This window comes from Serratia sp. Sp408, from assembly GCF_057180665.1.
The window spans coordinates 911678-1139617 of the sequence record NZ_JBXUFT010000001.1; the positions used below are offsets into that span (position 1 = coordinate 911678).

Below are 227940 nucleotides of genomic sequence, written 5' to 3' on the forward strand. Positions count from 1 at the left end.
GGAAGCACTCGCGCGTTTTGTCGAGGGCAGTGGCAGCGATCTCCGCCTGCGCCGCGATGCGGTGCTACTGCACAGCGCGACGCGACCGACGGCGTGGGACGACTGGGCGCAAGCGCAGGGGATGACGCTCGACGGGCTGGCGCAACAGCGTTTTGATCACTTCTATTTCAGCCTGCAGGCCGCGTCCGCCGGGCTCGGCATCGGCATCGGTCCATGGCGGCAGGTGCGCGACGATATTCACGCCGGCATGCTGGTGGCGCCGTTTGGCTTTCAGCAGGACGGCAGCAGTTACTGTCTGTTGACGCCGCAACCCATCGCGCCCGGCAGCGCCGTCGAACAGTTGCAGCGTTGGCTGCAACAGCAATAACCTCTACGCTAGCCGAGTCGTCATCGGTAACGGCATTATTTTGGGTATACACTGAAGGGATGTGCAACAGCTGGAGCAACCCCGATGGATCAGTGTCGTGGTATCAAGCGGATTTTATTGGCAAGCGGCGCCATAAAGCACGTTGTGGTCGAGGATCGACTTGGCAATCAGCGCGTTTTTGCCGCCAAGGATTATATTTCGGAAGGCATTCAGCCGCCGCTGGAGGAACTGCCGGAACAGCGGGCCGACAATGACGACTAAAACGTCACGTTGCGGATAAACCGTAGCGGTTCGCTGCCGCGGTTGGCATAGGCATAGTGTTGATCGCTGTTGAACACGTGGGTCTGGCCGGCGCTCAGGGTCAACGTCTGTTGCGTCAGGATCAGCGTCATGCTGCCGCTGACCACGTAAATGATTTCGTGCCAGCCTTGCGCATCCGGTAGCGAGTCGTAGTGCTCGCCGGGCATCAGCGTCCATTGCCACAGCTCCACGCGCTGCCGGGCCGGTACGCTGGCAGCAAGAATGGCCTGACTCTGCGGTTGGTTACCTTGCCAGGCCAATTCGCCAATCAGGTGATTGCCGCGCGCGTCAGGTGCCTGAATCAAATCGGTAAATGATACTTCAAGCGCTGCCGCCAGTTTGTCCAGCACGGCCAGACTGACGTTGCGATCGCCGGCCTCGATCCCCGCCAGCATCCGCCGGCTAACGCCAGAGAGCCCGGCCAGCGCCATCTGACTCAGGCCCGCCTGTTGGCGGTATCCCCGCACATTGCTGCTGAGGTATTGCAGCACCCGCAGCGCGTCGGGCTTTCCATTGTGCATTATATTGCTCATTGTCTGTTGATGCCTCATACTGGCAGGATCTGTGCATTATATTGCACTCTGCATGAAGGGCAAGTCGGTGTCATCGGTCAAAAAATCCTTTTTCTCTCGCCTGTTTCTGAAGATAAAACCTCAGGAGGCGATACTTATTTTTATCACCATGATTTGGGGCGGCACCTTTTTGGCGGTGCATCACGCGATGATGGTCAGCGGCCCGTTTTTCTTTGTCGGGCTGCGATTTGGCACCGCCACCTTGGCGCTGGCGCTGTTTTCGCTGGGTAGCCTGCGCGGCCTGACCTGGTACGAATTCAAGGCTGGCGCGTTTATTGGTCTTTCCATCATGTTTGGCTATGGTTTGCAAACCGTTGGGTTACAGACCATCAGTAGCAGTCAGTCCGCTTTCATCACCGCGATGTACGTGCCGATCGTACCATTGCTGCAATGGCTGGTGCTGGGGCGCTTTCCCGGCATCATGTCGTGGCTTGGCGTACTGCTGGCGTTTACCGGCCTGATGCTGATGGCCGGGCCTGGCAGTAATGAAATGACGCTGTCCCTGGGCGAGATCCTGACGCTGGTCAGCACGCTGGCGATCGCGGCCGAAATCATCCTGATTGGCGCCTACGCCGGTAAGGTAAACGTCAAACGCGTCACCCTGGTGCAGTTGGCTACCGCGTCGCTGCTGTCGTTTTTGATGATGGCGCCCACCGGGGAGTCCATACCGGCGTATTCCAATTATCTGCTGTACAGCGCGGTTGGGCTGGGCATCGCCAGCGCGTTGATCCAGGTTACCATGAACTGGGCCCAGCGTAGCGTGTCGCCGACGCGTGCCACGGTGATTTATGCCGGCGAGCCGGTATGGGCAGGGATTGTCGGGCGCATGGCCGGTGAGCGTTTACCGGGCATTGCGCTGCTCGGCGGTGCGTTGATCGTTATTGGGGTGATCGTCAGCGAACTGCGCATTCGGCGCAGGGCCAAGCCGGATACGCTCACCGAGGGCTAAGCGTCGAAGTGAGGCGAGCAGGGGATGTCTGACATCCCCTGAACCCGCATCAGGCGCGTTTTTTGTTGCGCGCCAGCCCGTAGCCGATGCCCAGCACCACGAACCACAGCGGCGTTACCATCAGTGCCTGGCGGGTGTCGCTCTGCAAGGTCAGCAAGACCAGTACAAAGGCGAAGAACGCCATGCATACCCAGCACATCAGTTTACCGGCCGGCATTTTGTAGACCGATTTCTGATGCAGTTCCGGGCGTCGCTTACGGTAAACCAGGTATGAGCACAGAATGATGCTCCAGACGAACATGAACAGGATCGCCGATACGGTGGTTACCAGCGTGAATACCGTCACTACGTTCGGGATCAGATAAATCAGCACCACGCCACTCAGCAGGCAAATGCAGGAAAACGTCAGACCGTTGGCCGGCACCGCGCGTTTGGACAGTTTGGCGAAGGGCTGAGGTGCGTCACCCTGTTGTGCCAGGCCGTACAGCATGCGGCTGGTAGAAAACACGCCGCTGTTGGCAGATGAGGCAGCAGAGGTCAGCACCACGAAATTGATCACGCTGGCCGCCGCAGGTAGGCCAATCAGCACGAACAGTTCAACGAACGGGCTCTTGTCCGCCACCACCGAGTTCCACGGCGTTACCGACATGATAACGATCAGCGAACATACATAAAACATGATGATGCGCAGTGGAATGGCATTGATGGCGCGTGGCAGTACTTTTTCCGGATTTTTGGTTTCAGCTGCCGTGGTGCCCACCAGTTCGATGCCGACAAAGGCGAAAACCGCGATCTGAAAACCGGCGAAGAAGCCGCTGATGCCTTTAGGGAACATGCCGCCGTCGTTCCACAGATGGGAGAACGAGGCCACCGTACCGCTCGGAGAAGGGTAATGGATGGCAATCATCACCAGACCGGCAACGATCAGGCCGACTATCGCGACGATTTTAATCATGGCGAACCAGAATTCCATTTCACCAAACATTTTCACCGTGGCCAGGTTCAGACTGAGCAACAACAGGACGCACAGCAGCGAAGCGACCCATTGCGAAAGCTCGGGGAACCAGAACTGGGCGTAGGCGGTGATCGCCACCACGTCGGCAATGCCGGTGACGACCCAGCAGAACCAGTAGGTCCAACCGGTGAAGAACCCGGCCCATGGGCCGAGCAGATCGGCGGCGAAGTCGCTAAAGGATTTGTACTGTAAGTTCGACAGCAGCAATTCGCCCATCGCGCGCATAACAAAAAACAGCATAAAGCCGATGATCATATAGACAAAAATGATCGAAGGCCCAGCCAGACTGATGGTTTTCCCTGAGCCCATAAACAGACCGGTGCCGATAGCGCCGCCGATGGCGATCAGTTGTATATGGCGGTTGGAAAGGTTTCTTCGAAGGCTATCTTCTGATGCAGCGTTGTCGCTGTCGGTATTTTTAGCGTGATCGACCATCTGATGATGTCCTGTTTTTACCTGTCATGAATGGAATTACCAGCTCTGTTGTGGCTGTTTTTTATACGTTTAGCCCGGCGGTGCCGGCTTTTTAAGATAGTGCAATATTTTCATCAGCGCATAATCTCAGCGTACGTCGAAACGCATGTGCTGATGACGCCAGCCAGGCTGGGCGGGCGTTCAGGGGGCGCAAGGTTACTCCTGGTTACCGCAAATTAACAGTCCCTGGCGAGGCTATCTCTTTGATAATAAAACGGCTTAAAAAATCGCATGAGAAAAACTAATGTGGGGTGATGTAAGCCATATCGCCGACAGCGTTGCCGCCGATGGTTATCGATGGGAGAGCGAAAAACGACGGCGGGCGGTAAGTTGCGCAGCGGCTGCGCTGCGCGTCGCCGGCCAGGTGACAGCAAAATCATTTGCTTAGGTTTTTCAGCCTGCGCTGGCGGAGGCTTTGCCGTTGCTGATATATGCCCTGAAAATTAATCATGCGTCTGCCGCAACGGCAGGATGGCTAAGCCCATTTGGCGCGTTAGCCACGCCTCGACAGGCAAAACTCATGCCGCACGGCGGCAACTGACCTGCAAAACAGATCATGGAAATCATGCGACTCAATACGTCGCGCATGGACGTTGCTGCATCTGCAGGCGTTGCGGGCTACGCAGAGTGCCATTCGCTAGTCCATACTTAATGACATTGGTTTGTCACGTCAGGGGCGTAACCTGAACGCAAATACGCCTTTCCCATCACTACATGGAGTATAACGATGTCCAATAGCACTACGCTCAAGCTGAAAGATGGCACTCTGCTTTATTACAAAGATTGGGGCGAGGGCCAACCGGTAGTGTTCAGTCACGGCTGGCCGCTGTCCGGGGACGCTTTTGAAGATCAAATGCTGTTCCTCGCGTCACACGGCTATCGAGTGATTGCGCACGACCGTCGCGGGCATGGACGTTCTTCACAGCCGTGGGATGGCCATAACATGGACCAGTATGCCGACGATCTGGCAGAGTTGACGGCGGCGCTGGATTTACAGAATGCGGTTCATGTCGGCCATTCCACCGGCGGCGGTGAAGTGGCACGCTACATTGCCCGTCACGGTACCGAACGGGTGGCCAAGGCGGTGCTGATTGGCGCCGTGCCGCCGATTATGCTGAAAACCGATTTTAACCCGAACGGTTTGCCGTTGTCGGTATTTGATGGCATTCGTGACGGCGTGGTTAACGACCGGTCGCAATTCTTCAAGGATCTTTCCGAGACCTTCTACGGTTTCAATCGCCCGAACTCACAGCCATCGCAAGGGATGCGTGACAGCTTCTGGTTGCAGGGCATGCAGGGTTCCATCAAGGCGCTGTATGATTGTGTTGCAGCATTTTCCGCCACCGATCAGCGGGAGGATTTGCAGCGCATGACCATTCCTACCCTGGTGATTTATGGTGATGACGATCAGATAGTACCGCCGATCTCCTCCAGCCAGGCCGCGTTGAAACTGTTACCGAACGCGCAGGAAAAGGTCTATCCCGGCGCATCGCATGGCTTGTGCAGCACCCACAAGGCGCAGATTAACCAGGATCTGCTGGACTTCATCCAACGCTGAAACATCTCGCCAGAAACAGAAGCCTGCCGGCTTCTGTTCTTTGGCATGCGTAACGGACCGCTAGCGTTTTTGCCGTTGTTCCGCTTCGCCGGCCTCTGCCGCTTCATCTGCCCTGGCTGCGGTATAGCCCGCCAGATGCCCGACCACGTTGGCATAAATGCTGATGATAATCACCCACAGGACGCTGTTCTTCCACCAGATGACGGACGGTATCGCCAAAATGATCCATAAAAACGACATCGCCAAATGTGCTTTCTTGATAACGGCAGGCGTCAGTTTCATCGCTCAAGCTTCCTTATAGTGGGGAAATGGTAAGCATAGCGGGCCCACCTTGTTCTGTGGCTTTCGGGGATTGTCGGGATGATAACCAGGCTGTTTTTGTTGATTTATTGTTAAATACTTTCAAGCGGTTATTTAGAATCGCTGGCCGATCACAAAAAACGCCTAACAGATTCCTCCTTATCATCGCAGAGCAGTAAGCTAGGCTCAGTAGAGCGACTCAATAAGGGGCGGAATATGTACAAGACAATATTAGTGCCAGTAGATATTGATGAAGAAAAACTGACGGAAAACGCGCTTAAACACGTGGAGTATCTGGCAAAAGCCTCTGGCGCCAAGGTGCATTTCTTCCATGCGTTGCCGGATGCGTCCGCTTTTGTTACCGCTTATTCGTTCGGCATCAAAGAGTTTGAAAATCAGGCTGAAACACAGGCCATTGATAAGCTAAAGAAAATAATCTCCGAAATGGATATTCCCCTGGAGCGGCTCGCCTACACCATCAGTTTTGGCTCACCGCGTGACGAAGTGTTGCAACTGGCCGAAGAGATAGATGCCGATCTGATCGTCATCGGCTCTCGCCGGCCCAGCGTAAAAACCTACCTGCTTGGTTCGAACGCCGCCGCCATCGTGCGACACGCGAAAACCTCGGTGATGGTGATCCGCTAACTGCCAACCCAGGCCGGCGATTGCCGGCCTGGAACCGGCTGAGGCAATGCCGGCAGTGGTTCAAAAATGCTACACTCAGGCATAATGTCCTCTGAACAGGCGAAAGAAGGATGACCAACGCGCTGATTACCTTGGGAATATGCCTGTTGTTAATGCCATTACTGCTGTGGCTGATTGGCAAAGCGTTAGCAACGGCGAAAAACAAGCCACACGAAGAAGATAAAACCAGGCCGAAAACCGGTATGCCGCACGGTGACGACGAATAGCGACCAGGCGTGGATTACCACTGTGGCCAATAATAGGTTTTTTCGTGCCAGCCTTTGCCGTACATGCAGGCGGCGATAGTTGCCGTGCGGGCATCCTGGTTGCGATCGCTTTGCACCGTACGCAACGACGGTCGCGGCTCGTAGCGATAGCCGTTCGGGCAGGTTTTCTTGTTTTTTTCGCAGGTGACGTATTTATCGCCGTAATCAAATTCGATATCCCGCACCACATCCGGCGGAAAGCGATCGAAGCCACGTGCTTCGCATGCTGCGTAGTCGGCCTGGCGGGCGACATCATTGGCACCGGGCCGTTCCCATCGGCTACAGCCGGTTAATGTGGCAATTGGCAATATAATTAACAGTCCGTAGGTTTTCATTGCGTCCCTATTTATTCACTTTTCCATGATTGGCGCTCGGATTAATCCTATCCAGAGCGGCGAGGATTCTAACCAAGTTGTGGTTAAAATAAAAGTGAGAATGGTTCTTGTTTGCATCCCGTTAAGGGTAGCGCGACGTCGTCATCACCTATACTCAAGTTTTAGCCTCGGCGAGGGTAATTATGCGGCGGTGGGGAATGGGTATTCTGATCATACTGGTCATGGCGGGCAGTGCGCCGTGGTGGCTGCGGCAATTGCCGCCAGGTTATCACCCGTTTTCGCCGCTGTCGGTCAACGATCCGCCGACGTTTATTACGCGCCTGAAGCTGCAACGGCTGGCGGACGATCCGCAGGCGTGCAGATCGGCGTTGGTACAGGCGAGGGATGCCGGCTACGTGGCGTTTCGCCAGGTCGCCGATGTCGCTGGTGACTGTCCGCTTGCGGCACCGATACGCGTACAGGGCTTTGGCCAGGTCAAGCTCAGCTCAAGCTTTCTGGCCAGTTGCCCACTGGCGTTGAGCAGCACCATGTTTGTTACCCAGGTCGCCGCACCGCTGGCGCAACGGCAATTAGGGACTCGCCTGACGCGCATCGATCATCTTGGCAGTTATGCCTGCCGCAATATTTATCATCGTCCAACTGGGCGTCTGAGTGAACATGCAACGGCAGATGCCTGGGATGTTTCCGGGTTTCACATGGCGAATGGCCAACGGCTGAGAATAGAAAAACAGTGGTCGAAACCCACCGACAACGGCATATATTTACGCAAGGTGTTCAATGACGGGTGCGGTTTTTTTGGCAATGCGCTCGGGCCGGAATATAACGCTGCGCATGCCAATCATTTTCATTTCGCAATGCGCGGTTTCGGTAGTTGCGGATAAATAAGCCTAAACTTACCCAAGTCTGAGAATAATCTTAAGTTGTGACTATCGGTGCCGCGAGCGTTATTTCCCACGTTCGCAATGCTTATTTTTGGTAGCTTGCTTGCGCAGTGAGAAGCGCTATTTGTGCTCTGACCGGGCGCAATAAGCGGGCAGGCCATGCCATCAGCGCGTGGGAACTAGTCCTATTTTTCATCACTTGCCGCTTTCAACTGGGGTAGCAGGCGTTTATCTTGCTATTATCAGGGCTTGTTTTTTCGAGGAGTTCAGGATGAAGCACTACGCAGCGTTACTTATTACCACCGTGCTGTTATCAGGCTGTGCCACGCAGGCCGTTCCGCCACAACAGGCAAAATCAGCGCCGCCGAGCCGCCTGATGCTTTATCAAAATCTGCCGACGACCCCTTATGCCACGATAATCATCGTGCGTGACAGTGGCATGCTGGCCGGCTCGTGCCGCACCGGGGTTTATTTGAACGGTGAATTTGCCGCGTCGTTGGCCAGCAAGGAAAAAGCCGAGTTTCGCGTGCCGGTAGGCAATAATACGCTGGGTATTGGCCAGGACATGATAGAAAACGATCTGTGCATCTGGCGTGATACCAACGGCCAGCAGCCGATGACTCTGCGAGCGGGCGAAGTACGCTATTTCCGCATTGGTGGCGATATGCGGCGTGGTTTTATTTTGCAGCCAGGGCGCGCATAGCCCATTGCAGCGAGATAAGAAACAGGCCCGCATTGCGATTGCGGGCCTGGCAAGCCGTCAGCGGAAAACGGCCAGAATTATTGGCGATAAGCATGCTTAATCTGTAACAGGCTGTTCTTGAACACTTCCGCTTGCGCAGGATCTTCAATCTGCGCAATAAACCGCTCCAGATTGATAATGACTTTCCCGGCATCCGCCTGGCCGATCGATTTGAGGATCAGCGTCAGGGTGGCTTTCAGGCAGGCGACTTCCGTTGCCAGCGTCTGTGGATCTGCGGACGTAGTGAAATCAACGTTGCTCATTTTATCTCCTGATTTTGAGGCCGTAGCCGAATAAACGCGGTTTAATGCACTCCAACTGCGATCCAATTCACTTTGGCGCGCGGCAGTGCAGTTTTCTGGGCGCGGAGTATAGCATAGCACCGCGCGGTCACGTGTAACGTTCGACCGAGAGTTTTCTTTATATCGCGCCGCAGGCTGCCAGTGACGGTTAATCTGCAACAAAAATTATCTTTGTGGCGCGATGCCGTTTAATGAATAGTTATCGACATGCAGCGACACACAATATTGTGCATAGATATTTCCAAATGGTTAATAGGTATTCGATGCGCATGTTATTGAATGTAATCACAGCCTATTTATAAATACAAATTCGCCGGTTTTGCCGATTTATGCGGTATGATTGCTTTACGGCTAGACGTCTCTTTGTCTGCGATTGCACTTATCTGCAGCAAAACGGCTAAATCGGCTGAACCACCAAGAAAATAGGTAAAATTAGGCCTGCTCCGCAAAGTTATTCGGACGTACGTATTAATCTGTATTCATTCTTTGCTGAAAAACAAGTAATATCGGGTGCGATTACAGAGGCTGATTGCGTACTCCCCTTTTTTTGGAGATTTTTCCTTGATTAGCGTTCTTCTTGTTGATGACCACGAACTGGTGCGCGCAGGGATACGACGCATTCTTGAAGATATCAAAGGCATAAAAGTTGTCGGTGAGGCCCAGTGCGGTGAAGATGCCGTGAAATGGTGCCGCGGCAACGCGGTAGATGTCGTGCTGATGGACATGAACATGCCGGGTATCGGGGGGCTGGAAGCCACGCGAAAAATTGTGCGTTACGTACCCGACATCAAGGTCATCATGTTGACCATCCATACCGAGAACCCATTGCCGGCCAAGGTGATGCAGGCGGGAGCCGCCGGCTACCTGAGCAAAGGTGCGGCGCCGCAGGATGTGGTAAATGCCATTCGTTCGGTACATGCCGGTCAACGTTATATTGCCTCGGACATTGCGCAACAGATGGCGCTTAGCCAGTTGGAACCGCAGACAGAAACGCCGTTCAATTGTTTATCTGAGCGCGAGCTGCAAATTATGTTGATGATTACCAAAGGGAAAAAGGTAAACGAGATTTCAGAACAGTTGAATCTCAGCCCCAAGACGGTAAACAGCTACCGCTACCGCATGTTCAGCAAACTGAACATCAGCGGTGACGTAGAGTTGACCCATTTGGCCATCCGACATGGATTGTTTAATGCGGAGACTTTGTTAAGCGGTGAGTGAGCGTTTCGATGCGAAGGCATTCCTTAAAACCGTAACCAGCCAGCCCGGCGTCTATCGCATGTATGATGCCACTGGCACGGTTATTTATGTCGGTAAAGCCAAAGACCTGAAAAAACGTCTTGCGAGTTACTTTCGCCTGCAGGTCGGCAGCCGTAAAACGGAAACCCTGGTTAAAAATATCGCGCAAATAGACGTTACTGTTACACATACCGAAACAGAAGCGCTATTGCTGGAACATAATTACATTAAATTATATCAGCCACGATATAATGTTCTTTTGCGTGACGATAAATCTTATCCGCTGATTTTTCTCAGCGGTGACACGCATCCACGGTTGGCTATCCATCGTGGCGCCAAACACGCCAAAGGTGAATATTTCGGGCCATTCCCGAACTCCTATGCGGTGCGTGAAACGTTGGCGCTGCTGCAAAAGCTGTTCCCGATTCGCCAATGCGAAAACAGCGTCTACCGCAATCGCTCGCGCCCCTGCCTACAGTATCAGATTGGCCGTTGCCTGGGGCCATGCGTAGCCGGCCTGGTGAGTGAAGACGAATACCAGCGGCAGGTCGAATACGTCCGGCTGTTTCTGGCCGGCAAAGATCAGCAGGTTCTGCATCAGTTGATCGAGCGGATGGAAAGCGCCAGCAAGGAACTGAACTTTGAAGAGGCCGCGCGGGTGCGCGATCAGATCCAGGCGGTGCGGCGCGTAACTGAACGGCAGTTCGTCTCCGGCAACGGTGACGATCTGGATGTGATCGGCGTGTCGTTTAAATCCGCTATGGCCTGCCTGCACGTACTGTTTATTCGTCAGGGCAAGGTGCTTGGCAGCCGCAGCTATTTCCCGAAAGTGCCGAGTGGCACCGATATCGCGGAAGTGGTGCAAACCTTCGTCGGGCAGTTTTATTTGCAGGGTAGCCAGGCGCGAACGCTGCCTGGCGAGATCCTGCTGGACTTCACGCTGCCGGAAAAAACGCTGTTGGCGGAATCGTTATCTGAACTGGCGGGGCGCAAGATTGCCATTCAAAGTAAACCCCGCGGCGATCGCGCGCGTTACCTGAAACTGGCGCGCACCAATGCCGCTACGGCGTTGTCTACCAAACTGGCGCAACAGTCGACCATCCATCAACGCATGGCAGAATTGGCGAAAACGCTCCATCTGGCCGAAATTAATCGCATGGAATGCTTTGATATCAGCCATACTATGGGCGAACAAACCATCGCTTCCTGCGTGGTGTTCGATGGCAACGGTCCGCAGCGCTCAGAGTACCGCCGCTATAATATTACCGGCATCACGCCGGGCGATGATTACGCAGCGATGGCGCAGGTGCTGCGTCGCCGTTACGGTAAGGCGCTGGAAGAGAACAAAATCCCGGACGTGATCTTCATTGACGGCGGCAAGGGCCAGCTCGGTATGGCCATTGACGTCTTTAACTCGCTGGAGGTGCCGTGGGACAAAAGCAAACCGTTACTGATTGGCATCGCCAAAGGGGCGGATCGCAAAGCCGGTTTGGAAACGCTGTTTTTTGTGCCGGAAGGTGAGGGCATCTCCCTGCCGTCTGATTCACCGGCGTTGCACGTGATTCAACATATTCGTGATGATTCCCATAATCATGCGATAACCGGCCATCGTCAGAAACGGGCGAAGGTCAAGAATACCAGTGCCTTGGAGTCGATTGAGGGCATTGGACCAAAACGGCGTCAGATGCTGTTGAAGTATATGGGCGGACTTCAACCATTATTGAATGCCAGCGTTGAGGAAATTGCAAAAGTGCCGGGTATTTCACAAGCATTGGCAGAAAAGATCCACAATGCATTGAAACACTGAGGGCAATGTAGCAACATACTCTTAATTTCCACTCCAGCCAGATAGTTACCGTAGCATTATGCAATTGAATATACCGACGTGGCTTACCCTGTTTCGTGTAGTTCTGATCCCATTCTTTGTTCTGGCATTTTATCTGCCGTTCACCTGGGCCCCAATGGTTTGCGCCACCATCTTCGTGTTTGCTGCGGTAACCGACTGGTTTGACGGCTTTTTAGCCCGGCGCTGGAAACAAACTACCCGCTTTGGCGCGTTCCTTGACCCGGTTGCCGACAAGGTAATGGTGGCAATGGCGCTGGTGCTGGTGGCCGAGCATTACCATGCCTGGTGGATAACCCTGCCGGCTGCCACCATGATCGCGCGTGAAATCATTATTTCTTCCCTGCGCGAGTGGATGGCCGAGATCGGCAAGCGTAGCAGCGTCGCAGTGTCATGGATCGGCAAAGTAAAAACCACCGCACAGATGATGTCGCTGGTTGGCTTGCTGTGGCGTCCAGATCGCAGCGTCGAGTATGCGGCGATCGGCTTGTTATACATCGCGGCGGTGCTGACATTCTGGTCGATGTTCCAATATTTGAATGCGGCACGTAACGATTTGCTGGAACCGTGATCAATGCGCTGCAAAAATCGTCAAACGATCGTAATGAGCCAACAATTTTATTGACTCATTACGTCAGGTAAGTAGAATGCATCGCATCAGACGGCAGCGATGATTTGCAGAAAGTTAGCAAAAAAATCAGTGAGTTCTGATAATGCGGGAATAGCTCAGTTGGTAGAGCGCAACCTTGCCAAGGTTGAGGTCGCGAGTTCGAGCCTCGTTTCCCGCTCCAAATTAAATCAGGCTGGTGTTTCACGAGCCTTGAGCCTGCAAAGGCAAACAGCATTACGGCGCGTTAACAAAGCGGTTATGTAGCGGATTGCAAATCCGTCTAGTCCGGTTCGACTCCGGAACGCGCCTCCAATTTTCCCGAGCCCGGGTGGTGAAATCGGTAGACACAAGGGATTTAAAATCCCTCGGCTTATGGCTGTGCGGGTTCAAGTCCCGCCCCGGGTACCAGGGAATAAAAATACCGAATAATCAAAGCAATAGTAGTAATGTCGTCAGCCGCCGCAAGGCGGTTTTTTTGTGTCTGAAAAACGTCTTTCCTAACATCATTCCTAACATCAATTAGCTCTCCCATAAGCGTTACCATGGCTTCTTTGGCTCTCGCTGCTCAATTTTCTCAATGACCTATAACTGGCCACGATGGTGCAGGTATAGCGCGTGCCTGTAGCGCAGAAGTCCTGGTTTGCTTTAACACGCAATCGTGCAATCAAGGCGCAAGCTTGAGAACAATGTCTCAGCCGCCAGGCTGCAGAATTAAAACGGTTATTGATATCAACGGTGGCGATGCACGATCGCTAAACGCGTTCCGACAGGATTGGCAGGGCAAGGGTGGCTGGCGATAAGGGTGATGGCTGTAGGGTTGCACGCTGGCGGGAACGTAACGGGATTTCGCTGTTAAACCAGCAGCAGGTGCTACTTAGCGTGGTCTGGCTTACATGATACGGCGGATGTCGACGTTGATCTGCGGCAGTGGAACAGACTCACCTCACAGGTGCAGTACTTGTCTATAGGCGTTTATATTGATGGCGGCGGCAGCGATAATGGCTAGTTGAGTAATTATTCTCAAGCCAATAATTATTTGGTTAATATAAATAATATGAATAAGTTTTCTTTAATTATTTTAAGCACAACGCTGCGGTTGTTGTAGCTAAAGTTTTATTGCTAATTGGTTAGCAATCTATTAATTATTACCCGTCCATTTAACCTGTTCTAGTAATTACAGATGATATTGATTGGATGGCGCTGAGTGATTAACGTCTGGCGACTCCTCGGTTGGAAAATTAAGGAAAAACAGTAGGCATAACTTGACCGAGCGTTTGTGGCGATCAATAATTTGGGATTATTCCTAAGGTTAATTTTTAATCTAAATACCGCAGTGCAGATAATGTTAATAAATTGATGCGATATTGCTAAATGCAATCATGATTAATGATTGCTAGCATTGGCTCGCCGCTATTCTTATAAAGGGAAATATGAAATATATAAAAATGATTATCACACTGACGCTGGTATTCATCAGTTCTATAGCTTTTGCCGATTTAAGGCTGCCAACGCAGGCAGACTGCGATCCAGAGTCATGGACGATAGACCCGGCAGTTGATTACAGCGCATGTCCTGCCGTAGAGAGTATTATTCCACCAGATGACTCTGACCCGATGCCAAAAGATGAGAGGCAATTGCAGCTATTGGGTGAGGCGCCAAAAGGAAATGAAAATTGAAAATCGCCATTGCATTATTAATGACTGCAATGGTGGTCATTGTTGGTATTGTTGGACTGGTATTGTTGGCATATAAAATTAGCTCAAGAAAAAGATCGCGACGTTGAATGCCATTAAAATTAAACGGTCAGTTTTTACTTAATCACTCAACCTATTTTTGAAAATTGTGTTTTGCTATAAATAACATTTATTCTCCGGTTGATTTTGGATGGCTGCGGCCAGTGATATTACTTATGGAAAGTCATAATTCGTTAATGCATAACTGATGAGGCTCTCCATAAGTGAGTTTTTATGGTCAGCATTAATCCTATGGCGTAATCATTATTGTCCGCGTTAATACCCTGATACTGATTTCGAATCCTGGTAAATAGGGTTAATTAATCGAGGCAGGGCAACCGGCGGTGCCCGATAAACGTCGATTCTCATCACGCTAGCGCTGGCGCGGCACGGGTGAAGTTCCATCGTGGCGCCAAGGCCATATTCAACGGCAGGTTCACGCAGTCGGGTGGCGCATGCTCGGTTAGGCAACATCTCGTGGGATAAAAAGCAGCGAGCGCCAGGTGCGGGCGAACGTGTACATGTGATGCCAGGAAGCGCATAACACGCCGTCGCTTCGCCTGACGTCGATGCGCGTCGGCACAGGCTGCCAGCCTATGTTTGCCAGGATAGGGCCACCGCTGCCAGGTTATCCTGCGACTCAACTTGCGTTGAGATGAAGGCCTAATACATAAACATGGCTTATCTATAATGTTACATTTTATGTGTGGCTATTGATGCCGAGGCGGTCATTGCCTATGTTTTATAGGGTCTTATCGGTGGGTTGGAATGAGGAGAAATTGGAAATGACAGATGAGAAGCGTCTTAGCCTGATTGAAAAGTTGGTCATCATCACGTTTGGTGTGGCGATCGCATACTTTATCGTTACGGTTGGATTATCGCTTGATGGTATCGATCGTCCCTGGCCCTTCCCGGTCAGGTAAATAAGTATTCACCAGGGATAATAAAGAATAAAAATAATTACGCCGATCGCCTGGCGTTAACAGGTTGCGCTACAGAGAACATTCTCACTGCCAGTCGGCGTTAAACGCCGATGTACTCCACTGCGAAAAGGAGTAAAGTGATGTTTTATATCGCTATAAAACATAGGTTATAAATGAAAACGTATATCGGTAAAGCGTTTACTGCGGACCGAGCCTGGGGGGCTGTCGACATCGCCAATTTTGAGGGCACATCGGTCCGCCTGCACTGGACGGACAAACCCTATAAGTGGCACGTAAATGACGGGCAGGAGGTTTTTGCCGTCATGGATGGGATGGTCGAGATGCGGTATAAAGAGCAGGGGGAACTACGCCAGGTGCTGCTCAACGCGGGTGACATATTTTATGCCGACGTGGGCTGTGAACACGTGGCTCACCCACAAGGCGAAGCGCGGATCCTGGTGATTGAAAAACAAGGCTCGGTTTAAGCTCATTACCCTCAGAAACCGGCTATCAGCATCCACCTGCTAATCGTCGCCTGCGATCGGATAGCCCGCCTGCCGTATCGCCTGTTTACTGTCGCTTACGCCGGCGGCATACCCTGACTCCATTTCGCATACCGGACTGGAACTGCAGTAGGGCAAACGAACGGGTACCGCCAGGCGCTCTTCCAGTTGTTCAATGCGCCGACGAGCGGCCAGCAGTTCGTGCGCTAGCGCGCCGGTGACTCCACTGGCATTGAGCAACTGTTGCAGATAGTCTGCTGTGATTGTCATGATTGACCTCGAAAACACCGATATACCCGTTGAGCCGCAGATGGGGGACCGGCAGTCGTCGGCGCTGGCGGCTGTCTCCTATAGATTAGGACAAGATAGCCCCTTGGCCTGAGAAATCGTCGGCAAAGGGGCTGGCCTGCTTTGGTGAGCCGTGACGTGCTTTTAGCCGGCGGTCAGTCGCGCCACCAGCTCACTGCCTTCACGTATGAATAGCGGAATACTGTCCAGCTCGGCACGAACGGTTACACGCTGTTGCCCGCGATAACGCTCACCGTCGAGGGCAATCCAGTGGTGGTTCCCGGGCAGCCAGACCTCACGCTGACGCGCGCCGGCATGCATCACCGGTGCCACCAACAACTCCTCGCCAAACAGATATTGATCTTCCACCTGCCAACTTTGTGGCTCATCGGGATAATGCCAGAACAGCGGGCGCATCAGCGGCTCGCCATGACGGTGGGCATGGTCAAACAGCGCATCGATGTAAGGACGCAATTTTTCACGTATCGCCAGCCAGTGCTGCATGATGGCACCGTTCTTTGCGCCGTAGCTCCACAATTCGTTTGGCGATCCGCTGTTGCACTGCGGGATGCCGTTACGGTAGCTCTCCGGTGGCTGGATCTGTGGTTCGCGATAGCCATGCATGCGCAGTACCGGACAAAATACCGCCCATTGGAACCAGCGAATCAACAGCTCGTGAAACGCCGGATCGTGGATATTACCGCCTTGAAAGCCGCCAATGTCGGTGGTCCACCACGGAATGCCCGCCATGCCCATGTTCAACCCGGCCGCCAGCTGGTTGCGAAACGCATGGAACGAGGAGTGGACATCGCCGGACCAGGCCAGAACGCCAAAGCGTTGGCTACCGGCCCACGAACAGCGTACCAGATTGACGATCTCGGTTTCGCCGTTGGCTTGCAGACCATCATAAAATCCCTGGGCAAAATCTCGCGGGTACTGGTTGCCGACTTCGAGCACTGGACCGGTATGATAGCGATAATTATCAAAATCATAGGCGCGGTATTCCGGCTCCGCCTCGTCGAGCCAGAACAGTTTAATCCCCAGATCGTAGTAGTTTTTCTTCACCGTTTGCCAAACGAAGGCACGAGCTTCGGGATGCGTGGCGTCAAAAAAGGTGGTGTTGCCCATAAAATCGAGATTGACCTGCACGCCGCGATCGCTGGTCACCAGCCAGCCTTTGGCCTTCATCTGTGGGTAGAGTGGGCTTCTGGCTTCTACCGTCGGCCACACCGACACCATCAGTTCAATGCCCATCGCCTTTAACTCGTCGACCATCGCTTTGGGATCCGGCCAGTCGACGGGATCAAAACACCAGGTACCCTGGTTGGGCCAGTGGAAGAAATCGATCACCATCACCGACAGTGGTAACTGGCGACGACGGTATTCACGCGCCACCTCCAGCACTTCCTGCTGGTTGCGGTAACGCAGTTTGCACTGCCACAGACCGCTGATAAACGCTGGTGCGGGTGGCGGCGTACCGGTGGCCCGCGCATATTGCCGCGTAATTTGCGGCAGGGTATCGGCGGCGGTGATCCAGTAGTCCATTTCCTGCGTGACCTGCGCGCGCCATTCGGTGTGATTTTTGGCAAATGTCGCTTCACCGATGGCCGGATTGTTCCACAGCAGGCCGTAACCGAGGCTGGATTGCATAAAGGGTACGCTGGCCTGCGAATTGCGCTGCGCCAGTTCGAGCGCGCAGCCTTTCAGATCCAGCCAGGGCTGCTGGTATTGTCCCATGCCGTAAATACGCTCTTCAGCCTGGGCTTCAAAGCGTACGGTCAGTTGATATTTTCCCCCCGGCAATGGTTTGAACTCTCGCCCGTCAAGCTTGAGCGCGCTGACGTATTTATCCTGGCTCTTTTCGCTGGCGCCGATGCCGACGGTGGAACGCTGTCGCCACATTTCTTCCAGCAGCAGTTCGCCGTGCTGGTTGTAAAAGGCCAACTGGCCCTTCAGGTTAAGTACCGCGGTGATGTTGCCATTGCGCAGCGTCAGGGTTTCTGCCTCGGTGCTAATGCTCGCCGTAACGGGCTCGGCCGGTAGCAGGGCGTGTAACCGATCGCCGAATGCCGGGCTACAGGTGGCACGTACGCGCAGGCTGTTTTTTCCCCAGGGCTCTACGCGCAGAATTTGACGTTCGAATCGCCACTCAATACCGTTGGCGTGTTGAAGAAGTTCGCTCATCAGTAACGATATCCTTTATGAAAGACTTTGTTTGGCAAGGTTGATGGATTTCATCGTGCCGTCATCCAGCTTGTACCAGCGCAACGTTGCAAAGGCGCACAGCGACAGCAGACCCGGTACGATGGTGAACAGGGCGACAATGCAATACATCGCGGTGGAGGTTTGTGCGGTCGCGTTGGCCACGTAGCCGCTAAAGCCCAGGGTCCAGCCGACAATCGCGCCGCTGATTGCCATGCCGAGCTTCAGCACCGCGAGGAAGGTTGAAAACACCACGCCATCCATGCGCTTGCCCTGTAACCATTCTCCGTAGTCGGCAACGTCGGCCATCATTACCCACATCAGGGTGGTCGTAGCTTGATAGAGGGTGGAAATAATAAAAGTGAGCGGTACCAGCACCAGGATGGATTTCGGCGCGAAGAACAACGCAATGCTGAGCACCCCGGCCAGCACGGAACAGTAACCGAACATTTGCACTTTGCCGACGTTGCGCGTCAAGCGCTTGGCCAGTACGCTGCCTGCGGCCTTGCCGAGAATATGCGCGCCCAGCATCCACATGAAATAACCGGCATTACCAAGATAATAGGTGACGAAATACATCATCGCCCCAAGGCGAATTACCCCAAAGCCGATGTTGGTGATCACCAGCACCGACACCACGCGCCACTGATCGTTGCGTAACAGATCGCGCAGTTCGGCCAGATAATTGTTGTGGGTAGCCGGGGCATTGATACGTTCGCGGGTGTTGGCGAAACAGATCCAGAACATGATCACCGCCGCCGTCGCCATAATCGCCATCGCCGCGCGGTAGCCCATCAGCTTGTCGTCGCCACCGAGATACTCTGCCAGCGGCATCATAAAGAACGTCGACATGGCGCCACCCAGCGTGGCTAAAAAGAAGCGGTACGACTGTAGGGAAATACGCTGTTCGTTATTGGAGGTAATCACCGCACCCATTGAGCAATAGGGAATGTTGATGGCGGTATACATCAGCATCATCAGGGTATAACTGACGGTGGCAAAGATCATTTTACCGTGCAGGCTCAGCGATTCCGGCACGGCGTAGGTGAGCAGACAGCTGGCACCGAAAGGCAGCGCCAGCCACAGCATCCACGGGCGGAATTTACCCCAGCGGGTGCGGGTACGATCTGCCAGGTAGCCCATCGCCGGATCGATAATGGCGTCTGCCGTGCGCGCCAGTAAAAACAGGGTACCGACAAACGCCGCCGGTAACCCCACCACGTCCGTGTAATAGAAGGTCAGGAATATGATGACATTATCCAGCCCCACATGGCTTGCCATATCGCCCAACCCATAACTGATTTTCTCTTTACGGGTGATCTGTTGACTCATGTTAATTACCTGCCGTTGTACGGTTATGCTTAGAGGTATGCTGGCTGTAAGGGTAATTCACCGACCTGGGTTCACAATTGCGAGATTTGGCATTGGCGTTACGGAAACTAATTTTCGTGATACCGGTAACAAAACGCCGGGTGAGAGTAGGGTAATTACATAAAAATCAGAGGAGTAACGCGATATACAGCTATGTTGGCGGTGTTTTAACGTTGAGGGTAGGGTTGCGGCAGATAACCAAAGGTGAAAAAGCCCACCAGAGTGGGCTATCCGAGTTATTCCCAAGTGAGCCAATTATGACAAAGGCGCCGTCAGGGATTGCGAACCCGTACGGCGCTTTATCAAAATAAGGCCGAACCAGAAAAAGAGCAAACAACACGCCAGGCGGGTCAGCGAATCTGGGATAACGCTCATAAAAAAAATCCCGCTCTATGGCGGGATGAATGGATGATGCTGCATGAGTCCTTTCGTTGTTGACGATTGAGGCTATTCTGTCGTCAATTGGCGACACTAGCCTATCGCGATGCCAGAGACAAGCGCTTTTATCTTATCTTGGGGTAATGTGTGACTTATGACCATTAGCCGGTGTCATGGTGATACCGGCCTGCCGCGAATCGCGCAGTGCGCGTGATGTCGTGCCTGCACGGCGTTGTCGGCAGGGTGTTCGCCAACGCTAAATCGCGGTAAAATGCAGCGGTAACCCCTGTCTTATAACCGCTGGGCAATCTCTGAATGCGTTATGAAAACACGTAAGCCACGCCGTCCACCAGGACGCTGGGTCTATTATATTTTACATGAAGATATGCTGTGGCCCTGCCCGGTCAAATGGGAATGGGAGGGCGGCTATAACGCCTGGCTGCCGTTCTACTACTCACCAACGCTGGAGTTCGTGGCGGGCAACCCAGCCAAGGCGACCAAAGTGAGCCGGGGCCGGCGTTAAGATCCCCAAAATGTTCCGTTAGGCTCGGTTATTTGGCTTTGGCAGGGCATAACGCCGGATCAAATACCGTTTTCCAATCCCGCTTCATATCGACAATGGTCCACCCCTTGGCCGGGGCCAGCCGCAATCCGTCGATCAGCTTGCCGCTGGCGGGTGGGTGGCTATCGTAGGCATATTCGCGTTCGGCATCGGTATGATGTACCAGTAAACCAAAGGTTTTGAACTCGGGATTGGCCGAGGTGTATTGCATCATTGCCACATCGCCGTCGCTATTGCCAAAGGCGGCTACCGGGCGCTGGCCGATAAACAGGTGAATAGCCACCGGCTTGGCGGCTGCATCATCGTAAAACGCCCCTTTCATGGTTTTACGCAGTTGCGTACCGTCGTTGGTGAGGGAAAATTCACTCAACGCGAACGACCCCACGACCTGCTCAGGCGGAATACCGTACATACGCTGTGCCAGCACGCGCATGAAGTCAATGCCGCCACCGGAGACGATCCAGGTTTTAAAACCGTTGGCCCGTAAATAATCGAGCAATTGGCGCATAGGCTGATAGCCCATGCGATCGTAACGGCAGTCAAAACGCCTATCTCGGTGATTTTCAACCCAGTTGCCGACGCGTTGTGCGAATGCTTCAGTAGTGACGTTGCTATGGGTCAGGGTCAAAAGCTGCATCAGTCCTTCCTCACCCGACGCGGCGACGGTGGCTATATCGTCCTGCAATACCGCGCGGACCAGCGGGTTCTTCTGCCATTCCGGATGCTCAGGCGCCAGACGCTTCACTTCATCGATAGCGAACTGCAATTGAAACGTCAGCGGTGCTTCCGGCCATAGCGTGCCGTCGTTGTCAAATACCACGTAACGTTTGTCCGGGGGAATATAGGTCGCGCGATCTTCGCTGGTGGCATTCTGCACCCATTGCATAATGGCCTGTTTGGCACCGGTGTCTTGCCAGGCTGCAAGCGGCTCGGCGTGAGATGCGCAGGCATAACTCAGTAACAGGGCACCGAGCGTTAGTGAGTATTTCATCGTTCACCTCTTTTGCTGGGAGTCAGTTCGGCTAGTGGGATCGGTTGCCAGAAGCGTCGCCATCTGCGGTGGCAATATTTCAGGCTGCGCCAAAGTGGGCGACGCGACAACCAGAGCAATAAGGCTATCAGCGACAGCGAAACCCCGATGATGATCGCCCGCCATTGACCGTTTGCCGTGGTGCCGCGCAACACCGACTCTCTGCCGGCGGCACGTGCGGCGGCAACCTGCATCGTGGCTCCTGGCAACTGGGCGACTTGCCATTGCCGGCGGGTGGTATCCCACCAACGCAATGCGATCGGGGGTAGGGTAACGGTGCCGGCTTGCGACGGTAAATAACGCAGCTTTTCTATACGCTGGACGTCGCCGACGTCGCCCCGGCCAGTTTTCAACAGGGTATTGATCGGCGTCAGACGCTGCGTGTCGGTGCCAGGGATGGCATAAAGCAACGGTGGGATTTGAGTCGCAACAACGCCGCCAGCCTTGACGGTAACGCTGCGTTCGATCACATCCCCTGCATGCAGTTGACCGTCGTTGGCGGCGTGAAATTGGTGAATCTGCTGGCTTAATACCAGGTGCTCGGCCGGCAGAAAACGGTCTGGTTGTTCCACCCCGGCCGGCCAGGCGACGGCTGTTTTAAGCGCCGGTAGCGTCACGGTGACCGGCGGTTGATTGGCCGAGAACAGCGTAACTTCTGTCGCAGGCAGGTTTAGCCAGCCCTGATCCCAGGCGATGACTTGCCTTTCCTGGCGGATGCCGCTCCAACTGATGCCATCCTTGCGGCGGCTAAGAAGTTGGTTTGGCAGCGGAGTCGTCAATAACGAACCGTTTTCCAGCGTGAAGGTCGGCCATTGCGGCGGTGGGTTAAACCAGCTGTCGGTCCAGAAGGTTACCGCAATGCGCAACGGTTGTCCGGGAACCACCTGCTGCGGCGCCACAAGTTCGCGCGTGATATCCATTGCCGCGCGGGCAGGGATGACAAGCGCCAGCAGCAGCAAGAGTACGGCCTTCATGGTGTCGCCTCGGTCTGGTTACGGTAGAGGTTTTCCAGCAGGCCGGATGGCGACATTTCCAGGTTGTCAAACCACTGTTCAACCTGCGGGCTGCTGCTGGCTATTGGTTGAATATCCAGCTGATTGACACCCTGGTCTTTGTCTAGATCATGTTTGATCTCGTCCGGTTTATAGTCTTGTTGTTTGCCTTGAGCAGACTGACGCTCGCGTTCCTGTTGCCGCAGTTTCATGATGATTTTGGCGATTTCTGCCCGATTGTGCCGCGCAATCTGCCAGTCTGGCTGGAGGCTCAACGCGCGGTCATAGCTATTGATCGCCTGCTGCCACTGCTTTTGCTGGGCGTAACTGTTACCCAGCCATAACAGGGTTTCCGCCGTTGGCGTCGCCTGGTGAAACGCCGATGCAGCAGCGGTAAAATCCCCGGCGCGGTAGTAGGCGATGCCTTGCCATAGTGGCTGCTGGAAATGCTCTGCCGCCCGTTGATAATGGCCTTGACGGAAAGCCAGTTGACCCTGCATATCCGGGCTGACCCAGGCATCTCGCCAGGCCGCCTGACCATAAGGCAGATAAAACAGCGGCAGCAACACAATCAGCCGGCAGAACAGCTGATGGCGACCAAACAGTAATAACGGCAGCATCGCTATTACCCACAGATAACCGACGTTAAGCCAATGCAGATCGCCACGTGCGTTGTTTTGCGCGCTTACTGATTGACGCAGGTGAGCGGCGATCGCCGATAAGTCGCTGTCGTCACTGCTGACCAACGTAACCGGCACCCCGCGGTCGCGCAGTTGGCTAAATCGTGCAACGTCGAGTCGCGTATCAATGCCGCGTTGCGCGTAGCTTTCGGGTAATTGTCCGCCGCGCGCCGTGCCGGGCACCCAAATCTGGATCGGCGCGTCGAGCTGTGCCAGCCAACTGGCATCCTGTGCGGAAAGGGTATCGGCAACCAGCAGGATATTGCGCGGCGTCTGAGCGGTATCCGCCATGTTTTTCAACGCCAGCGCGATCCCCTGCCTCAGACCGGAACCTTCGCCCTGCGGCAGCAAATCGGGTTGCTGTGCGTGCAGGAATAATGAATAGAACGTGCTGTCCAGCGTTAATGGCGTGGTCAGGTAAGCGCCCGTATGGTAGACCACCAGGCCAAAGCGCGTTCCCGGCGAGCGCGCCATTAATGCCATGATTTTGCTCTGCATGCGCTGGTGGCGGTTGGGGGTCAGATCCTGGGCATACATAGCCGGATCCTGTTGCAAAACGACCATTACATTGCTTTGCCGAGTCAGGGCGGCGGGCACATCCCGTTGCCAACTGGGGCCGGCAAGCGCGAGAACGCCAAGCGCCAGTAGCCATGGCAATATTTGCGTGATGGTGTTCTGCCGCCGGATGATCAGCGCCTTGGCCAGCGGTTTATCCATGATTCGCTGCCAGGCACTGCGCTGGCCGGCGTGGAGAAACCACAGCAGCACACAGATTACCAAGCCGAGCAGGCGCCAAGGGTAAATAAAGTGGAAATCGCTCATGTGGCTTTCTCCCGGACAAACTGCAACAACGCATAGGCTATCAACAGAGCCAGTGCGAGCAGCAGTGGCCATTGGAACAATGGCAGATGCCAGGACCAACCTATGGCTTTCACCTGAACTGGCGTGATGGCGTCGATTTCCTGCCATACGCTGTCCAATGAAGCTCCTGAGTTGGCGGCGGTCCATGATTTACCGCCGGTAATGCGCGCAATCTCCTGCAATTGCGTAAGGTCGACGTGGTCGCTGCCGGTACTGTTGCTATCACCGAAGGCGATGGTATGTACCTGAACGTGATGCGCTGCCGCCAGTTGCGCGGCCAGCGGTGGGGCCAGTTGCGACGCGGTGTCGTTGCCGTCGGTGAGTAAAATCGCCAGTTTGCTGGCATCCTGGTTGGCGCTGCTGTCGAGCAGTTTTACTGCCACCCCAAGCGCGTCGCCAATCGCTGTCTGCTCGCCAACCATGCCGGGGGACAGTTGGGTAATGCGCGTTTGCAACGCCTGCTTGTCTTCACTAACCGGGGCGAATGACCAGGCCTGGTTGGCAAAAATGACCAGACCAATGCGATCGGATTGACGTGCTGCCACGAATTTGCTGACCGAGTTTTTCACCGCCTGCAACCGAGTGATGCCGCCGGGAACGTCATTTTTCGCCATCGAGCCCGACACATCCAGAATCAGCACCAGATCGCGCATGGGCTTTTGGATATATTGCGGCGGCGTCAGGTACTCTGGGCGTGAGACAGCGGCGACCAACAGCAGCCAAATCAGCCAGAACATGGCGCCGGCCAGCTTGCCGCTGCGGACCGGCCTGTTATCGAGTTGCAGCTCGTCAATCAGATGCGGCAGAAACGGTACGCGAACATGCTCCCGGACAGCCCGCTGGCGCGGTAACAGATAGCGGCCAGCCAGAGGCAGTAGCATCAGTAGCCAGGCCCATGGCCAGGCGAAATCCACCTGGGTCAGTAGCTCAGACATAAGGCAACCTCTCCAGCCAGTCTTTCAATTGATCTTGCAGACGGGCGTTGGTGCCAGCGTCAAGTTGATTGTCCGGCTGACAATATTTTTCAGCGAGGGCAACGCGCAAATCAGCATCAATATCTATCTGTTGCAGCAGTTGTTGCGCCGTCAGCGAGCGGCTGACGGCACTGCGCGGTTGATGAATCAGCAACACGCGTTTTATCAGCGCCAGCCAACCGTCAGCGCTGTTTTCCCTGGACAACGCGGCCATCGCCTGGCGCCGCCATTGATTGCGTCGCCAGCGAGCAAGACGAAATAACAGCCACACCAGCAGAGAGATTAGCAGCATGCAACCCAGCAGATACCATCCCGGCGGCAGAGGGAACCAGGAAATGCTTGGCGGCAGCTCGGGTTGCAGGAGTTCCGGTACGCTAAATCCTTTTTCCAGCATTCAGACTCCCTTTTGCAGCTGTTTGACCAGATCCTGCGCAACCACTATCTGGTTGACGCGGATGCCCATCCGGGTGAGGCGATTTTTCTGCTCGGCCAGACGCGCGATAATATGTTGCTGGATTTGGTCTTTCAGCGTCGACGTCAGGGATACCGTCGCGTGGCGCCCCTGGTAACTGGCTGCCAGGTTACCCTGCTTTGGCAGCGTCAGAGGGAGGTCGTCGAGGATGACGAATGCACTGATGTCGCAACGCCGCTTGAGTGCAGCCAATAATGCCTCGCAGCGCCCGTCGAGATCGTGAAAATCGCTGAGCAGAGCCAGCCAGGCACCGCTGGGGATGGTATGGCTGGCCCGTTGCAAAACCTCGGCCAGTGACACGGTGGCCGGGGGTTCATCGGGATAGCGTTCCGGCAATTGTTGGTTGTAGTGCAGTACATCCTCCAGCACTCTGGGGAGACTGGTGGCGGGGGAACGGCATGGTTGCAGGTTGCATGCCGTATCGCTGAAAACCGCGCTGCCAAGGCGATCGCCGTCATGCCAACTGCGCCAGGCCAGCAGCGCGGCAATTTTGGCGGCGACGACGGATTTGACTTGCCCACGGGTGGCAAAAAACATATCCAGACGTTGATCGACAAGCAGGAAAACCGGCCGCTCTCGCTCTTCGTTATACAGCCGGACCCAAGGGGAACGCAGACGCGCCGTCGCCTGCCAGTCGATTAACCGCACGTCGTCGCCGGGCTGATAGCGGCGCAGGCTGTCAAAGTTGAGACCACGGCCCTGCTGGCGGGAAACGCGCTCACCGGCGAGCGCGCCAGGAGGAATCTGCCCCGGCGGGTTAGCCAACAGTCTAGCCTCGGCCGCAAGCGCCATCAGCGAGTTGCGATCGACCTGCAGTACGCTGTTCATCAGGCGACCACTGCGTCGAGCAGCATGCGGATTGCGTCGTCCGGTGAACAATTATCCGCGTGGGCCTGGTAGCTCAGCATCAGCCGGTGACGCAAAACCGCAGGGGCGACCCGCTGAATGTCTTGCGGCAGTACCGCATCGCGGCCTTCAAGCCAGGCCAGCGCGCGGCCACAGCGTTCCAGAGCCAGGGTGCCGCGCGGACTGGCGCCAAAAGTAATGTAGCTGGCCAGTGTGTCGCTGACGGTCTGCGGGTGTCGAGTGATATCCACCAGATTGATGATGTAATCTTCGACGGTGGGCGCGACGTATACCGCGGAGATGTCCTGCCAACAGCTGGCTACCTCCTGTTGCGACAGCATTAACGGCGGTGATGCGTCAGTGGCTGAGGTGTCGGCAACGGGATGATATTTCTGTTGTTGCTCTGCGCGAACCAATTGCATCACCTTTTTTTCGTGCTCTTTAGCCGGATAATTCACCAGCAGCTTCATCAGGAAACGGTCGAGCTGGGCTTCAGGTAATGGCCAGGTACCCTCCTGATCGACCGGGTTCTGCGTGGCCAGCACCATAAAAATGCCGGGTAGCGGCCAGGTTTTTCCGGCGACGGTAACGTGACGCTCCTCCATGGCTTCGAGCAGGGCGGATTGAACCCGTGCCGAGGCGCGGTTGATTTCATCGGCAAGGATCACATTGCCAAATACCGGGCCAGGGCGAAAGCGGAACTGATCTTGCTCGCGCGTGGCATTTTGCTGATAAATTTCACTGCCGGTAATGTCGGAGGGCAACAGATCCGGGGTAAACTGGATGCGGCGGAACTCACCTTCGACATGGCTGGCCAGTTCACGGACTGCACGGGTTTTTGCCAGCCCAGGCAAGCCTTCAAGCAGCACATGCCCATCGCAAAGCAGGGCAACAATCAGCATGCGTACCAGCGATTCCTGCCCCAAAACCCGCTGATTGATGCGCTGTTCAAGCGCCAGCAGCTTTTCGCGGTTATTCATTTACATTCTCCCGCTGCGCCAGGTTTCAACAGCGTGGCGATGCCAACCAGGATCGGTTGCGCATAATCGAAAAAGGCTTTGATGCCCGGACACAGATAATTGAGGCCCGGTTCGCCATCCGGGGTGCGCACCAGTCGATTTTTCGGACACTCGCCCCAGCACAGTTTCAGGTACGGACATTTTTTACAGTAGGTCGGCAGCGTGTCTTTTTTACCGAGACCAAAGGCTTTCTGGCGCTCCGAAAAGGCCATATGGGCAAGTTGGGTGTCGGCAATATTGCCTAACTGATATTCCGGATAAACATAGTGATCGCATGAGTAAATATCGCCGTTTTTCTCAACCGCCAGACCTTTGCCGCAGAACTCCGATGCGGTACAAATTTGCGCTGGCATGCCCATGGTCTGTGCTACCGCAGTTTCGAACAGATTGACCTGAACGCGACCGAGATCGTTGTTTACCCACTCTTCGAACACGGTGGTGAGGAAATGGCCCCAGTCATCCGGGTCTACCGACCAGTCGGTGACGATCGAATCCAGATCGCCCGGTTTGGCGCGGCGTGAACCGGTCACCGGGATGGCGTCTTGGTGCCAGAACTGTGGGGAAGTCTCTTTAAAATCGACCGGTTCAACGCAGGGGTTGAACTGAATGTAGGTCGCGCCCAATTCAGCGGTGACAAACCGGTAAACCTCCAGTGGAAAACGGGCATTGGTACGGTTTACCGTCACCAGCGCATTGAAGGGGACCTGATATTTTTTCAGCGCGGCAACGCCCTGCATCACTTTATCAAAGGTAGGCTTTCCGCTGCGGGTGACACGATAACGATCGTGCAGTTCACGCGGACCGTCGATGGACAACCCAACCAGAAAATGATGTTGTTTAAGAAACTCGGCCCATTTGTCATTAATCAGTACGCCATTGGTTTGCAGGTCATTTTCTATCCGTTGGCCGGGTTTCTGGTAGCGCCGTTGGTATTTCACCACCTTGTGGAAAAACTCCAGCCCCATCAGCGTGGGTTCTCCCCCTTGCCATGAAAAAACCACCTGTTCGCCATCCTGACCGTCAATATATTGGCGAATGAAGTTTTCCAGCACCTCGTCGCTCATGCCGGTGTGGCGATCCTGATGCAACAATTGTTCTTTGTGCAGATAGAAGCAGTAGGAACAATCGAGGTTACAGGTTGAGCCCGTGGGCTTGGCCATGACATGGAAACGTCTTTTGTATGCCGGCCCTTTACCGTTATATTTCTCTGCTGACGGTAACGCTTTAACCGGTAATGTGGTGCTGTGCTTCATCGCTCACCCCTGTATATGCCGGGTGGTTGCCCACCCGGTTAATGGCTTGATTAATTGCTTTTTGCACCTTGCTCGATCAGTTGCTGAACATCCGAAACCGTGAATGAGCCAGGTTTTTGGCGAGGAGGGAACTCCTGGAAACTTTGCAGCATATCGCCAACGTATTTTTGCGCGCCGCCCAGCAGGAACAAACGACTGTAGAACCAGTTATTGTAGTCCATACCGGTGTCGCCTCGTTCCAACGGATCGATGTCGAGATCGAACAGCATTGGCGTACGCAGCTTGACAAACGGGTAGCGCCAAACGTCCAGACCCGAATGCTCCTGGATCATGAAGTGTGCCTTCCAGCGACCGTAACGGATGGCCAGCAGATCGCCGTCGTCACTCCAGTAGAAGAACTCTTTACGCGGGTCTTCGCCTTTGCCCTGCAGGAAATCCAGTTGGTTATACCCGTCCAGATGAACTTTGTAGGTCATTGACGACGTTTTGTAGCCTTTTAGCAGTTGCTGTTTGATGTCGGGCACGCCGGCTGCGGCAACCAGCGTCGGGAACCAGTCGTTGCTGCCGAAAATATCGTTGATCACCGTGCCGGGTTTGATATGTCCCGGCCACTTGATCATGGCGGGCACGCGGAAACCGCCTTCCCAACCGGTGTTTTTCTCGCCTCGGAACGGCGTCATGCCGGCGTCAGGCCAGGTCGCGATCATCGGCCCATTATCCGTGGTGTAGATGATGATGGTGTTGTCTTCAATGCCCAGGTCTTTTACTTTTTTCAGGACTTCACCGACCGTTTTATCATGCTCAACCATGCCGTCGGCGTAAGTGCCGAGCCCTGTAGTGCCGATGCTGGCATCTTTCAGGTGGGTTTTATTGTGCATGCGGGTGGTGTTGTACCAGGTAAAGAACGGTTTGCCGGCTTTTACCTGACGCTCCATAAAGTCGTTGTTCGCTGCCAGCGTTTCTTCGTCAACGGTGCCCATGCGTTTGATGGTGAGTGGACCCGTATCTTCAATTTTACCGTCGGCGCTGCTTTTGATGACGCCGCGCGGGCCAAACTGTTTGCGGTATGCGGGATCTTTCGGATAGTCCGGGTTTTCCGGCTCTTCTTCGGCGTTAAGGTGGTAAAGATTACCGAGGAATTCATCAAAACCGTGGGCAGTAGGCAGAAACTCGTCGCGGTCCCCAAGGTGGTTTTTGCCAAACTGGCCGGTGGCATAACCCAGGTTCTTGAGAATATTGGCGATGGTTGGATCGTCTTTACTCAACCCCTGCGGAGCACCAGGCATGCCGACCTTGCTCATGCCGGTACGGAATGGCATCTGGCCGGTAATAAATGATGATCGACCTGCGGTGGAGCTCTGTTCAGCATAATACGAGGTAAATTTCGCACCTTCACTGGCGATGCTGTCAATATTTGGCGTCTTATAACCCATCATGCCCTGGTTATAAGTACTCAGGTTCCAATAGCCGACATCATCACCAAAAATAACGACGATATTGGGTTTCGATGCATCCTGCTTCGCGGTATCAGCGGCCGCATCAGCAGCGTGGGCGGTGGACACGGCACCAGATGCCAACGTCAGCATACTGGCGATCATGGTCCTTTTGAATGGGGCGTTTATAAACATCACGGAGCTCCGTTTATGAGAGGGCAAAAATGAGTATAGTAAACAACTGATATTTAATGTTACATTCCCCATTAAATCGTATTAAATAAAAACGTAATATTTACAATCAGTTATAAAATCATTTCCTTTGCGGGCTGTCTGGATAGGCGTGGATTGTGAATACTGTCACTTTTCAGAAATATAATTCACGCTGCCGCAATGCTAGTGGATGAGCCGTAATCTATAAAATAAATTTCAGTTTAAATTTAAACTTTCTGTATACGATAAAAATGGCGTGCGGTGTTGCGGCAATATGATTTCTTTCTTTCGTTATGTTACCAGTAATTCTGGCTGAAAATTGCCACCGATACGCATGCAATTATTAATACAATTAAACTATTAGCCAGTATGCTCAAGTGATTCAAGGCCGGTAACCATGATTTTCGCTGGCGAACCACAGACAGGAATCCCAGCCAATATCCCCGATCACCACCGGTGTTTATTAATGTCATGCACCAGGCTCGACATGCTTGGCTATGGTGTAACGCAGCCGCCGGCTGTTTGGCGTGAAAACCGAAAAACACCACTGGCCAGACAAATCAACGTGTTTTTTCATAAACCAGCCAACGGAGACAAAGTGCGGCATTGTTTTTTTTATAATAAAAATCTTAGCAAAGGGAAGGGAAACGTCGCCTTTGCAGGCTGATTTTTTATCGGCTAGTGCGCTTGTCGTCCACCAGAGGGATTTGGCTGGGTTGGGGGGAGTCATCGATTAGCCTATGACGCAGCGGTGCGGACAGGTGACGTTGGAAAAAAAAGCCCCTCCAGACGAGGGGCAACATACAACAACACCAGGGAAATCGGTTATTAATCATAGGTATTGTAAGGTTTTTGAGACGAGAGTTTAATAAAAAATGTGATGCAAAAATTCATTATGGTGATGCATTTTTACAGCGGATGGCGACTCACGGGCAGCAGCGCGTTTCGCTGGCTCATACGGCGTGCTATCGGCACGGTGGCGTTGGATCGGAACTGGCGGAAGCGCTGGCAGTCAGCCAGTGGTTCAGGCGCCTCGCGGCGGAAACGGCGAGGCGCTGGAGGGGTTATTTTCGGCTATCGATATGGGTGCGTATATAGAACCACCAGGTCACCAGGGTGCAGACCACGTAAAATACCAGGAACACTTTCATCGCGCTGTCTGCCGCACCGGTGAGTGCCAGCGAGGTGCCGAAGGCTTTGGGAATGAAGAACCCGCCAACCGCGCCGATGGCCGAGATAAAGCCGAGCGCAGCGGCGGAGTCGGTGGCGGCTTCGTGCGCGGCTTCCTCATCGCTGCCGCCATTGGCCTTCACGCGGCGGGTGGTATCAAAACGGAAAATAATGGAAATCATCTGGAAGGTCGAGCCGCTGCCCAGACCCGCGGTCAGGAACAGACCCAGAAATACCAGAAAGAATGCCAGGAACGATCCACCACCGTGGGTGCCGGGTAGGGTCAGAAAGATCAGTGCCGCGAAAATGCTCATCATTGCGAAGTTGAGTACCGTAACGCGCGCACCACCAAATCGATCGGCCAGCGCGCCGCCGACCGGCCGTGCCAATGCGCCGATCATCGGACCCCAGAAGGCATAGTGCGCGATCGACACCTCCGGGAACTGGGTTTTGGTCAGCATGGCGAAGCCGGCGGAAAAGCCGATGAACGAGCCGAAGGTCGCCAGATACAGCAGCGCCATGACCCACATATGCAGACGTTTCAGTACCGGTAACTGCTCACCAAGGGAGGCTTTGGCAGCCGCAATGTCGTTCATGCCGAACCAGGCGGCGACGGCAAATATCGCCAATGGTATCACCCAGACAAATGCCGCATTTTGAAGCCATAGCGTTTCGCCTTCCGCTGTGGCGTGGCCACCGCCGGCGAAGGTGCCGAAAATAGCGCTGGTTACCACCAGCGGCGCGACCAGTTGCATGACGCTGACCCCCAGGTTACCCAATCCGCCGTTCAACCCCAGAGCGCCACCTTGGTGGCTTTTCGGAAAGAAGAAACTGATATTGGCCATGCTGGAGGCGAAATTGGCACCGGCGACGCCGCACATCAAAGAAATCACCACAAACACCCAATACGGCGTGGCGGGATTTTGCACCGCAAAGCCCAACCACAAACAGGGGATCACCAGGATCAGCGTGCTGAACGCGGTCCAGCGACGGCCGCCGAAAATGGGTATGACAAATGAGTAGGGCACGCGCATAAAGGCGCCGGCCAATGAAGGCAGGGCGGTCAACATAAACAGCTCATCGGTAGAAAATGAGAAGCCGACCCGGTTGAGGTTGATGGCAACGGCGCTGAACAACATCCAGACGCAGAAGGCCAGCAACAGGCTGGGAATAGAAATCCATAAGTTACGCCGGGCGATGCCTTGGCCAGTGTGCTGCCAAAATTGCGGATCTTCGGGATTCCAGATGGATAAAACGCCTTTTTCGGCGCGATCGTCAGTTTTTGGCAGTTGCGACATAGCCGCGGCTCCTCAATGTGCAAAATCGCTGCCATTAGTCTGGTCGACAGATTCGGCAACTGCAAATGTGCGGTTTAATTCAGCGTTTTTTCTCTCATCAACCACGGCAAAGTCAGGGTTTTTGTCTATTCTGAGGAAAGTGCCGCCACGTAACCTCAACGGGCGTTCAGCAATAAACTAATCTAATTACATGTTTATATTATAAAAATATTATTCACCTGCGACGGCAGTTTCGGCTGGCGGCTTGATGGAGAATGTCGATGAGCAAATTTCTAGACCGGTTCCGTTATTTCAAGGAACTGGATGATTCGTTTTCGAATGGTTTCGGCCAAACGCTCGACACCAACCGCGATTGGGAAGACAGCTATCGCCAGCGATGGCAACACGACAAGATTGTGCGATCGACCCATGGCGTGAACTGTACCGGATCGTGCAGTTGGAAGATCTACGTTAAAAACGGTTTGGTGACGTGGGAAACGCAACAAACCGACTATCCGGAAACCCGCCCCGACTTGCCCAATCATGAACCGAGAGGTTGCCCACGCGGCGCCAGCTATTCATGGTATCTCTACAGTGCCAACCGCCTGAAACATCCGCTGATACGTCTGCACCTGCTGGAAATGTGGCGTGAGGCGCGCCAAGTGCATGACGACCCGGTGGATGCCTGGGCGGCGATCGTCGACGATGAGCAAAAAAGTCGACGCTACAAGCAGGCGCGCGGCCGCGGTGGTCTGGTGCGTGCCGGCTGGGATGAATTGAACGAGCTGATTGCCGCCGCCAACGTATATACCGCCAAAACCTTCGGCCCGGATCGGGTTACCGGCTTTTCGCCGATTCCGGCGATGTCGATGGTGTCTTATGCCGCCGGCGCGCGTTATCTGTCGCTGATTGGCGGCACCTGCCTGAGTTTTTATGACTGGTATTGCGACTTACCGCCGGCTTCGCCGATGACCTGGGGCGAGCAGACCGACGTACCCGAATCGGCGGATTGGTACAACTCGTCGTATTTGATCGCCTGGGGCTCCAACGTGCCGCAGACCCGTACGCCGGACGCGCACTTCTTCACCGAAGTACGGTATAAAGGCACGAAAACGGTAGCGATAACCCCCGATTATGCAGAAATCGTCAAACTGTGCGATCAGTGGCTGGCACCGAAACAGGGTACCGATAGCGCCATTGCGCTGGCGATGGGCCATGTGATCCTCAAAGAATTCTACCTGCAGAAACCGAGCCAGTATTTTACCGATTATGCCTCGCGCTACAGTGACTTGCCGATGCTGGTGTTGCTGGAGCCGCTTGAAGACGGCAGTTATGCCGCCGGGCGGCAACTGCGGGCAGCCGATTTGGTCAATGGACTGGGGGAGGAGAACAACCCCGAATGGAAAACCGTGGCTATTGATCAGTTGAGCGGCGAGCTGGTCGCGCCGTTGGGCTCGATCGGTTTTCGCTGGGGGGAGAAGGGCAAATGGAACCTGACGCAAACCGCCGGACAGGCGCAGCGCGAGGTCAGGTTGCAGCTGAGTTTGCTGGGACAACAGGATGCGGCGGTGTCGGTGGCCTTCCCGTATTTTGGCGGCATCGAGAGCGAACAGTTCCGTCCGGTGGCGTTGCAAGAGGTGTTGCATCACCCGGTACCGGCGAAAAAAATCACTCTGGCTGATGGTTCACAGGCATTTGTCACCAGTGTATACGATCTGACGGTAGCCAATTATGGTATTGCCCGCGACTGGGGGACTGAGCAGGTTGATAACTCGCTGGCGGCCAGCGATTACAACGATATCAAGGCTTATACCCCCGCCTGGGCGGAGCAGATTACCGGCGTGCCGCGCGCCAATATTATCCGCATCGCCCGTGAGTTTGCCGATAACGCCGACAAAACTCATGGGCGTTCGATGATCATCGTTGGCGCGGGGATCAACCACTGGTATCACATGGACATGAACTACCGTGGGCTGATTAATCTGCTGGTATTTTGTGGCTGTGTCGGCCAGACCGGCGGCGGCTGGGCGCACTATGTCGGGCAAGAAAAACTGCGCCCGCAAACCGGTTGGCTGCCATTGGCGTTCGGACTGGACTGGACACGGCCGCCGCGTCAAATGAACACCACTTCTTTCTTCTACAACCATTCCAGCCAGTGGCGTTATGAAACGCTCAATACCGCCGATCTGTTGTCGCCGCTGGCCGACAAATCCCGCTTTGGCGGCAGTCTGATTGATTTTAACGTGCGTGCCGAACGGATGGGCTGGTTGCCTTCCGCGCCGCAGCTTAACGTCAACCCGCTGGGTATCGCCCGTCAGGCAGAGCAACAGGGGAAAACGCCGCAGGAGTTTGTGGTCGACGGGTTGAAATCCGGTAGCCTGCGGTTTGCTGCCGAACAGCCCGATGCGCCGCAAAACAGTCCAAAGAACCTATTTATCTGGCGCTCGAATCTGTTGGGTTCTTCCGGCAAGGGGCATGAATACATGCTCAAGTACCTGCTCGGTACTGAACACGGCATTCAGCAGCAGGATCTGGGTCAGCAAGGACAACAAAAACCGCAGGAGGTGGAATGGAGCGAGCAGGCGCGCGAAGGTAAGCTGGATTTGGTGGTAACCCTTGATTTTCGCATGTCGACCACCTGCCTGTATTCCGACATCATTCTGCCGACCGCCACCTGGTATGAGAAAGACGACATGAATACCTCGGATATGCATCCGTTTATTCATCCGCTTTCCGCCGCGGTGGATCCGTGCTGGCAGTCGCGTAGCGACTGGGAAATCTACAAAGGGCTGGCGGCAAGTTTTTCCCGTGTCTGCGTTGGTCACCTGGCGGAAGAAACCGATGTGGTGCTGGTACCGATACTGCACGATTCGCCGGGGGAACTGGCGCAGCCGTTGGAAGTGCTCGACTGGAAGCTGGACGAATGCGATCTGATCCCGGGCAAGACTGCACCGTCGATCGCGGTGGTAAAGCGTGATTACCCGAATACTTATGCGCGCTTTACCGCGCTGGGACCGCTGCTGGACACGCTGGGTAACGGTAGCAAGGGCATCAACTGGGAAACCCAGGAAGAGATCGAACTGCTCGGCCGGCTGAACCGCCGACACAGCGGCGGCCATGCCGACGGTCGACCGGTGATTGATACCGCCCGGCAGGCGGCGGAAGTGGTGCTGTCACTGGCGCCGGAAACCAACGGCGAAGTGGCGGTGAAAGCCTGGCGCGCGTTGGGAGAACTGACCGGCCGCGAACACACTCATCTGGCGTTGCCCAAACAGGAGGTGAAAATCCGTTTCAGCGATCTGCAGGCGCAGCCGCGAAAAATCATTTCCAGCCCAACCTGGTCCGGGCTTGAGGACGATCGCGTTTCGTACAATGCCGGCTATACCAACGTACATGAGCTGATCCCATGGCGCACTCTCAGCGGCCGGCAACAGCTGTACCAGGATCATCCGTGGATGCGCGCCTTTGGTGAAAGTCTGCTGGTGTACCGACCGCCGATCGACACGCGAACTACGCGCCCATTGTTCAATCAGCGCCCCAATGGCAACCCGGAAAAGGCGCTGAATTTCCTGACGCCGCACCAGAAATGGGGCATTCATTCGACCTATAGCGACAACCTGTTGATGTTGACGTTGGCGCGCGGCGGGCCGCTGGTGTGGATCAGCGAAACCGACGCCAAAGAACTGGGCATTGAAGACAATGACTGGATTGAAGCCTTTAACGTTAACGGCGCCCTGTCGGCGCGTGCGGTGGTCAGTCAGCGAGTGCAGGCCGGCATGGTGATGATGTACCACGCGCAGGAACGCACCATCAACGTACCCGGTTCGGAAATCACCGGTCAGCGTGGCGGGATCCACAATTCGGTGACCCGTGTCAGTCCGAAACCCACCCATATGATCGGCGGCTATGCCCAGTTGGCCTACGGTTTCAACTATTACGGCACGGTGGGTTCCAACCGCGACGAGTTTGTCATCGTACGCAAAATGCGGCGCATCGACTGGCTGGACAATGAAGGGCATGACAGCGAGCAACCGGCAGCAGTGGCCGGCGGCCGGGGAGCGGCAAAATGAAAATACGTTCACAAGTCGGCATGGTGATGAATCTCGATAAATGCATCGGCTGCCATACCTGTTCGGTCACCTGCAAAAACGTCTGGACCAGTCGTGAAGGTACGGAATATGCCTGGTTCAACAACGTTGAAACCAAGCCTGGGCTGGGCTATCCGCTGAACTGGGAAGACCAGGATAAATGGAAGGGCGGCTGGATCCGCAAGATTAATGGTCGCCTGAAGCCACGTCAGGGCGGGCGTTTTGCGGTATTGGCGAATATCTTTGCCAACCCGCACATGCCGCAGATAGACGATTATTACGAGCCGTTCGACTTCGATTATCAACATTTGCATACCGCTGCCGACGGCAAGGTGCAGCCGGTGGCGCGACCGCGTTCGCTGCTGACCGGCAAGCGGATGGACAAAATCACCGGCAGCGCCAACTGGGAAGACGATCTGGGCGGTGAATTCGCCAAACGTTCGCAGGACAAGAACTTCGAAAACGTGCAAAAAGAGATGTACGGCCAGTTCGAAAGCACCTTTATGATGTATCTGCCGCGCCTGTGCGAACACTGTCTGAATCCGGCGTGCGTCTCAAGCTGTCCGAGCGGCGCAATATACAAACGCGAGGAAGACGGCATCGTGCTGATTGACGAGGACAAGTGTCGAGGTTGGCGCATGTGCGTCAGCGGCTGCCCGTATAAAAAGATCTACTTCAATTGGAAAAGCGGCAAGTCGGAAAAATGCATCCTGTGTTATCCGCGTCTTGAAGCTGGCCTGCCAACCATCTGTTCAGAAACCTGCGTTGGGCGCATTCGCTATCTCGGCGTAGTGCTGTATGACGCCGATGCCATCGAGCAGGCGGCGTCGGTGGAAAGCGACCAGGATCTGTACGAGCGTCAACTGGCGGTGTTTCTCAACCCGCACGATCCGGCGGTTATCGAACAGGCGCTGCTGGACGGCGTGCCGATGAATGTGATCGATGCCGCCCAGCGTTCGCCGGTATATAAGCTGGCGATGGACTGGAAGCTGGCGTTGCCGCTGCACCCGGAATATCGCACCCTGCCGATGGTATGGTACGTGCCGCCGTTGTCACCGATACAGTCGGCGGCGGACGCCGGAGTATTACCGCACAAGGGCATCTTGCCTGACATCGACGTGCTGCGTATTCCGTTGCAATATCTGGCCAACCTGTTCACCGCTGGCGACACTGCGCCAGTGGCACGTTCGCTGAAGCGCATACTGGCGATGCGCCATTACAAACGGATGGAAACGGTGGAAGGTGTACACGATACCAGCGCGCTGGATGAGGTCGGGCTGACGGAAGCGCAGGTGCAGGAAATGTATCGCTACCTGGCGATCGCCAATTATGAAGACCGGTTTGTCATCCCGAGCAGCCACCGTGAACTGGCACGCGATGCGTTCCCTGAGCGCAACGGTTGTGGCTTCAGCTTTGGCGACGGCTGCCACGGTAGCGACAGCAAGTTTGATCTGTTCAACTCCAAGCGCATTGATGCCATTGATGTTGGTGCAAAAACGGGGGAGCAGAAATTATGATTTCACTGCGTATAATTTCGCGTTTGCTGGAGTATCCCGACCAGGCGCTGTGGCAAGGGAAGGCGGAGCTGCTGGCGGCATTGAACGAGGCAAATGAACTCTCTTCAACGCAGCAGGTGGCATTGGGGGCGGCCATTCGCTGGCGTTGCGCCGGGCGACTGCTGGACGCGCAGGCCGAATACACCGGGTTGTTTGATCGCGGTCGTTCGACCTCGCTGTTGCTGTTTGAGCATGTGCACGGCGAGTCGCGCGATCGCGGCCAGGCAATGATCAATCTGCTTGAGCATTATCGTCAGGCCGGGTTGCAGTTGAACAGCTATGAACTGCCCGACCATTTGCCGCTGTTCCTCGATTTTCTGTCGATGTCATCGCCGAAGGATGCGCAGGAGTGGTTGGCAAGCATTGCGCCAATCCTGGCCTTGCTGGGGGCGCGCCTGCACCAGCGCAACAGCGGTTATGCCCCGCTGTTCGATCTACTGACCCAGCTTTCCGGCAGCCAGGCCCGCAGTCAGAATCTGTTGCCGAAAGTGCGTGAGGAAGCACCTGACGACACCCCGGCCGCACTGGATGCGGTCTGGGAAGAGGAACAGGTGCGATTTATGGTTGAACAGGGCGGTTGCAGTGACGAAGCGGCCAAACAGCACCAGCGCCGTTTCACCGGTTCGGTGGCGCCGCAATATCTTGACGTTGGCGCCGCGGCGCCACAAGGCAGGGGGAGTGAGTGATGGCGCATTTCCTGGAGATATTTTTCTTCGATATCTATCCGTACATTGTCGGTACGGTGTTTTTACTCGGCAGCCTGCTACGCTATGACTACGGCCAATACAGCTGGCGAGCCGGCTCCAGCCAGATCATGGACAAGCGCTGGATGCGGTTGGCCTCCAATCTGTTTCATGTCGGCGTGCTTGGCGTTCTGGCCGGTCATGCGTTTGGCATGCTGACGCCACACTGGGTGTATCAATCCTGGTTACCGATGCCGGTGAAACAGCAAATGGCGATGTTGATGGGTGGAGCCTGCGGCGTGCTGATGCTGATTGGCGGTCTGATGCTGCTGTACCGTCGATTGTTCAATCCGCGGGTACGGGCGATATCCAGCGGCGCGGACATCCTGATCCTGGTATTGCTGCTGGTGCAGGTTTCGCTGGGGCTGGGTACCATTCCATTTTCTGCCCAACACCCTGACGGTAGTGAAATGCTGAAGCTGGTCAACTGGGCACAGCACGTGGTGACCTTCCGCTTTGGCGCCTCGCAATTCTTGCAGGGGGTGGCACCAATCTATCGGATCCATCTGGTGCTGGGCATGACGCTGTTCCTGCTGTTCCCGTTTACCCGCCTGGTACATGTGTGGAGCATTCCGCTGGAATATCTGACGCGGCGACCGCAGTTGGTGAGAAAAAGACGTTGACGGCATCATGCGCCAGTGGACGGCGTGTCGTCACTGATCACCTGATTGCGGCCGTTTTTCTTTGCCGTGTATAACCGCCGATCGGCGATCATGCGCAGGTCGTTGAGGGCGGTGCTGCCATCTTCATCGGCGCAGGCCACCCCCAGTGAGGCGGTAACACCGATCGGCAAGTTGTCATCGGTTAATATCATCGCGCCTTCGAGCGAGGCACGGATCCGTTCTGCAATCTGACTGGCGACGCTTTTGGTGGTGCCAGGCAATATCACGCAAAACTCTTCACCGCCGACCCGCCCGACCACATCGTGCTGGCGTACCGCACCGAGCACCAGCCTGGCGGTCGTCGCCAGCGTGCGGTCACCGGTAAGATGGCCGTAGCAATCGTTGACGAATTTAAAGTGGTCCAGATCGATCTGAATGACCGAGTAAGGTCGGTTGATTGCCCGGCATTTTTCGACGATGGCATACGCTTTTTCAAAGAAGGCACCGCGATTATACAGCCGGGTCAAGGTATCGTAACTGGCACGGATCGCCAGATTGCCTTGAAGATCGCTCATACGGCGTACCAGACGCAGAATAACCTGATAAGCCAGCAGCAACGCGCAGCTGAACACCAGCCACATGATCAGCAACACGCTGATAATGCGACCGTATTCGCCGCGCATGCCTTCGGACAGCGAATGGACGTTGACCAGGGTGCCATCCAGGTTTTTGAGCGCGGAATAGGTAATGAAACGCGTGCCCATACGCAGGGTGCCGAAATCATCATTAGCCAATGCGCTAGCAAGCCGTCGGCGCTCTGTCGGGGTTAACGCCGCGGCGGCCGCCGTCGGCTGAGTACTGGCAATAACGTTGAATTTTTTGTCCAGGATAAGCAACGTGCCGTCGTTCTGGCTGGGCAGCGAATTGCTCAGGTATTGATGGATGTCGCGGGTAGAAAAATCCATCGCAATAACGCCAAACCATTCTGCATGGAGATCAATCGGCACGCTGGCGGTGATGGTCGGCCCTTCGTTTAATATGCCGTTATACACTTCGGTCCAGGTTAGCTTGCGCTGTGGATTGCGGCTCGGTTGGCCATTGGTGAAATAGTTGTGTGTCATCATCCGACGCCAGCTGACGATTTGTTCCTTGTGGTTCTGCGGCGGCGCAGAGGAAACATAAAATCCGGAGCGTGAAATATAGTAGGTGCGTTTTTGCAGTTCTTTGAGCTCATCGCGCAGATGCAAAATAAAACTGAACTCAAGCGCTGCCGCCAGTTCTTTATGCAACGCGCCGACAGGCAGGCGATGCAGTAGCGGAAATTGGCCGCGGAAGGCATCCGAAACGCCGTTAATCGGCATGCCTCGCGCCAGATCCACCTCCACCTGCCATACCGTTCGTTGACGGATCTGGTCAAAACGCTGCTGCACCGCACGGGTTTTATCGGTTACCAATGGTGTTTCCAGCGCTTGCACCATGATGCTTTGGTAAAAATTAAGTTGGTCGAGGCTATATTGGATCCGATTGTCCAGGGTGGTGGCAACGCTCAGCAGTTTATTACGTTGGCTTTCGGTGTATGACTCATTGATGATTATCGCTTCGCGCCAGGAAAGAACGATAAAAATCAGTACCATAAGCATAAAAGACAAGTTAACCACTTTCTGCGGATTCTTCATATTCAGCTGCGAGGGCAGTAACTTATCGAAAATCATCAGTGAGTTCCTTGCTGCTACAGGAAAAATTGTAGCGTAAGGCTACCGATTTGAGCATGAGGTGCAGTGTTAATGCTAGTACAGGGCAGGGGGGAGCGTCCATGGGGTAGACGTTATTTGCTACGGCAATAGCGCCCCAGGATGGGGCGTTGGCATGACCGAATGGTCAGGAAGGAAAACTGGCGACCTTGGGAATGGTCGGACTGCTCATGGAAATGATAAACGCACCATTATCCTTGATAATATTTGCCCCTTTCGCACGGCAAATGGTTGTCAGTTCGCAAATATCATCGGCGCTGACGGGATAATCGAGCTTTATTCTCTTCACTTTCCCTGTCGAGATGGCAACTTTAGCTTCTTTCTTGCTTTTAACTGTAATGGACATAATAACCTTTTATTTCAAAGTGTTAAAAGTGATCGCTGACCAAGTCGGCTTTAGCAAACTAGCTTTCTGGACGTCCAGGCGCAAGTTAAAATATCCCCTTGGCACAAAAACGTGATCTGCTTCGCATTTATAGTTTGCTAATAGTGCCTAAGGAGACGTAAAAGAAAATAGGGCATGCTAGCTCCCCTTGGGCCATTTGAAATATATCTGACAGCCAAGGGCAAATAACCTTAAAAAAATTGTGTAGTGCGAAAATTCCTAAACATACGTAATGACGGGCATCTGACTTGCTTGGGGATAGGAAAAATCTTATTGTAATAATTACGATAAGAATAGTTTCTGTTCATTATCACAATGATTGAAATGTTGAAGAGCCCTTTGCATTGCGGCCTTTCATTATTAGGGAAGTTTCGGGACAATGATCGACTACAGTCTGTACGGCTTGCGGCATGAGGACGCACAGCTTTATCGTGAAAAGCTGGGTGCTATTCTTGGTGATAGCATTTTTCATTTACTCATGGACCAGAGAGCAATTAATAAGGACAATATTCTTAAGCATTTGATTAGTGAAATAGAGCGGCAGCCCGATGAGATGCAGAAATATTATCGTGCCGCACTGGAAACTATCGGTGTACACGCCAGATAATGCTTTATTTTGTTACTTGTTTTTTTTGCAAATAATTTAGCCGTCGTACAACGCCCGGCGGCTAAATTACGCGTGCATAGTTAGCTGTTGCTACGCTTAAGCCACGGCATCCACTGCCGTATGAGCCACACCGCTGATTTCAACTGCAGCCTGAGTCACACCGTCCTGTGCGATATCGGCGCTGTTATTCAGGGCTGCAATCAAGTCATCAGTGCTTAGATTACCGGACGTTACGCCATCAACCACATCCGTTATCGGATCGGTAATACCGCCGGTGACGTCGCCGATTTTATCCAGAATACCATCGACCACCGACGTTACCGTATCGGCAATACCGCCAACCACACCGCTAACGGCGCCAATAGCACCGGCAACGGTACCAATTACACCGCTGACGATCCCGGTTAATCCGCCTAATAAACCCGTCAAACCACCTAAGTTCAAAGCCATATAACCTCCAGAGATAAGAATATTATTTTTTACTTTCAGTCATGTTACTTTTACCGGTTTTCTGCCGGTTAAAAATTTATAGTTCACGTATTAAAAAACTGTCAATGAAATCGATGAAATTTATATAAGGATTGTTTACCTAACCATGATGCTGGGGAAGTCAAGCCGCTGTGGCGGTTAATTGTCTGGAGAGAAAACTAAGTCGATGAAATAAATACGTTAAAAAAACATCGGATATTCTGGTCCAACCTGATAGTAATGTCCGTGTTTTTCCAGAGGGTACTTGGCAAGGATTAGACTATTTTCATTTTATTTTCTTCCCTATCTATACTGGAGGTAGGCAGCGCAAGGGTTCTAATAATTATTTATCTTGTATCGACAGGAGGAATAATGGATCAACAACTGGTGGCAGTGGCAAAGCAAGCCGGTAATGCGTTGAAGGCCAAAGGATTGAAATTATCTACCGCCGAATCCTGTACCGGTGGCTGGGTGAGTATGGCGTTGTGCGCCGCCGGTGACAGCGGCGATTTTTTTACCAGTGGATTTATCACCTACACCAATAGCGCCAAAGTGCGTTTGCTGCGGGTAGAGCAGGCAACGCTGGAGCGGCATACGGCGGTCAGTGAGCCGGTGGTGTGCGAGATGGTACAGGGGGCGCTGGCGGCGTCTGGTGAACAGGTGGCACTGGCCGTCAGCGGCTATGCCGGACCTGAAGGAGGGGCGGACGGGACGCCGGCTGGCAGCGTGTGGTTCGCCTGGGGAGGCGAGGCGATTGGCCTGTGCGCGGAGAAGCGGCATTTTGACGGCGACAGTGAAAGCGTGATCCATCAGGCGGCGCTGTTTGCGTTAACCCGCCTGACGCAACTGTTGCAGGCTGCTGGCTGATACCAAGCGGAAGGAGACAAAAAAAGCCACCCGCAGGGGTGGCTTGATGGGTTATCCGGTGCGAATCAATCCAGTTTTGGATGCTGGTCAATCAGCATCTGTTTTTTCTTCTCCAACGCCTGGATCTGGGTTTCCAGGTCGGTGATTTCATCGCTGATGTTTTCTACTTTTTGCTCGATGTTATCGTAGGTTTCCTGTAGCAGCTCTTTGGCTTCGCTAGGGTCGGATGCGGCCGGCGTGGCACCGCGCAACGGCTTGTTGGCCGTTTCCTTCATGTACAGACCGGTAATCAGACCAATGATCGCCACCGCCATCAGATAATAGGCCGGCATATACAGGTTGCCGCTCGATTCCACCAGCCAGGCGGCGATGGTCGGCGTGGCGCCGGCAATCAGTACCGAAATGTTGAACGAGATCGCCAACGCGCTGTAGCGAATATGGGTCGGGAACATCGCCGGCAGGGTAGAAGCCATGACGCCGGTAAATGAGTTGAGCAATACCGCCAGAATCAACAGGCCAAGGAAGATCAGGCCGATAACGTTACTGTTGATCAGGATAAAACACGGCACCGCCAGCAACAGCAGACCGACACTACCGCCGATGACGAACGGCTTGCGGCCGATGCGGTCGCTGGTCAGCCCGATTACCGGCTGGACGAACAGCATGCCGATCATAATGGCAATGATGATCAATACGCCGTGGCTTTCCGAATAATGCAGGTTATGCGACAGATAGCTTGGCATATAGGTCAGCAGCATGTAATAGGTGACGTTGGTGGCGATGACCAAACCTACGCACACCAGCAGGCTACGCCAGTATTTAGTAGCAATCTCTTTGAACGAGGTGCGCGGTGGGTTTTGGATCGCTTCGCGATCGCCTTTTTCCATTTTATCAACGTGCTGTTGAAACGCGGGGGTTTCTTCCAGCGCATGGCGTAGATACAGGCCGATAATGCCGAGCGGCGCCGCCAGGAAGAACGGAATACGCCAGCCCCAGTCAAGGAAGTTGGCTTCACCAACGATGCTTGAAATCAGTACCACCACCCCGGCGCCGAGCACGAAGCCGGCGATGGAACCGAAGTCCAGCCAACTGCCCATAAAGCCGCGTTTGCGGTCGGGTGAGTATTCGGCCACAAAGATCGCGGCACCGGAATATTCACCGCCCACCGAGAAGCCCTGTGCCAGTTTTGCCAGCAGCAGCAAAATCGGCGCCCAGATACCAATCGTGGCGTAGGAGGGGATCAAGCCGATACAGAAGGTACTGACCGCCATGATGATGATGGTGATGGACAGCACCTTCTGTCGGCCGAACTTGTCACCCATGGCGCCGAAGAACACACCGCCCAACGGGCGCACCAGGAACGGCACCGAGAAGGTGGCCAGCGCGGCAATCATCTGTATGCCGGGGGAGGCTCCAGGGAAAAATACTTGCCCCAGTGCATAGGCGACAAAACCGTAAACACCGAAGTCGAACCATTCCATCGCGTTACCCAATGAGGCGGCGGTAATCGCCTTCTTGAGCTTGGTGTCGTCGATAATGGTTATATCGTTAATATGCATGGGTTTATGGCGTTTTTTTCTTAGCTTCATAGCATCATCCCTTAATCCATTGGTCGAGCGTGAATTCGTTATCCTGGTTCACGTTTATCTGCCCAGATATCAGTATCTTTAATCTTAGCGTGCTCCAGCCGCTTTAGTGAAAATCATCGTTCAGCGTCAGCGTTTACCCTCTGCTGCGTGATAATCGGAGTTATTTCATTAATGTGAGTAATATTTTTTTTGCTATAGCTTAACGTTATATGTGACGACGATCAAATTATGACGGCCGGTTTATCAAGCGTTTAGTGGCGTCGCTCGACGAAAAATCAATAACAAGCGCATGAATTGCCAAGGTAAATTGCAGCCTGAATCGCTAGTATACGCGCCATGAATATAATAACGGGCGTTACTATGCAGGTTCAGCTACATCTTATTGTTAAGAAAATAATCTCCTTTGCTTTGCAGGCTGCGATGTTGGCCGCTCTGGTCGGACTGATATTTATCGATGTGCATTGGCTACACAATTTTGTCTACGAAACCTCGCTGACGGAGCTGATGCAGGAAGTCCTGCTGTTGGCGATAGCGCTGGGCTTCTTTATTTCTGGCTGGCGGCAACCGCCGTACCGGCCAGCGCGCGTGCTGATCGGCGGCTTTTTTCTCTGTATGCTGATTCGCGAAATGGACTTTGTCTTTGACTATCTGCATCACGGTGCCTGGGTATGGTTTGCCCTGCTGACTGCGATAGGGTGTCTGGTGTATGCACTATGCCGTCCCGCGGCCACCGTCAATGGTCTGGCGCATTTTTTGACTCATCCCAGCTACGGCATGATGTGCGCCGGTTTGCTGTGTATTCTGGTATTTTCACGTTTGTTTGGCATGCATCAATTGTGGCAAGGGCTGATGCTGGACGGCTATGACCGAGTGGTTAAAAACATGGTAGAAGAGGGCTGCGAACTGGTGGGATATGCGTTCTGCCTGTTTGCCAGCTACCGCTATCTGAGAGATGGCGAGAACACCTGAGTTGGCAGACGCTAGGCAATGGCGATATTTAACGCTACACTGTATATAAATACAGTCATTGCGTTGATCTGAGAGTATATACGTTGCCATGCTACCCAAGCGATTAGAGCCTGAGCTCGACATTTATCAATATCCGGAGCATTTGCGTGCCTGTCTGGCGACGCTGCCGAAGGCGCCGGGAGTATACGTGTTTCACGGTCAGCGTGACGGCATGCCACTGTATATCGGTAAAAGCGTCAATATCCGTAGTCGGGTGATGGCGCATTTCCGCTGCAAAGACGAAGGCAAGCTACTGCGGCAAACGCAGCGTATCTCGTTTACAGAAACCGCCGGCGAACTGGGTGCATTGCTGATCGAAGCGCAGATGATCAAAGCGTTGCAACCGCTGTTCAATAAGCGGCTGCGCCGTTCGCGTCAGCTATGTTCGTTGCATTTGCAGGCGTCCCGGCTGGAGATTGTGTATGCCAAGGAGATTGATTTCGCGTTGACGCCGGCGCTATATGGCCTGTTTGCCAACCGTACTGCTGCGCTGGAGAAACTGCGCACCATCGCCGACCAGCAACAGCTGTGTTATGGCCGGCTGGGTCTGGAAGCATTGCCGCCGGGCCGAGCGTGTTTTCGCCATAGCTTGCACAAGTGCGCTGGCGTCTGTTGCGGCAAGCAAAGCGAGGAGCAGCATCAGCAGCGCCTGGCACAGGCACTGGAACAGTTGCGCATCCACTGTTGGCCTTACGCCGGCAGGGTGGCACTGCATGAACAGCGCGGCGATTTTAACCAGTACCATATTATTCATAACTGGTTTTACCTGGGTACGGTCAGCGCGCTGGAACAGGTGGCGGGCCTGCAGCGCAGCGCCAGTCATTTTGACAGCGATGGCTACAAAATCCTGTGCCGGCCGCTGCTGAATGGTAATTATCCGATCATCGACCTCAGTGAATAATGGATGTGAACAGCCGGTAAGTGGTGAGATTTATCTGTAATTAGTTGCTATAGTGGCATTTTGTCTTGTCTCCTTAGGGTTAATATGGATAATGACCGTCGAAGCGAAGGAATGCGCTATTAACTCAGTTGGCAGAGTGATTGGTTTTAACATGCTTTTTGGCTACAAAATTGATAGACGCGGGTTCGAGTCCTGCATAGCGCGCCAGCTTCCTGAACTCTACACAGCGGTAGGCTAAAGCGCACCCGGGTTGATTTGTACTATCGGCTCCTCGTTGGGATTTTCGGGTGTGCTTTACCCTACCTGCTTCACGCCTCCCTGAAGATCGATCCTTTGCTAGACTGTAAGAAGGCAGGTTTTCTGCCCGGCAACCGGAGGTCGATATGTCTGAATCTGCCCAACTGCAAGAACTACTGCAACGCGTCGCCGCGCTGGAAGCCCGTGAAAAAGCGCTGACGGCGGAATCCAATGCCTATCAAGCCATTATCACGACCCTGCTGGGCAATCTGGACAAGTCGCTGCGTGATGACGTCATTGCCATGATCGATAAAGCGCATGAGATTGCCTATGCACGCGCCATTCAACGCGGCAACGGTTGCCAGCAGAACAAGATCAAGCAGGCGGACGACGTTGCTCAGCGCATGTTCATGTTTGCCCAGGGGCAAGCGTCGCAGTCACGCTGAAACTATAACAGTTGCCGGTTTTTAATTGCTGAACTGATCTACCTCGGCAAACTGTACTTATGTTAGTTTGGCGCGTAATTATCGATAGTAATAATACTTTCCTGCCAAGGTTGCCGAGATGGACGCGATTAAAAACATTCTGCTGCAAGAAATCGACCACATTAACCAGCGAGAAGGGCGTGACGGCAAGCCGCGCTTCAACAGCGAGTTTGCGCGTACCCATCGTTATCTGTGTCTGGCGATGTTTGCCGGCTATTTTGCGGTGATCGGCGTGATGTACCCGGTTCCCTACCTGGGACTGTGGTCATTGATCGGGTTTACCGCATTTGTGCTGTTCATGTTTGCCATGCTGCTGGTGGAGATCAAACCCGTATACCGTTTTGAGGATATCGGCGTGCTTGATCTGCGGGTTTGCTATAACGGCGAATGGTATTTTACCCGGGCATTATCGGCACAGGCGGTAGCGGCGCTGTTGGCTGAACCGACGGTCGGCATGGCGCTGAAGTCTCGAGTGCAGGAAATACTCGCCAACAAAGGCGAAATTGATTTCTATGACGTTTACGACCTGGCGTACGGTAAGAAGCTGCATAACCCCGGCGCGTCGGTAGCGTTGGTCAATTGAAGGGTTTGCGCCTGCCAGGATGTCGATTATACTCAGCGTTTGAAGCCCGTTAAGTGTAAGGAAGTTGCGATGAGTGATGATATTTTCGATTTTGACATCGATGCAGAGTTAGCCAAAGCCGAACAAAAAGCCGCCGAGAAAGCAAAAGAAGTTCCCGAAATGCTTGAAGACGAAGCGGACTGCGAAGGCTGTAAAATCTGATCGTGAATCGCTAAAAAACCGCCGCGGCGGTTTTTTTATGCCTGCTGTTCAGTCCAGAACAAATCCCCAGATCAATAACCCCGCAACGATCAGCACGCAAAGTGCCGAAACGGCGATCAAGATTTTCCCCAGTAAGTCTCCATCATGCTTACGCTGCGTCACGTTACGTCATCCAACCAGAATTTTATGAATTAAATCGGCAACGCCAAGATTAACGCCGACCAGTATTAACACCGCGGCTATCATTATGGCGATAAATTTTTTACTGTTATTCAAACCAATACCTACAATTACCTGCGTGTTCCCCGGTGCCGGCTCGGCTTCCCGGTGCATTTTACCGCGCTAAGGTCAGCGTTTTATTATTGCCAGTATTATGAGCTTTCCTATCGCCATAAGTTCCAGAACTGTTCGCGTTGTTTGTCTTGAGGTGGCGAAAGCGGCTCTAGCGTGGCCAGCGGCCTTGAGCGGCGTATTCGACCGGGCTGCGTCAGGAGACTCGAAGTCGGCAGAGTCGCCAGAGGGCTGTCGAAGGCGGCAGCGGTTTGCCGGGCTGCACGACGGGTTAGATCACCGGTGCAGCCTCAACGACGGCAGTGGTTAATCGTCGCCGATTTTTACGCCAATCTTGCTGACCTGATTGCCTTCCATTTCGGCGATGGTCCAGGTAAGGCCGTCCCATTCAATATGGTCACCCACCACCGGTTCGCCACCAATCATCTGCAGCACGAACTGCCCCAGCGTTTGCTGTTCATCAACGCCTTCCTGCAGATTCAAACCATAAATCTGCGAAATATCGCTCAAGCGGGCATCTGATTGCAAAATAAAATCGCCGAAGAAGCGGGCGTCGAGCGTGACGGGCGGAGCATGGCTGAACAGCTTGCCCAGCGTTGGCAAGTCATGCTCATGGCCGATGACGCACAGAATATCCTGTTCGCGCAGGCGGGTGCTGCCGCTTGGGTGCAGCAGTTCCTTACCGCGAAACAGCGCAGCGATGCGGGTACCCGGTGGCATTTTCAATTCGCGCAGCGCGGCACCCACGCACCAGTTGTCGGCCGACAATTGGTAGATAAACTGCTCCCACTGGTTTTCCGGATGAATATCCAGACCAACGCGCGAAATGGGCGTTAGCGCCGGTGGTACCACCACTTTGGCTTTCCTGGCGGCAAAAGCCAGCGTGGTGCCTTGCAGCAACAGCGAAACCAGCACCACGAAGAAGGCGACGTTAAAGAACAGATGGGCGTTTGGCAAGCCGGCCATCATTGGGAATACTGCCAGAATGACCGGCACGGCGCCGCGCAGGCCAACCCAGGAAATAAATACCCTTTCACGCAGGGTGAAGTTACGAAACGGCAGCAGGCCCAGGAATACCGAAATCGGGCGGGCGAACAGGATCATCCACAACGACAACAGCAGAGCCGGCACGGCAATCGGCAGCAGATTGCTAGGCGTCAGCAACAGGCCGAGCACCAGGAACATGGCGATTTGGCTCAGCCAGGCCAGGCCGTCAAACGTCTGCACGATGCCATGGCGGTTGCGAATCGGCCGATTGCCGAGCATCAGCCCGCACAGGTACACCGCCAGAATGCCGCTGCCGTTTAACGCGGTGGTCAGCGCAAATATCAAGATACCACCGCTGACTGCCAGCAGAGGGTATAGCCCTTCGGGCAATTTGATGCGGTTAATCAACGCCATCAGCAACCAGCCACCGCCGAGACCAAAAATGATCCCCATGCCGAACTGTTGCAGTAAATGCAGCGGGAAGCTCCAACTGAGGGTAGTTTCTCCGGCCGAAATCATTGCGATCAGCGTAATGGTCAGAAAAACCGCCATCGGATCGTTACTGCCGGACTCGATTTCCAGCGTGGCCCCAACGCGTTCGTTTAACCCTTTGCCTCCCAACAGCGAAAACACCGCCGCGGCGTCGGTTGAACCGATAATGGCGCCGATCAACAGCCCCTGGATCAGATCGATATTAAATAACCAGGCGGCTGCCAGCCCGGTTAACCCGGCGGTGATCACCACGCCGACCGTGGCCAATGACAGGGCTGGCCATAAGGCAACGCGGAAAGAACTGACGCGCGTACGCATGCCGCCGTCAAGCAGAATCACCGCCAGCGCCAGGTTACTGACCAGATAGGCCACGGGATAATTGTCAAAAGGAATGCCGCCAATGCCGTCAACGCCGGCCAGCATGCCGATTGCCAGGAAGATAACCAGAATGGGGATGCCAAGACGTGATGAGAAAGAGCTGAGGAGGATACTGGCCCCTACCAACACGGCGCCGATAATAAACAAACTGTTGATCGTGCTGGCATCCAAAATGACCTTCTCCTTTGGCTGGTTAACGCGGTGCGCGGTCGCGCCTCGGCCTGCTAATGATAGCCTGTTTCCCGGGTAAAACGCCAAGGCTGATTTGGCCAGATTTTGACTTTTATTGTCACTGTGGCAGGAAAACACCGACAAGAACGTTAAAAGTAACGTTGTTTCCTAGTTTGTTTATTTATATCAGTCGCTTGAAAATGAATGTAGGGAAGAATCATGATGGTTGTCCGGCGGATAAAACCATTAAACCCCATAGGGGATTTAATGGTTGGTAGAAATGGCCGCTCAGTGATCGAGGGATTGCAGGGCTCGCCTGATCAATTCAGAGGCCAGCTTGCGTTCGCCTTCAGAAACGCCGTCCAGATTGAAGTTGGCCAGGTCGTGTACCAGAATGCTGCGATCTTTGCCGCTGATGGACGCGTCCAATGCTGACAGCAGCCTGCCCAGAATCTTTAGCAATGTGGTGTTGGCCGGCTCGGCTTGCTGTGCTTCGGTGTTGTTGTCGGTCATAAAAATCCTCTCTGTCGTGACGGAAGGGCGCTAATGCCAGCACCGCCAATTGAGTGGCGCTGTCGTCCCTTAGGGTTCATTGAGCCCAATCGCTACCGTAAGGCAGGGATGTGGATTTCCACTTATGCAAAGCAGTTATAACAACTCGCTGCCATATACTCCAGTATAACTTTGCCGCAGTTCTGCTCCTTGAGATGAGCAATGCGTGCTTTGTCAGCCTGAATAATATTGGAGGCGAAAATAGATTATATCGGGTTTGTGGCATTTTGCGGCAGGGGGACAGGGGCGCGACATCGCCCCTGGTTAATACGTTATGGTGTTTTGACCTTGCGCTGTAGCCACGAGATATGTGGCCGCTCCAGCAGGAAGGTAAGATGCAGGCGAGTAATGACGTAATAGGCGATTACCGGGGCAATCAGGCCAAACAGCGTGCCGGCGATAACGTGGATAGCCCAGTTGTCGACGTGCAAGCCTTTGCTGAGGGCAATGCGCAGGCCACTACCGGCAAGAATGTGCATCAGGTAAATCACCATGCTCAATTCGCCCAGCTTACGCAGCCATGCCAGATCGCGCCGTGCCAGCAACACCGACAGGCAGACGATAAAGGCAATCGCCACGATGGCGAGCAGTAACGACATGATGCCGGTATCGGTATAATTGAGCCCCAAATAGCCATGGAATAGCCATTCCAGTACCACAAAGGCCACCAACGCCAATCCGGCGACACCCATGCCGACATTGGCAATCGCCGAGGCGTAGCGAATCGCCAACGCGCCAAGCAGGAAGAAGATCATAAAGCGAGTGATGTAATCAAAGTGGGCAAAATTCCCCAGGCTGTTTTGATAAATATACAGCGCGGCGGAAATCACGATCATCACCGGCAGTATCAGGTGGAACTTGTCCTTTTTATACAGCAGCGTGGCTACCACAAAAATCACGAACAGCGCATACAGGAACCAGAACTGTGCGCGTGGATGGGTAAACAGCATCAGCACATCGGAAAAGCTGGAGGGGTTGTTGGTATAGCGGGACAGCACTACTTCGATACTGCCCTGCAACAATGACCAGATGATGTACGGATAGACAATGGTGTCAATCTTGCTGATGATAAACCGTGTTTTGCCTTTGCGATTCAACGACGGCGCGAAGAACAGCCCGGACAGGAAGAAAAACAGCGGCATATGGAAACTGTAGATCACGCTGTCCAACAGCTGGTAGGACGCGTCCGAAAACTGAATGCCGGCGCTGTACAAACCACGATTGACGTGGCCGAAGACCACCAGAATAATGCCGATCCCTTTGGCATAATCTACCCAAGCTTCTCTCATTATTAACCCTATATTTATGGTAAATCGATCGTGTAGAAAGCGTAGCCGGGCATTGGGGTTTTACAACGGAGCTGAATCGCAAAACGCAGCTTTTCAGAAAATGATTAGGAATGGCGGAATAACACTTGCTTCGCAGGTCAACGGTCAGCGTCGTTTACCGATTGGCGAGAGGTGAGGGGAAGCGCGCTTCCCCTGGTTGGCCTGGTTGGGCAAGCCTATTGCGGTTTGCCGGAAAATAGAAATTTCAGTAATGGTACGCGCTTGTGTGCTTCATATAAGGCAAAGGCCAGGCCAAAGACAAACACCAGTCCCAGCGTAAAGCCCAGCAGATTATTGCCAATATAAGGCGTGATAAAGGCGCCATATATCAGCGTCAGCGGGTGGTGTACCAAATAGATGAACAGTGAGGCGTTGACCAGATAAGTAATGCGCGGCGAATGTTGATTCAGCAGCGCATGGCCAAATGAAAACACCACGTTGGTCATCAGGATACCTAGTAGCGCCTTGATGATGATTTCAATTTCAAACATAAAGTCGCTGTGCGCCAGCAGTTTCTGGTTCAGCATATAGGCGATGAACAACAGCAGCGACCCCAGCACCGCCCACGGCGATGGCTTGAGGAAAATGTCTTTAAGCCATGCGTACTTGAAGGCGTAGGCGCCAAGCACGAAGAACGGCAGATAGAACAGGGTTTCCATCACCACGAAGTTGAACACCGCGTTGGGCAGGATCTGCGGCGCGAAGGTTAAAATCATCCGGTGTGCCGTTGAATAGAGCAGCGCATACAGTAGGAAATAAAGTAAGATCTTTCCTAAATTAGTCATGCGATTGATCGGGTAGGGCGCAATGGGGGTAGCAATCGCCTTAATTCGGCGAAACAGATAAAAGCAAACGCAGGTTAACAACGCCAGGGTTAATAAAAACCACAGGTGTGAAACCAATTCCCAAATTGTTACATTTATTTTTCCGTACAGGGAAAACGCATTCCAGCCGTTTAATTTATCCGTGAAATATTTCAGCATAAAGAACTGTGGAATGGTTATTAATGGTATCGAGCTCAGCAGCGGAATGACCACGCGTTCCAGCCTTACCTTCAGCCAGCGGCGGCGCTCATAGCGCTGGTACAGCATAAAGGAAAAGTAGCCGGAAATGATAAAGAACACCTGCATGCGAAAGGCGTGGATCACGTCGTTCAGCACCGTCAGCGAGAACGACGGGCTGGCGCTGTTGACCGCCCAGCCGTGGCTGGAGTAAATCAGAGAAAGATGAAAAGGAACGCCGAGCAACATTAAATACGCTCGGATTGAATCAAGAAAAAACTCGCGTTGGTTGCTGCCGTTTGTCATAGATTACCGCTGATAATTTTTATTGAACCGTCATTAACCTGCTTATTAAGTCAGCATGCGTTAAATCGCAGCCCAAACCCTACTATACCGATTCATAATTTTCCATAGCGTCTTGCTGCCGGGCTTGGTACGCTGGGGTTTCTTCAGCTGCCTAAACTCTGAGCCATAAACATGAACCATTCATTTCTCATGTTGTCGGAAAGCTGAATAATCCATTAATATGGATTTTAAATGATTTGAGCACACGAATAGGGGGGGATGTGCTAGTTAATAATTTATCCAGACAACCACGCGCCAAGGGCGTCCGTTGGTTAGGTGCTACGACCGTATTGTTCACGCTGTTTTCCGCGCAGGCATGGGCCTTTTCCATCGATGATGTGGCCAAGCAGGCGCAGCAACTGGCGGGTAAGGGGTTTGAAGCCCCGAAGAGCAACCTTCCTTCTCAATTCCGTGACATGAAGTTCGCGGATTACCAGCAAATCCAGTTCAATCACGATAAAGCCTATTGGAACAAGCTGAAAACCCCTTTCAAGCTTGAGTTTTATCATCAAGGGATGTACTTCGACACGCCGGTGAAGATCAACGAAGTCACCGCCAATACCGTCAAGCAAATCAAGTACAGCGCAGATTATTTCAACTTCGGTTCGGTCAAGCACGATCCTGAATCGGTTAAGAATCTGGGCTTTGCCGGTTTCAAAGTGCTGTATCCGATCAACAGCGCAGACAAAAACGATGAAATCATGAGCATGCTGGGCGCCAGCTACTTCCGCGTGGTGGGCAAGGGCCAGGTGTACGGACTTTCCGCGCGCGGTCTGGCGATTGACACCGCGTTGCCATCCGGTGAGGAATTCCCACGCTTCCGCGAATACTGGATTGAGCGCCCTAAGGCCGGCGACAAGCATCTGGTTATCTATGCGCTGCTGGATTCGCCGCGCGCCACCGGCGCCTATCGCTTCGTGGTCTATCCGGGCCGAGACAGCGTGGTCGACGTACAGTCCAAAGTGTTCCTGCGCGACAAAGTGGGCAAACTGGGCATCGCGCCATTAACCAGCATGTTCCTGTTTGGTCCGAACCAGCCGTCGCCAACGCTGAACTACCGTCCGGCGCTGCATGATTCCAACGGTCTGTCGATTCACGCTGGCAACGGCGAATGGATCTGGCGTCCGCTGAACAATCCGAAGCATCTTTCGGTCAGCACCTATACCATCGAACATCCAAAAGGCTTCGGTCTGCTGCAACGCGGCCGTAACTTCAAGGATTATGAAGATCTGGACGATCGCTATGACCAGCGTCCAAGCGCCTGGGTAGAACCGCGTGGTGATTGGGGCAAGGGCAAGGTCGAGCTGGTGGAAATTCCGACGGCGGATGAAACCAACGACAACATTGTGGCGTTCTGGACTCCAGACGTACTGCCAGATGCGAAAACGCCGCTGGCGCTGAATTACCGCCTGCATTTCACTCGCGATGAAGACAAGCTGCATTCACAGGATATTGCCTACGTGAGCCAGACCATGCGCTCTACCGGCGACGTGAAGCAGTCCAACCTGATCCGTGAACCGGATGGCAGCGTGGCGTTCCTGGTGGACTTCGTGGGCCCTGTGCTGGCCGGTCTTGACGCCAACACGCCGGTTGCTTCGCAAGTCAGCGTCGGCGACAACGGCGAGCTGGTGGAAAACAATGTACGCTATAATCCAGTCACCAAAGGCTGGCGTTTAACGCTGCGCCTTAAAGTGAAAGACGACAAGAAGCCGGTAGAAATGCGCGCTGCGCTGGTCAACGGTGACAAGACCCTGTCGGAAACCTGGAGCAATCAGCTGCCTGCCAATGAATAAGACGACTCAATCTGCCCAGGATTATCTTGCGGCAATGCCCCTGACCGATGCGCGGTCAGGGGCGCTCACCCAACAACTTGACGCCGGTGATGAGCCGGCGCTGGTTACTCTGCACCGCCAGATGGGCGCTGCCGATGCCAATGTCGGCGCGCTGTCGGCTGACGACGTGGCGCTGGCGTCGGTGAAAAGCCGTATCCAGACCGCCTGGCCGGATGCGCTCAGCGACGACAACTTCGATACGGATGCGGAAGGGCGCACCATTTTGCAGGCCACGCCGCCGATCAAGCGTACCAGCATGTTCCCTGAAGCCTGGCGCACCAATCCGGTGGCCCGTTTTTGGGATTCGCTGCTGGGGCGTGCGCCGCATAATCGGCATGTCAGCAAGGAAGAAGCCGCTGCGGAAAACCGCTGGCGTACCGTCGGCTCGATGCGTCGTTATGTGCTGCTGATCCTGATGCTGGTTCAGACCGGTATTGCCACCTGGTACATGAAAACCATTTTGCCGTATCAGGGCTGGGCGTTGATCGATCCTATCGCCATGCTGGATCAGGATCTGATGCAGTCGGTGTTGCAACTGCTGCCTTATGTGCTGCAAACCGGCATTCTGATCCTGTTTGCCATTCTGTTCTGTTGGGTGTCGGCGGGATTCTGGACCGCGCTGATGGGCTTTCTGCAATTGCTGATTGGCAAGGATAAATACAGTATATCCTCCACCATCAAGGGCGACGAACCGATCAACCCACAGCATCGCACCGCGTTGATCATGCCTATCTGCAACGAAGACGTTGAACGCGTGTTCGCCGGGCTGCGCGCCACTTATGAATCGGTGGCGGCCACTGGCCAATTGGATCACTTTGATATTTATGTGCTGAGCGACAGCTACGATCCTGATATCTGCATGGCGGAACAGAAGGCCTGGATGGAACTGTGCCGCGACGTTGATGGCCATGGCCGTATCTTCTATCGCCGTCGCCGCCGTCGCGTTAAACGCAAAAGCGGTAACATTGATGACTTCTGTCGTCGTTGGGGCGGTGAATACAGCTACATGGTAATCCTTGACGCGGACAGCGTCATGAGCGGCGAGTGTCTGACCGGTCTGGTTCGCCTGATGGAAGCCAATCCGAACGCCGGCATCATCCAGTCTGCGCCAAAAGCGTCGGGCATGGATACGCTGTATGCGCGCGTGCAGCAGTTTGCCACCCGCGTTTATGGCCCGCTGTTTACCGCCGGCCTGCACTTCTGGCAGTTGGGTGAGTCTCACTATTGGGGGCACAACGCGATTATCCGCGTGAAACCGTTCATCGAGCACTGTGCTTTGGCACCGTTGCCGGGTGAAGGCTCGTTCGCCGGGTCGATTCTGTCACATGACTTCGTCGAAGCGGCGCTGATGCGCCGTGCCGGTTGGGGGGTGTGGATAGCCTACGATCTGCCGGGCAGTTACGAAGAACTACCGCCCAACCTGCTGGATGAATTGAAGCGTGACCGTCGTTGGTGCCATGGCAACCTGATGAACTTCCGTCTGTTCCTGGTCAAGGGCATGCACCCGGTACACCGTGCAGTGTTCCTGACCGGCGTGATGTCTTACCTGTCGGCGCCGCTGTGGTTTATGTTCCTGGCGTTATCCACCGCGCTTCAGGTGGTGCATACGCTGATGGAACCGCAGTACTTCCTGCAGCCGCGGCAATTGTTCCCGGTATGGCCACAGTGGCGTCCCGAACTGGCGATAGCGTTGTTCTCCACCACCCTGGTGCTGTTGTTCCTGCCGAAGCTGCTCAGCATCGTGCTGATCTGGGCCAAGGGCGCCAAAGAATACGGCGGCGCGTTCCGCCTGCTGATTTCGATGCTGATGGAAATGCTGTTCTCGGTGCTGCTGGCGCCGGTGCGCATGTTGTTCCATACGGTGTTTGTGGTCAGCGCCTTCCTCGGTTGGGAAGTGGTATGGAACTCGCCACAGCGTGACGACGACGACACGCCATGGGGTGAGGCGTTCAAGCGCCATGGTTCGCAGATGCTGCTGGGGCTGGTATGGGCAGGCGGTATGGCCTGGCTGGACCTGCGTTTCCTGTGGTGGCTGGCACCGATTGTCTTCTCGCTGATCCTGTCGCCGTTCGTGTCGGTGCTGTCCAGCCGAGCGACGTTGGGGCTGAAGAGTAAACGCGCCAAGCTGTTCCTGATCCCGGAAGAGTACTCGCCGCCACGCGAGCTGGTGGCCACCGAAGAATACTTGCAGCTGAACCGCGACCGCGCGTTGCGTGACGGTTTCCTGCATGCGGTGGTCAATCCGTCCTTCAATGCGCTGGCCGCGGCCATGGCTACCGCCCGCCATCATCTGCGTGCTGCCATCGAACGGGTACGCGAAGAACGGGTTAACGAAGCGTTGCAGGTCGGCCCCGACGCTCTGGCCAAGCCAAAACGCCTTGAACTGTTGAGCGACCCGGTTGCGTTGTCGCGGTTGCATCAGCGCGTCTGGTTACAGCCGGAGGGCGAAAGCTGGCGTGAACACTATCAACGGCTGCCACACAACGATCTGGCACACCCACGCGGTCAGCGTTAATCGCTGAACGTTTGCTACCCAGGGATGCGCATGGCGCATCCCTTTTTCGTTGGTACTTACGCAATGCTGACCTTGGGCTCGGCAAGAACTATGTTAAAATTTGCGCGGAGGTTGTTTATACCGAAACAACCATGCAGATAGGTCTATTGGGTGAAGATACGTTTTTATCTCCGTCTAGCATTGCTGGCACTCGGGACAGTCGTCTTGTCCGGCTGCGGCAGCATCATCAGCCGTACGGTGCCGGGTGCAGGGCACGGCAATCAATATTATCCGGGCGTGCAGTGGGATTTACGCGATACGCCGTGGCGTTATCTAACGGTGATTGACGTGCCGTTGTCGATGGTGGTGGACACCTTTATGCTGCCGTTTGATATGCGACACGGGCCGTATGAGTAATCGTTCAGCCGTTGGTGGCGAACGCCAATAGCCAATAGCGTTTTCCCTGGCAGTCAAAGGTACTCAATGCGTGCATCCCCAGGCCGTCAACGTGCGCAGCCAACGAATGCGGGTTGTGCTGGTCAATAAACAGCGCGCCGAGATCAAATCTTTCGTGGGTGTGGGTTTTCACCGCCGCGAACAGCTGTTTTAACACGCCTTTTCCTCGCCATTGCGTCGCCAGGCATACCGGGCCGTATAAAAACACTCGCTGCTCGGCCAGCGGCCGGCCGTTGAACGTCAGGCTGGACAGGGTCTCGACCAGCGCGTCGACCACCGGTGGGCGTGGCTGTGTGTCCGTCTGGGACAGGCAGACAAAGCCGGCCAGTTGACCGTCGTGCTCCGCCACCAATATGCCGAGGTCTTGGTTGAGGCTGGCCAACTGTGCCTCATCCATGGTTGAAACGATAAAACCTTGTTGCAGCTGCGCGCCGCTGAGATTCTCTGGCGTGTTTAGCCGTTGCAGCGTCAAAATGGCGGGGTAATCGCTGGCACGCGCCTGGCGAATAAGCATTATCGGATCCTTAAATTAACGTCGGACAGCAGAGCACGGCTCTCGACCGTTGGGCGGGCCGTAGCCAGGCCCGCCCGAGGGGGATTAACGCTCATCCCATTCATCGGCGGCCGTTTCGCCCTCTTCGGTGTCGAGCGGTGGATTCAGTTGGAAATCGCCTTCTTCCCATTCATACAGGGTATTTTCACCCAACCATTCTTCATGAATTTCCTCGTCGTCATAATCGCCGTCGAATATCGCCTGAGCCGCCGCGCCGCTGCGCAGCGTCAGGCACTCAACCGACTCGCCTTCGTCTTCAAAAAATTCAGCCTGCCACATGATATCACCGTCCAGCATCACGTATTTTTGCAGATTGAACTGTTGTGGCACCGGCGGTTCGTCATCATTACCGCCTTCGGCGGACTCAATAAACTCTTCGCGCGCTGCATCGATTGCTTCTTCCAAAGTGGCATATAGGCTCATGATCGTCTCCGGTAACAGTGCGGTTAATGAGTAAACTTCAGGACTTCTGAAGCGTCGTGACAAACGTCAAAAGTAATTGTTGTCGCAGCCACGCAGGATGCAAATTTTTTTGTTGTCCATTTTGCGACGAGGGTTGTCGCTTAAGCCGGCGAAACGGTGCCAGTGGCGAAGAATAATGGCACATCATCGTTCAACGCTCAGGAGCCCATGATGTTGCCTAATCCACAAACCAAATATCATCCCTTTCCACCGGTTGCGCTGCCGGATCGCCAGTGGCCGGCGCGCACGCAGCAACGAGCGCCACGCTGGTGTTCCAGTGATTTACGCGACGGTAATCAGGCGTTGGCGGAGCCGATGGACAGGGAGCGCAAGCAGTTGTTTTATCAGCTGTTGCTGCAATGCGGTTTTAGTGAAATCGAAGTGGCGTTTCCCTCGGCGTCGCAGACCGACTTTGATTTTGTTCGTTACTTGATCGACGAACGACAGATCCCGGACGGCGTGACCATTCAGGTTCTGACCCAGTCGCGCGACGATCTGATCGACCGCACCTTTGAGGCGCTGCAAGGCGTGCCTCGCGCGATTGTGCATCTGTATAACGCCACCGCGCCGCTGTTTCGTGACATCGTATTCCGACAAGACAAGGCCGCCACCATCGCGCTGGCGGTTAATGGCGCCCGGCGTATTCGGCAGCTTTGCGAACGACAGCCGGAGACCGAATGGACGTTTGAATACTCACCGGAAACCTTTTGTTTTACCGAATTGCCGTTTGCCCTGGAGATTTGTGAAGCGGTGGCCGAGGTGTGGCAGCCGAGCGCGCAACGGCCGATGATCGTCAATCTGCCTGCAACGGTGGAAGTCAGTACGCCGAATGTCTATGCCGACCAGATCGAATGGTTCTGTCGTCATTTCAGCCAACGCGAGCGGGTGACCATCAGCGTGCATCCGCATAACGATCGCGGTACCGGCGTAGCCTGCGCGGAGCTGGCGATGTTGGCGGGGGCCGATCGCGTTGAAGGCTGTCTGTTTGGCAACGGCGAACGTACCGGCAATGTCGATCTGGTGACGCTGGCGCTGAATCTGTACACCCAGGGGATCGCTCCGGGGTTGGACTTCAGCCGTCTGCAACAGGTGGTGGAAGTGGTAGAGCAGTGCAATCAGCTGCCGGTACATCCGCGCCATCCCTATGCCGGTGAACTGGTGTTTACCGCCTTTTCCGGCTCCCATCAGGACGCGATCAAAAAAGGCTTTGCCGCCCAGGCCGAAAGGCAGGATGGACGCTGGCAGGTGCCTTACCTGCCGCTCGATCCGGCCGACGTCGGTTGCAATTACGAAGCGGTGATCCGGGTCAACAGTCAGTCGGGTAAAAGCGGTGCCGCATGGTTGCTGGAACAGAATCACGGTTTGTCGTTGCCGCGCGGGTTGCAGATTGATTTTAGCCAGGTGGTGCAGCAGCAAACGGATGGCAGCGGCAAGGAAATGACCAGCGCCGAGCTGTGGCGGCTGTTCCGCAATCAGTATGGCCTGGTAGAGCAACCGCGTTTGCAACTGGTGAGCTATCAGACCGAAAGTCGTGGCGACCACGCCTACAGCTTCCAGGCCAGCGTGATGGTTGACGGTGAACCTCAGCCGCTTACCGGTGTAGGCAATGGCCTGTTGTCCAGTGCCGTCGATGCGTTACGCCAGCGGTTCGGCATTCAGCTGGCGATTGCCGATTATCATGAGCACACGCTGGGGCATCAAAGCCACAGCCGGGCGGTGGCCTATATTCGCTGTACGGCGCCAGGCAGCGATGCGGCATACGGTGTCGGTATTGATGCCGATTCTGCCCGCGCGTCGTTACAGGCGCTGTTCAACGTGGCGGGGCGCTATCTGACGCCACCACCGGTTGCGGCTGGCTGAAATAAACGCTGGGCGCGACGCCCAGTTGGCGACGGAACATCGCGCTAAAAGCGCTCGGGCTGTCATAGCCAAGATCCAGCGCTACCGACAGCACCGAGTGCCCGCTGGCCAACGCGTTGAGGGCGGCCAACAGGCGTGCGCGACGCAGCCAATCGCCGTAGCGCAGACCGGTTTCGCGCTGAAAACGACGCGCCAGGGTACGGCCGCTGACGTTGATATGCCGTGCGGCCTGCTCCAGCGTCCAGGGTTGCGCCAGCGAGCCTTGAATATGCTGGCACAGTGCCAGCAAGGCCCGGTCGCGAGGTTCGGGGAGATGCAGCGGCAACATGGGCATCATGCGCAACTCATCGAGAATCAACTCCATAATGCGCTCTTCACGACCGCCAGACGCATAGTTTGCGGGAATGTCCAACGCGCTGACGATCAGTTCACGCAGCAGCGGCGAGATCTGCACTACCTGACACTGGGCGGGCAGATCGGCGCGAGCCAGCGGATCGACGAACAGCGTTCTGACCGCCACCTTGCCGGTAAAGCGCAGGTTGTGTTCGACCCGTGCCGGCAACCATACCCCGCGGCCAGGCGGCACTACCCAACTGCCGAGTCGGGTATTGATCTGTACCACGCCGCTTAGGCAGTGGATCAGCTGTGCGCAGTTATGGTGGTGATCGGGTTCGATGTCACCGTGCTGATAATCCTTGGCGAATGGCACAATGGATTGATTTTCCGGCAGGTAATCATGGTGATAAAGCATTGTTACGCCCGGTTCGGTGGCAGGAGAGTATCCTGCAGCATGCCATGCAGCCCATTTTCATGCCAGTGCTGAAACGCATTTCTTGGCAAGGGTAGGCTCGGGATAACGGCTATGTTAGCTGGCGATGGCTGGTCACGTCACGCTAGCCGACACTGAGCGAATGTGACCACACGTGATGCCGTGCTGCGCATTGCGCGGCCAACCGACCAGCTTGAGGCTATCGCCAGCCTGTATTGCCAGGGATTGGGATTCCGCCGGCTGGGTGAGTTTTACGATCATCAGGGTTTTGACGGCATTATGGTCGGCCATCCGCACTATGCCTATCACCTTGAGTTTACCCATCATCACGGTGTACGGGTGGGGCGAGCGCCGACGCAGGACAATTTGCTGGTGTTCTATCTGCCTGACGAGACGCGGTGGCGCGAGCGCTGTCAGCAGATGCTGGCCGCCGGCTTTCGTCAAGTCGCCGCGTACAATCCCTACTGGCAAGTCAATGGCGTCACCTTTGAGGATTTTGATGGTTATCGCGTAGTGCTGCAACAACGGGCGTGGCAGGAATAAAAAGCCGACGCGTGGAGCGTCGGCTGGTTGTGAGGTGTATTGGCGATCAGTTATCGGTCGCCAAGGTCTGCGGTTTTTTGCCTTGGGTATTTTCCAGCATACGGCGAATAGGTACGATCAACAGAATCAGTACCGCTGCGCAAATCAGCAAGGCGATGGAGCAGCGGGCAAACAGGTTAGGCAGCATCTCCAACTGATCGGCCTTAACGTGGCCGCCGATCAGGCCGGCAGCCAGGTTGCCCAGGGCGCTGGCGCAGAACCACAGCCCCATCATTTGGCCACGCATTCTCTCCGGCGCCAGCAATGTCATGGTCGCCAGACCGATCGGGCTCAGACACAGCTCACCCAGCGTCAGCATCAGAATGCTGCCCACCAGCCACAGGGGGGAAACGCCGGCACCGTCGTTGTTCAGTACGTGCTGTGCGGCCATCATCATCAGGCCGAAGCCCGCAGCGGCAAACAGAATGCCGATCACGAATTTGGTGATGCTGCTCAGACGCACCTTGTTGCGTGCCAGCGCCGGCCAGAGCCAGCTGAACAGCGGTGCCAGCAGGATGATAAACAGGGCGTTGATAGACTGGAACCAGACCGCCGGGATTTCAAAACTGCCGATGGTACGGTTAGTGTAATCGTTGGCGAACAGGTTGAACGAGGTCGGTTTCTGTTCAAACGCCGACCAGAAGAAGGCCGCCGAGATCAGCAGGATAAAGCAGACCAGTAACCGAGCGCGTTCTTTGCGGTTCAGGCCGGCGAACATGAACAGATAAACGAAATACAGCGTTACCGAGGCGGCGATAACGTAAACCAGCGCGCTGGCCACGGCGACCGGGTTCACCACCACAATGCCGTAGGCAATCAGCGCGACGACGGCGACAATCGCCACGGCAATCACCATCAACCAGGCGCCAACGCCTTTTTTCTTGGTTACCGGGCTATTCCAGGTCGAGTCCAGGCCTACTTCACTGTCATAGCGTTTCATGGCCGGTACCGCGAAGGTACGGAAGATAACCAGGGCCACCAGCATACCGATACCGCCGATGCCAAAACCCCAATGCCAACCATGGGAACGGATCAGCCAGCCGGAAATCAACGGCGCAATAAATGAGCCCATATTGATGCCCATGTAGAACAGCGAAAAACCGCCGTCGCGGCGGGCATCGCCTTTCTTGTACAGCGTACCGACCATCACCGAAATGCAGGTCTTGAACAGTCCGGAACCCAGTACGATAAACATCAGGCCGATAAAGAACAGGTTGTTGCCCATGATCGCCGACAGGGCGATCGACAGGTGACCAAGGGCAATCAGGATTGACCCGTACCACACCGCTTTTTGCTGGCCGAGCCAGTTATCCGCCAGCCAACCGCCGGGCAGCGCCGCCAGGTACATGCTACCGGCAAAAATGCCGACGATCGCCGATGCGTTTTCGCGCGCCAGACCCATACCGCCGTCATACACCGTGGCGGCCATAAACAGAATCAGTAACGGACGAATACCATAGAACGAGAACCGCTCCCACATTTCGGTAAAGAACAGCGAACCGAGTGGATAGGGATGGCCGAAAAAGGTGCGGCTTTCAGTATTGTTAGAGGATTGCATAACTATTCCCAATAAAAAGTGCCGCGATGACACGGCTTATACTTGTGATATATGTGTTTTAAGGAAAGTAATCCGCATAACGTGGATTACTCGACAAAACTCCAGCCGCAGTGCCTGATAGCCGTGGAAAGCAAGGCGGTCATTTCTTCACTTGGCCAAATGCTGCGCATCGGCGTGATATTATTTAACCATTTGATAACCTGATGCTGGTTTTGTCTAGCCCCTGACAGTCATTTATAAGATGAAAAGTCGACAAACGTCTAGTTTTTTGGTTTTTATGTTGGCTTTGGCGGAAATGCTATTGACAGCTGAATACGAGGGTTTTTTTTATTAATTTTTTATAAAACAAATTGTTATGTACTTTATGTTGCTGTTTTGTGGCGCAGGCGACGTCGCAGGTAGGCTCAGGAGAAAAGTTGGAAAATGGCGCTTATGGCTGAAAATTCGCCAGCGGCGGTGATAATTGGCGTTAAGGTTCTTGCTGCAAGCTATCGTCCTCGTGGTGTTTCGGGCGGCGGCGCTGCAGGCACCACCACGAGTAAACCGCATTGAACAACACCACGACGGCGGTTACGCAGAATACCGCCCTAAAGCCGTAACTGGCGGAAACTGCCGCACCGAGCAAGGGACCGGTGACGTTACCAACGTCTCGAAAGGATTGGTTATAGCTGAAAATTCTGCCGGCGACCTGATTGGTGCAGTTATAGATCAGCAGGGTTTGCACTGCCGGAAGTAGGGCACCGTCCGCAGCCCCCAGCAAAAAGCGCAACACGCCGAGTTGCCACGGCGTCTGTACCAGCGCCATCGGGATCAGCAGCAGTACCGAAAATATCAGCATGCACACCAAAATGCGTTCTGGGCCGATTCTGTCGCCCAACTTACCCAGTCTTGGCGCGCTGAGCAGCGCGGCAACGCCCGGAACGGAGGCGATCAAGCCGCTGACAAATGCCAGATTAGCAATATCTCCGGCCAGATCGCGGACATACAACGTGAGGATCGGTGCTATCGAGCCGCTGGCGACCTGAATAATCATCGTGGTCACGAACAGCGCCAGAATCAACCTGGGGTTTTTCAGTGAGGAAAAAACTTGCCGTGCATCTAGCATGTCTTTCTTTTGCACCGGCGTGAACCGCTCTTTAACGAAAAACAGCGTCAGGATAAAGCACACCAACAGCACCGCCGCGGTAATGTAAAATACCGGCCGCAAGCCATAGCTGTCTGCCAGCAAACCACCGATCAGCGGCCCGATCAGTGCGCCGCTGACGCCGCCGGTCGACAGGGTGCCCAGCGCCCAGCCGCTGCGGTTACGCGGTACCTGGGTGGCGATCAGCGCATTGGCGTTTGGGATGAATCCTCCCAATAGCCCCAGTAGCGCGCGCAACGCCAAAAATTGCCAGATATTTTGTGCCATGCCCATCAGGACCATCACGATGGCCATGCCCAGCGCCGAACGCAGCAGCATCAGCTTGCGACCGCGCCGATCGGCGAGGCCGCCCCAGAACGGTGAGGCAATGGCAGAAAACAAAAAGGTGATACTGAATACCAGTCCTGACCACATATTCAACGCCTGGTGGCCGGTTACGCCGAGGGTTTCCACGTATAACGGCAGGAACGGCATGATCAGGCTGAACGCGGCGCCAGTCAGAAAGCAGCCGAGCCAGGTGACGAACAGATTGCGTTTCCAGTTTATGGGTGCAGATGCCGGAGCCATACAATACCGCGAAAGAAGGTGTCAGGTTTTGCCGTGGTGCCGTGGCAAAGCAGAAAGTTAGCGGGGTAAGTATGCGCTCTAAAGCGGTGTGCGGCAAATCAGCGATGGCAATATATGCAGCAAAATGAAAAGAAGTTTTAAAATTCTCAGCGGCAATGATTTCCCGCGTAGGCAACGCGGGAAGGGGCGACTATATGCCGTTTAACGCGTCAAAACCGCTGCTGGTGGTGGTGACCGCCATCTCGGTAACATCATAGTCTGCTACGGCGGTGAAGGGATCTTGCGCCAGAATGTGGTCTAACTGGCTACGCGCCATGCTCTTGACCAGGATCACGCCGCCGGTGCGGGGATTCTTGCGGCCAGCGGCGATGAAATCACCTTGGGCGAAGTACTTTTTCAACCAGATGATGTGCCCGTCGAGCAGGCTGTCGACCTCTTCGATAGGGCGGTGGTAGGTCAGGCTGACAATGAACATAACGGCTCCGAAAACGCAAAAAGTGAGCAGGTAACATCACACCGTTGTGATGTACGATCAAGAGATTGCGATAAAAAAACCCGCCAGTGGCGGGTTTGCAATCAATACAGCGATGGTTCGCCTTCCGGGCGGGTTTTGAAGCGGCGGTGCAGCCACATATACTGATCCGGCGCCATCAGGATCTCTTTTTCGACCACTTTGTTCATAAAGGCCGCAGCGTCCAGTTCGTTGTCCAACGGGAAGTTTTCCACCGCCGGTTGCATGATCAGCTCATAGCCTTTGCCATCCGGCAGGCGACGAGGGGTAAATGGAATGATCGCCGGCTTGCCCATGCGCACCAGCACATAACTGCCGGTGGTGGTGGCGGCCTTGTCGACGGCAAACAGCGGAGCAAACACGCTGCTGCGCGGGCCGTAGTCATGATCTGGCGCGTACCAGATGATATCGCCCTGTTTCAGCGCGCGGATCATGCCCTTGACGTCTTTACGATCCAGCATGGATTTGTTGGAGCGCATGCGGCCCCAGGTCTGTAGCCAATCCATTAGTTTATTGTCATGCGGACGATAAACGCCGATACCCGGATTGTGAATGCCAAAGATACGAGCACCCAGCTCCAGCGTCAGAAAATGCAATCCGATCAGCAACACCCCTTGCTGGTTATCGCGCGCTTTTTGTATATGCTCCAGCCCGCTAACGGTAAACCAGCGTTCGATACGCCAGTTTGGCCAGAACCAGGCCATGCCGGTTTCAAACAACCCCATACCTACCGACTCAAAATTTTTCACCACTAAAGCTTCGCGTTCCGCTTTCGGCATGTCGGGGAAACATAACGCCAGATTGCGATCGGCGATTTCTACCCGACGTTTTAAAAAGCGCATGGAGAAGCGGCCCAAAGTGGTGCCTAACTGATAAATTACCGGATAAGGTAGCAAAACCAGCAGGTATAACAGGCCAATGCCAAACCAGGTCAGCCAGTAACGAGGATGCAATAAAGATCGATTAAAAGAGGGAACTTGCGTCATGTGTTCTCAGCTTAGAAGCAGTCATTTAATAGTAAAAACAGATAATTAGCATGTTCATTCGCCCAAGGGACCTGTGGCACGCATTTCATTTTCTGCCGGTTATAGCGATATATTGTGACAGTTTTTCGGCAGAACTGGAAAACCGACCGCATTAAATCATCATTTGCCCTGCCGCGATCTTAACGTGCCAATAGCCAGTAGCGCGTTGCGTTGCGATAAAAAGGGCTGCGATGAAACATTAGCTGCCAGTATCATAGCAGCATAAATATTCAGGAGTTAATTATGTTGTTTTCATGGTTAAGCGCGGGATTATTGATAATGGGCGTACTGTTAGGCAGTCTGGCTGCCCACTGGCAATCGAACCCGCTGCTGGCGACGGCTGGCGTGGTACTGTTGGCGGGCGTGGTGAGCGCCGGATTTACCGAACGTCATGGCGGACGCTGAACGGCGCCCGCCTTGATGATTAATCGTTTTTGAACAGGCCTTTTACCGCATGTGGTTCGCTACGCCAGTACTGTGGCGGCGCACTGGCCCGCTCACCCAACTTGGCTGCCGCATGCCATGGCCAACGTGGGTTATAAAGTATACCACGCGCCAAGGCCACCATATCGGCTTGCCCGCTGGCGATAATGGTTTCTGCCTGTTCCGGTTCGGTAATCAGGCCGACGGCGATGGTGGGCATGCCGACTTCGCGTTTGATGGTTGCGGCGAACGGCACCTGATAGCCTGGCCCGACCGGGATTTTCTGCTGCGCAGATAAACCACCGCTGGAAACGTGAATATAGTCACACCCCAGTTCCTTCAGTTCTTTGGCCAAGATAACCGACTGTTGTTCGTCCCAGCCGCCTTCCACCCAGTCACTGGCGGAAATGCGAACCCCGACGGCTTTATTGGCCGGGAATACCGCGCGGACTTCACTGAAAATCTCCAGCAGCAGACGCATGCGGTTTTGCAATGAGCCGCCATACTGGTCGGTACGCTGGTTAGCCAGCGGCGACAAAAACTGATGCAGCAGGTAGCCGTGCGCGCCGTGCAGTTCAATCAACTCGAAACCCAGCCGGTCTGCACGTTTTGCGGCTGCAACAAACTGCCGTTTAAGCGTGGCGATACGCTCCAGACTCATGGCTTGCGGCGCTTCGTCATGTGGATGGAATGGCACCTCGGAAGGCGCAATGGTTTGCCAACCACCGCTGGACTGGCTGATTTGCGCGCCGCCGGCCCAGGGCACCGCGCAGGAGGCTTTGCGTCCGGCGTGGCCAAGCTGGATGCCCAGCGGCAGGGTGGCGTGCTTTTTCACCGCCTGTATCACTCCCGCCAGTGCCTGTTCGGTTGTGTCGTCCCACAGACCCAGATCGTCCGGTGAGATCCGCCCTTCCTCCGCCACTGCGGTCGCTTCAACAATCAACAGTCCGGCGCCGGACATTGCCAAATGCCCCAGGTGCATGGTGTGCCATTCGCTGGCGCTGCCGTGTACGGCGGAATATTGGCACATCGGTGCGATGATGATGCGGTTGGGCAAGGTCAGTTTGCCGAGGGTAATCGGTTGGAATAGCTGGCTCATAATATCCTCGTAGTGCGTTATTAATGAATCGCGTGCTAAGCACAGGCATATCCGGATTTGTGATGCTCGTCAAGTTTTAGACCGGGAACGGCACCATGCCGTTAATGCTGTGTTAGGTGCTTTTTTCGGGTATCATGTGCGCCGCGCGCGGGCGCTAGGCCGGCGCGCATGTTAATCCGTCACCTCCGAAAGACAGGAACGTACACCATGCCAGTGTTACATAACCGAATCTCTAACGAGGAATTGAAGGCGCGCATGCTGGCCGAAACCGAGCCGCGCACCACAGTTTCTTTTTATAAATACTTCACGCTCGACGATCCCAAGGCGTTTCGCGACAGCCTGTATCTTCAGTTCGAAAAACTGAAGGTCTTCGGCCGCATTTATGTGGCGAAAGAGGGCATCAATGCGCAAATCAGCGTGCCACAGAGCAACTTTGAGGCGTTCAAGGCCACGTTATTTGCCAGCCACCCGGCGTTGAATCAGGTACGTCTGAATATTGCGCTGGAAGACGACGGTAAATCGTTTTGGGTGCTGCGCCTGAAGGTGCGCGATCGCATCGTGGCTGACGGCATTGATGATGCCAGCTTCAATCCGGCCGACGTCGGTGAATATCTGAAGGCCGATCGGGTCAACGAAATGATCGACGATCCGGATACGTTGTTCGTCGATATGCGCAACCACTACGAATACGAAGTGGGCCATTTCGAAAACGCCATTGAAGTGCCTTCCGACACCTTCCGCGATCAGTTGCCAATGGCCGTCGACATGTTGCAGGACAATAAAGACAAAAAGATCGTCATGTACTGCACCGGCGGTATTCGCTGTGAAAAGGCCAGCGCCTACATGCGCCACAATGGCTTCAAGAACGTTTATCACGTGGAAGGCGGCATTATCGAATACGCCCGACGGGCGAAAGAGCAGGGCCTGCCGTTGAAGTTTATCGGCAAGAACTTTGTGTTCGACGAGCGGATGGGGGAGCGCATTTCTGATGACGTGATTGCCCACTGTCACCAGTGCGGCGAGCCGTGTGATACTCACACCAACTGCAAGAATGACGGCTGCCATTTGCTGTTTATTCAGTGCCCGAGCTGTGCGGCCAAGTTTGAAGGCTGTTGCAGTGAGATTTGTCGCGAAGAGCTAAAACTGCCGCGCGAAGAGCAGCGCGCACGCCGCGCCGGTCGCGAAAATGGCATCAAAATCTTTAATAAATCAAAAGGTTTGTTGCAGACGACGATGCATATTCCGGCACCGGAAGAGAAGTAACGCAGCAGGCAGCGGGGTAAAGGGGCGGCGGCGATGACCGCCCCGGTTGAGTATTACTCGCGCACGCCTTCTACCGAGATGATCAGCTCGACATCCTGCGACGCCGGGCCAAGATCGGTGGTAATGCCGAAGTCTTTCAGCGTGATCTTGCCATTGGCTTCAAAGCCGGCGCGGTAACCCCCCCACGGATCCTTGCCCTGACCCAACAGTTTGGCGTCCAGCGTTACCGGCTTGGTCACGCCGTTCAGGGTCAGGTTGCCCACCACCGCATAGCCGTCACCGTTTTTCTTCACCTCGGTGGAGACAAACGTGGCCTGCTTGTTTTTCTCGACGTTAAGGAATTCGGCGCTGCGCAAGTGCTTGTCACGTTCAGCGTGATTGGTATCAACGCTGGCGGTATTGATGGTGACGTTCACCTTGTCCTTGGAAGGATCTTTCTCGTCGAAGGTGAAGCCACCGTCGAAGTCTTTGAAGCTACCGTACAGCCAGCTATAGCCCAGGTGCTGAATGCGGAATTCGATAAAGGCATGCTGCCCCTGTTTGTCAATCTTATAGTCGGCGGCCAAGGCGGAGCCGGCGCTCAGCAACAGTGCGCCGGCGGTCAGGCCCAATACGGTCTTTTTCAACATAGCAATCTCCATAAATCCACGAGGTTAATCGGCGCTGCGACCCAGCATCCGTTTCAAAGTGACATCACCATCAACAAAGTGATGTTTAAGCGCGGCCAGAGCGTGCAGTACTGACAGTACTACCACGGCCCAGGCCAGATAAAGATGAACAGTGCCGGCGGTATCGGCCTGACTGGCCATACCGGTTGCCGTTGCCGGAACGTCGAACCAGCCGAATACGCTGATCGGTTGTCCGTCTGCGGTCGATATCAGGTAACCGCTGATCAGGATGCTAAACAGAACCACGTACAGCGCCAGGTGCGCCAACACTGCGCTGATGCGGGTGAAACGACCGTAGCTGGCCAGCGGCTTGGGCGGCGGTGATACGAAGCGCCAAATCACCCGCACCACCATCACGCAAAACAGTATCACGCCGATGCTTTTGTGAATTTCCGGCGCCTGGTGATACCAAACGTCATAATAGCCCAGGGTGACCATCCATAGCCCAAGAGCAAACATGCCATAGACGGCCAACGCGACCAGCCAATGAAGCAAAATCGAAATGTGACCAAAGCGGTCAGCGGTGTTTTTCCAGAGCATCGGACTTCCTTACTTTCCCTATGTTCGGTTGCAATAATTAAACATTAAAAAACATAAAATCAATAATTAATTTATCTATGTTACTTCTTATTTATCTCAATCAAATAATTTGTTTTAAGCTGTCGAAATTGGTCAAAGATATCGTTTGATAGTATTAGTCTTTGGCGCGTCGGTTTATTATTTTTTGTTGAATTATATAATTTTAATCTCACGATCGCCGCTTTTGTAATCTTACGTAAATATCATCGACATAATTGAGCAAAAAAGCCGTTTTCAACTGCCATGGCACGGTAAAAAAAAATGTGAACCGTTTTTGACACCATGATTCATCAGCATTGGCGCTGGGTAATCCTGCTGTCCAGCTACGGATTTTGCTAACATGGAGGCTTCACAGGCCGGTCTGGCCATGTGCCTTCAGGGTATCAAGGAAACCATAATGGGACGAACTATCTTGACCGATCGTACGCTGCGCATGGCGTTATTGCTGGCGATGATTGTGGTGATCCTGGCTGGCGTCAAAGCCGCGTCCGACATTGTCGTGCCGTTCTTGCTGGCGGTTTTTTTTGCTATCGTGCTTAACCCGCTGGTGGTGGTGCTCGAACGCTGGCGTATTCCACGCGCGCTGGGTATCGCGCTACTGGTGGCGGCGGTGGTGGTGCTACTGATGCTGTTTATCGGTATGTTGGGGGCTTCACTCAACGAATTTGCCCGCTCGTTGCCACAATATCGCGGCATGATGGCGGAGAAAATGCGTCAGTTGCAGTATTATGCCGACCGTTTCAATATCACCATTTCCCTTGAGGTTATTGCGCATTATATCGATCCCGCCGCCGCGATGAATCTGGTGACGCGCTTGCTGAGCCACTTTTCCGGCGCGATGAGCAATATCTTCCTGCTGTTGATGACCGTGGTGTTTATGCTGTTTGAAGTGCCGCTGTTGCCTTACAAACTGCAACAGGCGTTGGATAAACCGCATGAGGGCATTGCCAATATCCAGCGCGCGGTGCAAGGCGTCACCCATTATCTGGTGATTAAAACGGTTATCAGCCTGGCGACCGGGGTGATCGTCTGGATATTCCTGGCGCTACTGGAGGTGCGTTTTGCCTTTATCTGGGGATTGCTGGCGTTTTTATTAAACTACATTCCCAATATTGGTTCGGTGATAGCCGCTATTCCGCCGTTAATCCAGGCGTTGTTATTTAATGGTGTGGGCGATGCAGTGGCGGTGGCCGGCGGGTTTGTACTGATCAATATGGTGATTGGCAATATGCTCGAGCCGCGCGTGATGGGGCGCGGGTTGGGCCTGTCGACGCTGGTTGTCTTCCTGTCGCTGATATTCTGGGGCTGGCTGATGGGGCCTGTCGGAATGCTGCTGTCGGTGCCGCTGACTATCATCGCGCGTATAGCGTTGGAAGCCAGCGATGGCGGCCACCGACTGGCGGTGATCCTTGGCGATGGCCGGGAACCACGCCAGCAGCCGGCTACGCCGCCCGAGTGACGACAGGCAAGGAAAGTAGGCCTATACCGCCAGTTGCGTGAGATAGGCACCATGGAGCGGTGCAGCCGGTGGGTAAAAATAACGCAGCACGTTATATAACGAATAGAATTCCAGCCGGTTGCGGACGTTGATCTTTTCAGTGATATGGCGTTTATGCACATAAACGGTGTGTGAGCTGATCTGCAGTTTGCGCGCGATGCGGTAGTTTGGCATTTCCGCCATCCAGAACCGCATGACGGTCAGTTCCTGCGGGCTGAACAGTGAATGGGTCCGATTTTCCTGCGGCATAACCGGTTCGTCACGCAAGATGCGTAACGCCTTGGACAGGATCGACTTGCTGAACAGAAACGCGTTATCGGCGATGCGTATTGGATTATCGCTGTAGGGATAGGGGGTATCCAGGTAGATAAACAGCGTGGCGTAATGACTGTCGTCGATAAATCGCTGTAACTGGGCGTCAACGAGGTTATGCCGACAGACGCTGGTCAGGTTCAGCAGGATGTGGGTGGGTTTGAAACCGGTCAGCAGCGGCAGGGCAGATGCCAGGCTGCTAGCGCATTTTATACTGCTGAAAGCATGGGGGGTAAAATAGCCGGCAATTCCCAGGCAGGTGTAGCCGCATTCGTCCACGACAAGTAGTTTCATGGTGACATCCTTGTGATAAAGCAAAAAACATCGGGCATTACATCTGTAAAATAGGGGGAATGCCAGCACTCTACAACTCGGAAATCCAGACTACAGTGCAAGCTTTTTCCGTGGCAAAGTGAACGTAGAGCGGATAGCGAGCCGCAAGGGGTGAGCAACGAAAGTGGAATCAGCCTGCGCCGAGCGGTCGCAGGCGACGACAAACCTAATCAGTCGTGATTGAAACGGCGCAGCGCAAACGGCGATATGTCGAACGGAATGGTTTTATCCTGGGCGTACAATGCGGCAATTTCGCCCAACACGCTGGCAAACTTGAAACCATGACCACTCAATCCGCTAATGACCATCATATTCGCGCAATCGGGCACGGTATCGATAATAAAGTCTTCATCGGGACTCATGTCGTAGGTACAGGCTTTGCCATGCAGACAGACGCCAACGCCCGCCAAATGCTGGCGCAGGAAGTTGAATACCTCGCTGCCGTCGCTGGCAATGCTGCCAAAAGGCGTGCGCTGGGCGGGATCGTCGATCGGCTGGCCGCCGTCATGTTTGCCGACTTTCAAACCGTCGTTATCGGCCGGGAAACCATAATAATGGCAGCCATCCTGCGCTTCCACGGTAAACGCCGGGAAGCGGTTGGTTTCGCTATAACGCCCATCCGCCTGATGCCAGGAGAAGACTTTACGCAATGGCGTTACCGGCAACAGCGGCAGCAATTTCTTCACCCAGGTGCCTGCGGCAACCACCACCTTGCGTGCCTGGAAGCGGCCTTCCGGCGTGGTAACTTCAACCCCGTCATCCATGGCCGCAACCGATGTTACCGCACAGTTGAACAGCTGGCTGCAGCCGGCATCTTTGGCAAGTTTGATATATTGGGCTATCGCCAGTTCGGCGCGCAAGAAACCGGCATCAGGTTCAAACACCGCCACGTAGTTTGACGGTACGCTGAATTCTGGCCAGCGTTGCTGGATTTCATCGGCGGTCAGCAATTGGCTATTGAGGCGGAAAGCGTGGGCGCTGTGGCGCGCGTTGGTGATAAATTCGGCATCGTGCGGGCCGATATTCAGCACGCCGCAGGCGTGGAACAGTTGTTCACCGCTGGTCAAGGCCAGGCCATTCCACAGCGCCTGTGCGCGCAGCACTAACGGCACGTACTTTTCACCCTCGCCATAGGCATGGCGAATAATCCGCGTATCACCGTGATGACTGCCGTTACTGTGTGGCGGAATGGCGCTGTCGATCATCAACACCTTTAACCCGGCCTGCGTTGCGTAATACCCCGCGGCGGCGCCTACCGAACCACTGCCCACCACGATCAAGTCATATTCCACGTCACCCTTCCTCACTGTTGCGCGTTGCTTATCGCCCCATAATAAAAGGTTGGTCTTATCAATGCATCCGTTGTTGCGGTAACAGCCAAAGAAAAAGCGCCAGGAGTGTGCGCCGGCGCTTTAGAGGTGAGTGATGGAAGCGTTAGTGTTTTTTACGATCAAGATCCTGGTAATCCGTTGATTCGATTTTGGCGATGCCGGCTTCTAGAATGTTAATAAGTTGTCGGGCGACATCGGTGGTTAACCAAAGCGTTCTGTCTACTTGGGCTTCTTCGGGCGTTTGGTCTAGTGAAGACAGGTAATGAAGGCGTATCATCATGGCGTCATAGACGTCGACAGTACTGATATCCCAACCAACAAGCGGGTGCGTCTGAATTACTTCATCATTTCTGTCCATAAAGACCCCTTATTGAGTAGTAACTAGCATGAGTAACTAACGAGGATCGATGCGGCTCATCATCATGAGGAGCATTTACAGTATACGCATACCCTCTGTAGGGTGTCGCTTTTCCTGCGTTTTTTTGTAAAAAAAATGCTCATTTGCGCAAAAAACAGGCGAAAGTGCTGTGGGCGGCCTAACGGGACTTGACGGCCAAGGCCGGCTGAAACCAGGCTCAGGGAGCCTCTTGTGGCGGTAGGGTAGTCGGCGGCTGGACGTGTTTTTCCAATTCGGCCGCCAGGTGGGCAAAGTGTTTTTGCGTTTCGCTATCCCGATTCTGATTTTGTGATTCGAGTTTTAAACTATGAATCAACAGCTGGTTGGCTTTGCTGTCCAGACCAAACGCCAGATAGGAGAATGCCACTTCCAGCACGCTCAATCGACGTTTTTGATCGGCGATCAACGCCAACAGTTCACCGAAGGTCATCGCTTCTTCGGGTTTTTCTTTGTCCGGGGCCATGCAACACACTCCTGTCAAACGTCGCCAGATACCATGGTTAATTACAGACCAGATATCAGGTTTATTCCAGCTGACTGGCGGGATTTGCGGCGTGGCGCAGAGACAAAAAAGCCGGAGAGCGACCCCCGGCAAAAACAGCATTGCAGTGTTATTCTGCGGTGAACCAATCGTCCGCGCTTTCCCAGGTTTCCTGTAGAATTTCGGCGATCAGATCCTTGTCCGTTTTGACGCCCCCGAGCACCGAAAGCCCGTTGGCGCCAGCATATCTCACCTGTACCACTGCGTCTGGGAACTGTCGATTTAGCCGTTTGCCCAATTCACCGCTCAAGGCTTCAATCGCCCCTGGCGGCAGCGGTCTGGTTTTATCTATGGTTACTTCAACACGCATCATTGCCCCCGAAGTCATTTACTGTGTATTTATACAGTCAATGACCTGCGGGAGCAAGAGGGCACGATAAAAAAATCAGCAGGCGGTGACTGACCAGTTAACGCTTTCTCCGGCGAGGAACGGCACGATGGATTCGTTGCCGAGGGCAATCTCTGCCGGCTGGGTTACCGGGACACGCTGTAGTTCGATAAAATCTTCGTTGACCGGCAAACCATAGAAGCGTGGGCCGTTCAGTGAGCAGAAGGCTTCCAGGTGCTGCAGCGCGCCAAGTTGATCGAATACCGTGGCATAGGCCGGCATGGCGCTTGGGGCGTTGAACACGCCGGCACAGCCGCAGCTCGACTCTTTCCGGTGTTTGGCATGCGGCGCGGAATCGGTACCCAGGAAGAATTGCTCACAGCCGCTGGCTACGGCATTGCGCAGCGCTTCCTGATGAATGTTGCGTTTCAGGATCGGCAGACAGAACAGGTGGGGACGAATGCCGCCTACCAGCATATGGTTACGGTTGAACATCAGGTGTTGCGGGGTGATGGTCGCAGCAAGAAAACGATTGCCTTGTTGCACGTACTGAGCGGCTTCTTTGGTGGTGATATGTTCGAAGACAATTTTCAGTTCCGGGAAGTTGTGGCGAATTGGTTCCATGACGCTGTCAATGAAGCGTGCCTCACGGTCAAAAATATCGACGCCAGCATCGGTCACTTCACCGTGAATCAACAGCGGCATGCCAATCTTCTGCATTTGCTCCAGCAGCGGGTAGATGCCTCTCACGTCGCTGACGCCATGGTTGGAGTTGGTGGTGGCGTTGGCCGGATACAGCTTGGCGGCGGTGAATACGCCCTGGGCAAACCCATCGATCAGCACCGCGGCGTTCAGTGAATCGGTCAGGTAACAGGTCATCAGTGGGGTAAAATTATGGCCCTGCGGCACGGCAGCCAAAATACGCTCACGGTAGCGTTGCGCGGCTTCAATTGTGGTAATCGGCGGCGCCAGATTCGGCATCACAATCGCCCGGCCGAATACTTGACTGGTATAGGGCAGAACCGTTTTCAGCATGTCATCGTCACGCAGGTGGATATGCCAGTCGTCAGGGCGGCGAATTTTCAGGGCTTGAGGCTGTGCGGTCATGTTGCAAAACTCCGGCGGTCAGAAATACGTCAAAGTAAAAGCGAATAATGGGGATGTTATTCACGCCGGGGTGTAAGGATAAGCGGAAAGCGATTGCGATGCATCTGTTTGTTAATCGCAAGTTGAAAACAATCGGCCAACGGGCGCATAGTGATGAGGATCCGACTGTTTTGCCAACGGTATGGTTGGCTATCAAGTTATTAAGTATCAATGGGAGGTTGAAATGGAAGTTCGTGTGATTGCTACCTTGCAAGCCAAGGCTGAATTTTTTGATGCGGTAAATGATGCGGTGCATCAGATCGTCGAGGCCAGCCGCCAGGAGCAGGGTAATTTGCAGTACGATCTGCACCGGGATCTGGACCAGCCGGGCGCGTTTGTCTTCTTTGAGCGCTGGGCTAACGCCGAGGCACTGGAAAAACACAATGCCACTGCGCACTTCACGCAGTTTGTCGCTCAGATCGATGGCAAACTCGAGGTGCTGGACATCAAGCGGCTAGCGAAAATTGCCTGAGATATTGGCCACAAGCGATAAAAAAACCCGCCGATTGGCGGGTTTTTATTGCTTGGATTAACTTAATCGTTAACCGGCTGCGGCTTGGTGGCTGGTGCCGTTGCCGTGGTGGCTGCGGCATGCCCGCCGGCAGAGCCTTTACCTTCGAAGTTGAAGGCAGGGCGGTGCCAGTCGCTTTGCTTCGGCGCTTCCGGCTGATAAGCCGGCGCTGGCGCTTTGGTCATCGGTGCGCTGGCGATATGCTTGTACAGCGTCGCGCCATGCGTTTCCTTAACCGCCGCCGTGGCGACGGCCACAGCCGGTTCAGCAACCGTTGGCGCTTCATCGACCACCATCTCAGCTTGGGCAACCACCGGTTCGGTCACCGGCTGTGGCGCGGGCTCAACCGGCGCTTCAACCACGGTGTCGGCAACGGTTTCATCCGCCGCGTGTTCTGCCGGCGTCGCCGCTACGGTTTCAACCGCCGGGGCCAATTCAGCGTCAGCCGCTGGCGCAGGCTGAGCGTCGACCGATTCGATAGGCTCTGGCGCTGCGGCCGGGGCGCTATCTTCGGCGCTGGTTGCTGCCTGGCTAACCGGGGTCTCAGCGGTTTCCGCCACGTCCTCGGCCAGTTGGCTATTGATTACCGGTTCGGCCGTTGCCGGCTCGGCAGCAATCTGCTGCGTTGCTGCTGGCGCCGTTTCGGTTTCAACGGTTGGCTGCTCGGCGGTTGCCTGAACCACTTCGCTGGCGTCAGCCACCCGTGGCGCGGCAACGCTGGCTGCCGCTACCGCGTCGTTGGTCATAACGTTTTCAGCAGCAATATTGGTCGCTTCGGCAGTGGCTTCGGCTTCTTCTACCGCTGAAATCGCTTGCGTGACAGGGTAACTGACCCATACTTTGCCAGAGGCCATTTCAGGCGACACGAAAGCGCCTGCCAGAGGCATTGGCGACTGGGTAGGGTAACGTTCATCACGGTAACGGCGACGACGCTGACCGCTGACGCGCAGATGGCGCGGTGAGCGGCGTGAACGACGCGGCATACCGTTTTCACCGTTGCGTGCTTCACCCTGTGCTTCATCTTCAGGCGACGCTGCGACGGTTTCCGGCAACAGTTTCACGCTGTCTTCCGCTGTCGAAGTTGGCTTCACTGCGTCGGTTTTTGGTGCCAACAGCTCTTCCGCTGCACTCTGCAGTTCTTCTTCTGCGGACTGAATGCGGACACGCTGCGTCAACTGACGACGTTGACGGCGCTGCGCCGGCTGCTGATGACGATCGTCCTGATCTTCATCGGTTGCTGCTGCCACAGGCGCTTCAACGCTTTCCAGCGCCTTCACTTCCTGCTGAGCCTGACGTTTTTCTTCCTGACGGCGACGTTGGCGTTCGGCACGCTGTTCACGGCGTTGCTGCTGTTCTTCGCGCTGCGCCTTGGCGGCTTCTTCCGACTGAGCTTCGGCGGCAACCGGCGCGTTTTGCGCTGCGTTGCGACGGTTACGGCGCTGCTCGTCACGCGACTCGCGAGGTTCGCGCGCTTCGCGATTATCGCGGCCTTCGCCACGTTCTCTACGTTCGCCACGTTCTGGACGTTCACCGCGCTCGTTACGGTCACCGCGTTCGTTACGGTCACCGCGTTCGCCGCGATCTTTGCGGCCGGCGCCTTGACGGCGTTGGCCACGACGATCCTGACGACGGTTTTCGCTGTTTTCAGCTTTCGGCGTTTCAGCCGGTTTTTCTTCTACCGCCGGTTGTTCATCCGCGGCGAACAGTGCTTTCAGACCACCGAACAGACGACCCAGCAGGCCGGGTTTGACAGCAGCTGGCGCCGTTTGCTTGGCGACCGCGGCAGGTTTGGCCACTGCCACGGTTTCTTGCGCCGGCGGTGGGGCATCGGCAGCCAGAGAGAAGGAGGCCAGCGCCGGTTGTTCGGGACGTTTGCGCTCCATTGGCGCATCTTCCAGCGGCTGAGCCATCTCTTCTTCGTGCAGTTTCGGCAGCAGGTAGCTCAGGGTTGGGGTTTCTTCGCCTTTGCGCACGCGCAATACCGAATAATGTGGCGTTTGCATCTGATCGTTTGGCACGATGATGGCTTTAACGCCGCCCTGACGCTTTTCAATGGCGCTGACGGATTCACGTTTTTCGTTCAGCAGGTAAGATGCCACCTGAACCGGCACGATAGCGTGAACTTCTTTGGTGTTTTCCTTCAGCGCTTCTTCTTCGATCAGGCGCAGAATGGACAGTGCCAACGACTCGTTGTCACGCACGGTACCGGTGCCGTTACAGCGCGGGCAGACGTGATGGCTGGATTCGCCAAGTGACGGGCTGAGGCGTTGACGGGACATCTCAAGCAGGCCAAAGCGGGAAATGCGGCCAATCTGGATACGTGCACGGTCCTGACGGACGGCATCGCGCAGACGGTTTTCCACTTCGCGCTGGTGGCGTACCGGCGTCATGTCAATGAAGTCGATAACGATCAGGCCGCCGAGGTCACGCAAGCGCAACTGGCGAGCGATTTCATCAGCCGCTTCCAGGTTGGTATTGAACGCGGTTTCTTCAATATCGCCACCGCGGGTTGCACGCGCGGAGTTGATATCAATGGCGGTCAGAGCTTCGGTGGTATCGATAACAATCGAACCGCCGGAAGGCAGACGCACTTCGCGCTGGAAGGCCGACTCAATTTGCGATTCGATCTGGTAATGGCTGAACAGCGGAATTTCACCACTGTACAGTTTGATTTTGCTGCTGAAATCTGGACGGCCCAGCGCGGCAATGTGCTCTTTCGCCAGGTCGAGAATTTTCGGGTTGTCGATCAGGATTTCGCCAATGTCCGGGCGCAGATAATCGCGGAATGCACGCACGATAACGTTGCTTTCCTGATGGATCAGGAAGGGTGCAGGACGGCCTTCGGCGGCTTTCTTGATGGCATCCCAGTGCTTGAGACGGAATGACAGATCCCATTGCAGCGCTTCGGCAGATTTGCCGACGCCCGCGGTGCGGACAATCAGGCCCATGCCGTCGGGTAATTGCAGCGAGGATAACGCTTCTTTCAGTTCGGTGCGGTCGTCACCTTCGATACGGCGAGAAATACCGCCGGCACGCGGGTTGTTCGGCATCAACACCAGGTAACTGCCTGCCAGGCTGATGAAGGTGGTCAAGGCGGCGCCTTTGTTGCCACGTTCTTCTTTATCAACCTGTACGATGACTTCCTGGCCTTCGCGCAGCACATCTTTGATGTTAGGGCGGCCATGGGAGGAATAATTGCTAGGGAAGTATTCGCGGGCGATTTCTTTAAGGGGGAGGAAACCATGTCGTTCTGCGCCGTAATCTACGAATGCAGCTTCAAGACTTGGTTCAATGCGGGTGATTTTGCCTTTGTAAATATTCGCCTTTTTCTGTTCATGACCCGGGCTTTCAATGTCCAAATCATACAGCCGCTGTCCATCTACTAGGGCAACACGCAACTCTTCCTGCTGAGTTGCGTTAATCAACATTCTTTTCATCTTAACTTACTCGTTATTTTTTACATTATCGACAGAGCTGCGGGCAAAAATATCCGTCATACTTCAGGCAGTTTCTGCATTGACGGCGCTTTCTCACCCCCGTCGCACCGGTGTCGATGCGCCTGGAGACTCGTTCAGTTGCCGTCTTTATGCAACCTGATTTATTAAGGGTATAACCTCATGGCCGGGTTAAACCGAAAGCCCCGTGTCTTCTCGCAAAGCCGTCAACCTCACGGTTGTCGCCTGCATAGGGGCGCATTATCTCGGTAAGCCTGCGTTTCTTTGTGAATGCAGCGCTTTTGAGTCAGGGAATAGTCTCTGATTTACGTCGACAGATCTGATTCCATTTTACCGGCCAAGCTGCAACCCGCAGCCCGCTAATTGTTTGATTTCACATTACGTCTTACGCCATTGCTGCGTTTTTGTGCTACCAGACAAACTTTATAATTCCGCAATTTCCCTTGTTTTAACGAGAATCAAGGCGGAAAGTGACCTCATTATTCCACTGCTGATACCGTTATAGCAAGGTGACTTTTTCTTAACTGCGGAAGAAATCGCAAACGATCAAACCGGCTTGCTGCCTTATTGTTCGCCGTGATCAATTCCACCGTCAGAGTGACAGTTAAGCACATAAAAAGAGGTGGCGCTATTTACGCGCTGTATTTAGAATCTCGCCCCATGAAAACGAACAATCCCGCAGTACAACTGATCACGATTTCTGACGATGAAGCGGGTCAGCGAATCGACAATTTTCTCCTTGCCCGCCTGAAAGGCGTGCCGAAGAGTATGATTTACCGCATCGTACGCAAGGGCGAGGTGCGGGTGAACAAAGGCCGCATCAAGGCCGAATACAAGCTGGCCGCCGGCGACGTGGTTCGCGTGCCGCCGGTGCGGGTGGCCGAGCGTGAAGAAGCGCCGGTGTCCGCCAAACTGGATAAAGTGGCGGCGTTGGCCAATTGCATCCTGTACGAAGATGACCACCTGTTACTGCTGAACAAACCCTCCGGCACCGCCGTGCACGGTGGCAGCGGCTTGAGCTTTGGCGTCATCGAAGGGTTGCGCGCGCTGCGACCGGAAGCGCGCTTCCTGGAGCTGGTGCATCGGCTGGATCGCGATACCTCCGGCGTATTGCTGGTGGCGAAGAAGCGCTCGGCGCTGCGTTCGCTGCATGAGCAACTGCGGCTGAAGGGGATGCAAAAGGATTACCTGGCGCTGGTGCGCGGTCAGTGGCAATCGCATTGCAAAGCGGTGCAGGCGCCGTTGCTGAAGAACATTCTGCAAAGCGGTGAGCGCATCGTGCGCGTCAGCAGCGAAGGTAAACCGTCGGAAACCCGCTTTAAGGTGGAAGAGCGGTTTGAACATGCCACCTTGGTGAAGGCCAGCCCGATTACCGGCCGCACCCATCAGATCCGCGTCCATACTCTACATGCCGGGCATCCCATTGCCTTTGACGATCGCTATGGCGATCGCGAGTTCGATCGTCAGTTGGCCGGCACCGGCCTCAAGCGGCTATTCCTGCATGCGGCGGCGTTGCGTTTTGAGCACCCGGGCACCGGCGAAACGCTGCGTATCGAAGCGCCGATGGACGACGAACTGCGTCATTGTCTGCAAGTGCTGCGCAAGCAGGCGCAGAAGTAACATCAGGTTTATCCCAGCGGGTCGAGTCCTTCGGCCCGCAGCATCTCCAGCAGTGCGATCAGCGGCAGTCCGACCAGCGTGTTCGGGTCGCGGCCTTCCAATCGGTCAAACAGGGCAATGCCCAATCCTTCGCTTTTAAAGCTGCCGGCGCAATTGAGCGGCTGCTCACGTTGCACGTAAGCGGCGATTTCCGCCTCGGTGAGGGGGCGGAAATGGACGTGAAACGGTTCGCATAACGCCTGCAGATGCCCACTGCGGCTGTTGTACAGCGCCAGGCCGGTATAAAAGGTGACGCGTTTGCCGCTGGCCTGACGCAATTGCGCACGGGCATTGTCTTCGCTATGTGGCTTGCCGCTAATGCGGCCATCCAGCACGCATACCTGATCGGAGCCGATGATCAGATGGTCCGGGTAGGCCGACGATAACGCCTGCGCCTTGGCGGCAGCCAGGCGCAGCACCAGTGCGTCGGGGCTTTCGCCGGCCAGCGGGCTTTCATCAACCTGCGGCGCAGCGCAGATAAAGGGCAGTTGCAGCTTCTCCAGCAGCAGTTTGCGGTAGGGGGACGTCGAGGCTAACAGTAATCTCTGCATAAATTTTTTCGTAAACCGTAGCGTATTTGGTAGCAGCATCTTAAACTGTCGGCCGCTGTGGAAGCGAATATTGGTGAAAGGTGCCGTTTTACGGCCTTTTTCTTTGACTCTACGTCGTTACAAAGTTAATATGCGCGCCCTATGCAAAAGGTAAAATTACCCTTGACCATTGATGCGGTACGTACCGCTCAGAAACGCCTGGACTATGTTGGTGTCTATGCGCCTGAGCAGGTTACACGTGTTGCCGACTCCGTGGTCAGTGTGGATGGCGATGTTCAGGTGTCGTTGTCGTTTGATATTGACAACCAACGCCTGGCGGTGATTACAGGGCAAGCGGACGTCGCGGTAACGCTGATGTGCCAGCGCTGTGGAGTCCCGTTTGAACATCACGTTCACACAACATATTGTTTTAGCCCGGTCGTCAATGATGAGCAGGCTGAGGCATTACCGGAAGCGTACGAACCGATCGAAGTTGACGAGTTTGGCGAAGTCGATCTGTTGGCAATGATTGAAGATGAAATTATTCTTTCGCTGCCAGTCGTTCCGGTACATGAATCTGAACACTGTGAAGTGTCCGAAGCGGACATGGTATTTGGCAAACTGCCTGCAGAGGCGGAGAAACCGAATCCGTTTGCCGTATTAGCCAGTTTAAAGAAAAGTAATTGAGGAGTAAGGTCCATGGCCGTACAACAGAACAAACCAACCCGTTCCAAGCGTGGCATGCGTCGTTCACACGATGCGCTGACCACGACTACTTTGTCTGTAGACAAAGTATCCGGTGAAACTCACCGTCGTCACCACATCACTGCCGACGGTTTCTACCGCGGTCGCAAGGTTATCGGCTAAGTAGCGGTACCTTGACTCGTCTAACCCTGGCGTTAGATGCAATGGGCGGGGACTTCGGTCCCTGCGTCACAGTGCCTGCTTCATTGCAGGCACTGGCCTCTAATTTACAGCTTCATCTCCTGCTGGTCGGCGATCCCGACGCCATCTCCCCCTTACTTGCCAAAGCCGATCCGATTCTTTTGGAGCGTCTGCAAGTCGTGCCCGCCGAGTCAGTCATTGCCGGTGACGCCAAGCCTTCACAAGCAATACGCGCCAGCCGCGGCACCTCCATGCGTATCGCGCTGGAGCTGATTAAGCAGGGCGAGGCGCAGGCATGCGTCAGTGCGGGCAATACCGGGGCGCTGATGGGGTTGGCCAAGATGTTGATCAAGCCGCTGGACGGCATCGAGCGGCCAGCGTTGATGACGGTGATTCCCAACCAGCAGCGCAGCAAGACGGTGGTGCTGGATCTGGGCGCCAACGTGGAGTGCGACAGCACCATGCTGGTGCAGTTCGCCGTGATGGGCGCCGTTATGGCGGAAGAGGTGGTGGGCATTGCGCAACCGCGCGTGGCGCTGCTGAACATCGGCGAAGAAGAGACCAAAGGTCTGGATAATATCCGCGAAGCGGCCGCTGTTTTAAGAAAAACTCCGACAATCAACTATATTGGTTATCTGGAAGGAAACGATCTGCTCACCGGTAAAACCGATGTCATGGTCTGCGACGGCTTTGTTGGCAACGTCACGCTGAAGACCATGGAGGGTGTGATAAGGCTGTTTTTATCTTTGCTGAAATCCTCCGGCGACGGTGGTAAGCAGGCGTGGTGGTTAAAATTGTTGGGCCGTTGGTTACAAAAAAGAGTGGCCAGGCGTTTCGGTCACTTGAACCCCGACCAGTATAATGGTGCATGTCTGTTAGGATTGCGGGGCACCGTAATCAAGAGCCACGGCGCGGCGAACCAACGCGCGTTCGCGGTCGCCATCGAACAGGCTGTGCAGGCGGTGCAGCGGCAAGTCCCTGACAGGATTGCGGCGCGCCTTGAGGCTGTATTACCCAAGAGTGACTGATCGTACATGTATACAAAGATTCTCGGTACGGGGAGTTATTTACCCGTACAAGTGCGCACCAATGCTGATTTGGAAAAAATGGTGGATACCTCTGACGAGTGGATCGTCACGCGTACCGGTATCCGTGAACGCCGTATCGCAGCCGCAGACGAAACGGTTGCGACCATGGGCTTCGAGGCAGCAAAACATGCGCTGGAAATGGCCGGCGTGGCGAAAGAAGATCTTGGTCTGATCATTGTTGCGACCACGACCTCGAGCCATGCTTTCCCAAGTTCAGCCTGCCAGATTCAGCAAATGCTGGGCGTCAAGGACTGTGCGGCCTTCGATTTGGCTGCGGCCTGCGCCGGTTTTACCTATGCGCTGAGCGTGGCCGATCAATACATCAAGAACGGTGCGGTGAAGCATGCGCTGGTGATCGGCGCCGACGTGCTGTCTCGCACCCTCGATCCTGACGACCGCGGCACCATCATCCTGTTTGGCGATGGCGCCGGGGCGGTCTTGCTGGGCGCTTCCGAGCAGCCGGGCATTTTGTCTACTCACCTGCATGCCGATGGCAGTTACGGCGGGTTGCTGACGCTGCCGTATAAAGATCGCCAGCAGCAGGAGAAACCGGCCTACGTCACCATGGCGGGCAATGAAGTCTTTAAGGTTGCGGTTACGGAACTGGCGCACATCGTTGATGAAACGCTGGCAGCCAACAATCTGGATCGCAGCGAGCTGGACTGGTTGGTGCCGCATCAGGCCAACCTGCGCATTATCAGCGCGACGGCAAGAAAACTGGGTATGGGGATGGACAAGGTGGTCGTGACGCTCGATCGTCACGGTAATACCTCTGCCGCCTCGGTACCGGCAGCGCTGGATGAAGCGGTGCGCGACGGGCGGATCCAACGCGGTCAACTGGTATTGCTTGAAGCATTTGGCGGCGGCTTTACCTGGGGCTCGGCGCTGGTTCGTTTCTGATTAACAGGAAGAAAAAATGACGCAATTTGCAATGGTATTTCCTGGCCAGGGGTCACAGACCGTTGGCATGCTGGCCGAGTTGGCCACCCAGTATCCTGTAGTTGAACAGACCTTCGCCGAGGCGTCTGATGCCCTGGGTTACGACCTGTGGCAACGGGTGCAGCAGGGGCCGGCCGAAGAACTGAATAAAACCTGGCAGACGCAGCCTGCGTTGCTGGCGGCGTCGGTCGCCATTTTCCGCGTTTGGCAGCAACAGGGCGGGAAAATGCCGGCGTTGATGGCTGGCCATAGCCTTGGTGAATATTCCGCGCTGGTATGTGCGGGCGTACTGGATTTTAAGGCGGCAATCCGTCTGGTCGAGCTGCGCGGAAAACTGATGCAGGAAGCGGTGCCAGTCGGCACCGGCGCCATGTATGCCATTATTGGCCTGGATAATGACGCTATCGCCAAGGCGTGTGAAGAATCTGCCCAGGGCGAGGTGGTTGCACCGGTGAATTTCAACTCACCCGGCCAGGTGGTGATTGCCGGCAACAAGGACGCGGTAGAGCGTGCCGGTGCTGCCTGTAAAGCCGCTGGTGCCAAGCGTGCGCTGCCGTTACCGGTTAGCGTACCTTCGCATTGTGCGTTAATGAAACCGGCGGCAGACAAGCTGGCCGAGGCGTTGAAAGACGTCACCTTCAACGCACCGCAGATCCCGGTGATCAACAACGTCGACGTGCGCAGCGAAACCGATCCGCAAGCGATCCGCAGCGCGCTGGTTCGCCAGTTGTTCAGCCCGGTGCGCTGGACCGAAAGCGTAGAATTCATTGCGGCGCAGGGCGTCGACTCGCTGCTGGAGGTCGGTCCGGGCAAAGTGCTCACCGGCCTGACCAAACGCATTGTCGACACCCTGACGGCAGCGGCGGTTAACGACCCAGCCAGCCTGTCAGCGGCGCTTGAACAATAAAGAGGAAAACAATGAGCTTCGAAGGAAAAATTGTTCTGGTCACCGGCGCAAGCCGCGGTATTGGCCGGGCTATTGCAGAATCGTTTGTTGCGCGTGGCGCAAAAGTTATCGGTACCGCGACCAGTGAAAAGGGCGCGGAAGCCATCAGCGACTATCTGGGCGCAAACGGCAAAGGGGTTATGTTAAACGTTGTTGATGCTCAATCAATCGACAGCGTGCTGGCATCGATTCGTGCGGAATTTGGCGAAATCGACATTTTAGTGAATAATGCCGGCATTACGCGTGATAACCTGCTGATGCGTATGAAAGACGATGAGTGGCAGGATATTCTTGATACTAATCTGACTTCCGTATTCCGTCTGTCAAAAGCGGTAATGCGAGCTATGATGAAAAAGCGGTTTGGCCGGATCATCACCATCGGTTCCGTTGTCGGAACCATGGGCAACGCAGGGCAGGCTAACTACGCGGCGGCTAAAGCCGGCTTGATTGGTTTTAGCAAATCTTTGGCACGTGAAGTTGCTTCTCGTGGCATTACGGTCAACGTCGTGGCTCCTGGCTTTATTGAGACGGACATGACACGGGCGTTGACAGAAGATCAACGTGCAGGCATTTTGACATCGGTTCCAGCCAATCGGCTGGGTGATGCTAAAGAAATCGCCAGCGCTGTTGCATTTTTAGCCTCTGATGAGGCTGGCTATATCACCGGTGAAACATTGCATGTCAATGGCGGCATGTACATGATTTAAAAAATGCGAAAACTATTTGCGTTATTTGGGGTAAAAACCGCAAAATAGCGTAAAATCGTGGTTTGACCAGCCGGGATTTAGTTGCATCTTTTTCAACATTTTATACACTACGAAAACCATCGCGAAAGCGAGTTTTGATAGGAAATTTAAGAGTATGAGCACTATCGAAGAACGCGTTAAGAAAATCATTGTTGAGCAACTGGGTGTTAAACAGGAGGAAGTGGTAAACACTGCTTCTTTCGTTGAAGATCTGGGTGCTGATTCTCTTGACACTGTTGAGCTGGTAATGGCGCTGGAAGAAGAATTCGATACCGAAATTCCAGACGAAGAAGCTGAGAAAATCACTACTGTTCAGGCAGCTATTGATTTCATCAACAACAACCAGCAGTAAGCGAACATATCTAGGCGGTCACTCGACCGCCTAAGTTTTTTCTATCTCTAGTGTCATATTTTCCCTCCTTGGAGGACAAACGTGTCTAAGCGTCGAGTAGTTGTGACCGGACTGGGCATGTTGTCTCCTGTCGGCAATACGGTAGAGTCCACATGGAACGCTCTTCTTGCCGGTCAGAGTGGCATCAGCCTGATCGAACATTTCGATACTACTGCCTATGCAACGCGTTTTGCTGGCTTGGTAAAGAATTTTAACGTTGAGGATTTCATCTCTCGCAAAGATGCGCGCAAGATGGACCTCTTCATTCAGTACGGCATCGCCGCCGGCATGCAGGCCATGCAGGACGCCGGGTTGGATATCACCGAGGCCAACGCCGGCCGTATTGGCGCTGCTATTGGCTCCGGCATTGGCGGCCTGGGTCTGATTGAAGAAAACCACAGTTCTCTGGTCAACGGCGGCCCGCGTAAAATAAGCCCGTTCTTTGTGCCGTCCACCATCGTCAACATGATTGCCGGTCACCTGACCATCATGTATGGCATGCGTGGTCCGAGCATTTCGATCGCCACGGCCTGTACCTCAGGCGTGCATAACATTGGCCATGCCGCGCGTATCATTGCTTACAATGATGCCGACGTTATGCTGGCCGGTGGGGCAGAAAAAGCCAGTACCCCATTGGGCGTCGGCGGTTTCGGTGCAGCGCGCGCGCTGTCCACCCGCAACGACAACCCGCAGGCGGCAAGCCGTCCATGGGACAAAGACCGTGACGGTTTCGTACTGGGCGACGGCGCAGGCATGATGGTGCTCGAAGAGTACGAACACGCCAAAAAACGCGGTGCAAAAATTTACGCAGAAGTTGTCGGCTTTGGTATGAGCAGCGATGCCTACCACATGACCTCACCACCGGAAAACGGCGCTGGTGCGGCATTGGCAATGGAGCACGCGTTGAAAGACGCCGGTGTGACAACGTCACAAGTTGGTTATATCAATGCGCACGGTACCTCAACGCCAGCCGGTGACAAAGCGGAAGCGCAAGCGGTCAAATCGGTGTTTGGTGCCGATGCGGCACGGGTGATGGTCAGCTCGACCAAATCGATGACCGGCCACCTGTTGGGTGCTGCAGGTGCGATTGAATCGATCTTCACCGTGCTGGCGCTGCGCGATCGGGCGGTTCCACCGACCATCAACCTGGATAACCCGGATGAAGGTTGCGAGCTGGACTTTGTACCGCACCAGGCGCGTCAGGTAACCGATTTGGAATACACCCTGTGTAACTCCTTCGGTTTTGGCGGCACCAACGGCTCGCTGATTTTCCGTCGCGTTTAAACGTCGTTTGGTCTGTCTCTGGAAGCCCGGTCTTGCACCGGGCTTTTTTTATGCCACGCCAGGCCAACTGGCAGCTGTGCCTGTTATTCTGTCATCAAAGCCGAAACTCGCAGGGGGAGAGATGTACTGGATTAATGGGCAACAACACGATGCGCTGACGCCAAGCGATCGCGGGCTGCAGTTCGGTGACGGCTGTTTCACTACCGCGCGGGTGGTTGACGGACAAATCGACCTGTTGCCGTGGCATATCGAGCGGATGCAGCAGGCGGCGCAGCGATTGATGTTGCCGCATACCGATTGGCCGGCCCTGGAGCTGGAAATGCGTCACGCGGCAGAATCTATCCCGCTAGGCGTGGTCAAAGCGATACTGACACGCGGCAGCGGTGGCCGTGGTTACAGCCCGCAAGGGTGCAGTCATGCGACGCGCATTGTGTCGCGCAGCGCCTATCCACAGCATTATCTGCGTTTGCGTGAACGGGGGATCCGTTTGGCGCTCAGCCCGGTGCCATTGGCGCGCAGCCCGCTGTTGGCCGGCCTGAAACACCTTAACCGTCTGGAGCAGGTGCTGATTCGCGCGCATCTTGACCAGACTGACGCCGACGAGGCGCTGGTGCTTGACACTGCCGGGTTGCTGGTGGAATGCTGTGCGGCTAATTTGTTCTGGCGTAAGGGAAAGGCGGTTTACACGCCGGATCTTGGCCAGGCGGGAGTAGCTGGCCTGATGCGCCGTCGGGTGATGGCGCTGCTGGCGGGCAGCGAATATGCGCTGTATTGCGTCAGCGAGCCGCTGACTACCCTGGCCGATGCCGACGAGGTGTTGGTGAGCAATGCACTGATGCCTTTGCTGCCGGTTAATATGGCGCATCAGTGGCATTATCACTCGCGCCGGTTATACGATTTTTTAAGCCCACACTGTTGACCATGGCTGATTGATGAAGAGAAAAAAACTGAAGATTGTTTCGTTAGTGATTGTTCTGGCGTTGGCCCTGCTGTTTTGGGGTTACCAGAAGGTTGAGCGCTTTGCCGATACGCCGTTGGCGATTCAGCAGGAAGCGATCTTCAAACTGCCTGCCGGCACCGGCCGCGTGGCGCTGGAAGGTCTGCTGGTACGTGACAAATTGATTCGTTCCGGAAAATGGTTCCCCTGGTTGTTGAAGCTTGAACCTGAGCTGGCTGAATTCAAGGCCGGTACTTATCGCTTCACGCCGGGCATGACGGTGCGCCAGATGCTGGAACTGTTGGCCAGCGGCAAGGAAGCGCAATTCAGCGCTCGTTTTATCGAGGGCTCCCGTCTGAGTGACTGGCTGCAAGTGTTGCAGCAATCCCCATATCTGAAACACACGCTAGCCGGCAAGAGTGAGGCGCAAATCGCCGAGGCGCTCGGCCTGCCGGCAGACGTTAAGCCTGAAGGGCGCTTATATCCCGATACCTATGCCTATACCGCCGGTATGACCGATATTGCCTTGCTCAAGCGTGCACATTTGCGCATGGTAAAGTCTCTGGAAGATGCATGGCAGGGGCGCGATACGTCGTTGCCTTATAAAACACCAGAACAGCTGTTGACCATGGCATCGATCGTTGAAAAAGAAACCGCCGTGCCAGAAGAGCGCACCAAAGTCGCCTCGGTGTTCGTCAACCGTATGCGTATCGGCATGCGGCTGCAAACCGATCCGACGGTCATTTATGGTATGGGCGCAGGGTATAATGGCAATATCAGCCGCAAGGATCTGGAAACGCCGACACCTTATAATACTTATGTGATCAATGGATTGCCGCCAACGCCGATCGCCATGCCGAGCCAGGCGTCGCTGGAGGCCGCCGCGCACCCGGCTAAAACCCCTTATCTGTATTTTGTTGCCGACGGCAAGGGCGGCCATACCTTTACCACTAACCTGGCGAGCCACAATAAGGCGGTGCGCCTTTACCGTCAGGCGTTGAAGGAAAAGAATGAACAGTAAATTCGTGGTTATTGAAGGGCTGGAAGGCGCGGGCAAAACCACTGCACGCGACACCGTGGTCGATGTATTGCGCCAGCATGGTATCAACGACATCGTTTTCACCCGCGAACCGGGCGGTACGCCGTTGGCGGAAAAGCTGCGCGATCTGTTCAAGCGCGGTTACCAAGGTGAGCTGCCGACCATCAAGGCTGAAGTGCTGATGCTGTACGCCGCGCGCGTACAACTGGTGGAAACGGTGATCAAGCCGGCGTTGGCACGTGGCGCCTGGGTGGTCGGCGATCGGCACGATCTGTCATCACAGGCTTACCAGGGCGGTGGCCGCGGCGTGGATCAGCGCCTGATGGCATCGTTGCGCGATACCGTATTGGGTGATTTTCGCCCCGATTTAACGCTCTATCTTGATTTACCGCCGCTGGTCGGGCTACAGCGGGCACAGGCGCGCGGTGCGCTGGATCGTATCGAACAGGAAGCCTTGCCATTCTTTGAACGTACTCGCGCTCGCTATCAGCAACTGGCGGCAGCGGATGCAACGATAATCACCATTGATGCGGCACAACCGCTGGAGCAGGTGACGGGTGATATAGGCCGTTGCGTTGCTGCGTGGCTGCAACAACAGGAACACGCCTGATGAATTGGTATCCGTGGCTGAATGCGCCCTACCGTCAACTGATCGCACAATATGCCGGCGGGCGCGGGCATCACGCGCTGCTGCTGCATGCGGCGGCCGGCAATGGTGATGACGCGCTGGTCTATGGCATTAGCCGCTGGCTGATTTGCCAGCAACGCAACGGCGAAAAAAGCTGCGGTACCTGTCATTCCTGTCGGTTGATGCTGGCGGGTAATCACCCGGATTATCATGTACTGGCGCCGGAAAAGGGCAAAAGCAGCCTGGGGATCGAGCCAATTCGCCAGGTTATTGAAACGCTATATTCGCATGCGCAGCAGGGGGGCGCCAAGGTTGTCTGGCTGGCGCAGGCCGAAGCGCTGACCGAAGCGGCGGCCAATGCGCTGTTGAAAACCCTGGAAGAACCGCCAGCCAATACCTATTTCCTGCTGGGTTGCCGAGAGCCTTCGCGCCTGCTGGCCACGCTGCGCAGCCGCTGTTTTTACTGGCATCTCAACAGTCCCGACGAACAGCTCAGCCTGCAATGGTTGAATCGGCAGGCGGTGGGCAATCCGACCGATTGCCTGACGGCGCTGCGACTGCACGACGGCGCGCCTATTGCCGCCGAGCAATTGCTGCAACCGGAACGTTGGCAACAACGCAGCGCGCTGTGCGGCGTGCTGCATGATGCGCTACTGGGCCAGGACATGCTGGCACTGTTGCCGGTGTTGAATCACGACAACGTGGCAGAGCGTCTACACTGGCTGTGTAGTCTTCTGATCGATGCCATGAAGTGGCAGCAGGGCGCGGCGGGCTTTGTGCTCAACCAGGACCGGTTGCCGTTGGTACAGCAACTGGCCACGCGGTTCAGCGCTGCGTCATTGCAACACATCGTTCAACAATGGTTGCACTGTCGACATCAATTGCTCAGCGTGGTTGGCGTTAACCGCGAACTGCTGCTGACCGAACAGTTACTTAGCTGGGAGCAGATGTTTGCCTCTGCCGGCTATTCTCACCCTCATTCGCTGTAAAAGAGTTAAATATTATGTTGTTAGTAGATTCTCATTGCCATCTTGACAGCCTGGACTACCAAACGCTGCACCAAAATGTGGACGACGCACTGGCAAAGGCCAAAGCGCGTGACGTTGGCTTTTTCCTGGCGGTGGCCACCACCTTGCCGGGGTATCGGGCAATGACCGATCTGATCGGGCCGCGCGCCGATGTGGCGTTTTCCTGTGGGGTACACCCGCTGAATCTGGACGACGGCTACGATTATGACGAACTGCGTCAGCTGGCGGCGGCGGAGCAGGTGGTAGCGCTGGGAGAAACCGGGCTGGATTATTTTTATCAAAAAGACAACTGGGCGCTGCAACAGGAATCCTTCCGTCAACACATCCGTATTGGCCGCGATCTGAATAAACCGGTGATCGTCCATACGCGTGATGCGCGTGAAGATACGCTGCGGATCCTGCGAGAAGAGCAAGCGCAAGAGTGCGGCGGCGTGCTGCACTGCTTTACCGAAGATCGGGCAACGGCACAAGCGCTGCTGGATCTCGGTTTTTATATCTCCTTCTCCGGTATTGTCACTTTCCGCAATGCCGAGCAACTGCGTGACGCAGCGCGTTATGTGCCGCTGGATCGTATGCTGGTGGAAACGGATTCACCTTACCTGGCGCCGGTTCCACACCGTGGTAAAGAAAACCAACCCGCGTATGTGCGCGATGTGGCTGAATACCTGGCTGTTTTGAAAGGCGTAAGCCTTGAGACGCTGGCAGAGACCACCACCGCCAATTTTTCACGCTTATTTCACCTCGAACTCTGATCCTTGGCCTAGGCTTAGGGGACAGTCACCGATCGCATCTTTTTTTTTAAGCTCGTAATTAATTACTGAAACGGGTAATGTTCATCGCCGTTTTAGGTCGGGCAATGTGCATTTTTTCATCTTTTTTTACAAAAAAATGCGCTTTTAAGAAAAATGCCGCGTCTTATTGGGCGAAACGTGACTGTCATCAAACATTACGCAGGCTATTTATTTTACTCTGCGTAAAAATTCAAGGGGTGCTCAGACACCCTGAATTGCAGGGGATTTTCTCCCCCCCTTGCAACGCGAAAATTCGCGCGAAGAAGTAGCAAAGCACTATTACTCAGGAGCACACTCAACTATGTTCAAGAACGCATTTGCAAACCTGCAAAAAGTAGGTAAATCGCTAATGCTGCCGGTATCCGTACTGCCTATCGCAGGTATTCTGCTGGGCGTCGGTTCCGCCAATTTTAGCTGGCTACCGGCGGTAGTCTCTCACGTGATGGCGGAAGCGGGCGGGTCGGTATTCGCCAATATGCCGTTGATTTTCGCTATCGGTGTGGCGCTCGGCTTCACCAATAACGACGGCGTCTCTGCGTTGGCCGCCGTGGTAGCCTACGGCATCATGGTGAAGACCATGGCGGTGGTCGCGCCTTTGGTATTGCATTTGCCTGCCGAAGAGATCGCAGCCAAACACCTGGCGGATACCGGCGTGCTGGGGGGGATTATCTCCGGCTCGATCGCTGCCTACATGTTTAACCGCTTCTTCCGCATCCAGTTGCCGGAATATCTCGGCTTCTTTGCCGGCAAGCGTTTCGTGCCGATTATTTCCGGCCTGGCGGCGATTTTCCTCGGTGTGATCCTGTCCTTTATCTGGCCACCTATCGGTACTGCCATCCAGACTTTCTCACAGTGGGCTGCCTATCAGAACCCGGTAGTGGCGTTTGGCATCTACGGCGTGGTTGAGCGTTCTCTGGTGCCGTTCGGTCTGCACCATATCTGGAACGTACCTTTCCAGATGCAAATTGGTGAATTCACCAATGCGGCAGGCCAGGTGTTCCACGGCGATATCCCACGCTATATGGCGGGCGATCCGACCGCGGGTAAACTGTCCGGTGGCTTCCTGTTCAAAATGTACGGTCTGCCGGCAGCGGCGATTGCCATCTGGCACTCGGCCAAACCAGAGAACCGCGCGAAAGTGGGCGGTATCATGATCTCCGCCGCGTTGACCTCGTTCCTGACGGGTATCACCGAACCGATCGAATTCTCCTTCATGTTCGTTGCGCCGATCCTGTATGTGATCCACGCAATCCTGGCTGGCCTGGCGTTCCCAATCTGTATTCTGTTGGGCATGCGTGATGGCACCAGCTTCTCGCACGGTCTGATCGACTTTATCGTACTGAGCGGCAACAGCAGCAAAATCTGGCTGTTCCCAATTGTTGGTATCATCTACGGTCTGGTGTACTACACCATCTTCCGCGTGCTGATCGCCAAACTGGATCTGAAAACGCCAGGCCGTGAAGATAACGCTGCAGAACAGAGCGCACAGGGCGGTTCAGAAATGTCCGCAGCGCTGGTTCAGGCCTTCGGCGGTAAAGAAAACATCACCAACCTGGATGCTTGCATCACCCGTCTGCGCGTCAGCGTGGCCGACGTGTCGAAAGTGGACCAGGCTGGTCTGAAGAAACTGGGTGCGGCGGGCGTAGTGGTTGCCGGCTCTGGCGTCCAGGCGATCTTCGGTACCAAGTCCGATAACCTGAAAACCGATATGGATGAATACATCCGTAACAACTGATTCAGGTAGGGGAGTTTTGAGGGAGGCGAAAGCCTCCCTTTTTTATTGCCAGGGCCTGCCGCGCTGGCTACAGATTGCCCACGCCGCCGTCCATTTGCAGTTCAGCGCCGACCATAAACGCCGATTCGTCCGAGGCCAGGAATACCGCGGCGTGCGCCAGTTCCAGTGCGTGGCCCATGCGGCCAATCGGCACCAGCGCGCGAATTTCCTGTTTCAGCGTCTCCTGATCCTTGTCCTGCAATCCGAGCTTGCCGAAGGCCGGGGTTTCCGTCGGGCCAGGGCTGAGGCCATTGACGCGAATACCGCGTGGATGCAGTTCACCCGACAGCGTGCGTGCCAATGAAAGCAAAGCGGCCTTGCTGGCGGCGTAGGCATTACTTTGCGGCAGGCCGATATGCGCGCTGACCGAACCACACAGAATGACAGAGGCCGGGTTGGCCAGCATCGGCAGCAGCGCCTGAATCAGGAAAAACGGCCCTTTGAGGTTTGTGTTCATCAGGCGCTCATATTCTGCCTCGTCCCATTCTTCCAGCGAATGGTGAGTAACGTCGCCGGCGTTGACAAACAGCACGTCGAGGCGTGGCCAGTGCAGTGCCAACTGCTGTGCCAGTTGGCGTTGTTGTGCCACGTCACCGGCATCGCTCAGTAGCGTAACCACCTCGCCCAATTGACGTTTTGCCGCTTCCAGTCCACTGCGGCTGCGGCCGGTAATCGCTACCGTGGCGCCTTCGGCGATAAACCGACGGGCGGTTTCCAGCCCAATGCCGCTGGTGCCGCCGGTAATCAAGGCGTATTTGTTTTGCAATCGTGACATGTTCTTTCCTCTGGTTTGGCTGGTGATAGCCTGATTATTTGCGTTATAGTATCCTTTGCATAGTAGGTACCATTTGGATACTAAAGGGGCGGGAGGAAACAAATGACCAACAGCGCGGCATGCCCGCAAGAAAAAAATTTGACCCGCTTGCCCAGCGCCGGGCAACCCTGTCCAATGGTGGATTTTGTCAATCTGCTGTCGGGAAAGTGGGCAATTCCGATCTTATACCGGCTGATGATTATCGATGCGCCGGTGCGATTTGGTGAACTGCAACGCGCGGTGGCACCGATCGCGCAAAAAGAGTTGACGCGCCAGCTGCGCCAGTTTGAACAACGTGGGTTGGTAACGCGGCATATTTATCCGCAAGTGCCGCCACGGGTAGAATATCAGATTACCGAACTGGGCAAGACGCTGCGGCCAACGCTGGACAGCCTGGCCGACTGGATGCATCGCCACGCGCCGCAGTTGATCGGCGCTGACCGTTGATGCCCAACGGTGGGCGTTCGCTGCCGAACCCGCAGGCGTGACCGGCATCCAAACGCCACTATCACCAGCGAGGCTGGCTGATTCTGCACCACTCGACGCAGAAAGTGCGCAATCAGGTTGAAAGCAGTAGAATTTGTCACTCATACTGCGTAAACCTTCTTTCTAGCTAACAAGGAATTCCAGATGGCCGAAGAAACTATTTTCAGTAAAATTATTCGCAAAGAAATTCCCGCTGATGTGGTTTATCAAGACGAACTGGTCACCGCCTTCCGCGATATCTCGCCGAAAGCGCCTACGCATATTCTGATTGTGCCCAACGTGCTGATCCCGACGGCGAATGACGTTACCCGCGAGCATGAAGCCGCATTGGGGCGTATGGTGACCGTCGCGGCGAAGATTGCCGCCCAGGAGGGCATTGCTGAAGACGGTTATCGGCTGATCATCAACTGCAATCGCCATGGCGGCCAAGAGGTCTATCATATTCATATGCATCTGGTTGGCGGTTGTTCGCTCGGCCCGATGCTGTCTTACTGATTATTGCGAGGGATACCATGCGCTATACCAAACCGCTGCGTTGCTTGATGGCGCTGGTGTTACCCGCAGCGCTGCTGATGGGCTGTAGCAGCCCGGAAGGTATTGCGGTGAATGAACGTCAAACGGTGGTGATGGATTCGCCGGTGCTGACCGCCGGCATTCTGGCCAATCGCCCGGTGGTCAACGACGCCTCGGGGCGGATGATCGCCACCTCGGTGCTCAGCAACACCCAGCCGACCCCGGTCACCGTGCATTACCGTTTCTTCTGGTATGACGATCAGGGGCTGGATATCCGGCCGTTCGAAAAACCGCGTGAAATTACCGTTGCGCCGAATTCAGATGCCCAGGTCTATTCCATTAATGGCAATCTGGAAGCCAGGCGTGCGCGTCTGTACATCTTTTTATAAGCCATGCGCTTGGCCCCGTTGGAGAGAATAATGAAAAAGTATCTATTTGTGGCTTTGGCTGCGCTGGTGTTGACCGGCTGTCTGCAACGCCCGCCGGAACAACCACAACCGCCGGTGACCATTGAACCGGTAACCCCGACGCCTGAAGTGCCTCAGCAGCCGGAGCCGCCAGTCTCCGAGCCGGTGCCGCAGCCGCCGAAAATCCAGAGCTTCAATTGGCTGGGCAGCGTACAACCGCTGGTCAGCCAGATGCTGCAAGCCGATGGCGTGACGCCGGGCAGCGTGCTGCTGCTGGATAGCGTAAAAAACAACACCAACGGTTCGCTGCAAACCGGCAAAGCGACCGCGGCGCTGCATAAGGCGTTGGCCTCGAATCAGACCTTCCGCGTGGTGCCGGAAACCCAACTGGCCAGCGCCAAGCAAACGCTCGGCCTGTCGGCGGACGACAGCCTGGGCTCGCGCAGCAAGGCCATCGGTCTGGCTCGTATCGTCGGCGCGCAGTATGTCTTGTACAGCGACGTCAGCGGTGACGTAAAATCACCGCAAATGGACATGCAGCTGATGTTGGCGCAAAGCGGTGAAATTGTCTGGTCAGGCAATGGCGACGTCAAACGCTAACGCCGAACTGCGAACACTGTTGCAAACCAGGCTGCCGGCGGTGAAAACCGCCGGTTGTCGTTTTAGCCCGGTACAGGGGCTGACGGGGGAAAGCTGGCGCATCGAGGGCGAGGGCATCTGTCTGCTGGCGCGTCAGCAAACGCCAGACAAGTCGGTGCTGGGCGTCAGCCGTCAGCGAGAGGCGCGGCTATTGCGTCGCAGCGCGGTTACGCTTGGTCCGACGGTGGTTGCCCAGAATGCGCGCTGGATTATCGTCGAGTGGCTTGAAGGTGACGTTGTCACTGAGGCGGTATTCGACCAGCTGCGGCAAAACGGCGGGCTGGCACGTTTGACGGCGGGTCTGCATCAACGGCCGCTCAGCGGCTATCGGCTGGACCTGCCGCGTCGGTACCAGCATTATTGGCAGCATCTCGACCGGCGGCGCATAACCCCGGCCTGGCTGCGATTACAGCAACGTTTTCTGCATGCGGCTGCGCCGCAGCCGCTCAAGCTGGCACCGCTGCATATGGATATCCACCCAGACAACATGATTGCCCAGCCGCAGCGCGTGCGCTTGATTGACTGGGAGTACGCCGCCGACGGTGACGTCGCGCTTGAACTGGCGGCGATGTTTAGATTCAACGCCTGGTCCGGCGAGCAGTGCCAGCAGTTTATTGAACAGTATGTGCAGTATGGTTACCACGATGCGCGCCGGCTGACATCGCAGATATCACACTGGTTGCCGTGGGTGGATTATCTGATGCTGATGTGGTTCGAAGTCCGTTGGCAACAAAGCGGCGAGAGTGAGTTTTTGCGCTGGGCCGCAGCGTTGCGCCAGCGCTTTTGTTTATCATTACCCCGTTCCGAATGAATCAATGAAGTGAGGTGGCCGTGGGCCCAGTAATGTTAGATGTCGCCAGCTATGAGCTGGATGCCGAAGAGCGTGAAATTTTGCAGCACCCGCTGGTCGGCGGGTTGATCCTGTTTACCCGCAATTTCCATGATGTGGCACAGTTAGGCGAACTGGTGCGGCAAATTCGCGCCGCCTCGCATCACCGGCTGGTGGTGGCGGTCGATCAGGAAGGCGGGCGGGTTCAGCGCTTCCATCAGGGGTTTACCCGCCTGCCGGCGGCGCAGTCGTTTGCTGCGCTGCATGAGGCGCATGAAGCCGGTCGCCTGGCGCAGGAGGCCGGCTGGCTGATGGCGGCAGAAATGATTGCACAGGATATCGACATCAGCTTTGCGCCGGTGCTGGATATCGGCCATGCCAGCGCGGCGATTGGCGAACGTTCATTCCACAGCGAACCGGCACAGGCATTGGCGATGGCGGAACGCTTTATCCAGGGGATGCACGGCGCCGGAATGAAAACCACCGGCAAGCACTTCCCGGGACACGGGGCGGTCAGCGCCGATTCGCACAAGGAAACCCCGCGTGACCCACGACCGCTGGCGCAGATCCGCGAGCATGATATGTGGATCTTCCGCGAGCTGATCAACCGCCAACTGCTGGACGCGGTGATGCCGGCACACGTCATCTATACTGAAGCAGATTCACGTCCGGCCAGCGGTTCACCGTACTGGCTCAAGCAGATCCTGCGTGAAGAGCTGGGCTTTGACGGTATCATTTTCTCCGACGATCTATCGATGGAAGGCGCGGCGATCATGGGCAGCTATGCCGAACGAGGACAGGCCGCGTTGGATGCCGGCTGTGACATGATCCTGGTGTGCAACAACCGGGCCGGTGCCATCAGCGTGCTGGATAACCTGTCCCCGGTCAAAACAGAGAAATTGCAGCGGTTGTATCATCAAGGCCGGTTTACCCGCCAGGAACTGCGTGATTCCGCACGCTGGAAGCTGGCGCATCAGCAGTTGACTGCGCTCAGCGAACGTTGGGAAGAGCACAAACAGCGCGGCGTGGTGAAGCCGTAGCGCGTCGTATTGCGGCGTTAAATGATGAGGGTTGCGCTGCGGCCCTCGGCTTGTTGCGAGGATCCTTATGATTATCTATTTGCACGGTTTTGATTCCACCAGTCCCGGCAATCATGAAAAAGTGCTGCAGTTGCAGTTTATCGATCCGGACGTGCGTTTTATCAGTTACAGCACCTTGCATCCGCGCCATGACATGCAGCATCTGTTGAAAGAGGTGGACAAGGCATTACAGCAGTCTGGTGGACAGCAGGCGCTGATTTGCGGCGTTGGCCTGGGGGGCTTCTGGGCCGAGCGTATCGGTTTCCTGTGCGGTATCCGCCAAGTGGCGATCAACCCGAACCTGTTCCCGGAAGAGCACATGCACGGCAAGATCGATCGTCCGGAAGAATATCGCGATATCGCCACCAAGTGCGTCGAGGATTTTCGCGAAAAAAACCGCGATCGCTGTCTGGTATTGTTGTCGCGACAGGACGACGTGTTGGACAACCAGCGCAGCGCGTCACTGTTGCATAAATATTATGAAATCGTCTGGGATGAACGGCAGACGCATAAATTCAAAGATATCTCACCGCATCTGCAACGTATCAAGGCGTTCAAGACGTTGGCGTAACAGTTTTATAACCTGTCAGATGGCCGCCATTATTGTCATGATGTCGATAATTGGCGGTTGTTGTTGCTATAAAAGCAAATAAATTGACAGCCGCATGCTAAAGACAAAAATGTGATCTGGTGCTAACTATTTGAATCACAATCGTCAAAATCCCCGCACGTCCAGCCTTTAACCAAAAGAAATTGACCTATATCAATTTTGGTATGACCAAATAACCTCCCATGCTATTCTGAGCTCAGACAGCAGGTTTATTTTAAGCGAACCCTATGTATTCTAAGGATATTATTTCTTTACCCTTAGGTAACAATTGGTTCACATTTAGAGGGTTATTTTGACAATGCCAATCAAGAAAATCGTCATTGTGGGTGGCGGCGCCGGCGGCCTGGAACTGGCTACCAGCCTGGGCCACAAACTTGGTCGCAAGAACAAGGCCGAGATCACGCTGGTAGACCGCAACCACAGTCACCTGTGGAAGCCGCTGCTGCATGAAGTGGCAACCGGCTCTCTGGATGACGGTGTGGATGCGCTGAGCTATCTGGCGCATGCCCGCAATCATCACTTCAGCTTCCAGCTTGGTTCGCTGACCAACATCGATCGTGACGCAAAAACGCTGCAGCTGGCGCAGATCTGCGATGAGCAGGGTGAAGAATTGGTGCCGGCTCGCGAACTGACCTATGACATTCTGGTCATGGCGTTGGGCAGCACCTCGAACGACTTCGGTACGCCAGGGGTGAAAGATCACTGCATCTTCCTGGATAACCCGCATCAGGCACGACGTTTCCATAATGAAATGCTGAACCTGTTCCTCAAGTTCTCGGCGCAGCCGGGCGACAAAGAGCGGGTGAACATCGCCATCGTTGGCGGTGGTGCCACCGGGGTTGAACTGTCTGCCGAACTGCATAACGCGGTGAAGCAGCTGCACAGCTACGGTTTTGAAGGGTTGGACAACAGCGCGCTGAACGTAACGCTGGTTGAGGCGGGTGAGCGCATCTTGCCGGCGTTACCGCCGCGTATATCCGCTGCGGCGCATCAGGAACTGAATAAACTGGGCGTGCGAGTGTTGACCAACACCATGGTGACCAGCGCCGATGAACATGGCCTGAACACCAAAGGCGGCGAATTCATCGACGCCGATCTGATGGTCTGGGCGGCAGGCATCAAGGCACCGGACTTTATGAAGGACATCGGTGGCCTGGAAACCAACCGTATCAACCAGCTGATGGTTGAGCCGACGCTGCAAACCACCCGCGACCCGAACATATTCGCCATCGGCGACTGTGCATCCTGCCCGAAAGATGGCGGTGGTTTTGTGCCACCGCGCGCGCAATCGGCGCACCAGATGGCCTCACGCTGCTTCAGCAACATTCTGGCGCTGATCAACGGCCAAACGCTGAAGCCGTATGTGTATAAAGACCACGGCTCGCTGGTATCGCTTTCGCGTTTCAGCACCGTCGGCAGCCTGATGGGCAACCTGATGCGCGGCTCGATGATGGTGGAAGGGCGGATTGCCCGCGTGGTTTATATCTCGCTGTACCGTATGCACCAGGTGGCATTGCACGGTTACGTCAAAACCGGTCTGATGATGCTGGTGGGCGGTATTAACCGCGTGATTCGCCCGCGTTTGAAGATGCACTAAGCGTTTTCATGCCAGTCAAAAACCACGCCGCGATGGCGTGGTTTTTTTTTAACTACGCCGTCAGATTGGGACGACGACAAGCGGATTGGCAGGATAAAATGTTATTATTTTCGTGCGGATAGTTAAGATTCTTCCTAAACAACGCCGGATTGCATGATTTCCCGCATCTTTGGTCACATCGTCTTATTGCAGCAACAACAATCCTTGTGCAGACTTTATGGTGTTTACAGACGGCGCAGCGCGCACGCCGTAAACCGGGAGATCGCGTGCCGCCGATGCGCAAAATAATAAGCGCGGTGCAACGTTGGTAGAATTCCCCGGTGCAAAATGCGTGGTAACACTTTCAGGAGGATTTCCTGTGAACAAGTCAATGTTAGCGGGTGTAGGAATTGGCGTAGCAGCGGCGCTGGGCATTGCTGCCGTCGCCGGTGGTATGAACGTTTTCTCTTCCGCCCCACAGTACGCACAGGTGCTCAATGCAACACCGATCAAGGAAACCATCAAGACGCCGCGCCGTGAATGCCGCAACGTCACGGTGACACACCGTGCGCCGGTGCAGGATGAAAACCGCATTGCCGGTTCGGTGTTGGGGGCGGTTGCCGGTGGGGTGATTGGTCATCAGTTCGGCGGCGGACGCGGCCGTGACGTTGCCACCGTGGTCGGTGCGCTGGGCGGCGGCTATGCCGGTAACCAGATCCAGGGCTCGATGCAGAACAATGACACCACCACCAGCACACAGCAGCGCTGTAAAACGGTGTATGACAAATCACAGAAAACGCTGGGTTACGATGTGACCTACAAGATCGGTGACCAGCAGGGCAAGATCCGTATGGATCACGATCCGGGTACGCAAATCCCATTGGATAAAAGTGGCCAGCTGGTGTTGAACAAGCCAACCACGACCCAGGCGTAACGACAAGAATTAAACCCGCGGCCAGTGTTAGTTCTGATCGCTCAATACGTTGAGCGAGTGGCATTAACATTGACGCGGGTTTCTATTTGCCCACCATTTTGCTCGCCGCACGGCTGCGCCATTGAGCGAGTCGTGATGATTGAGCCGCACCGTTAAAAAGCTGCGTCCTGCCGATAGTCTCGGCAGAACGACGCTCAACGTGCGCTATCATGCCGCTAGCGTATGCTCGCGGAACGCCGTCAGTAACTCGTCGATAAACGTCAACCGCTTGCTGCGATCGCCCAGGTCGAGCATAAACTTCAGCTTGGCGGGACCATCCAGACGGTAAACCTGCGGTTTGCTTTGCAACAGGCCAATCAGATAGCCGGGGTCGACGCGATTTTTGTCGCCAAACTCGATAAATCCACCGCGCTCGTTACCTTCGATGCGCTTGATACCCAGGGTTTGTGCACGCTGGCGCAACGCCGCGCTGTGCAACAGATTGCGCGCCGCGTCCGGCAACTTGCCGAAACGGTCGATCAGCTCGACTTTCAGCTCTTCCAGCTCCCCTTCGTTTTTCGCACTGGCAACACGCTTATAGAATGACAGGCGAGTATTTACGTCAGGAATGAAATCATCCGGCAACAACGCTGGCATGCGCAGTTCCACTTCGGTCTGGCTGCTGGTCAAATCTTCCAGTGACGGTTCGCGGCCGTGTTTTAGCGCGTCCACCGCGCTTTCCAGCAGTTCCATATACAACGAGAAGCCGATGGTGGTCATCTGGCCACTCTGGTCTTCGCTCAGCAGCTCGCCGGCACCGCGAATTTCCAGATCGTGGGTCGCCAGCGCAAAGCCGGCACCGAGATCCTCCAAGGTGGCGATCGCTTCCAGTCGTTTGTGTGCGTCAGCGCTCATCGCCTTCGGATTCGGTGTCAGCAGGTAGGCGTAGGCCTGGTGATGCGAGCGGCCAACGCGGCCACGAAGCTGATGTAATTGCGCCAGCCCGAAACGGTCGGCACGCTCGATGATGATGGTATTGGCGCTGGGAATATCGATACCGGTTTCAATAATGGTAGTACAGACCAGCACGTTGAAACGCTGGTGGTGGAAATCGTTCATCACCCGTTCCAGATCGCGTTCGCGCATCTGACCATGGCCAATGGCAATACGCGCTTCCGGCACCAGCTCTGCCAGTCGTTGCGCGGCCTTGTCAATGTTCTCTACGTCGTTGTACAGATAATAAACCTGTCCGCCACGCAGCACTTCACGCAAAATCGCCTCGCGTACCACCAGGCTATCGTATTCGCGCACGAAGGTTTTCACCGCCAGACGGCGCGCCGGCGGCGTTGCGATGATCGACAGATCGCGCATGCCGCTCATCGCCATGTTCAGGGTGCGTGGGATTGGCGTGGCGGTCAGCGTCAGGATATCGACGTCGGCACGCATGGCCTTGATGCGCTCTTTATGGCGCACGCCAAAGCGGTGTTCTTCGTCAACGATCAACAGACCGAGATCTTTCCAGCGCAAATCGCTCTGCAACAGTTTATGAGTGCCGATGACGATATCGACCTTACCGTCTGCGGCATCGTCCAGCACCTGCTGCTGCTCTTTGGCGCTGCGGAAACGCGACATCATTTCAATGCGGACTGGCCAGGTGGCGAAGCGATCGCGGAAGTTATCGAAGTGCTGCTGCGCCAGCAGCGTGGTTGGCACCAATACCGCCACCTGTTTGCCGTTTTCTACCGCCAGGAAGGCGGCGCGCATCGCCACTTCGGTCTTGCCGAAACCCACGTCGCCACACACCAGACGGTCCATGGCCAGCGGCTGGCACATGTCGCTCAACACGGCATTGATCGCCTGTTCCTGGTCCGGGGTGGTTTCGAACGGGAAGGTTTGGCAGAACAGCTGATACTGTTCGCGGTCATGCTTGAAGGCATAGCCGCTCTTCGCCGCACGCTGGGCATAAATATCCAGCAGCTCGGCGGCCACGTCGCGCACTTTTTCCGCCGCTTTCTGTCGTGCACGGGTCCAGGCATCGCCCCCCAGTTTATGCAGTGGCGCGCTTTCATCGGCACCGCCGGCATAGCGACTGATCAGATGTAGCGATGATACCGGCACGTACAGCTTGTCGTCGCCGGCGTAGGAGAGAATAAGGTATTCGGCCTTGATGCCGCCGGCTTCCAGCGTTGTCAGGCCGACGTAGCGCCCGACGCCGTGTTCCAGATGCACCACCGGCTGCCCTGGGTGCAGCTCTGCCAGGTTACGGATCAGCGTATCGGTATTGATGGTGCGGCGATTGTCCTGACGACGTCGGTTGACGCGTTCGCCGAGCAAATCGCTCTCACAGATTAGCGCCCGCTGGCGCAGGCCATCAAGGAACCCGCGTTCGGACGCGCCGACCATCATATAGCGGCCTGCCGGTTCAGCCTGTTCGAGCCGCTGTATCAGGCTGGCGTTGAGCTTGATGCGGCCGAGCAGGTCTTGCAGCGTTTCGCGTCGACCCTCGCTTTCCACCGAAAAAATCACGCTGCCGTCGAAGCCTTCGATAAAGCGCCGCAGATTGTCCAGCGGCGCCTTTTGCTGCGCTTGAATCGCCAGATCCGGCAACGTCTGATAGCCCAGATTGGTATTGCCGGCTTTTTTGGGCAACGCTTCGGTTTTCAGCGCGATGCGCGGCCAGGCCTTCAGTTCGGCAAACAGGCTGTCGACCCGCAGCCACAGGTTTTCCGGCGCCACCAGCGGGCGCATTGGGTCAACGCGCCGGCTGTCATAACGCTGATTGACGTCCTGCCAGAAACGCTCGGCGGCGCTTTCCAGATTGCCGGTGTTGACGATCAGGGTGTTGTCCGGCAGGTAACTGAACAACGACGGCAGTGGCTGGCTGAAGAACAGCGGCTGCCAATATTCGATGCCGGCCGGCCAGGTGCCTTTGCTGACCTGCTGGTAGATGTGTTCGGCGTCGCGGCGCACCTCGAACTGTTCGCGCCATTGGCTGCGGAACAGTTCGATGGCGTTTTTGTCGGTGGGGAATTCGTGAGCCGGCAGCAGATTGATCGCCTCAACCTCGCTCAGCGTGCGTTGGCTGTCAACGTCGAAGATGCGCAGGCTGTCGATTTCATCATCGAAGAAATCAATGCGGTAAGGTTCTTCGCTGCCCATCGGGTATAAATCCAGCAGAGCGCCGCGCGTGGCGAATTCCCCGTGTTCCATTACCTGATCGACGCTGCGATAGCCGGCCTGTTCCAACTGCGCGCGTAATTTGTCGCGCGACAGGCGCTGGCCTTTTTGCATCACCAGCGCATGGCCGTGCAGAAACTCATGCGGACAGACGCGCTGCATCAGCGTATTTACCGGGAGAATGATCACGCCGCGCGCCATGGTAGGCAGATGATACAGGCTGGACAGGCGCGCCGAGATAATTTCCTGATGCGGCGAGAAGCTGTCGTACGGCAGCGTTTCCCAATCCGACAGCGTACTGACCATCTGGTCGGTGAACTGCTGAATTTCGTCGCGCAGACGCAGGGCATTTTGCATATCCGGCGCGATCAGCATTACCGGACCATTATGGCGCTCGATAATTTCCGCACATTCGACCGCACAGGCCGAGCCGGTCAACTGCCCCAGTTGGCGCAGATCGCCCGCACGCTCGGGCAGGGTGTAACGGGAAGAGTCGGACGCGGAACGGCTACGATTATCAGAATTGCTCATTCAGGTATCTTTGATCTTAAATTGAAAGTGGTCAGGCGTGGTCACGGGTGCCTTTCTTTGCTCTTATACTAGCCCAGCGGGTGGCAAACTGACATAGGCAAAAGGCGCGATGGCGGTTAAATGCTCAGCCTGAGCGCGCGCGCGGCGAATAAAACGCGCCGGGTGGTTCCCTAATCAGGGTAGAGCCTTTATTATCCATGGTTACTTTGCTTAAGCTAAGGCAACAAAACGGATTTCATGTATCAACCTGTCGCGTTATTCATTGGCCTGCGCTACATGCGCGGGCGGGCTTCAGACCGCTTCGGTCGGTTTGTTTCCTGGCTTTCCACCATCGGCATTACGCTGGGTGTGATGGCGCTGGTCACCGTATTGTCGGTGATGAACGGCTTTGAAAAGGATCTGGAAAACAACATTCTGGGTCTGATGCCGCAGGCGCTGATCACCAGTCCGCAAGGGTCGATCAATCCTCAACAACTCCCGGCTAGCGCGGTTCAGGGGCTGCAAGGCGTTAACCGCGTCGCGCCGCTCACCACCGGCGACGTGGTGCTGCAAAGCGCGCGCAGCGTCGCGGTCGGCGTGATGCTTGGCGTCAATCCCGACGAAGCCGATCCGCTGACGCCGTTTCTGGTCAACGTGAAGCAACGGCAGCTACAGCCGGGGGCATACAACATTATTCTCGGCGAGGTAATGGCGGGGAAACTGGGCGTCAAGCGCGGCGATAAACTGCGCCTGATGGTGCCGAGTGCCAGCCAGTTTACGCCAATGGGGCGTATCCCGAGCCAGCGCGTGTTCACCATTGTCGGCACCTTCCATGCCAACAGCGACGTCGATGAATATCAACTGCTGGTCAATCAGCAGGATGCCTCACGACTGATGCGTTACCCGGCGGGCAATATCACCGGCTGGCGACTGTTCCTGCAACAGCCGCTGGCGGTGGACACCCTCAGTCAGCAAACGCTGCCGCAGGGCAGCACGTGGAAAGACTGGCGCGAGCGCAAGGGCGAGCTGTTCCAGGCGGTGCGCATGGAGAAAAACATGATGGGGCTGTTGCTGAGCCTGATCGTGGCGGTGGCGGCGTTCAATATCATTACTTCCCTCGGCCTGCTGGTAATGGAAAAGCAGGGCGAAGTGGCGATATTGCAAACTCAGGGGCTGACCCGTCGGCAGATCATGGCGGTATTTATGACCCAGGGCGCCAGCGCCGGCATTATCGGTTCGCTGCTCGGCACCTTGCTTGGCGTGTTGCTGGCGCTCAATCTGAACAACCTGATGCCGGTGCTTGGCGCCTTGATTGACGGCGCGTCGCTGCCGGTGGCGGTCGATCCGCTGCAGGTGACGATGATTGCCATTGCGGCAATGGCCGTTTCGCTGTTGTCCACGCTTTATCCTTCATGGCGCGCTGCCGCCGTACAACCCGCTGAGGCTTTACGTTATGAGTAACCATCTTTTGTTGCAGTGTGACAACCTGTGCAAGACCTATCAGGAAGGCAATCTGCATACCGACGTGCTGCGCAATGTCAGTTTTGCCATGCAGCCGGGCGAAATGATGGCGATTGTCGGCAGTTCGGGGTCCGGTAAAAGTACTTTGCTGCATCTGTTGGGCGGTCTGGATTCGCCGACCACCGGCAGCGTGGTGTTCAAAGGGCAGGCGATGAATGGCATGAGCTCTGCCGCCAAGGCCGAACTGCGTAACCGCGAGCTGGGTTTTATCTATCAGTTTCACCATTTGCTGCCGGATTTCACCGCGCTGGAAAACGCCGCGATGCCATTGCTGATCGGCGGTATGAAACCGGCGCAGGCGCAGGAAAAAGCGCTGGAGATGCTGACAGCGGTCGGGCTGGAAAAACGCAGCAAACACCGCCCGTCAGAGCTGTCCGGCGGAGAGCGCCAACGGGTGGCGATTGCCCGAGCGCTGGTCAACAACCCGTCGCTGGTGCTGGCGGACGAGCCTACCGGCAATCTGGATCAGCGCACTGCCGACAGCATTTTTGATCTGCTTGGCGAATTGAACGTACGACAGGGCACGGCGTTCCTGGTCGTGACGCACGATCTGCAATTGGCAAAGCGTCTGAATCGTCAATTAGAGATGCGTGACGGACATTTACAGGCGCAATTGACGTTGCTGGGGGCCGAGTAATGAGCGCTTCGCCTCTGTCATTACTGATGGCGCTACGCTTTAGCCGCGGCCGGCGGCGCGGCGGCATGGTTTCATTGATTTCGGTGATTTCCACCATTGGTATTGCGCTCGGCGTGGCGGTATTGATTGTCGGCCTCAGCGCGATGAACGGCTTTGAACGCGAACTGCAAAACCGCGTGCTGGCTGTTGTGCCACACGGTGAAATCGAACCGGTCAATCAGCCGTTCAACGGCTGGCCGCAAATTTTGCAACGGGTCGAAAAAGTACCGGGCATTCTGGCGGCGGCGCCGTATATCAACTTTACCGGCCTGATGGAAAATGGTGCCCAACTGCGCGCGGTACAGCTGAAAGGCGTGGATCCGCAGCAGGAAAACCAACTCAGCGCATTGCCGAAATACGTTCAGGGCGACGCCTGGGCCAACTTCCACAGCGGCGAGCAGCAAGTGATCCTGGGTAAAGGCGTTGCCGATGCGTTGGGGGTAAAACAGGGTTCGTTTGTGACGGTGATGATCCCCAACAGCGACCCGCAGATGAAACTGCTGCAGCCGAAACGTATTCGTCTGCACGTTAGCGGCATTTTACAGCTCAGCGGTCAGCTGGATCACAGTCTGGCGATGGTGCCGTTGGCCGATGCTCAGCAATATCTCGATATGGGTGACAGTGTCACTGGCATCGCCATCAAGGTCAACGACGTGTTTGCCGCCAATAAGCTGGTGCGTGACGCCGGCGAGGTGACCAATTCCTACGTGTATATCAAAAGCTGGATTGGCAAGTACGGCTATATGTACCGCGATATCCAGATGATTCGCGCCATTATGTACCTGGCAATGGTGTTGGTGATCGGCGTGGCCTGCTTCAATATCGTCTCCACGCTGGTGATGGCGGTGAAGGATAAAAGTGGCGACATTGCGGTGCTGCGCACGCTGGGAGCCAAAGACGGCTTCATTCGCGCCATTTTCGTCTGGTATGGGCTGCTGGCCGGGCTGGTGGGCAGCGTCAGCGGTGTGGTAGTGGGGGTCTTCGCCTCATACCAGCTGACCAATATCATCAAGGGGATAGAAAAGCTGATCGGTCATTCTTTCCTGTCCGGCGACATCTATTTCATCGATTTCCTGCCATCGGAGCTGCACTGGCTGGATGTGCTGATCGTTTTGGCGACCGCCATCGTACTCAGCCTGCTCGCCAGCTGGTATCCGGCACGCCGTGCCAGTCGTATCGATCCGGCACGGGTACTTAGCGGGCAATGATTGATAAAAATTGGGGCGCAGCGATGCAGCCCCATTTTTTTAGCATGAGGTAGGTAAATGTATTACGGTTTCGACATGGGCGGCACCAAGATTGAACTGGGCGTGTTCGACGATAAACTGCAACGCATTTGGCAAAAAAGGGTAACCACGCCGCGCGATGATTATCGGCAACTGCTGACTACGCTGCGCGATTTGACCCTGGAAGCCGATGCGTTTTGCGGCGGTCAGGGAACGGTGGGCATTGGTATTCCGGGTTTGCCTAACGCCGACGACGGTACGCTGTTTACCGCCAATGTGCCAGCGGCGATGGGTAAACCGCTGCCGCAGGATTTGGCGGCCTTGATTGGCCGTGAGGTACGGATCGACAACGACGCCAACTGCTTTGCCTTGTCCGAGGCGTGGGACGATGAGTTCCGTCGTTATCCGGTGGTGCTGGGGCTGATCCTGGGCACTGGGGTTGGCGGCGGCTTAATCGTTGATGGTAAGGTGGTCTCGGGGCGCAATTACATCGCCGGCGAGTTTGGGCATTTTCGCCTGCCGGTGGACGCGCTCGAGGTGTTGGGGCGTGATATACCTCGCGTTGCCTGTGGCTGCGGCCATCATGGTTGCATCGAGAATTACATATCGGGTCGCGGATTCGAGTGGATGTATGCCCACTTTTATCAACGGCAGTTGCCGGCTACGCAGATCATTGCGCATTATCAGGCAGGCGAGCCGCAGGCTGTGGAGCATGTTGCGCGTTTCCTGGACGTATTGGCGATTTGCCTGGGTAATTTACTGACCATTATCGATCCGCATTTATTGGTGATTGGCGGTGGATTGTCGAATTTCGACGCGATCTATCAGGCGTTGCCACAACGCCTGCCGAAAAGCCTGCTGCGGGTGGCCAGGTTGCCACGCATCGAAAAGGCGCGCTACGGCGATGCCGGCGGCGTTCGTGGGGCTGCGTTCCTCAATGTGGTGGATGTTATTAGATAAGGAGAGGGTATGCACACGCGTCATCGATTATGCCAGTTTCGCAAAAGCAAACATGTGTTGCATCAACGCTTCCGTTCGCGGATTTTTCACCGCGATACCATGGCGGCGGCAGAATTGAAGAAACCATTTGTGGTGGTGCTGACCGGTGCCGGCATCTCTGCCGAGTCCGGTATCCGCACCTTCCGTGCGGCTGATGGGCTGTGGGAAGAACACAAGGTGGAAGACGTCGCAACGCCGGAAGGTTATCAGCGCGATCCGGCGTTGGTGCAGGCGTTTTACAATCAGCGTCGCCGTCAGCTGCAACAAGAGGACATTGTGCCCAACGCGGCGCACCGCGCCCTGGCCAGTCTGGAGGAGTGGCTGGGCGATAACTTCCTGCTGGTGACGCAGAACATCGACAACCTGCATGAACGGGCTGGCAGCCAGCGGGTGCTGCATATGCACGGAGAGCTGCTGAAGGTGCGCTGCACCAGTTCTGGTCAGGTATTTGCCTGGCCAGGCGATCTCAGCGTTGACGACCGCTGCCATTGTTGTCAGTTCCCAGCGCCGTTGCGGCCACATGTGGTGTGGTTTGGCGAGATGCCGCTGGGCATGGATGAAATCTATCAGGCGCTGGCCAAGGCAGATTTCTTCGTCGCCATCGGCACCTCCGGCCACGTTTATCCGGCGGCAGGCTTCGTGCACGAAGCGCGTCTGAGCGGGGCGCATACCATGGAGCTTAATCTTGAACCGAGCCAGGTGGAAAGCCAGTTTGATGAAAAACATTACGGCCCAGCTAGTGAAGTGGTGCCGCGGTTTGTGCATAAATTCCTGGTAGGAAAAGTCGAACGTGCCGATCGGCCTTGATAGGGTCTGACGTTGCGCCCGCCGATCGCAGCGGTGGGCGTCACAAATAATTGCTGTGAAATTCGTGCATGATTGTGAAGTTTTGCTTTACTAAAATGTAGCTCTGTCGCTGGCAGAGCACATTATTGTCATGTCGAGGTTTCATATTCATGAATATACCTAATGATAAGACTCTGCGCTTCAATCCTGCCTCACCGTCGTTCAACCAGCAAATCTATCAAGTTTATCAGCGTATGCGCCAGCATCAGCCGCTATTGCGCATTGGCAGAACCTGGGTGCTGACGCGCTATCAGGACGTCAGTACGGCGCTGCGCAGTCCGCAACTCGGCAGCAGCGGTATTCCACGACATTTAATGGCGCAGTTTGCCCGCTTGCAATCTGAGCTGAGCCCGGAACTGGCGGCGCTGGTACGGGACATCCTGCTGTTTCAGGATGGTGAACACCATCGAACGCATCGCAAACCGCTGATGGCGCTGTTCGGCCGTGAACCGCTGGCGACGCTGAAGCAGCTGGCGGCCAGGGAAATCAATCACCTGATTAACGAGCTGCAGGCCGCAGAGCAGGCCGATTTGATCGGTCAGTTGGCCAGGCCATTATGGCCGCGGGTATTTGCGGGCTGGTTGAACCTGTCAGCGCAACAGCAGCAGGTGGTTGAGCAACAAAAGGAAAGCATTCGACTGTTGCTTGACCCCAGCGCCATAGATGCCGCCGGGTTGCAGAAATTGATGGCGGCGTTACGGCAATTGGACTTGCTGTTTAGCCAATGTTATCAGCAGTGCCGACAGGGGCATCCCTCGTTATTTTTTAATGCATTATCAGCAGGCTATGCGGAGCATCGGGCATTAATGCAGCGTTATTTCAGCACCGACTGTGTAACGGTACTGATTGGCGGCAGTGAAACGACCGAAGCGTTGATCGGCAATCTGATGCTGGCCGTGCTGCAAAACCCGGGCGTAACCCAGCAACTGCGACAGCATCCGTCGTTGATTCGTCTGGCGGTACAGGAGACGCTGCGTTATGAATCACCGTTGCAAATGGCGCGCCGCACGGTGATGCAACCTTGGCAGATACATGGTCGCACCCTGCGTGAGCAGGATAACGTGTTACTTTGTCTGGGGGCGGCCAATCGCGACGAAACGCAGTTCCAGACGGCACATCAGTTTGAACTGCATCGTTCGAACAGCCAGCGGCATTTAGGCTTTGGCTTTGGTGCCCATCTGTGCGCCGGGCAGCTGTTGGCGCAGTTTCAGGCTGAAACGGTGTGTGGAAGCCTGCTTGAGCGTTTTCCACGCTTACGGCTGCTCGGCAGCGCCGACTGGCAAAGTGAAAGTCTGATCCTGCGATCGTTGCGGGCGTTGCCGCTGGCGCTGCAATAACTCGGTGGTGTTGTGCGATGGTTATGGCCGGCATCGCTTGGCTGATGCCGGCCAGACGATCAACGACCGGCTTTCAGCTTCTGGAAGTAGGTTTCATACAACGTGCTGGCGTCGCCAACGTCATTTTGCCATTCGCCGTTTTTGATCACCGCCTCGTCAGGGTACAGTGACTTGTCATTGGCGATCTCCTTGGGCAGCAGTTTTTTCGCCGCCAGGTTTGGGGTGGGGTAGCCGATGGTTTTGGCCACCTGTACCGCGATTTCTGGCCGTAGCAGGAAGTCGATCAGCTTATGCGCACCATCGACGTTCTTGGCATTGGCCGGGATCGCCAGGCTGTCCATCCAGAAAATACCGCCTTCTTTCGGCCATACGATGTCAAGTGGCGTCCCGGCTTGACGCGCCACAAAGGCCGAACCGTTCCATATCATGCCCAGATTGACTTCGCCTTCCATAAACGGATTACCCGGATTGTCCGAATTGAACGCCAGTACGTTCGGCATCAGTTTTTGCAGTTCGTGATATGCCGCTTCGATTTCTTGCGGATTGGTGGTGTTGCCCGAATACCCCAGCTTGCGCAACGCCATCTGGAACACTTCACGCGCATCGTCGGTCAGCAGCAGGCTGCTGGCGTACTGCGGTTTCCACAGATCGGCCCAGGAGGTTACGCTGTGCGGATCGATCTCTTCGCTGTTGACGCCAATGGCGGTGGCGCCCCAGATATAGGGGATCGAATAGTCGTTGTTCGGGTCAAACGATTTGTTCAGCAGATTGGGATCGAGATCGTTGAAGTGGCTCAGCTTGCTTTTGTCGATCTTCTGCAGCATGCCTTCCTTGCTCATCTTGGCGATGAAATAGGTGGACGGCACCACCAGATCGTATGCGCCGTCCTTGTAGGTCTTCAGTTTGGCATACATGCTTTCGTTGGATTCATAGGTGGAGTAAATCACCTTGATACCGGTTTCTTTGGTGAACTGTTCCAGCAGGCCCGGCGGCACATATTCAGTCCAGTTATAGAAGTAGAGGGTTTTACCCTCGTCAGCGGCGGCTGTAGAGCCGATGCTCAGTGCCATCATCCCGGCGGCGAGCAGATGTGACCACTTTTTCATGCAGCGTTTCCTTTGGCAGTTGTCGCATAACACAGTATAGGCTTGCCGATCCTTCAGTACGCTATACCCCAGAGAACGGCCATTATAGGGGGCGCATCCAGTAGGGTAAAGGTGCTTATCCCGTTGGCAAATCAGCGCTTTTTGTATGCCGCGTTGGATAGCCGCACGAGGTAATATAAATCACGGCACTGATGATTATTGGGAGACATAATGAATTTCAAACAGATATTCAGTCAGGCGGAGTTGAGCAAAACGGATCTTATGGTGCTCGAATATATCTATCAATTTCCTGAATTATGTATCGACGATGGTATACGCGCCGTATCGGCACGCTGTTACAGTTCGCCTTCTACCGTGGTGCGTTTGGCAAAGAAGCTCGGTTTTCGCGGCTATCTGGAATTGGTGTACTTTATCAAATTTAATCTGGTGGTGCCGCCAGCCGGGCAGTCTTCGCTGGAAAGTGGCATCGCCAGCAGTGTGCAACAGCAGACGCGCTTTCTCGAACTGCTGGATCACGGCAAGATCCTTATCCATGGCAGCGGTTTTTCTCAGCTGGTTGCACAATATATGTACAATAAATTCATGACCTTGGGTATCGATAGCTATTTATCACTGTGGCCCGACTTTGATATCCTCGATCAAAAGATGCGCTTTCGTTTTGACATGGTGATCGTGATTTCCAAATCTGGCAACAGCGGTTCGGCGTTGAGCTGGGGCGATGCGGTGAAGCGCAATCACATCCAATTGGCGGCTTTTTGCGGTGATGGTGACAGCCCGCTGGCGCAGCGGGCTGATATGACCTTCATCTTTGAAGATCGGCAAAAGTACGATCACGACATCTATTATCCCAACCCGTTTTTTGGCTATTGCCTGCTGGGGTTTGAAAACCTGGTGAAAGCCTGGTTTGAACGGCGTTCAGAATGAACGACCGTCAATCCGCAGGTTAACGCCAGTGGCCAGTATATTGACTATGCGCCTGCAAATACTCGTCCACCAGCGTTGTTGCCAATGAAAAAGAGTTAACCAGCGGATGGACCATCAGGGCTTTGATTGCCAGCATGCGATCCCCGTTCAGGATCGCTGTTACCGCCAGTCGTTCATATTCTTTAACGCGGGCGATCAGGTTTTTTTGTGTATCGGGTATATCGCGCATCTTGATCGGGCGAATCCCCTCGCTGTTGAGCTCGCAACTGATCTCGATGACATCTTCTGGATGCAGAAAATCAAGCGTGTCGTTATTCTGCATCGAGACGACCACCCGTTTGTTCTGGCCGCTGTTGACCGCTTCTAAAATATCAATGGCCACGCCGGCATAGCCGCCGGTATCGGGTTGTTCGATAAACTGCTGCAATGTCAGCATTTCCCGTTCTTTCACCTTCCCCTGACTGGATTCGCGCTGCATGTATGAGTTTTCACGCGCCAGATAATGGGCAAAATAGACTGTGAATGCGTGTTCCAACTGGTTGGGAATATCGATTGCGGACAGGTCCGCCATCATGCGCTGATTGATGGTGGCAATTTGTTCACCACGGGTTTCCCCGGCAGCTAAAATGGCGGTAATCGCCTGCTCGCGATAATAGTAGTAATAGAGGTACTCGTTGAGCAACTGATTATCCGAAAGAGCCACCAACGCCGGCGAAAAATATTTCATGCAGGTGTCGCGATACAGGCGCGGGTCGGACAAGAGTTGCGGCATGACGTCTTTGCCATTCACTTGCACGTTGCGGAACCAGGAAAGGTGGTTGAGGCCATAACAATCGACGCTCAGCGCGTTTTCAGTGCACTCCAGCAGTTCGGCCAGTTCGCGAATAAACTCGCTCGGCGCATCGCAAATGCCATATACCCGCCGGGTGAAGCCGGATTTGATAATCGCCTCGGTCACCATGCCGGAAGGGTTGGTAAAGTTGAACAATACGGCGTCAGGGGCGGAAATTTTTTCGATCAGGCGGCAATAGTCGACAATGGCCGGGATCGAGCGCATCGCCATGGCGAAACCGCCAGCACCGGTGGTTTCCTGTCCCAGAACCTGATGATTGAGAGCGATGCGTTCGTCGTCAATGCGGCCAGCCTCACCGCCTATGCGCAGTGTGGTAATGATGTAATTGGCGTCGCGTAATGCCTCTTGAGCATCGTCGGTAAGACGAAAGCGGATATCGCCGCGAATGCGTTCGAACACCCCCTGGGCGATGGCGCCATAAACAGCCAGCTTTTCACTGTCGTTATCCAGGAATACGACTTCGCTGACGCCAATGCGGTGGGCATTATAAGCAATCGACTTGGCCAGGAACGGTGAACGTACGCCGCCGCCGCCCAATACGGTTAATTTCATGGTTTATCTCCCAATTAAAAATTATGAAAGGGCCAACTGTTTCTCTAGCTGATTTTTTACTTTTCCAACGGTGAGGCCATAAATCACCTGAACTTCACTGCGGTTTCTGACTATTCCTTTGGCACCGGTCAGTTTTAACATTGCCTCGTCGATTAATCGCATATCCTTTATTTCCACTCGCAGACGGGTAAAGCAATTATCAACGGAAACAATGTTTTCCTTACCACCCAGGGCGTCGATAATCATACCGCTCATTTCACCTGCCTGTTTTTTATCCTCAAAATACTCCTGCTTGGAATACAATTTGACATTGTCGTCATCTTCACGCCCTGGCGTTTTTAAGTTCAGCTTCAGCACCAGCGTTTTAAAGACCAGGTAATACACCGCAAACTGCACCAGACCGATGACAATAAATAATGGCCAACGTGTAAGCGATACGGGGAGTGGCAGGTTATACACCAAAAATTCAATCAGACCGCTTGGCCCCCATGGACGAACCTGAAACAGATTGCAGGCCACCTGTGAAAGTGCGGTCAACAGCGCATGGATGACCCATAACAGCGGTGAAACAAACAGGAAAGTGAACTCAATCGGCTCGGTGATGCCAACCAGTATTGATGTGGTGATGGCCGGGATCAAAATAGCTTTCGCCAGCTGTTTCTTTGCCGGCTTTGCCGTGTGATAAAATGCCAGCGCGGCACCGGATAATCCGAAAATGGTGACCATACCCTGCTGTGAAAAGCGCAACGCTTCGTCCATCAACGGGGAGAGGCCCGGTTCGCGCATGTAGGCAAGGAAAATGGCTTGAGAGCCGGCTACGGTATGACCGTCCTGCACGATGGTGCCGCCAATGCTGGTCAGTTGGAAGGGCGACCAGATAAAGTGATGCAGCCCGGTTGGGATCAGGAATTTCTCAAAGAAGCCGTACACAAACACGCCAAGAGACCCGGCCCCCTTCATAAACCCGGTCAGCTCGGTCAGACCGTGCGAGATAGCAGGCCACAGGTAGCTAAAGCCTATCGCCAGCGCGATGATAATGGGAGTCATGGCAATCAGCACCAGTTTGGCACCGCCATAGACTGAAAATACGCCGTTCAGTTCAATATTACACAGGCGGTTATGCACCCAGGCAATAGTCACACCGAGGATCAGGCCGAGGAAAATCCCCATATCAACCACGGTGAAGCCCAACAGTTCGGTTTGTCCGGTACCGTAATATTCACCATTGATCTTTTCTGCCACCCGGCCACTGAGTTCAAGATAAGCATGGTTGGCGCCAAGAAACATAATAAAGCACATAACCGCCACTAGCGCGGCTTCACTTTTTTTATCCTTCGCCAAACCATAAGTAATACCTATGCAAAAAATTAACCCCAAATTACCAAATAGCGGCCAAAAAGTATCCCCAATCAATTTCCCACTTTGTGATAACAGACTACCTTCATTAATCAGATTGGCGTTGGTGAGAATAGAACTTAATGCCAGAATTAAGCCAATTACCGGCAGAAAAAATATTGGCCCCATCATGGCCTTGGAGAAAAGCTGTAGCTTACTTAAGATATTATCGCTAAACCCTTTCATGGCAGTACCCTTATTATTGTAGGACGACGTTGCTGATGACTCTCCGTGCACGGGTGAAATAATAGTGGTTAATCAGGCGAACCCTGCCTGCGATCGGTTATAAAATGATTATGCGCACAGGGCAATGGTTGCGGGGAAATAGGTACCGGTGGTCAATGGCTGACAACCGGTGCCAAATGTGAAGGTGTTCACACTGAAGGGCGGTTTTTACCGGCGGTAATAGGGGGGCGGCGATGCCTGACGTAGTGCTTAGGCAAATCAGCAGCCGGATAGTGAGTAGGTAAGGGCCGTTCCCTGGCCGATGACGCGGTTACGCCGATTTGACGCCGCGATCGCGCAGAATCAGCTGACTGGCGAGTACCAATAACAGCGACAGCATCAGCAGAATGGTGGCCAGCGCATTCACTTCCGGCGACACGCCGACTTTTACCATCGAATAAATCTTCAATGGCAAAATCTCATAGCTCGGCCCGGTCACGAACGATGAAACCACGACGTCATCCATCGACAGGGTGAAGCTCAACAGCCAACCGGCGGCCACCGCCGGCATCGCCAACGGCAAAATGATCTTGCGCAGGATGGTCACTTCGCCGGCACCGAGATCGCGCGCTGCTTCCAGCATTTTGACGTCAAAGCCTTTCAGGCGTGAATAGACCGTCACGACCACGAACGGCAAACAGAAGGTGATGTGCGAGAACAGCAGCGACCAGAAGCCGAGCGAAATCCCCAGTAGCATAAACAGCACCAGCAGCGAAATGGCCATCACGATGTCCGGCGACATCATCACCACAAACAGCATGCCGTTAACGAACGGTTTGCCACGAAAACGGTAGCGATACAGCGCCACGGCGGTCAGTGAACCGATCAGCGTGGCAAAGGTGGCCGACAGCACCGCCATGGTCAGGGAATGGCCGGCCGCCTGCAACAGGCTGTCGTTGTTCAACAGCGTGCTGTACCAGTCGGTGGTAAACCCCTGCCAGTTGATACCGAAGCGCGATGCGTTGAACGAGTTGACGATCAGGATCACAATCGGGATGTACAGATAGGCATAAATGATGGTCATGAAACCACCGCGAAGCAGGCGTCCGATCATTCCAGTTCCACCTTCTTGTTCAACAGCTTGGCAGCACGATAATACACCAGCAGCATCAGGCCCATCACCAGCGTCAGACAGATGCTGGTGGCTGCGCCGAATGGCCAGTCGCGAATATTCAGGAACTGGCTCTTGATGACGTTGCCAATGAGCAGGTTTTTGGCTCCGCCCATCAGATCCGCCACGAAGAACAGCCCCATCGCTGGCAGCAGTACCAGCAGGCAGCCGGCGATGATGCCCGGCATGGTTAACGGAATGATGATGCGAATAAAGGTTTGCAGCTTGCTGGCGCCAAGATCGCGTGCCGCTTCCAGGCAGGATTTATCCAGTTTTTCGATGCTGGAATACAGTGGCATCACCATAAATGGCAGCAGAATGTAGATCAGTCCGAGGATCACCGCTTCAGAGGTATACATAATGCGAAACGGTTTGTCGATCAGCCCCAGCCATAACAGAAAATCGTTTAAATAGCCGCGGGTGCTGAGAAACAGCTTCAGGCCATAAATGCGGATCAGTGAGTTGGTCCAAAAGGGTACGATCAGCAGAAACAGCAGCAGCGGCCGCACCTTTTGCGGCAGGCGCGCCAGGATAAAGGCGAAGGGATAGCCGACTATCAGACAGCACAGGGTGGCGATCGCCGCCATGTTCAGCGAGTGCAACAGCACCTCGGCGTACAGCGGATCGAACAGCCGGGTGTAGTTGTCCAGCGTAAACACCATCTGCACCAGGTTGGCGTCGTCGCGCGTCAGGAAACTGGTCGCGATGATCATCAGGTTCGGCATAAACACGAACAGCAGCAGCCAGGCGACCACGCCGACGATCACCACATTCTGGAACAGCTTACGCGAGGTTTTCATCGGCCAGTACCACCTCCCAGCTTTCAACCCAGGTCACCGCCATTTTCTGGTTCAGTGAATGGTCGACGTCCGGATCGTCCTCGTTAAAGAATTCGCTGACCATCACCATCTTGCCGTTTTCCAGCTCGACGACCGATTCCAGCGTCATGCCCTTGTAGTTTCGTTCACGCACATGGCCAATCAGGCCATCGACCTGTTCAGCACCGTTGATTTCCTCTACCCGCAGGTCTTCCGGCCTCAGCAGCACTTTGAGTTGCTGGCCTGCGCTAACCGGCTGACTGACGTAAATGTCGCATTCGCGTCCTTCCACGTTGGCTCGCACCCGCTGGTGGTCGATGCGTTGCAGCACGGTGGCAGCAAAAATGTTGATCTCGCCGATAAAGCTGGCGACGAACAGGTTACGCGGCTCTTCGTAGATCTCGCGCGGCGTGCCGTCCTGTTCAATGCGGCCGTCACGCATCACCACGATGCGATCTGACATCGTCAGCGCTTCTTCCTGATCGTGAGTGACGAACACGAAGGTAATGCCGAGTTTGCGCTGCAACGCTTTCAGTTCGTTCTGCATCTGCTTGCGCAACTTGTAGTCCAGCGCAGAGAGCGACTCGTCCAGCAACAGCACCTTGGGTTTGTTGACCACCGCGCGGGCGATGGCGACACGCTGTTGCTGACCGCCAGAAAGCTGGCTCGGGCGGCGCTGGGCAAAGGTGTCGAGCTGAACCATGCGCAGCGCTTCCTCCACCCGAGGGGCGATGTCCGCCGCCGGGGTTTTTTGCATGCGCAGGCCGAACGCCACGTTTTCAAATACCGTCATATGCGGGAACAGTGCGTAGCTCTGAAACACGGTATTGACGTGGCGATGCTCGGCGGGAATGTCGGTGATGTCCTGCCCATCGAGCACGATCTGGCCGCTGTCGGCGTCTTCCAGACCGGCAATCAGCCGTAGCACCGTGGTCTTGCCGCAGCCGGACGGGCCAAGAATGGTCAGGAATTCGCCGTGGTTAATGGTGAGTGCGAGATCGGCGATGATTGCCTTGCCGTCGAAACCTTTGCTTAGCGCTTTCAGTTCAACGAGTGGTGTCAGAGAAGATTTCTCAGTCATTTATGGTGTCACTCTATCCCGTGGGGTGATGCAGATAGAACCGCCGCTGGAAAAGACTGCGAGAGCTGCGGGGTTATCCCCTATTAACAATTAAGCTCAAAACCAGCGACGCCGCTTGAAATTTTTAGAGCGCGCATGATAGACGCTGAGCGAGCGAAATGAAAGCCAACGCGCTGATTTTCACCATTATAGCGACACAATGCTGCAATTTTATGCGCTGATTGCCTGTCGATATCGCACCGGCTTGCCGTGGGGGCAGCGTCGCCAAGCCGATTAGCGAGCCGAATCCGCCTCTTGGGGCCGTTTCTTTGACGAGCAAACATCACGGTAATTAATGATTTTAGCTAACGCGGGTTAAACTGACCTGTCTCAATATTCGGCCAGCGGCGGTTGCGCATAATGAAACGCGACATTCTGAGGGTGGAACCATGGACAAACTACTAGATCGTTTTTTTCACTACGTCACTTTCGACACGCAGTCCAAAGCGAACGTCAAACATGTGCCAAGCACTGACGGCCAGTTGAAGCTGGCGCGTGCCTTGCAGCGCGATATGATCGGACTGGGGTTTGAACAGGTATCGCTCAGCGAACAGGGCTGTGTGACCGGCACGCTGCCGGGCAACGTGGCCTGGCCGGTACCGGCCATCGGCTTCATTTCCCATCTGGATACTTCACCGGACTTTAGCGGCAAACACATTAATCCGCAGATCGTGGAAAACTACCGTGGCGGCGATATTGCCCTTGGCATCGGCGATGAAGTGCTGTCACCGGTGATGTTCCCGGTGCTGCATCAAATGCTGGGGCAGACGCTGATCACCACCGACGGCAAAACGCTGCTCGGCGCCGATGACAAAGCCGGCATTGCAGAAATCATCACCGCCATGGTGCGGCTCAAGCACAGCCAGATCCCGCACGGTGATATTCGCGTCGCCTTCACACCGGATGAAGAAGTAGGCAAGGGGGCGCATTACTTTGACGTAGGGGCATTTGACGCCGAATGGGCGTACACCGTTGACGGTGGCGGTGTGGGCGAACTGGAATGTGAAAACTTCAATGCGGCGTCGGTGACGGTGAAAATTGTCGGCAACAATGTCCATCCTGGCAGCGCCAAAGGCGTGATGGTGAATGCGCTATCGTTGGCGACCCGGTTGCATCAGGCTTTGCCCACTGACGAAATGCCGGAAACCACCGACGGCTATCAGGGTTTTTATCATCTCAGCAGCATCAAGGGGCATGTCGAACGTGCCGAAATGCATTACATACTGCGCGATTTTGAGCGCGAGGGCTTTGAAGCGCGCAAGCGTCGCATGATCGCCATTGTCCAGCAACTGGGCAAGGAACTGCCGCGCGACTGCAGCATCGACCTCACCATTGAGGACAGTTACTACAATATGCGCGAACAGGTGGCCAGCCATCCGCATGTGATCGCGCTGGCGCAGCAGGCGATGCGCGATTGCGGTATTGAACCGGTGATGAAACCTATCCGCGGTGGCACCGACGGTGCGCAGCTTTCCTTTAAAGGCCTACCGTGTCCGAACCTGTTTACCGGCGGCTATAATTTTCACGGCAAGCATGAGTTTATTACCTTGGAAGGCATGGAGCAGGCGGTGGCGGTGATTATGCGCATTGCGGCGCTGACCGCGGAGCGCGCCAAGGGAAAATAAAGCACCCACTTGCCGCATTCTGCTTTTGTGCCTAGGGTTGTGGTTACCATTTTTAGGCGCAAGGACTTGGCAATGAGCACTGAATACCGTATCAACAGCGAGCGATTAGGGCAGTTTGTGCAGGCTATCTGGCGTCACGCCGGCAGCAGCGCACGTGAGGCCGAACTGGTGGCCGAACATCTGGTGCAGGCCAATCTCGCCGGCCATGACTCGCACGGCGTCGGCATGATACCGAGCTACATGGCGTCGCTCGGGCAAGGCCAGCTGCAACTGAACGCGCATGCCAGGCCAGTGAAAGACGCTGGCGCCGTGTTGACGCTGGACGGCGGCAAGGGGTTTGGCCAGGTGGTGGCCAGCGAAGCGATGGAGCAGGGTATCGAACGCGCGCGGCAACTGGGGCTGGCGGCGGTGGCACTGCACAATGCGCATCACGTTGGCCGCATTGGCCATTGGGCGGAACAGTGCGCGGCAGCTGGCTTTATTTCCATCCATTTTGTCAATGTGGTCGGTGACCCGATGGTGGCGCCCTTCGGTGGCAGCGATCGGCGGTTTGGCACCAACCCGTTTTGTGCCATTTTCCCGCGTCCGGGCAAAACGCCGTTGCTGCTGGATTTTGCCACCAGCGGTATCGCCTTCGGCAAAACCCGGGTGGCGTACAACAAGGGCCTGACGGTGGCGCCTGGCTATCTGATCGATAATCAAGGGCGACCGACCAGCGAGCCGAAGGTGATGCATGAAGCGCCGTTCGGTTCGCTGCTGGCCTTTGGCGCCCATAAGGGCTATGCGCTGGCAACGATGTGCGAAATCCTCGGTGGCGCGCTATCCGGTGGGCGCACGACCCATGACGAGACGTTGAAGGCTGCGGGTAACGATGCGATTACCAACTGCATGACGACGCTGATCCTCAATCCGGATGCTTTTGCCGCACCACAGATGCAGGCCGAAGCGCAAGCCTTTATCGACTGGGTGAAAGCCTCGCCGGAAAGCAGCGACGTACCGATTCAGGTGCCGGGGGAATGGGAGCAGGCTAACCGTGCAGCACGGCTGGCTGACGGTATCCCGATTGACGGCAACACCTGGCAGCAGATTTGCGCCGCCGCCCATCAGGCCGGCATGCCGTCGGATGAATTGGAGCATTATCGGGGGATGGCGAGCGAGGAGCCACACTGACGGTGTGGAGAAATGCCCCTCTGCATCTAGAGAGGGGCATCCGGTTAATCGTTGAAGTACCAGTAGCCGCTGTTAACCAGCGTGGTCAGCAACGCCAGGAATGACGGATCGTCGATCGCCTCACCGAGCATGGCGGCATCGACGCTGAAGTGTTGGCACAGTGCGTCAGCGGCCTGCTGCTGTTCGGTGTCAATCAGTTCCCCGTTGACGAAACAGCGATCGCCAACGCGCAGTACGCGCAGCCCGCCCAGGCGTTGCAGCGCTTCGCCCTGTTGCAGTAGCTCGTAGATATCGCCGGCCTGATACGGCGGCTCCGGCGGCGCAACGTCCAGCTCATGGCGCGATTGCGAAATGAATTCACCAAACCACTTTTCGAAATGTTCAGGTTGTTGCACCAGATCCAGCATCATCTTGCGCAGCGCATCCACTTCCTGCGGCAGCACCGTTGCCGGTTGATCGCGCAGCGTGATGTCTGGATCGCCGTAGCGCTGGCTGCCCAGTTCACGCGCCAGTACGTAATCGGCAAAGCCGCTCACCAGTTCGCGACCGTTGGGGGCGCGGAAGCCGACGGAATAGTTCAGTGCGTTCTCCAGCGCGTAGCCTTCATGCGGGAAACCCGGTGGAATGTACAGAATATCACCCGGTTCCATTTCTTCGTCGATGATCGCGTCAAACGGCGCCACCTGGAGCAGGTCGGGGTGGGGACAGTGCTGTTTCATGGGCACTTTTTCACCCACGCGCCAGCGGCGACGGCCGGTGCCCTGAATGATAAACACGTCGTATTGATCGAGGTGTGGTCCCACGCCGCCGCCGGGTACCGAGAAGGAGATCATCAGGTCGTCCATACGCCAGTCGGGCAGTTGACGGAACGGGCGCATCAAGGCGCTGGAAGGCTCGTGCCAGTGGTCGACCGCCTGTACCAGCAGCGACCAGTTGTTTTCGCCCAGATGGTCATAACTTTCGAATGGCCCGTGTGCCACCTGCCAGCGTCCGTCCTGATGGCTGACTAAACGGCTATCCACTTCGTTTTCCATTGCCAGCCCAGCCAGCTCATCCGGGGAGATCGGATCGATAAAGTTTTTGAAGCCGCGCTTCAGAATTACCGGACGCTTTTGCCAATAACGTTGCAAAAAGTCGTTCCAGTCCAAATCTAATTGATAATCCATAGTCTATTCCAGGATAGAGGAGTGAGCGTGACAGGGATTATAACGGAAGTCAGGCCCGTTGGATCGGGGCCTGAGCAACAGAATTCACTCGTTGTGGTGGGAATCGTGCTGGCGAGCGAAGGTGACCATCATGCGCGCGCCGCCGAGTGGACTGTCGCTGATGGTAATACTGCCGTCGTATTGTTCAATGATTTCCGCCGCCACGGACAGCCCAAGGCCCTGGCCGGGACGCAGGGTATCAACGCGCTGACCACGTTGGAATATCAGACTGCGTTTGCTTTCCGGAATGCCAGGGCCGTCGTCGTCGATAACGAGGGTGAGATTTTTGTCAGAGTGGAGTGAAGTGATCTCGACAAATTCGAGGCAGTATTTGCAGGCATTTTCCAGTATGTTGCCCATCACTTCCATAAAGTCGTTTTTCTCGCCGACAAAGGTGATTTCCGGCGAGATATCCAGCGTGATCGCCACGCCTTTACGTTGATAAACCTTGTTCAGCGCCACCGTCAGGCCGTCGAGCAGTGCGGGTACCGAATGGATTTCGCGCGTCAGCACCGTCTGACCCGAGTTGATGCTGGCGCGGTGCAGATAGTAGCCGATCTGTTGTGAAATGCGGCTGATTTGCTCCAGCATGATGGGTTCGGCTTCTTCGATGGTGGTTTGCTTGCCGGAGCGCAGTGAACGCAACGTGGTCTGCAAGACCGCCAACGGCGTTTTCAGGCTATGGGTAAGATCGGACAGGGTGGTGCGGTACTTGGTATAGCGCTGGCGCTCGTTACGCACCAGAATGTTCAGGTTGCGTACCAGACCGCGCAGTTCGCTGGGTGGGTTTTCATCCAACTGTTCGCGCGCACCGTTTTCCAGTTCGCTGACCTGATTGATCAGCGCTTTAATCGGCCGCAGGCTCCAATAGGCTGCCAGCCACAGCAACGGCACCACCAGCAGCAGGTTGGCCAATAGTACGTAGCTGAACCATTCCCATACCACGTCAGAGCGTTGCAGTTCCTGTGGGATGGAATCCACCACCACGATGGTCAGTGCGGGCAGCCGTGCGGTTGCCGCGTATTTATTGACCGCTACCGAGTGCGTCAGCGCGTTCTGATCGGTATCGTCATAACGTTTCAGCTGATCCTGGGCTTTGGGGTTATCGCCGAGCACTTCGCTACTGACGTGCGTATCGGTGTCAATTTCATAAAACCCCGCTTCCTTCAGCCAGTCGCGCTGGATCAGTTTTTCCAGTTCCGGCACCTGGCGCTGGCTCCACAGCAGTTTGCCCTGTTCATCATAGATGAACACCAGCGTCGGCGAATTGATGTCGATATCCGGCGGTATGGCGATGGTCAGCTTTTGATCTTTCCACTGCGCCAGGCTGAAGAATAAATTGCTCTCGCCGCGCAGCAGGCGGAAAGCGGTCTTGTCGAAACTGACGATATAGCCGACCACCGCCACCAGGCCATAGGACAGCGACAGCGCCAGAATGACTCCGGCGGTCGCCATCAGGAAACGCGCGCGTAGCGAGAACGGTTTTTTATCCTTGTTGAACATTATGCTCACTTGGTATCGAAACGATAACCCTGACCGCGCACCGTAGTGATGACTTCCTGCGGATATTCAGCCTGTAATTTTTTGCGCAGACGCCCCATCAGTACGTCGATGGTATGGCTTTCGCGCAGCTCGGCGTCTGGATACAGTTGCAGCATCAGTGAATCTTTGCTGACCACTTTGCCGGCGTTGCGGATCAGCGTTTCGATGATGGTGTATTCGAACGCGGTCAGCTTGATCGGCCGATCGTTGACGCTCAGCTCACGCCGCGACAGATCGATCTGGAACGGCGGCAGCACGATCACCTGCGACGCCAGGCCGCTGTTGCGGCGCATCAGCGCCTGCATGCGGGCGATGACTTCTTCCAGATGAAAGGGTTTGGTGACGTAGTCGTCGGCGCCGGCTTCCAGCACTGCGACCTTGTCCTGCCAGCTTTCACGGGCGGTGAGTACCAGGATCGGCAGTTTCACCTGATGTGCGCGCCAGCGGCGGATCAGGCTCATGCCGTCTTCGCCGGGCAGGCCGAGGTCGACAATCGCAATGTCCGGCGCATGTTCCTGCAGAAAGTAATCCGCTTCTTTGGCATCTTCGGCGGCGTCAACCTGGTGACCCATTTCGCGCATTTGTACAGAAAGGTGATGGCGCAGCAGACCGTTATCTTCAACAACCAATACTCGCATAGAGCAGACTCCTGTTTACGCGCGGGTGAAGCTCCGTCGCCTAAATTATAAAGGTATCACGCATTTAAGCATGCTTTTACTGCCTGATTATCCGCAATAACCGATAAACGCTTGATAAACAGCCCGGACGTGAAGATAAACCAAACTTAAACAACGGTCGACTGCATGAAATGTGAGCAAGATCGTTGCAAAAAAACAAAGGTATTATTAAGGTATTGTATAGGTATCTTATTGATGCCAACACCAGGGTATTTCACCGCCGACCCGCTTGCATGCGGCCAGGCCAGTTAGCCAGTAAGGATATAATAATGAAACGTCCTCACCTGAAGCTGTCTGTCATGATGTTTATAGAGTGGTTCATCTGGGGCGCATGGTTCGTCCCGCTATGGCAATACCTCAACAAATTGGGCTTTACGCCAGGTGAAATCGCCTGGTCCTACAGCAGCACGGCGATTGCGGCGATCCTTTCGCCGGTGCTGGTCGGGGTGATTGCCGACCGCTATTTTGCTGCGCAGAAAGTGCTGGGTTGGTTGCACCTGGCCGGCGGTATTCTGATGTTCATCATCGCCTGGCAGACCGAGTTTTCTCGCTTCTTCCCGTTGCTGGTGGTGTATGCCATTACCTATATGCCTACCGTGGCGCTAACCAACAGTATCGCCTTCGCCAATATTGGCGATGCCGAGAAGGAGTTTCCGCGCATTCGCGTGCTGGGCACCCTCGGCTGGATTGCCTCCGGTCTGGTGATCGGCTTTTTGCTGCCGCCGCTGCTGGGCATGGGCAATATCTCCGACACCAATCAGCCACTGATCATTACCGGTATCGCCGCTATCTGCCTCGGGGTGTACAGTTTCCTGCTGCCGAATACGCCGGCACGCGGCACCGGGCCGGTGGATGTCAAAGCGCTGCTGGGGCTGAATGCGCTGGGATTATTGAAAGATCGCTCGTTCGCCACCTTTGCGCTGTGCTCGTTTCTGTTTTGCATGCCATTGGCGTTTTATTACCAGTTTGCCAATGGCTATCTGACCCAGGTCGGATTGCCCGATGCCACCGGCTGGATGACGCTGGGACAGGTATCCGAAATTTTCGCCATGCTGGCCTTGCCGCTGCTGCTTAAACGCTACGGCATTAAAAAGGTGCTGATGCTGGGGTTCGTTACCGCCGCGATCCGCTACCTGTTCTTTATCTATGGCGGCACCGCTGACGTTTGGGCATACAGCATGCTGTTCCTCGGCATCTTGTTACACGGCGTCAGCTACGATTTCTATTTCGTCACCGGCTACATCTATGTGGATAAAAAGGCACCGGCGCATATGCGTACCGCGGCGCAGGGGTTGATCACGCTGATCTGCCAGGGGCTGGGCAGTTTTATCGGCAACTGGCTAGGAGGGCAGGCGATGACCACCTTTGCGCTGCAACAACCGCGTGACGGCATGACCTTTGACTGGTTTGCGGTGTGGGGTGTGGGAGCGGCGATGGTGGTGGCGGTGATGCTGCTGTTCCTGCTGTTTTTCCGCGAGCGCAACCACAGCATCACGCCGATCAATGTGACTCAGCCTTAAACCACCGGCCGGGCCTGATGCCCGGCGATGACAACGATTCAGGAGCAACAACCAATGAAGCCATTAACCCCGCAACAACGCGTCGTAGGCGCGCTTTATGGACAGATGTTGGGCGACGCGCTCGGCATGCCGTCAGAGCTGTGGCCGCGTGAACGGGTAAAGCAGCATTTTGGCTGGATTGACCGTTTTCTTGATGGTCCGGCGGAAAATAGCGCCGCCTGCTATTTCCGTGCGGCGCAATATACCGACGACACCTCAATGGCGTTGGCGCTGGCCGACGCGCTGATCGAGGCTGACGGCGAGGTCGTGCCGGAACTGATTGCCCGCAACGTGATCCGCTGGGTCGACGATTTTGACGCATTCAATAAAAACATTCTCGGCCCCAGTTCCAAACTGGCATTAGGCGCGCAGAAAAAGGGCACGCCGATTAGCGAACTGGATAACAACGGCGTCACCAATGGCGCGGCGATGCGGATTTCACCGCTTGGCTGCGTGTTGCCTTCTGCACCGCTGGACGATTTCTGCCAGCAGGTATGGTTGGCCTCCAGTCCGACGCATAAATCGGACATTGCCGTTGCTGGTGCGGTGGTGATTGCCTGGGCGATAGCCAAAGCGGTCGAGGGCGTCAGTTGGGCGGAGATTCGCCTGGCATTGCCGGGGGTTGCGGATTATGCCCAGCGCCGCCACAGCACCACCTTCAGCGCTTCGCTGGCGGCACGTGTTGAACTGGCCTTGCAGGTGGTTGATAGCTCGACCGGCACCGAGCAGGCGTCCGAGCGCATTTATCAATTGGTCGGCGCCGGCGTCAGTACCATCGAGTCGGTGCCGGCGGCGCTGGCGATGGTGGCCTTGGCGGATACCGATCCCAACCAGTGTGCGATTCTCTGCGCCAATCTGGGTGGCGACACTGATACCATTGGCGCGATGGCCACCGCCATTTGCGGTGCGCTGAACGGCATTGACGCCTTTGACCAACGCCTGTTGGCGCAATTGAAGCAGGTCAATACGCTGGATATTCCCGCTTATGCACAGGCGTTGCTGCGGCTGCGGCAAGCTCGCCAGGAGGGCCAATGAACAGGGCACGGCACGATTTACTGTTAACGCTGACGCAGGGCGGTTGGCATCAGCAATCGCCGGTGACGCTGATCGGTGCAGCGGTGATGGACATGGTGGTCAGCGCCGAGGCGCTGCCGCAGCGGGGTGGCGATGTTGCCGCGCAGATGCAGGGGTTCCATCTCGGCGGCTGCGCGTTAAACATTGCCGTAGCGCTGAAGCAACTGGGCATTGTCAGCCGTAATCTGCTGCCGCTGGGCGAGGGCATGTGGGCCGATCGACTGCGTGGCGAAATGGCGCAGCGCGGGGTGCACTCCGATCTGGCGGTGGGCGGCGAGGATAACGGTTGGTGCATGGCACTGGTGGAGCCGGACGGCGAGCGTACGTTCATTTCCATCGACGGTATAGAAAACCGTTGGCAAACGGCGTGGCTGCAGGACGCGGCGCCGCAAGGCGGGCTGGTATACCTTTCCGGCTATCAGTTGGGATCGGGGGGCGGCGCGGTACTGCTGCAGTGGATGCAGCAACTGCCTGCCACGGTGCGGGTGGTGCTGGATATTGGCCCGCGCATCGATGTGATGCCGGACGATTTGCTGCAACGTCTGATTCGTCCCGGCGTGCTGTTGACGCTAAACCAGCGCGAAGCGCAACTGTTGGGGATGGGCGAGGATATTGAAGGCTTCTGTCGGCAGCTGTGGCAACGTACCGGGCAATGGGTGGTGGTGCGTTTTGGTGACCAAGGCGGGTACTATTACGCCGAGCCGGGCGAATGCGGCTGGGTAGCGGCCAGGGCGGTGACGGTGGCCGACAGCATTGGCGCTGGCGACAGTCATACTGCCGGTTTGCTGGCCGGGTTGGCATTGGGGCTGACACCGCAGCAAACCATGCTGCTGGCCAACAGCATTGCCGGTTATGTGGTTTCACGCCCTGGCGGAGATTGCGCGCCGACGCTGGCGCAACTGCTGGCCAGCGAAGCCGGTTAATCCTCGCTGATAAACTCGTACATGTCGCTGCGGCAAAAGCTCTCGCTGTATTCTATCGGTTTCTTCTGCCGATCAAACAGCGTTTGCTTGATGATCAGCAGCGGCATGGGATCTTTCAATTGCAGGGTGCGCTGGGTTTCTTCATCGGTCATTGCCGCGCTGACCTGGCTGCGCAGCGACCCCATTTCGACGTTGTTGAGGCGGAAATAGTCATACAGCGACAGGCCGATATCTTCAACGTTGGCGATAGCCTCCGCCACCACATAAGACACTGCCAGCGACATCGGTTTCCCGTCGATAAAGTGAATGCGTTTGAGTTTATAAACGGCGGTATTTTCTGCCAGCGCCAGCTTTGCCGCCAGTTGGCTATCGGCAACCACGCGTTCGCGGCTGATCCACACCGTATCGGGCCGTCGCCCTTGCAGCATGACCTCGCGTGAAAAGCCTTTTACATCCGCCAGTGAATAGGCCAGCTTGGCCTGTGGCGAGGTTTGGCGAATAAAAGTGCCATAACCGCGTGAACGGCCAATAATGCCGTCCTCCTCCAGACAGGCCAGCGCCTTGCGCACGGTAATGCGTGAAATGCCCAGCCGATCGGTGAAATGACGCTCGCTGGGTAAGAAGTCCCCTTCGCTCAGCACACCCTGTTCGATCGCCTGGCGTATTGACGCGTTAAAACGCAGATAGAGCGGCATGGCACCCGCGCTGCTCAGATCCTGCTGTAGTTTATCCAGCAGACGCTGGTTGGTTTCCATGCTCATAACCGGCCGAAATCCTGTTGCCTCAATACGATATGTCTTATTTAAGGTGATTTTACCCCGTGGCGCAACAGCCAGCGTGAGTGAAATCTGGCGAGAATCCGCGCAAAACGGTGGCGGCACTGGTAAGTTGATGCGCATGACGAGAAAATGCTCCTAACAGATTGATGCTGCGCCGGTATTCACCTGCGCTTTGAGACCGATTACATGAAGCAGAATGAGCATGCCACGCTGGGCTCCGCCAACGAGATCGAACTCGCTACGGCAAAGATTAAACCGCTGCTCACACGCCTGCGTCGGCAGCGAATGACCTTGAAAGCGGCGTTGCACCTGGCTATCAGGCAATTGGTAACCGCAGGCGAACTGAAAACGCTGAGCCGGCTGCCCCCGAGCCGCCGACTGGCCAGCGCACTGGGCATATCGCGCGATACGGTCGAACTGACCTACGCCCAGTTAGAGGCCGAAGGGTATCTGGCTCGAACGGTTGGGCGCGGCAGTTTTGTCAGCTACCGCAACAGCCCGCTGATTGGCCGTGAGCTATTGGCCGCCGACGCCACCGCTCAGGCTAGCCTGACTGAACAGGCGTTAAGCGCCAGCGGGCGCGTGTTGCTGGTTAGTGGCTATACGCCACATGCCGGCCTCGTTGGCGCGCTGACCCCGTCGGCGCCGGATCTGCGACAGTTCCCGATCGACAACTGGTTGCAGTTGGAAAAGTCGGCGGTGCGACATCACACCGAACAGCTTTTGGGCTATGGCGATCCTCAAGGGCTAGTGGCGTTACGTAGCGAAATTGTCGACTACCTGCGGCGGGAGCGGGGGGTAAAAGCCACCGCGGAACAGGTGGTGATCGTCAGCAGTTCGCAGCAGGCGCTGTCGTTGTGTACCCAGGTGTTGTTCAACGCCGGTGACGCGGTGTTCGTTGAGGAACCGGGCTATCAGGGAGCAAAAAAGCTGGTGTGCGCTGCCGGTCTGCGTGCTATCCCGATTGAGGTGGACCCGCGGGGGATCAACGTCGACCAACTGGTAGCAACCCGGCCGAGTGGTCGAGGTGTGTATGTTACCCCTTCGCACCACTACCCGTTGGGGCACTCGCTGGATATCGATCGTCGATTAGGCTTGCTGGCATGGGCGCGCCAGGAAAATGCCTGGATCATCGAAGATGACTACGATTCCGAATTTACCTACCACGGCATGCCGACGGCTTCGTTGCAGGGGCTGGATCAGCATCAGCGTACCCTGTATATCGGCACCTTCAGCAAGACCCTGTTTCCGGGTTTACGGCTGGGTTTTATCATTGTGCCGCCCTCCTTGATTATTCCGATGGTGGCAGCCAAGCAACTTCAGGACGGCTGCACCGCGACGCTGTCGCAGGCGACGCTGTATGCCTTTTTACGATCGGATGGTTATACCGAGCATTTAAGAAACATGCGCCTGCTGTACAAAGCCCGCCTGGACATTTTATTTGCCGCGGTCAATCAATACCTCGCGGCGTGGACACGGCCGCATTTGCCGCAAGGGGGGTTACAGCTGGTCTGCCCGCTGGTCGACGCGGCAACCGAGCGCAGGCTGGTGGCCGCTGGTGCCGAACAGGGGATCCGGCTGTACGGCCTGGCGGATTTTTATACCGACACCCCCGGGCAGGGCGCATTGGTGCTGGGTTTTGCCGCCTATACGCCGAGTGAAATCGTGCAATTTATCAAACGACTGGCACAGATATTTGCCGCCCTGCCTATGCCGAAGAACCGCTAAAATTGGTCTGCCCGCCGTGATGGATTGGTAGGTACTCTGCGCCTGGCCGCCGGTGTACTCTGCGCTTATTCAACAGACGTTGTGTAACTGGAGTGACAATGAGTTCAATAGATCGGGCAGTACAAATACGTAGAGTTCACCATGACGATCGGGCGCAGTGGCTGGCTTTATGGCAAGGCTATCTGCATTTCTATCGTGCAGAGGTAAGCGACAGCGTCAGCGAAGAGACATTTGTCCGCCTGACCCGCGAGGAGGCGGTTTATGGCCTGGTGGCGCAGGATCGGGACGGCAGATTATTGGGGTTGATGAATCTGATCTTCCACCCGTCGACCTGGAGTTCACAGGGATATTGCTATATCGAAGATTTGTATGTTTCACCCGCTGCGCGTGGACAAAAAGTGTCTGAACAGCTGTTCGAACAGGCTTATCGATTAGCGGATCAGCGTCAGTGCGACCGCGTTTACTGGATGACCCAGGAATATAACGCGCCGGCGCGCTCGCTGTACGACAAAGTGGGCAATCGCAGTTCATTCGTGGTTTATAACCGCTAACGACTGAGGAAGAGATACGGATGGCAATCAATCATTATGGCCAGCCGATAGGCGAAGCGCTAACCGACTGGCAAGCCGTGAACAGGCCTGACGCGCTGGCACTAAACGGGACTTTTTGCCGATTGGTGGCGCTGGATGCGCCGCGTGACTACCGCGGACTATTCGATGCTTATCAACGGGCGGCGGATGACCGTGACTGGACCTATTTACCGGCGGAGCGGCCGGACAGCCTGCAAGCGATGCTGCAGCATTTGCAGGCGCTGCAAGCGGATCCGTCACTGGTGTCTTATACGGTATGCGATCCCGTCAGCGGCGAACCGCTGGGTACGGTGGCATTGATGCGCATCGATCCCGCCAACGGCGTGCTGGAAATTGGTCATGTCAATTGGTCACCGGCGATGAAACAGCGCCCCAGCGCCAGCGAAGCCATTTTCCTGCTGCTGCGCTACGCCTTCAATCAGCTAGGTTATCGACGCTGCGAATGGAAATGCGACAGTCTTAACGCGCCGTCGCGACGGGCGGCACTGCGCTTTGGTTTTGTCTATGAAGGGCAGTTTAAATGTGCGATCGTGATTAAAGGGCGCAACCGTGATACCGACTGGTTTGCCATCACGCGCGACCGCTGGCCAACCATCGAGCGTGGGTTTGCACGCTGGCTGGCGGCGGATAATTTTACCCCAGACGGGCAGCAGAAAACGCGGTTGCAGGCCTTGTTCGATTAACCCGCCAGCATCCGTCTTGTACCACCGCTAGCCGGCAGCAAGGCGATGGCGAACATAAAAAAAGCGACCCGCTGAGGTCGCTTTTGGCTGTCTGCGAACGGCTTACTTCAGTTCATCAACCATGGTGGTGGCGCGACCAATGTAATTGGCCGGCGTCATGGCCTTCAGACGGGTTTTTTCTTCTTCCGGCAGTTCCAGGCCGTCGATGAATGCCTGCATGCCGGCGGCATCAACGCGTTTGCCACGCGTCAATTCCTTCAGTTTTTCATAAGGTTTTTCAATGCCGTAACGGCGCATAACGGTCTGGATCGGCTCGGCCAGCACTTCCCAGTTGTGATCCAGTTCATCCAGCAGATGTGCCTGGTTTACTTCCAGTTTGCTGATGCCTTTCATGGTCGCCTGATAGGCGATCAACGCATAGCCCAGGCCGACGCCCAGGTTGCGCAGCACGGTGGAGTCGGTCAGGTCACGCTGCCAGCGCGAAACCGGCAATTTGCTTGCCAGGTGCCCCATCACGGCATTAGCCAGACCCAGGTTGCCTTCGGAGTTTTCGAAGTCGATGGGGTTAACCTTGTGCGGCATGGTGGAGGAACCGATTTCGCCGGCAATGGTTTTTTGCTTGAAGTGATTCAGCGCAATGTAACCCCAGATGTCGCGGTCGAAGTCGATCAGAATGGTGTTGAAGCGCGCGACGCAATCAAACAGCTCGGCAATATAGTCATGCGGTTCAATCTGCGTGGTGTATGGGTTCCAGGTAATGCCCAGCGAAGTGACGAACTCTTCGCTGAAACGGTGCCAGTCCACTTCTGGATAGGCCACGATGTGTGCATTGTAGTTGCCGACCGCGCCGTTGATTTTGCCGAGGATCTCGACCTGTTCCAACTGACGGAACTGGCGGTCCATGCGGTAGGCGACGTTGGCCAGTTCTTTACCGACGGTGGACGGCGTAGCCGGCTGACCGTGGGTACGGGACAGCAATGGAATGTCGCGATATTCCTGTGCCAGACCTTTGATCGCGTCGATGATCTTGCGCCAGAACGGCAGCACCACGTCCTGACGTGCGGTGTTGAGCATCAGCGCGTGGGACAGGTTGTTGATGTCTTCCGAGGTACAGGCGAAGTGAATGAATTCGGAGACTGCGTGCAGCGCAGGCACTGCCGCTACCTTTTCCTTCAGGAAATACTCTACCGCCTTCACATCGTGATTGGTGGTGCGTTCGATAGTCTTGATGCGCTGCGCGTCTTCTTCGCTGAATTCGGCGACGATCTGGTCGAGGTAAGCGTTTGCGTCGGCGTCAAAAGCGGGAACTTCCTTGATTTCTGCGCAGGCTGCCAGTTTTTGCAGCCAACGTACTTCAACCTGTACGCGGAATTTCAGCAAGCCGAATTCGCTGAAAATAGTGCGCAGTGCGCTGACTTTATCACCGTAGCGTCCGTCAACGGGTGAAACGGCGGTCAGTGAGGATAATTCCATCGGTAGCAACTCCTGGGATCGATTAACAATGAGCAACGATATTTTGCGCCTGTTTGAACAGACGATTACGAGAAAACATTAATTGCAGACGGCTGCCGCCAACCTGCTGCCACAGTACCGCGGCGCGAATGCCGGCCAGCAGCGTGGCGCGAACCTTGGCCTGCACCTGGGTATTTTGCAAAATGGCCGGTGAACCCGTGACCTGGATGCGCGGCCCCAGCGGGCTGACCACGTCGACATAAATGCCGGCCAGGGCGCTGACAATGGTTTCGGATTCCAAATCAAAATGCGCCAGTTGGCGTTCCAATTGATCGAGACGTTCGCCCAGCGTGTTCATGGCCTGCTTATTGGCGTTGAGTTTGCGCTCAAGCACCATCAGGCTGATGGTGTAGCGCGTCAGTTCCGCGCCAGGGCCTTTATTATTGGCATTCAGCACGCCCATCAGCGTTTCAAGGCCAACCTTCAGGTTACACTCTTCACCGCCGAATACCGCCAGGGTTGAGGACGGATTCATTTGCAACAGACTGTTCAGCGAGGTATGCAACGCGTCGCGGTCACACTGGCCTTCATGCGCCAACTGTTGCACCAGACGCGCGGCCTGGCTGATCCCGGCCATCGCCAGCGTAATGTCATAATAATTCTTCGCCACGAATACTCCTGTAAACGCTGTTAACGGTACATGGCTTACGGCTAAAGGGTTTTGTGTATCGGGAAACGACGCCGCGGGCTCGGGGCCACAATGGCTGGCCGCAGCAGTCACAACGATGACAACGAATGTCACGGATCATGCCACAAAACGGCGGTTAAACCCAGTGCCAAAACGCAGGCTGCGATGCATCGACGTCCGGGGGCGAAAGGGTGGTTGAATAGTAGGCAAAACAGGTGCCATTCGGCACCTGTTGACGGGATAATTACGCTTGAGGCAGCGGCAGGCGCTGTTCGATGATGCCGCCGCCCAGGCAGATTTCACCCTGGTAAAACACCGCAGACTGGCCCGGGGTGACCGCGGCGACCGGCTCGTCGAAACGTACCTCGATACGCTCGGCGTCGATCGGCGTTACGGTGCATGCCAGATCCTGCTGACGATAGCGGGTTTTTACCGTGCAACGCAGCGGTGCGGTTAACGGCTGGCGATCGACCCAGTGCAGTTGTTGGGCAATCAGTCCCACCGACATCAGACGAGGGTGGTCGTGGCCCTGGGCGACGACCAACTGATTATTGGCAACGTCTTTATCCACGACGTACCACGGATCTTCGCTGCTGTCTTTCATGCCACCAATGCCCAACCCCTTGCGCTGACCGAGGGTGTGATACATCAAACCCTGATGTTCACCGATGGTTTGACCGTCGACGGTGACGATCGGGCCTGGTTGCGCCGGCAGATAGCGGCCGAGGAAGTCGCGGAATTTACGCTCGCCGATAAAGCAGATGCCGGTGGAGTCTTTTTTCTTGGCGGTGACCAGTTCCAGCTGTTCGGCAATACGCCGCACTTGCGGTTTTTCCAGCTCGCCCACCGGGAACAGGCTTTGCGCGACCTGCTCGTGGCTAAGGGTATACAGGAAGTAGCTCTGATCTTTATTGCCGTCGACGCCGCGCAGCAGGCGGCTTTTGCCGTCAACGTCCTGGCGGCGCACATAGTGACCGGTGGCGATAAAATCGGCCCCCAGATCTTCGGCGGCAAACTCCAGGAACGCTTTGAACTTGATTTCCTTATTGCACAGGATATCCGGGTTTGGCGTGCGACCGGCCTTGTACTCTTCCAGGAACAGTTCGAATACATTGTCCCAGTATTCAGCCGCAAAGTTTACCGTGTGCAGCTCAATGCCGAGCTTGTCGCACACCGCTTGCGCGTCGGCCAGGTCTGTCGCGGCGGAGCAGTATTCTTCGTCATCGTCCTCTTCCCAGTTCTTCATAAACAGCCCAGCGACCTGATAGCCCTGTTGCTGTAACAGATAGGCAGTAACGGAAGAGTCGACGCCGCCGGACATACCGACGATTACTTTTTTCTGGCTGTTGTCTGACATGGGGATCTCACGAACTTGAACACGAACCGTGCTGGTAAAAAACAAGCGCAGGATTTTACCACGATGCTGCCCGGCGCGCACGGCACATATTGTGCGCTAGAACGGCCAGTTAAAACTGCCGACCAGCGACAGCGGGTAGCGTTCCGGTTGCAGGTAACAGCGCAGGCTTTCCGCTACCAGCGGCGAGCGCAGGTTGGGCGCGGTTAAAATCTGCTCGGCGCTCAGCCAATGGCAACGGTCGATGTCGGCATCGTGCGGTTCGGTTGGCAGCGTTTGCGCCAGTTCAATGGCAAAGCAAAAACGCAGAAACGGCGTACGGTCCGGGGCGATCCATTGATGCAGTTTAAGGAATGACTGCGGTGCAGCGCGGATGCCGGTTTCCTCCCACAGTTCGCGTTCAGCCGCCTGGATCAGCGTTTCATCGGCTTCCAGGTGGCCAGCCGGCTGGTTCCACAATGCCTTGTTGTTTACCGTTTCTTCAACGATCAGAAACTTGCCGGCGGCATGAACCACGCAGGCGACGGTGACGTGCGGTTTGAACATGACGGCTCCTTACAGCGGTTTATCGATATGCTGATAAATGGCATCCAGTTCGGCGATGCGCGTGGCGTAGCTGTTACTCAGACAGTTGACGTCATTGCCGCAGCGATTGCGCTGCGCCAGCCAACGGGTTTGGTCGTCCTGCATATTGCCACGCATGCCCATGGCAAACAGACCGCGCAAAAACTGGTATTTGGTGGCCATTTCTACGTCTTTATCGCTCAGCGAGCGGCTGGCGCAGATGGCGCGCTCATCGGTTGCCGTCGCCTGGCGACAGTCGAAACTGGCAGCCTGCGCGCCGGCGACGCACAGTAGCGTAGACAACATCAGCGGAAGGGTTTTTCCCATAGCGGCGACTCCTTGTAGGATTACAGCGACTCGATAAGTTTCCATTCGCCGGGCTGGAGTTCGCCCAGCGCAAGCTCTCCCATACTGTAGCGAATCAAACGCAGAGTCGGAAAGCCGATATGCGCGGTCATGCGCCGTACCTGGCGGTTTCGCCCTTCATACAGGGTTATTTTCAACCAGCGGGTGGGGATGGCCTTCCGCTCGCGGATCGGAGGATGGCGTGGCCACAGCCAGGTCGGCTCGTCCACCAGCTCGACGCCGGCAGGCAGGGTCGGCCCGTCTTTCAGCGTCACCCCGGCACGTAACGGTGCCACATCGTCGTCTTGCGGCGCGCCTTCCACCTGCACGTAATACACCTTGCCGGTGCGTTTGCCCGGCTGGGTCAATTGCGCCTGCAGCTTGCCGTCGTTGGTCAATACCAGCAGGCCTTCGCTGTCGCGATCCAGTCTCCCGGCGGCGTAGACGTCATTGAAAGGGATGAATTCCTTCAGCGTGGCGCGGCCGGCTTCGTCGGTAAACTGCGGTAATACGTCGAACGGTTTGTTGAATAATATCACCCTGCGCGGCCCGTGCATGGCGGGGCGTTTGGCGGGCTTTGGCTGGCTGAATCGTTTAACTTGGTGATTTTTAACAGGGAATTTAGTCATAACGGTTGTGCTGGCAAATGATAGGCGCATTATAGCCGAATCCGTTTCGGATTGGCGCGGGTAGAATATTCGAGTAGTATTGACACGCATCTTACAAAGCATTAACAAAAATTGCGCTTGAAGGAGAGGTTGATGGAAAGCAAAGTAGTTGTTCCGGCAGAAGGTAAAAAGATTACGGTCGATGCCCAGGGTAAACTGGTTGTTCCGCATAACCCGATCATTCCGTTCATCGAAGGCGACGGTATTGGCGTTGACGTAACCCCTGCCATGATTAACGTGGTTGATGCTGCAGTAAAAAAAGCCTACCACGGCGAGCGTAAAATCTCCTGGATGGAAATCTACACCGGTGAAAAATCCACTCACGTTTACGGGAAAGACGTGTGGCTGCCGGATGAAACCCTGGATCTGATCCGTGATTACCGCGTTGCCATCAAGGGCCCACTGACCACGCCAGTCGGCGGCGGTATTCGTTCCCTGAACGTGGCGCTGCGCCAACAGCTCGACCTGTATGTCTGCCTGCGTCCGGTGCGTTACTACCAGGGCACGCCAAGCCCGGTTAAACACCCGGAACTGACCGATATGGTGATCTTCCGCGAAAACGCCGAAGACATCTACGCCGGTATCGAATGGAAAGCGGGCTCTGCCGAAGCAGACAAAGTCATCAAGTTCCTGCGCGACGAAATGGGCGTGAAGAAGATCCGCTTCCCTGAGCAGTGCGGTATCGGCGTCAAGCCGTGCTCGGAAGAAGGCACCAAACGTCTGGTGCGTGCGGCCATCGAATACGCGATCGTCAATGACCGTGATTCCGTGACGCTGGTTCACAAAGGCAACATCATGAAGTTCACCGAAGGTGCCTTCAAGGATTGGGGCTACGAGCTGGCGCGCGAAGAGTTTGGCGGTGAACTGATTGACGGCGGCCCATGGCTGAAGATCAAGAACCCGAACACCGGCAAAGAGATCGTGGTTAAAGACGTGATCGCCGATGCGTTCCTGCAGCAAATCCTGCTGCGTCCGGCAGAATACGACGTGATCGCCTGTATGAACCTGAACGGTGACTACATTTCCGATGCTCTGGCGGCACAGGTTGGCGGTATCGGTATTGCCCCTGGCGCCAACATTGGCGACGAATGCGCACTGTTTGAAGCAACCCACGGCACGGCGCCTAAATATGCCGGTCAGGATAAAGTGAACCCAGGTTCAGTGATCCTGTCTGCTGAAATGATGCTGCGTCACCTGGGCTGGTTCGAAGCGGCTGACCTGATTGTTAAGGGCATGGAAGGCGCCATCGCTGCCAAGACCGTGACCTATGACTTCGAGCGCCTGATGGAAGGCGCTAAGCTGCTGAAATGTTCAGAGTTTGGCGACGCTATCGTTAAACACATGTAATGGTGTTTAACTGATAATACTCCACGGTGGCTAATGCTTCCGTGGGGTATTTCCTCTCGGAAAAATTTCTTCAGTAAAATTCCAGTAATATCCTTCAGTAAAATCGTTCAAATAACGAACAAACATCTCAACGTTGTTCACTCCCGTTTGGTGAAATTGTTAACCAATCTTTGCCGCGATCATCGTTGTACCGATCGGTTTGCTGTTGGCTCTTGTGGCCCAGAAGGTGCTGCGTATTGATCTCTTGAGCCCGGTATAGCCGTGATCTCTTCCCTTTGTTTGGCGCCTTTTAATTAAGTATTCAACACCTGAAGTTAAATTCTCTAATAGTCAAACACTATTAATTATTTTGACTATCAAAATGGTCTCTTAGATGATGATATAGTTTACGTACTACTAAAGATAATTGGCTACGATGTGGACAGATAAAGTTGAGTGGGGCTGCTTCGCCCAATATATCCGGCAAGAGCTGTATCAGACGGCCTTGTTCAATATCTGGGCCGACATCCAACCATGATTTGTAGGCAATACCAAGCCCAGCCACAGCCCAGCGGCGTGTAACATCAGCATCGTTCGCTATAAAACGGCTATGAACAGTCACCTTTTTTTTTCCGTTTTCATCTTCGAATGGCCAGACATCATGAGTCTGACCATCGAGCAGATAAAGAAGACACTCCCGTTCTGCCAGCTGTGTTAATGTTTCCAGTGGACCTTTGCGGGCGATATAATCTGGGGATGCGACGAGACAGCGGCGGTTATTCACGACCAGAGGTTGTGCGACGTAACTGCTGTTTTGCAGCAATCCATAGCGCACAGCAATATCTACTGGATCGCGATAAATATTACTGACTTCATCGGAGAACAGTAACTTTACCGAAACTTTAGTATGCTTCTGGCAAAAGTCAGAAATTAGCGGAAGCAAGATATTACGTCCGATATCGGAGGGTAGCGAGATTTTTAATTTACCCTCCAAAATGTCGTCATTGTTTTTCAGGCTGTCATAACCAGCTCTAACCACACTTAGCATTTCTTGGGCAAAAGGCAGGTATTTCTCCCCTTGGGCAGATAATCGCAGGCTGCGAGTTGAGCGAACAAAAAGCCGGGTATCAAGATCTCTCTCCAGCCTCTGGATCGCCGCACTTGCTTGTGCAGGTAGAATGTCCGCTTCGCGAGCCGCTTGCGAAAAGCTTCCAAGTGCCGCTGCGCGAACAAAAATTCTCACATCTTCAAGGCGGACCATACTCCCTCACAACATTAGCATAATAGTAGGGTTAGTTTACCACCCATTTTCACTATTTTAGTGAAAGTGATACTCATTTTGGCTTGTTTTTTAAGATTGCCACCAGGATTACTATGACTTTAATACATGCCACAGCGGCATTTCTAAAGCAGAATGCGGGAGTTATCTATGAAAGCCATTGTCTACAGCCAAAACGATCTGCCCATCATTAACGAAGAATCACTCTATGAGATGGACCTTCCGAAACCTCAACCAGGTGAGCGCGATCTATTAGTTAAGATTTCAGCTATTGCCGTAAACCCAGTCGATACGAAGGTACGTAAAAATTCACCAGTAACAGAACCACGGATTCTGGGGTGGGACGCCACTGGAATTGTTGAAGCTGTAGGCTCAAAAGTCACTTTGTTCAAACCGGGTGATGAAGTTTTCTACGCTGGTTCCATCATACGTCCTGGTTCTTATGCTGAATATGGTCTGGTGGATGAGCGTATCGCTGGCAAAAAACCACATACATTGTCAAATGCTGAAGCGGCTGCGCTGCCTTTGACTTCTCTGACTGCGTGGGAACTCCTGTTTGATCGTTTGGAAGTCGGGCAGAGTAACAACGAAGCTATTCTGATTGTGGGGGCTGGCGGCGGTGTGGGGTCTATCCTGACTCAGTTAGCCAGTAAACTGACTAACTTGACTGTCATTGGTACCAGTTCACGGCCGGAAACTTCTGAATGGGTTAAAGCCTTAGGTGCAGATCATATTATCGATCATCGTAAACCTTTCGCTGAACAACTAAAGGCCCTAGGTATCGAAAATGTGCGCTACGTGGCTAGTCTGACTCATACCGACCTGCACTATACGCAGATTATCGACGTTTTGAAGCCACAAGGCCGTCTTGCAGTCATCGACGATCCGAATATTCTTGATGCTATGCCGTTGAAACAAAAGGCTATCTCTCTTCACTGGGAACTAATGTTTACTCGCTCGATGTTCCAAACTACGGATATGCAACGTCAGCATGAAATTCTGATGGAAGTCAGCAAACTGGTCGATGCGGGTAAACTACAAAGTACCTTAGGTGAGCACTATGGCAAAATTTCCGCCGCTAATCTGCGTAAAGCCCATGCATTAATTGAAAGCAGCAAAGTTAAAGGAAAAATCGTACTCGAGGGCTTCTAATATCAATTTATAAACTAACAGGGCAGGAAAAAGATGAAAAAGATTAGCATCACTAAAACGCTGTTAAGAGCAGCGATCGGTCTAGCGTTAGCCGGAACTTCAATTAGTACGCTGGCTTTATCAACTCATCAGGTGGCAGCGCTTGAACAACTTGCAAGTGATCGTACTGTAGGTGAAACCGAAATCGTTGCGACTTTCCGTGGTGCAATGCCTACAGGAGTAACGGTTACAGAAACCGGCAGAATTTTCGTTAATTTTCCACGTTGGGGAGATGATGTTCCATTCACCGTGGCGGAAGTTAAAAATAATGAGGTCATACCATACCCGAATGCGAAAATTAATCAGGCAGTTAATAGCCAGCCTAGAAGTCACTTCCTGAGTGTACAAAGTGTTGTGGCCGATGGACAGGGGAAACTCTGGGTGTTGGATACTGCTGCGCCTAAATTCTCTAAACCCGTGGACGGTGGTGCAAAATTAGTGGCTATCGATCTGAATACCAACAAAGTAGTCAAAACTATTGTCTTACATAATGACGTAGTCCTACCTACCACATACGTCAATGACGTACGTTTTGACTACCGAGTTGGTAAAGCTGGTATGGCTTACATTACCGATTCGTCCCTATCTGGTACTGGTGGCATCATCGTAGTTGATCTGGATTCAGGTAAAGCGGTACGCCGACTTACCAGCGATCGTTCGACGTCACCGGAGCAAGGCTTTGTACCGGTAGTTGAAGGGGAAACTCTTCTGCAGCGTAATTCGAATGGGGATACTGCTCCATTTAGCGTGGCCTCTGACGGTATTGCATTGTCTGCTGACGGTAAAACGCTGTATTACAGCCCACTTTCGGGGCGTCATTTGTTCTCGATCTCAACTGAAATGCTTCGTGACCCGAATGTGACTGAGCAACAGTTGTCTGCAGCGGTAAAAGACCTAGGTGAGAAAGGGGCTTCTGATGGCCTGGAAGCTGATGCAACAGGTGCCGTATATGCCGGAGACTATGAGCGTAACGCTATTCGTAAAATGGATAAAACAGGTAACTGGACAACCATTGCTCATGGGCCTCATATCCTCTGGCCCGATACACTTTCGATTGGTCCCGATGGTTACCTGTACTTCACAGTGAATCAACTTCATCGTCAACCAGGATTCCACATGGGTAAAGATAAACGACAGAAACCTTATGCATTACTCAGGGTGAAAATTAACGCCGCACCAGCGAGTACCAAATAACCGTTTTTTTGAATTATGGATGTCAGGGGGGGAGGCGCCCCCTTGACTTAGAATGCTTTCAATAGTGAGCATTCTATTAACAGAAATAGCTTTAAATATATTTCTTCTCTTTTTGTTTGTCTTTTTATGCGTTATTAATTCTGGTGGTTGCATGAAAATTAGTCTTAATTTGATCGTGGCATTAGATGCAGTAAATAAATTTAAAACACTTTCTTGTGCCGCAAATAAATTATGCAAAACCCCATCCGCACTTAGTTACCAGATTAAAAAGGCGGAGTCCATACTTGGCGTGGTAATTCTTGACAGGAAACAGTACAGAACCACCTTTACCGATATGGGACGACTTATACTAGAAGATGGATTAAAAGTCATCAAAGCAGCAAGGGAACTAGAATATAAAATTGAAATGTCAAAATTTCATGGTGATCGTTCGTTAAAGGTGCTTATATCTAATCGCCTCCCAGTCACACTTGCTAAGTGTTTCATATCTAGCTCACGTAGATTACCTGTCATGGAAGTCATTTTTTATGATTCTGAGGATATGATTAATGAATTGGAGCCTGATGTGGTTTTGAGCGATCGAAAAGAGTCTATTATGGGTTTTAAGATGCTTCATATGTTAGAAGGAACAATGTTCCTTCTCTCACCAGAAAAAGCATTTAGCTCTGTACCCTATGTTTCTCTCAGAAACGAAGATGTTATGTGTGATGCTAGCTGCCATCGAAATGTAGTAACATCATCTTTCTCTGATAAATGGAGTCTAATGCAATCATTGCCTGCGTCTGGAGCTATTCCTGATATTTTAGTCAATGAGTTTATGAAAACTAATGGTTTCATAAGTAAGCCAACCAATCTTACTTACTCATATTCTGTATGTCATCGAGAAAGTCTTCGGAATGAATATATCAAACACCTCATTTATATAGTAAATGATTTACCTAGGAATTAATCGGAGCAACCGACTGATATAAGGGAATATAGAAGTGTTTTAACAGTACACAGTATTTCGTTAACCGAGTTGGATCAGAAACATGTGTAACCATTGCAACTCTTCATATTCACCTATTTCAATTATTCTTATGAGTCCCACAGTGCTTAATCGGTTATAGCGTATGTGCTCCCATAACGGCTTAAACATCCTGCTGGTGGCTGTATGATAACTGGCTGACGTTTCATTTCCCGCCACCAATCTGGGCCGTAACCCCACTCGATAGGCTCGAGATGCAACTTATCGCTGCGTTGATTAATCACCAGCGCGCGGGTGCCTGGCGCCACGTTGTAGCAGCGCACTGGCAAATTCAAGATCGGAGGCGAGCATGTCGAGATAGTCTGAACATGTTTGTACTTGGGCAAAACGACCACACATTTGTATTTCCTGTATTCCTGACTCTGCACAAGTATAGCTTAGGCGAGTACGTGCTCAGGTATGACAAGGGAAAAATGGATTATCAAAATCCGACACAGCTATATATAAATCAACGGGTTACAAATGACATAAATAGATTGAAAACCATACGCCACTATATGGAATATTTATATTTTTCAAAAGATTAAATCTGGTTCGTCAAGCTAATGCTGCGCCACCTGGGCTGGTTCGAAGCGGCTGACCTGATTGTTAAGGGCATGGAAGGCGCTAATCTGCTGAAATGTTCAGAGTTTGGCGACGCTATCATTAAGCATATGTAATGGTGTTTAAGCGTTAAATGATAACGTGGGTCTGATGGTTTCCATTTTTTATTATTCAACTTGAAACGGTTATCAAAGCATTTTATTAAAAATGTTTTATAGAAATCCTGCCAAAATTACCTCTTTATACCGTTATTGTGATCCAGCCTTTTCCGCAGTCATGGTGATATCAATCGGTCTGTTTCTGGGGTTTATGGCCCGCAGCAGCTGGGTTGGCAGCTAATCAGCTCGGCAGATCACGGCGTTTACCATTGGGCAAAATTCAAAAAAAACTGTTGTTAATTTGAACTGTATCGGATTTCTACTACATTAATAATTGTTGTTCTATCTGATACAGAGAAATTTATGTCTAGTGAACCACTTTTCATGAATGTTGTTAATGGCCTGGCTGAAATGTCTCCTGTTGCAAAAGTGCTTGGCTGGAAGTTCCTTAAATACAATAGCGAAGAGAAAGAAGTCCATGTTGAGTTTGATGCAAGCAATTCGCTAGTAAACCCGATGGGATGTATTCAAGGAGGCGTACTCTCGGCAATGTTGGATGATTCAATGGGGCCAGCCATTTATATCACGATGCCTCAAGGGAAAGTTGCTGTCACCGTTGAGTCGAAGACTAACTTTGTAAATGCCGCTTTTCCAGGGAAGATATATGGCAAGGGCCGCATTGCTCATGCAAAGAGCTCTATTATATTTACATCTGGTGAATTACTTAACGAGGCAGGGGATGTTATTGCAACGGCTACTGCAACGTTCAAGATGTTTTCTTTTGAGGTGACGGATTTGACGTGGACGAAGAAAGTGTCATGACATGGAAGGGGAGATATTTACCTAATTATATCCATTTTGGCCGCCTCAGGGCGGTTTTTTATTGACCAGTATCGAGCGTCTTTATGGACGCTGCGTAATGTGCAAAGCAAAAAAACCTTTCCATTTGATGACCATAACGGGCTTATCTTTGTGGAAAATTCGACGTGAACGGGCCAACGTTGGTTAAAGGGAGAAAATGAACAGGCAGGTGAGTCAAGCCGTGGCGGGAAAGAGCAGGATTTCTGCAAGCTGCTGATAAAGGGGCACGGTTTCCCGCGCCCCTAGGTGAGTTAACCATCAATGACGGTTACTTTGCGGCATTCTGCAGCGCTTGCTTGATAAAGATGACTGAACTTTCGATGGCCTGTAGCGCTTCTGGCTGCAGCGTCGAGAAGAAATGCCAGGCGTGGAACATACCCGGCCAGACTTCCAGATTGACGCGCACGCGGTTATCGCTCAGGTGTGTCGCTAGGCGTATGGCATCGCTCAGCATCAGTTCGTTTTCACCAATCTGAATCAGTATCGGCGGCAGCTCCGTGACGTCGGCAAATACCGGGGATGCCATGGGATGATTGGGCAATGCGTCACCCAGGAAGGTACGTGCCAGTAAATCCAAACCCGCTTTGGTGTTCAGTGGATCCAGACCTTCTCTGTTGGTCATGGATGCACCGCTGTGTTCGAGGTTGGCCCAGGGGGAAATAGACACGCCGCCCGCCGGAAGCGGGAGACCTCTGTTGCGCGCTGCAACCATAACGGTGACCACCATCGCTCCACCCGCCGACTCGCCCACCAGCACGATGTTGCTGGCGTCGACGCCTTGTTCAATCAGCCATTCATAGGCATCCACCGTATCGGTGACCGGCGTTGGGAAAGGGTACTCCGGCGCTAGACGATAATCCGGCATATAGACTCGAGCACCCAGCAGGCTGGCATAGTTGCCACCAATGCCGTGATAGCCCGCGGGTTCACCGACGATATAGGCTCCGCCGTGGATATACATCACGATGGCATCGGTTTTAAGATTGTCTGGTGTAACCAGGGTTCCCGGGATACCTCCCATATCGATCTGAGTAAAACCAACGCCGACAGGCGCAGGATTTTTAGCCAACATACGGCTATAGGCGTTACGGATTTCATTCATCGAGGTCAGGGTATCCTGACCTGTGAGGACCGGAGCCAGACCGGCTACACTTTCTGACCATTCTTTTACGGCTTGCTGGGTGGGTTGAGTAATCATGGGTATTCCTGTTGGTATTTGCGTTAATGTGGAACAGGAATTTATGATATATAAACATTTCGGGAATGTGCTTCCCATATAAAGGTACGGAAACGCCCGTATACAGTGAGAGAAGTGAAGCATGGAGATCAACAGCATTGGCGATATCGCCGCGTTCGTGGCTGCGGTAAAAGCGGGCAGTTATACCCAGGCTGCGGGTTCGCTTGGGCTCAGCCGTTCGGCCATTGGCAAAAGTATCGTCAGGCTTGAAACCCGTATGGGAGTTCGACTGCTTAACCGCACTACCCGGAGTCTGAGTCTTACCGATGAAGGGAGGGTCATGTTTGACCGTTGCCGGCAAATATTGGAAGACCTTGAGGAAGTTGATGCCACCATGGCGATGCGCAGGGTTAAGCCAACGGGGACTCTCCGGCTTAGCGCGCCGCTCTCTTTTGGGCAGCGGCATATTCTTCCTATTCTGGATATTTATCTGAAAAAGTGGCCAGAACTACGGGCAGAGGTGTCTTTCAGTGACAGATTTGTCGACCTTATTGAAGAAGGCTTTGATATAGCTATCCGCATCGGTGAACCTCGCGACGACTCACGTATTCTTACCCGTACGATTGCTTCACAACGCATTGTCACTTGTGCATCACCCGACTACTTATCGTCCCGCGGCGTCCCGCAAACACCCGAACAATTAACTCACCATGACACTATCTTTCTTCTGAGCGCCGAGAAAAGACGATGCTGGCGGTTTACAACCCCAGAAGGCGTCTTTGTTTATGATGGGCCGGGAAGGCTCAACCTTGACAGCTCGGAAGCCATGCGAGAGTCGGCAATTGCCGGATTTGGTATTGTTCACTTACCGACCTATTTGCTTGCTGACGATTTGCGTAGGGGGAAATTGATACCGGTGCTAGAGAAATATCCTTTTCCGCCAGAACCTATTCGGATCATTTATCCCAGTAAACGCCACTTATCGCCGCGAATTCGTGCTTTTATTGACCTGCTGGTGGCAAGTTGGCAGCAAGGCGTGCCTTGGGAATAACTGCGGCACCCAAACGCTACTGCAAACGGCCGGTAACCCATCCGTATTTCATGCAGCCACGTTTATGGCTTTAAAACGACAGCGTGCGCCCCAGCGGCGCACGTTGACACCAGCGGTCTTTATACGCTTCCGTCGGCTTGCCAAAAGAGTAGCGCATCTCTTTATCTTGCCGTTGGCATAGCTCGTATGCAGCACGAACGTTTAACCATGTTACGATCGTGCCTGGGCAAAATCCGTTGTATTGGCGATCATAGCCACCATTGACATAATCAAAGCAGATCCACTCTGGACTGTCAGCGCGGGTAATGAGTTGGAATGCGCATGGCTGGCCGTTATAGAACAGCACATAACCGAAAATCATATCACGCAGGGAGGTTATCATGTCCATCATTTGTCGCTCATTCGCGGGTCTTTCACCCCAGCGTTTTGCATACAGCTCAAAATAAATATCGACGATTTGAGTCGGTGTTAATAGTGCCTGATCGACGACCTCACCGCCTGAACTGAGGAATTTTTTCAACTCACGGTTGCGACTGTTTTTAGTTGATGCCGAATAGCCGCCTTTGCCACAGGTTTTAGCCAGGCATATTTCACGATGACTATTCAGTGAGAAGGTGGCGTTGAGCGTACAGCGGCCGTTAATGCGGGATAGGATCTTTGAACGATAGGGGATCACTGTTTTAACACAGCGGCTGATGGGTAAAATAATTTCATCTTTGTTAAAGGGGAACAGATCGATGCCCGATTGTTGGGACGTGCGGCCAATGAGAGCAATTTCTTTCGTTCCATTGGTACACATGCCGCCGAGCAGAGCGTTATTTTCTCCTTTTTTGATGTAGTAATTATGCCGCAGGTTTAACTGACGCTGCATAAAATTTAAAACGTCAGGGTGGGTTACAAAACTGCCGCCATACAGGCGATAACATGTTCTATATTCTTCTGCTGTGCCTACGCGCCAACCGGATGCGAAGGAAATAATTTTCCGTATCATAGCCTGTATAACTTCTTATGTATTAAACGTCATTTACATGAAGGGAAACATCATGCATCAGGATGAACAATGGTCATTGTGCGGTGCTGATTGACCGCTCTTTATTAAGGGTTTCCGCGGGTAAAACTAAACTGGGACTACTGTAAATACGGATGCTTTAACCAGGGTTCAACGGCTATCAAAAAATCGGCAATTTAATTCGCGCCTATTATTCAGCGACTTATATTGTCGGGGGGCTAGTGCTGCATCGCCGACGCAGGTTTAAAGCGGCGATAGGGACTGTTAACGCCAAGGCAGGCGCAAGACCGTGACCTATGGCGTCGAACGCCTGATGGAGAGCGCTATGCCGCTGAAAGCTTTATGGATGGGCGACGCTATCGTTTAACCGTTGTAAGTTGGAGAATAAAAAAGGAACCATCAGGTTCCCGCTGGGTGCAACGTTACAGCGCAACCGTTTTGTCCAGCTGACGCTGGCAATCAATTATCGATGCCCTGTAACCGACCTTCGGTAGCCGCCAGCCCCGACCACGAATACAATCTGCCTATGAGCGTTGCTCAGCGGCGTCAACGCGAGTAATGGTCATTATGTATATTCTCAATCATTAGGTTATGTTTATGGCATAAAACAGCCCAGCTCATTGAATAGCCGTGCCGCCAGATACAACCCGATGCCGAACACGCCATGTGCCATCAGACTACGCAGACAGGCTTGCAGCGGGGATGACGTTTTGGTTGCCGCAAAGCCAAAACCAAACGCCGGCTGCATCACCAGCAGCGGTGCGATAACGCTGCTGACGCCGACCAACAGCGCCGGTGCCAGGGTTGGCGCATACAGCCATGGCCAGCCGGCGGCGGCTATCAATACCGCCGCGCAGGCCATGCCGATGGCGTAATGCAACAACCAACCGAGCTGGCGCTCCCCGGCTATCGACGGCGTGGTTATGATGGTTCGGTGGCAAAATTGCCCGTGCCTCATCAGGCCGACCCAGCGCCCTACCAAGGCATAATCCAGCGGTTTGATGCCGAACATTTTTCGCAGTATCAATGCCCATACATCCATAACGCCGGTGCCGAGGATACCGATAAAACAAGTGGCGATGATGGTATTGGTAGTGGTCATGTTTTTCTCTCAAGATGATGACGAGTGCAGCCAGTGATTGGCTGCGGTGGTAGAGTGGGCGTCATTGTGCAACTTAATGTTGACTTGAGGTCAAGCATGAACGAGCTGGACATTGCCGAGGTGGCAAAACGCAGCGGTTTGGCAGCATCCGCGTTGCGTTACTATGAAGAGCAAGGATTGATCCATTCGATTGGTCGTCGCGGCTTGCGCAGGCAATACCATCCGAGCGTGTTACAAACGCTGGCGATTATCAAACTGGGTCGGCAGGCTGGCCTGCAATTGACGGAAATCAGCGCCATGTTTAATGCGCAGGGACAAATGCAGATAGATCGTCAACGTCTGGCGGCCAAAGCGACAGAAATAGATAACACCATTCGGCGCCTGAGTGCGGTACGCGATGGTTTACGGCATGTGGTCGCTTGCCCGGCCAGTGACCATTTATCCTGCCCGTCATTTCAAAGAATGCTTAAACTATTGCCTGAGTAACAGGATGTTCCATCAAGGGATCTATAAATGCCATGGTGTTGAGTCAGGATTATCAAAGGGGGACAACCATAGCAGCCATGACAAAGTAAAAAATAATCATGGTACTCGCCTGAGAAGGGCGATGCGTGGCACCGCATTCGTGCGATAGAGAGAAAGAACCCGGCCGTAAGGCCGGGTTTGCAAATGCAAAGGGGAAATTAACTTGTCGCGATAGGTCTGCTTCGTTGAGGAGGTGGCTCAAATCCATGAGCCGTGTGGGGTAACGAAGCGACTCTATATTGTCGTGAAACGACACTTTAATAATAGACCGTCTTCCTGATTGAAACCATTAGAAATAATAAATTTTCTAATTTTTTATTTGTATTTCTTATGGCATTTTTCATAGATTGGCATAAGGGAAATAAAATAAAAATAAATTTTATCGGCATGCATTCAGTGATGGTAACGTTCCAGGTGAACAGTATCGGCTTCACACAGTATCATTCCCGATATATACATGCTTGGCCCCCGTTCGGCGAGGTGAAAGGCTATTTCCATTGCCTGGTATTTGGCATGCTCCTCATTTTTCGCTACCACATATACCGAGAATTTCCCTATCAGCAACTCATAAAGTTTCATAGGCACTCCGCTGGAGCATGGATTGCTCATTAACAATAATATGCTCAGGAGGGATCAGTAAATTGATCATGGAACGAGCGATGCCAGCCGTGCCGACACCAACGTCCAAGTTATGACGTAACAATTCTCCGTCATGATATTCTTGCTGCAAATAATGACGGAAGTATTTTATTACGCCGCACTCATCCTCCTTGCTGAGTTGCGTCAACAGCGTTAGCGTGGCGTCAATGTGCTGCTTCAACATGACGGTTTCTCCCTTCAGGGGATCGGTATAATGGGCTGACACGCCCGCACGGCGTGCATTGCGCAGGTTGCTGGCGTAGCAGGCGTCTCGATCTACGGGGACATCAGGCTGAACGGCAAGCAGCAAATTGACCAACAGCTGCGCATAGCCGCACAGCATGGCCGCATGGGGCAAGGTAAGGGGCGAATCGCATATGCCGATTTCGACGCTACCCAGCTCCGGCCTTGGTCTGATGGGGGAAGGTACCGCGTCAGCGGGGTCGGGTTGGTTAAACGGCGACGAATCATTCAATGCGATAAAATGCGGCAAGTATGCCTTTAGCGCCTGACAAAGATAAGCGGCCTGATTGGCGTCCTCAACGCTGACGTGAATATTCTGGCCAAATCCGCAGACAGCCCGGTGGTCGATTCGTGCCCCGCCGCCGCATAACCCGCAGTGGCAGCGAGCGGCGCTGTCTGCCAGGTTGACGGTAATACTTTTCAGCTCGTCAAGCAACGTAGCGGGCGTGGCATGCATGGTACTGAATACATTGATGACAGGCTGATTATTATGGGTTTTTATATAATCTTTCACCTTGCACAGGCTGACCACTTCCGGCACGCGATTGGCAAACTGAAAGGTAGTCAAATCGACCAATTGCAGCTTCAACTCGGTACTGATGGTGTGGCGATGGGCGCGTGTAAAAGAAGTGTGCTGCATGTTCAACTCCTCAAACGAATTGCTGTCGATGCCAGAAAAACAAATCTGTCATGGCGTACCGGCGGTTGTTGGATTGGTGCGGTACAGGCAGATTCAACGATGCCACATCAATGATGTTTATTATGCCAATTACCTACAGCCAACCCCATTGCAGGGCTGGCTGGCGGCAAATAACCTGGCAGAACGGCTAACGTCAAGCGCCGATACGCTTAATGTTGCCCGCCTTTTTTGCCGGCCTCAGCGGCGCGCTCAGGGTCATTTTTAAAGTTACCACCGCTGACCTGACCGCCTTTTTTACCTGCCTCCGCAGCGCGTTGTGGATCGTTTTTGAAATTCCCACCGCTCTCTTGACCGCCTTTTTTACCGGCTTCAGAAGCGCGTTCCCTGTCTTCAGCAAAATTACCTGAACCGCCACGATGCTCTACCATAATAACCTCCTGAATAAAGAGAGTTAATTTAATAAGGGTTTGCTGATATCAAAGAAATTAAGATTTCTCCGATCAGGTAAAACTATAGAACCTATGACGGTTTTTTCCATGGGATAGCGGTGTGATATAAAAATTTAAACCCACTGAAATTCTCTGAAATAATTCAATAACAAAAATAAAACATTTAATTGTTTTATTTAACCGTTGGGCGTATTGCGAAAATAATTACCACAATTTTCAGTTTTTTATCTATTACGACCTCGAAAAATCGCTATTAAGGTCTATCGTTTATAATGTGCCCGCGTGGAATGATTAACATTTTTACCGATAGCATGAGGGTGAAATAGCGGGCTAATAACCCTCATCTGTTTTAAATGGGGGATATATAAGTAATTTTAAATTTGTTAATAAAATTCCTAACCTAAAGTTTGATATATCACCTACCAGCACCCCTTAGCGAGGTAGCAGCATGACATACGAAGAAAATTATCTTGACTGGCTACGTGACGCCCACGCGATGGAAAAGCAGGCGGAAACCATGTTGCGTAGTATGGCCGACCGCTTGGAACATTATCCCGATCTCAAAGCGCGCATTGAGCAGCACATCGATGAAACGCTGCAACAACAGGCGTTATTACAAACGGTTATTGAACGCAACGACACCTCCAATTCGGCGCTGAAAGATACCATGGGCAAAATGACCGCCATGGGTCAGGCGTTGGGGGGAATGTTTACTGAAGATGAAGTCGTCAAGGGCGCCATCAGCAGCTATACCTTTGAGAATTTTGAGATGGGTTGTTACACCTCGCTGATTGCCGCTGCCGAACTGGTCGGCGATACCGAAGGCGCGCGCATCTTTGAGCAAATCCGTGAGCAGGAACAGAAAATGGCCGAGTGGGCGTTGACGCATTTACCGACGGTGACCGAGCAATTTCTGGTGCGCTCTGCCACACCGGAAGTGGAAGCCAAAAATTGACCGGAGTTGATGCCGTTTCAGCCTACAGAACCGGGCACTTGCCAAGGTGCGGGGGTACTGAACAGGAGAACATCATGTTTCGACACGTAAAAAAGCTGCAATACACCGTCCGCGTATCAGAGCCCAATCCGGGCCTGGCCAACCTATTGCTTGAACAATTTGGTGGACCGCAAGGCGAACTGGCTGCGGCCTGCCGCTATTTTATCCAGGGACTGGGTGAAGACGATCTCGGGCGCCGCGATATGCTGCTCGATATCGCCACCGAAGAGTTGAGCCATCTGGAAATTATCGGTTCTCTGGTGGGTATGTTGAACAAGGGAGCGAAAGGACAGCTGGCTGAAGCCACGGAAAGTGAAGCGGAACTGTACCGTTCGCTGACCGGCAATGGCAATGACAGCCATATCACGTCGGTGTTGTACGGCGGCGGCCCGGCGTTGACCAATTCTGCCGGCGTCCCCTGGAGTGCCGCCTATATCGATACCATCGGCGAACCCACTGCTGATTTGCGCTCCAATATCGCCGCCGAAGCGCGTGCCAAAATCATCTATGAGCGGTTGATCAACGTCACTGACGATCCCGGCGTCAAGCAGGCGCTCGGCTTTCTGATGACCCGCGAAGTGGCGCATCAGATCTCCTTTGAAAAAGCGCTGTATGCGATCCGCAACAATTTCCCTCCGGGTAAATTGCCGCCGATCGAAGAATACGCCGACCAATATTTCAATATGTCGGCGGAAGGTGAAGTACGTGGCAGTTGGAACGCGGACGAAAATCTGCACTATGTTGCCGAACCGCAGCCGGCCGTGGATGGAGGCGAAGGGGTCGCCAGCGTGGTATTGCCGTTGGAACAGCAGAGCGATGTGGAGGCGATGGCCCAACGGACCCGGTCCGACCCGCGGGTAAATCCGCTAACGGGGTGCGATCTGGGCAAAAGTGGCCCGCTGGAGGAAGATGCGGCCGACAAAACCCGTTCCGGCGGTTGATACGCAGCCATTGCTGCAGTGCAGCGTCAGGTAGTCGGAACTGTCTTATAATTCAGCGAGTGTAGTATAAAGCACTAATCCATATGGCAAAAAACATAAATTATGCTAAATATTATACTGTGTCCATTATAGGGAGTTAGCAACCATGAAAAAATTAGCCTCTGTACTGTGTGTTACGCTGATTTCTGCTTTTTTAGCAGGTTGCTCAAGCAATTATGCTATCCATACAAACGACGGCCGCACCATCATCAGTGAGGGTAAACCGTCGGAGGACAATGCGACCGGGCTGATTAAGTATAAAGATGCTAATGGTACGCAGCAGCAGATCAACCGAGATGAAGTCAGAGAGATGTCTGAAATCGAGCGCTGACGTCAGCGTCATCTGACCATGCGAGCCCGGCGATTGCCGGGCTTTTTTGGGTCCTCGTCGCGTGAGAAAACGCTACGGCCAGGAGGTTGGCGCGGCTGGGGAGTCGTTAAGGTGACCGGCAATGACCGGGTAATTAACGGCGCGCTGGTTTCCGCCAGGTGTGCATTGATGTTCGGCAACCGTATCGCCATTGGCCTAAACTGTCAGTATCTATCAGGAGGATAGAAAGCCGGTGGTCAGGAACGCCGCCTGTGGGCAAGCGCAATGCGGAGGGCAGTAATCATGGCATATCAACATATTGTCGTTGCAACCGATCTCAGTGAAGATGCAGAAATCCTGTTGGATAAGGGTGCAAAGCTAGCCGGTGCCTTAAACGCCAAACTTTCAATGATATATATCGACGTCCATCATACCGGCTATTACGCCGAACTGGGGGTTGGCGCCTACAACTACACCGACCACACCTTTTCTGAACGTGCAAAAAACATTCTTGAATCGTTCAAGAAATCCTCATCATATCCTGTTGATGAGGTGATCATCGGCCGTGGGGAATTAACGGAGGAACTGAACAACGCGGCGAAAGAAAAAGGGTTCGATCTGATTATCTTCGGCCACCATCATGATATCTGGAGCCGTTTGAAGTCGTCGACGCGCCAGGCGATTAATACGCTGCAGGTCGACCTGTTGGTGATACCGATCGAAGATTAATCAACGTCATTACCGCCAATTAGCACCGAATAATAACTCTTTGGAGTTATAAAATCGCACGTTTTGACTGGCGGTCACCCTATTGCAGGATTATCCTCGAAGCGGTTAAGGATTTGTATGATTTATGCAAATGCGCTTCACATGGAGGAGGTCCTATGCGTTTTGACAATAAAGTAGTGATTATTACTGGCGCAGGTAATGGTATGGGGGAAGCGGCGGCGCGTCGCTTTGCGGCCGAAGGTGCCACGGTGGTGCTGGCGGACTGGGCAAAAACGGCGGTTGACGCGGTAGCGGCGTCTTTGCCGGCAGGCAAGGCCCACGCGGTGCATATCGATGTGTCGGATGCCGCGGCGGTTGAGAAAATGATGGATGGGGTCGCAGCGAAGTTTGGTCGCATTGATGTGCTGCTGAACAACGCTGGCGTGCACGTGGCAGGCAGCGTACTGCAAACCAGCGTTGCGGACTGGCGACGTATTGCCGGCGTTGATATCGACGGCGTGATTTTCTGTTCCAAGTTTGCCTTGCCGTACCTGCTGAAAACCAGAGGCTGCATCGTTAATACCGCCTCAGTGTCCGGGTTGGGGGGCGACTGGGGGGCAGCCTATTACTGCGCGGCCAAAGGGGCGGTGGTGAACCTGACTCGTGCAATGGCGCTTGACCACGGCGGTGACGGTGTGCGCGTCAACGCTGTTTGCCCGAGTCTGGTAAAAACCAATATGACCAACGGTTGGCCGCAGGAGATCCGCGATAAATTCAACGAGCGCATTGCGCTCGGCCGGGCGGCAGAACCGGAAGAGGTGGCGGCGGTGATGGCGTTTCTTGCCAGCGATGACGCCAGCTTTATCAATGGCGCCAATATTCCGGTCGATGGCGGTGCCACCGCTTCGGATGGCCAACCTAAAATTGTCTAAGGTATAAAGCGTGGGCGCGCTCTGATAGACCGCGCCCACAGCATGCCGATCCCGCCTGGCGTTACACGCCGATGCGATCGCGCAAGGTGTAGTAGGCCGCACCGATGGCGGTGAAGGGGATTTGCAGATTACGTCCGCCAAAGAACGGCAGGTGCGGCAGCTTGGCGAAGGCGTCAAAGCGTTCCGCGTCGCCGCGCAGCAACTCCGCGATCAGTTTCCCTGCCAGATGGGTACAGGTAACACCGTGACCGCTGTATCCCTGCATATAATAAATGTTGTTTTCCAGCCGGCCGAACTGCGGCATGCGTGACAGCGTCAGCAGGAAGTTACCGGTCCAGCGGTAGTCGAGGCGTACCCCTTTCAATTGCGGGAAGGTCTTCAACAGCTTGGGACGCACCAGGTTGTCGATATCCTGCGGGTCGCGTGCACCGTACACCACGCCGCCGCCGTACAGCAAACGGTTATCGGCGGTCAGGCGGTAATAGTCCAGCAAATAGTTACAATCTTCCACACAGTAGTTATGCGGGATCAACGCCTGGGCGATCTCCGCTGCCAGCGGTTCGGTGGTTACCACCTGGGTGCCGCATGGCATGCTGCTTTTGGCCAGTTTCGGCTCCAGTTTGTCGCCCAGGTAGGCATTGCCTGCGACGATCACATGACGTGCTTTTACCTGGCCGTGGGCGGTGCTGACCAGCGCCGGCTCCCCGTGGCGAATCTGCGTAACGGCCGACTGCTCGAAGATCCGACCGCCTTGCTGGCGCACGGCTTCGGCCTCGCCAAGCGCCAGATTCAATGGATGAATGTGGCCGCCGCTGTGGTCGAGTAGCGCGCCGACATAACGATCGCTGGCCACTTCCTGGCGAATGCGCGCACCGTCCAGCAGTTCCAGTTGTGCGTTGCCGTAACGCTCCCAGTTCTGTTTCTGCTCGATCAGTGCATGGTATTGCTTGTTGTTGATGGCGGCGAAAATGCCGCCCGGTCGGTAGTCGCAATCGATGGCATAACGTTCGATGCGGCTGCGGATAATATCGGCGCCCTCGAACATCATGCTGCCGAGCATCCGGGCGCTTTCTGCGCCGTAGCGCTGTTCGATCACATCAATATCGCGGCTGTAGGAGTTGACCAATTGGCCGCCATTGCGACCGCTGGCGCCAAAGCCGATGCGCGCGGATTCCAGCAACACCACGTCATAGCCGGCTTCCACCAGGAACAGCGCCGAGGACAGGCCGGTGTAGCCGCCGCCGACGATGCAGACGTCGCACTCCAATGACTCGCTCAACTGTGGATAAGGCTGATGAGCGTTGGCGCTGGCGGCATAATAACTCTTCACGTGTTCAGTCATGTTGTCGGTCCTTAGTCGAGTGAAATCCAGGTGGTTTTCAGTTCGGTGAATTTTTCCAGCGCATGCAGCGACTTGTCACGTCCATTGCCGCTTTGCTTGTAGCCGCCGAACGGCACGGTCATGTCGCCATCATTGTAATTATTGACGAATACCGAACCGGCTTTCAGTTGGCGTGACAGACGATGGGCGCGCGACAGATCGCGAGTCCACAGTGCGGCTCCCAGACCGTAATCGCTGTCGTTGGCCAATTGAATCGCCTGTTGTTCACCGTTAAACGTCGTCACCGCCAGTACCGGGCCGAATATCTCCTCACGGGCAAGGTCCATACGGTTGTCTACCGCAGTCAGAATGGTCGGTCCCAGATAACCGTCATGATCGCCCAACGGGTGCGTGCGGCCGTCGAGAAACAGTGTGGCACCCTGCTGCAGGCCACGTTCAATAGCGTTGGCCACCTTCTGCCGGTGGTCGCTGTCGATCAACGTGCCCATCGCGCTGGTCGGATCGAGCGGATCGCCAGGTGTGAAGGCGGCCGCGTGCCTGCGTAGCGCCTGCAAGAACGGTTGCTGGATGCTTTCTTCTACCAACAGACGCGTTCCGGCGATGCAAACCTGTCCCTGGTTATAAAAGATACCGGCGGCGGCGTTTTGCGCGGCCTTATCAATATCCGGGCAATCGGCGAAAATGATATTGGCACTTTTGCCGCCGGCTTCCAGCCACACGCGCTTCATGTTCGATTCACCGGCGTAGATCAGTAACTGTTTGGCGACCTGGGTCGAGCCGGTGAAGGTCAGGGCGTCGACATCATGATGTAGCGCCAGCGCTTTGCCAGCATCGTGGCCGTAACCGGGCACGACGTTCAGAACGCCGTCCGGCAGCCCGGCCTGCGTCGCCAGTTGGGCGAGATAAATGGCGCTCAGCGGCGATTTTTCCGACGGCTTCAACACCACGCTATTGCCGGTTGCCAGCGCCGGACCGAGCTTCCAACAGGCCAGCTGCAACGGGAAATTCCACGGCACAATCGCGCCGACCACTCCGACCGGTTCGCGGGCGATCAGCGCCAGCGAATCGTTGCCGGTTGGGGCTATCTCGCCGTAAACCTTGTCGATGGCTTCGGCGTACCAGCGGATGCAGCGTATGGCCCCCGGAATATCGTCGCGCAGGCTATGGCGAATCGGCTTGCCGGTGTCTAGCGTTTCCAGCAATGCCAGCGTTTCTGCATGTTGTTCCATCAGCGTCGCCAGCGTTGCCAGCGTGGACTTGCGTTGCGCCGGCGAGGCCTGCGACCAGTCACCACGCTCGAATGCCTCACGCGCGGCGCGTACCGCCAGGTCGACATCGACGCCGGTTGCGCGAGCGACCTGTGTCAGCTCGCGTTGCCCGGCGGGATCGTCCACCGCAAAGGTACCGCCCTCGGCGGCGGGCAGATAACGGCCATTGATAAACAGTCGATTCTCAATCTTCAGGGCCTGCGCCCGCTGTTGCCAGTATTGCTGATGATGGAAATCCATACCTTGCTCCGTTAATCAGAATGTGGTCGGCGTGTGGGCGCTGACAATGCGACAAATGCGCGCCGAAGTGTTGCTGAAACTGTGGGGAATACCGGTGTTGATGGCGTAACTCTGGCCGGCGGCCAACGCGTAAGTCTGACCGTTGACCAACAGCATCACTTCGCCCTCCAGCAGGGTGCCGATCTCTTCCCCCTGATGCTTGATGCGTTCGCCGGTGGTGGTGCCCGGCTCATAGGTTTCGATCATCATGGCCAGCGTACGATTGGGGTCGCCGTTATGAATCAACTTCATCGATACCCCCTGACTGCCGATTTCGATCAAATCTGCTTGCTCAATCACAATTTGCGGCTCCGCAGGTTTGTCGGGCTCGGCGAAAAACGCTGACAACGACAGTCCGTACACCGTCAGCAGCTTTTGCAGCGTACTGATGGCCGGACTGACCTTGTCCTGCTCGATAGTGCTGATGGCGCTGTGGGTTAATCCAGACAGTTCGGCCACGCGGCGCTGCGACAAACCTAACTGCTGACGGATCTGCGACAGGCGTTTCCCCGGAGCCAAGCTGGCATTGCTCATTGGCGCTGTTCCTTTTCCTGGTGGTAGCGGCGGCATGCCGCGATGAAACCTTCAAACAGCAGGCGCGACAGCGCGTATTCATCGCTGTTCCACTCTGGATGCCACTGCACGCCGAGGGCAAATGGCCGATCGCGTACGCTGATGGCTTCCACCAATCCGTCGGCGGCATGCGCTTCAATACGTATGCCGGCGCCAAGGGTCTTGGCACCCTGGCCATGCAGCGAGTTGACCCAAAAGCGGTTGCAATCCGGGATCAGTTGCGAAAGCAGCCCGCCGTCTGCGACGATGACTTCGTGCGCCGGGGCATATTGCTGTTCCAGCGGCAGATCGTGATCTTCTCGGTGTTCCAACAGCTCGGGGCGTTCGTACAGGCGACGGCGCAGGGTACCTTCGGTGGCTACCACCATTTCCTGCATGCCCCGGCAAATGGCGAAAAGGGGAATGCGCCTGTCCAGCGCCAGGCGGATCAGCGCCAGGCTCAGTTCATCACGCCCAGGATCGGCGTCAGGCTCATCGCCGTTTTCACCATAAAGGTGCGGCTGCACATTGCTGGGGCTGCCAGGCAGCATCACGCCGTCCAGGTATGGCAGCAGATTTTCCAGCAAATCCGGTTCTGCCAGCGCGTGTGGCAGGGCGATCGGTAATCCGCCGGCGGCGAGTACCGCATTCAGGTACTTTTCTTGCAAGGTCTGTGTCGGATGTTGGTTTAGCCTATGGCGGCACATCACGACGCCGACGATCGGCCTGTTAAATATATTGCCCATGATATCCTCTTGGTATGTTCGAAATTATGAACGAAACACGTCTTTGCTGGCTTTTTTGTTCAATATTTAATAAATCTAGCAGTGGGTAGCCTAATATTCAAACCAAAAGTAACACTTGCAAAACAATTTTGTTGCATCTATGTTTCATTGGTGGACATTATATTGAGCATCCTGGTCGAAAACATCGACCGCAGACAGTAGTGAAAACCACTGAGCAAACATAACGGCGGGTGACCCATGCAGACCAACATCGTAGAAGTGGAAAACTTTGTTCAACACAATGAAGAAAGGCGAAGTAGCATGTTCCAGCGCGAGGTGAACAAATACCTGGAACGCTATCCGTTAACCCAGCACATTGACGTGTTGCTGACCGATCTGAACGGCAGTTTCCGTGGCAAGCGTATTCCGCTAGCTGGCTTGAACAAGCTGGAGAAGGGCTGTTACTTCCCGGCTTCGGTATTCGCGATGGACATCCTGGGCAATGTGGTCGAAGAGGCCGGGTTGGGGCAGGAACTGGGCGAGCCGGATCATATCTGCGTTCCGGTGCCGGGTAGTCTGACGCCGTCGGCGGCGGACCCGCAGTATATCGGTCAGGTGTTGCTCACCATGCTGGATGAAGATGGCACTCCCTTTGACGTTGAACCGCGCAATGTGCTGAACCGTGTATGGCAGCGCTTGCGGCAGCGCGGGTTGTCTCCCGTGGTAGCGGTAGAGTTGGAGTTCTATCTCATCGATCGCCAGCGCGACGCCGAAGGCTATCTACAACCGCCTTGTGCGCCGGGCACCCAGGAACGCAACACCCAGAGTCAGGTGTATTCGGTCGATAACCTTAATCATTTTGCCGATGTGCTGAGTGACATCGACGAGCTGGCGCGCCTGCAAGGCATTCCGGCGGACGGCGCGGTGGCCGAAGCGTCGCCTGGGCAGTTCGAAGTCAACCTGCATCATACCGGCGACGTGCTGCAAGCCTGCGACCATGCGTTGGCCTTGAAACGCCTGATCCGCATGGTGGCTGAAAACCACAACATGCACGCCACCTTTATGGCCAAACCCTATGAAGAGCACGCCGGCAGCGGCATGCATATCCACATCAGCATGCTGGACAATGAGGGAAATAACGTATTTTCCGACGCCGATGGTGAAGATTCTGCGCTATTGAAACAGGCGCTGGCGGGCATGATCGCGCTGATGCCGGCGTCGATGGCGCTGCTGGCACCGAACGTCAACGCCTATCGGCGTTTTCAGCCGGGCATGTATGTGCCGATCCAGGCGTCGTGGGGGCATAATAACCGCACCGTGGCGCTGCGCATTCCCTGCGGCGATCGCGACAGTCATCGGGTGGAATACCGGGTGGCTGGCGCTGACGCCAACCCCTATCTGGTGATGGCGGCCGTGCTGGCCGGCATCGTATATGGATTGGACACTCCGCTGTCCTTACCGGAGCCGGTAACCGGCAACGGACTGGAGCAGGAAGGGTTGCCGTTCCCGATCCGCCAGAGCGACGCGCTGTACGAGTTTGAGCATCAGCCGGTGTTGCATCGTTTGCTCGGCGAGCGCTTCACTCACGTTTACCTGGCCTGCAAAACCGATGAATTGGTGCAGTTTGAACGCCTGATCACCGAAACCGAAATTGAGTGGATGCTGAAAAACGCCTGATTCCGCCCATTCACTCCCTCGCGCGCGTCAGGCGTATTTTGTCGGCTATCCTGTGGCCCGGCGAGGCTGCGCGCTGCGGTTAACCATTTCTTCCAATTGAGCGTACAGGACGCTGGTGAGGAAATTCCCATGACAACAAATGTCATCGATGGTAATGACGCGGATAAGCCGCAATTGCGCAAGTCGCTCAAGCTGTGGCAAGTGGTGATGATGGGCCTGGCCTATCTGACTCCGATGACGGTTTTTGACACTTTCGGCATCGTTTCCGGCGTCACCGACGGCCATGTACCGGCGTCCTATCTGTTTGCGTTGGCTGGCGTGCTGTTTACCGCCATCAGCTACGGCAAACTGGTACGCCAGTTTCCGACCGCCGGCTCGGCGTATACCTATGCACAAAAGGCGATTAATCCGCACGTCGGCTTTCTGGTCGGCTGGTCTTCGCTGCTGGACTATCTGTTCCTGCCGATGATCAATACGCTGTTGGCGAAAATCTACCTCACCGCGCTGTTTCCCGAGGTTCCCCCGTGGGTCTGGGTGGTCGGTTTCGTGTTCATCATGACGGCGATCAATCTGAAGAGCGTCAACGTGGTCGCCAACTTCAATACCCTGTTCGTTCTGGCGCAGATCATGATCATCGTGGTGTTCATTTTTCTGGTGGTTCAGGGTCTACAGCGCGGTGAAGGGCTGGGAACGGTGTGGAGCCTGCAACCGTTCGTCAGTGAGAACGCCCACCTGTTGCCGATTATCACCGGCGCCACCATTTTGTGTTTTTCCTTTCTCGGTTTTGACGCGGTCACCACGCTGAGCGAGGAAACGCCCAATGCAGCCAAAGTGATCCCGCGCGCCATTTTCCTGACGGCGCTGTACGGCGGAGTGATTTTCATCAGCGTTTCGTTCTTTATCCAGCTGTTTTTCCCCACGATCGAACGTTTCAAACAGCCGGATGCGGCACTGCCGGAAATAGCGCTGTACGTGGGCGGCAAGCTGTTCCAGTCGATTTTCCTGTGCACTACCTTTATCAATACCCTGGCGTCCGGTCTGGCATCCCATGCCAGCGTGTCGCGCTTGCTGTACGTCATGGGGCGTGACAACGTGTTCCCGGAAAAACTGTTCGGTTACATTCATCCGAAATGGCGCACCCCGACGCTGAACGTGCTGATGGTCGGTGCCGTGGCGCTGTCTGCGTTGTCCTTTGATCTGGTGACCGCCACTGCGCTGATCAACTTTGGTGCCTTGGTGGCGTTTACCTTCGTTAACCTGTCGGTGATCAGTCATTTCTTTATTCGCGAAGGGCGCAACAAAACCTGGAAGGATCGCGTCCATTTCCTGATTTTGCCGCTGGTCGGTGCGCTGACGGTTGGCGTGCTGTGGCTGAATCTGGAAAAGAGCTCGCTGACCATGGGGTTGTGCTGGGCGGCTCTGGGCTTTGCCTATCTGGTATACCTCACCCGGCGTTTCCGCCAGCCACCACCGCAGTTCGAACGCCAAACCCAACAGTGACGCTGTCACATTACCAGGCGTGCAGCGGTCTCACAGCGTAATCGGGGCGTTGTCGGAAAATCTGGCTGCCTTGACGCTGTGTTGTCCGGCGCTCTGACTCTACGGGTGATTTGCCGAAACGGGGAGCCGATCTCCGTTTCACTTTTATTCTTCTCTGCGCCGTTGTACAGTCAAACGCTGGTTGAAATGAATTCATTGGAAGAGTCAAATGCCTGCGATCTCCACGACTTACCGCGCCACGCTGATGGGATTATTGGCGATTGTCCTGTGGAGCAGCGTCGTCGGCCTGATTCGCAGCGTCAGCGAAGCGCTGGGGCCGATTGGCGGCGCGGCGATGATCTACAGCGTGGGAGCGATTTTCCTGGTGGTGGTGATGGGGCTGCCCAGACTAAACCATTTTCCCAAACCCTACTTATTGCTCGGCAGCCTGCTGTTCGTCACTTATGAGATCTGTCTTTCCTTGTCACTGGGTTACGCCAACAACCGGCTGCAGGCGATCGAACTTGGCATGATCAACTACCTGTGGCCGAGCCTGACGGTATTAATGGCCATTGTGTTCAACGGCCAAAAAGCCACGCTGTGGGTGATCCCAGGGCTATTGCTGGCGTTGCTGGGCATTGGGTGGATCATGAGCGGCGAGGGGGGCTGGTCGCCGGCGCAAATGCTGGCAAACGTTCACAGTAACCCGCTCAGTTATTGCCTGGCGTTCAGCGGCGCGGTTATCTGGGCGGTTTATTGTAACGTCACCCGGCGTATTGCCCAGGGTCATAACGGCGTGGTGGTGTTCATTACCCTGACGGCGCTGGTACTGTGGCTGCAATATGCCTTCAGCAATGAATCGGCCTTGCATTTCACGCTGCCGGTCACCGCGACGCTGCTGTGCGCCGGCATGGCGATGGGGACCGGCTATGCGGCATGGAATGTCGGCATCTTGCGGGGCAACATGACGTTATTGGCCACGGCGTCGTATTTTACCCCGGTGTTGTCCTCGGTATTTGCTGCGCTATTGCTCAGCACCGCACTGACGGTGAGCTTTTGGCAAGGCGTGGTGATGGTGATTTTGGGCTCGCTGATATGCTGGCGAGCAACTCGCGGATAAGTGCAGATATTTGATACGGCTCCCTGCGTCAGGCCTGAAATCAGCTAAGCTCAAATTACGTCTTCTGTCAGAAGGAACGTGAACCATGAGAAGCGATGTGCAGTTTATTCAGCAGCCCATTATCGACGATCAGAACTTCGGCCGGGGCGATACGGTGCGGCTCACCACCGCCAACCTGCGCCACGAATATCAGCTTGACGTCAGTATCTTGCGTCGCGAAGACAAGCGCATTATTGGTACGGTGATCGCTGCCGCGCCGAAAACGGATATCCCACCCAAAGAGTGGGAAATTGCACGTGGCGAAGAAGTGGTGTTTCGCGCCGACAATATTGCCAAAGCGGTTCCAGGCGCCCGTTGAGTTAGTCAGTTTTACCCCCCTCGCTCCCCATCTCTGCCGGCTGCGCGCCGGCATCTTCCGTCAAAAAATGTAACCTGGACGATAGCCGGCTGTTGGTGGAATTGGGCACGAATCCTGCATAAAAAACGTCCGCTCATGACAAAAATCACAGCGATTGTGAATTTGCATGAAACATAATTTGACAAATGTGAACGCAATCGATTACCTATTCGCGAAATGGGTGACTGGATCACAGATTATTACACTCGGTGATTTCTATAATGCGCGCGGTGAATGTGCATTGATTCACCGTTGGTTACGCCAGGTGTCATTCAGACTCATTTGTCATTTTTTCTAACGGGCAGGAAATGGCCCTTTAAGCATGTGGTAATAAAATGAAAAAAATAGCTCTCGCAGCAGGTGTGCTTCTCGCAGCATCGTACAGTGCATCATCAATGGCTGATAGCAAAGACAGTCAATACGTTTCAGATTGGTGGCATCAGAGCGTGAACGTGGTAGGGAGCTACCATACTCGCTTCGGACCGCAGTTGAACAACGATGTCTATCTGGAATACGAAGCCTTCGCCAAACACGAATGGTTTGATTTCTATGGCTACGTCGACGTGCCGAAATTCTTTGGCGTGGGCAATACGCCGGATCGCGGTATCTGGGACAAAGGTTCACCGCTGTTTATGGAAATCGAGCCGCGCTTTTCCATCGACAAGCTGACCGGCGCCGATCTCAGCTTCGGGCCGTTTAAAGAATGGTATTTCGCCAACAACTACATCTATGACATGGGACGCAACGATTCATCTCGCCAGAGCACCTGGTATATGGGTCTGGGTACCGACATCGATACCGGTCTGCCAATGAGCCTGTCGATGAACATTTATGCCAAATACCAATGGCAGAACTACGGTGCCGCCAACCAGAACAGCTGGGATGGTTACCGCTTCAAGGTGAAATATTTTGTGCCGTTGACCCAGCTATGGGGCGGTAATCTGAATTACATCGGCTTTACCAACTTTGATTTTGGCTCCGATCTGGGCAAGGACGATTTCACCGTCAACGGCCGTCAGGCACGCACCAGCAATTCCATTGCATCCAGCCATATCCTGGCGCTGAACTACGATCACTGGCATTACTCGGTAGTTGCACGTTATTTCCATAACGGCGGTCAATGGCAAGATGGCGTAGATATCGGCACGCCGCAAGGGCCAATCAAGTCTACCGGCTGGGGTTACTATCTGGTGGTTGGTTACAATTTCTGATTGTGGCACTGAATATAAAAAACCCCGCATCGACGGGGTTTTTTATGGCATCACTGCATGACTTCGACAGGCAGGTGCTTAACCGGCATAACCAGTCGTCCCTTGATGACATAGCATTCGTTGTCGATCCAGCGGCGGATCTGATCGCTGCTTACGCCTTCCGCCTGCGCGTAGCGGTGAAGATCGCCGTTAAAATGCAGAGTGATGTATTCCATGAGGGTCATTTGCATTACTTTTGCTCCTGAACGCCCACCCGTTGCCAACCTGGCCACCGTGGGAGGTTAAGGTTTCTCAGCCGTCAAATTTAAGATATTAACCACGAAATCTCAACATAAAGCACCAGTTTGGTGCGGACGCGGCCAAAAGAGAAAAAGAGTCCCGCACCAAGCGGCGGGAAAGAGACGTGTCTTATCCTGTTTGGATCACATGAAAATTTGAGGCGTGACGAAAAAGAGCATGCTAACTCTTTTTTGTTACCTGACCAAAGTACGGCATCGCTTATTACGTCGCAAGAAAAATCTTAGGTAAACGCTCAGTAAAACCGAATGGTTATGCATTATATATTGCTGGTGGCGATCGCCACGGCAGTGTGCCCAGCGACCCACGGAGCAGGGGGAAACAATATAAGAGTTTTCCGTATACTTTATAGGGTAAACTACACTTATAGTAATCTCAGTTCCCCCACGCAGGATGTTACATCATGAAAAAACGTCGTATGACCCTGACAGCTCTGGCGCTGTGCGTATCACTGGGTATGAGCGCAGCACCGGTTTTCGCTGATAAAGGCGGTAATGGCAACGGCGGCGGCAACGGTAACGGTCATGGCAACAGTGCAAATCATGGCAACCATGGCAACGGCAATGGTAATGGAAACGGTAAAGGTAACGGTAACAGCGGCGATCATGCCAAAGGTAAACAGGGCAAAGGCGGCAATAACGACCTGGTGTCCGTGAACCTTTCTTACGATCGTGTGCGCCCGCTGGCTCTCAACTATGGCCTGACCGGCTATCAGGCTCTGCCTCCGGGCATTGCCAAGAACCTGGCACGTGGCAAGCCGCTGCCTCCGGGCATCGCCAAGAAAGCCGTACCGGCGTCCTTGCTGGGCCAACTGCCACATTATCCTGGTTATGAATGGCGCGTTGCCGGCGACGATCTGGTGTTGGTAGCGCTCAGCACGGCGATTGTCGCTTCCGTAATTAACGGTGTTTTCGACTAGCACGCAAGCAAACATATCAAGCCCTGCTCCGGCAGGGCTTTTTTGTGGGCGAAAATAAAGATGATCCGCCTGAACGCATTGCATTATATTGCCTGATTCGCAGACGGAAAAAACAGAGGGATTATGTTTAAAATTATGCTGATAGCGGGTTTACTGTGCAGTTTCTCCACGTTGGCGAACGAGGCTAAGCCGATCGCCGAAACCGTCAACCAGCGACTGTCATTGATGAAAGACGTGGCCGGCTATAAAGCGCAGCAGCATTTGCCGATTGAAGATCTGGCCCAGGAAAGCAAGGTGTTGGCCAGTACCCAGGCCGAAGCCGAAACGCTAGGGCTGGATGCTGCCACGATTAAACCGTTTGTCATGGCGCAAATGGATGTCGCCAAGGCGATTCAATACCGGTATCGGGCCGACTGGTTATCGCAGCCGGAACAGCACTGGCAGCCGCGCCCGCTGAACCAGGTGCGGCCGCAGATCGCGCGCCTGAGCAGTGCCATACTGCAACGGCTGGCGCAGCGCTTGCAGGCTGGGCCGATTAGCGAAACAGAGCGTCAGGGGTTCGTCAACGCACTGCAACAGCATAATCTGAGCGATGCCGATAAACAGCGGCTGTTTGACGCGCTGCTGGCGGTGAGAACCCGCAGCACGCCCTAGTCTGGTTTAGTCGGTACGGCCGGTGGTGCTGCGTTGAAAGGTCAGCACCCGGCTGCGGTTGGCGATCAGATCGACGCTATAACCCCGGAAATACAGACAGAAACGTTTTAGCCAGGGGCCATCCTGCGATTCAACCAGCATGCGGCCATGGCCCAGCGAGCTTAACCTGCCGATCTGCGCTGCGGGGCCAACGCCGATATGTATCCGATCGCCGCGGATTTCAAACGCAGTACGATATTGCGGGTGATACCACACTCCCTGTACGTGTTTCAGGCAATCGTTATTCAGCGTTACTGGCAAGAAATGCCGTGTGACATGTCCCACTTCACCTTCGACCGCTTCTCCATTCCAGCGCAAACGCATCGGCATATGCGCCGACAGCGATACGGCATAGCCATCCGTTCCTTGGTACAGTGGTTCGCTGATACCCAAATAGGCGACGTTGCCGTCGTTGACTTCCAGCCAGTAGGGCTCAGCCACGCTGGCATAGATGCCATCGGGTATGGCATCACTGCGCGGCGGCAGGGTTTCCCCCAACAAGGCGGCCATCACCTGCAAGGCGATGTTGAAACTGTCGCAATCTTCGCGATTGGCTACCAGCACCATGCCCGCGCTGCGATCGGCTGCCAGCAGGAAGTGGGTTTTATAGCCGGCATGCGAACCGCCGTGCCCCAACAGGCGCTGCGCTCCCAACCTGGTATGCGCCATACCGAGGCCATAATCGCTGAGCTGGCCATTGGCTAAACGCCGCGCAGCGCTTAACTGCGCCAGTACGCCAGCGCCTGGCCCGCGATCTGCCAGCAGAGATTGCAGCCAGCGGGTCAGGGCGTTGGCGCTGCCGGTCAGGCTGCCCGATGCCGATAGGTGTAGTCCGTTGCTGGCCAACTGCCAGCCGTGAGGCGTGGGCCAATAGCCGGGCACCAGTCCCGCAACGATATCGAACCAGCTCTCAGGCGCCCTCAGTTGGACTGCCAGCGGCTCGGCGATGTGTTGTTGCACCAGTCGATCAAACGTGTGACCTTGCGCGTTCAGCGCGGCCTCCACCAGCCGATAACCGGTATTGCTGTAACTGATTTCACTGCCGGGTGGGAAGTTGAGCCGGTTCAGACCATAAACAAACTCCAGCACCGGCGTGGCATCGCTGACGGTATGTCCAGAAATGCCAAGCAGGCCGAGGGTTTCCCGTACGTCGGGCAAGCCGCTGGTCATATCCAGCGCCTGGCCGACGCGAACTTTCGCCAATTCGCCGCGCAGCTGTGGCAACAAATCGCCGATAGGTTGATCGAGCTGCAACGCGCCATCGACGGCGTTAAGCGCCAGCGCAGCGAAGATATGCTTGGTGACCGAGGCATAACGAACCACGCTGTCGGCGCTAAAGGGGGTGCCCTGGGCCAGATCGGCCAGGCCGGCACAGGCGACGGCCTGCGTCTGCTCGGCGTCAAACAGGATAATCGCGCCACCGGGCTCGCCTGGGCGTTGCCAGTCGGCCAGCAGCCGTTCGGCGACAGCATGGGCCTGGCGCCAGTTTAGCGGGATATCGGACATGGTAGCCTCCAGAGTGACATGACGGACTGCATCAATTCCAGTCTCAGCAGATGGCTACTGGGACTGATAGGGATTGGCACGGTTCAGTCAGATGTTTCTTATTCTGCCGCGGGCAGTGGTTTTGCGCCGATTGTGGCGCAGCACGCGCGTCGGCAGCCGCCGTTTTGTGCGCTGGGGTAAAATGGGAACGCTGTTTTAGTTAAAACTGCGAAGCGGTACGCAAATTGCACATCAGATGCCAGCGTTGTTGGCGCTTAACCGGACGCAGCAGGATGGGGCAGGAAGAGGCAGGGTGCCTCCGGGCCAGGAAAGTGACGACCCGGAGGATAAATTAAGGGGGCAATCAGCGTTGTGCTGCGCCCCAGGCAATCATGGTTTCAAGCAATTGTTGCAACAGACGCTGTAGCGGCGCAGCCCGTTCGGCGTCAAAAGCGAACGGGTATTGTTCGGACATATAATTCACCTGCGCCAACTCCAATTGCACCGCATGCTGGTTTTCAGCCGGTTTGCCATAGGCACGCGTGATATAACCACCTTTAAACCGGCCATTAAGCACATAACTGAAGCGTTGTTGATCTTCGCAACGGCGCAGCAGCCGATCGCTCAGTGCGGTGGCACAGCTTTCACCTCCGTTGGTACCGAGGTTGAGATCCGGCAGTTGGCCGTCGAACAGCCGCGGGATCACCGACGCGATAGAGTGGGCATCGAACAGCATGGCGTAGCCGTGTTTGGCTTTCAAGCGTGCCAGCTCATCCTGTAATTGTTGATGATAGGGATGCCAGATGTGTTGTAAATAGCCGGCGCGTTCCTGCTCTGACGGCGCTTTACCCGGCTGGAAGCTGGCGCGGCCATCAAACAGCACGTCGGGGAACAGACCGGTCGTGGCGGTGGTATACAGCGGCTTATCGTCAGACGGGCGGTTAAGATCGATGACAAAACGCGAATAATTGCCCACCAGCAGGCTGGCGCCCATCGCCCGGGCGAAATCATACAGCTGGGGAATGTGCCAGTCGGTGTCAGACAGCGGCCGTGCATCGTCGGTCAGGCCGGCTTCAACCGCGGGCGTCAAGCGGGTGCCGGCGTGCGGAATGCTGATCAGCAGCGGTAGAGTGCCGGTATGAAATTGAAACGGATCTCGAATGGTCATTGACGTACTTCTCCTCGGAAAATCACCGTACAGGGCAGTTGCCCACCCAACCAATAAGCCAGTTCAGCCGGGCGTGATAACGGCCAATGGACAAAATCCGCCACTTTGCCGCTTTCCAGCGAGCCGTGGCTGTGCTGTAACCCCAAGGCCCTGGCGGCATTGAGGGTGACGCCGGCCAACGCTTCTTCCGGTGTCAGTCGGAACAGCGTGCAGGCCATGTTGATCATCAGACGCAGCGACAGAGCCGGCGACGTGCCCGGGTTGGCATCGCTGGCGATGGCCATTGCCACCTGGTGTTTACGGAACAGCGCGATCGGTGGGCACTGGGTCTCACGCAGCAGGTAATAGGCGCCTGGCAGCAACACCGCCACGGTACCGGCGGCGGCCATCGCCTGTGCATCCTGTTCGGTGGCATATTCAAGGTGATCGGCAGACAGGGCGTGATGACGCGCCGCCAACGCGCTACCGCCCAACGCAGACAGCTGCTCGGCATGCAGTTTGACCGGCAGACCGGCACGCTCGGCGGCGGCGAACACCTTTTCCACCTGCTGTGGCGAAAAGGCCAAATGCTCGCAAAAGGCATCAACCGCATCCGCGAGCCCGGCCGCGGCGGCTTCGGGAATGATGGTATCGCACACCAAATCGATATAGTCGTCAGCCCGACCGGCGTATTCCGGCGGCAACGCATGGGCTGCCAGACAGGTGGTTTTTACCTCGACCGGCAGCAGTTCGCCCAGCCGGCGTGCCACCCGCAGCATTTTCAGTTCGCTTTGCGGCGTCAGGCCATAACCGGACTTGATTTCAACGCAGGTCACGCCTTCTGCCAGCAGCGGTTTCAGGCGAAACAGCGCCTGCTGCAACAGCTGTTGTTCGTCGGTGTCGCGGGTGGCCTTCACGGTGGAAACGATACCGCCGCCCTGTGCGGCGATCTCGGCGTAGCTGACGCCGTTCAGTCGCTGCTCGAATTCGGCGCTGCGATCGCCGCCAAACACCAGATGCGTATGGCAGTCCACCAGGCCTGGAGTGATGATGCCGCCGTCAAACTCTACCGTTTTGGTCGCGCTAATCGCTGGCAACGCTGCACGTTGGCCAATCCAGACGATGTTACCGTCGCGTACCGCGATGGCCCCGTCATGCAGAATGTGATATTTGCCGTCGCGCATGGTGACAAGGTCTGCGCCATACCACAGGCTGTCGCAGTGAATTTCGGAGGACATGGTGACCAACTCCCACATGGTTGTATATACAATTAAAAACAACCTAGCGCATTCATCGGCATGCGGCAAGAGCAGGGCGGGAAATTTGTTATCAGGATGTGATCGCCGGTAACTAACGGGGGCTATCGCCCCCATCATCTCACACCTCGTTGGTGAAGCGGCCAAACAGCTGATAGCGGCTGCCGGGATACAGCAGGCGGGCAGAGGTCACCACGGTTTTCCCTGACCAGGTGCGGCGATGAATCAGCAGGCAAGGTTCGTGATCCTCCAACTGCAGCAAGTCGCGTTCCTGACGGGTTGGCGTCACCGCTTCGACGATATGCTCGCCGGCGGTCAGCGGCGCGGCCTGGGTCAGGTAGATGTAGGGCGTAACCCGATCGAAATTCTGCGCCATATAATCGGGTGCTGCCAACGGATTGACACAGCGGTTTTCCAACTGCACCGGCATCTCGTTTTCGTAATGAACGATCTGCGAGTAAAACAGCTGTTGTCCCGGCGAAATGCCCAGCGCGCTGGCTTCTTCATCGCTGGCGGCTCGCGCCTTGAACTCCAGGATCTTGCTGCTATGGCGATGACCCCGCGCGGCGATTTCATCGGCGATGTTATGCACTTCCAACAGTGCGGTATGCGCTTTGGCTTCGGCAACAAAGGTACCGACGCCCTGCATGCGGATCAGGAAGCCTTCGCTGGTCAGTTCACGCAGCGCGCGGTTAATGGTCATACGGCTGACGCCGAGCTCCGCCACCAGTTCGCTTTCCGACGGCACGCGCTGATGCGGTTGCCAATGACCCGCACGGATTTGATTGACGATAGCCTGCTTCACCCGCTGATAAATGGGGGCAGGGGTATCGCTCATTGCAGCAGCCAGCTGTAACACGGTCGGTTGATCCACCACGACGTTAACCTCGTCAAATAAAAATATCATAACACCAGTTTACTGTTGCTGCTGGCGTATGTATATGTATATACAAGTAGTGGTCAATTAACCAGAAATATACAATTGACTTACAAATGCGCGTGTCGCGCGCTTTCGCCCTTATACCAACGTTGGAATACTGCCATGCCTGCTTATTTTGCTCCCCGTGCATTGCTTGCCACCGGCTGGGCCCATGATGTCCGGCTGGACGTCGACGCCCACGGTTTTCTTGCCAAGGTTACCCCAAAATCGAACCCGGAAGGCTGTCTACGTCTGCAGGGTGACGTGGTTCCCGGCATGCCTAACCTCCATTCCCATGCGTTTCAACGCGTCATGGCCGGGTTGGCGGAGGTGGCTGGCAACCCGCAGGACAGTTTCTGGACCTGGCGCGATCTGATGTACCGCCTGGTACAGCGTCTGACGCCGGAACAGGTCGAAATTATCGCGCGCCAGCTGTATATCGAAATGCTGAAAGGGGGTTACACCCAGGTGGCGGAGTTCCATTATCTGCATCACGATGAGTACGGCAGGGCATATGCCGATCGTGGCGAAATGACCGGGCGGCTCAGTCAGGCGGCACGGCAGGCGGGGATCGGCATGACGCTGCTGCCGGTCCTGTACAGCTACGCCGGATTTGGCGCCCAGCCGGCGCAGGACGGACAGCGGCGTTTCATTCAGGACGTTGACGGTTACCTGGCGCAGCAGCAAACCCTGGCCGGGCAACTGGCCGGCGTGCCGTTGCAGAACCATGGGCTGTGCTTCCATTCGTTGCGTGCCGTGGAACTCAGGCAAATGGAGCAGGTGCTGGCCGCGTCCGACCGTGCGCTGCCGGTGCATATTCACATTGCCGAACAGCAGAAAGAGGTTAACGACTGCCTGAGCTGGAGCGGCCAGCGCCCGGTTGCCTGGCTGTATGAACATCTGCCGGTTGATGCGCGCTGGTGTCTGGTGCATGCCACCCATCTGGATGACGGTGAACTGGCGCAGTTGGCGCGCAGTCAGGCGGTGGCCGGGCTGTGTCTGACCACCGAGGCCAATCTCGGTGACGGCATCTTCCCGGGCGACCGCTATCTGCAACAACAGGGGCGTTGGGGGATCGGCTCCGATAGCCATGTATCCCTCAACGTGGTGGAAGAGTTGCGCTGGTTCGAATATGGTCAGCGGCTGCGCGATCGGCGTCGCAATCGTCTGACCACCGCACAACAGCCAGCGGTAGCAGATGTGCTGTACCAGCAGGCGTTGCAGGGCGGTGCGCAGGCATGCGGCGTGGCGCTAGGCCAACTGACGGTCGGTTATCGTGCCGACTGGCTGGTGCTGGACGGTAACGATCCCTACCTCGCTGCCGCGCCTGATGCCTCCATTCTCAACCGTTGGCTGTTCGCCGGCGGTAAAGAGCAGATTCGCGACGTGTTTGTCGGCGGACGGCAAGTGATCGAGCAGGGACAACATGCGCTGCAACAGCAGAGCAGCGCCGCGTTTATGCAGGTGTTGAAAACCTTCCAGCAGGAGGCGTAATGCCGTTTAACCGTTTCGAATTCAAACAGCTGCCGGTCAGCCCGTGGCGTAACGGCGGGGGGGAGACGCGCGAAATCGTCAGCCTGCCGCTCGGCAACGCGGATTTTGACTGGCGCGCCAGCATTGCCACCATTGCCCAGGCGGGGCCGTTTTCTGCCTTCAGCGGCATCGATCGTTCGATCACACTGCTGGAAGGCGACGGCGTGCATTTATACAGCGCCGGTCAGGTCGATCATCGTTTGACGACGATTGGCGAACCATTTGCCTTTTCCGGCGACCTGGAGGTGCAGGCGCAATTACCGGGCGGCAGCAGTCAGGATTTCAACATCATGACGCGGCGTGGGCGCCAGAGCGCCGACGTGCAAGCTGTCGTAGCCGCTACGCCGTTGCCAACGGGTCATGCCGGCGTGATCTACGTCCTGCGTGGCGACTGGCAATTGCGCCAGCCGCAGCCGCTCACGCTGCATCCACGGCAGGGCGGCTGGTGGTCAGCGATGAACCACGCCAGCCAACTGGTGCCGTTGACGCCAAACGCGTTGGCGTTATGGGCTGATATTAGGTCGCACCACCCGAGTGGTGGCTAACGGCTGCGCATTCGGCTAGAGTCGGTGGCTAAGTTATGGGATTATTTGCCTTTACATACCATTTGACGCTGAGAAGGGTGCATGGCCTCGCTGAAAGACGTAGCAAAACTGGCCGGCGTATCGCTGATGACGGTATCGCGTGCCATCAACGAACCTGGCAAACTGCGTGCCGATACCTACCGCCGGGTGAAACAGGCCATTGATCAATTGGAGTACGTGCCGGATCTGGCCGCTCGGCGTATTCGCGGCGACGGCGGTCGGGTGCAGACCATCGGCGTGCTGGCGCTGGACACCGCGACCACGCCGTTCTCGGTGGAAATGATCCTGTCGATTGAAAAAACCGCGCGTGAACACGGCTGGCAAAGTTTCGTGGTTAACCTGTTTGCCGATGAGTCGGCGGAAAAAACCGTGGACTTGCTGATGGCGCACCGCCCTGACGGGGTGATCTTTACCACCATGGGGCTGCGTGAGGTTACGTTGCCGACCAAGCTGCTGGATAAACGGCTGGTGCTGGCGAACTGCCTCAGCGCCGGTAGCCAGGTGGCAACGTACATCCCCGATGACGAACAGGGCCAGTATGACGCCATGCGCGCGCTGATCGCCAAAGGCTACCGCGCGCCGCTGTGTATCCATCTGCCGCAAAGCACGCCGGCGGCGATGCTGCGGCGGCGTGGTTTGGAACGTGCCTGGCAGGAAACGGGCGGCGATCTGGCGCAGTTGAAGCAGTATCATCTCGACCTGACCGGTGGTGATGAACACTATCGCGACTGTGTGGCACTGTTGACGCGCCATTTTGCACCGGGGCGTAAAGAGTGCGACGTGGTGGTGTGTGGCAATGACCGGGTGGCATTTCTGGTGTACCAGACGCTGTTGGCGCAGGGCTGGAAAATACCGCAGCAGGTGGCGGTGTTAGGGTATGACAATATGGTGGGCATCGGTCAGCTGTTCCAGCCGCCGCTGACTACCGTACAGTTGCCGCATTACGAACTGGGCCGGCAAGCGGCGCTGCACCTGATCGAACAACGCGAGCATCGCGACACGGTGCAGGTGCCATGCCCGCTGTTGTTGCGTGGTTCGATGTAATCCTGCCGTTGGCGGGCCCGCTACGGACCCGCCCTGGCGATTACTGCCAAATAGCGTTTAGCGCCCAGCCGGTAATTTCACCAAAGGTGGCGCTGCCGCTTTCAGCGAACAGACTGATGCGCCGATCGCCGTCGCTGGGGTAGATGCAACTGGTCAGGCAGGCTTCACCACGATTCACGAACACCTCTATTGAAGATCGATCGACAAAAATGCGCAGCTGCAGCGTTTCGCCCACCGGCAACGGTACGCTGCGGCAGCCGCACAGCCCGGCGTCGTCGCTGAAACGCTCAACCACCAGGCGACGTGCCTGATTGTCAACGTACAACCGCACGGCGCTGCCAACGCTGACGCCGTAACGCTCCGCATCGCTGGCGTCGATGGCCAGGCTCAACGCCAGTTCTTGTATCCCGTCGCCGAGCAGCAACTGCCGGTTGGCGAACTGAGTGGCGCCAAAGCGCTGTGCTTCGCCGCGCAATGCGCTGAGCTCGGTTGCCGGATTCATCAGTATGCTACCGTCCTCGGCCTGCGAAAGTTCGCGCGGCAAGGTCAATGCTCCGGCCCAGCCGTGCGCTTTGCTCGGCATCGGCGACTCCCACATGTTCATCCAGCCAAACAGCAGGCGGCGGCCATCGGCGGCGGTAAAGCTCTGTGGCGCGTAGAAATCGTGCCCGGCGTCAAGTTCGACAAACGGTTGGGTCAGTTCGAAGTCGCTACCGGGCTGCCAGTTGCCGAGCAGGTAGCCGCTCTGGAAGCGATTGCGCTGGCGGTAGCCGTGCGCCGTCAGACCCTGTGGCGAAAAAAGCAACAGCTGTTGTTCCCCCAACGGGAAGAAATCCGGGCATTCCCACATGTAGCCCTGCGATGGTTCCTCCGCCGTCGCCAGGATGCGATCAAAGCGCCAATGACGCAGGTCGTGGGAGCAATACAGTCGTATCTGGCCGAGGTCGTGCCGCTTGGCGCCCACTACCATCCACCATTGGCCATCCTGACGCCACACCTTGGGATCGCGGAAGTGCTGGATGCCATCCGGCGGCGTCAGCACCGCGCCGTGTTTGGTGAAATGTACGCCGTCCTCGCTGGTGGCCAGGCATTGCACCTCGCGTAGCTGGCTGTCGTCGCCTGGCTCACCCAGCCAGCGGTGACCGGTGTAGATCAGCGTCAATACGCCGTTATCGTCGACTGCGCAACCGGAAAAACAGCCGTCGAGGTCATCGCTGTCACCGGGCGTCAGCGCGATCGGCATCGGCTGCCAGTGCACCAGATCGTGGCTGATGGCATGTCCCCAATGCATTGGCCCCCAGTTTTCGTCATACGGATGGTGCTGGAAAAACGCGTGATAGACGCCGTTAAAGCAAATCAACCCGTTGGGATCGTTGATCCAGCCGGCGGCGGCCGCCAGATGGAAGCGCGGGTAATAATCGTCCTTACGCGTGGCGCGCAGCATTTCTACGGCATGATCGGCTTGGGCTAAAGTATTTTTCATTGGCTTGGCTCACTTACGGGATGAATGTTCGGTTTACCGTCGGCCGATTCGCCGCGCAGCAGGAAACAGGAAAGCAGGGTGGTGCAGGCCACGGCGCACCCCATCAGCAGATAGGTATCGGCAAAGCCGATATGGTCGTAGCCATAGCCCGCCAGCGGCGCCAGGAAACTGGCGGCAACCTGGCCGATAAACTGGAAGCCGACCAGGTACAGCGTGGAGGACAGGCGGCTGTCGAAGCGGCTGGTAATGTATTTGAACAGCGCCACCAACAGGATCGGCAGTTCTACCGCATGCAGCAGTTTCATCGCCGAAATCATGATGGCGCCGCTGGCCAGGCCGGAACCGAACATACGCAATGCCATCACGCTACTGGCCAGCAGCAGGCTTTGCTTGATACCGATGCGGTTGACCAGCAACGGGGCGAGGAACATGCCACCGGCCTCGAGAAACACCTGCAACGAATTGAGGAAGCCGTACATTTCGTTGCCCTGCTGCGCGCTTGAGAACTGAGAGGCAAAATAGACCGGAAACTGCTGGTCGAAAACGCCGTAGACGCTGGTGCCGATGACGAACACCACCAGTGCCCAAAAGCGCGGCAGGCGAAGCAGGTCGAGCGCGTCCTGCAAACGCAGGTTGTCCGGTTTGCCATACTCCAGCGCCGCCATGGCGTTGGGTTTCAGCACCTGCACCTGGCTGAGCAGCAACAGGAACAGCACTGCCGAACCGGAAGCCAGCCAGAAATTGATATTGGGATTAATGTTGTAGATAAATCCGGCAAAGAAGGTTGCGCTGGCCCAGCCGAGCGATCCCCACATGCGGGCGCGGCCAAACTCGAAGCCGACAATGCGGCTGACGCGCTCGGTGTAGGATTCCAGAACGCCGATACCGGCGTTGAATGCCAGACTGATGAACACGCCGCCGACCAGAGCACCCAGCGCCAGGTTGAAGCGCAGCAGCGGTGCGTAGGCATAGATAAAGAACGGACCGGTCAGCACCAGTAGCACGCCGATAAACAGCAGCAGATGCTTGCGCAAGCCGAGCTTGTCCTGAATAAAACCGTATAACGGCTGGATAAACAGCGCCATCAGCGACATGGCGGAAAAGATTAGCCCGGTTTCCGCGCCTTTCAGCCCGATTTTTTGATGCAGCCAGATGGCGATCAGTGAAAAACTGGATGACCAGGTAAAGAAAAAGAAGAACAACAGGCCGCTCAGTAGCAGATAGTATTTTTTTGTTTCGCGGTTCATGACCATGTCCCAGTGAGGAAAGTTGGCGTTATTGTTAACGTTAACTTTTGCGCTTTGGAAGATGTTCTGCGCCTTGTTTGCGATGTTAATCACAAAAGTTAACGTTAACATTTGCGATGCGCGATCGCCATCACGAAATAGGGCTATGGCCCTGCAAGCAGGGCCATAGCCGTTAGCGTTCGTTCAGCGAGCGCAAATGGTCGTCGCGCCGCAGTGTCATCAAGGCCAGCAGGCTGACTAATGAGGTGGCGACCACGTAGTAGGCGGGAATATCAATATTGCCGGTTTGTTTGATCAAGCCGGTGATGATCAGCCCGGCAGAGCCGGAAAACACCGCATTGGACAGTGAATAGGCCAGCCCGAGGCCGGTATAGCGCACCCGGGTCGGAAACATTTCCGCCAGCATTGCCGGGCCGGGGCCGGCCAGTAGGCCAACCACCGCACCGGCGCTCAGCACGGCGATACCTTTGATTGCCAGCGAGGTTTGCACATCTTGCAGCAGATGCAATAGCGGAAAGGTGAACAGGATCACCGCCAGCATGGCGGTCAGCATCACCGTTTTGCGCCCCCAGCGGTCACTGAGGATACCGGCAGGCAGGATGGTCAGAGCAAAACCGACGTTGGCCAGCACCGTAGCCACCAGCGCCTGCTGGAAGGTGGCATGCAGCGAGGTTTGCAGATAGGAGGGCATCACCACCAGGAAGGTATAACCGGCGGCCGACCAGCCCATCATGCGGCCAATGCCGAGCAGGATGGTGGTCAGCACGCCACGCAGGCTGGCCGCCGGGGCAGAGTCGGACTGTGGGGACTGTTGCGCCTGGGTAAAGGTGGGCGTTTCTTCCAGCTTCAGACGCAGCCACAGTGCCACCGCGCCCATCGGCAAGGCCAGCAGGAAGGGGATACGCCATCCCCACTGGTATAATTGTTCTTTGCTCAGCAGCGCGGCCAGCAAGGCGACCAGACCGGCGCCGGCCAGCAACCCGAGCGCCACGGTGAGCGATTGCCAGGCACCGTATTGCCCACGTTTTCCGGGCGGGGCAAATTCGGTCATCAACGACACCGCGCCGCCAAACTCGCCGCCGGCAAACAGCCCTTGCAACATGCGCAGCAGCGTCAGCAGCAGCGGTGCGGCAACGCCGATGGCGGCGTAGGTTGGCATAACGCCGATCAGCGCCGTAGCCAGCGTCATCAGCAGCAGTACCGCGATCAGCGTCGGGCGACGGCCTATGCGGTCGCCGATGCGGCCAAAGATCACCGCGCCGATGGGCCGGCAGAAAAACGCCAGCGCGAACGCGGCGTAGGTCAGTATCAGGCTGGTGATCTCGCTTTCGCCTTGCAGAGTGAAAAAGTTGGCGGCGATAACGGTTGCCAGAAACCCGTAAACGCCGAATTCATACCATTCAATAAAGTTGCCAACCGAACCGGCCAGCAATGCCTGTCGCGAACGACGGGCATCGATTACCGCTGTATGCGCTGCCATTGCCTTCCCCGTTAATCTGTTATTGTTCGACCGTTCTAAATTTAGATGGCAAAACAATCAATTGATTTCTGCGGTAAATGCGATCGTGACCGGGACGGATGGTAAACGGCTAACCGGATAATCGTGAACGGGGCATGACAGGCTGCCCCGGAAGATTGGAGCAAGGGCGCCGTGGCGCCCTTGTCGTTTACAGCGTCGGCCCGGCACCCAGCAGTTTTTCGCCGGCTGGGGTAACGGTGTATTTGGCGAAGTTATCGATAAAGCGCTGTGCCAGATCTTCGGCCTTTTCTTGCCACAGTGATTCGTCGGCGTAGGTTTTGCGCGGATCAAGAATCGACGGATCGACCCCCGGCAATGCGCTCGGTACCGCCAGCCCGAAGATCGGCAGGGTAAAGGTGTCGGCCTGATCGATGTCGCCGCTCAATATCGCGTCGATAATGCCACGAGTGTCCTTGATCGAGATACGTTTGCCGCTGCCGTTCCAGCCGGTATTGACCAGATAGGCTTGGGCGCCGGCGGCCTCCATGCGTTTCACCAGCACTTCAGCGTACTGAGTGGGATGCAGCGTCAGGAATGCCGCGCCGAAACAGGCGGAGAAGGTTGGTGTCGGCGTGGTGATGCCACGTTCGGTGCCGGCCAGCTTGGCGGTGAATCCGGACAGGAAGTGATACTGGGTTTGTTCCGGCGTCAGGCGTGATACCGGCGGCAGCACGCCGAAGGCGTCAGCGGTAAGGAAAATGATTTTCTGCGCATGACCCGCTTTTGATACCGGTTTGACGATGTTGTCGATATGGTAAATCGGGTAGGAGACGCGGGTGTTTTCCGTTTTGCCGGCGTCATCGAAATCGACGGTGCCATTGTCACGCACCGCCACGTTCTCCAACAGCGCGTCGCGGCGAATCGCCTGGTAAATCTCCGGTTCGGCCTGCGGCGACAGCTTGATGGTCTTGGCGTAGCAGCCACCTTCGAAGTTGAACACGCCGTCGTCATCCCAACCGTGCTCGTCATCACCGATCAACTGGCGTTTCGGATCGGTGGACAGGGTGGTCTTGCCGGTGCCGGACAGGCCAAAGAACACCGCCACGTCGCCCTGTTGGCCGACGTTGGCCGAGCAGTGCATCGAGGCGATGCCCTTCAGCGGCAGCAGGTAGTTCATGATCGAGAACATGCCTTTCTTCATTTCGCCGCCGTACCAGGTACCGCCGATCAGTTGCATACGTTCGGTCAGGTTAAAGGCAACAAAGTTTTCAGAGTGCATCCCCTGTTGCTGCCAGTCCGGGTTGGTGCACTTGGCGCCGTTCATCACCACAAAATCCGGTTCAAAGTCTGCCAGTTCGTCGTCGCTCGGGCGGATGAACATGTTTTTTACAAAGTGCGCCTGCCAGGCGACTTCGGTAATGAAGCGTACTTTCAGACGGCTGTCGGCGTTGGCGCCGCAGAATGCGTCCACGATAAACAGGCGTTTGCCAGACAGTTGTTCGCCAACCCGCGCTTTCAACTGCTGCCAGACCTCTGGCGACAGCGGCTGGTTGTCATTTTTACCGGTGCCGTTATCGGACCACCAGACGGTGTCGCGGGTCGTGTCGTCGCGCACGATATACTTGTCTTTTGGCGAACGACCGGTGAATTCACCGGTATCCACATTGACGGCGCCCAGGCTGGTCAGGGTGCCGCGCTCCAGTGCCGGCAAGTCGGCGCGCGTCTCTTCGTTGAACAGCAGTTCATAGCTAGGGTTGTAGACGACATCGATTGCGTGGTGAATACCATAACGTGCGAGAGTTTGAGGGGTAACAGCGGTTGAAGACATATTCTACTTCCTTATTGGCGATATTATGCCCGTTTTCAATATGCGGCGGCGTATTGAAATACGGGTTCAGATGTAGCTGACCGGATTCAGCTTGCACCGCTCCGATTCTTATTAATGAAAGGCCTGACGACAGGCTTTCCCGTATAGCATAGCAGCGAATTTTTGACTGATTAATTTAATTACAAAACGCTGACGATAATTAATTAAAATCAACCTTGGCGCAGGCTCACAATATTTAATTTACGCGAGTCAATTTTGTTCTGATTTTTTATTTTTTATCATATCGTCAGGGTTGTCTAGTGTTTTATCCACAAATAAGAATCCATCCCATCCGGTCGTAGGGTTGTGATTAATTAGTTGTTTTTATTGATTAATTAAGCTGATTACCATTCGGCGAAGCGCTTCAATCCCGACACTTTCCAGCAGGGTGAATAATGAAACAGTTAAACGCAGAACTTGCCTGTGAGAAAAACACAGCGCAATCGGACTCATCCGGAATAATTAATCAATTACGTCAATTGGATATCGGTGCGGTGCCGGTAGCCTTGTTTATCACTATTAGTGCCATCGTGGCGGTTTCCGCTTATGCCAACTTTTTGCCCAAAAACATGATCGGCGGTTTGGCAGTGATCATGACGCTGGGTTTTGCATTGGCGCAATTAGGCAAAAGCATACCGCTGCTGCGCGATATTGGCGGTCCGGCAATTTTATGTCTGATGGTACCGTCGGTACTGGTGTACTTTGACTTCTTCCAGCCAAACGTCATGGCTACGGTACATTTGCTGATGAAGGATGCCAACCTGCTGTATTTCGTTATCGCCAGTCTGGTGGTCGGCAGTATTCTGGGCATGCACCGGGTCATTCTGATCCAGGGCATGATACGGATGTTTGTGCCGCTGGTGGTCGGAACGGTCACCGCAGTGGCCACCGGACTGCTGGTGGGCAAACTGTTTGGTTTCAGCTTCTACCACACCTTTTTCTTTATCATTGTGCCGATCATCGGCGGCGGCATTGGCGAGGGTATTCTGCCGCTGTCGCTGGCCTATTCCGCCATTCTGGGCGCCACGCCGGACGTGTACGTTGCGCAACTGGCACCGGCAGCGGTGATGGGCAACATTTTTGCCATCGTCACCGCCGGGGTGCTGGCGCGTATCGGCATGCAGCGCAAGGCGCTGAGCGGTGAAGGTATGCTGATCCGTTCGGCGCAGGAGAATGCGGTGTTTGCGATAAAAGAGCAGGGGGGGCAGGTGGATTTTCAACTGATGGGCGGTGGCCTGCTGGTGATTTGCGCCTTCTTTATCGTCGGCGGGCTGTTTGAACATATCGTGCACATTCCCGGTCCGGTATTGATGATTCTGTTTGCGGTATTGTGCAAATACTGTCGCATCATTCCGGCCAGCATGGAAACCGGCGCGCACAGTTTTTACAAGTTCGTGTCCGCAGCTCTGGTGTGGCCGCTGATGATTGGGTTGGGCATGCTGTATGTGCCGCTGGAAAGCGTGGTGGCGGTATTTTCGCTTGGCTATGTGATCGTCTGCGGATCGGTAGTACTGTCGATGGGCGTGGTGAGTTTCCTGATTGCGCCCGCTTTGAAAATGTTCCCGGTGGAAGCGGCTATCGTTACCTGTTGTCACAGCGGCTTGGGTGGTACTGGCGACGTGGCGATTTTGTCGGCGTCCAACCGCATGGGGTTGATGCCGTTTGCTCAGATTGCGACGCGTATTGGCGGCGCGTCAACGGTAATTGGCGCAACGCTATTGTTAGGCTGGCTGATGTAAAGCCTCGGAGGATAAATGCCGTCTGATGATAAAATCGCGATAATTCTGATTAATATCGCCACGTTAGCGTGAGACACTGCTAACCGGATGCTTGGGCTTGCATACCTTGAGCATCTGCCGAATCGCCAGCCGTCCGGTTGGCGATTCACTTTTCTCCCTTCAGCATGTTGATGGCGGCACCGATCAGGATGCGGCGTTCAATATTCTGGCTGCATGCCAACTGCTGTGAAAGATGTTTTGCCAGCGATTCTACCGACAGCGTTTCGCCCCGGTGACGCATTTGCATCACGCTGTCGCCGATCAGCCGTGCCACTTCGTCCCAGACGGGTTTGATCTCCTGTTCCGAGAACATCATCGTTAACCTCGGTTGGGTGATTTTTGCTCAATGTAGCAGTTGGCGCGGCTATTCGCCACCGATGCCGGCGACCAGGGCAAACAACGGCAAGGGGAAGCGATAACGTGAGGTGTGATAGTGGAAATTAACCGAATACCATCGCCGCCCAGCGCAACAGTAGCAGCGCCAGACAGATCAACAACAGAATCAGGAACATTTTCCAGTGTTTGCTGCGCATGCGCTTGCTTGCCACGTGTTCCTCCTTATGCCTTACGCGCTGAAATACCAGATGGCTAAAACAACCATGACAATAACGACAAGCGCAATGACTTTTAATAAATCACTGAAGGTGTCATCGGGATCTTTGTCGCTGTCTTTCATGTTACCGCCTGGCCGCCGGCCATGGAATGGGTGAACGTCCAGTATGCCTGTTGCGTCGGCGCAGGCACAGGGATTTAGGGTAAAAAACCGGTAAAGATGCTGCAGGCGTAGTGAAGACACACGCAGCGGATGCGGGCAGCGGCCTATCCGGTGTACTATTCTGTCTGCAAAGTGACTCAAACAGGGCAATAAACATGGCGAAGGCGCTACCCAAACAGTACGAGAATGCCGAACGTTGGGCATTTGCAGATTCAGAACAGTTGGCGGACCAACTGGCGGCGTTGATTGTCAACGGTACCAAGACCGCGACCTGTGCGAACCTGGACCAGGACGGCATTCCGCAAAAAGGTGATGTTTTTGTGGTGGTCAACGGCAAGGGCGAGCCGGTTTGTGCGGTGGAATTGACAACGGTGGATCTGACAAGCTTCGATCAGGTTGACGAGGCGCATGCCTATGCCGAAGGGGAAGGCGACCGGTCGCTGGCCTATTGGCGTCGGGAGCATCAGCGTTTCTTTGAGGCCTACGATCTGTTTTCCCCCAACATGTCGCTGATCCTGATGAATTTCAAGGTCATCGAGACGTTCTGAGGTGACGAAACCGGTACCTTACTGCTGCCAGTGGGCCACGCCGGAGTTGGCGGCGCAGCTGATAGCCGGCGATGCCCGTCTGGCAGACGACCTCAACTGGACGCGTAGCGGGGCGCTGACGCAGGCGGAATACTGTGAGTGGGCCAATCACGTCTGCGGCATGGCGTGCCTGAACATGGTGCTGCGCGATCGCGACGGCGTGGCACCGCCGGTGTTGGAACTGGCGCGACGTAGCCTGCCGTACGGGGCTTACCAGCGTCAGGGGGATAACATCAAGGGGCTGATCTACGCGCCGTTCGTCCGATATGTGGGGGAACAGTTTGGGCTGCAGGCACAGGTGCACGTCGATCTCAGTGCCGAACAGTTACCGCTCTTGCTGGCATCCCGACGTTATTTCATTGCCTCGGTGCATCCGTCTATCCGCCAGCCGCACCAGACGCCGCCACATAAAGGTGGGCATCTGGTGCTGGTAACGGCGGCGGACGGTACCAGGTTGCGCTTTCATAATCCCTCGGGAGACAGCCTGGCAACGCGTGAGAACGTAACGATGCCACTCAACACCTTTGCGCGATTCTTCGCCGGGCGTGGTATCGCGCTGGCATAAAAAAACGCGCTGTGTCTTTCAGCAAACACAGCGCGTTTTCCTGGCGTACCATCATGCCACGCGCATCACCCAGGCGTCGGCCTGACGATCGTAATGCTGTTTGTACAACAGCAATTGTTTGCCGTTCAATACTGCCGGGATGCTGGTGTGTTCATCCCAGCCGTCCAACTGCATGCACAAGTCAGGATCGGATTTACACGGGATGGTCAGAATACCTTTGCCTTCAGCCTGCTCGGATGACGTAGACAAATACGCATCATCGACCTCAAAGCTGCCTATTTTCACTACGGATACACTCATGAAGACTCCTTGCTCAAGCGGGACGTAAGAGGTAAGACCAGTTAGAGGCCGTCATAATGAGCATAGTCAATGGTGCAAAAAATGCCACAGTAAACATTTAACCTGGCACTATTGCCGGCATCAGGCTAGCCGGGCTGAATATCCCATCACGGAACTGACGTTTTGCTGGTAGCCACCCACTGGCCTTTCACTCTGTGTCGCATTCAGCGCCGCCTTGGCATTAACCCGGCTCCTGCGCCGCTCTGCTGGTGGTTACCGTGCCAGACGGTGGGGGAGTTGGGTAGAAAGCGGGTTGGCGGCAAGATATCAACATTGCCGCCGGAGGGACGTTACTGATGGAAATCCAGTACGCCATCACGTACCAGTTCACGTGGCAGGTTGTTTTTTATCCGGCTGCCGATACGTTTGGCAATGCCCAACGGTTGATGCTGATAGGTAACGATGCATTCATCACCCTGCGGCGGCGGCTCGGGATACAGGTCGCGCCCGTGAAACCACTCCTGCGCCAGCGCGGCGTCCAGCTCAAAGGCTTGCTTTGCGTGACCATCGGCCAATGCCAGCACCGCCTCGTGTTGCCAGCGGAAGCCTTTCGGGAAGCGTTCTGCCAGTTTCAGGCCAATGCGTGAGAAGCGTACCTTGCCGATCAGCGGCTCCAGCTCGGCCGGGAATAACCAGATTTCCTTATCGCGCGCCCATAGACGATGGTCATGCCGATCCCAGCTCAGGCCAACGGCTTCCGCCGCCTGTTGCACCAGCGCACCGTCTTTGCCGGACAGCGGCGAGAAGGGGAATTTGCCCACTTTATAGCCTGGCTTTGGCAGCGGCGCAACCGCATGATGCTTGCGCAGGCGTGCGACAAAGAACCCTTCGCTGTCATAGATTTGCGGGAATACGTGCAGGAAACCTTCGTCGGTCAAGGCCTGGTGCGCGCCAGGGAACAGGTCGCCCAGCGGTTCAACGCTGACCGCCGAACCGTAGTTGGCCAACAGGCTGTTAATCACCTGCTGGTTTTCCTGTGCATTGAGCGTACAGGTGGAGTAAACCATCACGCCGCCGGGCGCCAGCGCATGGAAGGCGCTGTCGATCAGTTGGCGTTGCGTTTCGGCAATGCTGTGCACGCTTTCCGGCGACCAGTTGCTCATGGCGTCGGGGTCCTTGCGCACCACGCCCTCGCCAGAGCAGGGAGCATCCAGCAGGATGGCGTCAAAGGACTCCGGTAGAGCGGCGCCGAATACCCGGCCGTCAAAGTGGGTCAGGGCGGCGTTTTTCACCCCACAGCGACTGAGGTTGGCATGGAGCACCTTGACGCGGCTGGCAGAGTATTCGTTGGCGACAATGCCGCCACGGTTATTCATCAATGCGGCGATCTGGGTGGTTTTGGAACCGGGAGCGGCCGCGACGTCCAGTACGCGACGGGGCGTTTCGCCTGCGCTGAACAGTGCGCTGACCGGCAGCATGGAACTGGCTTCCTGAATGTAGAACAGGCCGCTCAGGTGTTCCGCTGCGCTGCCGAGTCGCAGCGCGTCGTCGTCTCGGGTGATCCAGAAACCTTCTGCACACCAGGGGATCGGCGCCAGTTGCCAGTCGTAGTCCTTTACCAGCGCCAGGAAGCCGTCAACGCTGATTTTCAGCGTATTGACACGTATGCTGCGGCGCAGCGGGCGTTGGCAGGCGGCGATGAAATCCTCCATCGACAGTGCGGCGGGCATGATCGCGCGCGTGGCGTCGAGAAAGGCTGGGGGCAGAAGTACGCTAGCAGATTTGGCCACGGGTAACTCTTATGGACGGTCAAAATGAGGGCGGCAGTGTAACATAAAGCGAGGGGCAGAGAGTATCGGCAGGGCCGCACGGTGGCAGCCCTGCCGTCTGGCGGGGTTAATTGCGCGGGATTGCCGTCCCCCATTCCTTCCAGTCTTTCGGCTCTTCCGCCGTCAGCAGGAAGTGCTTGCCGGCATTGGCTTGCGGCGCCAATGGAATGGTCGGTGGGGTAGCGAAGGCGATACCGCCGCGAATGAACTGTTGGAAGGTGCCGCTCTTGATCACACCGCCGGTCAGGCCAAATTGCAGATTATAGCCGGACGCCAGCCAGAACACGCTGTTGTTACGCACCAGGTGCTGGTACTTCTTGCTGATACGCAAGGCAACGTGGATGCGATCGGACATCGCACCCAGATAGAAACCGGTCACGGTACCTACCTCAATGCCGCGGAACAGCACTGGCGTACCGATTTGCAGTGAGCCGGTTTCTGCCGCATCAAGCACCACGTTCAGACCATCCATGTAGCGCGAGTCGGTGATGGTGGCTTCCTGGAGTTCGAAGGTGCGCAGGGCACGTCCACTACGACCCGGTTCGACGTTGATGTACGGTTGCAGCAGGGTGTCGAGGTTGCTGACGCCGGCGGCGGAGATCTCCGGTGAGACCACCGAGAAACGCGTGCCGAAGCGGGCGAAGGTATCGACATATTCTGGGTATAGCACCGCTTTCGCCAGCACCTCGTTGCGTTCCGGTGCCAGCTTCAGCGACTCGACCTGGCCAATGTCGATACCCAGATAACGGATCGGCATGCCTGGCGACAGTTTGCTGGCATCGTAGGTGCGTAGCGTAATCTGGCTACCCACCGCACGGGCGGCGGTTTCATTGGCATACAGCAGCCGTTTGCTGCCCTTGTCCAGTGTCACACCCTGCAAATTGTCGAAGCTGATGGCGCCCTTTAACGCCCGGTTGAGCGGCGACGCCTGCACCGTCAGCCCGCTGCCGTTGAGCTGCACCTTGGCTCCGCCTTCGGCCCAGAAAATGGTCTGATTGGTCAGCAGCTTGCGATATTCCGGGCTGATATAGATATCGACGTCGAATTCGTTCGCCTTTGGCCTGACGTCGACGATTTCACCTACCTGGAATTTACGGTACAGCACCACCGAACCGGTTTGCACATCCGGCAGGCTATTGGCGGTCAACGTCAGGGTCGGCTTGGGTTTGTTGCCGATGATGCCTGCTTCGGCACGTTCCGCATTGCTATAGAGCGGATACTGGGTCGCCGGTTCGCCCTTGCTGCCCGGTATGATGCGTACACCACCGTCGATCCACTCCTGCGCACTGGCGCCAAGCACCTCCATACCGTCGAGACCCAGCTTGACGTCTACCCGGCTGTTGACCACGAACTTGCTGTCCTTGTGGATCAGCGCACGGTATTGCGCTTCAATCGCTGCGCGGAAGTTGACGCCGTCATCGGTCAGGGTGCGGCTAAGGATCTGACCGACCCGGATGCCGTGTACGATCAGCGGCTGGCCAACGTCAATGCCGTAGCTCTGTGGCGCGGTCAGCGATACGGTGAGTACCCCGGGCTGTTGCAGCAGCGTTTCACTGCTGTCCAGTACATTGAAATGCTGTTGTGGCTCGCCGTCGCCGGGGATCAGCTCCAGCGTATTGCCGGTCAGCAACTGGCTCAGCTTGGCGTCGTTCAGGCTGATGCGCGGGCTGCGCATGGCAATACGCGTACCGCTGCGCATCAGATCTACCACCGACGGATCGATCGTCAGTTCGCCGGTGACCTTACTGTCGGGCTGCAACGTCAGTTTGGTCAGGGTGCCGACCTGCAGGCCCTGATAGATTAGCGGCGTATGGTTTTCACTCAGGTTTTTGCCACTGGGCAGATCGAGGGTGATGTTGACGCCGCGCTGACTGTGCGCCAGATCGGGATAGAGGGTGTAATTCTGCTCGGCCTTGGCCTGTTGCCCCTGTGGCGGCGAGTCGAAGGCAATGGCGCCATTCACCAGCGCGGCCAGGCTTTCCATTTGCACCGAAGCGCCGGCCAGGCTGAAGTCGCCCTTAAAGCCGGAAACGTTCCAGAAGCGGCTATTGTCCTTCACCAGGTTGGCGAAACGGCGATCGATGAGTACGTCAATGGTCACCCCCTTGTTGCCGGCGGCAATGGTGTAGTCATACACCTTGCCCACCGGGATCTTGCGGTAATAGACCAGCGAGCCGGTATTGAGCGAGCCAAGATCGTCGGCGTGCAGATGCAGCATCAGTTCGCCGGTGTTCAGACGGTATTTCGGTTGGGTATCGAGCGCCGTAAAGTGAGTCTGTGGTTGACCGCCGCCCGGCATCATGCCGATGTAGTTGCCGCCGACCAGCGCATCCAGCCCGGAAACGCCGGCCAACGAGGCTTTGGGCGTCACCAGCCAGAACTGGGTACCGTCGCGCAACGAGTCTTCCAGATCGCTTTTGATGCTGGCTTCCACCACGATTTTACGCAAATCCTTGCTCAGGCTGATGGTCTGCACGGTACCGACGTCGACGCCCTGATAGCGCACCGGCGTACGCCCGGCGACGATGCCGGCGGCCGACTGGAAATCAATGGTGACGGTGGTGCCGCGCTCCTGGAAATTGCTATACACCAGCCAGCCGGCGATCAGCAGGGCGATAAACGGCAATAACCAGAAGGGTGAAATGCGGCGCTTGTGTTTGACCCGCGCTTCAGTCGTCGTATTCGGCGTTTCCTGTTGCATGTGCATCCCAAATCAATCGGCTATCCAGCCATTCAACGGCAAGAATAGTCAAAATGACCGCAGACCCAAAGTAAAAGGCTGCCGGCCCCATAGTAAATGATAATAATTGCTCGCGATTTACCAGCGACATCATCAGCGCGATGACAAACAGATCGAGCATCGACCAGCGGCCAATCCACCTCACCAGGCGCAACAGCCGAATACGTGTTTTCAGGCTGTGCGAGGTTTTGAAATGGATGCTGAACAGCAGGGTGATCAGCACGATGACCTTGGTAAACGGCACCAGCACGCTGGCGATAAACACAATCGCGGCAATCGGCATGTTGCCCGAGGTTGCCAGCGAGACCACGCCGGAAAAGATAGTATCCTCCATTCGTGCGCCGTTGGCATAGATTATCGAGATCGGCAGCAGGTTGGCCGGGATCAGCAGGATCATTGCCGCAATCAGCGCCGCCCAGGTTTTTTGCAGGCTGTAGGGTTGGCGGTGGCACATGGCAATATGGCAGCGCGGGCAACGGCCGCGCGAATCGGCATAGCCGGTATAGTGGCACGATAAACAGACGTGCAACGCCGACGGCGCCCCTTGTGGCTGTTGCTGCGGGTAGTAGCGTTCCCACAGCTGTTCCAGGTTCATGTGAATCAGGGTCAGCAGGCTGAGTAACGTCAGACAGAGATAGGCAATCAACGCGCTGCCGGCCGCGATGTCGGCATACTCTTTGACTTTTATCGTCGCTACCGCCATGCCGATCAGATAAATATCCAGCATGATCCACTCTTTTAGCCGTTCCAGCATCAGCAACACCGGGCGCAGATTCATGCCTAGCCGATGACCGATACGCAGATACAGCAGCGACAGCACCAGCGTCAGCGGCGCGCCCATGGTACAAAATGCCACCATACTGGCGGTGATCGGATCGCCCTGGCGACTCATCTGCCAGACGCCTTCCAGCAGACTGGCGTGAATATGGCTGCCGAGCAGGCGAATGCTGATCAGCGGTTCGGTGAAGGCGAACGGCATCAGCAGCAGCATGGTTACCGCCAGCGCCGTCAGCCGGGTCATCGACCAGTCGCGGCCATTGACCACTTTGGCATTGCAGCGCGGGCAATAAGCGGCCTGGTTGCCCGCCAGTGGCGGCAGGATAAACAGCAGGTCGCATTCGCAGCAGCGCTGGTGGCGCGCTGTGCTTAGCGGGCCGGTGATCGCGTGTATCTTCATCATCAAAACTGCTCTTTAGCCCGCAGGTCTATTTAGCGTAGCTGGAAAATAACGCCGTCTTTGCCATCGTGTTATAAAGGAAGGTGGCAAAGCAGGTAAACGGGGTTTCTGGCTGGCAAACATACCCTGTCGGGCAGGGTTTTGTGAAGCAACAGATGATTAACCTTGTGACTATACGCATTTAATGCTTATTTTATAGGGGCTAAGCCTCGAGCTTAAGGCTATCTACAGAGTGTTAATGGTTACTACATGACAAAAGAACAATTCTACGCGGAATTCAAACGCGATCTGGTGGCGCTACTTGACGGCGAAACCCATTTCATCGCGGCGCTTGCCAATGCCAGTGCGCTGATCAATGAGCGGCTGGATGACGTCAACTGGGCCGGATTTTACCTGATGGACGGCAAGCAGCTGGTGCTCGGGCCGTTCCAGGGAAAAATTGCCTGCGTGCGCATTCCGCTGGGCAAAGGGGTCTGTGGCACCGCCGCAGCAGAAAACCGCATTCAGCGCGTCGGCGATGTGCATGCGTTTCCTGGCCATATCGCCTGCGACGCCGCCAGCAACGCCGAAATCGTGCTGCCGCTGGTGGTTGGCGGTCAGGTGATTGGCGTGCTGGATATCGACAGCACAGTTTATCAACGGTTCGACGAGCACGACGAATTAGGCCTGAAAGCAGTGGTGGCGGGGCTTTGCGCGCAACTGGAACAGTGTAATTGTGCGAAATACGTCACTGTAGCGGCAAGTTGATCTACGGTTAACGTGGCATTTAGCGATGGCGTCATTATAATGGCGCCTGTTCATGCCTGCGGCTTGTTGGCAACACCGTTGTAATCAGGAAATTTCATGGAAAATCAACCTAAGTTGAACTCTAGTAAAGAAGTTATTGCTTTTCTTGCCGAGCGCTTTCCGCTCTGCTTTAGCGCCGAAGGCGAAGCTCGTCCGCTTAAAATCGGTATTTTTCAGGATCTGGTGGAGCGCGTGCAGGGGGAAGAGAATCTGAGCAAGACGCAATTGCGTTCTGCACTGCGCCTGTATACCTCTAGCTGGCGTTACCTGTATGGCATCAAAGTCGGCGCACAGCGTGTTGATCTGGACGGTAACCCGTGCGGCGAACTCGAACAGCAGCATGTCGACCATGCCCGCCAACAGCTTGAAGAAGCCAAAGCGCGCGTTCAGGCACAGCGTGCCGAACAAAACGCCAAAAAACGTGAAGCCGCCGGTGAATCCGCTGCCGCTGAGCCTCGTCGTCCGCGTCCAGCCGGTAAAAAACCTGCCGCTCGTCGTGAAGGCGGCGCTGCGCCGGAAGGCCGCAAGCCACGTCCACACACTCGCCCGCAGCAAGCTCGTCAACCTCGTGCCGCAAAAGAGGAAAACCAGCAGCCTCATGTGCCCGTTACGGATATCTCTAAACTGCAAATTGGCCAGGAAATCAAAGTCAGAGCAGGTAAGAGCGCGATGGATGCTACCGTACTCGAAATCGCTAAAGATGGCGTACGTGTGCAGCTCTCTTCCGGTCTGGCGATGATTGTGCGCGCAGAACACTTGCAGTTCTGATACGGAGGCCAACCAAGGCATGAACAAATTAGTCAGATTAACGGCAGTCGCTGCCTTGATGTGGGCTGGCGTCAGTTACGGTGCGGACACCGCCAACATCCGCATCGACCAACTGCCGCAGCTGCATCAGGAACCACAGCATGCAACAGTGAGTGAGCGCGTAACATCGCGCTTTACTCGCTCCCATTACCGGCAATTCGCCCTGGATGCCGAGTTTTCCGGCAAGATCTTCGATCGCTATCTGAACATGCTGGATTACAGCCACAACGTGTTGCTGGCATCCGATGTTGCGCAGTTCGCCGATAAGCGCCAGTCGTTTGGTGACGAGCTGAAGACCGGTAAGTTGGATACGCCTTACGCGCTGTTTAATCTGGCGCAGAAACGCCGCTTTGAGCGTTACACCTATGCCTTGTCGTTGCTGGGTAAGCCAATGAGCTTTACCGGCAATGACACTATTGATATCGACCGTGGCAAAGCGCCGTGGCCGAAAGACAAAGCCGAACTCGATCGTCTGTGGGATGCCAAGGTCAAATATGACCAGTTGAACCTCAAGCTGACCGGCAAGAGCGACAAGGAAATTCGCGAAACGCTGACCAAACGCTATCAGTTCGCCATCAAACGCCTGACGCAAAGCAACAGCGAAGACGTGTTCCAACTGGCGATGAATGCCTTTGCGCATGAAATCGACCCGCATACCAACTATCTGTCACCACGCAATACCGAACAGTTTAATACCGAAATGAGCCTGTCGCTGGAAGGCATCGGTGCGGTATTGCAAATGGATGACGACTACACCCTGATCAATTCGATGGTGCCGGGCGGCCCGGCGGCGAAGAGCAAATCGATCACCGTTGGCGATCGGATTGTCGGCGTTGGTCAGGCTGGTAAAGGGATGGTGGACGTCATCGGCTGGCGTCTGGACGACGTTGTTTCACTGATCAAGGGGCCAAAGGGCAGCAAGGTGCGTCTGGAAATCCTGCCAGCCGGCAAGGGCACCAAGACGCGCGTGGTCACCCTGACCCGTGAGCGCATTCGACTGGAAGACCGCGCGGTGAAGATGACCATCAAAACCGTCGGCAAGGAAAAGATTGCGGTGCTGGATATCCCCGGCTTTTACGTTGGCCTGACCGATGACGTCAAAGTTCAGCTGCAGAAGATGGCCAAGCAGAACGTCAAGGGCGTGATCATCGATCTGCGCACCAACGGCGGCGGCGCGCTGACCGAAGCCGTCTCGCTGTCCGGTCTGTTTATTCCGAGCGGCCCGGTGGTGCAGGTGCGCGACAACAACGGCAAAATTCGTGAAGACGCCGACACCGATGGCGTGACCTACTACAAAGGGCCGCTGGTGGTGCTGGTCGATCGCTTTAGCGCGTCGGCTTCGGAGATTTTCGCTGCGGCAATGCAGGACTACGGTCGTGCGCTGATCGTCGGTGAGCCGACGTTTGGTAAAGGCACCGTGCAGCAATACCGTTCACTGAACCGTATTTACGATCAGATGCTGCGTCCTGAATGGCCGGCGCTGGGCTCGGTGCAATACACTATTCAAAAGTTCTACCGCGTTGACGGCGGCAGTACCCAGCGTAAGGGCGTCACGCCTGATATCCTGATGCCAACCGGCGTCGATCCGGCGGAAACCGGCGAAAGCTTTGAAGACAACGCCATGCCGTGGGACAGCATCAATGCCGCCACCTATACCAAGGTCGGCGATATGAAGCCATTTGTGCCTGAACTGCTGAAGGATCACCAGCAGCGCATCGCCAAAAACCCAGAGTTCCAGTACATCGCGCAAGACATCGCCCATTACAAGGCGCTGAAGGACAAACGCAACATTGTTTCGCTCAATCTGGCCCAGCGCGAGAAAGAGAACCACGACGATGACGCGACCCGCTTGCAGCGTATTAACGATCGCCTGGAGCGTGCCGGCAAGAAACCGTTGAAATCGCTGGATGCCTTGCCGAAGGATTACCAGGAACCGGATCCGTACCTGGATGAAACGGTGCATATCGCGTTGGAACTGTCTCATCTTGAGAAAGATCAGCCAGCCACACAACCGGCCGCCGCCAAATAACGCGGCGCTGGCAGAAAGTAAAACGCACCTTCGGGTGCGTTTTTTAATGCTGAAATTAGGCGTTGCGGTGCAGGGATGATTTCATCGTTGTGAGTCCGTTGCCAATCTCATGCACCATGTGCATTTTTCAACCGGCAATCCTTAATGGCGTACCTGGTGCAAACAAAACGTCACTTTCGCGAACCACGATAAAAACCCACCGTTATCCGCAACAATCGTTTACAATTTACGAAACTGGCAGCAAGCGCCGTTTTTGTAAAGTTTCGTATTTTTAGTGGGTTAATGGCGGACAACGCTTGAAACTGTGACAGATGCCCATACGATCTGGGTATCCCAAGCAGCGTTTTGTTAACATTTATGAGGAAGTAAACATTTTATGATGCGTATAGCTCTGTTCCTGCTCACCAACCTGGCGGTGATGTTGGTTTTCGGGCTGGTGCTCAGCCTGACAGGAATCCAGTCCAGTAGCGTTCAGGGCCTGATGATCATGGCCGGTCTGTTCGGCTTCGGCGGTGCGTTCGTTTCTCTGCTGATGTCCAAATGGATGGCGCTGCGCTCCGTCGGCGGGGAAGTGATTGAACAACCGCGTAACGAAACCGAAAACTGGCTGTTGGAAACCGTGCGTCGTCAGTCGCAGCAGGCGGGCATTGCCATGCCGCAGGTGGCTATCTATCATGCGCCGGATATCAACGCATTTGCTACTGGCGCACGCCGCGATGCCTCGTTGGTTGCCGTCAGCACCGGCCTGTTGCAAAACATGAGCCGTGACGAAGCAGAAGCGGTTATCGCGCACGAAATCAGCCACGTGGCCAACGGCGACATGGTGACCATGACCTTGATCCAGGGTATCGTGAACACCTTCGTGATCTTTATTTCCCGCCTGTTGGCGCAGGTGGCTGCCGGCTTCTTGGGCAACCGAGACGGGGAAGGCGAAAGCAACGGCAACCCGATGATCTACTTCGCGGTGTCAATGGTGCTGGAGCTGGTGTTCGGGATTTTGGCGAGTATCATCACCATGTGGTTCTCGCGTCACCGTGAGTTTTATGCTGATGCCGGCTCCGCCAAACTGGTCGGCCGCGAGAAAATGATTGCCGCATTGCAACGGCTGAAAACCAGCTACGAACCGCAGGAAGCGGGTAGCATGATGGCATTCTGCATCAACGGTAAATCCAAGACATTCAGCGAATTGTTCATGTCGCACCCGCCGCTGGACAAGCGTATTGAAGCACTGCGCTCCGGGCAATACCTGAAGTAGCCTCAAGCCAGCATGTAAACAGAAAACCCCCGGTTAACCGGGGTTTTTTATGCCTGCTATTTGGCGCTGGGTTCAACCGTGCCGGCGGGGGATTGCGTGATGCGCAGACAGCTGACCATGGCGGCCAGGGTGGCGAAGCTGCCGGCCAGAATCAACGCCGCGTGGGTTCCGCTGGTGGGGAACAGGTTGAACATCAGCGCCACCAGCGCAGCGCCGGTCGTTTGCCCCAGCAGGCGTGCCGTGCCCAGCATGCCGCTGGCGCCGCCGCTGCGGTGGCGCGGTGCGGAGGAAATAATGGTGTGGTTGTTTGGTGACTGGAATAACCCAAAACCTGCGCCGCACAATGCCATGCGCCAGATAATGTCCAGATCGTGCGGGTTCGGCGGTAACAGTGCCAGCAGGAATAGCCCGAGTGCGAACACCGACAACCCAATACCGCCCAGCAGACCTGCGTGGATATGCTCCACCAGGCGTCCGGCCAGCGGCGCCATGACGATAATCGCCAACGGCCACGGCGTCAGCAATAACCCGGTAGCCACTTCGTCACGCCCCAATGCGCCTTGCAGGAAAAACGGCAGCGACACCATCGCCAGCATTTGTGCGGCAAACGAACAAATGGAGGTGCCCATCGACAGCGCAAAGATCGGGATACGCAGCAAATCCACCGGCAGCAGCGGAGATTCCTGGCGCAGCTGGCGGCGCACGAAGAAAAAGCCAATCAGCAACAGCGCCGCCATTTCGGCGGCAATCAGCCATGGGCTTTGCCCCTGCGCCACGCCACCGATGGCGGTGATCAATAAACCGAACGTCAAGGCGTTCATCACCGCGCTAAGCGGATCAAAGCGCTGTTGGCGGCTCTTCTGGCCGTTGGCTGGCAAATAACGCATACCCAGCAGCAAGGCGACAATGCCAATCGGCAGGTTAATGGCGAACAGCCATTGCCACGATGCCAGCGACAGGATCGCCGCTGCCACCGTAGGACCGGCGGCGGATGCGAAGGCGACGATCAGCGAATTGATGCCGATGCCGCGGCCAAGAAAGCGCTGCGGATAAATAATACGGATTAGCGCAGTATTGACGCTCATGATCGCCGCTGCACCAAAGCCTTGCAATACGCGGGCGATGGTCAGGCTGAGTAGTGAATCGGACAGGGCGCAAAACAGCGAGGTAATGCTGAACACCAGCAGGCCAGCCTGATAGATGCGCCGATAGCCAATCAAATCGCCCAGCGAAGCCAGCGACAGCAACGATACGGTAATCGCCAACTGATAGGCATTGACAATCCAGATTGAACTGGCGGGGCTGGCGTTGAGATCGCGGGCAATGGTCGGTAGCGCAACGTTGGCGATCGCGCCATCGAGCACGGAAACGGTAATGCCGAGAGCAATGGCCAAGATCGCCCCGTAGCGCTGTGGGACGGGTAAACCGTCGGTGCTGGAACGCGTCATAGTATGGAGAATTATTAAACTCAGAGAAGGTGACCATGCTAACAGTTTTGTTGCCGAATTCATCTGCCATTTATCCGACAATTGTAAACGTCGATGAGTAGCAGATTATTCCTTGGCATCCATTGCATAGCGCGGATTGTTCCGCTTATACTGAAACCCTTGTTCAAATTTCTTAAAACAGAAATAGGTGAGTAGGATTGACCATGGCTAACGCAGATCTAGATAAACAACCGGATTCTGTTTCATCGGTGCTCAAGGTGTTCGGTATCTTGCAAGCACTGGGCGAGGAGCGCGAGATCGGCATTACCGAACTGTCTCAGCGGGTGATGATGTCTAAAAGCACCGTCTACCGTTTCCTGCAAACCATGAAGTCGCTGGGTTATGTAGCGCAGGAGGGAGAATCGGAAAAATATTCTCTTACCCTCAAACTGTTCGAACTGGGCGCCAAGTCGTTACAAAATGTCGATCTGATCCGCAGCGCCGACATTCAGATGCGTGAGTTGTCCAACCACACCCGTGAAACCATTCACCTGGGTGCGCTGGATGAAGACAGCATCGTATACATCCATAAAATCGACTCCCTGTATAATCTGCGCATGTATTCGCGCATCGGCCGGCGTAATCCGTTGCACAGTACCGCCATCGGTAAGGTGCTGCTGGCATGGCGTGACCGTGCAGAGGTGAACGATATTCTGTCTCAGGTGGAGTTTACCCGCAGTACCCCGCATACCATTACCAGCGCCGCGGACCTGTTGCCAGTGCTGGATAAAGTTCGCACGCAAGGGTTTGGCGAGGATATCGAAGAGCAGGAAGAAGGGCTGCGTTGCATTGCGGTACCGGTGTTCGACCGTTTTGGCGTGGTGATTGCCGGGCTGAGCATCTCCTTCCCGACCATTCGTTTTTCGGAAGATGCGAAATCCGATTACGTTCGGCAGTTACATAACGCCGCGCGTATTATCTCTCAACAGCAGGGTTATCACGATTATCCGTTCTGACGGTGCGATGCTCTCATCGCCGATGATCAACGAGCGACAGGCAGACATAAAAAAACCGGCGTAATCGCCGGTTTTTTATTGCTACGGGCAAGGTTACTGGTGAACCAGTTCCGCTTCGTCTTCGCTGTTCATGATGCTTTTGTCAGTTTGCTTCATCAACTGGCTGGTAATGGTGCCGGCGGTCATAGATCCACTGACGTTCAACGCGGTACGACCCATGTCGATCAGCGGTTCAACCGAAATCAGCAGTGCGACCAGCGTCACCGGCAGGCCCATTGCCGGCAGCACGATTAGCGCGGCAAAGGTCGCGCCGCCGCCCACGCCAGCAACGCCGGCGGAGCTGAGGGTGACGATGCCAACCAGCGTGGCGATCCATAACGGATCCAGCGGGTTGATACCGACGGTAGGGGCAACCATTACCGCCAGCATGGCCGGATACAGGCCGGCACAGCCGTTCTGGCCAATAGTGGCACCGAACGAGGCGGAGAAGCTGGCAATCGACTCTGGCACACCCAGACGGCGCGTTTGCGCTTCCACGTTAAGCGGGATACTGGCGGCGCTGGAGCGGCTGGTAAAGGCAAAGGTGATCACCGGCCAGACCTTGCGGAAGAACTTGGCCGGATTAACGCCGGTGAACGACAGCAGCAGCGCGTGTACCGCGAACATGATCGCCAGCCCCAGATAGGAGGCGACCACAAAGCTGCCCAGCTTGATGATATCGTGAATGTTGGAACCGGCGACCACTTTGGTCATCAGCGCCATCACGCCGTACGGGGTCAGTTTCATCACCAGACGCACCAGTTTCATCACCCAGGACTGCAGCGTGTCAATGGCATTCAGAACGCGTTGGCCTTTGGCCTGATCGTCTTTCACCAATTGCAGTGCGGCGACGCCAAGGAAGGCAGCGAAGATCACCACGCTGATGATTGAGGTTGGGCTGGCCCCGGTCAGATCGGCAAACGGGTTCTTCGGCACGAACGACAATATTAGCTGAGGTACCGTCAGATCGGCCACTTTACCGACATAGTTGCTCTGAATTGCCGACAAACGCGCGCTTTCTTGCGTACCTTGCACCAGTCCTTCGGCGGTCAGGCCGAACAGGTTGGTCACCAGCACCCCGACCAACGCGGCGATCAGCGTGGTAAACAGCAGTGTGCCAATGGTCAGCACGCTGATTTTACCCAACGATGACGCATTATGCAGTTTGGCGACGGCGCTCAGGATTGAGACGAACACCAGTGGCATAACGATCATTTGCAGCAGTTGCACATAGCCGTTACCGACGATGTTGAACCAGCCGATAGATTCTTTCAGTAATGGATTGTCTGCGCCATAGATCAGTTGCAATGCGAGGCCAAATACCACGCCAACCATCAAACCGACCAGAACTTTTTTTGCCAGGCTCCATTGCTTATGGCGAGTTTGCGCCAACAGCAAAAGGAGGGCGACAAAAACCAGCACGTTAATTACGAGCGGTAGATTCATCCCCGTGTCTCCAATATCTTTTTTATAGTTTAAAAATGGCTACGCACCACGATGTAGCGATGTCGATATGGTATCAGTTTGCGCGGCGCAACCCTTATATCCAAATCGAATGTGATATAACTCACAGTAATTTTTTGCTTAATAAATCGCCGATATGGATATAAAAACGCCGATATTTCGTGATCACAGTCTAATATTTTTCAACTGCTCAAAATACGACTGCACCGGAATGGTGCAACCCCCTTGCCAGTAGATGGCGAACGCGACCAGACAAAGACACAGGGCACGTTCCAGCTGATTGCCCTTTTGTGAATTTAGCAGCGGCAGACGAAAACGCCAGCGGCAAGGCCATAGCAGGGGGACGCCGGCGGGGGTGAGCATGTCAGCCAGCAGATGGCTGAAGTAGCCGATGATCATGGCATGCAAGACGTCGGGGGGAATAGGCCAACTGCGTGGTACATCGAGGCTAAACAGCATCACGCCGCCGACGATAGCCAACAGGCTGTGGGTAAAGCCGCGATGGCCGAAGGCCCGCGCGATAGGGATCGCTACCCAGCGCAAGCGTTGGCCAAGTACCGATTTGGGATGATCGATATCCGGTAATAAAGACGTCAGCAGGGCTGCGGGTATGATATGCCACCAGTCGCCGTTGGCCAGCACCGGTGTCACTTCTGCTTTCTTGGCGAAGATCGCGCAAGCGACAGAAAAAATAAGATGTCCTTCCGCAGTCATGCTGTTGCAATTCCGGCTGGTAAACTGGTAATTTATCCAGTATATGGGGATTTGCACAGTAATGGAATGGGTGACGCTGTAACTAATTGTTTAAATCGCCGAATTTACAATGAGTTGGACAGTTTCCGCGCTGCCGGTGATGCGATGACCCTGCGGCAAGCAACCAGGACTCCATGCGGAGCCCTGGTCGGAATGATGTTGCGGGGGATCACCGTGCCAGCCAGCCCCCGTCGACCGCCACGGTATAGCCATTGACATAATCAGAGGCGGCTGACGCCAAAAACACCACCGGCCCCATCATGTCCTGCGGCAGTCCCCAGCGGCCGGCAGGGATACGATCGAGAATCGCCTGATTACGTTCCTCATCGGCGCGCAACTGTTGAGTATTGTTGGTGGCCATGTAGCCAGGCGCGAGGGCATTGACGTTAATGCCGTGTTTGGCCCACTCATTGGCCAGCAGGCGGGTTACGCCCATCACTGCGCTCTTTGAGGCGGTATACGACGGTACGCGAATACCGCCCTGGTAAGACAGCATGGAGGCGATATTGATAATTTTGCCACCGGATCCCTGCTTGATAAATTGACGTGCTACCGCTTGCGACAAAAAGAACACGGTTTTGATGTTCACATTCATCACGTCATCCCAGTCTTTTTCGCTGAAGTTAATTGCATCTTCGCGGCGAATAATACCAGCGTTATTGATCAGAATGTCTATACGGCCGAATTCGGCAATGGCCTGTTCCAGTACGCTGGGGATCACCGCCACGCTGCTCAGATCGGCCTGTAGCGTCAGAAAGCGGCGCCCCAGCGCGCTGACCCGATCGCGGGTTTGTTGCGGATCGCTGCGGTTAACGCCAATGATATCGCAACCGGCCTGCGCCAGCCCGATTGCCATACCCTGGCCCAGCCCGGTATCACACCCGGTCACCAGCGCCACTTTACCTTTTAGATCAAAGGAATCTAGAATCATAGCCAGCTTCTCTCGTGGTTCGAAAAGGGGGGATCAGCGCAAGTCGCTGACGGCGACGTGGTCCATATCGCCGAAGACCTGATTCTCGCCAATCATGCCCCAGATAAAGGTGTAGCGTTTGGTGCCAACGCCGGAATGGATTGACCAGCTCGGTGAAATCACCGCCTGTTCGTTGTGTACCAGCAGATGTCGGGTTTCCTGTGGTTGTCCCATCATATGGAATACTGCGGTGTCCTGGTCCATATCAAAATAGAAATACACCTCCATACGCCGCTCGTGGGTGTGGCAGGGCATGGTGTTCCACAGATTGCCTTCCGCCAACGTGGTCAGGCCCATGGTGAGCTGGCAGGTCGGCAGCACGTCCGGCACGATGAATTTATTGATGGTGCGGCGATTGCTGGTGGCGTTATCGCCCAGCGTTTGCGGCGAGGCTTCCTCCAAGGTGATTTTCCGGTTGGGATACGCGGTATGCGCTGGCGCGCTGTTGTAGTAGAACTTGGCGGGGCGACGGGCATCGGCGCTGCTGAATTCAACCTGTTTGGCACCCTGACCCACATACAGTGCCTGCTGATTGCCAATCTCATAGCGCTGTCCATCCACCTCGATGGTACCGGCACCGCCGATGTTGATCACGCCCAGTTCGCGGCGCTCCAGAAAATAACTGACGCCCAGTTGCTTACCGACTTCGTCGCCGATGCTGACCGTTTTATTCACCGGTTTGATTCCACCAACGATAATCCGATCGATGTGGCTGTAGGTCATGGTGTACCGATCGGCCTCAAAGATGTTTTCGATCAGAAATTCGCGGCGTAATCCGGCGGTATCGAGCTGTTTAGCATGGTCGCTGTGAATGCTTTGACGGACGTCCATCTCAATGCCTCGCTTGCTGAAGTGACAGGAAGAAAGCACCGGGTAAACGGTGACGCTGCGTGGCAGTGACAGCGGCGACCGACAACCCGGCGCTTTCTGTTATGGCGACAGCATAGGGTGGTCGGTATGCGAATTCAATAAAAATGAAATAATGTTTTATTTAATTTTGACGGCGGTCTTGGTTTTTGACCGACAAGGCAAAAACGCACTGCCTGGTCGGCAGTGCGCAGTAAATCATAGGAAGGCGGGGGGATTATCTCAGGTGTGCCGGCGTCAGCTGCTCGAGCGACGACAATTGGTGATCTGCCAATGCCCAGCGCGGATCCTGGCGGTATTCCTGTGCCGGGATCACTATCGAACGCATACGCGCCGCCTTGGTAGCGATCATGCCGTTGAACGAGTCCTCCAGCGTAATGCAGCGCAGTGGATCGCTGCCCAGACGTTCGGCTGCGATCAGGTAAACTTCCGGGTGCGGTTTACTGTAAGGCAAATATTCCGCCGAAACCAACCGATCAAAATAGGGTTCCAGTTCAAACATTTTCAGTACCTGCTGTTGCATATGCAGCGGCGAGGCAGACGCCAGTCCAATATGCAGGCCCTGGGAGCGGCACAGTTCAAGCGCTTGCTGCACGCCCGGCAACAGTGGGCGCGTTTCGTGCACCAGTTCAATGGCGCGTTCAATAATGCGTGCCGATACCTGTTCCAGCGAAGGGCCTTGCCATGGCATGGCCTGATACCATAGCTTGACCACCAGATCGATACGCAGGCCCAGGGTGTCCGGCAGATTGTGCCGATCGGAAAGGTCGAGGCCAAGCGAACCGAAAATATCCAGCTCTGCCTGCAGCCACAGCGGCTCGGAGTCAATCAGTAAGCCGTCCATATCAAAAATTGCGCTTTCAATCTGTTGCGAATAGGCCATTAGCGGTCACTCCTGCGGGCGCCATAAGGAAATATTGACCTTACTGTAGCATTGTCGCCGATGTGACTAAAACTTTTGCCGCCGCTGCCTACGGGGAATTGCCGCCAGACGCTGTGCCAGTTTGCGTAATTTCAGCAGCCAGCGTTGATCCTGGCGTTCGGTCACCTGTTTCAGCATGCGGGTATAGTCCAGCACCAGCCCCGGCGTCCAGGTCATGCTTTCACCGCGGCTGCGCAACATCGCCAACACCCACAGGTTAGGATCCAGCAACAACATCAGAAAGCGTCGCCATAGCTGTCGGCCGCCCAGTACGCCTTCCAGTGCGCTGTCCAGCGCGCTAATCACCGTGGTTGAGCAGTTGCGTCGCGTCAAGTTGTAGGTATCGTCCTGGCGGTAGTGCTGCCAGAAGGCGAGCAGAGCGCTGGAGTTATAGCGGCAGAAGTGAATGTGTTTGTCCGGTGGGCACCATTCGGCCGTTTCTTGTTGCAAGCTGGGCAGAAAACGGCCGGCGACGTTATTCTGCTCCCCGGCATGCAGCAAGCGGCGAAAGTCCTGTGCCGACCGATCGATTTCATCGCGCGGATAATGGCTGATATAGATATCAGGAGCCCGTTCCAGCGCCGCATGACCGGTAGAGATCACGCCTGAACCATCGACTGCGGCAATGTAACGGTCAACGATATAGCGACGGCGTGCATCTTTCGCCGTGCCAAGTGGGGTCCAGACATATACCGTCAGCGGCTGGGTAGCCGTGTGTGACGGCGATTCGGTATCTTGTCGATTCAGGGTAAAGTGCATCAGGCGGCGCGAAATGCGCAGCAAAGCCCAGCCAGAGAGGATCATCATCAGGCCAAGGCAAAAGGGCACCGTCATGCGATGCGGTGCCGGCCAGCCGATAAAGATCATCAGCGACAGTAACAGTTCGCCGCTACCGGCCAGGGCGACAATCTTCCAGCGGCTGTGCTGGATCACGGTTGAGGACGCGATGCGCACCACGCCGTCCAGCAGCAACGCGCTGCCGAATACCACGCTAGAAACGATATTGCCGTCGGCCGGCACGTCGAGCACCAGAAATGCCATAAAAATAAACCCGAGGCCCTTCAGCAGCACCGGCCGGCCGCTGCCGCCAATCACCAAAGCCGCCGAGATGGCCACCACCCCCTCGAGTGCCAGCATCAGCGCCAACGCATCCAGCGCCAGCAGTGAACGCCCGTCCTGCAACACATCGATCAGCATCAGTACGCCAACGATGATCCAAAACCAGCCAAACAGCTGTAAAGCGCGACGTTGCCGGTGCAGTGCCTGGGCGCCGAGCAACAAGACGATCAGCCGAATCATTATCGTTCCTTTTATAATGCCTTGGGATAACAGTATAACGCGATGCGAAAAAACAGCGCTGTCGTCGTACTTAGACGCTAAGCTGTTGATATCGGATAATTCCACCCGATCTGTGTAAAGAAAACGGTGGGCGCAGCCCGGCAACAACGGGTAGACTTAGGCCATTACGGCTGCGTCGCTAACAAGGGGAATCCATGACGTATCAACAGGCAGGGCGTATTGCCATCATTAAACGTATCCTGGGATGGCTGGTATTCATCCCGGCGTTGCTGTCGACGCTGATTTCACTGCTCAACTTTATCTATCAACACAGTGAGAAAACCAAAGGCATCAATGCGGTGATGCTGGACTTTGTGCATGTCATGGTGGATATGGTGCGTTTCAATACACCGTTTCTTAACCTGTTCTGGTATAACTCGCCGGTGCCGAATCTCGATAAAAGCCTGTTCAGCGGCGGCAACCTGATGTTTATCGTTATCTATTTCCTTATCTTTGTCGGGCTGGCGCTGTGCGCTTCCGGCGCGCGTATGTCACGACAGGTGAAGTTCATCCGCGAACGTCTGGAAGATCAGTTGATCCTTGAACAGGCCAAGGGCAGTGAAGGGCTTACGCGTGCTCAATTGGAACAGCGTATTACACTGCCGCACCACACCATTTTCTTGCAATATTTCCCGCTGTATATTTTGCCCATCGTGATAGCGGTGGTGGCCTATTTTGTCATCAAACTGCTGGGAAGCCTGGCCGGCGGCGCCTGATCGACGGGCTCGCGACAGGTAAAAACAGGGCCCGTCACGGGCCCTTTTTTATGGTTCAGGGTGTAGCAGGCTGTCGATGGCGCGCTGCGCTGCGACCAGGTGCTGGCCGCCAAACAGGTTGCTGCGATTGAGCAGATAATAGAGCTGATACAGCGGCTGACGTTCGATAAAGTCGGCGGGCAACGGCCAAACGCTTTGATAGCCATCATATATTTGCGGCGGCAGTTCCGGGTACAACGGTAGCATGGCAAGATCGCATTCTCGATCGCCCCAGTAGCAGGCGGGGTCGAACAGCATTGGGCCGTTGGCAGTCATTGCGCAGTTGGCTGGCCACACATCGCCATGCAGCAAGGAAGGCTGTGGCTGGTGGTTCTGCAAACGCAGGTAGACGATGTCGACCAGTTCATCGATATCACCGAAGGTCATGCCTTTTTCCGCCGCCAGCTGTAGCTGCCAACCGATGCGCTGTTCGGCAAAGAATTCGGCCCAGCGGCGTTGCCAGGCATTGGGCTGCGGTGTGGTGGCAAGATCGTTATCAAAATCGAGGCCGAACTGCGGCTGTTCGCTCCACTGATGCAGACGTGCCAGCTGTTGTCCGAGACAATGGGCGCCGTGGGCATCCAATGGCTTGAGCGTCTGGTATTCCAGCAGCAGGAAACTGTAGTCGCGATCGCTGCCGACGCCGTAGACCGCCGGCACGCGCACGGTTTTGCTACGCGCCAGCAATGCCAGCTGATCCGCTTCGGCGGTGAAAATAGGCAGCAACTCGCGGGCGTCGCACTTGACGAACACTTCGCTGTCACCGTAATTCACGCGCCACGCCGGGTGGATTTCGCCCCCCGGCAGTTCAGTCCTTTGGCGGATTTCTGCGTTGCCAAGATGTTCACTTAACAGACGACTAACGGCTTGCCACATGGTATTCCCCCCTCTGTGTTGCCTGCTGTTTCATTAGCTTAGCGTCTTTGACATGGTGAAAACACGATATGGCGCACAGCCGTGCGTTACCGTTGGCGTATTTGTCACAATCGCACATCTGGTCAAAGTATATACGCTATTGATTAATTTAAATACTCCTGTGCCGAGGTTAGTTTTTCCTACTGCTAGGCGCGGGGAGCGCGCGAGCGGGATTTATCATCCAGCAGCGCACCTTCGTGACGTTGTAACGGTTTAATGCGACTGTAGAGCAGGGCGATGACGAACAGCACGGCCTGTACGATGACGATGCATGGTCCGGTTGCACCATCGATATGAAAGCTTATCAAGGTGCCGAGCACGCAGGAAAACACTGACACCACGGTGGCGACCAGCAGCATGCGGTCAAAACTGCGACACAGCAGGAAGGCGATAATCCCTGGAGCTATCAGCATGGCGATCACCAGAATCACCCCCACCGCCTGCAACGAGGCGACAATGGTCATTGCCAGCAGGCACAGCAAGCCGTAATGCAGCAGTTTGACCGGCAGGCCAATTACCCGTGCATGGCTGGGATCAAAGCAGTACAGCATCAGATCCTGGCGCTTCAGCAGCACCACCGCCAGCGTAATACCGGCAATCAGCAGCGTTTGTTTCAGTTCGCCGTCGGTGATGCCGAGCATGTTGCCGAACAGAATGTGACTCAGGTGCTGATCGGTATCCACTCGCGAAAAAAGCACCAGCCCAAAGGCGAACATGCCGGAGAAGACGATGCCCATCACCGTGTCTTCCTTCACCCGGCTGTTCTCCTTTAGATAACCGGTGGCGAGTGCGCAAAATATACCGGAGAGAAACGCGCCGATGGCCAAGGGAATACCGAGAACGAACGCCAGTACGATTCCAGGCAGTACGGCGTGTGAAATGGCGTCGCCCATCAACGACCAGCCCTTGAGCACCAGATAGCATGACAGTACCGCGCACACCACGCCGGTGACGATGGCAGCCACGATCGCCCGTTGCATAAACGGATAGGCGAAGGGCTCACTGAGCCATTGATATAACATTTCCATCAGCCTTCCTCCCCGTGGTGTTCAGCGCGCGCCACCCGACGTTTGCTCGCCAGCAGGCCATGTTTCGGTGCCAGCACAAACGCCAGCAGGAATACCACGGTTTGCAGGGTGACGATCACGCCGCCGGTGGCTCCATCAAGGAAGAAGCTTAAATAGGCGCCGATACCGCTGGTCAGCGCGCCGATAATGATAGCGATGATCACCAGTCGGCTAAAGCGGTCGGTCAGTAAATAGGCGGTTGCGCCAGGGGTGATCACCATGGCGATCACCAGAATGGCGCCAACGGTTTGCAATGCCGCAACGGTACAGGCGCTGAGCAGGGTAAAGAACAGGATTTTCAGCCGCAGCGGCGACAGGCCAATCGACACCGCGTGACTCTCGTCGAAGAATACTGCCAGCAGGTCCTTCCACAGCAGGCACAGAATAACCAGTGAGACACCGATGATAATCTCTACCTGCAGCACGTCCTCATCGGCGATGCCGAGGATATTGCCAAAAATAATCGACTGCACGTTAACCGAGGTCGGATTTAGCGAGACGATCAGCAGCCCGACGGCAAAAAAGGTGGAAAAGATAAAACCGATAATCGCGTCTTCGCGCAGACGGGTAACGTGACGTACCAGCGTCATTGCCAGCGCCGCCAGCATGCCGGTAAAGAATGCGCCGGCGGCGTAGGGCAGCCCCAAGGCATAAGCGCCGGCAACGCCAGGCACCACCGAGTGTGACAGGGCATCGCCCATCAGTGACCAGCCTTTCAGCATCAGATAGGCCGACAGGAACGCGCAGGCGGCGCCGACGATGGCGCTGACCCAAATGGCTTTGACCATGTAGTTGTAATTGAAGGGTTGCAGCAGAATCTCCAGCATCAGGATTGTTTCTCCTTTGGCTGGCTTTGCGCTGGTGGATCGCTTTTGGTGTGACCGTAAAATACCGCCGGCCGTTCGTCGTCGGTCAGCACCGTAACGGTACGCGGATCGTTATCGTCGTGCAGATCCGGGCCGGACAGGTTGATATGGCGCAACACGCCGCCAAACGCCAGCTCCAGATTGCTCTGGGTGAAGGTGGTTTCGGTCGGGCCTGCGGCCAGCACCGTGCGGTTGATGAGTATTACCCGATCGCAGAATTCCGGCACGCTACCCAGATTGTGAGTGGAAACCAGAATCAGGTGGCCTTCGTCGCGCAGCGCGCGCAACAGGTCAATAATTGCGTTTTCGGTTTTGACGTCAACGCCGGTAAACGGCTCGTCCAGCAACAGTACGCTGCCTTGCTGCGCCAGCGCCCGGGCTAGAAATACGCGTTTTTTCTGCCCGCCGGACAGCTCGCCGATCTGCCGCTTGCGCAGCTCGCTCAAACCGACGCGCGCCAGCGCGTTATCCACGCGCTGACGGTCGTCTTTGGAAGGAATACGCAGAAAATTCATCTTGCCGTAACGCCCCATCATCACCACATCTTCCACCAGTACCGGGAAGTTCCAATCAACGTCTTCCGTTTGTGGGACGTAGGCAATCAGGTTTTTCTTCAGCGCATCGGCAATCGGTTTGCCGCTGAGCAATACGCGGCCGTGAGTGGGGCGCACCAGCCCCATAATGCTTTTAAACAACGTCGATTTGCCGCTGCCGTTCACCCCGACCAGGGCACAGATGGCGCCGCCGGTGAGTGAGAAGCTGGCGTCGTAAATCGCGGTATGGCCGTTGTTGTAGGTGACGGTGACATCATCGACGTTCAATTCGGGTCGGACAAACGCCTCAGCGGTCATTGATTAAATCCTTTGGCAATGGTCTGCACGGTTACATTCAGCAAGTCTATATATGTCGGTACCGGTCCGTCATGGGCAGACAGCGAATCAACGTACAGCACGCCACCGTAGTTGGCCCCGGTTTCCTTTGCCACCTGTTTGGCCGGTTTGTCGGAAATGGTACTTTCGCTGAACACCACCGGAATGTTATTGGCGCGCACCGCGTCGATAACCCGCCGCACCTGCTGCGGTGAGCCTTGCTCGTCGGCGTTGATTGGCCACAGATAGACTTCCTTCAACTGATAATCTTTCGCCAGGTAGCTAAACGCGCCTTCGCTGGTCACCAACCAGCGCTGCGCCGCCGGAATACGCGACAGTCGTTCACGCAGCGGGGCGTCAAGCGCGGCAATTTTTTCTGCATAGGCTTTGGCGTTGCGATTGTAGGTTTCGGCATTGGCCGGATCGTACTTCACCAGCGCTTGGCGAATATTATCGATATATACCAGGGCGTTGGTGGGTGACATCCAGGCGTGCGGGTTGGGATTGCCATTGTACGGCCCTTCGCGGATCGGCAGCGGCGTAATGCCTTCGGTAACCACCGCCGCAGGCACCTGCTTGATATTTTCGAAGAAGCGCTGGAACCAACGCTCCAGGTTCATGCCGTTCCATAAGATCAGATCCGCGTGCTGCGCCTTGACGATATCGCGCGGCGTGGGTTGATAATCGTGAATTTCTGCGCCGGGTTTGGTAATGGATTCGACCACGGCGGCATCGCCGGCCACGTTTTGCGCAATGTCTTGAATAATGGTGAAGGTCGTCACCACGCGCAGTTTCTTTTCGGCCAGCGCAGGGTGGCTGAACAGCGCGGCAGCCAGCAGCAGTCCAGGCAGAACAAACGGGCGCAGCCATCGTGTTGCGCGTTGCTCAAAGGGAAATGCGTTCGGTTTCAGTAGCATGGTGACTTCTCCTTGTTTAAATGAAAATGATTATCAATATCATTTATCATGAAGTCAAGCGTCACAAGCAACTGACGACAGGTTGATTCCAGCATCAACAAATAATACCGTCCGGTGAGTTATAGCATTTAATGTATCCGTATGTAACTAGTTATCGGTGTGTAACTGTTTAACATACTCGTCATAAGTAGATATCGACACTTCTGGCGTTTTTCCTAACGCAACCTGCCCGAGTCCTTGTGCCAGTTTTTCGGTATCTGCTTGATCCAGTGAGGTTATCAGCGCAAAGCTATTGCTGCCCAACTCGTGCGAAACTCCGTCTTTATCCGTCAGCGCAGTGGTGAAACCTTCGCGGGTCAATTGTCCGGTAAGCTTCGCCAAATCAGTTAATCCTTCTTCCTGGTAGCGAAAAGTCACCACAAAACACCTGGTCGCAGATTGACTCATAAATCACCTCTTGGTATATGGATAGCATGAGAATAGACCAAAAAATGAATGCAGGCGTCCTTACACGTTGCCTCTGCTACGCAACTCATTGAAAGGAGTGAGGGATTCTGTGAAAACAAAAATTGGTTGCCTGATGGCAATTACGCTTTTGGCGGGGTGCGCGAAAGACCCGCAGACAACCAGCAGCACAACGGGCAGTGGCACAGGCAAGGGAGGGTGGTTGCAGCCGCCGCCGCAGGCACCGGTCAACCGCACCGGCACCCCGGTTGCCTACAACGACTATATCAGCCAGGCCGCCAGCCATTACGGCGTGGATGAAACGCTGATCAAGGCGATTATCCAGGTTGAATCCGGATTTAATCCAAGCGTGGTCAGCACCTCCAATGCCGTGGGGCTGATGCAGTTGAAAGCCTCTACTGCCGGGCGTGATGCCTATCGTATGAAGGGCAAAAAGGGGCAACCCAGTTCGCGAGAATTAAAAGATCCGGCGGTCAATATTGATCTGGGAACGGCCTATATCAATATTCTTCAAAGCCAACAGCTAGCCGGGATTACCAACCCTAAAACTCTGCAATACGCTACCATCGTCTCCTACGTCAATGGTGCTGGCGCGATGCTGCGCACCTTCTCTTCGGACAAGCGGGTGGCGGTGAACCGCATCAACCAAATGAGCCCGGACGAGTTTTACCAGCACATACAGAAGAAACACCCAGCACCGCAGGCGCCGCGTTACCTGTGGAAGGTGACAACCGCTTACCAGGCGATGCAGCAATAACCCGAACCCGTGAAAAACCGGCGCCTTCCTGGCCGGTTTTTTTACTTTCTTAAGCGCGCAAACCCGTCGAATATCTCATTTTTCGTTATTTCTCCTGCCGTTAGCCAGAAAACAGCACAAAAAGTCAATTTGTCGGCTGTGGTCAATTCTTTGCGTCCATTCAATAAGTTACCGGTAACATTTTTGCTAAAGATTATTTTTTGGCCTTCAATAAATAGACAAAAAAGTTACAAATTATGTTTAAAACCCACATCAACCGCACGGTTGAGGTTAAATAGTTGTGATTATCTTTGGATGGAATGTGATATGTCGGACGATAAAACTAACAATTCGCGGCGCGATTTCTTACTCAAATCGATGACCCTGATCCCTGCTGCGGTGATTGGCGGCAGTAGCGTCGGGGCTTTGACCGCGCCGGCAGCCGCCAATGCTGCCAGTAACACACCCGCAACAACTGACGCTTATCAACCCACTTTCTTCACGCCGGAAGAGTGGGCCTTTATCAACGCCGCGGTGGCGCGGTTGATCCCGGCCGACGATCGTGGCCCAGGCGCGCTGGAAGCTGGCGTGCCGGAATTTATCGATCGCCAGATGAATACTCCCTATGCCACCGGTGCCATCTGGTATATGCAGGGGCCATTCAACCCGGACGTACCTAAGGAGCTGGGTTATCAGTTACCGCTGGTGCCAAAGCAGATTTACAATCTGGGCATCGCCGACGCCGACGGTTACAGCAAAAAGCAGCATGGCAAGGTGTTTGCCCAGTTGGATGGCGCACAACAGGACGCGATGCTGAAACAGATGGAAGCTGGTGAAGCCGAGTTCGAACAGGTGCCCGCCAAGCTGTTTTTCTCCTACCTGCTGCAAAACACCCGCGAAGGTTTCTTCAGCGATCCGATCCATGGCGGTAATAAAGACATGGTTGGCTGGAAGCTGATTAATTTTCCGGGTGCGCGCGCCGACTTTATGGACTGGGTTGAGCGAGGGGAACGTTATCCCTTCCCACCGGTTTCGATTCGTGGGGAGAGAGGATAACAATGGCAACGCTAATGAAGAAAAAGGACGTGGTGATCGTCGGGTTTGGCTGGGTTGGCGCCATCATGGCCAAGGAGCTGACCGAAGCGGGGCTGAACGTGGTTGCGCTGGAGCGTGGGCCGATGCGCGATACCTACCCGGACGGTTCCTATCCGCAGGTTATCGACGAACTTACCTATAATATTCGCCGCAAACTGTTCCAGGACTTGTCGAAAAGCACGGTGACCATTCGCCATAACAGCAGCCAGACCGCGGTGCCATACCGTCAGTTGGCGGCATTCCTGCCGGGTACCGGCGTGGGCGGTGCCGGACTGCACTGGTCTGGGGTACATTTCCGCATCGATCCGATCGAACTGCGCATGCGCAGCCATTATGAAGAGCGCTATGGCAAAAACTTCATTCCCAAGGATATGACCATCCAGGACTTCGGCGTGACCTACGACGAGCTGGAACCGTACTTTGACAAGGCGGAGAAGGTGTTTGGCACCTCCGGCAGCGCGTGGTCGATCAAGGGGAAAGTGGTTGGTGCAGGCAAGGGGGGCAACCCGTTCGCGCCAGATCGTTCCGACGATTTCCCGCTGCCGGCGCAAAAGAATACCTACTCTGCGCAACTGTTCCAAAAAGCGGCGACCGAGGTCGGTTATCATCCATATAACCTGCCGTCGGCCAATACCTCGGACTCTTACACCAATCCATACGGCGCTCAGATGGGGCCATGCAACTTTTGTGGCTTCTGTAGCGGTTACGCCTGCTACATGTATTCCAAAGCCTCGCCGAACGTGAATATTCTGCCAGCGCTGCGTATGGAGAAACGTTTCGAGCTGCGCACCAACGCCAACGTACTGAAAGTGAACCTGACCGACGATAAAAAACGCGCTACCGGCGTGAATTACATCGACGCACAGGGGCGTGAAGTGGAACAACCGGCCGATCTGGTGATCCTGGGAGCGTTCCAGTTCCACAATGTACACCTGATGCTGCTGTCCGGCATCGGCAAACCGTACGATCCGCTGACCGGAGAAGGGGTGGTGGGGCGTAACTTTGCCTATCAGAACATGACCACCATTAAAGCGTTCTTCGATAAAAACGTGCACACCAATCCGTTTATCGGTGCGGGCGGCAACGGCGTTGGCGTTGACGACTTCAACGCAGACAACTTCGATCACGCCAAAGAGGGCTTTGTCGGCGGCTCGCCATTCTGGGTCAACCAGGCGGGTACCAAGCCGATTTCGGGCTTGCCGACACCGGCCGGCACCCCGGCCTGGGGCAGCGAATGGAAGGCGGCGGTAGCGGATGCCTACACCCATCATGTATCGATGGATGCGCACGGTGCGCACCAGTCTTACCGCAACAACTATCTGGACCTCGACCCGAACTACAAAAACGTGTTCGGTCAGCCGTTGCTGCGCATGACCTTCGACTGGCAGGAAAACGACATCAAGATGGCGCAGTTCATGTTCAACAAGATGGCTCCGATTGCCAAGGCGATGAACCCGAAACACATTATCGGCAGTCCGAAAAACGCCGACAGCCATTTTGACACCACCAGCTACCAGACCACCCACATGAACGGCGGCGCGGTGATGGGCGAAAACCCGCAGACCAGCGCGGTAAACCGCTATCTGCAAAGCTGGGACGTACACAACGTGTTTTCGATTGGCGCGTCTGCCTTCCCGCAAGGGCTGGGCTACAACCCGACCGGCACCGTCGCGGCGCTGGCGTACTGGTCTGCCCGGGCTATCCGCGAGCAGTATCTGAAGAACCCAGGCCCATTGGTGCAGGCATAAGGACGGCGAGTGATGAAAACAATTGTTTCTGCACTGGTTTTCAGTGCGCTGAGTGTGTCGGCCTTCGCGCAGGATGCGACGGTGAGCAGCGAGCTTATCAAGCGCGGTGAGTATCTGGCGCGTGCCGGCGACTGCGTGGCTTGTCACACCAATGGCAAAAGCGGCAAAGCGTTCGCTGGCGGTTTGGCGATGGAAACGCCGATCGGCACCATATATTCCACCAATATTACGCCAGACAAGAAAACCGGCATCGGTGACTATAGCTTCGAGGATTTCGATAACGCGGTACGTAAAGGCGTCGCCAAAAATGGCAGCACCCTGTACCCGGCGATGCCTTATCCGTCGTTTGCCTTGATCAAGGAAGATGACATGCGCGCCATGTATGCCTACTTTATGCATGGCGTACCGGCAGTGGAAGAGGCTAATCGTGAATCCGACATTCCGTGGCCGTTGTCGATGCGCTGGCCGCTGAGCATCTGGCGCGGCGTGTTCGCCCCGACGCCGGCGGACTTTGTCGCCGATGCCAACGCCGATCCGCTGATCGAGCGTGGGCGTTATCTGGTTGAAGGGTTGGGGCACTGCGGTGCCTGCCACACGCCACGCAGCATCACCATGCAAGAGAAGGCGCTGAGCAATAACGAGGGCTATGACTACCTGTCCGGTAGCAATGCGCCAATCGACGGTTGGGTTGCTTCCAGCCTGCGCGGCGACCATAAGGATGGGCTGGGCAGTTGGAGCGAAGCGGAGCTCACCGAGTTCCTGAAAACCGGTCGCAACGACAAGGCCATCGTGTTTGGCGGCATGAGCGATGTGGTCGAGCACAGCCTGCAATATCTGACCGACGAGGATCTGACGGCGATTGCCCGCTACCTGAAAACGCTACCGCCAAAAGACGGCAAGCAGCAGACAGCGGCACCGGTAGCGGACAGCGTGGCGAAAGATCTGTGGCGCGGCGACGACAGCAAGCCTGGCGCGGCGCTGTACGTTGATAACTGTGCGGCATGCCACCGTACCGACGGCGTGGGCTACAAACGCGCCTTCCCGGCCTTGAAGGGCAATCCGGTCGTACAAACCGACGATGCAACTTCGCTTATCCACATCGTATTGACCGGCAACACCACGCCAGCGGTGAAGGGGGCGGTGTCCAACATCACCATGCCGCCGTTCGGCTGGCGTCTTGACGATCGGCAGGTGGCGGATGTAGTGAACTTTATCCGCTCCAGCTGGGGCAACGACGCCAAGGCCATCAGCGCCGCCGATGTTGCCGATGTACGTAAGGATCGCTCGATGATCCGTGATGAAAAGGCGATGGGCAGCGCCCAGGTGCCGGATCACCCGGACGCGGCGAAGTAAGCTTGCTTGCTGATGATAAAGGCCTCGCAAGAGGCCTTTTTTTGGTTCATCGCGTATTAGCGTGAACCAATAGAAAACGGCAGTCAGAACGTTTAGGTTTATATTCGCCAAAACACCCCCTAAACCTTCAAAACTACCGTCTCTATGAATGCTAACCTGTGTTCCCTGTTCTGGCGCGGCTTTATCGTCAATTCCTTCTCACATCCTTGCGCCTCTTCGCCTACCATCGCCACATTTTCTGCTGAATAAATGGCCATTCTTTGGTTGATGTTGCTGATAAAGTAGTCGGTCAGCCGCATAAATATAGACCTAACCTGCATTTTTAATTATCCTTTGCCGTCTTTTTATCAGTCACAAGAATGAAATTCTGCGTTAATGCATTGTTTTTTCTATTTAGTTTTCGCGGAGAGGGATGTTCCGTTGAGCGCAATCGCTGTCGTTACAGATTAGGGTAAGTTGTCTCATGAGTACTATTTCTCCAGATTCAGGCACGCTGGCGGCGACGCCATCGGCCAAATGGAATAAAACCGACTCCGTTTGGATGTTTGGCCTGTATGCTACGGCGGTGGGTGCCGGCACGCTGTTTTTACCGATTAACGCCGGGCTGAATGGCCCACTGGTGCTGCTGCTGATGGCGCTGTTTGCGTTTCCGTTGACCTATTTGCCGCATCGGGCCCTGAGCCGTTTTGTTCTTTCGGGCTCCAGCCGCGATGGCAATATTCACGATGTGGTGGTCGAGCATTTTGGCGTGCTGGCCGGCAAAATCATCATGGTGCTGTACCTGCTGGCGTTCTTCCCGATCGTATTGGTGTACAGCATTTCGATCACTAACGCGCTGGACAACTTCCTGATCCACCAGTTTCACGTTACGCCACCGCCACGCCTGTGGCTGAGCCTGGCGGTGGTGGCAGTGCTGAACCTGGTGCTATTGCGTGGCAAGGACGGTATCGTTGCGGCGATGGGCATTCTGGTATTCCCATTGTTGGTTTTCTTGATGGGCATTTCGCTTTATCTGTTGCCGCATTGGAATACTGCCCATTTTGTCAGTGGCTTGGCGAGCACTCGCGTCGATAGTCCAGCGTTATGGCATTCACTGTGGCTGGCGGTGCCGGTGATGGTGTTTTCCTTCAGTCATGCGCCAATCATTTCGTCTTTTGCCTCAACGCAGAAGAGCCTGTATGGCGATAAGGCAGAACGTCGTTGCGCGCGTATCATGCGCTACAGCTATGTACTGATCTGCATTACCGTGCTGTTTTTTGTTTTTAGCTGTGTGCTCAGTTTGTCTTATGACGATATGCAACAGGCGAAGGAGCAGAACATCACGGTGCTGACCACGCTGGCGAATAAGTTCTCCAACCCGTTTATCGCCTATCTTGGGCCGGTAATGGCGATGCTGGCGATGGCCAAATCGTTTCTTGGCACCTCACTGGGGGTAACGGAAGGGGCGACCAGCCTGATTGACGGCCTGACGCGCGCCATCGGTAAGCCGTTGGCGGCACGCACCACGCAGCGTATTTCCGCGGTGGTGCTGTTTCTGCTGACCTGGGCGGCGACGGTATGGAACCCGAGTGCGTTGCATATTATTGAAACCATCAGCGGCCCGCTGATTGCGGCAATCTTATTCATCCTGCCGATGTATGCGGTGCGTACGGTGCCCGCCATGCGCCAGTATCGTGCGCTCAGTAACGTCTTTGTGCTACTGATGGGGCTGATTGCGCTGTCGGCCCTGATTTATGGTCTGATATAGTTTTGCCGGCGCACCCGATGCGGGTGCGCCGTTCCCTCCGGTTACAGCTGTTTTCAATTAAACCGTCGCAAAAAACCGTTCAACTTTGATAATGCAAGCAATTCTCATTACTATTCCCTGGTTGATATTTTCGCTAAGGAGTTTCATGTGCAACGTCGAATGACCTCGCTGCTACTGGCCTGTGCTGGCATTTTTTCCACCCAGGCGCTGGCGACCAGCTATCCGCTGACGCTGACCGATACCGCAGGGCAGAGCATCACGCTTAAACAAGAGCCGAAACGCGTGGTGGTACAGGATGGGCGCGATATTCTGACGCTGGCGTTGTTGGATCGTGCCGATCCGTTTAGCCGGCTGGTGGCGTGGAATAATCTGCTGAAGAAGAGCGATGGGGCGACCTGGGACATTCTGAAAAGCAAATGGCCGGAAGCCAACAATGTCATCGACATGGGGTTTAGCGACAAGGGCGAAGTCAATTTGGAAAGCGTCATTGCCAAGCAGCCCGATTTGATGATTGCACAGTTGCGTTCCAAGCCGTCACTGGAGCAGACCGGTGTGTTGGCGCAGTTGAAAAGCCTGGGGGTACCGGTACTGTTTATCGATACCATGCTAAAGCCGGTAGAAAACACGCCGAAGAGCGTCACCTTGCTCGGTGAAGCGCTGGATCGTGAAAAAGAAGCCAAGCAATACACCGACTATTACCAACAGCATTATCAGCACATCATCGATAAAACCACATCCGTTGAGCCCAAGCCGCTGGTGTTCGTGGAAGCCAAGGCCGGTCTGAATGGGCTGGAATCCTGCTGCTTTACCCATGCCCACGTTGGTTGGGGCGGTATGGTGGAAGCGGTGGGCGCGCGCAATATCGGCTCTGAACTGCTGCCGGGCGCTACCGGCGATGTTTCATTGGAAAAAGTCATCAGTATGAAACCGGATGTGTACATCGTTTCCGGCTCGCAGTGGGCTAGCAAAACCAACGCCGCGGTGCCTTTTGGTTACGGTGTCACTAAAGAGCAGGTGGATGCCGCATTTGCTCGCATGAAGCAGCGGCCGGGGTTTGCGCAGGTCAAGGCGATCAAAGATCAACGTTTCTACGGCATTTATCACAACTTCTATAACCATCCATACAACATCGTCGGGCTGGAATACCTGGCGAAGTTTATCTACCCCAGCCAGTTCCAGGATCTTGATCCGGCGAACACCTACAGCGAGATCCTCAAACGCTTTACCGAAGTGCCTGAAGGCCAGGGGATCCTGGGCGCACAGGCGCCAGCCGGCAAGTAATGACGGTATCGACGGTGGGAAGGCCTCTTCCCACCGTATCATCGCCAGCAGCTAGGGTTGTGCGCGGCCAGTCAGTAAGCGCCCGGCGTATAGTTGGCGATCAGTTCCAGAATGCCGTTGATAATAAATTGCACACCCATACACACCAGCAGGAACCCCATCAGACGTGAAATGGCCTCGATGCCGCTTTGACCGACCAGTTTCATGATCGCGCCAGAGCTGCGCAGGCAGGCCCAAAGGATCAACGATACCGCTAAAAACGTCGCCACGGGTGCCGTCAGCAATACCCAGTGCGCAAAGCCGAGGGTGTTTTCCTTGATGCTGGAAGCGGAGCTGATGATCATCGCGATGGTGCCCGGCCCGGCGGTGCTGGGCATTGCCAGCGGCACGAAGGCGATATTGGCCGAGGATTTACGCCGCAGTTCGGTGGTTTTAAGTTCGACCTCCGGTGCTTCATCAGGCGTTTGCTGGGGAAACAGCATGCGAAAACCGATAAAGGCGACGATCAGCCCGCCGGCAATACGTAAGCCGGGAATCGAAATGCCGAAGGTACTCATCACCAACTGACCGGCGTAAAACGACACCGTCATGATAAAGAACACGTAAATGGATGCCATGCGTGACTGGTTGTTGCGCTCTTCACGCGTCATATTGCCGGAAAGTCCCAACAACAGTGCAACGGTCGTCAGTGGGTTAGCCAGAGGCAACAGTAATACCAGCCCGAGCCCAACGGCCTGGAATAATTGCAAAATGCTGTACATCGAACCCCATCTCCTGAACATGCTGAAACGTTACCCTGTATTCAGGGTAGCCTGTGTACTCGTTGCGGCAAACTGTTATTTATTCGATGGTGAATACAGACAATTGACGGCGTCACGGGCTGCCAACCGGAGGAACGGCAGCGTGGCAAGCGACAGGCTTGCGGCTCCTGAGTTCGTCAAGCGTCAGGCCAACAACTATAATTATTCCTTTCTTGCTAACCGAGCGGGATTAATCACAGGTGGAGGCACGCATGAAACAACTCATTTTATTGGGCGCAATTCTGTTCGCCACATTTGCCGGCTTTTCCAGTGCTGAAGACACACCGTCGCAAGCGCCCGCCAGCAAAAATGGTCGCTCGGCCGCGCCCGCCGCAGAGAATGACGAGCAGGGCAGCGGCATCACCGAGCGCGGTATCAAGGGGCCGGGATCCCTGGGAGCCAGGGGCACGGAAGGGGCTTGTGCAGAGCTGTGCACCGAGCATAAACAATGCCTGACCAGCGTGCCGACCAGGAATTGCGACGATTCGGCAGCCGAATGCCAGCGTTGCCTGACGGAGCAAAAAAACCAGCCTGGCAACAAAAAGTAGCCATCGGCAGCCCGCTATCCTGGCCGGCGGCAAGCGCGGGGGACGAGCTTGGTCTCTGGCGTTTGCCTGCGCCGGCAGTGCTCGGCGACTCATGTCTGGCGGTTGACCTATTTGCCGCACCTGGCACCGAACCTTATGCATTACGCCGTCGTCAGCTTCGTCGACAGCGGCGTTCGAGATATCCATTGCCAGCGCCGTCGTTTACGCTATTGTTCCGCCGCCAATGTTACTTTCCCGTTCGCCTCCCTTGTATGCCTGCTGAACTGGCCGCGGTGATTGTATGCCGCACTCAGGCAGCGGCGTATCTCCGGCAGCTGCTGAGCGCGCAGCTGCGTGGTATTTAGCATGGAATATCAAAAAAGGTGGCTGGATGCACCGCTTCTTTGGGTGCTACAATCGCCGTTCCGTTATGGCGTAACAACATAGTGCATTTTAAATTGTGTACCTATGCGTGTATATATTCGGCAGGGTAAAGCCGGATAGCGTCGATAACCTCATGTAGTTAAACGATATTGTATTTCTTCATGTGATCTGTCGTGTGGGTCACCACTGTAGATAAGGAATTATTAATGCCTGTTATTACTCTTCCTGACGGAAGTCAGCGTCACTTCGACCATGCCGTTTCCCCTATGGATGTTGCCCGTGATATCGGACCCGGTCTGGCTAAAGCCTGTATCGCCGGTCGGGTAAACGGTGAACTGGTCGACGCCAGCGATCTGATTGAATCCGATGCGCAATTGGCGATCATTACCGCCAAAGATGCCGAAGGCCTGGAAATTCTGCGCCACTCCTGTGCGCACCTGCTGGGTCATGCCATCAAACAGCTGTGGCCGAACACCAAAATGGCCATCGGCCCGGTAATCGACAACGGTTTCTATTATGACGTTGACCTTGACCATACCCTGACGCAGGAAGACCTGGATCTGCTGGAAAAGCGGATGCACGAATTGGCCGACAAAGATTACGATGTCATCAAACAGAAGGTCAGCTGGCAAGAGGCCCGTGACGCCTTTGCCGCCCGTGGCGAAAGCTACAAAGTGGCCATTCTGGATGAGAACATCAGCCATGACGATCGTCCTGGCCTGTATCACCATGAAGAATACATCGACATGTGCCGCGGCCCGCACGTGCCGAACATGCGTTTCTGCCATCATTTCAAATTGCAGAAGATTTCGGGCGCCTACTGGCGCGGCGACAGCAAAAATAAAATGCTGCAACGCATCTACGGTACCGCCTGGGCGGATAAAAAGCAGCTGAACGCTTATCTGCAACGTCTGGAAGAAGCTGCCAAGCGCGACCACCGCAAAATCGGCAAGCAGCTCGATCTGTACCATATGCAGGAAGAAGCGCCGGGCATGGTGTTCTGGCACAACGACGGCTGGACTATCTTCCGCGAGCTGGAAGCCTTTGTGCGTATGAAGCTCAAAGAGTACCAGTATCAGGAAGTGAAGGGTCCGTTCATGATGGACCGCGTGCTGTGGGAAAAAACCGGGCACTGGGAAAACTATAAAGACGCGATGTTCACTACGTCATCAGAAAACCGTGAATATTGCATCAAGCCGATGAACTGCCCGGGACACGTACAGATCTTCAATCAGGGCCTGAAGTCTTACCGCGATCTGCCGCTGCGCATGGGTGAGTTCGGCAGTTGCCACCGCAACGAACCGTCTGGCTCGCTGCATGGTCTGATGCGCGTACGTGGATTTACCCAGGATGACGCCCATATCTTCTGTACCGAAGATCAGGTGCGCGCCGAAGTCAACGAATGCATCCGTATGGTCTATGATGTCTACGGTACTTTTGGTTTCGAAAAGATCGCGGTGAAGTTGTCCACCCGTCCGGAGAAGCGCATCGGTACCGATGACATGTGGACCCGAGCCGAGGAAGACTTGGCCGCCGCACTGACCGAAAACGGCATTCCGTTTGAATATCAGCCGGGTGAGGGGGCCTTCTACGGACCAAAAATTGAATTTACCCTGCATGATTGTTTGGATCGTGCCTGGCAATGTGGTACCGTGCAGCTCGATTTCTTCTTACCGGGCCGTTTAGGCGCGTCGTACGTCGGCGAAAACAACGAACGCGTAGTGCCGGTAATGATTCACCGTGCCATTCTGGGCTCCATGGAGCGTTTCATCGGTATTCTGACCGAAGAATACGCCGGGTTCTACCCGACCTGGATTGCCCCGGTACAGGTGGTGGTGATGAATATCACCGATAGCCAGTCTGATTATGTCCAGCAATTAACCAAAAAACTGCAAGATGCAGGTATTCGGGTGAAAGCAGACTTGAGAAATGAGAAGATTGGCTTTAAAATTCGCGAACATACTTTACGTCGAGTTCCTTACATGTTGGTGTGCGGTGACAAAGAGGTCGAAGCAGGCAAAGTTGCCGTTCGTACCCGCCGTGGCAAAGACCTGGGGAGCCTGGACGTAAATGAAGTCGTAGACAAGCTGCAAAAAGAGATCCGCAGCCGTAGTCTTCATCAACTGGAGGAATAAAGTATTAAAGGCGGAAAACGAGTTCAACCGGCGCGTCCTAATCGCATTAACAGAGAAATTCGCGCGCAAGAAGTTCGCCTAACCGGCGTCGATGGCGAGCAGATTGGTATTGTCAGTCTGAATGAAGCTCTTGAAAAAGCTGAGGAAGCGGGCGTTGATTTAGTAGAAATCAGCCCAAATGCCGAACCGCCAGTTTGCCGAATCATGGATTACGGCAAATTCCTCTACGAGAAGAGCAAGTCGACAAAAGAACAGAAGAAGAAGCAAAAAGTTATTCAGGTCAAGGAAATCAAATTCCGACCTGGTACCGATGATGGCGACTATCAGGTCAAACTACGCAACCTGATTCGCTTTCTGGAAGATGGCGATAAAGCCAAAATCACCCTGCGTTTCCGTGGGCGTGAAATGGCGCACCAACAGATCGGTATGGAAGTGCTTAACCGCGTCCGTAAAGACCTGTGTGAAGATTCTGATCTGGCCGTTGTCGAATCCTTCCCTACGAAGATCGAAGGTCGTCAGATGATCATGGTGCTCGCACCCAAGAAGAAACAGTAAGGCTTCCAAGTAATGAATCCCGCGCGGCGCTTGCGTTGTGCGGGTTTTATTCGCCTCACTGATTCGTTGTTTAACAATGCGAAGTGGATTTAATTAAAATGCCTAAGATTAAAACTGTACGTGGTGCAGCCAAGCGCTTCAAAAAAACCGGCAGCGGTGGCTTTAAGCGTAAACATGCTAACCTGCGTCATATTCTGACCAAAAAAGCAACCAAGCGTAAACGTCACCTGCGTCCAAAAGGCATGGTGTCTAAGAACGATCTGGTCCTGGTTACTGCGTGCCTGCCGTACGCATAAGCCACTTTTTTTGAATCAAGAATAAGACTTTAGGAGAGAGCATATGGCTCGCGTAAAACGTGGTGTAATTGCACGCGCACGTCACAAGAAAATTTTGAAACAAGCGAAAGGCTACTACGGTGCCCGTTCGCGCGTTTATCGTGTTGCCTTCCAGGCAGTAATCAAAGCAGGTCAGTATGCTTACCGTGACCGTCGTCAACGTAAGCGTCAGTTCCGTCAGCTGTGGATTGCACGTATCAACGCAGCTGCCCGTCAGAACGGTCTGTCTTACAGCAAATTCATTAATGGCCTGAAAAAAGCCTCTATTGAAATCGACCGTAAGATCCTGGCTGACATCGCCGTATT

The 227940-nt window shown here is 55.1% G+C and carries 218 protein-coding genes, 4 tRNA genes and 1 pseudogene (2 of these 223 only partly in view); 121 read left to right on the forward strand and 102 right to left on the reverse strand.

Annotated features, from left to right (window positions below; genetic code table 11):
• Positions 1-367: the end of a LysR family transcriptional regulator gene (locus AC2AXP_RS04290; protein ID WP_371901504.1), read on the forward strand. It extends 548 nt beyond the left edge of the window; only the last 367 of its 915 coding nucleotides appear in the window; its start codon lies beyond the left edge, outside the window; the stop codon is at positions 365-367.
• Positions 368-451: 84 nt separating this feature from the next.
• Positions 452-628, forward strand: a complete 177-nt coding sequence (locus tag AC2AXP_RS04295) for a hypothetical protein (protein WP_004964516.1) — start codon at positions 452-454, stop codon at positions 626-628.
• On the opposite strand, the gene AC2AXP_RS04300 is transcribed toward AC2AXP_RS04295, so the two are convergent.
• Positions 625-1200: a helix-turn-helix domain-containing protein gene (locus AC2AXP_RS04300; RefSeq protein ID WP_198772715.1), complete on the reverse strand. Its 576-nt coding sequence runs from the start codon at positions 1198-1200 to the stop codon at positions 625-627. The genes AC2AXP_RS04295 and AC2AXP_RS04300 overlap by 4 nt on opposite strands.
• A gap of 67 nt (positions 1201-1267) precedes the next feature.
• Between AC2AXP_RS04300 and AC2AXP_RS04305 the strand changes: the two genes are divergently transcribed.
• Complete coding sequence (locus tag AC2AXP_RS04305; protein WP_039992784.1) at positions 1268-2188, forward strand: DMT family transporter; 921 nt, start codon at positions 1268-1270, stop codon at positions 2186-2188.
• 49 nt (positions 2189-2237) lie between these two features.
• On the opposite strand, the gene cycA is transcribed toward AC2AXP_RS04305, so the two are convergent.
• The gene (cycA, locus tag AC2AXP_RS04310; protein ID WP_004964510.1) at positions 2238-3638 is read right to left on the reverse strand and encodes a D-serine/D-alanine/glycine transporter; all 1401 of its coding nucleotides are present in this window, start codon (positions 3636-3638) and stop codon (positions 2238-2240) included.
• A gap of 766 nt (positions 3639-4404) precedes the next feature.
• Between cycA and AC2AXP_RS04315 the strand changes: the two genes are divergently transcribed.
• Positions 4405-5235, forward strand: a complete 831-nt coding sequence (locus AC2AXP_RS04315; protein ID WP_004964504.1) for an alpha/beta fold hydrolase — start codon at positions 4405-4407, stop codon at positions 5233-5235.
• Positions 5236-5295: 60 nt separating this feature from the next.
• Here the strand turns inward: AC2AXP_RS04315 and AC2AXP_RS04320 are convergent, their stop codons facing one another.
• Positions 5296-5517: a hypothetical protein gene (locus AC2AXP_RS04320; RefSeq protein WP_004964500.1), complete on the reverse strand. Its 222-nt coding sequence runs from the start codon at positions 5515-5517 to the stop codon at positions 5296-5298.
• A 234-nt stretch (positions 5518-5751) separates the two neighbouring features.
• Here AC2AXP_RS04320 and AC2AXP_RS04325 point away from each other — a divergent pair, with 234 nt between their 5' ends.
• The gene (locus AC2AXP_RS04325; RefSeq protein WP_004964499.1) at positions 5752-6180 is read left to right on the forward strand and encodes a universal stress protein; all 429 of its coding nucleotides are present in this window, start codon (positions 5752-5754) and stop codon (positions 6178-6180) included.
• Between the two features lie 110 nt (positions 6181-6290).
• A complete protein-coding gene (locus AC2AXP_RS04330; RefSeq protein WP_004964484.1) occupies positions 6291-6446 on the forward strand; it encodes a hypothetical protein in 156 nt (51 codons plus the stop codon).
• Positions 6447-6460: 14 nt separating this feature from the next.
• On the opposite strand, the gene AC2AXP_RS04335 is transcribed toward AC2AXP_RS04330, so the two are convergent.
• Positions 6461-6820, reverse strand: a complete 360-nt coding sequence (locus tag AC2AXP_RS04335; protein WP_004964476.1) for a hypothetical protein — start codon at positions 6818-6820, stop codon at positions 6461-6463.
• Positions 6821-7002: 182 nt separating this feature from the next.
• On the opposite strand from AC2AXP_RS04335, the gene AC2AXP_RS04340 reads away from it, so the two are divergent.
• Both AC2AXP_RS04340 and AC2AXP_RS04345 read left to right on the forward strand, forming a co-directional pair.
• Positions 7003-7701, forward strand: coding sequence for an extensin-like domain-containing protein (locus AC2AXP_RS04340; RefSeq protein ID WP_039992226.1), 699 nt, complete (start codon positions 7003-7005; stop codon positions 7699-7701).
• 271 nt (positions 7702-7972) lie between these two features.
• Positions 7973-8404 (forward strand): hypothetical protein, encoded by a 432-nt coding sequence (locus AC2AXP_RS04345; protein WP_004964469.1) that lies wholly within the window; start codon positions 7973-7975, stop codon positions 8402-8404.
• Between the two features lie 77 nt (positions 8405-8481).
• On the opposite strand, the gene AC2AXP_RS04350 is transcribed toward AC2AXP_RS04345, so the two are convergent.
• Positions 8482-8706 carry a DUF2594 family protein gene (locus tag AC2AXP_RS04350; protein ID WP_004964465.1) on the reverse strand — a complete coding sequence of 75 codons (225 nt, stop codon included), beginning with the start codon at positions 8704-8706 and terminating at the stop codon, positions 8482-8484.
• A 600-nt stretch (positions 8707-9306) separates the two neighbouring features.
• Here AC2AXP_RS04350 and uvrY point away from each other — a divergent pair.
• The 9 genes from uvrY (at position 9307) to AC2AXP_RS04395 (ending at position 15575) form a co-directional block, all read left to right on the forward strand.
• Positions 9307-9963, forward strand: a complete 657-nt coding sequence (uvrY, locus tag AC2AXP_RS04355; RefSeq protein WP_039992225.1) for a UvrY/SirA/GacA family response regulator transcription factor — start codon at positions 9307-9309, stop codon at positions 9961-9963.
• Positions 9956-11788, forward strand: a complete 1833-nt coding sequence (uvrC, locus tag AC2AXP_RS04360) for an excinuclease ABC subunit UvrC (RefSeq protein WP_273867517.1) — start codon at positions 9956-9958, stop codon at positions 11786-11788. Before uvrY ends, uvrC begins: the two co-directional genes overlap by 8 nt.
• Positions 11789-11846: 58 nt before the next feature.
• Entirely contained in the window at positions 11847-12395 is a 549-nt protein-coding gene (gene pgsA, locus AC2AXP_RS04365; RefSeq protein WP_004964461.1) for a CDP-diacylglycerol--glycerol-3-phosphate 3-phosphatidyltransferase, read from the forward strand.
• Between the two features lie 144 nt (positions 12396-12539).
• Positions 12540-12615, forward strand: a tRNA-Gly gene (locus AC2AXP_RS04370).
• A gap of 57 nt (positions 12616-12672) precedes the next feature.
• Positions 12673-12746 (forward strand) — tRNA-Cys (locus AC2AXP_RS04375).
• 10 nt (positions 12747-12756) lie between these two features.
• A tRNA-Leu gene (locus tag AC2AXP_RS04380) sits at positions 12757-12842 on the forward strand.
• Between the two features lie 1022 nt (positions 12843-13864).
• Positions 13865-14110: a hypothetical protein gene (locus AC2AXP_RS04385; protein ID WP_004964460.1), complete on the forward strand. Its 246-nt coding sequence runs from the start codon at positions 13865-13867 to the stop codon at positions 14108-14110.
• An 842-nt stretch (positions 14111-14952) separates the two neighbouring features.
• Positions 14953-15090: a hypothetical protein gene (locus AC2AXP_RS04390; protein WP_164844319.1), complete on the forward strand. Its 138-nt coding sequence runs from the start codon at positions 14953-14955 to the stop codon at positions 15088-15090.
• Positions 15091-15263: 173 nt separating this feature from the next.
• Positions 15264-15575, forward strand: a complete 312-nt coding sequence (locus AC2AXP_RS04395; protein WP_004964456.1) for a cupin domain-containing protein — start codon at positions 15264-15266, stop codon at positions 15573-15575.
• Positions 15576-15614: 39 nt separating this feature from the next.
• On the opposite strand, the gene AC2AXP_RS04400 is transcribed toward AC2AXP_RS04395, so the two are convergent.
• The 3 genes from AC2AXP_RS04400 to AC2AXP_RS04410 all read right to left on the reverse strand — a co-directional run bounded on the left by AC2AXP_RS04400 (position 15615) and on the right by AC2AXP_RS04410 (position 19415).
• Complete coding sequence (locus tag AC2AXP_RS04400; protein WP_273867630.1) at positions 15615-15863, reverse strand: hypothetical protein; 249 nt, start codon at positions 15861-15863, stop codon at positions 15615-15617.
• Between the two features lie 162 nt (positions 15864-16025).
• Complete coding sequence (locus AC2AXP_RS04405) at positions 16026-18065, reverse strand: glycoside hydrolase family 31 protein (RefSeq protein WP_449145415.1); 2040 nt, start codon at positions 18063-18065, stop codon at positions 16026-16028.
• A gap of 15 nt (positions 18066-18080) precedes the next feature.
• On the reverse strand, positions 18081-19415 hold the full coding sequence (locus AC2AXP_RS04410; protein ID WP_198772709.1) for a glycoside-pentoside-hexuronide (GPH):cation symporter: 1335 nt from the start codon (positions 19413-19415) through the stop codon (positions 18081-18083).
• A gap of 739 nt (positions 19416-20154) precedes the next feature.
• Here AC2AXP_RS04410 and AC2AXP_RS04415 point away from each other — a divergent pair.
• The gene (locus tag AC2AXP_RS04415) at positions 20155-20355 is read left to right on the forward strand and encodes a hypothetical protein (RefSeq protein WP_039992224.1); all 201 of its coding nucleotides are present in this window, start codon (positions 20155-20157) and stop codon (positions 20353-20355) included.
• Between the two features lie 28 nt (positions 20356-20383).
• Here AC2AXP_RS04415 and AC2AXP_RS04420 read toward each other — a convergent pair whose 3' ends face one another.
• The 11 genes from AC2AXP_RS04420 to AC2AXP_RS04470 all read right to left on the reverse strand — a co-directional run bounded on the left by AC2AXP_RS04420 (position 20384) and on the right by AC2AXP_RS04470 (position 32635).
• Complete coding sequence (locus tag AC2AXP_RS04420; protein WP_004964437.1) at positions 20384-21385, reverse strand: HAD family hydrolase; 1002 nt, start codon at positions 21383-21385, stop codon at positions 20384-20386.
• Entirely contained in the window at positions 21382-22398 is a 1017-nt protein-coding gene (locus AC2AXP_RS04425) for a BatD family protein (protein ID WP_004964433.1), read from the reverse strand. The genes AC2AXP_RS04420 and AC2AXP_RS04425 overlap by 4 nt, the downstream gene beginning before the upstream one ends.
• On the reverse strand, positions 22395-23918 hold the full coding sequence (locus AC2AXP_RS04430) for a tetratricopeptide repeat protein (RefSeq protein WP_449145417.1): 1524 nt from the start codon (positions 23916-23918) through the stop codon (positions 22395-22397). Before AC2AXP_RS04430 ends, AC2AXP_RS04425 begins: the two co-directional genes overlap by 4 nt.
• Complete coding sequence (locus AC2AXP_RS04435) at positions 23915-24892, reverse strand: vWA domain-containing protein (protein ID WP_484381435.1); 978 nt, start codon at positions 24890-24892, stop codon at positions 23915-23917. The genes AC2AXP_RS04430 and AC2AXP_RS04435 overlap by 4 nt, the downstream gene beginning before the upstream one ends.
• Positions 24885-25325, reverse strand: coding sequence for a DUF4381 family protein (locus tag AC2AXP_RS04440; RefSeq protein ID WP_273867644.1), 441 nt, complete (start codon positions 25323-25325; stop codon positions 24885-24887). Before AC2AXP_RS04440 ends, AC2AXP_RS04435 begins: the two co-directional genes overlap by 8 nt.
• Positions 25326-26231 carry a DUF58 domain-containing protein gene (locus tag AC2AXP_RS04445; protein WP_004964420.1) on the reverse strand — a complete coding sequence of 302 codons (906 nt, stop codon included), beginning with the start codon at positions 26229-26231 and terminating at the stop codon, positions 25326-25328. It lies immediately after the preceding gene.
• On the reverse strand, positions 26231-27229 hold the full coding sequence (locus AC2AXP_RS04450; protein ID WP_484381436.1) for an AAA family ATPase: 999 nt from the start codon (positions 27227-27229) through the stop codon (positions 26231-26233). The genes AC2AXP_RS04445 and AC2AXP_RS04450 overlap by 1 nt, the downstream gene beginning before the upstream one ends.
• Complete coding sequence (locus AC2AXP_RS04455; protein ID WP_484381437.1) at positions 27226-28521, reverse strand: anaerobic sulfatase maturase; 1296 nt, start codon at positions 28519-28521, stop codon at positions 27226-27228. Before AC2AXP_RS04455 ends, AC2AXP_RS04450 begins: the two co-directional genes overlap by 4 nt.
• 50 nt (positions 28522-28571) lie before the next feature.
• Positions 28572-30149 carry an arylsulfatase gene (locus tag AC2AXP_RS04460; protein WP_004964410.1) on the reverse strand — a complete coding sequence of 526 codons (1578 nt, stop codon included), beginning with the start codon at positions 30147-30149 and terminating at the stop codon, positions 28572-28574.
• A 487-nt stretch (positions 30150-30636) separates the two neighbouring features.
• A complete protein-coding gene (locus AC2AXP_RS04465; RefSeq protein WP_198772703.1) occupies positions 30637-30897 on the reverse strand; it encodes a hypothetical protein in 261 nt (86 codons plus the stop codon).
• Positions 30898-31231: 334 nt separating this feature from the next.
• Positions 31232-32635 (reverse strand): NarK family nitrate/nitrite MFS transporter, encoded by a 1404-nt coding sequence (locus tag AC2AXP_RS04470; RefSeq protein ID WP_198772702.1) that lies wholly within the window; start codon positions 32633-32635, stop codon positions 31232-31234.
• Between the two features lie 260 nt (positions 32636-32895).
• Between AC2AXP_RS04470 and AC2AXP_RS04475 the strand changes: the two genes are divergently transcribed.
• From AC2AXP_RS04475 to narI, 4 genes are read left to right on the forward strand one after another with little or no spacing between them, the layout of a single operon-like run.
• Positions 32896-36684 carry a nitrate reductase subunit alpha gene (locus AC2AXP_RS04475; RefSeq protein WP_039992222.1) on the forward strand — a complete coding sequence of 1263 codons (3789 nt, stop codon included), beginning with the start codon at positions 32896-32898 and terminating at the stop codon, positions 36682-36684.
• The gene (narH, locus tag AC2AXP_RS04480) at positions 36681-38219 is read left to right on the forward strand and encodes a nitrate reductase subunit beta (protein WP_484381438.1); all 1539 of its coding nucleotides are present in this window, start codon (positions 36681-36683) and stop codon (positions 38217-38219) included. Before AC2AXP_RS04475 ends, narH begins: the two co-directional genes overlap by 4 nt.
• Positions 38216-38944, forward strand: a complete 729-nt coding sequence (gene narJ, locus AC2AXP_RS04485; protein ID WP_484381439.1) for a nitrate reductase molybdenum cofactor assembly chaperone — start codon at positions 38216-38218, stop codon at positions 38942-38944. The genes narH and narJ overlap by 4 nt, the downstream gene beginning before the upstream one ends.
• The gene (narI, locus tag AC2AXP_RS04490; RefSeq protein WP_004964386.1) at positions 38944-39624 is read left to right on the forward strand and encodes a respiratory nitrate reductase subunit gamma; all 681 of its coding nucleotides are present in this window, start codon (positions 38944-38946) and stop codon (positions 39622-39624) included. Before narJ ends, narI begins: the two co-directional genes overlap by 1 nt.
• A 5-nt stretch (positions 39625-39629) precedes the next feature.
• Here the strand turns inward: narI and dgcQ are convergent, their stop codons facing one another.
• Together dgcQ and AC2AXP_RS04500 are read right to left on the reverse strand one after the other, a co-directional pair.
• Positions 39630-41315 (reverse strand): cellulose biosynthesis regulator diguanylate cyclase DgcQ, encoded by a 1686-nt coding sequence (gene dgcQ / locus AC2AXP_RS04495; RefSeq protein ID WP_004964382.1) that lies wholly within the window; start codon positions 41313-41315, stop codon positions 39630-39632.
• Positions 41316-41481: 166 nt separating this feature from the next.
• Positions 41482-41700 (reverse strand): hypothetical protein, encoded by a 219-nt coding sequence (locus AC2AXP_RS04500; protein ID WP_484381440.1) that lies wholly within the window; start codon positions 41698-41700, stop codon positions 41482-41484.
• A gap of 418 nt (positions 41701-42118) precedes the next feature.
• On the opposite strand from AC2AXP_RS04500, the gene AC2AXP_RS04505 reads away from it, so the two are divergent.
• Positions 42119-42346 (forward strand): biofilm development regulator YmgB/AriR family protein, encoded by a 228-nt coding sequence (locus AC2AXP_RS04505; protein ID WP_004964374.1) that lies wholly within the window; start codon positions 42119-42121, stop codon positions 42344-42346.
• 96 nt (positions 42347-42442) lie between these two features.
• Here the strand turns inward: AC2AXP_RS04505 and AC2AXP_RS04510 are convergent, their stop codons facing one another.
• Positions 42443-42796, reverse strand: coding sequence for a hypothetical protein (locus AC2AXP_RS04510; RefSeq protein ID WP_484381441.1), 354 nt, complete (start codon positions 42794-42796; stop codon positions 42443-42445).
• Between the two features lie 390 nt (positions 42797-43186).
• Between AC2AXP_RS04510 and AC2AXP_RS04515 the strand changes: the two genes are divergently transcribed.
• The gene (locus tag AC2AXP_RS04515) at positions 43187-43681 is read left to right on the forward strand and encodes a CinA family protein (RefSeq protein ID WP_273867657.1); all 495 of its coding nucleotides are present in this window, start codon (positions 43187-43189) and stop codon (positions 43679-43681) included.
• Positions 43682-43746: 65 nt separating this feature from the next.
• Here the strand turns inward: AC2AXP_RS04515 and proP are convergent, their stop codons facing one another.
• Positions 43747-45270: a glycine betaine/L-proline transporter ProP gene (gene proP, locus AC2AXP_RS04520; protein WP_088499662.1), complete on the reverse strand. Its 1524-nt coding sequence runs from the start codon at positions 45268-45270 to the stop codon at positions 43747-43749.
• Between the two features lie 360 nt (positions 45271-45630).
• On the opposite strand from proP, the gene AC2AXP_RS04525 reads away from it, so the two are divergent.
• The 6 genes from AC2AXP_RS04525 (at position 45631) to AC2AXP_RS04550 (ending at position 48685) form a co-directional block, all read left to right on the forward strand.
• A complete protein-coding gene (locus AC2AXP_RS04525) occupies positions 45631-46239 on the forward strand; it encodes a hypothetical protein (RefSeq protein ID WP_039992221.1) in 609 nt (202 codons plus the stop codon).
• An 88-nt stretch (positions 46240-46327) separates the two neighbouring features.
• A complete protein-coding gene (cho, locus tag AC2AXP_RS04530) occupies positions 46328-47179 on the forward strand; it encodes an excinuclease Cho (protein WP_198772699.1) in 852 nt (283 codons plus the stop codon).
• 113 nt (positions 47180-47292) lie between these two features.
• Positions 47293-47386 (forward strand) — tRNA-OTHER (locus AC2AXP_RS04535).
• A gap of 176 nt (positions 47387-47562) precedes the next feature.
• Positions 47563-47862 carry a sigma-S stabilization anti-adapter protein IraP gene (locus tag AC2AXP_RS04540; protein ID WP_004964355.1) on the forward strand — a complete coding sequence of 100 codons (300 nt, stop codon included), beginning with the start codon at positions 47563-47565 and terminating at the stop codon, positions 47860-47862.
• Between the two features lie 118 nt (positions 47863-47980).
• Positions 47981-48484, forward strand: a complete 504-nt coding sequence (locus AC2AXP_RS04545; RefSeq protein ID WP_004964354.1) for a YlaC family protein — start codon at positions 47981-47983, stop codon at positions 48482-48484.
• Between the two features lie 69 nt (positions 48485-48553).
• Positions 48554-48685, forward strand: coding sequence for a hypothetical protein (locus AC2AXP_RS04550; protein WP_004964351.1), 132 nt, complete (start codon positions 48554-48556; stop codon positions 48683-48685).
• A 597-nt stretch (positions 48686-49282) separates the two neighbouring features.
• Here the strand turns inward: AC2AXP_RS04550 and AC2AXP_RS04555 are convergent.
• From AC2AXP_RS04555 to mdoC, 4 genes are all read right to left on the reverse strand, one after another.
• The gene (locus AC2AXP_RS04555) at positions 49283-51004 is read right to left on the reverse strand and encodes a potassium/proton antiporter (RefSeq protein ID WP_039992220.1); all 1722 of its coding nucleotides are present in this window, start codon (positions 51002-51004) and stop codon (positions 49283-49285) included.
• A 288-nt stretch (positions 51005-51292) separates the two neighbouring features.
• On the reverse strand, positions 51293-51517 hold the full coding sequence (locus AC2AXP_RS04560) for a hypothetical protein (RefSeq protein ID WP_004964345.1): 225 nt from the start codon (positions 51515-51517) through the stop codon (positions 51293-51295).
• Positions 51518-51828: 311 nt separating this feature from the next.
• Entirely contained in the window at positions 51829-52845 is a 1017-nt protein-coding gene (locus AC2AXP_RS04565; protein WP_004964343.1) for an acyltransferase family protein, read from the reverse strand.
• 215 nt (positions 52846-53060) lie between these two features.
• The gene (gene mdoC / locus AC2AXP_RS04570; RefSeq protein WP_484381442.1) at positions 53061-54191 is read right to left on the reverse strand and encodes a glucans biosynthesis protein MdoC; all 1131 of its coding nucleotides are present in this window, start codon (positions 54189-54191) and stop codon (positions 53061-53063) included.
• Between the two features lie 260 nt (positions 54192-54451).
• On the opposite strand from mdoC, the gene AC2AXP_RS04575 reads away from it, so the two are divergent.
• The 3 genes from AC2AXP_RS04575 (at position 54452) to AC2AXP_RS04585 (ending at position 58973) form a co-directional block, all read left to right on the forward strand.
• Positions 54452-56023: a glucan biosynthesis protein G gene (locus AC2AXP_RS04575; protein WP_182646450.1), complete on the forward strand. Its 1572-nt coding sequence runs from the start codon at positions 54452-54454 to the stop codon at positions 56021-56023.
• Positions 56016-58577, forward strand: coding sequence for a glucans biosynthesis glucosyltransferase MdoH (gene mdoH / locus AC2AXP_RS04580; protein WP_004964338.1), 2562 nt, complete (start codon positions 56016-56018; stop codon positions 58575-58577). The genes AC2AXP_RS04575 and mdoH overlap by 8 nt, the downstream gene beginning before the upstream one ends.
• Positions 58578-58727: 150 nt before the next feature.
• The gene (locus AC2AXP_RS04585) at positions 58728-58973 is read left to right on the forward strand and encodes a YceK/YidQ family lipoprotein (protein WP_004964336.1); all 246 of its coding nucleotides are present in this window, start codon (positions 58728-58730) and stop codon (positions 58971-58973) included.
• Positions 58974-58977: 4 nt separating this feature from the next.
• On the opposite strand, the gene AC2AXP_RS04590 is transcribed toward AC2AXP_RS04585, so the two are convergent.
• On the reverse strand, positions 58978-59526 hold the full coding sequence (locus AC2AXP_RS04590) for a GNAT family N-acetyltransferase (RefSeq protein ID WP_004964335.1): 549 nt from the start codon (positions 59524-59526) through the stop codon (positions 58978-58980).
• 84 nt (positions 59527-59610) lie between these two features.
• Positions 59611-59988 carry a MysB family protein gene (locus tag AC2AXP_RS04595; protein ID WP_004964334.1) on the reverse strand — a complete coding sequence of 126 codons (378 nt, stop codon included), beginning with the start codon at positions 59986-59988 and terminating at the stop codon, positions 59611-59613.
• Positions 59989-60198: 210 nt separating this feature from the next.
• On the opposite strand from AC2AXP_RS04595, the gene leuA reads away from it, so the two are divergent.
• A complete protein-coding gene (gene leuA / locus AC2AXP_RS04600) occupies positions 60199-61887 on the forward strand; it encodes a 2-isopropylmalate synthase (protein ID WP_484381643.1) in 1689 nt (562 codons plus the stop codon).
• On the opposite strand, the gene AC2AXP_RS04605 is transcribed toward leuA, so the two are convergent.
• Positions 61838-62638 carry an AraC family transcriptional regulator gene (locus tag AC2AXP_RS04605; RefSeq protein WP_004964329.1) on the reverse strand — a complete coding sequence of 267 codons (801 nt, stop codon included), beginning with the start codon at positions 62636-62638 and terminating at the stop codon, positions 61838-61840. The genes leuA and AC2AXP_RS04605 overlap by 50 nt on opposite strands.
• Before the next feature lie 162 nt (positions 62639-62800).
• Between AC2AXP_RS04605 and AC2AXP_RS04610 the strand changes: the two genes are divergently transcribed.
• Positions 62801-63199 carry a VOC family protein gene (locus AC2AXP_RS04610; RefSeq protein WP_484381443.1) on the forward strand — a complete coding sequence of 133 codons (399 nt, stop codon included), beginning with the start codon at positions 62801-62803 and terminating at the stop codon, positions 63197-63199.
• Positions 63200-63245: 46 nt separating this feature from the next.
• On the opposite strand, the gene AC2AXP_RS04615 is transcribed toward AC2AXP_RS04610, so the two are convergent.
• The 4 genes from AC2AXP_RS04615 to AC2AXP_RS04630 all read right to left on the reverse strand — a co-directional run bounded on the left by AC2AXP_RS04615 (position 63246) and on the right by AC2AXP_RS04630 (position 68004).
• Positions 63246-64796 (reverse strand): peptide MFS transporter, encoded by a 1551-nt coding sequence (locus AC2AXP_RS04615; protein ID WP_004964323.1) that lies wholly within the window; start codon positions 64794-64796, stop codon positions 63246-63248.
• A 469-nt stretch (positions 64797-65265) separates the two neighbouring features.
• Positions 65266-66507: a multidrug efflux MFS transporter MdtG gene (gene mdtG, locus AC2AXP_RS04620; protein WP_198772697.1), complete on the reverse strand. Its 1242-nt coding sequence runs from the start codon at positions 66505-66507 to the stop codon at positions 65266-65268.
• A gap of 190 nt (positions 66508-66697) precedes the next feature.
• Entirely contained in the window at positions 66698-66982 is a 285-nt protein-coding gene (locus tag AC2AXP_RS04625) for a YciI family protein (RefSeq protein ID WP_004964316.1), read from the reverse strand.
• Positions 66983-67083: 101 nt separating this feature from the next.
• Complete coding sequence (locus AC2AXP_RS04630) at positions 67084-68004, reverse strand: Kdo(2)-lipid IV(A) acyltransferase (protein ID WP_039992217.1); 921 nt, start codon at positions 68002-68004, stop codon at positions 67084-67086.
• A gap of 318 nt (positions 68005-68322) precedes the next feature.
• On the opposite strand from AC2AXP_RS04630, the gene AC2AXP_RS04635 reads away from it, so the two are divergent.
• The gene (locus tag AC2AXP_RS04635; RefSeq protein WP_371901508.1) at positions 68323-68448 is read left to right on the forward strand and encodes a histidine kinase; all 126 of its coding nucleotides are present in this window, start codon (positions 68323-68325) and stop codon (positions 68446-68448) included.
• Between the two features lie 19 nt (positions 68449-68467).
• Here AC2AXP_RS04635 and AC2AXP_RS04640 read toward each other — a convergent pair whose 3' ends face one another.
• Complete coding sequence (locus AC2AXP_RS04640) at positions 68468-69565, reverse strand: NADH:flavin oxidoreductase/NADH oxidase (RefSeq protein ID WP_004964308.1); 1098 nt, start codon at positions 69563-69565, stop codon at positions 68468-68470.
• 207 nt (positions 69566-69772) lie between these two features.
• On the opposite strand from AC2AXP_RS04640, the gene trhO reads away from it, so the two are divergent.
• Complete coding sequence (gene trhO, locus AC2AXP_RS04645; RefSeq protein WP_039992216.1) at positions 69773-70828, forward strand: oxygen-dependent tRNA uridine(34) hydroxylase TrhO; 1056 nt, start codon at positions 69773-69775, stop codon at positions 70826-70828.
• A 53-nt stretch (positions 70829-70881) separates the two neighbouring features.
• Here trhO and AC2AXP_RS04650 read toward each other — a convergent pair whose 3' ends face one another.
• Entirely contained in the window at positions 70882-71457 is a 576-nt protein-coding gene (locus AC2AXP_RS04650) for a YceI family protein (RefSeq protein WP_039992214.1), read from the reverse strand.
• 24 nt (positions 71458-71481) lie between these two features.
• On the reverse strand, positions 71482-72036 hold the full coding sequence (locus AC2AXP_RS04655) for a cytochrome b (protein ID WP_004964301.1): 555 nt from the start codon (positions 72034-72036) through the stop codon (positions 71482-71484).
• 436 nt (positions 72037-72472) lie between these two features.
• Between AC2AXP_RS04655 and AC2AXP_RS04660 the strand changes: the two genes are divergently transcribed.
• Entirely contained in the window at positions 72473-73534 is a 1062-nt protein-coding gene (locus tag AC2AXP_RS04660) for an AI-2E family transporter (RefSeq protein ID WP_039992779.1), read from the forward strand.
• Positions 73535-73555: 21 nt separating this feature from the next.
• Here AC2AXP_RS04660 and AC2AXP_RS04665 read toward each other — a convergent pair whose 3' ends face one another.
• The 6 genes from AC2AXP_RS04665 to pyrC all read right to left on the reverse strand — a co-directional run bounded on the left by AC2AXP_RS04665 (position 73556) and on the right by pyrC (position 77922).
• A complete protein-coding gene (locus AC2AXP_RS04665) occupies positions 73556-74179 on the reverse strand; it encodes a LuxR C-terminal-related transcriptional regulator (RefSeq protein WP_004964297.1) in 624 nt (207 codons plus the stop codon).
• A gap of 209 nt (positions 74180-74388) precedes the next feature.
• Positions 74389-75510, reverse strand: a complete 1122-nt coding sequence (gene solA, locus AC2AXP_RS04670) for an N-methyl-L-tryptophan oxidase (RefSeq protein WP_198772696.1) — start codon at positions 75508-75510, stop codon at positions 74389-74391.
• A 142-nt stretch (positions 75511-75652) separates the two neighbouring features.
• Positions 75653-75907, reverse strand: coding sequence for a biofilm formation regulator BssS (gene bssS / locus AC2AXP_RS04675; protein WP_004964293.1), 255 nt, complete (start codon positions 75905-75907; stop codon positions 75653-75655).
• A gap of 217 nt (positions 75908-76124) precedes the next feature.
• Positions 76125-76409 (reverse strand): hypothetical protein, encoded by a 285-nt coding sequence (locus tag AC2AXP_RS04680; protein WP_004964291.1) that lies wholly within the window; start codon positions 76407-76409, stop codon positions 76125-76127.
• A 148-nt stretch (positions 76410-76557) separates the two neighbouring features.
• Positions 76558-76797, reverse strand: coding sequence for a DNA damage-inducible protein I (gene dinI, locus AC2AXP_RS04685; protein WP_039992209.1), 240 nt, complete (start codon positions 76795-76797; stop codon positions 76558-76560).
• 75 nt (positions 76798-76872) lie between these two features.
• Positions 76873-77922, reverse strand: a complete 1050-nt coding sequence (gene pyrC / locus AC2AXP_RS04690; protein WP_430299012.1) for a dihydroorotase — start codon at positions 77920-77922, stop codon at positions 76873-76875.
• A 223-nt stretch (positions 77923-78145) separates the two neighbouring features.
• On the opposite strand from pyrC, the gene AC2AXP_RS04695 reads away from it, so the two are divergent.
• The gene (locus AC2AXP_RS04695) at positions 78146-78433 is read left to right on the forward strand and encodes a putative quinol monooxygenase (RefSeq protein WP_039992778.1); all 288 of its coding nucleotides are present in this window, start codon (positions 78146-78148) and stop codon (positions 78431-78433) included.
• A gap of 62 nt (positions 78434-78495) precedes the next feature.
• Here the strand turns inward: AC2AXP_RS04695 and rne are convergent, their stop codons facing one another.
• Positions 78496-81909 carry a ribonuclease E gene (rne, locus tag AC2AXP_RS04700; protein ID WP_484381444.1) on the reverse strand — a complete coding sequence of 1138 codons (3414 nt, stop codon included), beginning with the start codon at positions 81907-81909 and terminating at the stop codon, positions 78496-78498.
• A 678-nt stretch (positions 81910-82587) separates the two neighbouring features.
• On the opposite strand from rne, the gene rluC reads away from it, so the two are divergent.
• Positions 82588-83547, forward strand: a complete 960-nt coding sequence (rluC, locus tag AC2AXP_RS04705; RefSeq protein ID WP_004964280.1) for a 23S rRNA pseudouridine(955/2504/2580) synthase RluC — start codon at positions 82588-82590, stop codon at positions 83545-83547.
• An 8-nt stretch (positions 83548-83555) separates the two neighbouring features.
• Here rluC and AC2AXP_RS04710 read toward each other — a convergent pair whose 3' ends face one another.
• Positions 83556-84137, reverse strand: coding sequence for a Maf family protein (locus AC2AXP_RS04710; protein ID WP_050763131.1), 582 nt, complete (start codon positions 84135-84137; stop codon positions 83556-83558).
• 141 nt (positions 84138-84278) lie between these two features.
• Here AC2AXP_RS04710 and yceD point away from each other — a divergent pair, with 141 nt between their 5' ends.
• The 14 genes from yceD (at position 84279) to ptsG (ending at position 96553) form a co-directional block, all read left to right on the forward strand.
• Entirely contained in the window at positions 84279-84803 is a 525-nt protein-coding gene (gene yceD / locus AC2AXP_RS04715) for a 23S rRNA accumulation protein YceD (RefSeq protein ID WP_004964276.1), read from the forward strand.
• A 12-nt stretch (positions 84804-84815) separates the two neighbouring features.
• The gene (gene rpmF, locus AC2AXP_RS04720) at positions 84816-84983 is read left to right on the forward strand and encodes a 50S ribosomal protein L32 (RefSeq protein WP_004927778.1); all 168 of its coding nucleotides are present in this window, start codon (positions 84816-84818) and stop codon (positions 84981-84983) included.
• An 11-nt stretch (positions 84984-84994) separates the two neighbouring features.
• A complete protein-coding gene (plsX, locus tag AC2AXP_RS04725) occupies positions 84995-86029 on the forward strand; it encodes a phosphate acyltransferase PlsX (RefSeq protein WP_071586682.1) in 1035 nt (344 codons plus the stop codon).
• Between the two features lie 6 nt (positions 86030-86035).
• Positions 86036-86989 (forward strand): beta-ketoacyl-ACP synthase III, encoded by a 954-nt coding sequence (locus tag AC2AXP_RS04730; RefSeq protein WP_004964271.1) that lies wholly within the window; start codon positions 86036-86038, stop codon positions 86987-86989.
• A gap of 16 nt (positions 86990-87005) precedes the next feature.
• Positions 87006-87935: an ACP S-malonyltransferase gene (fabD, locus tag AC2AXP_RS04735; protein WP_004964269.1), complete on the forward strand. Its 930-nt coding sequence runs from the start codon at positions 87006-87008 to the stop codon at positions 87933-87935.
• Positions 87936-87946: 11 nt separating this feature from the next.
• Entirely contained in the window at positions 87947-88681 is a 735-nt protein-coding gene (gene fabG / locus AC2AXP_RS04740) for a 3-oxoacyl-ACP reductase FabG (protein WP_004964268.1), read from the forward strand.
• Between the two features lie 154 nt (positions 88682-88835).
• Positions 88836-89072, forward strand: a complete 237-nt coding sequence (gene acpP, locus AC2AXP_RS04745) for an acyl carrier protein (protein ID WP_004964267.1) — start codon at positions 88836-88838, stop codon at positions 89070-89072.
• A gap of 81 nt (positions 89073-89153) precedes the next feature.
• A complete protein-coding gene (gene fabF / locus AC2AXP_RS04750) occupies positions 89154-90395 on the forward strand; it encodes a beta-ketoacyl-ACP synthase II (RefSeq protein ID WP_484381445.1) in 1242 nt (413 codons plus the stop codon).
• A gap of 121 nt (positions 90396-90516) precedes the next feature.
• Positions 90517-91314, forward strand: a complete 798-nt coding sequence (gene pabC, locus AC2AXP_RS04755; protein ID WP_484381446.1) for an aminodeoxychorismate lyase — start codon at positions 90517-90519, stop codon at positions 91312-91314.
• Positions 91315-91327: 13 nt separating this feature from the next.
• Positions 91328-92353 (forward strand): endolytic transglycosylase MltG, encoded by a 1026-nt coding sequence (gene mltG / locus AC2AXP_RS04760; protein WP_004964261.1) that lies wholly within the window; start codon positions 91328-91330, stop codon positions 92351-92353.
• Positions 92343-92981: a dTMP kinase gene (gene tmk / locus AC2AXP_RS04765; protein WP_004964258.1), complete on the forward strand. Its 639-nt coding sequence runs from the start codon at positions 92343-92345 to the stop codon at positions 92979-92981. Before mltG ends, tmk begins: the two co-directional genes overlap by 11 nt.
• On the forward strand, positions 92981-93988 hold the full coding sequence (holB, locus tag AC2AXP_RS04770) for a DNA polymerase III subunit delta' (RefSeq protein ID WP_484381447.1): 1008 nt from the start codon (positions 92981-92983) through the stop codon (positions 93986-93988). The genes tmk and holB overlap by 1 nt, the downstream gene beginning before the upstream one ends.
• A gap of 14 nt (positions 93989-94002) precedes the next feature.
• Complete coding sequence (locus AC2AXP_RS04775) at positions 94003-94779, forward strand: metal-dependent hydrolase (protein WP_004964254.1); 777 nt, start codon at positions 94003-94005, stop codon at positions 94777-94779.
• 340 nt (positions 94780-95119) lie between these two features.
• Complete coding sequence (gene ptsG / locus AC2AXP_RS04780) at positions 95120-96553, forward strand: PTS glucose transporter subunit IIBC (RefSeq protein WP_004964251.1); 1434 nt, start codon at positions 95120-95122, stop codon at positions 96551-96553.
• A 67-nt stretch (positions 96554-96620) separates the two neighbouring features.
• Here the strand turns inward: ptsG and AC2AXP_RS04785 are convergent, their stop codons facing one another.
• Positions 96621-97367 (reverse strand): SDR family oxidoreductase, encoded by a 747-nt coding sequence (locus AC2AXP_RS04785; RefSeq protein WP_004964248.1) that lies wholly within the window; start codon positions 97365-97367, stop codon positions 96621-96623.
• Between the two features lie 102 nt (positions 97368-97469).
• On the opposite strand from AC2AXP_RS04785, the gene AC2AXP_RS04790 reads away from it, so the two are divergent.
• From AC2AXP_RS04790 to AC2AXP_RS04830, 9 genes are all read left to right on the forward strand, one after another.
• Positions 97470-97853: a winged helix-turn-helix transcriptional regulator gene (locus tag AC2AXP_RS04790; RefSeq protein WP_088499663.1), complete on the forward strand. Its 384-nt coding sequence runs from the start codon at positions 97470-97472 to the stop codon at positions 97851-97853.
• A 183-nt stretch (positions 97854-98036) separates the two neighbouring features.
• Positions 98037-98387 carry a purine nucleoside phosphoramidase gene (gene hinT, locus AC2AXP_RS04795; protein ID WP_004964244.1) on the forward strand — a complete coding sequence of 117 codons (351 nt, stop codon included), beginning with the start codon at positions 98037-98039 and terminating at the stop codon, positions 98385-98387.
• A 17-nt stretch (positions 98388-98404) separates the two neighbouring features.
• Positions 98405-98794 carry a YcfL family putative periplasmic lipoprotein gene (locus tag AC2AXP_RS04800; RefSeq protein ID WP_039992202.1) on the forward strand — a complete coding sequence of 130 codons (390 nt, stop codon included), beginning with the start codon at positions 98405-98407 and terminating at the stop codon, positions 98792-98794.
• Between the two features lie 30 nt (positions 98795-98824).
• A complete protein-coding gene (lpoB, locus tag AC2AXP_RS04805; protein WP_088499664.1) occupies positions 98825-99412 on the forward strand; it encodes a penicillin-binding protein activator LpoB in 588 nt (195 codons plus the stop codon).
• On the forward strand, positions 99393-100262 hold the full coding sequence (locus tag AC2AXP_RS04810; protein WP_004964234.1) for a phosphotransferase: 870 nt from the start codon (positions 99393-99395) through the stop codon (positions 100260-100262). The genes lpoB and AC2AXP_RS04810 overlap by 20 nt, the downstream gene beginning before the upstream one ends.
• A 32-nt stretch (positions 100263-100294) precedes the next feature.
• Positions 100295-101320, forward strand: a complete 1026-nt coding sequence (nagZ, locus tag AC2AXP_RS04815; protein ID WP_004964232.1) for a beta-N-acetylhexosaminidase — start codon at positions 100295-100297, stop codon at positions 101318-101320.
• A 67-nt stretch (positions 101321-101387) separates the two neighbouring features.
• A complete protein-coding gene (ycfP, locus tag AC2AXP_RS04820) occupies positions 101388-101930 on the forward strand; it encodes an alpha/beta hydrolase YcfP (RefSeq protein ID WP_004964230.1) in 543 nt (180 codons plus the stop codon).
• Between the two features lie 331 nt (positions 101931-102261).
• Entirely contained in the window at positions 102262-103566 is a 1305-nt protein-coding gene (locus tag AC2AXP_RS04825; RefSeq protein WP_484381448.1) for an NAD(P)/FAD-dependent oxidoreductase, read from the forward strand.
• Between the two features lie 358 nt (positions 103567-103924).
• Complete coding sequence (locus tag AC2AXP_RS04830) at positions 103925-104479, forward strand: glycine zipper 2TM domain-containing protein (protein ID WP_167535636.1); 555 nt, start codon at positions 103925-103927, stop codon at positions 104477-104479.
• 207 nt (positions 104480-104686) lie between these two features.
• On the opposite strand, the gene mfd is transcribed toward AC2AXP_RS04830, so the two are convergent.
• A complete protein-coding gene (gene mfd, locus AC2AXP_RS04835; protein WP_484381449.1) occupies positions 104687-108166 on the reverse strand; it encodes a transcription-repair coupling factor in 3480 nt (1159 codons plus the stop codon).
• A 237-nt stretch (positions 108167-108403) separates the two neighbouring features.
• Between mfd and lolC the strand changes: the two genes are divergently transcribed.
• The 6 genes from lolC (at position 108404) to AC2AXP_RS04865 (ending at position 114750) form a co-directional block, all read left to right on the forward strand.
• The gene (gene lolC / locus AC2AXP_RS04840; RefSeq protein ID WP_004964217.1) at positions 108404-109606 is read left to right on the forward strand and encodes a lipoprotein-releasing ABC transporter permease subunit LolC; all 1203 of its coding nucleotides are present in this window, start codon (positions 108404-108406) and stop codon (positions 109604-109606) included.
• Positions 109599-110303 carry a lipoprotein-releasing ABC transporter ATP-binding protein LolD gene (gene lolD / locus AC2AXP_RS04845; RefSeq protein WP_004964212.1) on the forward strand — a complete coding sequence of 235 codons (705 nt, stop codon included), beginning with the start codon at positions 109599-109601 and terminating at the stop codon, positions 110301-110303. Before lolC ends, lolD begins: the two co-directional genes overlap by 8 nt.
• Positions 110303-111550, forward strand: coding sequence for a lipoprotein-releasing ABC transporter permease subunit LolE (lolE, locus tag AC2AXP_RS04850; protein WP_004964210.1), 1248 nt, complete (start codon positions 110303-110305; stop codon positions 111548-111550). The genes lolD and lolE overlap by 1 nt, the downstream gene beginning before the upstream one ends.
• 57 nt (positions 111551-111607) lie before the next feature.
• The gene (gene nagK, locus AC2AXP_RS04855; RefSeq protein WP_088499666.1) at positions 111608-112528 is read left to right on the forward strand and encodes an N-acetylglucosamine kinase; all 921 of its coding nucleotides are present in this window, start codon (positions 111608-111610) and stop codon (positions 112526-112528) included.
• Between the two features lie 9 nt (positions 112529-112537).
• Entirely contained in the window at positions 112538-113374 is an 837-nt protein-coding gene (cobB, locus tag AC2AXP_RS04860; protein WP_039992200.1) for a Sir2 family NAD+-dependent deacetylase, read from the forward strand.
• Positions 113375-113523: 149 nt separating this feature from the next.
• Positions 113524-114750 carry a cytochrome P450 gene (locus AC2AXP_RS04865; protein WP_371901513.1) on the forward strand — a complete coding sequence of 409 codons (1227 nt, stop codon included), beginning with the start codon at positions 113524-113526 and terminating at the stop codon, positions 114748-114750.
• 59 nt (positions 114751-114809) lie between these two features.
• Here the strand turns inward: AC2AXP_RS04865 and potD are convergent, their stop codons facing one another.
• A complete protein-coding gene (gene potD / locus AC2AXP_RS04870; RefSeq protein ID WP_198772687.1) occupies positions 114810-115856 on the reverse strand; it encodes a spermidine/putrescine ABC transporter substrate-binding protein PotD in 1047 nt (348 codons plus the stop codon).
• Positions 115857-116066: 210 nt separating this feature from the next.
• Here potD and AC2AXP_RS04875 point away from each other — a divergent pair, with 210 nt between their 5' ends.
• On the forward strand, positions 116067-116780 hold the full coding sequence (locus tag AC2AXP_RS04875; protein ID WP_484381450.1) for a MurR/RpiR family transcriptional regulator: 714 nt from the start codon (positions 116067-116069) through the stop codon (positions 116778-116780).
• 19 nt (positions 116781-116799) lie between these two features.
• On the opposite strand, the gene AC2AXP_RS04880 is transcribed toward AC2AXP_RS04875, so the two are convergent.
• The 5 genes from AC2AXP_RS04880 to potA form a co-directional block, all read right to left on the reverse strand.
• The gene (locus AC2AXP_RS04880; RefSeq protein WP_004964197.1) at positions 116800-118185 is read right to left on the reverse strand and encodes a family 4 glycosyl hydrolase; all 1386 of its coding nucleotides are present in this window, start codon (positions 118183-118185) and stop codon (positions 116800-116802) included.
• Positions 118186-118206: 21 nt separating this feature from the next.
• Positions 118207-119766: a PTS transporter subunit EIIC gene (locus tag AC2AXP_RS04885; protein WP_004964193.1), complete on the reverse strand. Its 1560-nt coding sequence runs from the start codon at positions 119764-119766 to the stop codon at positions 118207-118209.
• 310 nt (positions 119767-120076) lie between these two features.
• On the reverse strand, positions 120077-120859 hold the full coding sequence (gene potC / locus AC2AXP_RS04890; RefSeq protein ID WP_004964190.1) for a spermidine/putrescine ABC transporter permease PotC: 783 nt from the start codon (positions 120857-120859) through the stop codon (positions 120077-120079).
• The gene (gene potB, locus AC2AXP_RS04895; protein ID WP_004964187.1) at positions 120856-121716 is read right to left on the reverse strand and encodes a spermidine/putrescine ABC transporter permease PotB; all 861 of its coding nucleotides are present in this window, start codon (positions 121714-121716) and stop codon (positions 120856-120858) included. Before potB ends, potC begins: the two co-directional genes overlap by 4 nt.
• A complete protein-coding gene (gene potA, locus AC2AXP_RS04900; RefSeq protein ID WP_004964185.1) occupies positions 121700-122815 on the reverse strand; it encodes a spermidine/putrescine ABC transporter ATP-binding protein PotA in 1116 nt (371 codons plus the stop codon). Before potA ends, potB begins: the two co-directional genes overlap by 17 nt.
• Positions 122816-123243: 428 nt before the next feature.
• Here potA and pepT point away from each other — a divergent pair, with 428 nt between their 5' ends.
• Together pepT and AC2AXP_RS04910 are read left to right on the forward strand one after the other, a co-directional pair.
• Entirely contained in the window at positions 123244-124479 is a 1236-nt protein-coding gene (gene pepT, locus AC2AXP_RS04905) for a peptidase T (protein WP_004964180.1), read from the forward strand.
• A gap of 72 nt (positions 124480-124551) precedes the next feature.
• Positions 124552-125649 (forward strand): malate/lactate/ureidoglycolate dehydrogenase, encoded by a 1098-nt coding sequence (locus AC2AXP_RS04910; RefSeq protein ID WP_449145429.1) that lies wholly within the window; start codon positions 124552-124554, stop codon positions 125647-125649.
• Positions 125650-125693: 44 nt separating this feature from the next.
• Here the strand turns inward: AC2AXP_RS04910 and AC2AXP_RS04915 are convergent, their stop codons facing one another.
• The 3 genes from AC2AXP_RS04915 to phoP all read right to left on the reverse strand — a co-directional run bounded on the left by AC2AXP_RS04915 (position 125694) and on the right by phoP (position 129034).
• Complete coding sequence (locus AC2AXP_RS04915) at positions 125694-126815, reverse strand: ribosomal protein uL16 3-hydroxylase (RefSeq protein WP_004964176.1); 1122 nt, start codon at positions 126813-126815, stop codon at positions 125694-125696.
• 84 nt (positions 126816-126899) lie between these two features.
• On the reverse strand, positions 126900-128357 hold the full coding sequence (gene phoQ, locus AC2AXP_RS04920) for a two-component system sensor histidine kinase PhoQ (RefSeq protein ID WP_004964174.1): 1458 nt from the start codon (positions 128355-128357) through the stop codon (positions 126900-126902).
• Between the two features lie 5 nt (positions 128358-128362).
• Positions 128363-129034: a two-component system response regulator PhoP gene (gene phoP, locus AC2AXP_RS04925; protein ID WP_039992198.1), complete on the reverse strand. Its 672-nt coding sequence runs from the start codon at positions 129032-129034 to the stop codon at positions 128363-128365.
• Between the two features lie 308 nt (positions 129035-129342).
• Here phoP and AC2AXP_RS04930 point away from each other — a divergent pair, with 308 nt between their 5' ends.
• Genes AC2AXP_RS04930 through AC2AXP_RS04940 form a run of 3 tightly spaced genes read left to right on the forward strand, consistent with a single transcriptional unit; the run spans position 129343 to position 132629 of the window.
• On the forward strand, positions 129343-130593 hold the full coding sequence (locus tag AC2AXP_RS04930) for a nucleoside permease (protein WP_484381451.1): 1251 nt from the start codon (positions 129343-129345) through the stop codon (positions 130591-130593).
• A gap of 54 nt (positions 130594-130647) precedes the next feature.
• Entirely contained in the window at positions 130648-131667 is a 1020-nt protein-coding gene (locus AC2AXP_RS04935; protein WP_039992195.1) for an ADP-ribosylglycohydrolase family protein, read from the forward strand.
• Positions 131664-132629: a PfkB family carbohydrate kinase gene (locus tag AC2AXP_RS04940; protein WP_198772684.1), complete on the forward strand. Its 966-nt coding sequence runs from the start codon at positions 131664-131666 to the stop codon at positions 132627-132629. Before AC2AXP_RS04935 ends, AC2AXP_RS04940 begins: the two co-directional genes overlap by 4 nt.
• On the opposite strand, the gene AC2AXP_RS04945 is transcribed toward AC2AXP_RS04940, so the two are convergent.
• A complete protein-coding gene (locus AC2AXP_RS04945) occupies positions 132626-133390 on the reverse strand; it encodes a GntR family transcriptional regulator (protein ID WP_004964159.1) in 765 nt (254 codons plus the stop codon). The genes AC2AXP_RS04940 and AC2AXP_RS04945 overlap by 4 nt on opposite strands.
• Before the next feature lie 204 nt (positions 133391-133594).
• Between AC2AXP_RS04945 and pdxR the strand changes: the two genes are divergently transcribed.
• The 3 genes from pdxR (at position 133595) to AC2AXP_RS04960 (ending at position 136409) form a co-directional block, all read left to right on the forward strand.
• Positions 133595-135136 (forward strand): MocR-like pyridoxine biosynthesis transcription factor PdxR, encoded by a 1542-nt coding sequence (gene pdxR / locus AC2AXP_RS04950; protein ID WP_004964155.1) that lies wholly within the window; start codon positions 133595-133597, stop codon positions 135134-135136.
• 98 nt (positions 135137-135234) lie between these two features.
• A complete protein-coding gene (locus AC2AXP_RS04955; RefSeq protein ID WP_371901515.1) occupies positions 135235-135687 on the forward strand; it encodes a GNAT family N-acetyltransferase in 453 nt (150 codons plus the stop codon).
• Between the two features lie 20 nt (positions 135688-135707).
• Positions 135708-136409 (forward strand): GNAT family N-acetyltransferase, encoded by a 702-nt coding sequence (locus AC2AXP_RS04960; RefSeq protein ID WP_004964150.1) that lies wholly within the window; start codon positions 135708-135710, stop codon positions 136407-136409.
• Positions 136410-136511: 102 nt separating this feature from the next.
• Here the strand turns inward: AC2AXP_RS04960 and purB are convergent, their stop codons facing one another.
• From purB to rluE, 6 genes are all read right to left on the reverse strand, one after another.
• Positions 136512-137882, reverse strand: a complete 1371-nt coding sequence (purB, locus tag AC2AXP_RS04965; RefSeq protein ID WP_004964146.1) for an adenylosuccinate lyase — start codon at positions 137880-137882, stop codon at positions 136512-136514.
• 22 nt (positions 137883-137904) lie between these two features.
• Positions 137905-138531: a high frequency lysogenization protein HflD gene (hflD, locus tag AC2AXP_RS04970; protein WP_004964144.1), complete on the reverse strand. Its 627-nt coding sequence runs from the start codon at positions 138529-138531 to the stop codon at positions 137905-137907.
• 262 nt (positions 138532-138793) lie between these two features.
• Positions 138794-139906, reverse strand: a complete 1113-nt coding sequence (mnmA, locus tag AC2AXP_RS04975) for a tRNA 2-thiouridine(34) synthase MnmA (protein WP_198772683.1) — start codon at positions 139904-139906, stop codon at positions 138794-138796.
• 96 nt (positions 139907-140002) lie between these two features.
• Complete coding sequence (locus tag AC2AXP_RS04980) at positions 140003-140449, reverse strand: NUDIX hydrolase (protein WP_004964137.1); 447 nt, start codon at positions 140447-140449, stop codon at positions 140003-140005.
• Positions 140450-140458: 9 nt separating this feature from the next.
• Entirely contained in the window at positions 140459-140794 is a 336-nt protein-coding gene (locus AC2AXP_RS04985; RefSeq protein ID WP_004964134.1) for a lysozyme inhibitor LprI family protein, read from the reverse strand.
• Between the two features lie 20 nt (positions 140795-140814).
• Positions 140815-141441 carry a 23S rRNA pseudouridine(2457) synthase RluE gene (gene rluE, locus AC2AXP_RS04990; RefSeq protein ID WP_004964131.1) on the reverse strand — a complete coding sequence of 209 codons (627 nt, stop codon included), beginning with the start codon at positions 141439-141441 and terminating at the stop codon, positions 140815-140817.
• 132 nt (positions 141442-141573) lie between these two features.
• Here rluE and icd point away from each other — a divergent pair, with 132 nt between their 5' ends.
• Complete coding sequence (gene icd / locus AC2AXP_RS04995; RefSeq protein WP_198772682.1) at positions 141574-142827, forward strand: NADP-dependent isocitrate dehydrogenase; 1254 nt, start codon at positions 141574-141576, stop codon at positions 142825-142827.
• Between the two features lie 340 nt (positions 142828-143167).
• Here icd and AC2AXP_RS05000 read toward each other — a convergent pair whose 3' ends face one another.
• Positions 143168-144067, reverse strand: a complete 900-nt coding sequence (locus tag AC2AXP_RS05000) for a LysR family transcriptional regulator (RefSeq protein ID WP_088499672.1) — start codon at positions 144065-144067, stop codon at positions 143168-143170.
• 168 nt (positions 144068-144235) lie between these two features.
• Here AC2AXP_RS05000 and AC2AXP_RS05005 point away from each other — a divergent pair, with 168 nt between their 5' ends.
• The 5 genes and pseudogenes from AC2AXP_RS05005 to AC2AXP_RS05025 all read left to right on the forward strand — a co-directional run bounded on the left by AC2AXP_RS05005 (position 144236) and on the right by AC2AXP_RS05025 (position 148960).
• A complete protein-coding gene (locus tag AC2AXP_RS05005) occupies positions 144236-145237 on the forward strand; it encodes a zinc-binding alcohol dehydrogenase family protein (RefSeq protein WP_484381452.1) in 1002 nt (333 codons plus the stop codon).
• 33 nt (positions 145238-145270) lie between these two features.
• On the forward strand, positions 145271-146470 hold the full coding sequence (locus AC2AXP_RS05010) for an L-dopachrome tautomerase-related protein (RefSeq protein WP_198772681.1): 1200 nt from the start codon (positions 145271-145273) through the stop codon (positions 146468-146470).
• Between the two features lie 151 nt (positions 146471-146621).
• A complete protein-coding gene (locus AC2AXP_RS05015) occupies positions 146622-147419 on the forward strand; it encodes a LysR family transcriptional regulator (RefSeq protein WP_484381453.1) in 798 nt (265 codons plus the stop codon).
• A 617-nt stretch (positions 147420-148036) separates the two neighbouring features.
• A pseudogene (locus AC2AXP_RS05020) lies at positions 148037-148156 on the forward strand (hypothetical protein); the annotation flags it as partial.
• 345 nt (positions 148157-148501) lie between these two features.
• Positions 148502-148960, forward strand: coding sequence for a PaaI family thioesterase (locus AC2AXP_RS05025; RefSeq protein ID WP_071586676.1), 459 nt, complete (start codon positions 148502-148504; stop codon positions 148958-148960).
• 307 nt (positions 148961-149267) lie between these two features.
• Here the strand turns inward: AC2AXP_RS05025 and AC2AXP_RS05030 are convergent, their stop codons facing one another.
• Complete coding sequence (locus AC2AXP_RS05030; RefSeq protein WP_004963913.1) at positions 149268-150197, reverse strand: alpha/beta hydrolase; 930 nt, start codon at positions 150195-150197, stop codon at positions 149268-149270.
• Between the two features lie 121 nt (positions 150198-150318).
• On the opposite strand from AC2AXP_RS05030, the gene AC2AXP_RS05035 reads away from it, so the two are divergent.
• Complete coding sequence (locus AC2AXP_RS05035) at positions 150319-151227, forward strand: LysR family transcriptional regulator (protein WP_004963909.1); 909 nt, start codon at positions 150319-150321, stop codon at positions 151225-151227.
• 70 nt (positions 151228-151297) lie between these two features.
• On the opposite strand, the gene AC2AXP_RS05040 is transcribed toward AC2AXP_RS05035, so the two are convergent.
• Positions 151298-152218 (reverse strand): GNAT family N-acetyltransferase, encoded by a 921-nt coding sequence (locus tag AC2AXP_RS05040; RefSeq protein WP_039992176.1) that lies wholly within the window; start codon positions 152216-152218, stop codon positions 151298-151300.
• 613 nt (positions 152219-152831) lie between these two features.
• Complete coding sequence (locus AC2AXP_RS05045; protein ID WP_004963903.1) at positions 152832-153338, reverse strand: DUF2938 domain-containing protein; 507 nt, start codon at positions 153336-153338, stop codon at positions 152832-152834.
• 96 nt (positions 153339-153434) lie between these two features.
• Here AC2AXP_RS05045 and AC2AXP_RS05050 point away from each other — a divergent pair, with 96 nt between their 5' ends.
• On the forward strand, positions 153435-153824 hold the full coding sequence (locus AC2AXP_RS05050) for a helix-turn-helix domain-containing protein (protein WP_004963900.1): 390 nt from the start codon (positions 153435-153437) through the stop codon (positions 153822-153824).
• A 604-nt stretch (positions 153825-154428) separates the two neighbouring features.
• Here AC2AXP_RS05050 and AC2AXP_RS05055 read toward each other — a convergent pair.
• Positions 154429-155385: a glutamate-cysteine ligase family protein gene (locus AC2AXP_RS05055; RefSeq protein ID WP_004963891.1), complete on the reverse strand. Its 957-nt coding sequence runs from the start codon at positions 155383-155385 to the stop codon at positions 154429-154431.
• 209 nt (positions 155386-155594) lie between these two features.
• A complete protein-coding gene (locus AC2AXP_RS05060; RefSeq protein ID WP_004963884.1) occupies positions 155595-155813 on the reverse strand; it encodes a con-10 family general stress protein in 219 nt (72 codons plus the stop codon).
• A gap of 469 nt (positions 155814-156282) precedes the next feature.
• Between AC2AXP_RS05060 and AC2AXP_RS05065 the strand changes: the two genes are divergently transcribed.
• The 5 genes from AC2AXP_RS05065 to budC all read left to right on the forward strand — a co-directional run bounded on the left by AC2AXP_RS05065 (position 156283) and on the right by budC (position 159758).
• Positions 156283-156789: a ferritin-like domain-containing protein gene (locus tag AC2AXP_RS05065; RefSeq protein WP_004963881.1), complete on the forward strand. Its 507-nt coding sequence runs from the start codon at positions 156283-156285 to the stop codon at positions 156787-156789.
• Positions 156790-156863: 74 nt separating this feature from the next.
• Positions 156864-157769, forward strand: a complete 906-nt coding sequence (locus AC2AXP_RS05070; RefSeq protein ID WP_484381454.1) for a manganese catalase family protein — start codon at positions 156864-156866, stop codon at positions 157767-157769.
• Positions 157770-157914: 145 nt separating this feature from the next.
• The gene (locus tag AC2AXP_RS05075) at positions 157915-158139 is read left to right on the forward strand and encodes a YgdI/YgdR family lipoprotein (protein WP_004963874.1); all 225 of its coding nucleotides are present in this window, start codon (positions 157915-157917) and stop codon (positions 158137-158139) included.
• A 282-nt stretch (positions 158140-158421) separates the two neighbouring features.
• The gene (locus AC2AXP_RS05080; RefSeq protein ID WP_039992174.1) at positions 158422-158847 is read left to right on the forward strand and encodes a universal stress protein; all 426 of its coding nucleotides are present in this window, start codon (positions 158422-158424) and stop codon (positions 158845-158847) included.
• A 155-nt stretch (positions 158848-159002) separates the two neighbouring features.
• The gene (budC, locus tag AC2AXP_RS05085; protein ID WP_198774046.1) at positions 159003-159758 is read left to right on the forward strand and encodes a meso-2,3-butanediol dehydrogenase; all 756 of its coding nucleotides are present in this window, start codon (positions 159003-159005) and stop codon (positions 159756-159758) included.
• Positions 159759-159819: 61 nt separating this feature from the next.
• Here budC and AC2AXP_RS05090 read toward each other — a convergent pair whose 3' ends face one another.
• From AC2AXP_RS05090 to puuD, 4 genes are read right to left on the reverse strand one after another with little or no spacing between them, the layout of a single operon-like run.
• Positions 159820-161100, reverse strand: a complete 1281-nt coding sequence (locus AC2AXP_RS05090; RefSeq protein WP_004963865.1) for an NAD(P)/FAD-dependent oxidoreductase — start codon at positions 161098-161100, stop codon at positions 159820-159822.
• An 11-nt stretch (positions 161101-161111) separates the two neighbouring features.
• Positions 161112-162608: an aldehyde dehydrogenase PuuC gene (gene puuC / locus AC2AXP_RS05095; protein ID WP_273867783.1), complete on the reverse strand. Its 1497-nt coding sequence runs from the start codon at positions 162606-162608 to the stop codon at positions 161112-161114.
• A gap of 15 nt (positions 162609-162623) precedes the next feature.
• Positions 162624-163181, reverse strand: coding sequence for an HTH-type transcriptional regulator PuuR (puuR, locus tag AC2AXP_RS05100; protein ID WP_004963856.1), 558 nt, complete (start codon positions 163179-163181; stop codon positions 162624-162626).
• On the reverse strand, positions 163178-163945 hold the full coding sequence (gene puuD / locus AC2AXP_RS05105) for a gamma-glutamyl-gamma-aminobutyrate hydrolase (RefSeq protein WP_484381455.1): 768 nt from the start codon (positions 163943-163945) through the stop codon (positions 163178-163180). The genes puuR and puuD overlap by 4 nt, the downstream gene beginning before the upstream one ends.
• Positions 163946-164182: 237 nt before the next feature.
• Here puuD and AC2AXP_RS05110 point away from each other — a divergent pair, with 237 nt between their 5' ends.
• The 5 genes from AC2AXP_RS05110 to AC2AXP_RS05130 all read left to right on the forward strand — a co-directional run bounded on the left by AC2AXP_RS05110 (position 164183) and on the right by AC2AXP_RS05130 (position 169808).
• Positions 164183-165601 (forward strand): glutamine synthetase family protein, encoded by a 1419-nt coding sequence (locus AC2AXP_RS05110; RefSeq protein ID WP_198774042.1) that lies wholly within the window; start codon positions 164183-164185, stop codon positions 165599-165601.
• 129 nt (positions 165602-165730) lie between these two features.
• Positions 165731-167101, forward strand: a complete 1371-nt coding sequence (locus tag AC2AXP_RS05115; RefSeq protein WP_039992173.1) for an APC family permease — start codon at positions 165731-165733, stop codon at positions 167099-167101.
• Positions 167102-167309: 208 nt separating this feature from the next.
• On the forward strand, positions 167310-168200 hold the full coding sequence (gene yddG / locus AC2AXP_RS05120) for an aromatic amino acid DMT transporter YddG (protein WP_484381456.1): 891 nt from the start codon (positions 167310-167312) through the stop codon (positions 168198-168200).
• An 85-nt stretch (positions 168201-168285) separates the two neighbouring features.
• On the forward strand, positions 168286-168558 hold the full coding sequence (locus tag AC2AXP_RS05125) for a hypothetical protein (RefSeq protein ID WP_004963838.1): 273 nt from the start codon (positions 168286-168288) through the stop codon (positions 168556-168558).
• 374 nt (positions 168559-168932) lie between these two features.
• Complete coding sequence (locus tag AC2AXP_RS05130; RefSeq protein WP_004963834.1) at positions 168933-169808, forward strand: nucleoside-specific channel-forming protein Tsx; 876 nt, start codon at positions 168933-168935, stop codon at positions 169806-169808.
• 50 nt (positions 169809-169858) lie between these two features.
• Here AC2AXP_RS05130 and AC2AXP_RS05135 read toward each other — a convergent pair whose 3' ends face one another.
• The gene (locus AC2AXP_RS05135) at positions 169859-170038 is read right to left on the reverse strand and encodes a hypothetical protein (RefSeq protein WP_004963831.1); all 180 of its coding nucleotides are present in this window, start codon (positions 170036-170038) and stop codon (positions 169859-169861) included.
• A 470-nt stretch (positions 170039-170508) separates the two neighbouring features.
• On the opposite strand from AC2AXP_RS05135, the gene AC2AXP_RS05140 reads away from it, so the two are divergent.
• Entirely contained in the window at positions 170509-171024 is a 516-nt protein-coding gene (locus tag AC2AXP_RS05140; RefSeq protein WP_198774038.1) for an anti-virulence regulator CigR family protein, read from the forward strand.
• 123 nt (positions 171025-171147) lie between these two features.
• On the forward strand, positions 171148-171678 hold the full coding sequence (locus tag AC2AXP_RS05145) for a chorismate mutase (protein WP_198774037.1): 531 nt from the start codon (positions 171148-171150) through the stop codon (positions 171676-171678).
• 6 nt (positions 171679-171684) lie between these two features.
• On the opposite strand, the gene AC2AXP_RS05150 is transcribed toward AC2AXP_RS05145, so the two are convergent.
• The 4 genes from AC2AXP_RS05150 to hutC all read right to left on the reverse strand — a co-directional run bounded on the left by AC2AXP_RS05150 (position 171685) and on the right by hutC (position 176512).
• Complete coding sequence (locus AC2AXP_RS05150; protein WP_004963824.1) at positions 171685-173223, reverse strand: serine hydrolase domain-containing protein; 1539 nt, start codon at positions 173221-173223, stop codon at positions 171685-171687.
• 343 nt (positions 173224-173566) lie between these two features.
• A complete protein-coding gene (hutG, locus tag AC2AXP_RS05155) occupies positions 173567-174370 on the reverse strand; it encodes an N-formylglutamate deformylase (RefSeq protein WP_004963821.1) in 804 nt (267 codons plus the stop codon).
• On the reverse strand, positions 174367-175587 hold the full coding sequence (gene hutI, locus AC2AXP_RS05160) for an imidazolonepropionase (RefSeq protein WP_039992762.1): 1221 nt from the start codon (positions 175585-175587) through the stop codon (positions 174367-174369). Before hutI ends, hutG begins: the two co-directional genes overlap by 4 nt.
• 139 nt (positions 175588-175726) lie before the next feature.
• Positions 175727-176512 carry a histidine utilization transcriptional repressor HutC gene (hutC, locus tag AC2AXP_RS05165; RefSeq protein ID WP_004963817.1) on the reverse strand — a complete coding sequence of 262 codons (786 nt, stop codon included), beginning with the start codon at positions 176510-176512 and terminating at the stop codon, positions 175727-175729.
• A 135-nt stretch (positions 176513-176647) separates the two neighbouring features.
• Between hutC and AC2AXP_RS05170 the strand changes: the two genes are divergently transcribed.
• The 3 genes from AC2AXP_RS05170 to AC2AXP_RS05180 all read left to right on the forward strand — a co-directional run bounded on the left by AC2AXP_RS05170 (position 176648) and on the right by AC2AXP_RS05180 (position 179685).
• The gene (locus AC2AXP_RS05170) at positions 176648-178018 is read left to right on the forward strand and encodes a formimidoylglutamate deiminase (RefSeq protein WP_004963814.1); all 1371 of its coding nucleotides are present in this window, start codon (positions 176648-176650) and stop codon (positions 178016-178018) included.
• Positions 178018-178602, forward strand: coding sequence for a HutD/Ves family protein (locus tag AC2AXP_RS05175; RefSeq protein WP_198774034.1), 585 nt, complete (start codon positions 178018-178020; stop codon positions 178600-178602). Before AC2AXP_RS05170 ends, AC2AXP_RS05175 begins: the two co-directional genes overlap by 1 nt.
• Before the next feature lie 81 nt (positions 178603-178683).
• On the forward strand, positions 178684-179685 hold the full coding sequence (locus AC2AXP_RS05180; RefSeq protein WP_088499677.1) for a LacI family DNA-binding transcriptional regulator: 1002 nt from the start codon (positions 178684-178686) through the stop codon (positions 179683-179685).
• Between the two features lie 40 nt (positions 179686-179725).
• Here AC2AXP_RS05180 and AC2AXP_RS05185 read toward each other — a convergent pair whose 3' ends face one another.
• The 4 genes from AC2AXP_RS05185 to pckA all read right to left on the reverse strand — a co-directional run bounded on the left by AC2AXP_RS05185 (position 179726) and on the right by pckA (position 185702).
• Entirely contained in the window at positions 179726-181168 is a 1443-nt protein-coding gene (locus tag AC2AXP_RS05185) for a glycoside hydrolase family 32 protein (protein ID WP_004963802.1), read from the reverse strand.
• Positions 181165-182415: an MFS transporter gene (locus tag AC2AXP_RS05190; protein ID WP_039992759.1), complete on the reverse strand. Its 1251-nt coding sequence runs from the start codon at positions 182413-182415 to the stop codon at positions 181165-181167. The genes AC2AXP_RS05185 and AC2AXP_RS05190 overlap by 4 nt, the downstream gene beginning before the upstream one ends.
• Positions 182416-182587: 172 nt before the next feature.
• Positions 182588-183895, reverse strand: a complete 1308-nt coding sequence (locus tag AC2AXP_RS05195) for an MFS transporter (protein WP_198774031.1) — start codon at positions 183893-183895, stop codon at positions 182588-182590.
• A 187-nt stretch (positions 183896-184082) separates the two neighbouring features.
• The gene (pckA, locus tag AC2AXP_RS05200) at positions 184083-185702 is read right to left on the reverse strand and encodes a phosphoenolpyruvate carboxykinase (ATP) (protein WP_004963793.1); all 1620 of its coding nucleotides are present in this window, start codon (positions 185700-185702) and stop codon (positions 184083-184085) included.
• Positions 185703-186136: 434 nt separating this feature from the next.
• On the opposite strand from pckA, the gene AC2AXP_RS05205 reads away from it, so the two are divergent.
• Positions 186137-187480, forward strand: a complete 1344-nt coding sequence (locus tag AC2AXP_RS05205) for a 2-hydroxycarboxylate transporter family protein (RefSeq protein ID WP_004963790.1) — start codon at positions 186137-186139, stop codon at positions 187478-187480.
• 145 nt (positions 187481-187625) lie between these two features.
• Here AC2AXP_RS05205 and AC2AXP_RS05210 read toward each other — a convergent pair whose 3' ends face one another.
• Positions 187626-187835, reverse strand: a complete 210-nt coding sequence (locus AC2AXP_RS05210; protein ID WP_004963788.1) for a hypothetical protein — start codon at positions 187833-187835, stop codon at positions 187626-187628.
• A gap of 124 nt (positions 187836-187959) precedes the next feature.
• The gene (yniD, locus tag AC2AXP_RS05215; RefSeq protein WP_233092464.1) at positions 187960-188052 is read right to left on the reverse strand and encodes a small membrane protein YniD; all 93 of its coding nucleotides are present in this window, start codon (positions 188050-188052) and stop codon (positions 187960-187962) included.
• A gap of 337 nt (positions 188053-188389) precedes the next feature.
• On the opposite strand from yniD, the gene AC2AXP_RS05220 reads away from it, so the two are divergent.
• Entirely contained in the window at positions 188390-188782 is a 393-nt protein-coding gene (locus AC2AXP_RS05220) for an ASCH domain-containing protein (protein ID WP_004963785.1), read from the forward strand.
• Between the two features lies 1 nt (position 188783).
• Complete coding sequence (locus tag AC2AXP_RS05225; RefSeq protein WP_004963783.1) at positions 188784-189386, forward strand: cysteine peptidase family C39 domain-containing protein; 603 nt, start codon at positions 188784-188786, stop codon at positions 189384-189386.
• Positions 189387-189437: 51 nt separating this feature from the next.
• On the opposite strand, the gene AC2AXP_RS05230 is transcribed toward AC2AXP_RS05225, so the two are convergent.
• The 4 genes from AC2AXP_RS05230 to yebS form a co-directional block, all read right to left on the reverse strand.
• Complete coding sequence (locus AC2AXP_RS05230) at positions 189438-189686, reverse strand: DUF1480 family protein (protein WP_004963781.1); 249 nt, start codon at positions 189684-189686, stop codon at positions 189438-189440.
• 329 nt (positions 189687-190015) lie between these two features.
• Complete coding sequence (gene rsmF, locus AC2AXP_RS05235) at positions 190016-191455, reverse strand: 16S rRNA (cytosine(1407)-C(5))-methyltransferase RsmF (RefSeq protein WP_004963776.1); 1440 nt, start codon at positions 191453-191455, stop codon at positions 190016-190018.
• A gap of 106 nt (positions 191456-191561) precedes the next feature.
• Positions 191562-194195 (reverse strand): PqiB family protein, encoded by a 2634-nt coding sequence (locus AC2AXP_RS05240; protein WP_004963773.1) that lies wholly within the window; start codon positions 194193-194195, stop codon positions 191562-191564.
• Positions 194164-195411, reverse strand: a complete 1248-nt coding sequence (yebS, locus tag AC2AXP_RS05245) for a membrane integrity lipid transport subunit YebS (protein WP_039992757.1) — start codon at positions 195409-195411, stop codon at positions 194164-194166. The genes AC2AXP_RS05240 and yebS overlap by 32 nt, the downstream gene beginning before the upstream one ends.
• A gap of 249 nt (positions 195412-195660) precedes the next feature.
• On the opposite strand from yebS, the gene AC2AXP_RS05250 reads away from it, so the two are divergent.
• The 4 genes from AC2AXP_RS05250 to htpX all read left to right on the forward strand — a co-directional run bounded on the left by AC2AXP_RS05250 (position 195661) and on the right by htpX (position 200288).
• Positions 195661-196158, forward strand: a complete 498-nt coding sequence (locus AC2AXP_RS05250) for a GAF domain-containing protein (RefSeq protein ID WP_004963768.1) — start codon at positions 195661-195663, stop codon at positions 196156-196158.
• Between the two features lie 96 nt (positions 196159-196254).
• A complete protein-coding gene (gene proQ, locus AC2AXP_RS05255) occupies positions 196255-196965 on the forward strand; it encodes an RNA chaperone ProQ (RefSeq protein ID WP_088499678.1) in 711 nt (236 codons plus the stop codon).
• Positions 196966-196984: 19 nt separating this feature from the next.
• On the forward strand, positions 196985-199033 hold the full coding sequence (prc, locus tag AC2AXP_RS05260; RefSeq protein WP_004963764.1) for a carboxy terminal-processing peptidase: 2049 nt from the start codon (positions 196985-196987) through the stop codon (positions 199031-199033).
• A gap of 376 nt (positions 199034-199409) precedes the next feature.
• The gene (gene htpX / locus AC2AXP_RS05265; RefSeq protein WP_004963759.1) at positions 199410-200288 is read left to right on the forward strand and encodes a protease HtpX; all 879 of its coding nucleotides are present in this window, start codon (positions 199410-199412) and stop codon (positions 200286-200288) included.
• Between the two features lie 56 nt (positions 200289-200344).
• On the opposite strand, the gene AC2AXP_RS05270 is transcribed toward htpX, so the two are convergent.
• Positions 200345-201736, reverse strand: coding sequence for an MFS transporter (locus AC2AXP_RS05270; RefSeq protein WP_198774028.1), 1392 nt, complete (start codon positions 201734-201736; stop codon positions 200345-200347).
• Between the two features lie 203 nt (positions 201737-201939).
• On the opposite strand from AC2AXP_RS05270, the gene kdgR reads away from it, so the two are divergent.
• On the forward strand, positions 201940-202731 hold the full coding sequence (gene kdgR / locus AC2AXP_RS05275; RefSeq protein WP_004963753.1) for a DNA-binding transcriptional regulator KdgR: 792 nt from the start codon (positions 201940-201942) through the stop codon (positions 202729-202731).
• Between the two features lie 93 nt (positions 202732-202824).
• Here kdgR and AC2AXP_RS05280 read toward each other — a convergent pair whose 3' ends face one another.
• From AC2AXP_RS05280 to AC2AXP_RS05305, 6 genes are all read right to left on the reverse strand, one after another.
• Positions 202825-204216: an L-cystine transporter gene (locus AC2AXP_RS05280; RefSeq protein WP_004963749.1), complete on the reverse strand. Its 1392-nt coding sequence runs from the start codon at positions 204214-204216 to the stop codon at positions 202825-202827.
• Positions 204217-204399: 183 nt separating this feature from the next.
• The gene (locus tag AC2AXP_RS05285; protein ID WP_004963747.1) at positions 204400-204948 is read right to left on the reverse strand and encodes a metal-dependent hydrolase; all 549 of its coding nucleotides are present in this window, start codon (positions 204946-204948) and stop codon (positions 204400-204402) included.
• Positions 204949-205156: 208 nt separating this feature from the next.
• On the reverse strand, positions 205157-205918 hold the full coding sequence (kduD, locus tag AC2AXP_RS05290; RefSeq protein ID WP_004963744.1) for a 2-dehydro-3-deoxy-D-gluconate 5-dehydrogenase KduD: 762 nt from the start codon (positions 205916-205918) through the stop codon (positions 205157-205159).
• A 33-nt stretch (positions 205919-205951) separates the two neighbouring features.
• Positions 205952-206788 carry a 5-dehydro-4-deoxy-D-glucuronate isomerase gene (gene kduI / locus AC2AXP_RS05295; RefSeq protein ID WP_004963741.1) on the reverse strand — a complete coding sequence of 279 codons (837 nt, stop codon included), beginning with the start codon at positions 206786-206788 and terminating at the stop codon, positions 205952-205954.
• Between the two features lie 253 nt (positions 206789-207041).
• Positions 207042-207707, reverse strand: coding sequence for a hexitol phosphatase HxpB (hxpB, locus tag AC2AXP_RS05300; protein ID WP_004963738.1), 666 nt, complete (start codon positions 207705-207707; stop codon positions 207042-207044).
• A 66-nt stretch (positions 207708-207773) separates the two neighbouring features.
• Positions 207774-209045, reverse strand: coding sequence for an HdeD family acid-resistance protein (locus tag AC2AXP_RS05305; protein WP_484381457.1), 1272 nt, complete (start codon positions 209043-209045; stop codon positions 207774-207776).
• 194 nt (positions 209046-209239) lie between these two features.
• Here AC2AXP_RS05305 and AC2AXP_RS05310 point away from each other — a divergent pair, with 194 nt between their 5' ends.
• On the forward strand, positions 209240-209800 hold the full coding sequence (locus tag AC2AXP_RS05310; protein WP_004963732.1) for a YniB family protein: 561 nt from the start codon (positions 209240-209242) through the stop codon (positions 209798-209800).
• 48 nt (positions 209801-209848) lie between these two features.
• Here the strand turns inward: AC2AXP_RS05310 and AC2AXP_RS05315 are convergent, their stop codons facing one another.
• The 6 genes from AC2AXP_RS05315 to ghoS form a co-directional block, all read right to left on the reverse strand.
• Positions 209849-210715 (reverse strand): fructosamine kinase family protein, encoded by an 867-nt coding sequence (locus tag AC2AXP_RS05315; RefSeq protein WP_198774025.1) that lies wholly within the window; start codon positions 210713-210715, stop codon positions 209849-209851.
• 185 nt (positions 210716-210900) lie between these two features.
• Complete coding sequence (locus tag AC2AXP_RS05320) at positions 210901-211782, reverse strand: metal ABC transporter permease (protein ID WP_484381458.1); 882 nt, start codon at positions 211780-211782, stop codon at positions 210901-210903.
• Positions 211782-212648, reverse strand: a complete 867-nt coding sequence (locus AC2AXP_RS05325) for a metal ABC transporter permease (protein WP_004963723.1) — start codon at positions 212646-212648, stop codon at positions 211782-211784. Before AC2AXP_RS05325 ends, AC2AXP_RS05320 begins: the two co-directional genes overlap by 1 nt.
• Positions 212648-213538 carry a manganese/iron ABC transporter ATP-binding protein gene (locus AC2AXP_RS05330; RefSeq protein ID WP_004963720.1) on the reverse strand — a complete coding sequence of 297 codons (891 nt, stop codon included), beginning with the start codon at positions 213536-213538 and terminating at the stop codon, positions 212648-212650. The genes AC2AXP_RS05325 and AC2AXP_RS05330 overlap by 1 nt, the downstream gene beginning before the upstream one ends.
• Positions 213535-214473, reverse strand: coding sequence for a metal ABC transporter substrate-binding protein (locus AC2AXP_RS05335; protein ID WP_004963718.1), 939 nt, complete (start codon positions 214471-214473; stop codon positions 213535-213537). Before AC2AXP_RS05335 ends, AC2AXP_RS05330 begins: the two co-directional genes overlap by 4 nt.
• Positions 214474-214620: 147 nt before the next feature.
• Positions 214621-214920, reverse strand: coding sequence for a type V toxin-antitoxin system endoribonuclease antitoxin GhoS (gene ghoS / locus AC2AXP_RS05340; protein ID WP_004963708.1), 300 nt, complete (start codon positions 214918-214920; stop codon positions 214621-214623).
• Between the two features lie 109 nt (positions 214921-215029).
• Between ghoS and AC2AXP_RS05345 the strand changes: the two genes are divergently transcribed.
• The 6 genes from AC2AXP_RS05345 (at position 215030) to AC2AXP_RS05370 (ending at position 222898) form a co-directional block, all read left to right on the forward strand.
• Positions 215030-215695, forward strand: a complete 666-nt coding sequence (locus AC2AXP_RS05345) for a transglycosylase SLT domain-containing protein (protein ID WP_039992170.1) — start codon at positions 215030-215032, stop codon at positions 215693-215695.
• A gap of 306 nt (positions 215696-216001) precedes the next feature.
• A complete protein-coding gene (locus AC2AXP_RS05350) occupies positions 216002-216730 on the forward strand; it encodes a gluconate 2-dehydrogenase subunit 3 family protein (RefSeq protein WP_039992169.1) in 729 nt (242 codons plus the stop codon).
• A 2-nt stretch (positions 216731-216732) separates the two neighbouring features.
• Entirely contained in the window at positions 216733-218517 is a 1785-nt protein-coding gene (locus AC2AXP_RS05355; protein WP_088499679.1) for a GMC family oxidoreductase, read from the forward strand.
• A 12-nt stretch (positions 218518-218529) separates the two neighbouring features.
• The gene (locus tag AC2AXP_RS05360) at positions 218530-219870 is read left to right on the forward strand and encodes a c-type cytochrome (RefSeq protein WP_484381459.1); all 1341 of its coding nucleotides are present in this window, start codon (positions 218530-218532) and stop codon (positions 219868-219870) included.
• A gap of 463 nt (positions 219871-220333) precedes the next feature.
• The gene (locus AC2AXP_RS05365) at positions 220334-221617 is read left to right on the forward strand and encodes an SLC5/6 family protein (RefSeq protein WP_039992168.1); all 1284 of its coding nucleotides are present in this window, start codon (positions 220334-220336) and stop codon (positions 221615-221617) included.
• Positions 221618-221764: 147 nt separating this feature from the next.
• On the forward strand, positions 221765-222898 hold the full coding sequence (locus AC2AXP_RS05370; RefSeq protein ID WP_039992166.1) for an ABC transporter substrate-binding protein: 1134 nt from the start codon (positions 221765-221767) through the stop codon (positions 222896-222898).
• A gap of 71 nt (positions 222899-222969) precedes the next feature.
• Here AC2AXP_RS05370 and AC2AXP_RS05375 read toward each other — a convergent pair whose 3' ends face one another.
• Positions 222970-223659: a MarC family NAAT transporter gene (locus AC2AXP_RS05375; RefSeq protein ID WP_004963684.1), complete on the reverse strand. Its 690-nt coding sequence runs from the start codon at positions 223657-223659 to the stop codon at positions 222970-222972.
• A gap of 251 nt (positions 223660-223910) precedes the next feature.
• Here AC2AXP_RS05375 and AC2AXP_RS05380 point away from each other — a divergent pair, with 251 nt between their 5' ends.
• From AC2AXP_RS05380 to rplT, 5 genes are all read left to right on the forward strand, one after another.
• Entirely contained in the window at positions 223911-224246 is a 336-nt protein-coding gene (locus AC2AXP_RS05380; RefSeq protein ID WP_484381460.1) for a hypothetical protein, read from the forward strand.
• A 569-nt stretch (positions 224247-224815) separates the two neighbouring features.
• Positions 224816-226744: a threonine--tRNA ligase gene (gene thrS, locus AC2AXP_RS05385; RefSeq protein WP_039992165.1), complete on the forward strand. Its 1929-nt coding sequence runs from the start codon at positions 224816-224818 to the stop codon at positions 226742-226744.
• A gap of 3 nt (positions 226745-226747) precedes the next feature.
• Positions 226748-227299: a translation initiation factor IF-3 gene (gene infC / locus AC2AXP_RS05390; RefSeq protein WP_071586675.1), complete on the forward strand. Its 552-nt coding sequence runs from the start codon at positions 226748-226750 to the stop codon at positions 227297-227299.
• 98 nt (positions 227300-227397) lie between these two features.
• The gene (gene rpmI, locus AC2AXP_RS05395) at positions 227398-227595 is read left to right on the forward strand and encodes a 50S ribosomal protein L35 (RefSeq protein ID WP_004931418.1); all 198 of its coding nucleotides are present in this window, start codon (positions 227398-227400) and stop codon (positions 227593-227595) included.
• Positions 227596-227638: 43 nt separating this feature from the next.
• Positions 227639-227940 carry the 5' portion of a 50S ribosomal protein L20 gene (gene rplT / locus AC2AXP_RS05400; protein ID WP_004963673.1) on the forward strand. It continues 55 nt past the right edge of the window, so 302 of the gene's 357 nt are visible here — the first part of the coding sequence; it begins with the start codon at positions 227639-227641; its stop codon lies beyond the right edge, outside the window.

Coding starts and splice junctions, on each gene's coding strand:
- mnmA (WP_198772683.1), bottom strand. CDS start 139,906: ATGTCAGACAACAGCCAGAAAAAAGTAATCGTCGGTATGTCCGGCGGC.
- AC2AXP_RS04400 (WP_273867630.1), bottom strand. CDS start 15,863: ATGACAATCACAGCAGACTATCTGCAACAGTTGCTCAATGCCAGTGGA.
- cycA (WP_004964510.1), bottom strand. CDS start 3,638: ATGGTCGATCACGCTAAAAATACCGACAGCGACAACGCTGCATCAGAA.
- AC2AXP_RS05355 (WP_088499679.1), top strand. CDS start 216,733: ATGGCAACGCTAATGAAGAAAAAGGACGTGGTGATCGTCGGGTTTGGC.
- trhO (WP_039992216.1), top strand. CDS start 69,773: ATGCCAGTGTTACATAACCGAATCTCTAACGAGGAATTGAAGGCGCGC.
- hxpB (WP_004963738.1), bottom strand. CDS start 207,707: ATGGCCTATTCGCAACAGATTGAAAGCGCAATTTTTGATATGGACGGC.
- holB (WP_484381447.1), top strand. CDS start 92,981: ATGAATTGGTATCCGTGGCTGAATGCGCCCTACCGTCAACTGATCGCA.
- AC2AXP_RS04385 (WP_004964460.1), top strand. CDS start 13,865: ATGAAATATATAAAAATGATTATCACACTGACGCTGGTATTCATCAGT.
- AC2AXP_RS04980 (WP_004964137.1), bottom strand. CDS start 140,449: ATGTTCAAACCGCACGTCACCGTCGCCTGCGTGGTTCATGCCGCCGGC.
- AC2AXP_RS05195 (WP_198774031.1), bottom strand. CDS start 183,895: ATGGCAGCGCATACAGCGGTAATCGATGCCCGTCGTTCGCGACAGGCA.
- AC2AXP_RS04625 (WP_004964316.1), bottom strand. CDS start 66,982: ATGTTCATTGTCAGCCTGACCTACCACCGCCCTATCGAAGAGGTCGAC.
- AC2AXP_RS04410 (WP_198772709.1), bottom strand. CDS start 19,415: ATGAGTCAACAGATCACCCGTAAAGAGAAAATCAGTTATGGGTTGGGC.
- AC2AXP_RS04320 (WP_004964500.1), bottom strand. CDS start 5,517: ATGAAACTGACGCCTGCCGTTATCAAGAAAGCACATTTGGCGATGTCG.
- kdgR (WP_004963753.1), top strand. CDS start 201,940: ATGGCTAACGCAGATCTAGATAAACAACCGGATTCTGTTTCATCGGTG.
- AC2AXP_RS04630 (WP_039992217.1), bottom strand. CDS start 68,004: ATGACGCAAGTTCCCTCTTTTAATCGATCTTTATTGCATCCTCGTTAC.
- AC2AXP_RS04665 (WP_004964297.1), bottom strand. CDS start 74,179: ATGAAACTACTTGTCGTGGACGAATGCGGCTACACCTGCCTGGGAATT.
- AC2AXP_RS05050 (WP_004963900.1), top strand. CDS start 153,435: ATGAACGAGCTGGACATTGCCGAGGTGGCAAAACGCAGCGGTTTGGCA.
- AC2AXP_RS04545 (WP_004964354.1), top strand. CDS start 47,981: ATGGACGCGATTAAAAACATTCTGCTGCAAGAAATCGACCACATTAAC.
- AC2AXP_RS04395 (WP_004964456.1), top strand. CDS start 15,264: ATGAAAACGTATATCGGTAAAGCGTTTACTGCGGACCGAGCCTGGGGG.
- puuR (WP_004963856.1), bottom strand. CDS start 163,181: ATGAGCAATGCCAGCTTGGCTCCGGGGAAACGCCTGTCGCAGATCCGT.
- AC2AXP_RS05180 (WP_088499677.1), top strand. CDS start 178,684: ATGGCCTCGCTGAAAGACGTAGCAAAACTGGCCGGCGTATCGCTGATG.
- AC2AXP_RS05205 (WP_004963790.1), top strand. CDS start 186,137: ATGAAACAGTTAAACGCAGAACTTGCCTGTGAGAAAAACACAGCGCAA.
- AC2AXP_RS05315 (WP_198774025.1), bottom strand. CDS start 210,715: ATGTGGCAAGCCGTTAGTCGTCTGTTAAGTGAACATCTTGGCAACGCA.
- AC2AXP_RS04540 (WP_004964355.1), top strand. CDS start 47,563: ATGTCTGAATCTGCCCAACTGCAAGAACTACTGCAACGCGTCGCCGCG.
- AC2AXP_RS04455 (WP_484381437.1), bottom strand. CDS start 28,521: ATGAAGCACAGCACCACATTACCGGTTAAAGCGTTACCGTCAGCAGAG.
- AC2AXP_RS04635 (WP_371901508.1), top strand. CDS start 68,323: ATGGGCGTACTGTTAGGCAGTCTGGCTGCCCACTGGCAATCGAACCCG.
- AC2AXP_RS04465 (WP_198772703.1), bottom strand. CDS start 30,897: ATGACTCCCCCCAACCCAGCCAAATCCCTCTGGTGGACGACAAGCGCA.
- leuA (WP_484381643.1), top strand. CDS start 60,199: ATGTTGCCTAATCCACAAACCAAATATCATCCCTTTCCACCGGTTGCG.
- AC2AXP_RS04405 (WP_449145415.1), bottom strand. CDS start 18,065: ATGAGCGAACTTCTTCAACACGCCAACGGTATTGAGTGGCGATTCGAA.
- AC2AXP_RS05285 (WP_004963747.1), bottom strand. CDS start 204,948: ATGACTGCGGAAGGACATCTTATTTTTTCTGTCGCTTGCGCGATCTTC.
- AC2AXP_RS04695 (WP_039992778.1), top strand. CDS start 78,146: ATGGAAGTTCGTGTGATTGCTACCTTGCAAGCCAAGGCTGAATTTTTT.
- AC2AXP_RS04560 (WP_004964345.1), bottom strand. CDS start 51,517: ATGACCGACAACAACACCGAAGCACAGCAAGCCGAGCCGGCCAACACC.
- AC2AXP_RS04880 (WP_004964197.1), bottom strand. CDS start 118,185: ATGAAATTAACCGTATTGGGCGGCGGCGGCGTACGTTCACCGTTCCTG.
- AC2AXP_RS04300 (WP_198772715.1), bottom strand. CDS start 1,200: ATGAGCAATATAATGCACAATGGAAAGCCCGACGCGCTGCGGGTGCTG.
- acpP (WP_004964267.1), top strand. CDS start 88,836: ATGAGCACTATCGAAGAACGCGTTAAGAAAATCATTGTTGAGCAACTG.
- AC2AXP_RS04910 (WP_449145429.1), top strand. CDS start 124,552: ATGAGCACTGAATACCGTATCAACAGCGAGCGATTAGGGCAGTTTGTG.
- mltG (WP_004964261.1), top strand. CDS start 91,328: ATGAAGAGAAAAAAACTGAAGATTGTTTCGTTAGTGATTGTTCTGGCG.
- AC2AXP_RS04350 (WP_004964465.1), bottom strand. CDS start 8,706: ATGAGCAACGTTGATTTCACTACGTCCGCAGATCCACAGACGCTGGCA.
- AC2AXP_RS04525 (WP_039992221.1), top strand. CDS start 45,631: ATGCAGGTTCAGCTACATCTTATTGTTAAGAAAATAATCTCCTTTGCT.
- AC2AXP_RS05110 (WP_198774042.1), top strand. CDS start 164,183: ATGCAGACCAACATCGTAGAAGTGGAAAACTTTGTTCAACACAATGAA.
- AC2AXP_RS05015 (WP_484381453.1), top strand. CDS start 146,622: ATGAAAATTAGTCTTAATTTGATCGTGGCATTAGATGCAGTAAATAAA.
- fabG (WP_004964268.1), top strand. CDS start 87,947: ATGAGCTTCGAAGGAAAAATTGTTCTGGTCACCGGCGCAAGCCGCGGT.
- AC2AXP_RS04505 (WP_004964374.1), top strand. CDS start 42,119: ATGATCGACTACAGTCTGTACGGCTTGCGGCATGAGGACGCACAGCTT.
- AC2AXP_RS05145 (WP_198774037.1), top strand. CDS start 171,148: ATGTTTAAAATTATGCTGATAGCGGGTTTACTGTGCAGTTTCTCCACG.
- AC2AXP_RS04340 (WP_039992226.1), top strand. CDS start 7,003: ATGCGGCGGTGGGGAATGGGTATTCTGATCATACTGGTCATGGCGGGC.
- AC2AXP_RS04875 (WP_484381450.1), top strand. CDS start 116,067: ATGAATTTCAAACAGATATTCAGTCAGGCGGAGTTGAGCAAAACGGAT.
- potD (WP_198772687.1), bottom strand. CDS start 115,856: ATGAAAAAGTGGTCACATCTGCTCGCCGCCGGGATGATGGCACTGAGC.
- AC2AXP_RS05125 (WP_004963838.1), top strand. CDS start 168,286: ATGAGAAGCGATGTGCAGTTTATTCAGCAGCCCATTATCGACGATCAG.
- AC2AXP_RS05030 (WP_004963913.1), bottom strand. CDS start 150,197: ATGATTACTCAACCCACCCAGCAAGCCGTAAAAGAATGGTCAGAAAGT.
- AC2AXP_RS04345 (WP_004964469.1), top strand. CDS start 7,973: ATGAAGCACTACGCAGCGTTACTTATTACCACCGTGCTGTTATCAGGC.
- puuC (WP_273867783.1), bottom strand. CDS start 162,608: ATGGATTTCCATCATCAGCAATACTGGCAACAGCGGGCGCAGGCCCTG.
- narH (WP_484381438.1), top strand. CDS start 36,681: ATGAAAATACGTTCACAAGTCGGCATGGTGATGAATCTCGATAAATGC.
- AC2AXP_RS05335 (WP_004963718.1), bottom strand. CDS start 214,473: ATGCTACTGAAACCGAACGCATTTCCCTTTGAGCAACGCGCAACACGA.
- AC2AXP_RS05035 (WP_004963909.1), top strand. CDS start 150,319: ATGGAGATCAACAGCATTGGCGATATCGCCGCGTTCGTGGCTGCGGTA.
- AC2AXP_RS04445 (WP_004964420.1), bottom strand. CDS start 26,231: ATGAACAGCGTACTGCAGGTCGATCGCAACTCGCTGATGGCGCTTGCG.
- AC2AXP_RS05075 (WP_004963874.1), top strand. CDS start 157,915: ATGAAAAAATTAGCCTCTGTACTGTGTGTTACGCTGATTTCTGCTTTT.
- proQ (WP_088499678.1), top strand. CDS start 196,255: ATGGAAAATCAACCTAAGTTGAACTCTAGTAAAGAAGTTATTGCTTTT.
- AC2AXP_RS04470 (WP_198772702.1), bottom strand. CDS start 32,635: ATGTCGCAACTGCCAAAAACTGACGATCGCGCCGAAAAAGGCGTTTTA.
- AC2AXP_RS05230 (WP_004963781.1), bottom strand. CDS start 189,686: ATGAGTGTATCCGTAGTGAAAATAGGCAGCTTTGAGGTCGATGATGCG.
- AC2AXP_RS04775 (WP_004964254.1), top strand. CDS start 94,003: ATGTTGTTAGTAGATTCTCATTGCCATCTTGACAGCCTGGACTACCAA.
- yddG (WP_484381456.1), top strand. CDS start 167,310: ATGCCTGCGATCTCCACGACTTACCGCGCCACGCTGATGGGATTATTG.
- dinI (WP_039992209.1), bottom strand. CDS start 76,797: ATGCGTGTTGAAGTAACCATAGATAAAACCAGACCGCTGCCGCCAGGG.
- AC2AXP_RS04985 (WP_004964134.1), bottom strand. CDS start 140,794: ATGGGAAAAACCCTTCCGCTGATGTTGTCTACGCTACTGTGCGTCGCC.
- AC2AXP_RS04655 (WP_004964301.1), bottom strand. CDS start 72,036: ATGCTCTGGAAAAACACCGCTGACCGCTTTGGTCACATTTCGATTTTG.
- AC2AXP_RS05000 (WP_088499672.1), bottom strand. CDS start 144,067: ATGGTCCGCCTTGAAGATGTGAGAATTTTTGTTCGCGCAGCGGCACTT.
- mdoC (WP_484381442.1), bottom strand. CDS start 54,191: ATGACAAACGGCAGCAACCAACGCGAGTTTTTTCTTGATTCAATCCGA.
- lpoB (WP_088499664.1), top strand. CDS start 98,825: ATGAAAAAGTATCTATTTGTGGCTTTGGCTGCGCTGGTGTTGACCGGC.
- nagK (WP_088499666.1), top strand. CDS start 111,608: ATGTATTACGGTTTCGACATGGGCGGCACCAAGATTGAACTGGGCGTG.
- icd (WP_198772682.1), top strand. CDS start 141,574: ATGGAAAGCAAAGTAGTTGTTCCGGCAGAAGGTAAAAAGATTACGGTC.
- AC2AXP_RS04935 (WP_039992195.1), top strand. CDS start 130,648: ATGAAGCCATTAACCCCGCAACAACGCGTCGTAGGCGCGCTTTATGGA.
- AC2AXP_RS04510 (WP_484381441.1), bottom strand. CDS start 42,796: ATGGCTTTGAACTTAGGTGGTTTGACGGGTTTATTAGGCGGATTAACC.
- AC2AXP_RS04680 (WP_004964291.1), bottom strand. CDS start 76,409: ATGGCCCCGGACAAAGAAAAACCCGAAGAAGCGATGACCTTCGGTGAA.
- purB (WP_004964146.1), bottom strand. CDS start 137,882: ATGGAATTATCCTCACTGACCGCCGTTTCACCCGTTGACGGACGCTAC.
- htpX (WP_004963759.1), top strand. CDS start 199,410: ATGATGCGTATAGCTCTGTTCCTGCTCACCAACCTGGCGGTGATGTTG.
- prc (WP_004963764.1), top strand. CDS start 196,985: ATGAACAAATTAGTCAGATTAACGGCAGTCGCTGCCTTGATGTGGGCT.
- pdxR (WP_004964155.1), top strand. CDS start 133,595: ATGAAGCAGAATGAGCATGCCACGCTGGGCTCCGCCAACGAGATCGAA.
- AC2AXP_RS04590 (WP_004964335.1), bottom strand. CDS start 59,526: ATGCTTATTCGCCAGGCGCGTGCCAGCGATTACCCCGCCATTTTGACG.
- narI (WP_004964386.1), top strand. CDS start 38,944: ATGGCGCATTTCCTGGAGATATTTTTCTTCGATATCTATCCGTACATT.
- thrS (WP_039992165.1), top strand. CDS start 224,816: ATGCCTGTTATTACTCTTCCTGACGGAAGTCAGCGTCACTTCGACCAT.
- AC2AXP_RS05250 (WP_004963768.1), top strand. CDS start 195,661: ATGACAAAAGAACAATTCTACGCGGAATTCAAACGCGATCTGGTGGCG.
- AC2AXP_RS04865 (WP_371901513.1), top strand. CDS start 113,524: ATGAATATACCTAATGATAAGACTCTGCGCTTCAATCCTGCCTCACCG.
- AC2AXP_RS04330 (WP_004964484.1), top strand. CDS start 6,291: ATGACCAACGCGCTGATTACCTTGGGAATATGCCTGTTGTTAATGCCA.
- AC2AXP_RS04435 (WP_484381435.1), bottom strand. CDS start 24,892: ATGTCTGAGCTACTGACCCAGGTGGATTTCGCCTGGCCATGGGCCTGG.
- hinT (WP_004964244.1), top strand. CDS start 98,037: ATGGCCGAAGAAACTATTTTCAGTAAAATTATTCGCAAAGAAATTCCC.
- AC2AXP_RS05055 (WP_004963891.1), bottom strand. CDS start 155,385: ATGCAGCACACTTCTTTTACACGCGCCCATCGCCACACCATCAGTACC.
- phoQ (WP_004964174.1), bottom strand. CDS start 128,357: ATGTTCAACAAGGATAAAAAACCGTTCTCGCTACGCGCGCGTTTCCTG.
- AC2AXP_RS05140 (WP_198774038.1), top strand. CDS start 170,509: ATGAAAAAACGTCGTATGACCCTGACAGCTCTGGCGCTGTGCGTATCA.
- AC2AXP_RS04415 (WP_039992224.1), top strand. CDS start 20,155: ATGAAAACACGTAAGCCACGCCGTCCACCAGGACGCTGGGTCTATTAT.
- AC2AXP_RS05360 (WP_484381459.1), top strand. CDS start 218,530: ATGAAAACAATTGTTTCTGCACTGGTTTTCAGTGCGCTGAGTGTGTCG.
- pyrC (WP_430299012.1), bottom strand. CDS start 77,922: ATGACCGCACAGCCTCAAGCCCTGAAAATTCGCCGCCCTGACGACTGG.
- AC2AXP_RS04940 (WP_198772684.1), top strand. CDS start 131,664: ATGAACAGGGCACGGCACGATTTACTGTTAACGCTGACGCAGGGCGGT.
- AC2AXP_RS05320 (WP_484381458.1), bottom strand. CDS start 211,782: ATGGAAATGTTATATCAATGGCTCAGTGAGCCCTTCGCCTATCCGTTT.
- AC2AXP_RS04550 (WP_004964351.1), top strand. CDS start 48,554: ATGAGTGATGATATTTTCGATTTTGACATCGATGCAGAGTTAGCCAAA.
- AC2AXP_RS05070 (WP_484381454.1), top strand. CDS start 156,864: ATGTTTCGACACGTAAAAAAGCTGCAATACACCGTCCGCGTATCAGAG.
- AC2AXP_RS04800 (WP_039992202.1), top strand. CDS start 98,405: ATGCGCTATACCAAACCGCTGCGTTGCTTGATGGCGCTGGTGTTACCC.
- bssS (WP_004964293.1), bottom strand. CDS start 75,907: ATGGACAGAAATGATGAAGTAATTCAGACGCACCCGCTTGTTGGTTGG.
- AC2AXP_RS05005 (WP_484381452.1), top strand. CDS start 144,236: ATGAAAGCCATTGTCTACAGCCAAAACGATCTGCCCATCATTAACGAA.
- AC2AXP_RS05220 (WP_004963785.1), top strand. CDS start 188,390: ATGGCGAAGGCGCTACCCAAACAGTACGAGAATGCCGAACGTTGGGCA.
- mdtG (WP_198772697.1), bottom strand. CDS start 66,507: ATGGCTCCGGCATCTGCACCCATAAACTGGAAACGCAATCTGTTCGTC.
- AC2AXP_RS05240 (WP_004963773.1), bottom strand. CDS start 194,195: ATGCAACAGGAAACGCCGAATACGACGACTGAAGCGCGGGTCAAACAC.
- kduD (WP_004963744.1), bottom strand. CDS start 205,918: ATGATTCTAGATTCCTTTGATCTAAAAGGTAAAGTGGCGCTGGTGACC.
- rluC (WP_004964280.1), top strand. CDS start 82,588: ATGAAAACGAACAATCCCGCAGTACAACTGATCACGATTTCTGACGAT.
- AC2AXP_RS05365 (WP_039992168.1), top strand. CDS start 220,334: ATGAGTACTATTTCTCCAGATTCAGGCACGCTGGCGGCGACGCCATCG.
- yniD (WP_233092464.1), bottom strand. CDS start 188,052: ATGCGCAGCAAACACTGGAAAATGTTCCTGATTCTGTTGTTGATCTGT.
- phoP (WP_039992198.1), bottom strand. CDS start 129,034: ATGCGAGTATTGGTTGTTGAAGATAACGGTCTGCTGCGCCATCACCTT.
- potA (WP_004964185.1), bottom strand. CDS start 122,815: ATGACTGAGAAATCTTCTCTGACACCACTCGTTGAACTGAAAGCGCTA.
- AC2AXP_RS04650 (WP_039992214.1), bottom strand. CDS start 71,457: ATGTTGAAAAAGACCGTATTGGGCCTGACCGCCGGCGCACTGTTGCTG.
- proP (WP_088499662.1), bottom strand. CDS start 45,270: ATGAAGCTAAGAAAAAAACGCCATAAACCCATGCATATTAACGATATA.
- AC2AXP_RS05270 (WP_198774028.1), bottom strand. CDS start 201,736: ATGACGCGTTCCAGCACCGACGGTTTACCCGTCCCACAGCGCTACGGG.
- ptsG (WP_004964251.1), top strand. CDS start 95,120: ATGTTCAAGAACGCATTTGCAAACCTGCAAAAAGTAGGTAAATCGCTA.
- AC2AXP_RS04430 (WP_449145417.1), bottom strand. CDS start 23,918: ATGAGCGATTTCCACTTTATTTACCCTTGGCGCCTGCTCGGCTTGGTA.
- AC2AXP_RS04440 (WP_273867644.1), bottom strand. CDS start 25,325: ATGCTGGAAAAAGGATTTAGCGTACCGGAACTCCTGCAACCCGAGCTG.
- AC2AXP_RS05305 (WP_484381457.1), bottom strand. CDS start 209,045: ATGATTCGGCTGATCGTCTTGTTGCTCGGCGCCCAGGCACTGCACCGG.
- AC2AXP_RS04785 (WP_004964248.1), bottom strand. CDS start 97,367: ATGTCACGATTGCAAAACAAATACGCCTTGATTACCGGCGGCACCAGC.
- AC2AXP_RS05330 (WP_004963720.1), bottom strand. CDS start 213,538: ATGACCGCTGAGGCGTTTGTCCGACCCGAATTGAACGTCGATGATGTC.
- lolE (WP_004964210.1), top strand. CDS start 110,303: ATGAGCGCTTCGCCTCTGTCATTACTGATGGCGCTACGCTTTAGCCGC.
- AC2AXP_RS05010 (WP_198772681.1), top strand. CDS start 145,271: ATGAAAAAGATTAGCATCACTAAAACGCTGTTAAGAGCAGCGATCGGT.
- AC2AXP_RS05280 (WP_004963749.1), bottom strand. CDS start 204,216: ATGAATCTACCGCTCGTAATTAACGTGCTGGTTTTTGTCGCCCTCCTT.
- fabD (WP_004964269.1), top strand. CDS start 87,006: ATGACGCAATTTGCAATGGTATTTCCTGGCCAGGGGTCACAGACCGTT.
- AC2AXP_RS05380 (WP_484381460.1), top strand. CDS start 223,911: ATGAAACAACTCATTTTATTGGGCGCAATTCTGTTCGCCACATTTGCC.
- rpmI (WP_004931418.1), top strand. CDS start 227,398: ATGCCTAAGATTAAAACTGTACGTGGTGCAGCCAAGCGCTTCAAAAAA.
- potB (WP_004964187.1), bottom strand. CDS start 121,716: ATGAAAACCTCGCGTAAGCTGTTCCAGAATGTGGTGATCGTCGGCGTG.
- AC2AXP_RS05135 (WP_004963831.1), bottom strand. CDS start 170,038: ATGCAAATGACCCTCATGGAATACATCACTCTGCATTTTAACGGCGAT.
- pabC (WP_484381446.1), top strand. CDS start 90,517: ATGTACTGGATTAATGGGCAACAACACGATGCGCTGACGCCAAGCGAT.
- AC2AXP_RS04425 (WP_004964433.1), bottom strand. CDS start 22,398: ATGAAGGCCGTACTCTTGCTGCTGCTGGCGCTTGTCATCCCTGCCCGC.
- mfd (WP_484381449.1), bottom strand. CDS start 108,166: ATGAGCAATTCTGATAATCGTAGCCGTTCCGCGTCCGACTCTTCCCGT.
- yebS (WP_039992757.1), bottom strand. CDS start 195,411: ATGAAGATACACGCGATCACCGGCCCGCTAAGCACAGCGCGCCACCAG.
- AC2AXP_RS04315 (WP_004964504.1), top strand. CDS start 4,405: ATGTCCAATAGCACTACGCTCAAGCTGAAAGATGGCACTCTGCTTTAT.
- AC2AXP_RS04710 (WP_050763131.1), bottom strand. CDS start 84,137: ATGCAGAGATTACTGTTAGCCTCGACGTCCCCCTACCGCAAACTGCTG.
- rpmF (WP_004927778.1), top strand. CDS start 84,816: ATGGCCGTACAACAGAACAAACCAACCCGTTCCAAGCGTGGCATGCGT.
- AC2AXP_RS04460 (WP_004964410.1), bottom strand. CDS start 30,149: ATGTTTATAAACGCCCCATTCAAAAGGACCATGATCGCCAGTATGCTG.
- AC2AXP_RS05130 (WP_004963834.1), top strand. CDS start 168,933: ATGAAAAAAATAGCTCTCGCAGCAGGTGTGCTTCTCGCAGCATCGTAC.
- AC2AXP_RS05190 (WP_039992759.1), bottom strand. CDS start 182,415: ATGAACCGCGAAACAAAAAAATACTATCTGCTACTGAGCGGCCTGTTG.
- kduI (WP_004963741.1), bottom strand. CDS start 206,788: ATGGACGTCCGTCAAAGCATTCACAGCGACCATGCTAAACAGCTCGAT.
- AC2AXP_RS04730 (WP_004964271.1), top strand. CDS start 86,036: ATGTATACAAAGATTCTCGGTACGGGGAGTTATTTACCCGTACAAGTG.
- AC2AXP_RS04605 (WP_004964329.1), bottom strand. CDS start 62,638: ATGCTTTATCACCATGATTACCTGCCGGAAAATCAATCCATTGTGCCA.
- narJ (WP_484381439.1), top strand. CDS start 38,216: ATGATTTCACTGCGTATAATTTCGCGTTTGCTGGAGTATCCCGACCAG.
- AC2AXP_RS04955 (WP_371901515.1), top strand. CDS start 135,235: ATGAGTTCAATAGATCGGGCAGTACAAATACGTAGAGTTCACCATGAC.
- AC2AXP_RS04565 (WP_004964343.1), bottom strand. CDS start 52,845: ATGAGAGAAGCTTGGGTAGATTATGCCAAAGGGATCGGCATTATTCTG.
- AC2AXP_RS04960 (WP_004964150.1), top strand. CDS start 135,708: ATGGCAATCAATCATTATGGCCAGCCGATAGGCGAAGCGCTAACCGAC.
- budC (WP_198774046.1), top strand. CDS start 159,003: ATGCGTTTTGACAATAAAGTAGTGATTATTACTGGCGCAGGTAATGGT.
- AC2AXP_RS04475 (WP_039992222.1), top strand. CDS start 32,896: ATGAGCAAATTTCTAGACCGGTTCCGTTATTTCAAGGAACTGGATGAT.
- potC (WP_004964190.1), bottom strand. CDS start 120,859: ATGATCGGACGCCTGCTTCGCGGTGGTTTCATGACCATCATTTATGCC.
- AC2AXP_RS05350 (WP_039992169.1), top strand. CDS start 216,002: ATGTCGGACGATAAAACTAACAATTCGCGGCGCGATTTCTTACTCAAA.
- AC2AXP_RS04325 (WP_004964499.1), top strand. CDS start 5,752: ATGTACAAGACAATATTAGTGCCAGTAGATATTGATGAAGAAAAACTG.
- dgcQ (WP_004964382.1), bottom strand. CDS start 41,315: ATGATTTTCGATAAGTTACTGCCCTCGCAGCTGAATATGAAGAATCCG.
- pepT (WP_004964180.1), top strand. CDS start 123,244: ATGGACAAACTACTAGATCGTTTTTTTCACTACGTCACTTTCGACACG.
- nagZ (WP_004964232.1), top strand. CDS start 100,295: ATGTTAGATGTCGCCAGCTATGAGCTGGATGCCGAAGAGCGTGAAATT.
- AC2AXP_RS05185 (WP_004963802.1), bottom strand. CDS start 181,168: ATGAAAAATACTTTAGCCCAAGCCGATCATGCCGTAGAAATGCTGCGC.
- tmk (WP_004964258.1), top strand. CDS start 92,343: ATGAACAGTAAATTCGTGGTTATTGAAGGGCTGGAAGGCGCGGGCAAA.
- yceD (WP_004964276.1), top strand. CDS start 84,279: ATGCAAAAGGTAAAATTACCCTTGACCATTGATGCGGTACGTACCGCT.
- AC2AXP_RS04595 (WP_004964334.1), bottom strand. CDS start 59,988: ATGAGCCTATATGCCACTTTGGAAGAAGCAATCGATGCAGCGCGCGAA.
- pgsA (WP_004964461.1), top strand. CDS start 11,847: ATGCAATTGAATATACCGACGTGGCTTACCCTGTTTCGTGTAGTTCTG.
- ghoS (WP_004963708.1), bottom strand. CDS start 214,920: ATGAGTCAATCTGCGACCAGGTGTTTTGTGGTGACTTTTCGCTACCAG.
- ycfP (WP_004964230.1), top strand. CDS start 101,388: ATGATTATCTATTTGCACGGTTTTGATTCCACCAGTCCCGGCAATCAT.
- AC2AXP_RS05060 (WP_004963884.1), bottom strand. CDS start 155,813: ATGGTAGAGCATCGTGGCGGTTCAGGTAATTTTGCTGAAGACAGGGAA.
- AC2AXP_RS05170 (WP_004963814.1), top strand. CDS start 176,648: ATGCCTGCTTATTTTGCTCCCCGTGCATTGCTTGCCACCGGCTGGGCC.
- AC2AXP_RS05025 (WP_071586676.1), top strand. CDS start 148,502: ATGTCTAGTGAACCACTTTTCATGAATGTTGTTAATGGCCTGGCTGAA.
- AC2AXP_RS04930 (WP_484381451.1), top strand. CDS start 129,343: ATGAAACGTCCTCACCTGAAGCTGTCTGTCATGATGTTTATAGAGTGG.
- AC2AXP_RS04335 (WP_004964476.1), bottom strand. CDS start 6,820: ATGAAAACCTACGGACTGTTAATTATATTGCCAATTGCCACATTAACC.
- lolD (WP_004964212.1), top strand. CDS start 109,599: ATGAGTAACCATCTTTTGTTGCAGTGTGACAACCTGTGCAAGACCTAT.
- cobB (WP_039992200.1), top strand. CDS start 112,538: ATGCACACGCGTCATCGATTATGCCAGTTTCGCAAAAGCAAACATGTG.
- AC2AXP_RS05210 (WP_004963788.1), bottom strand. CDS start 187,835: ATGATGTTCTCGGAACAGGAGATCAAACCCGTCTGGGACGAAGTGGCA.
- rluE (WP_004964131.1), bottom strand. CDS start 141,441: ATGACTAAATTCCCTGTTAAAAATCACCAAGTTAAACGATTCAGCCAG.
- AC2AXP_RS04640 (WP_004964308.1), bottom strand. CDS start 69,565: ATGAGCCAGCTATTCCAACCGATTACCCTCGGCAAACTGACCTTGCCC.
- mdoH (WP_004964338.1), top strand. CDS start 56,016: ATGAATAAGACGACTCAATCTGCCCAGGATTATCTTGCGGCAATGCCC.
- AC2AXP_RS04885 (WP_004964193.1), bottom strand. CDS start 119,766: ATGAAAGGGTTTAGCGATAATATCTTAAGTAAGCTACAGCTTTTCTCC.
- AC2AXP_RS05090 (WP_004963865.1), bottom strand. CDS start 161,100: ATGACTGAACACGTGAAGAGTTATTATGCCGCCAGCGCCAACGCTCAT.
- AC2AXP_RS05310 (WP_004963732.1), top strand. CDS start 209,240: ATGACGTATCAACAGGCAGGGCGTATTGCCATCATTAAACGTATCCTG.
- hutG (WP_004963821.1), bottom strand. CDS start 174,370: ATGACCATTCGAGATCCGTTTCAATTTCATACCGGCACTCTACCGCTG.
- AC2AXP_RS04500 (WP_484381440.1), bottom strand. CDS start 41,700: ATGTCCATTACAGTTAAAAGCAAGAAAGAAGCTAAAGTTGCCATCTCG.
- AC2AXP_RS04295 (WP_004964516.1), top strand. CDS start 452: ATGGATCAGTGTCGTGGTATCAAGCGGATTTTATTGGCAAGCGGCGCC.
- cho (WP_198772699.1), top strand. CDS start 46,328: ATGCTACCCAAGCGATTAGAGCCTGAGCTCGACATTTATCAATATCCG.
- AC2AXP_RS04660 (WP_039992779.1), top strand. CDS start 72,473: ATGGGACGAACTATCTTGACCGATCGTACGCTGCGCATGGCGTTATTG.
- AC2AXP_RS05150 (WP_004963824.1), bottom strand. CDS start 173,223: ATGTCCGATATCCCGCTAAACTGGCGCCAGGCCCATGCTGTCGCCGAA.
- AC2AXP_RS04450 (WP_484381436.1), bottom strand. CDS start 27,229: ATGAATAACCGCGAAAAGCTGCTGGCGCTTGAACAGCGCATCAATCAG.
- lolC (WP_004964217.1), top strand. CDS start 108,404: ATGTATCAACCTGTCGCGTTATTCATTGGCCTGCGCTACATGCGCGGG.
- AC2AXP_RS05080 (WP_039992174.1), top strand. CDS start 158,422: ATGGCATATCAACATATTGTCGTTGCAACCGATCTCAGTGAAGATGCA.
- AC2AXP_RS05325 (WP_004963723.1), bottom strand. CDS start 212,648: ATGCTGGAGATTCTGCTGCAACCCTTCAATTACAACTACATGGTCAAA.
- hutC (WP_004963817.1), bottom strand. CDS start 176,512: ATGATATTTTTATTTGACGAGGTTAACGTCGTGGTGGATCAACCGACC.
- hutI (WP_039992762.1), bottom strand. CDS start 175,587: ATGTCCTCCGAAATTCACTGCGACAGCCTGTGGTATGGCGCAGACCTT.
- AC2AXP_RS05375 (WP_004963684.1), bottom strand. CDS start 223,659: ATGTACAGCATTTTGCAATTATTCCAGGCCGTTGGGCTCGGGCTGGTA.
- AC2AXP_RS04390 (WP_164844319.1), top strand. CDS start 14,953: ATGACAGATGAGAAGCGTCTTAGCCTGATTGAAAAGTTGGTCATCATC.
- AC2AXP_RS04420 (WP_004964437.1), bottom strand. CDS start 21,385: ATGAAATACTCACTAACGCTCGGTGCCCTGTTACTGAGTTATGCCTGC.
- pckA (WP_004963793.1), bottom strand. CDS start 185,702: ATGTCTTCAACCGCTGTTACCCCTCAAACTCTCGCACGTTATGGTATT.
- AC2AXP_RS04515 (WP_273867657.1), top strand. CDS start 43,187: ATGGATCAACAACTGGTGGCAGTGGCAAAGCAAGCCGGTAATGCGTTG.
- AC2AXP_RS05045 (WP_004963903.1), bottom strand. CDS start 153,338: ATGACCACTACCAATACCATCATCGCCACTTGTTTTATCGGTATCCTC.
- AC2AXP_RS05065 (WP_004963881.1), top strand. CDS start 156,283: ATGACATACGAAGAAAATTATCTTGACTGGCTACGTGACGCCCACGCG.
- AC2AXP_RS05175 (WP_198774034.1), top strand. CDS start 178,018: ATGCCGTTTAACCGTTTCGAATTCAAACAGCTGCCGGTCAGCCCGTGG.
- AC2AXP_RS05040 (WP_039992176.1), bottom strand. CDS start 152,218: ATGATACGGAAAATTATTTCCTTCGCATCCGGTTGGCGCGTAGGCACA.
- AC2AXP_RS05115 (WP_039992173.1), top strand. CDS start 165,731: ATGACAACAAATGTCATCGATGGTAATGACGCGGATAAGCCGCAATTG.
- AC2AXP_RS04615 (WP_004964323.1), bottom strand. CDS start 64,796: ATGCAATCCTCTAACAATACTGAAAGCCGCACCTTTTTCGGCCATCCC.
- AC2AXP_RS04915 (WP_004964176.1), bottom strand. CDS start 126,815: ATGGATTATCAATTAGATTTGGACTGGAACGACTTTTTGCAACGTTAT.
- AC2AXP_RS04790 (WP_088499663.1), top strand. CDS start 97,470: ATGACCAACAGCGCGGCATGCCCGCAAGAAAAAAATTTGACCCGCTTG.
- rne (WP_484381444.1), bottom strand. CDS start 81,909: ATGAAAAGAATGTTGATTAACGCAACTCAGCAGGAAGAGTTGCGTGTT.
- puuD (WP_484381455.1), bottom strand. CDS start 163,945: ATGGGCAATATATTTAACAGGCCGATCGTCGGCGTCGTGATGTGCCGC.
- AC2AXP_RS04810 (WP_004964234.1), top strand. CDS start 99,393: ATGGCGACGTCAAACGCTAACGCCGAACTGCGAACACTGTTGCAAACC.
- AC2AXP_RS04945 (WP_004964159.1), bottom strand. CDS start 133,390: ATGAGCATGGAAACCAACCAGCGTCTGCTGGATAAACTACAGCAGGAT.